Source organism: Morganella psychrotolerans, from assembly GCF_001676055.1.
GTDB classification, from domain to species: Bacteria; Pseudomonadota; Gammaproteobacteria; order Enterobacterales; family Enterobacteriaceae; genus Morganella; species Morganella psychrotolerans_B.
This window is the reverse complement of the sequence record NZ_LZEX01000034.1, coordinates 57,672-288,357: the sequence shown is the minus strand read 5'-3', so window position 1 is coordinate 288,357 and position 230,686 is coordinate 57,672. Positions and strand designations below refer to the sequence as shown.

At 47.8% G+C, this 230,686-nt stretch carries 226 protein-coding genes, 3 tRNA genes and 8 pseudogenes (1 of these 237 running past the window's edge); 112 read left to right on the top strand and 125 right to left on the bottom strand.

Features of this window, described 5'->3' with window-relative positions; all coding sequences use genetic code 11:
• Window positions 1-37: 37 nt before the first annotated feature.
• Complete coding sequence (gene fumC / locus AYY17_RS15245; RefSeq protein WP_067424917.1) at window positions 38-1,432, bottom strand: class II fumarate hydratase; 1,395 nt, start codon at window positions 1,430-1,432, stop codon at window positions 38-40.
• 173 nt (window positions 1,433-1,605) lie between these two features.
• On the opposite strand from fumC, the gene manA reads away from it, so the two are divergent.
• The 4 genes from manA to add all read left to right on the top strand — a co-directional run bounded on the left by manA (window position 1,606) and on the right by add (window position 5,575).
• Entirely contained in the window at window positions 1,606-2,781 is a 1,176-nt protein-coding gene (gene manA, locus AYY17_RS15240; RefSeq protein ID WP_067424915.1) for a mannose-6-phosphate isomerase, read from the top strand.
• 106 nt (window positions 2,782-2,887) lie between these two features.
• On the top strand, window positions 2,888-3,232 hold the full coding sequence (locus AYY17_RS22585) for a DUF945 family protein (RefSeq protein ID WP_268873058.1): 345 nt from the start codon (window positions 2,888-2,890) through the stop codon (window positions 3,230-3,232).
• Window positions 3,213-4,484, top strand: a complete 1,272-nt coding sequence (locus tag AYY17_RS15235) for a YdgA family protein (protein ID WP_268873057.1) — start codon at window positions 3,213-3,215, stop codon at window positions 4,482-4,484. The genes AYY17_RS22585 and AYY17_RS15235 overlap by 20 nt, the downstream gene beginning before the upstream one ends.
• 83 nt (window positions 4,485-4,567) lie before the next feature.
• A complete protein-coding gene (gene add, locus AYY17_RS15230) occupies window positions 4,568-5,575 on the top strand; it encodes an adenosine deaminase (RefSeq protein ID WP_067425116.1) in 1,008 nt (335 codons plus the stop codon).
• Window positions 5,576-5,632: 57 nt separating this feature from the next.
• On the opposite strand, the gene AYY17_RS15225 is transcribed toward add, so the two are convergent.
• The 3 genes from AYY17_RS15225 to AYY17_RS15215 form a co-directional block, all read right to left on the bottom strand.
• Window positions 5,633-6,757, bottom strand: a complete 1,125-nt coding sequence (locus tag AYY17_RS15225; RefSeq protein ID WP_067424913.1) for a TPM domain-containing protein — start codon at window positions 6,755-6,757, stop codon at window positions 5,633-5,635.
• A gap of 2 nt (window positions 6,758-6,759) precedes the next feature.
• The gene (locus AYY17_RS15220; RefSeq protein ID WP_067424911.1) at window positions 6,760-7,749 is read right to left on the bottom strand and encodes a bile acid:sodium symporter family protein; all 990 of its coding nucleotides are present in this window, start codon (window positions 7,747-7,749) and stop codon (window positions 6,760-6,762) included.
• Between the two features lie 85 nt (window positions 7,750-7,834).
• Entirely contained in the window at window positions 7,835-8,875 is a 1,041-nt protein-coding gene (locus tag AYY17_RS15215; protein WP_067424909.1) for an oxidoreductase, read from the bottom strand.
• Window positions 8,876-9,145: 270 nt separating this feature from the next.
• On the opposite strand from AYY17_RS15215, the gene rsxA reads away from it, so the two are divergent.
• From rsxA to AYY17_RS15175, 8 genes are all read left to right on the top strand, one after another.
• Window positions 9,146-9,727, top strand: a complete 582-nt coding sequence (gene rsxA, locus AYY17_RS15210) for an electron transport complex subunit RsxA (RefSeq protein ID WP_067406295.1) — start codon at window positions 9,146-9,148, stop codon at window positions 9,725-9,727.
• Window positions 9,727-10,335, top strand: a complete 609-nt coding sequence (gene rsxB, locus AYY17_RS15205; RefSeq protein WP_067424907.1) for an electron transport complex subunit RsxB — start codon at window positions 9,727-9,729, stop codon at window positions 10,333-10,335. Before rsxA ends, rsxB begins: the two co-directional genes overlap by 1 nt.
• 5 nt (window positions 10,336-10,340) lie before the next feature.
• Window positions 10,341-12,245, top strand: coding sequence for an electron transport complex subunit RsxC (rsxC, locus tag AYY17_RS15200; RefSeq protein WP_067424905.1), 1,905 nt, complete (start codon window positions 10,341-10,343; stop codon window positions 12,243-12,245).
• A gap of 2 nt (window positions 12,246-12,247) precedes the next feature.
• Window positions 12,248-13,342, top strand: a complete 1,095-nt coding sequence (gene rsxD / locus AYY17_RS15195; protein ID WP_067424902.1) for an electron transport complex subunit RsxD — start codon at window positions 12,248-12,250, stop codon at window positions 13,340-13,342.
• Entirely contained in the window at window positions 13,339-13,965 is a 627-nt protein-coding gene (gene rsxG, locus AYY17_RS15190) for an electron transport complex subunit RsxG (RefSeq protein ID WP_067424900.1), read from the top strand. Before rsxD ends, rsxG begins: the two co-directional genes overlap by 4 nt.
• Complete coding sequence (locus AYY17_RS15185; RefSeq protein WP_067424898.1) at window positions 13,965-14,669, top strand: electron transport complex subunit E; 705 nt, start codon at window positions 13,965-13,967, stop codon at window positions 14,667-14,669. Before rsxG ends, AYY17_RS15185 begins: the two co-directional genes overlap by 1 nt.
• 31 nt (window positions 14,670-14,700) lie before the next feature.
• Window positions 14,701-15,342: an endonuclease III gene (gene nth / locus AYY17_RS15180; protein ID WP_067424896.1), complete on the top strand. Its 642-nt coding sequence runs from the start codon at window positions 14,701-14,703 to the stop codon at window positions 15,340-15,342.
• 100 nt (window positions 15,343-15,442) lie between these two features.
• Window positions 15,443-17,380, top strand: a complete 1,938-nt coding sequence (locus tag AYY17_RS15175; RefSeq protein WP_067424894.1) for an exoribonuclease II — start codon at window positions 15,443-15,445, stop codon at window positions 17,378-17,380.
• Between the two features lie 124 nt (window positions 17,381-17,504).
• Here AYY17_RS15175 and yciH read toward each other — a convergent pair whose 3' ends face one another.
• The 5 genes from yciH to AYY17_RS15150 form a co-directional block, all read right to left on the bottom strand.
• Window positions 17,505-17,828, bottom strand: coding sequence for a stress response translation initiation inhibitor YciH (gene yciH / locus AYY17_RS15170; protein ID WP_412779024.1), 324 nt, complete (start codon window positions 17,826-17,828; stop codon window positions 17,505-17,507).
• Window positions 17,829-17,830: 2 nt separating this feature from the next.
• On the bottom strand, window positions 17,831-18,562 hold the full coding sequence (pyrF, locus tag AYY17_RS15165; protein WP_067424890.1) for an orotidine-5'-phosphate decarboxylase: 732 nt from the start codon (window positions 18,560-18,562) through the stop codon (window positions 17,831-17,833).
• A gap of 49 nt (window positions 18,563-18,611) precedes the next feature.
• Window positions 18,612-19,781, bottom strand: coding sequence for a lipopolysaccharide assembly protein LapB (gene lapB / locus AYY17_RS15160; protein ID WP_067424888.1), 1,170 nt, complete (start codon window positions 19,779-19,781; stop codon window positions 18,612-18,614).
• Between the two features lie 5 nt (window positions 19,782-19,786).
• The gene (locus AYY17_RS15155) at window positions 19,787-20,092 is read right to left on the bottom strand and encodes a LapA family protein (RefSeq protein WP_067425114.1); all 306 of its coding nucleotides are present in this window, start codon (window positions 20,090-20,092) and stop codon (window positions 19,787-19,789) included.
• 180 nt (window positions 20,093-20,272) lie between these two features.
• A complete protein-coding gene (locus tag AYY17_RS15150) occupies window positions 20,273-20,992 on the bottom strand; it encodes a phosphatase PAP2 family protein (RefSeq protein ID WP_067424885.1) in 720 nt (239 codons plus the stop codon).
• A gap of 227 nt (window positions 20,993-21,219) precedes the next feature.
• Between AYY17_RS15150 and ribA the strand changes: the two genes are divergently transcribed.
• The gene (gene ribA / locus AYY17_RS15145) at window positions 21,220-21,828 is read left to right on the top strand and encodes a GTP cyclohydrolase II (protein ID WP_067406611.1); all 609 of its coding nucleotides are present in this window, start codon (window positions 21,220-21,222) and stop codon (window positions 21,826-21,828) included.
• A 56-nt stretch (window positions 21,829-21,884) separates the two neighbouring features.
• Here ribA and acnA read toward each other — a convergent pair whose 3' ends face one another.
• From acnA to topA, 4 genes and pseudogenes are all read right to left on the bottom strand, one after another.
• Complete coding sequence (gene acnA / locus AYY17_RS15140) at window positions 21,885-24,551, bottom strand: aconitate hydratase AcnA (protein WP_067424882.1); 2,667 nt, start codon at window positions 24,549-24,551, stop codon at window positions 21,885-21,887.
• Between the two features lie 295 nt (window positions 24,552-24,846).
• Window positions 24,847-25,038: a hypothetical protein gene (locus AYY17_RS22400; RefSeq protein ID WP_235845401.1), complete on the bottom strand. Its 192-nt coding sequence runs from the start codon at window positions 25,036-25,038 to the stop codon at window positions 24,847-24,849.
• 218 nt (window positions 25,039-25,256) lie between these two features.
• Window positions 25,257-26,231 (bottom strand): HTH-type transcriptional regulator CysB, encoded by a 975-nt coding sequence (gene cysB, locus AYY17_RS15130; protein WP_067406333.1) that lies wholly within the window; start codon window positions 26,229-26,231, stop codon window positions 25,257-25,259.
• A gap of 483 nt (window positions 26,232-26,714) precedes the next feature.
• Window positions 26,715-29,316, bottom strand: a pseudogene (gene topA / locus AYY17_RS15125) (type I DNA topoisomerase).
• A 286-nt stretch (window positions 29,317-29,602) separates the two neighbouring features.
• Between topA and AYY17_RS15120 the strand changes: the two are divergent.
• A complete protein-coding gene (locus AYY17_RS15120; RefSeq protein WP_067424878.1) occupies window positions 29,603-29,854 on the top strand; it encodes a DUF2498 family protein in 252 nt (83 codons plus the stop codon).
• Between the two features lie 68 nt (window positions 29,855-29,922).
• On the opposite strand, the gene sohB is transcribed toward AYY17_RS15120, so the two are convergent.
• Window positions 29,923-30,975, bottom strand: coding sequence for a protease SohB (sohB, locus tag AYY17_RS15115; protein ID WP_067424875.1), 1,053 nt, complete (start codon window positions 30,973-30,975; stop codon window positions 29,923-29,925).
• Window positions 30,976-31,155: 180 nt separating this feature from the next.
• On the opposite strand from sohB, the gene AYY17_RS15110 reads away from it, so the two are divergent.
• Window positions 31,156-31,938, top strand: a complete 783-nt coding sequence (locus AYY17_RS15110; RefSeq protein ID WP_067424873.1) for a YciK family oxidoreductase — start codon at window positions 31,156-31,158, stop codon at window positions 31,936-31,938.
• A 194-nt stretch (window positions 31,939-32,132) separates the two neighbouring features.
• Here the strand turns inward: AYY17_RS15110 and AYY17_RS15105 are convergent, their stop codons facing one another.
• From AYY17_RS15105 to rnm, 4 genes are all read right to left on the bottom strand, one after another.
• Window positions 32,133-33,080 carry a hypothetical protein gene (locus AYY17_RS15105; protein ID WP_067424871.1) on the bottom strand — a complete coding sequence of 316 codons (948 nt, stop codon included), beginning with the start codon at window positions 33,078-33,080 and terminating at the stop codon, window positions 32,133-32,135.
• A 192-nt stretch (window positions 33,081-33,272) separates the two neighbouring features.
• A complete protein-coding gene (rluB, locus tag AYY17_RS15095) occupies window positions 33,273-34,205 on the bottom strand; it encodes a 23S rRNA pseudouridine(2605) synthase RluB (RefSeq protein WP_067424867.1) in 933 nt (310 codons plus the stop codon).
• 115 nt (window positions 34,206-34,320) lie between these two features.
• The gene (locus AYY17_RS15090; protein ID WP_067424865.1) at window positions 34,321-34,941 is read right to left on the bottom strand and encodes an L-threonylcarbamoyladenylate synthase; all 621 of its coding nucleotides are present in this window, start codon (window positions 34,939-34,941) and stop codon (window positions 34,321-34,323) included.
• A gap of 21 nt (window positions 34,942-34,962) precedes the next feature.
• A complete protein-coding gene (rnm, locus tag AYY17_RS15085; protein WP_067424863.1) occupies window positions 34,963-35,823 on the bottom strand; it encodes an RNase RNM in 861 nt (286 codons plus the stop codon).
• Window positions 35,824-36,145: 322 nt separating this feature from the next.
• On the opposite strand from rnm, the gene AYY17_RS15080 reads away from it, so the two are divergent.
• The 7 genes from AYY17_RS15080 to AYY17_RS15050 all read left to right on the top strand — a co-directional run bounded on the left by AYY17_RS15080 (window position 36,146) and on the right by AYY17_RS15050 (window position 43,151).
• A complete protein-coding gene (locus AYY17_RS15080) occupies window positions 36,146-37,705 on the top strand; it encodes an anthranilate synthase component 1 (RefSeq protein WP_067424861.1) in 1,560 nt (519 codons plus the stop codon).
• Entirely contained in the window at window positions 37,705-38,283 is a 579-nt protein-coding gene (locus AYY17_RS15075; protein WP_067424859.1) for an aminodeoxychorismate/anthranilate synthase component II, read from the top strand. Before AYY17_RS15080 ends, AYY17_RS15075 begins: the two co-directional genes overlap by 1 nt.
• 46 nt (window positions 38,284-38,329) lie before the next feature.
• Window positions 38,330-39,328 carry an anthranilate phosphoribosyltransferase gene (trpD, locus tag AYY17_RS15070; protein ID WP_067424857.1) on the top strand — a complete coding sequence of 333 codons (999 nt, stop codon included), beginning with the start codon at window positions 38,330-38,332 and terminating at the stop codon, window positions 39,326-39,328.
• A gap of 5 nt (window positions 39,329-39,333) precedes the next feature.
• A complete protein-coding gene (gene trpCF / locus AYY17_RS15065) occupies window positions 39,334-40,701 on the top strand; it encodes a bifunctional indole-3-glycerol-phosphate synthase TrpC/phosphoribosylanthranilate isomerase TrpF (protein WP_067424855.1) in 1,368 nt (455 codons plus the stop codon).
• 26 nt (window positions 40,702-40,727) lie between these two features.
• A complete protein-coding gene (gene trpB / locus AYY17_RS15060) occupies window positions 40,728-41,918 on the top strand; it encodes a tryptophan synthase subunit beta (RefSeq protein WP_067424853.1) in 1,191 nt (396 codons plus the stop codon).
• A complete protein-coding gene (gene trpA, locus AYY17_RS15055) occupies window positions 41,918-42,724 on the top strand; it encodes a tryptophan synthase subunit alpha (protein ID WP_067424850.1) in 807 nt (268 codons plus the stop codon). Before trpB ends, trpA begins: the two co-directional genes overlap by 1 nt.
• A gap of 112 nt (window positions 42,725-42,836) precedes the next feature.
• A complete protein-coding gene (locus AYY17_RS15050) occupies window positions 42,837-43,151 on the top strand; it encodes a BON domain-containing protein (RefSeq protein WP_067424848.1) in 315 nt (104 codons plus the stop codon).
• A gap of 78 nt (window positions 43,152-43,229) precedes the next feature.
• Here the strand turns inward: AYY17_RS15050 and ompW are convergent, their stop codons facing one another.
• Window positions 43,230-43,880 (bottom strand): outer membrane protein OmpW, encoded by a 651-nt coding sequence (gene ompW / locus AYY17_RS15045; RefSeq protein ID WP_067424846.1) that lies wholly within the window; start codon window positions 43,878-43,880, stop codon window positions 43,230-43,232.
• A 425-nt stretch (window positions 43,881-44,305) separates the two neighbouring features.
• On the opposite strand from ompW, the gene AYY17_RS15040 reads away from it, so the two are divergent.
• From AYY17_RS15040 to AYY17_RS22575, 3 genes are all read left to right on the top strand, one after another.
• A complete protein-coding gene (locus AYY17_RS15040; protein WP_067424844.1) occupies window positions 44,306-45,082 on the top strand; it encodes a YciC family protein in 777 nt (258 codons plus the stop codon).
• A gap of 59 nt (window positions 45,083-45,141) precedes the next feature.
• The gene (locus tag AYY17_RS22580) at window positions 45,142-45,483 is read left to right on the top strand and encodes an aminoglycoside 6-adenylyltransferase (protein ID WP_082981412.1); all 342 of its coding nucleotides are present in this window, start codon (window positions 45,142-45,144) and stop codon (window positions 45,481-45,483) included.
• A gap of 65 nt (window positions 45,484-45,548) precedes the next feature.
• The gene (locus AYY17_RS22575; RefSeq protein WP_067424840.1) at window positions 45,549-46,142 is read left to right on the top strand and encodes an aminoglycoside 6-adenylyltransferase; all 594 of its coding nucleotides are present in this window, start codon (window positions 45,549-45,551) and stop codon (window positions 46,140-46,142) included.
• A 324-nt stretch (window positions 46,143-46,466) separates the two neighbouring features.
• Here AYY17_RS22575 and AYY17_RS15025 read toward each other — a convergent pair whose 3' ends face one another.
• The 6 genes from AYY17_RS15025 to AYY17_RS15000 form a co-directional block, all read right to left on the bottom strand.
• Entirely contained in the window at window positions 46,467-47,099 is a 633-nt protein-coding gene (locus AYY17_RS15025; RefSeq protein ID WP_067424838.1) for an HNH endonuclease, read from the bottom strand.
• Window positions 47,092-47,883 (bottom strand): AAA family ATPase, encoded by a 792-nt coding sequence (locus tag AYY17_RS15020; RefSeq protein WP_412779023.1) that lies wholly within the window; start codon window positions 47,881-47,883, stop codon window positions 47,092-47,094. Before AYY17_RS15020 ends, AYY17_RS15025 begins: the two co-directional genes overlap by 8 nt.
• Window positions 47,858-48,268, bottom strand: a complete 411-nt coding sequence (locus AYY17_RS15015) for a hypothetical protein (RefSeq protein ID WP_067424834.1) — start codon at window positions 48,266-48,268, stop codon at window positions 47,858-47,860. Before AYY17_RS15015 ends, AYY17_RS15020 begins: the two co-directional genes overlap by 26 nt.
• A gap of 231 nt (window positions 48,269-48,499) precedes the next feature.
• A complete protein-coding gene (locus tag AYY17_RS15010) occupies window positions 48,500-48,748 on the bottom strand; it encodes a hypothetical protein (RefSeq protein ID WP_067424832.1) in 249 nt (82 codons plus the stop codon).
• A 15-nt stretch (window positions 48,749-48,763) separates the two neighbouring features.
• Window positions 48,764-49,024, bottom strand: coding sequence for an ogr/Delta-like zinc finger family protein (locus AYY17_RS15005; protein ID WP_067424830.1), 261 nt, complete (start codon window positions 49,022-49,024; stop codon window positions 48,764-48,766).
• Window positions 49,025-49,282: 258 nt separating this feature from the next.
• Window positions 49,283-49,699, bottom strand: coding sequence for a YgiW/YdeI family stress tolerance OB fold protein (locus AYY17_RS15000; protein WP_067424828.1), 417 nt, complete (start codon window positions 49,697-49,699; stop codon window positions 49,283-49,285).
• A 305-nt stretch (window positions 49,700-50,004) separates the two neighbouring features.
• Here AYY17_RS15000 and qseB point away from each other — a divergent pair, with 305 nt between their 5' ends.
• Entirely contained in the window at window positions 50,005-50,676 is a 672-nt protein-coding gene (gene qseB, locus AYY17_RS14995; protein ID WP_067424825.1) for a quorum sensing response regulator transcription factor QseB, read from the top strand.
• Window positions 50,663-52,009 (top strand): quorum sensing histidine kinase QseC, encoded by a 1,347-nt coding sequence (qseC, locus tag AYY17_RS14990; protein ID WP_067424823.1) that lies wholly within the window; start codon window positions 50,663-50,665, stop codon window positions 52,007-52,009. The genes qseB and qseC overlap by 14 nt, the downstream gene beginning before the upstream one ends.
• Here the strand turns inward: qseC and AYY17_RS14985 are convergent, their stop codons facing one another.
• Entirely contained in the window at window positions 52,010-53,779 is a 1,770-nt protein-coding gene (locus tag AYY17_RS14985; protein ID WP_202906426.1) for a SulP family inorganic anion transporter, read from the bottom strand.
• A gap of 223 nt (window positions 53,780-54,002) precedes the next feature.
• Here AYY17_RS14985 and AYY17_RS14980 point away from each other — a divergent pair, with 223 nt between their 5' ends.
• The 4 genes from AYY17_RS14980 to AYY17_RS14965 all read left to right on the top strand — a co-directional run bounded on the left by AYY17_RS14980 (window position 54,003) and on the right by AYY17_RS14965 (window position 57,639).
• On the top strand, window positions 54,003-54,542 hold the full coding sequence (locus tag AYY17_RS14980; protein ID WP_067424821.1) for a septation protein A: 540 nt from the start codon (window positions 54,003-54,005) through the stop codon (window positions 54,540-54,542).
• 69 nt (window positions 54,543-54,611) lie between these two features.
• Complete coding sequence (gene yciA, locus AYY17_RS14975; RefSeq protein WP_067424819.1) at window positions 54,612-55,046, top strand: acyl-CoA thioester hydrolase YciA; 435 nt, start codon at window positions 54,612-54,614, stop codon at window positions 55,044-55,046.
• 164 nt (window positions 55,047-55,210) lie between these two features.
• Window positions 55,211-56,584, top strand: coding sequence for an ATP-dependent RNA helicase DbpA (gene dbpA / locus AYY17_RS14970; protein WP_067424817.1), 1,374 nt, complete (start codon window positions 55,211-55,213; stop codon window positions 56,582-56,584).
• A gap of 257 nt (window positions 56,585-56,841) precedes the next feature.
• Window positions 56,842-57,639: a bestrophin-like domain gene (locus AYY17_RS14965; protein ID WP_067424815.1), complete on the top strand. Its 798-nt coding sequence runs from the start codon at window positions 56,842-56,844 to the stop codon at window positions 57,637-57,639.
• Between the two features lie 50 nt (window positions 57,640-57,689).
• Here AYY17_RS14965 and AYY17_RS14960 read toward each other — a convergent pair whose 3' ends face one another.
• Together AYY17_RS14960 and AYY17_RS14955 are read right to left on the bottom strand one after the other, a co-directional pair.
• A complete protein-coding gene (locus AYY17_RS14960; protein ID WP_067424813.1) occupies window positions 57,690-58,412 on the bottom strand; it encodes a TonB family protein in 723 nt (240 codons plus the stop codon).
• A gap of 119 nt (window positions 58,413-58,531) precedes the next feature.
• Window positions 58,532-58,711, bottom strand: coding sequence for a YciY family protein (locus AYY17_RS14955; protein ID WP_067406413.1), 180 nt, complete (start codon window positions 58,709-58,711; stop codon window positions 58,532-58,534).
• A gap of 316 nt (window positions 58,712-59,027) precedes the next feature.
• Here AYY17_RS14955 and cls point away from each other — a divergent pair, with 316 nt between their 5' ends.
• Complete coding sequence (gene cls / locus AYY17_RS14950; protein WP_067406415.1) at window positions 59,028-60,488, top strand: cardiolipin synthase; 1,461 nt, start codon at window positions 59,028-59,030, stop codon at window positions 60,486-60,488.
• 65 nt (window positions 60,489-60,553) lie between these two features.
• Window positions 60,554-60,886 (top strand): HI1450 family dsDNA-mimic protein, encoded by a 333-nt coding sequence (locus AYY17_RS14945; RefSeq protein ID WP_067424811.1) that lies wholly within the window; start codon window positions 60,554-60,556, stop codon window positions 60,884-60,886.
• Between the two features lie 51 nt (window positions 60,887-60,937).
• Here the strand turns inward: AYY17_RS14945 and AYY17_RS14940 are convergent, their stop codons facing one another.
• From AYY17_RS14940 to AYY17_RS14910, 8 genes and pseudogenes are all read right to left on the bottom strand, one after another.
• On the bottom strand, window positions 60,938-61,495 hold the full coding sequence (locus AYY17_RS14940) for a helix-turn-helix transcriptional regulator (protein ID WP_067424809.1): 558 nt from the start codon (window positions 61,493-61,495) through the stop codon (window positions 60,938-60,940).
• A 131-nt stretch (window positions 61,496-61,626) separates the two neighbouring features.
• A complete protein-coding gene (locus tag AYY17_RS22390; RefSeq protein WP_156656722.1) occupies window positions 61,627-61,899 on the bottom strand; it encodes a hypothetical protein in 273 nt (90 codons plus the stop codon).
• Window positions 61,900-62,168: 269 nt separating this feature from the next.
• Window positions 62,169-63,167 carry a murein tripeptide/oligopeptide ABC transporter ATP binding protein OppF gene (oppF, locus tag AYY17_RS14935; protein ID WP_067406425.1) on the bottom strand — a complete coding sequence of 333 codons (999 nt, stop codon included), beginning with the start codon at window positions 63,165-63,167 and terminating at the stop codon, window positions 62,169-62,171.
• Window positions 63,164-64,141: an ABC transporter ATP-binding protein gene (gene oppD / locus AYY17_RS14930; protein ID WP_067424807.1), complete on the bottom strand. Its 978-nt coding sequence runs from the start codon at window positions 64,139-64,141 to the stop codon at window positions 63,164-63,166. Before oppD ends, oppF begins: the two co-directional genes overlap by 4 nt.
• 11 nt (window positions 64,142-64,152) lie before the next feature.
• Window positions 64,153-65,061: an oligopeptide ABC transporter permease OppC gene (gene oppC / locus AYY17_RS14925; protein WP_067406432.1), complete on the bottom strand. Its 909-nt coding sequence runs from the start codon at window positions 65,059-65,061 to the stop codon at window positions 64,153-64,155.
• A 14-nt stretch (window positions 65,062-65,075) separates the two neighbouring features.
• A complete protein-coding gene (gene oppB, locus AYY17_RS14920; RefSeq protein WP_067406435.1) occupies window positions 65,076-65,996 on the bottom strand; it encodes an oligopeptide ABC transporter permease OppB in 921 nt (306 codons plus the stop codon).
• A 201-nt stretch (window positions 65,997-66,197) separates the two neighbouring features.
• Window positions 66,198-67,837: pseudogene (oppA, locus tag AYY17_RS14915) on the bottom strand (oligopeptide ABC transporter substrate-binding protein OppA).
• 123 nt (window positions 67,838-67,960) lie between these two features.
• The gene (locus AYY17_RS14910; protein WP_067425110.1) at window positions 67,961-69,592 is read right to left on the bottom strand and encodes an ABC transporter substrate-binding protein; all 1,632 of its coding nucleotides are present in this window, start codon (window positions 69,590-69,592) and stop codon (window positions 67,961-67,963) included.
• An 876-nt stretch (window positions 69,593-70,468) separates the two neighbouring features.
• Between AYY17_RS14910 and AYY17_RS14905 the strand changes: the two genes are divergently transcribed.
• The 5 genes from AYY17_RS14905 (at window position 70,469) to AYY17_RS14885 (ending at window position 75,554) form a co-directional block, all read left to right on the top strand.
• Window positions 70,469-72,037 (top strand): ABC transporter substrate-binding protein, encoded by a 1,569-nt coding sequence (locus AYY17_RS14905; RefSeq protein ID WP_067424806.1) that lies wholly within the window; start codon window positions 70,469-70,471, stop codon window positions 72,035-72,037.
• An 81-nt stretch (window positions 72,038-72,118) separates the two neighbouring features.
• Complete coding sequence (locus AYY17_RS14900; protein WP_067424804.1) at window positions 72,119-73,165, top strand: ABC transporter permease; 1,047 nt, start codon at window positions 72,119-72,121, stop codon at window positions 73,163-73,165.
• Window positions 73,162-73,986, top strand: coding sequence for an ABC transporter permease (locus AYY17_RS14895; protein ID WP_067424801.1), 825 nt, complete (start codon window positions 73,162-73,164; stop codon window positions 73,984-73,986). The genes AYY17_RS14900 and AYY17_RS14895 overlap by 4 nt, the downstream gene beginning before the upstream one ends.
• On the top strand, window positions 73,979-74,827 hold the full coding sequence (locus AYY17_RS14890) for an ABC transporter ATP-binding protein (protein ID WP_156656721.1): 849 nt from the start codon (window positions 73,979-73,981) through the stop codon (window positions 74,825-74,827). The genes AYY17_RS14895 and AYY17_RS14890 overlap by 8 nt, the downstream gene beginning before the upstream one ends.
• Window positions 74,814-75,554 (top strand): ABC transporter ATP-binding protein, encoded by a 741-nt coding sequence (locus AYY17_RS14885; RefSeq protein ID WP_067424800.1) that lies wholly within the window; start codon window positions 74,814-74,816, stop codon window positions 75,552-75,554. The genes AYY17_RS14890 and AYY17_RS14885 overlap by 14 nt, the downstream gene beginning before the upstream one ends.
• 51 nt (window positions 75,555-75,605) lie before the next feature.
• Here AYY17_RS14885 and AYY17_RS14880 read toward each other — a convergent pair whose 3' ends face one another.
• Window positions 75,606-76,253, bottom strand: coding sequence for a YchE family NAAT transporter (locus AYY17_RS14880; protein ID WP_067424795.1), 648 nt, complete (start codon window positions 76,251-76,253; stop codon window positions 75,606-75,608).
• Between the two features lie 552 nt (window positions 76,254-76,805).
• On the opposite strand from AYY17_RS14880, the pseudogene adhE reads away from it, so the two are divergent.
• Window positions 76,806-79,479 (top strand): annotated as a pseudogene (gene adhE, locus AYY17_RS14875) (bifunctional acetaldehyde-CoA/alcohol dehydrogenase).
• Window positions 79,480-79,828: 349 nt separating this feature from the next.
• On the opposite strand, the gene AYY17_RS14870 reads toward adhE, so the two are convergent.
• Window positions 79,829-80,431, bottom strand: a complete 603-nt coding sequence (locus AYY17_RS14870) for a thymidine kinase (RefSeq protein WP_067424793.1) — start codon at window positions 80,429-80,431, stop codon at window positions 79,829-79,831.
• A 500-nt stretch (window positions 80,432-80,931) separates the two neighbouring features.
• On the opposite strand from AYY17_RS14870, the gene hns reads away from it, so the two are divergent.
• Window positions 80,932-81,342, top strand: a complete 411-nt coding sequence (gene hns / locus AYY17_RS14865) for a histone-like nucleoid-structuring protein H-NS (protein ID WP_067424790.1) — start codon at window positions 80,932-80,934, stop codon at window positions 81,340-81,342.
• 195 nt (window positions 81,343-81,537) lie between these two features.
• Here the strand turns inward: hns and AYY17_RS14860 are convergent, their stop codons facing one another.
• From AYY17_RS14860 to rssB, 4 genes are all read right to left on the bottom strand, one after another.
• Window positions 81,538-82,554 carry an NAD-dependent epimerase gene (locus AYY17_RS14860; protein WP_067424788.1) on the bottom strand — a complete coding sequence of 339 codons (1,017 nt, stop codon included), beginning with the start codon at window positions 82,552-82,554 and terminating at the stop codon, window positions 81,538-81,540.
• An 8-nt stretch (window positions 82,555-82,562) separates the two neighbouring features.
• A complete protein-coding gene (locus AYY17_RS14855; protein ID WP_067424786.1) occupies window positions 82,563-83,906 on the bottom strand; it encodes a UDP-glucose dehydrogenase family protein in 1,344 nt (447 codons plus the stop codon).
• A gap of 22 nt (window positions 83,907-83,928) precedes the next feature.
• A complete protein-coding gene (galU, locus tag AYY17_RS14850) occupies window positions 83,929-84,834 on the bottom strand; it encodes a UTP--glucose-1-phosphate uridylyltransferase GalU (protein ID WP_067424785.1) in 906 nt (301 codons plus the stop codon).
• Between the two features lie 163 nt (window positions 84,835-84,997).
• Window positions 84,998-86,026, bottom strand: coding sequence for a two-component system response regulator RssB (rssB, locus tag AYY17_RS14845; protein ID WP_067424784.1), 1,029 nt, complete (start codon window positions 86,024-86,026; stop codon window positions 84,998-85,000).
• A gap of 167 nt (window positions 86,027-86,193) precedes the next feature.
• On the opposite strand from rssB, the gene AYY17_RS14840 reads away from it, so the two are divergent.
• From AYY17_RS14840 to AYY17_RS14830, 3 genes are all read left to right on the top strand, one after another.
• Window positions 86,194-86,670: a YchJ family metal-binding protein gene (locus tag AYY17_RS14840; protein WP_067424783.1), complete on the top strand. Its 477-nt coding sequence runs from the start codon at window positions 86,194-86,196 to the stop codon at window positions 86,668-86,670.
• 61 nt (window positions 86,671-86,731) lie between these two features.
• Window positions 86,732-87,580: a formyltetrahydrofolate deformylase gene (gene purU / locus AYY17_RS14835; RefSeq protein WP_067424778.1), complete on the top strand. Its 849-nt coding sequence runs from the start codon at window positions 86,732-86,734 to the stop codon at window positions 87,578-87,580.
• Between the two features lie 158 nt (window positions 87,581-87,738).
• Window positions 87,739-87,823 (top strand) — tRNA-Tyr (locus AYY17_RS14830).
• 18 nt (window positions 87,824-87,841) lie between these two features.
• On the opposite strand, the gene AYY17_RS14825 is transcribed toward AYY17_RS14830, so the two are convergent.
• On the bottom strand, window positions 87,842-88,705 hold the full coding sequence (locus tag AYY17_RS14825) for a helix-turn-helix domain-containing protein (protein WP_067424776.1): 864 nt from the start codon (window positions 88,703-88,705) through the stop codon (window positions 87,842-87,844).
• Window positions 88,706-89,117: 412 nt separating this feature from the next.
• Between AYY17_RS14825 and xthA the strand changes: the two genes are divergently transcribed.
• The gene (gene xthA / locus AYY17_RS14820; protein WP_067424774.1) at window positions 89,118-89,927 is read left to right on the top strand and encodes an exodeoxyribonuclease III; all 810 of its coding nucleotides are present in this window, start codon (window positions 89,118-89,120) and stop codon (window positions 89,925-89,927) included.
• A gap of 530 nt (window positions 89,928-90,457) precedes the next feature.
• A pseudogene (locus tag AYY17_RS21620) lies at window positions 90,458-90,696 on the top strand (integrase core domain-containing protein); the annotation flags it as partial.
• A gap of 34 nt (window positions 90,697-90,730) precedes the next feature.
• Here AYY17_RS21620 and AYY17_RS14815 read toward each other — a convergent pair.
• The 8 genes and pseudogenes from AYY17_RS14815 to AYY17_RS14780 all read right to left on the bottom strand — a co-directional run bounded on the left by AYY17_RS14815 (window position 90,731) and on the right by AYY17_RS14780 (window position 99,541).
• Window positions 90,731-92,569: a UvrD-helicase domain-containing protein gene (locus tag AYY17_RS14815; RefSeq protein ID WP_067424772.1), complete on the bottom strand. Its 1,839-nt coding sequence runs from the start codon at window positions 92,567-92,569 to the stop codon at window positions 90,731-90,733.
• Between the two features lies 1 nt (window position 92,570).
• Window positions 92,571-94,676 (bottom strand): ATP-dependent nuclease, encoded by a 2,106-nt coding sequence (locus tag AYY17_RS14810; protein ID WP_067424770.1) that lies wholly within the window; start codon window positions 94,674-94,676, stop codon window positions 92,571-92,573.
• A 222-nt stretch (window positions 94,677-94,898) separates the two neighbouring features.
• Window positions 94,899-95,255, bottom strand: a pseudogene (locus AYY17_RS14805) (Arm DNA-binding domain-containing protein); the annotation flags it as partial.
• 335 nt (window positions 95,256-95,590) lie between these two features.
• Window positions 95,591-96,085 (bottom strand): hypothetical protein, encoded by a 495-nt coding sequence (locus tag AYY17_RS14800; RefSeq protein ID WP_067424768.1) that lies wholly within the window; start codon window positions 96,083-96,085, stop codon window positions 95,591-95,593.
• On the bottom strand, window positions 96,085-96,561 hold the full coding sequence (locus tag AYY17_RS14795; protein ID WP_067424766.1) for a structural protein: 477 nt from the start codon (window positions 96,559-96,561) through the stop codon (window positions 96,085-96,087). The genes AYY17_RS14800 and AYY17_RS14795 overlap by 1 nt, the downstream gene beginning before the upstream one ends.
• A gap of 3 nt (window positions 96,562-96,564) precedes the next feature.
• Window positions 96,565-96,837 carry a phage holin family protein gene (locus AYY17_RS14790; protein ID WP_067424764.1) on the bottom strand — a complete coding sequence of 91 codons (273 nt, stop codon included), beginning with the start codon at window positions 96,835-96,837 and terminating at the stop codon, window positions 96,565-96,567.
• Window positions 96,830-97,201 carry a putative holin gene (locus AYY17_RS14785; RefSeq protein ID WP_067424762.1) on the bottom strand — a complete coding sequence of 124 codons (372 nt, stop codon included), beginning with the start codon at window positions 97,199-97,201 and terminating at the stop codon, window positions 96,830-96,832. The genes AYY17_RS14790 and AYY17_RS14785 overlap by 8 nt, the downstream gene beginning before the upstream one ends.
• Window positions 97,202-97,276: 75 nt before the next feature.
• Window positions 97,277-99,541, bottom strand: coding sequence for a polysaccharide deacetylase family protein (locus tag AYY17_RS14780; protein WP_067424760.1), 2,265 nt, complete (start codon window positions 99,539-99,541; stop codon window positions 97,277-97,279).
• 157 nt (window positions 99,542-99,698) lie between these two features.
• Between AYY17_RS14780 and AYY17_RS14775 the strand changes: the two genes are divergently transcribed.
• The 4 genes from AYY17_RS14775 to AYY17_RS14760 all read left to right on the top strand — a co-directional run bounded on the left by AYY17_RS14775 (window position 99,699) and on the right by AYY17_RS14760 (window position 102,277).
• Window positions 99,699-99,950, top strand: coding sequence for a hypothetical protein (locus AYY17_RS14775; RefSeq protein ID WP_067424758.1), 252 nt, complete (start codon window positions 99,699-99,701; stop codon window positions 99,948-99,950).
• 301 nt (window positions 99,951-100,251) lie between these two features.
• On the top strand, window positions 100,252-100,719 hold the full coding sequence (locus AYY17_RS14770; RefSeq protein WP_067424757.1) for a type II toxin-antitoxin system YafO family toxin: 468 nt from the start codon (window positions 100,252-100,254) through the stop codon (window positions 100,717-100,719).
• Between the two features lie 322 nt (window positions 100,720-101,041).
• The gene (locus tag AYY17_RS14765; RefSeq protein ID WP_067424755.1) at window positions 101,042-101,773 is read left to right on the top strand and encodes an ORF6N domain-containing protein; all 732 of its coding nucleotides are present in this window, start codon (window positions 101,042-101,044) and stop codon (window positions 101,771-101,773) included.
• Window positions 101,774-101,857: 84 nt separating this feature from the next.
• Complete coding sequence (locus AYY17_RS14760; RefSeq protein ID WP_067424752.1) at window positions 101,858-102,277, top strand: hypothetical protein; 420 nt, start codon at window positions 101,858-101,860, stop codon at window positions 102,275-102,277.
• 81 nt (window positions 102,278-102,358) lie between these two features.
• Here AYY17_RS14760 and AYY17_RS21930 read toward each other — a convergent pair whose 3' ends face one another.
• From AYY17_RS21930 to AYY17_RS14620, 29 genes are all read right to left on the bottom strand, one after another.
• Window positions 102,359-102,505: a hypothetical protein gene (locus tag AYY17_RS21930; protein ID WP_202906425.1), complete on the bottom strand. Its 147-nt coding sequence runs from the start codon at window positions 102,503-102,505 to the stop codon at window positions 102,359-102,361.
• A 13-nt stretch (window positions 102,506-102,518) separates the two neighbouring features.
• Entirely contained in the window at window positions 102,519-104,984 is a 2,466-nt protein-coding gene (locus AYY17_RS14755) for a hypothetical protein (RefSeq protein ID WP_067424750.1), read from the bottom strand.
• Between the two features lie 5 nt (window positions 104,985-104,989).
• Window positions 104,990-106,777: a hypothetical protein gene (locus AYY17_RS14750; protein ID WP_067424748.1), complete on the bottom strand. Its 1,788-nt coding sequence runs from the start codon at window positions 106,775-106,777 to the stop codon at window positions 104,990-104,992.
• Window positions 106,774-109,278 (bottom strand): hypothetical protein, encoded by a 2,505-nt coding sequence (locus tag AYY17_RS14745; RefSeq protein ID WP_067424746.1) that lies wholly within the window; start codon window positions 109,276-109,278, stop codon window positions 106,774-106,776. The genes AYY17_RS14750 and AYY17_RS14745 overlap by 4 nt, the downstream gene beginning before the upstream one ends.
• An 11-nt stretch (window positions 109,279-109,289) precedes the next feature.
• Window positions 109,290-109,856, bottom strand: a complete 567-nt coding sequence (locus AYY17_RS14740) for a hypothetical protein (RefSeq protein WP_067424744.1) — start codon at window positions 109,854-109,856, stop codon at window positions 109,290-109,292.
• A complete protein-coding gene (locus tag AYY17_RS14735) occupies window positions 109,856-110,320 on the bottom strand; it encodes a hypothetical protein (protein ID WP_067424742.1) in 465 nt (154 codons plus the stop codon). The genes AYY17_RS14740 and AYY17_RS14735 overlap by 1 nt, the downstream gene beginning before the upstream one ends.
• Window positions 110,321-110,323: 3 nt before the next feature.
• A complete protein-coding gene (locus tag AYY17_RS14730; RefSeq protein ID WP_067424740.1) occupies window positions 110,324-112,786 on the bottom strand; it encodes a phage tail protein in 2,463 nt (820 codons plus the stop codon).
• Entirely contained in the window at window positions 112,786-113,391 is a 606-nt protein-coding gene (locus AYY17_RS14725) for a phage connector family protein (protein ID WP_067424738.1), read from the bottom strand. Before AYY17_RS14725 ends, AYY17_RS14730 begins: the two co-directional genes overlap by 1 nt.
• Before the next feature lie 66 nt (window positions 113,392-113,457).
• Window positions 113,458-113,799 (bottom strand): hypothetical protein, encoded by a 342-nt coding sequence (locus AYY17_RS14720; RefSeq protein WP_067424736.1) that lies wholly within the window; start codon window positions 113,797-113,799, stop codon window positions 113,458-113,460.
• 8 nt (window positions 113,800-113,807) lie between these two features.
• Entirely contained in the window at window positions 113,808-114,239 is a 432-nt protein-coding gene (locus AYY17_RS14715; RefSeq protein WP_067424734.1) for a Bbp16 family capsid cement protein, read from the bottom strand.
• 54 nt (window positions 114,240-114,293) lie between these two features.
• On the bottom strand, window positions 114,294-115,274 hold the full coding sequence (locus AYY17_RS14710; RefSeq protein WP_067424732.1) for a major capsid protein: 981 nt from the start codon (window positions 115,272-115,274) through the stop codon (window positions 114,294-114,296).
• Between the two features lie 18 nt (window positions 115,275-115,292).
• Entirely contained in the window at window positions 115,293-115,967 is a 675-nt protein-coding gene (locus tag AYY17_RS14705; protein ID WP_067424730.1) for a peptidase, read from the bottom strand.
• Window positions 115,964-116,287 (bottom strand): Bbp19 family protein, encoded by a 324-nt coding sequence (locus AYY17_RS14700; RefSeq protein ID WP_067424728.1) that lies wholly within the window; start codon window positions 116,285-116,287, stop codon window positions 115,964-115,966. The genes AYY17_RS14705 and AYY17_RS14700 overlap by 4 nt, the downstream gene beginning before the upstream one ends.
• Window positions 116,284-117,945 (bottom strand): portal protein, encoded by a 1,662-nt coding sequence (locus AYY17_RS14695; protein ID WP_067424726.1) that lies wholly within the window; start codon window positions 117,943-117,945, stop codon window positions 116,284-116,286. Before AYY17_RS14695 ends, AYY17_RS14700 begins: the two co-directional genes overlap by 4 nt.
• A 15-nt stretch (window positions 117,946-117,960) precedes the next feature.
• A complete protein-coding gene (locus AYY17_RS14690; protein ID WP_067424724.1) occupies window positions 117,961-118,167 on the bottom strand; it encodes a hypothetical protein in 207 nt (68 codons plus the stop codon).
• A 184-nt stretch (window positions 118,168-118,351) separates the two neighbouring features.
• Window positions 118,352-119,836: a terminase gene (locus tag AYY17_RS14685; RefSeq protein ID WP_067424722.1), complete on the bottom strand. Its 1,485-nt coding sequence runs from the start codon at window positions 119,834-119,836 to the stop codon at window positions 118,352-118,354.
• Window positions 119,836-120,396, bottom strand: coding sequence for a terminase small subunit (locus AYY17_RS14680; protein WP_067424721.1), 561 nt, complete (start codon window positions 120,394-120,396; stop codon window positions 119,836-119,838). The genes AYY17_RS14685 and AYY17_RS14680 overlap by 1 nt, the downstream gene beginning before the upstream one ends.
• Before the next feature lie 243 nt (window positions 120,397-120,639).
• Complete coding sequence (locus AYY17_RS21615) at window positions 120,640-120,810, bottom strand: hypothetical protein (protein WP_156656720.1); 171 nt, start codon at window positions 120,808-120,810, stop codon at window positions 120,640-120,642.
• A 57-nt stretch (window positions 120,811-120,867) separates the two neighbouring features.
• Entirely contained in the window at window positions 120,868-121,215 is a 348-nt protein-coding gene (locus AYY17_RS14675; protein WP_067424720.1) for a hypothetical protein, read from the bottom strand.
• A complete protein-coding gene (locus AYY17_RS14670) occupies window positions 121,208-121,639 on the bottom strand; it encodes a hypothetical protein (RefSeq protein WP_067424717.1) in 432 nt (143 codons plus the stop codon). The genes AYY17_RS14675 and AYY17_RS14670 overlap by 8 nt, the downstream gene beginning before the upstream one ends.
• Window positions 121,636-121,992 (bottom strand): phage protein NinX family protein, encoded by a 357-nt coding sequence (locus AYY17_RS14665; RefSeq protein WP_067424715.1) that lies wholly within the window; start codon window positions 121,990-121,992, stop codon window positions 121,636-121,638. Before AYY17_RS14665 ends, AYY17_RS14670 begins: the two co-directional genes overlap by 4 nt.
• Window positions 121,992-122,276, bottom strand: a complete 285-nt coding sequence (locus AYY17_RS14660; RefSeq protein WP_067424713.1) for a hypothetical protein — start codon at window positions 122,274-122,276, stop codon at window positions 121,992-121,994. The genes AYY17_RS14665 and AYY17_RS14660 overlap by 1 nt, the downstream gene beginning before the upstream one ends.
• Window positions 122,277-122,285: 9 nt before the next feature.
• Complete coding sequence (locus tag AYY17_RS14655) at window positions 122,286-122,621, bottom strand: nucleoside triphosphate pyrophosphohydrolase family protein (protein WP_082981410.1); 336 nt, start codon at window positions 122,619-122,621, stop codon at window positions 122,286-122,288.
• Between the two features lie 86 nt (window positions 122,622-122,707).
• Window positions 122,708-123,001 carry a hypothetical protein gene (locus tag AYY17_RS14650; RefSeq protein WP_067424711.1) on the bottom strand — a complete coding sequence of 98 codons (294 nt, stop codon included), beginning with the start codon at window positions 122,999-123,001 and terminating at the stop codon, window positions 122,708-122,710.
• A gap of 205 nt (window positions 123,002-123,206) precedes the next feature.
• The gene (locus tag AYY17_RS14645) at window positions 123,207-123,569 is read right to left on the bottom strand and encodes a RusA family crossover junction endodeoxyribonuclease (protein ID WP_067424709.1); all 363 of its coding nucleotides are present in this window, start codon (window positions 123,567-123,569) and stop codon (window positions 123,207-123,209) included.
• A complete protein-coding gene (locus AYY17_RS14640) occupies window positions 123,559-123,960 on the bottom strand; it encodes a hypothetical protein (protein WP_156656719.1) in 402 nt (133 codons plus the stop codon). The genes AYY17_RS14645 and AYY17_RS14640 overlap by 11 nt, the downstream gene beginning before the upstream one ends.
• Window positions 123,961-124,187: 227 nt before the next feature.
• Window positions 124,188-124,661: a replication protein P gene (locus AYY17_RS14635; RefSeq protein ID WP_067424705.1), complete on the bottom strand. Its 474-nt coding sequence runs from the start codon at window positions 124,659-124,661 to the stop codon at window positions 124,188-124,190.
• Window positions 124,630-125,655 (bottom strand): DnaT-like ssDNA-binding domain-containing protein, encoded by a 1,026-nt coding sequence (locus AYY17_RS14630; RefSeq protein WP_067424704.1) that lies wholly within the window; start codon window positions 125,653-125,655, stop codon window positions 124,630-124,632. The genes AYY17_RS14635 and AYY17_RS14630 overlap by 32 nt, the downstream gene beginning before the upstream one ends.
• Window positions 125,656-125,982: 327 nt before the next feature.
• The gene (locus AYY17_RS14620; protein ID WP_067424700.1) at window positions 125,983-126,204 is read right to left on the bottom strand and encodes a hypothetical protein; all 222 of its coding nucleotides are present in this window, start codon (window positions 126,202-126,204) and stop codon (window positions 125,983-125,985) included.
• 131 nt (window positions 126,205-126,335) lie between these two features.
• Here AYY17_RS14620 and AYY17_RS14615 point away from each other — a divergent pair, with 131 nt between their 5' ends.
• The 11 genes from AYY17_RS14615 (at window position 126,336) to AYY17_RS21920 (ending at window position 134,301) form a co-directional block, all read left to right on the top strand.
• Window positions 126,336-126,926, top strand: a complete 591-nt coding sequence (locus tag AYY17_RS14615) for a helix-turn-helix domain-containing protein (protein WP_067425101.1) — start codon at window positions 126,336-126,338, stop codon at window positions 126,924-126,926.
• A 327-nt stretch (window positions 126,927-127,253) separates the two neighbouring features.
• Complete coding sequence (locus AYY17_RS21925; protein WP_202906424.1) at window positions 127,254-127,412, top strand: hypothetical protein; 159 nt, start codon at window positions 127,254-127,256, stop codon at window positions 127,410-127,412.
• Window positions 127,396-129,099 (top strand): PD-(D/E)XK nuclease-like domain-containing protein, encoded by a 1,704-nt coding sequence (locus AYY17_RS14605; RefSeq protein ID WP_067424696.1) that lies wholly within the window; start codon window positions 127,396-127,398, stop codon window positions 129,097-129,099. The genes AYY17_RS21925 and AYY17_RS14605 overlap by 17 nt, the downstream gene beginning before the upstream one ends.
• Window positions 129,100-129,147: 48 nt before the next feature.
• On the top strand, window positions 129,148-130,239 hold the full coding sequence (locus AYY17_RS14600; protein WP_067424694.1) for a RecT family recombinase: 1,092 nt from the start codon (window positions 129,148-129,150) through the stop codon (window positions 130,237-130,239).
• Between the two features lie 61 nt (window positions 130,240-130,300).
• Entirely contained in the window at window positions 130,301-130,804 is a 504-nt protein-coding gene (locus AYY17_RS14595) for a hypothetical protein (RefSeq protein ID WP_067424692.1), read from the top strand.
• Between the two features lie 15 nt (window positions 130,805-130,819).
• Window positions 130,820-131,077 carry a helix-turn-helix transcriptional regulator gene (locus AYY17_RS14590; protein ID WP_067424690.1) on the top strand — a complete coding sequence of 86 codons (258 nt, stop codon included), beginning with the start codon at window positions 130,820-130,822 and terminating at the stop codon, window positions 131,075-131,077.
• Window positions 131,058-131,192: a hypothetical protein gene (locus AYY17_RS22570; protein WP_268873056.1), complete on the top strand. Its 135-nt coding sequence runs from the start codon at window positions 131,058-131,060 to the stop codon at window positions 131,190-131,192. The genes AYY17_RS14590 and AYY17_RS22570 overlap by 20 nt, the downstream gene beginning before the upstream one ends.
• Before the next feature lie 9 nt (window positions 131,193-131,201).
• A complete protein-coding gene (locus AYY17_RS14585; RefSeq protein ID WP_067424689.1) occupies window positions 131,202-131,876 on the top strand; it encodes a hypothetical protein in 675 nt (224 codons plus the stop codon).
• The gene (locus tag AYY17_RS14580; RefSeq protein WP_067424688.1) at window positions 131,873-133,903 is read left to right on the top strand and encodes a phage N-6-adenine-methyltransferase; all 2,031 of its coding nucleotides are present in this window, start codon (window positions 131,873-131,875) and stop codon (window positions 133,901-133,903) included. The genes AYY17_RS14585 and AYY17_RS14580 overlap by 4 nt, the downstream gene beginning before the upstream one ends.
• A gap of 14 nt (window positions 133,904-133,917) precedes the next feature.
• A complete protein-coding gene (locus tag AYY17_RS14575; RefSeq protein ID WP_067424686.1) occupies window positions 133,918-134,115 on the top strand; it encodes a hypothetical protein in 198 nt (65 codons plus the stop codon).
• Window positions 134,116-134,124: 9 nt separating this feature from the next.
• Window positions 134,125-134,301, top strand: coding sequence for a hypothetical protein (locus AYY17_RS21920; RefSeq protein ID WP_202906423.1), 177 nt, complete (start codon window positions 134,125-134,127; stop codon window positions 134,299-134,301).
• Here the strand turns inward: AYY17_RS21920 and AYY17_RS14570 are convergent, their stop codons facing one another.
• The 3 genes from AYY17_RS14570 to guaB all read right to left on the bottom strand — a co-directional run bounded on the left by AYY17_RS14570 (window position 134,302) and on the right by guaB (window position 138,827).
• Window positions 134,302-135,504, bottom strand: coding sequence for a tyrosine-type recombinase/integrase (locus tag AYY17_RS14570; protein WP_067424684.1), 1,203 nt, complete (start codon window positions 135,502-135,504; stop codon window positions 134,302-134,304).
• 219 nt (window positions 135,505-135,723) lie between these two features.
• Window positions 135,724-137,301, bottom strand: a complete 1,578-nt coding sequence (gene guaA / locus AYY17_RS14565; protein WP_067424683.1) for a glutamine-hydrolyzing GMP synthase — start codon at window positions 137,299-137,301, stop codon at window positions 135,724-135,726.
• Window positions 137,302-137,360: 59 nt separating this feature from the next.
• Complete coding sequence (gene guaB, locus AYY17_RS14560; protein WP_067424682.1) at window positions 137,361-138,827, bottom strand: IMP dehydrogenase; 1,467 nt, start codon at window positions 138,825-138,827, stop codon at window positions 137,361-137,363.
• 172 nt (window positions 138,828-138,999) lie between these two features.
• Here guaB and xseA point away from each other — a divergent pair, with 172 nt between their 5' ends.
• Window positions 139,000-140,376, top strand: a complete 1,377-nt coding sequence (gene xseA / locus AYY17_RS14555) for an exodeoxyribonuclease VII large subunit (RefSeq protein ID WP_067424681.1) — start codon at window positions 139,000-139,002, stop codon at window positions 140,374-140,376.
• Between the two features lie 63 nt (window positions 140,377-140,439).
• On the opposite strand, the gene AYY17_RS14550 is transcribed toward xseA, so the two are convergent.
• Window positions 140,440-142,482 carry a S9 family peptidase gene (locus tag AYY17_RS14550; protein WP_067424678.1) on the bottom strand — a complete coding sequence of 681 codons (2,043 nt, stop codon included), beginning with the start codon at window positions 142,480-142,482 and terminating at the stop codon, window positions 140,440-140,442.
• A 147-nt stretch (window positions 142,483-142,629) separates the two neighbouring features.
• On the opposite strand from AYY17_RS14550, the gene AYY17_RS14545 reads away from it, so the two are divergent.
• Window positions 142,630-143,178, top strand: coding sequence for an NADPH-dependent FMN reductase (locus AYY17_RS14545; protein WP_067424676.1), 549 nt, complete (start codon window positions 142,630-142,632; stop codon window positions 143,176-143,178).
• A gap of 30 nt (window positions 143,179-143,208) precedes the next feature.
• Here the strand turns inward: AYY17_RS14545 and AYY17_RS14540 are convergent, their stop codons facing one another.
• A complete protein-coding gene (locus AYY17_RS14540; RefSeq protein WP_067424674.1) occupies window positions 143,209-144,015 on the bottom strand; it encodes an MBL fold metallo-hydrolase in 807 nt (268 codons plus the stop codon).
• Between the two features lie 250 nt (window positions 144,016-144,265).
• Here AYY17_RS14540 and AYY17_RS14535 point away from each other — a divergent pair, with 250 nt between their 5' ends.
• The 3 genes from AYY17_RS14535 (at window position 144,266) to AYY17_RS14525 (ending at window position 146,938) form a co-directional block, all read left to right on the top strand.
• Complete coding sequence (locus tag AYY17_RS14535) at window positions 144,266-144,727, top strand: DUF6097 family protein (RefSeq protein ID WP_067424672.1); 462 nt, start codon at window positions 144,266-144,268, stop codon at window positions 144,725-144,727.
• A 108-nt stretch (window positions 144,728-144,835) separates the two neighbouring features.
• On the top strand, window positions 144,836-145,501 hold the full coding sequence (locus tag AYY17_RS14530; RefSeq protein WP_067424671.1) for a response regulator: 666 nt from the start codon (window positions 144,836-144,838) through the stop codon (window positions 145,499-145,501).
• A gap of 51 nt (window positions 145,502-145,552) precedes the next feature.
• Complete coding sequence (locus tag AYY17_RS14525) at window positions 145,553-146,938, top strand: ATP-binding protein (RefSeq protein ID WP_082981423.1); 1,386 nt, start codon at window positions 145,553-145,555, stop codon at window positions 146,936-146,938.
• 69 nt (window positions 146,939-147,007) lie between these two features.
• Here the strand turns inward: AYY17_RS14525 and AYY17_RS14520 are convergent, their stop codons facing one another.
• Both AYY17_RS14520 and AYY17_RS14515 read right to left on the bottom strand, forming a co-directional pair.
• The gene (locus AYY17_RS14520) at window positions 147,008-147,334 is read right to left on the bottom strand and encodes an AzlD domain-containing protein (RefSeq protein ID WP_067406516.1); all 327 of its coding nucleotides are present in this window, start codon (window positions 147,332-147,334) and stop codon (window positions 147,008-147,010) included.
• Window positions 147,334-147,996, bottom strand: a complete 663-nt coding sequence (locus AYY17_RS14515) for an AzlC family ABC transporter permease (RefSeq protein ID WP_067424669.1) — start codon at window positions 147,994-147,996, stop codon at window positions 147,334-147,336. The genes AYY17_RS14520 and AYY17_RS14515 overlap by 1 nt, the downstream gene beginning before the upstream one ends.
• A 228-nt stretch (window positions 147,997-148,224) precedes the next feature.
• Between AYY17_RS14515 and AYY17_RS14510 the strand changes: the two genes are divergently transcribed.
• Both AYY17_RS14510 and AYY17_RS14505 read left to right on the top strand, forming a co-directional pair.
• A complete protein-coding gene (locus AYY17_RS14510) occupies window positions 148,225-148,782 on the top strand; it encodes a helix-turn-helix domain-containing protein (protein WP_067424667.1) in 558 nt (185 codons plus the stop codon).
• A 140-nt stretch (window positions 148,783-148,922) separates the two neighbouring features.
• Window positions 148,923-149,495: an HdeD family acid-resistance protein gene (locus AYY17_RS14505; RefSeq protein WP_067424666.1), complete on the top strand. Its 573-nt coding sequence runs from the start codon at window positions 148,923-148,925 to the stop codon at window positions 149,493-149,495.
• Window positions 149,496-149,659: 164 nt separating this feature from the next.
• Here AYY17_RS14505 and AYY17_RS14500 read toward each other — a convergent pair whose 3' ends face one another.
• The gene (locus AYY17_RS14500) at window positions 149,660-150,196 is read right to left on the bottom strand and encodes a DUF924 family protein (protein ID WP_067425098.1); all 537 of its coding nucleotides are present in this window, start codon (window positions 150,194-150,196) and stop codon (window positions 149,660-149,662) included.
• 189 nt (window positions 150,197-150,385) lie between these two features.
• On the opposite strand from AYY17_RS14500, the gene yddG reads away from it, so the two are divergent.
• From yddG to AYY17_RS14485, 3 genes are all read left to right on the top strand, one after another.
• Window positions 150,386-151,279: an aromatic amino acid DMT transporter YddG gene (gene yddG, locus AYY17_RS14495; protein WP_067424664.1), complete on the top strand. Its 894-nt coding sequence runs from the start codon at window positions 150,386-150,388 to the stop codon at window positions 151,277-151,279.
• A gap of 52 nt (window positions 151,280-151,331) precedes the next feature.
• Entirely contained in the window at window positions 151,332-152,429 is a 1,098-nt protein-coding gene (locus AYY17_RS14490) for a glycosyltransferase family 9 protein (RefSeq protein ID WP_067424662.1), read from the top strand.
• Window positions 152,430-152,695: 266 nt separating this feature from the next.
• Window positions 152,696-152,893 carry a hypothetical protein gene (locus AYY17_RS14485; RefSeq protein WP_067424660.1) on the top strand — a complete coding sequence of 66 codons (198 nt, stop codon included), beginning with the start codon at window positions 152,696-152,698 and terminating at the stop codon, window positions 152,891-152,893.
• A 54-nt stretch (window positions 152,894-152,947) separates the two neighbouring features.
• Here the strand turns inward: AYY17_RS14485 and AYY17_RS14480 are convergent, their stop codons facing one another.
• Window positions 152,948-153,214: a DUF6694 family lipoprotein gene (locus tag AYY17_RS14480; protein ID WP_235845400.1), complete on the bottom strand. Its 267-nt coding sequence runs from the start codon at window positions 153,212-153,214 to the stop codon at window positions 152,948-152,950.
• Window positions 153,215-153,464: 250 nt separating this feature from the next.
• Between AYY17_RS14480 and AYY17_RS14475 the strand changes: the two genes are divergently transcribed.
• A complete protein-coding gene (locus tag AYY17_RS14475) occupies window positions 153,465-154,364 on the top strand; it encodes a helix-turn-helix domain-containing protein (RefSeq protein WP_067424657.1) in 900 nt (299 codons plus the stop codon).
• 2 nt (window positions 154,365-154,366) lie between these two features.
• On the opposite strand, the gene AYY17_RS14470 is transcribed toward AYY17_RS14475, so the two are convergent.
• Entirely contained in the window at window positions 154,367-154,594 is a 228-nt protein-coding gene (locus tag AYY17_RS14470) for a hypothetical protein (protein ID WP_067424654.1), read from the bottom strand.
• A gap of 301 nt (window positions 154,595-154,895) precedes the next feature.
• Between AYY17_RS14470 and AYY17_RS22385 the strand changes: the two genes are divergently transcribed.
• Window positions 154,896-155,252 carry a hypothetical protein gene (locus AYY17_RS22385; RefSeq protein WP_235845399.1) on the top strand — a complete coding sequence of 119 codons (357 nt, stop codon included), beginning with the start codon at window positions 154,896-154,898 and terminating at the stop codon, window positions 155,250-155,252.
• Between the two features lie 119 nt (window positions 155,253-155,371).
• Entirely contained in the window at window positions 155,372-155,593 is a 222-nt protein-coding gene (gene osmB, locus AYY17_RS14460; RefSeq protein ID WP_067406550.1) for an osmotically-inducible lipoprotein OsmB, read from the top strand.
• Window positions 155,594-155,627: 34 nt separating this feature from the next.
• On the opposite strand, the gene AYY17_RS14455 is transcribed toward osmB, so the two are convergent.
• The 3 genes from AYY17_RS14455 to AYY17_RS14445 form a co-directional block, all read right to left on the bottom strand.
• Window positions 155,628-156,218: a DUF1287 domain-containing protein gene (locus AYY17_RS14455; RefSeq protein WP_067424653.1), complete on the bottom strand. Its 591-nt coding sequence runs from the start codon at window positions 156,216-156,218 to the stop codon at window positions 155,628-155,630.
• Window positions 156,219-156,250: 32 nt separating this feature from the next.
• Window positions 156,251-156,772 carry a hypothetical protein gene (locus AYY17_RS14450; protein ID WP_235845398.1) on the bottom strand — a complete coding sequence of 174 codons (522 nt, stop codon included), beginning with the start codon at window positions 156,770-156,772 and terminating at the stop codon, window positions 156,251-156,253.
• Window positions 156,773-156,869: 97 nt separating this feature from the next.
• Window positions 156,870-157,160, bottom strand: a complete 291-nt coding sequence (locus tag AYY17_RS14445; protein WP_067406552.1) for a YidC/Oxa1 family membrane protein insertase — start codon at window positions 157,158-157,160, stop codon at window positions 156,870-156,872.
• Window positions 157,161-158,093: 933 nt separating this feature from the next.
• On the opposite strand from AYY17_RS14445, the gene AYY17_RS14440 reads away from it, so the two are divergent.
• The 4 genes from AYY17_RS14440 to AYY17_RS14425 are packed head-to-tail and all read left to right on the top strand — an operon-like array spanning window position 158,094 to window position 162,563.
• A complete protein-coding gene (locus AYY17_RS14440) occupies window positions 158,094-158,567 on the top strand; it encodes a Csu type fimbrial protein (protein WP_082981409.1) in 474 nt (157 codons plus the stop codon).
• Window positions 158,568-158,624: 57 nt separating this feature from the next.
• Window positions 158,625-159,350, top strand: a complete 726-nt coding sequence (locus AYY17_RS14435; protein ID WP_067425085.1) for a fimbrial biogenesis chaperone — start codon at window positions 158,625-158,627, stop codon at window positions 159,348-159,350.
• Entirely contained in the window at window positions 159,307-161,622 is a 2,316-nt protein-coding gene (locus tag AYY17_RS14430; protein WP_067424651.1) for a fimbria/pilus outer membrane usher protein, read from the top strand. Before AYY17_RS14435 ends, AYY17_RS14430 begins: the two co-directional genes overlap by 44 nt.
• Window positions 161,613-162,563, top strand: a complete 951-nt coding sequence (locus AYY17_RS14425) for a Csu type fimbrial protein (protein WP_067424649.1) — start codon at window positions 161,613-161,615, stop codon at window positions 162,561-162,563. The genes AYY17_RS14430 and AYY17_RS14425 overlap by 10 nt, the downstream gene beginning before the upstream one ends.
• Before the next feature lie 866 nt (window positions 162,564-163,429).
• Here AYY17_RS14425 and AYY17_RS14420 read toward each other — a convergent pair.
• From AYY17_RS14420 to AYY17_RS14410, 3 genes are all read right to left on the bottom strand, one after another.
• A complete protein-coding gene (locus AYY17_RS14420; protein WP_067424645.1) occupies window positions 163,430-163,786 on the bottom strand; it encodes a hypothetical protein in 357 nt (118 codons plus the stop codon).
• 335 nt (window positions 163,787-164,121) lie between these two features.
• Window positions 164,122-164,197 (bottom strand) — tRNA-Thr (locus AYY17_RS14415).
• A 5-nt stretch (window positions 164,198-164,202) separates the two neighbouring features.
• Window positions 164,203-164,290 (bottom strand) — tRNA-Ser (locus AYY17_RS14410).
• A gap of 208 nt (window positions 164,291-164,498) precedes the next feature.
• Between AYY17_RS14410 and rcsD the strand changes: the two genes are divergently transcribed.
• Window positions 164,499-167,213, top strand: a complete 2,715-nt coding sequence (rcsD, locus tag AYY17_RS14405; protein WP_067424644.1) for a phosphotransferase RcsD — start codon at window positions 164,499-164,501, stop codon at window positions 167,211-167,213.
• Window positions 167,206-167,856, top strand: coding sequence for a response regulator transcription factor RcsB (gene rcsB, locus AYY17_RS14400; protein ID WP_067402162.1), 651 nt, complete (start codon window positions 167,206-167,208; stop codon window positions 167,854-167,856). Before rcsD ends, rcsB begins: the two co-directional genes overlap by 8 nt.
• A 75-nt stretch (window positions 167,857-167,931) precedes the next feature.
• Here rcsB and rcsC read toward each other — a convergent pair whose 3' ends face one another.
• Window positions 167,932-170,778 carry a two-component system sensor histidine kinase RcsC gene (gene rcsC, locus AYY17_RS14395; protein ID WP_082981407.1) on the bottom strand — a complete coding sequence of 949 codons (2,847 nt, stop codon included), beginning with the start codon at window positions 170,776-170,778 and terminating at the stop codon, window positions 167,932-167,934.
• 174 nt (window positions 170,779-170,952) lie between these two features.
• Complete coding sequence (gyrA, locus tag AYY17_RS14390; protein WP_067424642.1) at window positions 170,953-173,574, bottom strand: DNA topoisomerase (ATP-hydrolyzing) subunit A; 2,622 nt, start codon at window positions 173,572-173,574, stop codon at window positions 170,953-170,955.
• Window positions 173,575-173,948: 374 nt separating this feature from the next.
• Here gyrA and ubiG point away from each other — a divergent pair, with 374 nt between their 5' ends.
• The 9 genes and pseudogenes from ubiG (at window position 173,949) to AYY17_RS14345 (ending at window position 183,264) form a co-directional block, all read left to right on the top strand.
• Window positions 173,949-174,686 (top strand): bifunctional 2-polyprenyl-6-hydroxyphenol methylase/3-demethylubiquinol 3-O-methyltransferase UbiG, encoded by a 738-nt coding sequence (gene ubiG / locus AYY17_RS14385; RefSeq protein WP_067402167.1) that lies wholly within the window; start codon window positions 173,949-173,951, stop codon window positions 174,684-174,686.
• A gap of 377 nt (window positions 174,687-175,063) precedes the next feature.
• A pseudogene (gene nrdA / locus AYY17_RS14380) lies at window positions 175,064-177,357 on the top strand (class 1a ribonucleoside-diphosphate reductase subunit alpha).
• 12 nt (window positions 177,358-177,369) lie between these two features.
• Entirely contained in the window at window positions 177,370-178,500 is a 1,131-nt protein-coding gene (gene nrdB, locus AYY17_RS14375) for a class Ia ribonucleoside-diphosphate reductase subunit beta (protein WP_067424641.1), read from the top strand.
• Window positions 178,500-178,766 (top strand): class I ribonucleotide reductase maintenance protein YfaE, encoded by a 267-nt coding sequence (gene yfaE, locus AYY17_RS14370; RefSeq protein ID WP_067424640.1) that lies wholly within the window; start codon window positions 178,500-178,502, stop codon window positions 178,764-178,766. Before nrdB ends, yfaE begins: the two co-directional genes overlap by 1 nt.
• A 221-nt stretch (window positions 178,767-178,987) precedes the next feature.
• Window positions 178,988-180,133 (top strand): tyrosine transporter TyrP, encoded by a 1,146-nt coding sequence (gene tyrP / locus AYY17_RS14365; protein ID WP_328585541.1) that lies wholly within the window; start codon window positions 178,988-178,990, stop codon window positions 180,131-180,133.
• Between the two features lie 149 nt (window positions 180,134-180,282).
• Window positions 180,283-180,951 (top strand): CDP-alcohol phosphatidyltransferase family protein, encoded by a 669-nt coding sequence (locus AYY17_RS14360; protein ID WP_067424639.1) that lies wholly within the window; start codon window positions 180,283-180,285, stop codon window positions 180,949-180,951.
• A complete protein-coding gene (locus AYY17_RS14355) occupies window positions 180,948-181,625 on the top strand; it encodes a lysophospholipid acyltransferase family protein (RefSeq protein WP_067424638.1) in 678 nt (225 codons plus the stop codon). Before AYY17_RS14360 ends, AYY17_RS14355 begins: the two co-directional genes overlap by 4 nt.
• Window positions 181,615-182,541, top strand: coding sequence for a phosphatidate cytidylyltransferase (locus AYY17_RS14350; RefSeq protein ID WP_067424636.1), 927 nt, complete (start codon window positions 181,615-181,617; stop codon window positions 182,539-182,541). Before AYY17_RS14355 ends, AYY17_RS14350 begins: the two co-directional genes overlap by 11 nt.
• Window positions 182,542-182,652: 111 nt before the next feature.
• On the top strand, window positions 182,653-183,264 hold the full coding sequence (locus AYY17_RS14345; RefSeq protein ID WP_067424635.1) for a histidine phosphatase family protein: 612 nt from the start codon (window positions 182,653-182,655) through the stop codon (window positions 183,262-183,264).
• A 121-nt stretch (window positions 183,265-183,385) separates the two neighbouring features.
• Here AYY17_RS14345 and adeD read toward each other — a convergent pair whose 3' ends face one another.
• Window positions 183,386-185,146, bottom strand: coding sequence for an adenine deaminase (gene adeD, locus AYY17_RS14340; RefSeq protein WP_067424633.1), 1,761 nt, complete (start codon window positions 185,144-185,146; stop codon window positions 183,386-183,388).
• A gap of 221 nt (window positions 185,147-185,367) precedes the next feature.
• Here adeD and AYY17_RS14335 point away from each other — a divergent pair, with 221 nt between their 5' ends.
• Complete coding sequence (locus AYY17_RS14335) at window positions 185,368-186,702, top strand: NCS2 family permease (protein WP_067424631.1); 1,335 nt, start codon at window positions 185,368-185,370, stop codon at window positions 186,700-186,702.
• 36 nt (window positions 186,703-186,738) lie between these two features.
• Here the strand turns inward: AYY17_RS14335 and AYY17_RS14330 are convergent, their stop codons facing one another.
• Complete coding sequence (locus AYY17_RS14330) at window positions 186,739-187,161, bottom strand: putative signal transducing protein (RefSeq protein ID WP_067425082.1); 423 nt, start codon at window positions 187,159-187,161, stop codon at window positions 186,739-186,741.
• A gap of 10 nt (window positions 187,162-187,171) precedes the next feature.
• Window positions 187,172-188,053 (bottom strand): LysR substrate-binding domain-containing protein, encoded by an 882-nt coding sequence (locus AYY17_RS14325; RefSeq protein WP_067424628.1) that lies wholly within the window; start codon window positions 188,051-188,053, stop codon window positions 187,172-187,174.
• A gap of 117 nt (window positions 188,054-188,170) precedes the next feature.
• Here AYY17_RS14325 and AYY17_RS14320 point away from each other — a divergent pair, with 117 nt between their 5' ends.
• From AYY17_RS14320 to AYY17_RS14300, 6 genes are all read left to right on the top strand, one after another.
• Complete coding sequence (locus AYY17_RS14320) at window positions 188,171-188,887, top strand: sulfite exporter TauE/SafE family protein (RefSeq protein ID WP_067424627.1); 717 nt, start codon at window positions 188,171-188,173, stop codon at window positions 188,885-188,887.
• A 105-nt stretch (window positions 188,888-188,992) separates the two neighbouring features.
• The gene (locus tag AYY17_RS14315) at window positions 188,993-189,487 is read left to right on the top strand and encodes a hypothetical protein (protein ID WP_067424625.1); all 495 of its coding nucleotides are present in this window, start codon (window positions 188,993-188,995) and stop codon (window positions 189,485-189,487) included.
• Window positions 189,463-189,600 carry a hypothetical protein gene (locus tag AYY17_RS22750; protein WP_156656717.1) on the top strand — a complete coding sequence of 46 codons (138 nt, stop codon included), beginning with the start codon at window positions 189,463-189,465 and terminating at the stop codon, window positions 189,598-189,600. The genes AYY17_RS14315 and AYY17_RS22750 overlap by 25 nt, the downstream gene beginning before the upstream one ends.
• Window positions 189,601-189,951: 351 nt before the next feature.
• The gene (locus tag AYY17_RS14310; RefSeq protein ID WP_082981405.1) at window positions 189,952-191,205 is read left to right on the top strand and encodes a phosphoethanolamine transferase; all 1,254 of its coding nucleotides are present in this window, start codon (window positions 189,952-189,954) and stop codon (window positions 191,203-191,205) included.
• A gap of 508 nt (window positions 191,206-191,713) precedes the next feature.
• Window positions 191,714-192,154: a hypothetical protein gene (locus tag AYY17_RS14305; RefSeq protein WP_156656716.1), complete on the top strand. Its 441-nt coding sequence runs from the start codon at window positions 191,714-191,716 to the stop codon at window positions 192,152-192,154.
• A gap of 154 nt (window positions 192,155-192,308) precedes the next feature.
• Entirely contained in the window at window positions 192,309-192,602 is a 294-nt protein-coding gene (locus AYY17_RS14300; RefSeq protein ID WP_067402212.1) for a DUF1883 domain-containing protein, read from the top strand.
• 52 nt (window positions 192,603-192,654) lie between these two features.
• Here the strand turns inward: AYY17_RS14300 and AYY17_RS14295 are convergent, their stop codons facing one another.
• From AYY17_RS14295 to AYY17_RS14265, 7 genes are all read right to left on the bottom strand, one after another.
• Window positions 192,655-193,428, bottom strand: a complete 774-nt coding sequence (locus tag AYY17_RS14295) for an energy-coupling factor ABC transporter ATP-binding protein (RefSeq protein WP_067424623.1) — start codon at window positions 193,426-193,428, stop codon at window positions 192,655-192,657.
• The gene (locus tag AYY17_RS14290; RefSeq protein WP_067424622.1) at window positions 193,415-194,257 is read right to left on the bottom strand and encodes an energy-coupling factor ABC transporter ATP-binding protein; all 843 of its coding nucleotides are present in this window, start codon (window positions 194,255-194,257) and stop codon (window positions 193,415-193,417) included. Before AYY17_RS14290 ends, AYY17_RS14295 begins: the two co-directional genes overlap by 14 nt.
• Window positions 194,248-194,952, bottom strand: coding sequence for an energy-coupling factor transporter transmembrane component T (locus tag AYY17_RS14285; protein ID WP_067425076.1), 705 nt, complete (start codon window positions 194,950-194,952; stop codon window positions 194,248-194,250). The genes AYY17_RS14290 and AYY17_RS14285 overlap by 10 nt, the downstream gene beginning before the upstream one ends.
• Window positions 194,953-194,954: 2 nt before the next feature.
• Window positions 194,955-195,539, bottom strand: coding sequence for an ECF transporter S component (locus AYY17_RS14280; RefSeq protein ID WP_067361681.1), 585 nt, complete (start codon window positions 195,537-195,539; stop codon window positions 194,955-194,957).
• A gap of 60 nt (window positions 195,540-195,599) precedes the next feature.
• Window positions 195,600-196,022, bottom strand: coding sequence for a PPC domain-containing DNA-binding protein (locus AYY17_RS14275; protein ID WP_067424621.1), 423 nt, complete (start codon window positions 196,020-196,022; stop codon window positions 195,600-195,602).
• Between the two features lie 93 nt (window positions 196,023-196,115).
• Window positions 196,116-196,346 carry a YeeE/YedE thiosulfate transporter family protein gene (locus AYY17_RS14270; RefSeq protein WP_067424619.1) on the bottom strand — a complete coding sequence of 77 codons (231 nt, stop codon included), beginning with the start codon at window positions 196,344-196,346 and terminating at the stop codon, window positions 196,116-196,118.
• A 200-nt stretch (window positions 196,347-196,546) separates the two neighbouring features.
• Complete coding sequence (locus tag AYY17_RS14265) at window positions 196,547-196,762, bottom strand: YccJ family protein (protein WP_067402226.1); 216 nt, start codon at window positions 196,760-196,762, stop codon at window positions 196,547-196,549.
• A gap of 371 nt (window positions 196,763-197,133) precedes the next feature.
• Between AYY17_RS14265 and cycA the strand changes: the two genes are divergently transcribed.
• Window positions 197,134-198,531 (top strand): D-serine/D-alanine/glycine transporter, encoded by a 1,398-nt coding sequence (gene cycA, locus AYY17_RS14260; protein ID WP_067424618.1) that lies wholly within the window; start codon window positions 197,134-197,136, stop codon window positions 198,529-198,531.
• Between the two features lie 191 nt (window positions 198,532-198,722).
• Here cycA and putP read toward each other — a convergent pair whose 3' ends face one another.
• Window positions 198,723-200,210, bottom strand: coding sequence for a sodium/proline symporter PutP (gene putP / locus AYY17_RS14255; protein ID WP_067425073.1), 1,488 nt, complete (start codon window positions 200,208-200,210; stop codon window positions 198,723-198,725).
• A 579-nt stretch (window positions 200,211-200,789) separates the two neighbouring features.
• On the opposite strand from putP, the gene putA reads away from it, so the two are divergent.
• Complete coding sequence (gene putA / locus AYY17_RS14250) at window positions 200,790-204,761, top strand: trifunctional transcriptional regulator/proline dehydrogenase/L-glutamate gamma-semialdehyde dehydrogenase (protein WP_067424617.1); 3,972 nt, start codon at window positions 200,790-200,792, stop codon at window positions 204,759-204,761.
• A gap of 351 nt (window positions 204,762-205,112) precedes the next feature.
• Here the strand turns inward: putA and fliZ are convergent, their stop codons facing one another.
• The 4 genes from fliZ to AYY17_RS14230 all read right to left on the bottom strand — a co-directional run bounded on the left by fliZ (window position 205,113) and on the right by AYY17_RS14230 (window position 209,283).
• Window positions 205,113-205,628: a flagella biosynthesis regulatory protein FliZ gene (gene fliZ / locus AYY17_RS14245; protein WP_067402237.1), complete on the bottom strand. Its 516-nt coding sequence runs from the start codon at window positions 205,626-205,628 to the stop codon at window positions 205,113-205,115.
• Window positions 205,629-205,685: 57 nt separating this feature from the next.
• A complete protein-coding gene (locus AYY17_RS14240) occupies window positions 205,686-206,408 on the bottom strand; it encodes an RNA polymerase sigma factor FliA (RefSeq protein ID WP_067361652.1) in 723 nt (240 codons plus the stop codon).
• A gap of 333 nt (window positions 206,409-206,741) precedes the next feature.
• Window positions 206,742-207,893 carry a FliC/FljB family flagellin gene (locus tag AYY17_RS14235; RefSeq protein WP_067424616.1) on the bottom strand — a complete coding sequence of 384 codons (1,152 nt, stop codon included), beginning with the start codon at window positions 207,891-207,893 and terminating at the stop codon, window positions 206,742-206,744.
• Between the two features lie 241 nt (window positions 207,894-208,134).
• Window positions 208,135-209,283, bottom strand: coding sequence for a FliC/FljB family flagellin (locus tag AYY17_RS14230; protein ID WP_067424613.1), 1,149 nt, complete (start codon window positions 209,281-209,283; stop codon window positions 208,135-208,137).
• Between the two features lie 340 nt (window positions 209,284-209,623).
• Here AYY17_RS14230 and fliD point away from each other — a divergent pair, with 340 nt between their 5' ends.
• From fliD to fliT, 3 genes are read left to right on the top strand one after another with little or no spacing between them, the layout of a single operon-like run.
• Complete coding sequence (gene fliD / locus AYY17_RS14225; RefSeq protein WP_067424612.1) at window positions 209,624-211,090, top strand: flagellar filament capping protein FliD; 1,467 nt, start codon at window positions 209,624-209,626, stop codon at window positions 211,088-211,090.
• Window positions 211,091-211,094: 4 nt separating this feature from the next.
• Window positions 211,095-211,493, top strand: a complete 399-nt coding sequence (gene fliS, locus AYY17_RS14220; protein ID WP_067361623.1) for a flagellar export chaperone FliS — start codon at window positions 211,095-211,097, stop codon at window positions 211,491-211,493.
• Complete coding sequence (gene fliT / locus AYY17_RS14215) at window positions 211,483-211,872, top strand: flagellar protein FliT (RefSeq protein WP_067402251.1); 390 nt, start codon at window positions 211,483-211,485, stop codon at window positions 211,870-211,872. The genes fliS and fliT overlap by 11 nt, the downstream gene beginning before the upstream one ends.
• Before the next feature lie 96 nt (window positions 211,873-211,968).
• Here fliT and AYY17_RS14210 read toward each other — a convergent pair whose 3' ends face one another.
• Window positions 211,969-212,367 (bottom strand): CrcB family protein, encoded by a 399-nt coding sequence (locus AYY17_RS14210; protein WP_067402252.1) that lies wholly within the window; start codon window positions 212,365-212,367, stop codon window positions 211,969-211,971.
• A gap of 9 nt (window positions 212,368-212,376) precedes the next feature.
• The gene (gene crcB / locus AYY17_RS14205) at window positions 212,377-212,757 is read right to left on the bottom strand and encodes a fluoride efflux transporter CrcB (RefSeq protein WP_067424611.1); all 381 of its coding nucleotides are present in this window, start codon (window positions 212,755-212,757) and stop codon (window positions 212,377-212,379) included.
• A gap of 459 nt (window positions 212,758-213,216) precedes the next feature.
• Here crcB and AYY17_RS22380 point away from each other — a divergent pair, with 459 nt between their 5' ends.
• Both AYY17_RS22380 and AYY17_RS22375 read left to right on the top strand, forming a co-directional pair.
• Complete coding sequence (locus AYY17_RS22380; protein WP_067424610.1) at window positions 213,217-213,552, top strand: DUF4377 domain-containing protein; 336 nt, start codon at window positions 213,217-213,219, stop codon at window positions 213,550-213,552.
• A gap of 9 nt (window positions 213,553-213,561) precedes the next feature.
• Window positions 213,562-213,789 (top strand): putative hemolysin, encoded by a 228-nt coding sequence (locus AYY17_RS22375; protein WP_067424609.1) that lies wholly within the window; start codon window positions 213,562-213,564, stop codon window positions 213,787-213,789.
• Between the two features lie 114 nt (window positions 213,790-213,903).
• On the opposite strand, the pseudogene AYY17_RS22640 reads toward AYY17_RS22375, so the two are convergent.
• From AYY17_RS22640 to AYY17_RS14180, 3 genes and pseudogenes are all read right to left on the bottom strand, one after another.
• A pseudogene (locus AYY17_RS22640) lies at window positions 213,904-214,241 on the bottom strand (MliC family protein).
• 217 nt (window positions 214,242-214,458) lie between these two features.
• Window positions 214,459-215,478 carry a fimbrial protein gene (locus AYY17_RS14185; RefSeq protein ID WP_156656715.1) on the bottom strand — a complete coding sequence of 340 codons (1,020 nt, stop codon included), beginning with the start codon at window positions 215,476-215,478 and terminating at the stop codon, window positions 214,459-214,461.
• On the bottom strand, window positions 215,459-215,959 hold the full coding sequence (locus tag AYY17_RS14180) for a fimbria/pilus outer membrane usher protein (protein WP_067424606.1): 501 nt from the start codon (window positions 215,957-215,959) through the stop codon (window positions 215,459-215,461). The genes AYY17_RS14185 and AYY17_RS14180 overlap by 20 nt, the downstream gene beginning before the upstream one ends.
• 77 nt (window positions 215,960-216,036) lie before the next feature.
• On the opposite strand from AYY17_RS14180, the pseudogene AYY17_RS14170 reads away from it, so the two are divergent.
• Window positions 216,037-217,133 (top strand): annotated as a pseudogene (locus AYY17_RS14170) (IS3 family transposase).
• Window positions 217,134-217,485: 352 nt separating this feature from the next.
• Here the strand turns inward: AYY17_RS14170 and AYY17_RS22360 are convergent.
• From AYY17_RS22360 to AYY17_RS14135, 6 genes are all read right to left on the bottom strand, one after another.
• Window positions 217,486-217,644: a hypothetical protein gene (locus AYY17_RS22360; RefSeq protein ID WP_235845396.1), complete on the bottom strand. Its 159-nt coding sequence runs from the start codon at window positions 217,642-217,644 to the stop codon at window positions 217,486-217,488.
• A gap of 13 nt (window positions 217,645-217,657) precedes the next feature.
• Complete coding sequence (locus AYY17_RS21335; RefSeq protein WP_067424604.1) at window positions 217,658-218,143, bottom strand: hypothetical protein; 486 nt, start codon at window positions 218,141-218,143, stop codon at window positions 217,658-217,660.
• 118 nt (window positions 218,144-218,261) lie between these two features.
• Window positions 218,262-219,071 (bottom strand): hypothetical protein, encoded by an 810-nt coding sequence (locus AYY17_RS14155; protein WP_067424602.1) that lies wholly within the window; start codon window positions 219,069-219,071, stop codon window positions 218,262-218,264.
• Complete coding sequence (locus tag AYY17_RS14150; RefSeq protein ID WP_067424600.1) at window positions 219,056-219,301, bottom strand: hypothetical protein; 246 nt, start codon at window positions 219,299-219,301, stop codon at window positions 219,056-219,058. Before AYY17_RS14150 ends, AYY17_RS14155 begins: the two co-directional genes overlap by 16 nt.
• A gap of 1,030 nt (window positions 219,302-220,331) precedes the next feature.
• Complete coding sequence (locus tag AYY17_RS14140; protein WP_067424598.1) at window positions 220,332-220,691, bottom strand: hypothetical protein; 360 nt, start codon at window positions 220,689-220,691, stop codon at window positions 220,332-220,334.
• Window positions 220,692-220,787: 96 nt separating this feature from the next.
• A complete protein-coding gene (locus AYY17_RS14135; RefSeq protein WP_235845395.1) occupies window positions 220,788-221,429 on the bottom strand; it encodes a DUF6246 family protein in 642 nt (213 codons plus the stop codon).
• Window positions 221,430-221,433: 4 nt separating this feature from the next.
• On the opposite strand from AYY17_RS14135, the gene AYY17_RS14130 reads away from it, so the two are divergent.
• A complete protein-coding gene (locus AYY17_RS14130) occupies window positions 221,434-222,228 on the top strand; it encodes a tyrosine-type recombinase/integrase (protein ID WP_082981402.1) in 795 nt (264 codons plus the stop codon).
• A 42-nt stretch (window positions 222,229-222,270) separates the two neighbouring features.
• On the opposite strand, the gene fliE is transcribed toward AYY17_RS14130, so the two are convergent.
• Window positions 222,271-222,582, bottom strand: a complete 312-nt coding sequence (gene fliE, locus AYY17_RS14125; RefSeq protein WP_067424596.1) for a flagellar hook-basal body complex protein FliE — start codon at window positions 222,580-222,582, stop codon at window positions 222,271-222,273.
• 273 nt (window positions 222,583-222,855) lie between these two features.
• Between fliE and fliF the strand changes: the two genes are divergently transcribed.
• The 8 genes from fliF to fliM all read left to right on the top strand — a co-directional run.
• Complete coding sequence (gene fliF / locus AYY17_RS14120; protein WP_067424594.1) at window positions 222,856-224,565, top strand: flagellar basal-body MS-ring/collar protein FliF; 1,710 nt, start codon at window positions 222,856-222,858, stop codon at window positions 224,563-224,565.
• The gene (gene fliG, locus AYY17_RS14115; RefSeq protein ID WP_067424592.1) at window positions 224,562-225,554 is read left to right on the top strand and encodes a flagellar motor switch protein FliG; all 993 of its coding nucleotides are present in this window, start codon (window positions 224,562-224,564) and stop codon (window positions 225,552-225,554) included. Before fliF ends, fliG begins: the two co-directional genes overlap by 4 nt.
• A complete protein-coding gene (gene fliH / locus AYY17_RS14110) occupies window positions 225,547-226,275 on the top strand; it encodes a flagellar assembly protein FliH (RefSeq protein WP_067424590.1) in 729 nt (242 codons plus the stop codon). Before fliG ends, fliH begins: the two co-directional genes overlap by 8 nt.
• A complete protein-coding gene (gene fliI, locus AYY17_RS14105; RefSeq protein ID WP_067424588.1) occupies window positions 226,272-227,636 on the top strand; it encodes a flagellar protein export ATPase FliI in 1,365 nt (454 codons plus the stop codon). Before fliH ends, fliI begins: the two co-directional genes overlap by 4 nt.
• Window positions 227,637-227,647: 11 nt before the next feature.
• Entirely contained in the window at window positions 227,648-228,091 is a 444-nt protein-coding gene (gene fliJ, locus AYY17_RS14100) for a flagellar export protein FliJ (protein ID WP_067402289.1), read from the top strand.
• Window positions 228,092-229,465 (top strand): flagellar hook-length control protein FliK, encoded by a 1,374-nt coding sequence (locus AYY17_RS14095; RefSeq protein WP_067424585.1) that lies wholly within the window; start codon window positions 228,092-228,094, stop codon window positions 229,463-229,465.
• Window positions 229,466-229,629: 164 nt separating this feature from the next.
• Window positions 229,630-230,118 carry a flagellar basal body-associated protein FliL gene (gene fliL / locus AYY17_RS14090; RefSeq protein ID WP_067402295.1) on the top strand — a complete coding sequence of 163 codons (489 nt, stop codon included), beginning with the start codon at window positions 229,630-229,632 and terminating at the stop codon, window positions 230,116-230,118.
• Between the two features lie 5 nt (window positions 230,119-230,123).
• Window positions 230,124-230,686 carry the 5' portion of a flagellar motor switch protein FliM gene (gene fliM, locus AYY17_RS14085; RefSeq protein WP_067424583.1) on the top strand. The gene runs 451 nt beyond the window's last position, so only the first 563 of its 1,014 coding nucleotides appear in the window; the start codon lies at window positions 230,124-230,126; its stop codon lies beyond the right edge, outside the window.

The window sequence follows — 230,686 nt, the reverse complement described above, 5'->3', positions numbered from 1 at the left end:
GAGTATATATACCCGACATACTAAAAAATACAGTTGATTACTTCAGGCTGCCGACCATATCTTCCGGACGAACCCAGGCATCAAATTCAGCTTCAGTCAGATAACCCAGCTTCATGGCAGAAGCTTTCAGAGTCAGCCCCTCTTTATGTGCCTGTTTCGCTATCTCTGCTGCTTTGTCGTAGCCGATGTGAGTATTCAGCGCAGTAACCAACATCAGTGATTCATTCAGCAACTGACTGATCCGCTCACGAACCGGTTCGATACCCACAGCGCAATGCTCATTAAAGCTGCGCATGCCCTCTGCCAGCAGACGGACAGATTGCAGGAAATTATGGATAACCAACGGGCGGAATACATTCAGCTCAAAGTTACCGGAAGCGCCGCCGATATTAACAGCAACATCATTTCCCATCACCTGAGCACAGAGCATTGTCATTGCTTCACACTGTGTCGGATTGACTTTTCCGGGCATGATAGAGCTTCCCGGCTCATTTTCAGGGATAGCCAGTTCACCGATACCACAGCGCGGACCGGATGCGAGCCAGCGGACATCATTGGCAATTTTCATCATTGATGCTGCCAGGCCTTTCAGTGCACCATGCGCATGAACCAACGCATCACAGGTTGCCAGTGCTTCAAATTTGTTTGGTGAGGTTACAAACGGCTGACCGGACAGCTCCGCGATTTTTTTCGCCACACGAACAGCATACTCAGGATGTGTATTAAGCCCTGTGCCGACCGCTGTTCCGCCCAGCGCCAGCTCGCTCAGGTGCGGCAGGCTGTTTTCCAGGTGTTTGCGGTTATATTCCAGCATAGCTGCCCAGCCGGAGATTTCCTGACCTAATGTCAGCGGCGTTGCATCCTGTAAATGTGTACGGCCTATTTTGACGATATCACGGAATTCTTCCGCTTTTTTCGCCAGGACACTGTGCAGGGATTTTAACTCAGGAATAAGTTGTGTAGTGACTGCAATAACAGCAGCGACATGCATTGCTGTCGGGAAGACATCGTTGGAACTCTGGCTTTTATTCACATCATCATTCGGGTGAACCAGGCGCTCACTGCCGCGCTTGCCGCCGAGAATTTCACTGGCGCGGTTTGCCAGCACTTCATTCATATTCATATTACTTTGTGTGCCGGAGCCGGTCTGCCAGACCGCCAGCGGAAATTCACCGGGATGTTTACCTGCCAGCACTTCATCTGCCGCCGCAATAATTGCTCCGGCACGATCCTGCGCCAACAAACCCAAATCACAGTTGACTGCCGCAGCCGCTTTTTTTGTCATGGCCAGTGCCGCGACCAGGTCGGCGGGCATCTTTTCAACTGAGATACGGAAATGCTCTAATGAACGCTGAGTCTGCGCGCCCCACAGCTTGTCAGCCGGAACATCAACAGGGCCCATTGAGTCTTTTTCAATACGGGTGACCGCCATTACTCTCTCCTTAGCACACAACATAAAATGAATTTGAAAATCCGGACGTTGCAGATAAACTCTGAAAACGCCGTCATCTTGCCACAGATTCATTTCCGATTATGCGATCCGGGCTGACTTATTGTTTTATTGTTACTATCTTATTGTTAATTGTTTAAAAAGAGAGCGAAGCTATGTTAAAAATGCAAAATCAGGTGCAATACTACAGTTGGGGCAGTCATACCGCGATGACCGAAATGTACGGCTACCCGAATCCTGATAAGCAGCCGATGGCCGAATTATGGATGGGCGCACACCCCAAAGCCAGCTCAATAGTCACGGATAACAACGGTAATGTCAGCTCACTATATGATTATATCGCCGCCGACCCGCAGGGCTGTCTGGGGGAAACAATAAACCGCCGTTTTCACAGGTTACCTTTTTTGTTTAAAGTACTGAGTGCCGCCCAGCCGCTTTCTGTTCAGGTGCATCCTGACAAAGCCGCGGCAGAAGCCGGGTTTGCACGGGAAAATCTGGCGGGTATTCCTCTTGATTCTCCGGTTCGCAACTATAAGGATGATAATCATAAGCCTGAGTTGGTTTATGCCCTCACTCCGTTTAAAGCGATGAATGCCTTTCGCCCGCTGCCGGAGATCTGCTCGCTGCTCAGTGAAGTGGCGCCGGCTCATCCGGGAATTGCGCTGTTTATTGCCGAACCATCGGAAGAACAGCTTTCTGTACTGTTCACCCGGTTGCTGTCAATGAACGGCGAAACAAAAGACCGTGCCATCGGTGTGCTGAAATCGGCGCTGAACAGCCGCCGGGGCGAGCCGTGGAATACTATCCGGAAAATGACGGAGTTCTACCCTGAAGATAATGGGTTATTCACCCCGCTTCTTCTTAATGTTGTCGAACTGAAACCGGGTGACGCCATGTTCCTGTACGCACGGACACCTCACGCTTACCTGGAGGGAACGGCACTGGAAGTCATGGCAAATTCAGACAATGTGCTGCGCGCAGGACTGACACCAAAGCATATAGATGTTGCAGAATTACTGAGTAATATTGATTTCATTACGAAACCGGTAAAAAGCTTATTTATGTCGCCACACACAGTGAATGGCTGTGATATTTTCCCGGTTCCGGTCGATGATTTCTCTTTTTCTGTAATTAAACTAAATGACCAAAAAATAACCCTGGATAATAATAGCGCTAATATCCTTTTTTGCGTGAAAGGTCAGGTGGTTATCACTACCAAAACAGCGACTTTAAGAGTTATTGAAGGGGAATCAACTTTTATCCCTGCTACAGAAAGAAAAATTGAAATAGATGGTGAAGGAATCATTGCCCGCGTTTATAATACGCTGTAAGTATTTCTCTGATTTCTCCCGGACAGTTTGCTCTGTAAGCTGCCCGTTAATTTGATACCGTGCGAAAACCTGCAAATTGAATCGCATATAAAGGATGGATTTCTCTATGAAAAAGTCGTTAGTTGCTGTTGGCGTTATTGTTGCTTTAGGCGCAGCTTGGGGTGTTGCTTCATGGCAGACCGGTAAAACAATCGAAGCAAACCTGGAACAGTACGTTGCCAAAGCAAACCAACTGATCAAGGATAAATATCCTGATGCTCAGATTACTCTGACTGCAAAAGATTTTTCACGCGGTATTTTCAGTTCTGACGTTAAACTGGTTCTTCAGGGTGAAGGAAACAACGCCAAAGACCAGTTAGTTATTGTTAACAAAATTGACCACGGTCCGTTCCCGCTGTCTCAGCTGAAAAAAAATGGTTCTTTCGCCAAACATGGCGTCAATCCATTCTGAACTGGAAAACAGCGAAAGCACCAAACCGGCATTTGATATGACCGGCGGTAAATCCCCTGTTGCGCTGGACACCCGTATCGGTTACGACCAGAATTTTGATATCGACCTTGCTGTCAGCAAAATCGATTACAAAAAAGACGGTGAAGAACTGGCATTCTCCGGTGCAGACCTGAACGTTAAATTCGATAAAGAATTTAAAAATGTGAAAGGCAACGGCAGCAGCAATGAACTGACTTACCGCAAAGGTGAGCGTGAAAGCCTGGTGATGCGCGGCCTGTCATTCGACAGCGATGTAAGCAAATCCGGTGACAGCTTCTTCTATCTGGGCGACCAGAATCTGTCGATGAAAGAGTTGGTTGTTGTTAATTACAGCGATAACGTTACATTGAAAGATCTGAAGATGAACGGTACGTCCGGCGTCAAAGACAACAAAATGAGTGCGGATATCGATTACAGCCTGGGTTCACTGAGCTATCGTGATATCGACCTCGGTGGCATCACTCTGAAAGGTGCACTGAAAGATCTGGATGCTACTGCAGCAAATACATTGATGGCATCAATGGAAGAATACTCTCAGATGAGTGATTCCATGTATACCGAAAACTTTGATGAAAGCAAAATGGACGCGCTGGACGAGAAAATGAAGACCAACGCACTCGCGCTCTTCAAACACAGCCCGTCATTTGCTATCTCCCCGCTGAGCTGGAAAAACAGCGGCGGCGAGTCAAAAATCAACTTCAGCATGACCTTTAATCCTCTGACCCAGGAAAACTTTAAATCCCTGGAACACAGTGGCAGCTTTGAAAAAATCCTGCCGGTTCTGGTTAAAGATTTTGCGTTCAATATGGATCTGTCAAAATCAATGCTGACTGATTTCGTGGCTGTTGCCATGCAGTCACAAGGTATGGGTGTGAAAGAAGCCAAAGAACAAGGTGAACAAGGTGTTGCTCAGATGGCCAGCATGGGTGCCATGATGGAAGTGGTTAAAGTAACCGACAAAAACATCGCCATGGATCTGAAATACAGCAATAACAATATTGATTTCAACGGTAAGAAATATACTGTTGCTGAATTCCTCACAAAATACGACCAATACGGTATGCTGAGTGATAACAGTGACGAAGGCTATAACGAAGAGCCTGTCGAAATGAATGCTGACGGCGACGTCATTGAAGAAGATATTACTATCGGTGAAGAGCCGGCGGCAGACACTGCAGCACCAGCTGCAGATGCTGTACCTGCTGCGCAGTAATATTATTCTTTATCATTAGTTGATTCAGTAAAAGCCGGTCACCTGACCGGCTTTTTTATTATCTGTAAGGAACATTGATTATGATGATTAACCGGTCACTTCCCCTCACTGATCTCCACCGTCATCTCGATGGTAATATCCGCCTTTCCACTATTATCAGCCTTGCCCGCCAACACAATCTGCCATTACCGGCTTATGAGCCGGACGCTCTGCGCCCTCATGTTCAGGTGATGAGCAACGAGCCGGACCTGGTGCAATTTCTGGCAAAACTGGACTGGGGAGTTTCTGTTCTCGCGGATCTGGATGCCTGTCACTGTGTCGCGGCAGAAAACGTTCAGGATGCAATAGACGCAGGGATTGATTATGCCGAGCTGCGTTTCTCTCCGTATTATATGGCGATGAAACATAAACTGCCGGTTGAAGGTGTGGTAGAAGCGGTGCTGGATGGTGTGAATTCAGTGGCGCGTAACAGCGCTGTGCGCATCAATATGATTGGTATACTCAGCCGTACTTTTGGCACCGATGCCTGTCATACTGAGTTGAATGCGCTGCTTGCTCATCGTGAGCGTATTGTTGCACTGGATATTGCCGGTGATGAATCAGGCTATCCGGGTGACCTGTTTACAGATCATTTCCGCAAAGCCCGTGATGCAGGCTGGGCGATCACCGCTCACGCCGGTGAAGCTGCCGGTGCCGCCAGTATCTGGCAGGCTATCCGTGACCTCGGTGCACAACGCATCGGGCATGGTGTGATGGCTATTGAAGACCCCGCGCTGATGGATTACCTGGCAGAGCACCGCATTGGTATGGAATCGTGTCTGACATCCAATATCCAGACCAGCACAGTGGCGTCTCTCGCCGCACACCCGCTGAAACAGTTTCTGGCTCACGGTATTCCTGCAACCATTAATACGGATGACCCTGCCGTCGAAGGCATTGAAATTGCGTATGAATATAATGTCGCGGCACCGGCTGCCGGTCTGACACGTGCGGAAATTGAGCAGGCACAGATTAACGGGCTGGATATTGCCTTTCTTTCTGAACAAGAGAAAACCGAACTGCGCCGGATAGCGGTACAACGCGGCGAATAATCCCCTGCTTTTTATCTGATTTAAAAACCGCCGCATTCTGTATGCGGCGGTTTTTTATTACCAACTGCCTGAAGCTCCGCCACCACCACTGGAGCCGCCTCCGCCTCCCGAAGATGAACTGCTTCCTCCGCCGCCGGAACCTGAGCTGCCAGAGCTGCCTGAGCTGTATGAAAACGAGGTACTTCCCGCATTGCTGTCACCGTATATCTTTTGCATTTCCGCACTTTGAATACGGTAACCTGGGATCAGCGCATGCAGAAAAAGAAATATTACCGGTGATACAAATACATTGATAACAACCAGTACCATACTGCTCATAAAAACAGCGTCCGTGTCACTGGTTTCTTCAATCACAAGGCGCGTAACCAGAAATATAATCACGGAATAAAACATCACACTGATAAATAGCCCCGGAAAACGCGGATAAATATATTTATGTTTTAAGATGGCGGTTAATCGCTTCAGATAAATGCGCTCAGAGCGTTCTGCTGCACGTTTATCCTTACCTTTTCTTTTTACAGGATCTGTTGTCAGCATATTAATTTCTTGCTGAATTTGTTTCTTACGACGGCGGGTTCCTGAAAATAATAACCAAAAATACATTATCAAAAAGGTAAACAGATAAATAACCGGTAATCGTTTTAATTTCAGTTCTTCTGTAGCCTGATTATTTGACTGAATATACTCAGGTTCATTGCCGTTAATCACCGAAATTACATCTGTTACGCCGGCTTCAATACCAGCATAATAATTGCCATTTTTAAATTCAGGCGTGATGCGGTAGCGGATGATACGCCCTGCGACGACATCAGGCAGGATACTTTCCAGGCCGTAACCGACTTCAAAACGCAGTTTGCGATCATCAACCGATACAACCAGCAATAATCCGTTATTCCGTGCTTTTTTACCAATTTTCCATGTATTAAATGCACGGAGTGCAAACGCGTCGATATCCTCACCGTTTGTCGAGGATATGATAAATACCACAAACTGTGTACCGTCACCCCGCTGTTGTTCAAAATCAGAAAGTTGCCGGTTAAGCTGAGAAAACTGAGAACCGGTCAGAATTCCCGCACTGTCAATCACCCGCTCCCGCTTCAGTTCAGGCAGCGGCTGACCATCCGCACGGGCAAACAGGCTGATAAAAAAAAGAAACAGGCATCCTGCCACCAAACGCATCATAATTACTCCTGTTTGTGAACCTTGCTGCGGCGGGCATAGCGCGCTGCCATCACCGCACAGACCATCAGCTGGATCTGATGAAACAGCATCAATGGCAGAACCAGGATCCCCACCACCGCAGGCGGGAACATCACATTTGCCATCGGCACACCGTTTGCGAGACTCTTTTTCGATCCGCAGAACACAATGGTTATCTCATCTTCTTTATTAAAACCGAGCCAGCGCGAGCCATACACATTAATCACCAGCACTATCGCCAGTAATACACAGGAAACAACCGCAATCTGCAAAATGGACATCGCATCAATTTTCTGCCAGATGCCTTCCGCAACCGCTTCACTGAATGCGACATACACCACCAGCAAAATAGATGTCCGGTCTGTTTTATTGATGATTTTTTTGTTGCGATCCACCCATTTGCCAATCAGCGGGCGGGAAAGATGCCCGACAACAAACGGCAGCATCAGTTGCAGTAAAATGGACTTGATCGCGCCAAAGGTATCAAGGTCATGCGCACCCTGTGTTTCCATCATAAAACCGATAATGACCGGTGATAAAAAAACACCGAGGATACTGGATGCGGAAGCACTGCAAATCGCCGCCGCCACATTTCCCCCCGCAACAGAGGTAAAAGCAATAGCCGATTGTACTGTTGCCGGTAAGGCACATAAGTATAAGAAGCCCATGTAAATAGCCGGCGACATCCACTCCGGCACCAGGAAACTCAAACCCAGCCCCAGAACCGGGAACAGAATAAAGGTACTGCTGAACACCATCAGATGCAGGCGCCAATGTCCCATACCGGTCACAATCGCGTCCCGTGAGAGTTTGGCGCCATGAAAAAAGAACAATAACGCAATCGCGGCAGTGGTCAGATAGCGGAATCCGGTGGCAATATTACCCGTTGCCGGAAAAAGAGAGGCTAAAATGACCACTGTGATCATAATAACCAGGAACGGATCTAACCGCAGTTTCTGCCACCAGTTTGTCATAGGTTATTCACTTTTTATCTGAACTATACCCTTATTCATTCGGCCTGCATCTTGAATGACGTTGGGTATATACCAGGTGCGCTGATTACAGCGCCACCGTCCGTTTTGTTTTATGAGATTCCATTCCGGCCTCAATAATCCGGATCACTTCAGCACCTTCTGCCGCCGTTACCGGGTTTGGCCCGTTATTCAGAATCGCTTCAGCCACTTCGGCGTAATAACGCCCGTAATGCCCGGCTTTGTTCGGATAGGTATCGGTTATCAATTCAATGCCGTCAGGTGACAGTGTCACTTTTCCGTCTCTGCTGTCATGGCCCCAGTTAATACCAACCGGCATTTCTCCGGCTTTCAGGGCATTTTCCTGCGGATCCAATCCGTATTTTACATAGCTACCGTTCATGCCGTGTACGACATACACCGGCGATTCTGCTGCTGCCACTGTCGTCGCGTGAAGAATGACTTTCACGTCCGGATAATGCAGCTGTGCATGGAAATAATCGACCGCTTCCGCGCCCGGGCGGATCATACCGAGATCAGCCGTTATTGCATCCGGCTTGCCGAAAAATTGCAGCGCCTGATCAATCAGGTGTGAACCGAGATCGTACCAGATACCACTGCCCAATGCGGCCGCTTCACGCCAGCGTTTCTGTGGCTGAGGACGGTAGCGGTCAAAATGAATTTCAAAGTATTTGATATCGCCGAGTTTTTTACTTTCAAACAGAGATTTAAGTGTCAGATAGCCTGAATCAAAGCGGCGGTTATGATAGACAGACAGCACCAATCCTGCCTCATCAGCCTGTTTTGCCAGCAAAAAGGCATCTTCGGATGTCAGGGTAAAGGGCTTATCCACCACCACATGTTTCCCGGCTGCCAGCGCCATCTGCGCCAGCGGAAAATGCGTGTCATTCGGAGTCGGAATAACAACCAAATCAATGGACGGGTCGGCAAATATCGCCTCCGGGGTGGCGACAACCTGTACATCCGGATAATCCGCATGAACCTTCTGCGCGTCACTGCTGGCAACTTTCACCAGTTCCATATTGGCATTATTCACAATAAACGGTGCATGGAATGTTTTTCCGGCAAAACCGTATCCTACCAGACCCACTTTCAGTATTTTTGTCATCACATTCTCCGGGGGATTGTCACGTTAAAGGATAAAAATATACAGTCAGAATGAAACAATCACCCTGAAAAGTAACACTAACAGATTCGGGGACGCAAACCTTGTGCGCATTTTTATTACATTCTGCCGCTTTTTCATTCTGATACACTCAGTTATACCGCCTTTCACACAATCCCGATAACTTTGGGCGCCCGGGATTGTTATCATTTCATCCGTTTTCCGGTAATGACCGGTTTTTTGTATTTCATGTGACTCGCTTTGGGCATTGTAATGGCTGACTACTTATTATTGTTTGTCGGAACTGTGTTAGTGAATAACTTCGTTCTCGTCAAATTCTTAGGGTTGTGCCCCTTTATGGGGGTCTCCAAAAAATTAGAAACTGCTATCGGTATGGGGTTTGCCACCACATTTGTGATGACGCTCGCCTCTGTCTGCTCGTGGCTGATGGATACCTTTGTCCTGATCCCGTTGGATATTCTGTATCTGCGTACATTGAGCTTTATCCTTGTGATAGCCGTTGTGGTTCAGTTCACTGAAATGGTGGTACGCAAAACCAGCCCGGCACTTTACCGGCTGCTGGGTATTTTCCTGCCGCTTATCACCACTAACTGCGCCGTGCTCGGCGTGGCACTGCTGAACATCAATCTGTCTCATAACTTTCTGCAATCCGCCGTTTACGGGTTTGGTGCCGCCGCCGGTTTCTCACTGGTGATGGTGCTGTTTGCCGCTATCCGTGAACGACTGGCAACCGCCGATGTTCCGGCGCCCTTCCGGGGTGCGTCTATCGGGCTGGTCACTGCCGGTCTGATGTCTCTCGCCTTTATGGGCTTCAGTGGTCTGGTGAAATTCTGATGACGATTATATGGATTGCTGTCGCCGTACTCAGCCTGTTCGGGCTGCTGTTCGGGGTGATACTCGGCTATGCCTCACGCCGCTTTAAGGTGGAGGAAGATCCGATTGTTGATAAAATCGACGATATTCTGCCGCAAAGCCAGTGCGGACAATGCGGGTTTCCAGGCTGCCGCCCTTATGCGGAATCTGTTGCCAATGGTGGTGCGATAAACCGCTGTGCGCCGGGCGGTGAGCAGGTGATGCTGAAACTGGCCGATATGCTGGGTGTGGATCCGCAGCCGCTCGACGGTGACGAATCCGCCCTGAATCCTGTCCGTAAAGTGGCCTTTATTCATGAAGACCAGTGCATCGGCTGCACGAAATGTATTCAGGCGTGCCCGGTGGATGCGATTGTCGGCGCCACCCGCGCTATGCACACCGTGATTGAAGATCTCTGCACCGGCTGTGATTTGTGTGTATCGCCATGTCCTGTGGATTGTATCGAAATGATCCCTGTAGCCACCACGACCCGCAACTGGAAATGGGACTTAAACAGTATTCCTGTCAGAAATATTCCGGCAGAACCCGCCGCATCCCCGGTCAAACCCGTTCAGATTGAGGCGTCATAAGTTTTATGTTTAATTTACTCAATTTATTGAAAAAAAACCGGGTCTGGGATTTTGACGGTGGTATTCATCCGCCGGAAATGAAAGTGCAATCCTCCCGCACGCCGATGCGTGTCTGCCCTGTCCCGCCGGAACTGATTATTCCGCTGCAACAACATATCGGCAACGAAGGCGACCTGATTGTCCGCCCGGGTGAACACGTTCTTAAAGGTCAGCCACTGACAACCGGCACCGGGCGCACATTACCGGTTCACGCCACCTCATCCGGGGTTATCACCGCGATTGAACCTTGTGTGACCGCACACCCGTCCGGACTGACCGCGCCGTGTGTCCGTATACAGACTGACGGGTTGGATACGGCGTATTCTGCTGAAAAAACACCTGACTTTTGCTCACTGAGTAAAACCGAACTGACTGACCGCATTCATCAGGCGGGAATTGCCGGGCTGGGTGGCGCAGGCTTCCCGACTGCCAGCAAACTTAAAGGCGGCGGTGACCTTATCCGCACCCTGATTATCAATGCCGCAGAGTGTGAACCCTATATCACGGCGGATGATCGCCTGATGCAGGAGCATGGCGGAGAAATTCTGACCGGTATTCACATCCTGATGCATCTGCTGGCACCAACACAGGTGTTAATCGGCATTGAAGATAATAAACCTGAAGCGATTGCCGCCCTGCGTGAAGTCACCGCAGGGGAAGCACAAATACATGTGCGGGTGATCCCGACAAAATACCCGTCCGGCGGCGCTAAGCAACTGACAAAAATTCTGACCGGGCGGGAAGTGCCTTCCGGCGGGCGTTCATCTGATATCGGCGTGCTGATGCAAAACGTCGGCACAGTGGTTGCCATAAAACGTGCCATTGTTGACGGAGAGCCGCTGATTGAGCGCGTGGTCACCGTCACCGGTGAAGCAGTTAATACGCCGGGAAATTTCTGGACGCGCCTCGGCACGCCGGTACGTTTCCTGCTGGAACAAGCCGGATTTAACCCACAGCACCAGCAAATGGTGGTTATGGGCGGCCCGCTGATGGGCTTTACCCTGCCGGATCTCAATGTACCGGTAGTGAAAATCTGTAACTGTATTCTTGCGCCGACCTCAGATGAGATGCAGCCCGAAGCGCCGGAAGAGGCTTGTATCCGTTGCAGTCACTGTGCGGATGCCTGTCCTGCCGGTTTGCTGCCGCAGCAATTATACTGGTTCAGCAAAGGCAAAGAGCACGAGAAAGCAGAACAACACCATTTATTTGACTGTATAGAGTGCGGCGCCTGCGCCTGGGTCTGCCCGTCCAATATCCCGCTGGTGCAATATTACCGGCAGGAAAAAGCACAGATTATTGAGATCCGCAACGAAACGCAGCGGGCAGCGGATGCAAAAGTTCGCTTTGAAGCCAGACAAGCCCGCCTTGCCCGCGAAAAAGAAGCCCGCGATGTACGGCATAAAAAAGCCGCTGTACAGGTGGATGAAAAAGACAGCTCTGCCATCAGTGCAGCTCTTGCCCGGGTGAAAGAAAAAAATACCACCGCAGGCGGCACAATTACTATCAACCCGACGGTATTGCCGGATAACAGCGCTGTCATTGCTGCCCGTGAAGCCAGAAAAGCACAGGCACGGGCGCGTCAGGCAGAAAAAGCCGCTGCTTCAGTGTCTGTCCCTGATGATGTAACCGCAGAAACTGACACCGATCCGCGCAAAGCCGCTGTTGCTGCTGCCATTGCCCGTGCCAAAGCCAAGAAAGCGGCACAGGCCGCTGAGCAAAGCGGTGAAACGCACAGTGCACCTGAACCGGTAGCTGCGCCGGAAGCCGATGTTGATCCGCGCAAAGCCGCTGTTGCTGCTGCCATTGCCCGTGCCAAAGCAAAAAAAGCCGCGCAGGCCGCTGAAAAAACTACTGATAATGAAGCGATATAAGCATGAAATTTAGGTCCGTTTCCTCAAACACACCGCACCGGCTGAAAATAGCAGGGTCACCGTTCACACATAACCGCGACAATACGTCCGCCATTATGCTGTGGGTTGTTATCGCCATGCTGCCGGGCGTTGCCGCACAGCTCTGGTTCTTCGGGATCGGTACACTTATTCAGATACTGATTGCCGCCGCCACAGCCATCGTTGCCGAAAGCGTCGCTGTCCGTCTGCGCAAACAGCCGGTAATACCTTATCTTAAAGATAATTCCGCGCTGGTCACCGCCGTACTCCTTGCGGTCAGTATTCCGCCGCTCGCCCCCTGGTGGCTGATTGTCACCGGTACATTCTTTGCCGTGATTATTGCCAAACATCTGTATGGCGGGCTGGGTCAGAATCCGTTTAACCCTGCGATGGTCGGTTATGTGGTGCTGCTTATCTCCTTCCCGGTTCAGATGACAGGCTGGCTGCCGCCGGAAAGTCTGCAAATCATGCCGATTTCAGTCAGCGACAGTCTTCATGTGATTTTCAGCGGATTATCCGATCAGGGACTGACATTAGAGCAGTTACGCGCAGGAGCCGACGGCATGAGCCAGGCAACACCGCTGGACAGCTTTAAAACCGGACTTCTGACCCGCGATATGAATGAGATCCTCTTACAACCGGTATTGCAGGGCTCTGTTGCAGGTATTGGCTGGCAGTGGATTAATATCGGGTATCTGATCGGCGGCTGTATTTTGTTAAACCGCCGTGTCATCGCCTGGCAGGTACCGGCAGCAATGCTGGGGACACTCACTGTGCTGGCAACCATTGGCTATCTGATGGATCCCGCACATTTTTCCACGCCGGTTATTCAGCTGTTTTCGGGGGCTACCATGCTGGGCGCATTTTTTATCGCCACAGACCCGGTTACCGCTTCCACCACCCCGCGTGGTCGCCTGATTTACGGCGCACTAATTGGGCTTTTATTATGGGTTATCCGCGTTTACGGCGGGTATCCGGATGCTGTCGCATTTTCTGTTCTGCTGGCCAATATCACCGTGCCACTGATTGATACCTATACGCAACCCCGTGTTTACGGGCATAAACGGGGAAATAAATGATTGCCACATTGCGCCGTTACGGGCTGATCCTCGCCCTGTTTGCCGCCGGAACCACCGGTCTGAGCGGGTTTGTCTATACGCTGACCAAACCGGCAATTGAGCAGCAGGCGGCTGAGCAGCAAAAAGCGCTGTTTGCCCAAATTCTGCCCGCCGGAATGTATGATAATGATATGATTGCGGAATGTTACCTTGTGACCGACCCGATGCTCGGCAATAATCTGCCTCACCGCCTGTATGTTGCCCGCAAAAATGGTGAACCGGTTGCGGCAGTGCTTGAATCTACCGCGCCGGACGGCTATTCCGGCGCCATTCAGTTACTGGTTGCCGCTGATTTTAACCAGACCGTATTGGGCAGCCGGGTAACTGAGCATAAAGAAACCCCGGGGTTGGGGGATAAAATTGATACCCGGATTTCAGACTGGATAACCACGCTGAGCGGCAAACATGTCGATTCCGCCACTGATCCGCACTGGGCGGTCAAAAAAGATGGCGGTGATTTTGATCAGTTCACCGGTGCGACAATCACGCCACGCGCGGTTGTTAATGCCGTGAGAAAAACGGCTGTATATATACAAACACTGCCGCCACAATTAACTGAATTACCACACTGCGGAGCAGAATAATGAGTCAGGTCAAAACGTTATTCGCTGATGGTTTATGGAGAAATAACTCAGCACTGGTTCAGGTGCTGGGGTTGTGCCCGCTGCTTGCGGTGTCCTCCACGGTCACAAACGCACTGGGACTGGGGCTGGCGACCACCCTGGTGCTCTGCTGCACAAATATTGCGGTATCCGCCCTGCGCCGCTGGATCCCGTCAGAAATCCGCATCCCGATTTACGTGATGCTGATTGCCTCTGTCGTGACCGCCGTTCAGTTACTGATCAACGCCTATGCATTCGGGTTATATCAATCACTCGGCATATTTATCCCGCTGATAGTCACCAACTGCATTGTGATTGGACGTGCCGAAGCATTTGCGGCAAAAAATGCCATTTTTCCTTCCGCAATAGATGGTCTTGCAATGGGGCTGGGGTCAACTGCTGCGCTGTTTGTGCTCGGCGCCATGCGCGAAATCCTCGGAAACGGTACCCTGTTTGACGGCGCTGACCTGCTGCTCGGTGATTGGGCAAAAGTCCTGCGGGTGGATATATTGCATCTTGATACCCCGTTTTTACTGGCAATGTTACCGCCGGGCGCGTTTATCGGGCTTGGCTTAATGCTTGCCGCCAAGTATCTTATTGATGAAAAGATGAAAAAACGCAAAAATGTGTCAGACGTAAGAGTCTATGAAACTGAAAAAGGATGCGGAAGCCATCTGGTCAGATAAAATGATTCAGGATTAATGAGCCAATGTCGTTATGAATAAAGAAAAACGTATTGAAATTCTGACCCGCCTGCGGGATAACAACCCGCAACCCACCACAGAACTGATGTTCAGTTCACCGTTTGAACTGCTTATCTCTGTTTTGTTATCCGCTCAGGCGACTGATGTGAGCGTCAATAAAGCCACCCGTCCGCTTTATGCTGTTGCCAATACCCCGCAGGCCATACTGGCGCTGGGTGTGGACGGCGTAAAAACCTATATCAAAACTATCGGGTTATTTAATACCAAAGCCGAAAATGTGATTAAAACCTGCCGGATGCTGATTGAACTCCATCACGGAGAGGTTCCCGAAGATCGCGCGGCACTTGAAGCGCTGCCCGGTGTCGGGCGGAAAACCGCCAATGTCGTGCTCAATACGGCATTCGGCTGGCCGACTATTGCTGTTGATACTCATATTTTCCGCGTCTGTAACCGCACAAAGTTTGCCCCCGGTAAAAATGTTGATGAAGTGGAACAAAAATTATTACGGGTTGTTCCGGCTGAGTTTAAAGTCGACTGCCATCACTGGTTTATACTGCACGGACGTTATACCTGTATTGCCCGCAAACCCCGCTGCGGCTCATGTATTATCGAAGATTTATGTGAATTTGGCGAAAAGGTCTATCCGGAGGAATAATTCACTGCGGATTAAACAGAAATTGTCCTCTGTGCTTGCGGACAGCGTGAATTCGCGTAAAATAACATCAAATTTGATCACCCAACCAGTACGGGATCCTATGTTTCAAGATAACCCGCTGTTAAATCAGCTAAAGCAACAGCTCCACGGTCAAACACTGCGCGTCGAAGGTATCGTTAAAGGTACAGACAAAGGCTACGGTTTCCTCGAAGTTGACGGACAAAAATCCTATTTTATTCCGCCACCGCACATGAAAAAAGTGATGCACGGTGACCGCATTACCGCCGCTATTCACAGTGTGAATAATAAAGATGTTGCAGAGCCTGAAACACTGGTTATGCCGTTCCTCGACCGCTTTGTCGGGCGTGTACAGCGTAAAGAAAATGATGAACGTCTCTGGATAATTCCGGATCACCCGCTGTTAAAAGATTCAATCCCGTGCCGCCCGGCAAAAAACGTTGAGCACACGTTCGCACAAGGTGACTGGGCTGTGGCAGAAATGCGCCGCCATCCGTTAAAGGGGGACCGCAGTTTCCATGCTGAAATTACCGGGTTTATTACGCATGCCGATGATCATTACGCACCGTGGTGGGTCACACTGACCCGTCACCAGCATGCTCTGAAAGAGCCGGAGCCGGTTGAAGCCAAACTGGCTGATGATGACCTGCCCCGTACTGACCTGACACACCTGGATTTTGTCACCATTGACAGTGCATCCACTGAAGATATGGATGATGCGCTTTATATCACCAAAGGTGATAATAACCAGCTTCGCCTGACCATTGCCATTGCTGATCCGACTGCTTATATTCCTGCGGGCAGTGAAATGGATGCTATCGCACATAAACGCGCGTTTACCAACTACCTGCCGGGCTTCAATATCCCGATGCTGCCGCGTAATCTGTCCGATGACCTCTGCTCTCTGCATCCTCATGTCCGCCGCCCGGCGATTGTGTGTCAGATATCCATAAATGAAGACGGATCACTGGCCGATGATGCCACTTTCTTTGCGGCATGGGTTGAGTCCAAAGCCAAACTGGCTTATGACGATGTCTCTGATCTGCTGGAAGGCGCGCAAGACCGTCTCCCTGCCAATGAAACCATCCGTCAGCAGATTGCGTTATTACAGGAAATGTATCAGCGTCGTCACCAGTGGCGTGAAACTCATGCACTGGTCTTTAAAGAAAGACCGGATTTCCGCTTTATTCTCGATAAAGAGGGTGTGGTCACGGATATCGTCGCTGAACATCGCCGCAGCGCCAACCGCATTGTGGAAGAAGCGATGATCACGGCTAATATTTGCGCCGCCGTGGTGCTTGATAAAGAACTGGGCTTTGGTGTGTATAACGTGCATACCGGCCTTGATCCGCTGACCGTTGACCAGGCCGTGGCGCTGCTGGCAGAAAACGGCATTCATTTTACCGCTGAAGAGTTGCTGACACTGGATGGCTTCTGCCGCCTGCGCCGTGAACTGGATAATCAGCCGACACAGTTCCTCGACAGCCGTATCCGCCGCTTCCAGACATTTGCGGAAGTCCGGATGGAGAGAGGACCACACTTCGGTCTCGGGCTGGATGGTTACGCCACCTGGACATCGCCTATCCGTAAATACAGCGATATCCTCAATCACCGGTTACTCAAAGCCATTATTGCCGGTAAACCGGCTGAAAAACCAGCTGAGAAACTGGCTGAACATCTGGCTGAGCGCCGTCGTGCCAACCGTATGGCTGAGCGGGATGTCGGAGACTGGTTATATGCCCGTTATCTGCACCCTTATGCGGGTACTGACACACCGTTCCCGGCGGAAATTATTGATATCACCCGCGGTGGTATCCGTGTCCGTCTGACAGAAAACGGTGCCGTTGCCTTTATCCCGGGTACTTTTATTCACCCGGTAAAAGATGAATTACAGTGCAGCCAGGAAACCGGTTCAGTGATTATCAACGGTGAAGTCCGTTATCGCCTTAATGATATTATCCCGGTGAAGATTGCAGAAGTGAAAATGGAAACACGCAACATTCTGGCACGCCCTGTCTGAATCTGCGGTTTGTCCGTGCAGCAGACTTTGTAAATAATTCTGCATAACAAAAAACCGCCATTATTTAAATTTATAATGGCGGTTTTTTTATTTATCGACGGCAAACAATACTGATCATTCAGATTCAGCCACCGGCAAGTTTGACTTTAAAGCCTTTTCCTTCCAGCAATTCTTTCAGTAAATCCCGCTTATCGCCCTGGATTTCAATTATGCCGTCTTTCAGCGCACCACCGCAGCCGCAGCGTTTTTTTAATTCTGCGGCCAGCCTGGTCAGTGCCGCATCATCAAGATCAAGACCGGTGACCAGGCAAACGCCCTTACCTTTACGACCACTGGTCTGGCGCTGGATCCGGACAATACCGTCACCTTTCGGGCGCTCTGCTTTTACCTGCGGCTCATCGATACGCCCGCTTTCCGTGGAGTATACCAGCCGTGAATTGTTGTCCATTCTCATACTCCCAATGAGGCATTAATTGCCTGCAATGCCGCCAGCGGATCGTCGCTGCGGGTAACCGGACGTCCGATAACCATATAATCCACCCCGGCACTGACAGCAGCACACGGCGTCATGATACGGCGCTGATCACCGGCATCGCTGCCTTCGGGACGGATCCCCGGTGTCACTAATTTAAAACGCTGACCAAGAGACTGCTTCAGTAATTGTGCTTCATGTGCGGAGCACACCACACCATCCAGCCCGCAATCTTTTGTCAGGCGGGCGAGGCGCAATGCCTGCTCTGCCGGAGAGATATCCAGCCCGATACCGGCAAGATCACTCTGCTCCATACTGGTCAGTACAGTCACTGCAATCAGCAGCGGCGCATCTTTGCCGAATGGCAGCAAGATCTCTTTCGCCGCGGTCATCATGCGCGCACCACCGGATGCGTGGACATTAACCATCCAGACACCCAGTTCAGCCGCCGCCCGCACCGCGTGTGCCGTGGTATTCGGAATATCATGGAATTTCAGGTCGAGAAACACCTCAAACCCGCGCTGTTGCAATGCGCGGACACAATCCGGTCCGTATAACGTAAACAGTTCTTTGCCGACTTTCAGGCGGCACTGTGAGGGATCGATGCGGTCAGCAAATTCCAGGGCGTTATTCAGATTGTCGTAATCAAGCGCAACAATGACAGGCGATGCAATATTTGCATTCCCGGCGCGTAACATGAGAGATGTCATGAATTTATTACCTGTGGTTTCGTGGATGATACGGGTAAATGTGACGTTGTCACTGTCCGTCCAAACCCCTGATAGGCTTGATAGTATCCCATGACCGGCAGGACGGACAATGCCAGTACAGGGCGTGGGAGGTAAACCCGCATTTTCCGCAGCGGTAATCCGGTTTGGTGCGGATTTGTTCACCCACCATGTTGCGCAGCTGGCCGAGGCTCTCTTTGGCGCGGCCCTCTTCTGCTTCTGACAGATAATATTCCATCAGGCGGCAGAATAAACGCATTGTCGGATGGCGCTGTAACTGGCGGTTCACATAGGTGATCGCCATCTCAGGACCTTCCTGTTTTTCGATAATATCAGCAAGATACAGCTCAGCCGTTGCCCCGATGTTTTCATCGGAACAGATAAGCAGGTATTCTGCCCATTCCGCCGGCTGCTCCAGCTTTGTATAACAGGTTTCCAGCATGGGCAGCGTTTCGCTGACCATCTCTTTATCCTGATCAAATACCCGTTTCAATACATCCACGGCCTTTTGATAATCACCGCGATCAATATAAATGCGCCCCTGCATAATCGACACACGGGCACAATTTTTATCAGCGCCTGCTGCTTTTGACAAACAAGCAAACGCGCCGTCTGTGTTATCACTGCCCAGCGCCTGCAAAGCCAGTTCACAATAAAAATTGGCAATATTCTCCCGCTGCCCGGTATCCCCTTGCTTCAGGAGTTTTTCCGCAACATCAATAGCTTTACTCCAGTCACTGGTGGACTGGTAGATAGATAACAGAGACTGGAGTGCACTTTGTCTGAAATCAGCTTCATCAATCAGCTGTAAAAACAGCGCTTCCGCACGGTCATACACACCGGCGGCAACATAGTCGCGACCCAGTTGCTGAGTGGCGAGAAGGCGTTGTTCGTAAGAGAGAGAGGCACTTTCCATCAGAGACTGATGGATGCGGATGGCACGTTCCACTTCACCGCGGGAGCGGAATAAGTTGCCCAGGGTCAGGTGTGCCTCAAAAGCGGAGCTGTCCTCTTTAAGCATATCAAGGAACAAATCAACGGCTTTATCCTGCTGATCAGAGAGTAAAAAGTTTACCCCTGCCACGTAATCACGTGACAGGCGGTCAGCATGTTGTTGTTGATTCTGCTGTGCGCTGCGTCGCCCCATGTACCAGCCATAGGCGGCGGCAATAGGTAACAGAAGAAACAACAGCTCAAGCATAATGCTTATTCCTTAGTGGTGTCCTGTACCGCAACCGACCCGCAAGCCGGCGCCGTCTGGTCAGCTTCCAGACGCTTGATCCGGTGGCGGGCACGGGCCAGCGATAACCGCAGACGTAAATAGAACAGACCACAGACAATCCATCCCAGCACAAACCCTGTGCCGAACAACACCGCCAGCAAGGTGGAAACAGAATACTGTCCCTGCGCAATCAGATAATTAAATGTGACTACCTGATCGTTATTTGCGCCCAGTGTCACTGAAATGATGAAAATCACCAGAACAAGGATAAAAATCAGAAAATATTTCACCGGCATTCCTATTATCAGTACCAGGGTTGCGTTCCGCATCTTACGGACAGACTAACCCCTTACGTTACCATTTCCCTGTGCGGGAGCAAAAGTAATTTATTGTGTTTCCGGGCATTTTCCCGCTGCTCTGCCACAACTTATACAAAAAACCGGCAACGATTTCAGCGGAATGTGATTATATCATAATACCGCTTTCCTGCTCTGATTATTGAGCCATAAAAACAGTCCGCCAACAAGTAACCCATTAATAATCACTGACATAATAATATCAGATGGCCAGTGCATTCCCAGCACCATGCGGCTGTATTGTGCCAGAATACCCCAGATCAGAATAACCATGGCTACCCCCGTGCGTCGCTGCGCCCAAAAGAAAGCGAATAGCAGCATCGACCACGCGCCGGCAAATAAGGCATGACCGGACGGAAATGCATACCCGGTTTCGCTCTGCCAGTGCATTAACTGCCAGCCCGGGATCTGATAATGGTTTGATAGTCTGTTTTCCAGCAATTCTGCCCGCTCAGGCCGGGACAGTGCATAAAAATCAGTTTCCGTCACAATGTGCTGCTGTGCCAGCCAGACCACATAAGGACGCGGCTCCTGCAGCGTATTTTTCATCACGACTTTAATCCCCTGACCTGCCGCAATCACTATCAGCATCATTGCCGCAAGGCGCAAAGCCTGCTTTTTACTGCCCGGAAACAAACCGATAAACAGAAGACAAAAGAAGAGAGATACGATAATAGCCAGCGGATACGCTGCTGTATCAGTCAGATACCACAACCCGCGCAATAAATCGTCATCACCGGCAGGTTGCCAGCGCCAGCCGGTCAGCAACATCACCATCGGCAATAAAAGTAATAAAACAAAGGCCATAATGAAGGGTTTTGTTACGTTTTTCATTGCTGATTAATTATTCCTGTTAAAATAAATATTATTTTGTCAATGTCTTGTACTACATCTTGTACTACTATGGTCATGTTCAGTTATTTGACCCGGAAAATGAATGTCAGTTTCATTTCCCGGGCGGCGCAGGTACTGTAATCGCTATTATTATTATCAGCATTATTGTTACCGGCGTTAAAATACGACATTTATATCAATGAGTTAATTATATCATGAATGATAAATTGCAGTTAAAACGTGTTGCTCAAGCCAAATTACCCACTCCGTTCGGCGAGTTTTTAATGGTCGGTTTTGAAGAAACCGCCACAGGGCACGACCACGTCGCACTGGTGTTTGGCGATATCAGTGGTGATGAGCCGGTATTATCCCGTGTTCATTCCGAATGTCTAACCGGTGATGCCCTGTTCAGTCTGCGCTGCGACTGTGGTTTTCAGCTGGAAGCCGCACTGAGGCAGATCTCAGAAGAAGGCCGGGGTGTGTTGCTTTATCACCGCCAGGAAGGCCGGAATATTGGTCTGCTGAATAAAATCCGCGCTTATGCCTTACAAGATACCGGTCTGGATACGGTGGAAGCAAACCAGAAACTGGGCTTTGCCGCCGATGAACGTGATTTTACCTTATGTGCTGACATGTATAAACTGCTGGATATCAGCGCAGTTCGTCTGCTGACTAATAATCCGGAAAAAGTCGCGATCCTGACCCAGGCCGGGATCAATATCACTGAACGTGTGCCGCTGATTGTCGGGCGTAACCCGTCAAATGCCCATTATCTGGATACCAAAGCCGAAAAAATGGGACATTTACTGTGCCAGAGCCCCGGCTGTAATCACTGATAAAACAGTAAAAGCGCGGCTGTAAAGACCGCGCTTTGTTTTTTTGATGACTGTAACTATGACTGCAACATCTGGCGGATCACATAACACAAAATACCGCCGTGGCGGTAATAAGCCAGTTCCGTCTGAGTATCAATGCGGCACAATGCATTCAGTTGCGTCACCCGCCCGTCCGCATGCGTGATACGCACCGGAACAATCTGCTTCGGTTCAAGAATATTTAACCCGCCGACATCAATCAGCTCTTCACCGGTCAGCCCCGTTGTGTGCCTGTCTGTACCCGCCGGAAATTCCAGCGGCACTATTCCCATCCCGATCAGGTTAGAACGGTGGATGCGCTCATAAGACCCGGCAAGTACCATTCTTACGCCGAGTAAATTCGTGCCTTTTGCCGCCCAGTCACGGCTGGAGCCGGAGCCATACTCTTTCCCCGCCACCACCACCAGCGGCGTCTGCGCTTCCTGATAACGCATAGCGGCATCAAATATAGACAGTGTTTCACCGGACGGAATATGGCGGGTAAATCCGCCCTCCGTGCCCGGCACCATTTCATTGCGGATACGGATATTGGCAAATGTGCCGCGCACCATCACTTCATGGTTTCCGCGCCTTGAACCGTAGGAGTTAAAATCTGCCGGTGCCACACCGTGAGCCTGCAGATAGCGCCCGGCAGGACTGTCTGCTTTGATATTACCTGCCGGTGAAATATGGTCAGTTGTGACTGAATCCCCGAGGATCGCAAGAATGCGCGCCTGTTTTACATCTCTGACCGGAGCGGGTTCAACCGGCATTCCCTCAAAATACGGCGGATGGCGGATATAGGTTGAGTCAGGCTGCCATTGATAAGCAGGCGTATTTTCCACCGGCAAAGCCTGCCACTGTTCATCACCTTCAAACACAGCGGCATACTCTTTGCGGAACATCGCCGTTTTAACGTTTTCCACCGCAGCGGCAATTGTGGCATTATCCGGCCAGATATCTTTTAACCAGACCGGGTTACCCTGTTGGTCATACCCAAGCGGGTCAGTTTCAAGATTGCAGTACAAATTTCCCGCCAGCGCATAAGCGACCACCAGCGGCGGAGACGCCAGCCAGTTCGTTTTTACCAGCGGATGAATGCGTCCCTCAAAGTTACGGTTCCCTGACAGCACTGCGCCGACTGTCAGATCATTATCTTTGATTGCCGCTTCAACATCCGCATCCAGCGGGCCTGAATTACCGATACAGGTTGTGCAGCCATAGCCGACAAGATTAAAACCGAGGGTATCGAGATACGGGGTAAGCCCGGCGGCATTCAGATAATCGGTCACCACTTTGGAGCCCGGTGCGAGTGACGTTTTCACCCACGGCTTACGGGTTAACCCCTTTTCAACCGCATTTTTTGCCAGCAGACCGGCGGTCATCAACACGCCCGGATTGGACGTATTGGTACAGGAGGTGATCGCCGCGATCACCACGGCGCCATCTTCAGGGGTGACAGTGTCCCCGCTCTGAATTTTATCCGTCAGCGGCTTTTTATTCAGCTCCAGATCCAGTGCGGCCTGAAATGCTGTCGGCACCTGTGCCAGTACCACACGATCCTGCGGGCGCTTCGGCCCCGCCAGGCTGGTTTCCACTGTTGCCAGATCCAATGCCATCCCGGAGGTAAAGCGCGGCTCGTCTCCGGCGTAGCGCCACAGCCCCTGCGCCTTGCAGTACGCTTGTGTCAGGGCAATTTCATCATCACTGCGCCCGGTCAGCCGCATATACTCCAGCGTTACATCATCCACCGGGAAAAAGCCGCAGGTCGCGCCATATTCCGGTGACATATTGGCAATGGTTGCGCGATCTGCAAGCGGCAGTTGCGCCAGTCCGTCACCATAAAACTCGACGAATTTTCCGACTACGCCATGTTTGCGCAACATCTGTGTGACGGTCAGCACCAGGTCGGTCGCTGTGATCCCTTCGCGCAACTTTCCGGTCAGTTTAAACCCGACCACATCAGGGATAAGCATGGAGACAGGTTGTCCCAGCATCGCGGCCTCAGCTTCAATACCGCCGACACCCCAGCCCAGCACGCCAAGCCCGTTAATCATGGTGGTATGCGAATCTGTACCCACCAATGTATCCGGATACGCATAGGTTTTGCCGTCGCGGGTTTCATACCAGACGGATTTTCCGAGATATTCCAGATTGACCTGATGACAAATTCCGGTACCCGGCGGCACAACACGAAAGCGGTCAAACGCCTGTTGTCCCCAGCGCAGAAAACGATAGCGCTCATTATTGCGCGCCATTTCAATGTCCACATTACCGGCAAATGCCTGATCACTGCCGTATTCATCCACCATCACTGAGTGATCTATTACCAGATCAACCGGCGACAGCGGATTCACTTTCTCTTCTTTGCCACCCAGTGAGCGGATAGCCTGGCGCATTGCTGCCAGATCCACCACCGCCGGAACCCCGGTGAAATCCTGCATCAGAACACGCGCAGGCCGGAAAGCAATTTCGTGATCCACCGTACCGGTCTTTTGCCAGTCAATCAGCGCCTGTAAATCGGCATTCTGAACACTGTTACCATCAAGGTTACGCAGCAGGTTTTCAGTCAATACTTTTAGTGATTTAGGGAGTTTATCAAGATTGCCGAGCAGGTCAGCGAGAAGAGAGAGACTGTAAATTTGATAATGTTGTGAGCCGACCGTCAGCCGGCTTTCACATTGTTGCTTTAAGGTTAACGACATAACGCCTCCACCATGATGTGTGCGGGTTAAACAGATATCATCCTTATTACTTATTATTATAGTTATACTCTAAATAATTCGGGATGCCTGTAGGCGACAAGCGAAGACAGCCGGGGAGCATAGATAACTATGTGACCCGGCTGGCTGAGCGAAGTCAACACCCAGGCATTCTGAAGTATGACGAGTATATAAAGATATCATATTCCCGCAAACAGTGTGGGGGCAGGTGCACAAATTGTTAACTAAATGTAATCACGTGTAATTAAAATCAATCATTCAGATAAATGATTGCTTCCTAATCCGGGCTGCGTTCCATCAATACTGTCGTTCCCTTACCATCATAATCAAAGGTGATAGTATCTATGCCACCGCCAAACTGCTGTATCAACGTCAGATGATTATTTCCTTTCCATTGATATTCCAGATCAACTGCATTACCAAAATTACTGAAGCTCTGATTAGTTCCCGCAGTCAGTTTTTCTGTCATATAATCCCTGTTACTGCCTGTGTTCCGATATAGGCTGTAGGTCTGCAACAGATTAGTACCGCTATAATAACACTCATCCGTATAATCATAACTTTCCGGGTCATGTACCGTTGCTTTACAGACCGGTTCAGCGGAAAACGCGGAAAATGCCGCTAAGGTAAGCCCGGCTGCTACCAATATATTTTTGGTTATAACTGAGCGCGTTATCATTCAATTCCTCAGACAATCGGCAGTGTGATGTCTTTAAACATCGCTTCAATATCGTCATTAGAGCGCAGCGCGATCGCTTTGTCCACGACATCCCGGGTCAGGTGCGGCGCGAAACGCCAGATAAAATCATACATATAGGTGCGCAGGAAACTGCCGCGCCGGAAACCTATTTTAGTGGTGCTGTAGCTGAATTTATCCCGCATATCAATGCAGACCAGGTCTTTGTCTGTCTCCGGATCAACCGCCATACTGGCGATAACGCCAATCCCGAGCCCCAGACGGACATAGGTTTTTATCACATCCGCATCTGTTGCTGTAAACACAACTTTTGGCTGTAAGCCCAATTTTTCAAATGCATTGTCCAGCTCAGAGCGCCCGGTGAAACCATGCGTGTAAGTGACAATTTCATAGTCAGCGAGGTCAGCAATCGTCAGGTCACGGCGCTGCGCCAGAGGGTGATCTTTACACACCACCACAGCACGGTTCCACTGATAGCACGGCAGCATAATCAAATCTTTATAAAGATGCAGCGCTTCTGTTGCAATAGCAAAGTCACTGTTTCCTTTGCAGACATCTTCTGCTATCTGTGTCGGCGTACCCTGCTGCATATGCAGTGAGACATGCGGATAGCGCTGAATAAACCCTTTGATAACCGGCGGCAGTGCATAACGCGCCTGCGTATGAGTGGTGGCGATGCTGAGAGTGCCCTGCTCCGGATAAGTATGCTCCCCGGCAACCGCTTTGATCGCTTCAATTTTTGCCAGCACTTCACGCGAGATGCGCAGCACTGACTCACCCGCGGGTGTGACATGGGTCAGATGCTTGCCGCTGCGGGCAAAAATCTGCATGCCAAGTTCATCTTCCAGCATACGGATTTGCTTGCTGATACCGGGTTGCGAGGTATAAAGCCCTTCTGCGGTCGAAGAGACATTCAGGTTATGATTAACCACTTCCACGATATAGCGCAATTGTTGTAATTTCATCCGGTGTTCCTTTCACATAACCTGCTGTCAGTACTTATACCCTTATTCATTCAAACCGCAGGTTCGTTGGCCGCACTCAGCCAGCCAGGTCACATAGTTTATCTATGCTCCCTGTCTGTCTTCCCTTGCCGCCTGCCTGCACCTTGAATGACGTTGGGTATAGCTTGTTATTGTCTTAATTATACCAAAAAGTAATAACCAATCATTTTGTTATAACAACAATCCATTCATCGACATTATAACAAAACCCATACAGACACCAGCTAAAAAATATAAGACACCGTGCCCGCTGTACCACGCTTACAGCCGGATACACAAACTACCTGACTGCACGATGTTTAGTCTTTTTTATCAGGTGTATATAACCGATCGCTATAGTTATAAGATTTTGTACAAACAACAGGCGTAAAAAAACCAGTCAGCGGTAAACTGACTGGTTTCATACCCTGTAACGTTGGGTATAGTTGAAACTAATTCACCAATTTATTTGGTTTTTTCAACCCATTTGCCGTCGATATAGAACGCAGACCAGCCGGTCGCTTTTCCGTCTTTATCCGATGCAACATATTGCTGCTTGGTTTTACGGCTCCAGCGCACAGTAGTCGGGTTCCCTTCAGGATCCGCAACCGGTGCATCTGCCAGATAGCGCATTTTTTCGGATAAACGGTCTTTAAAGCGGACTAACTCAGCCACCTGAGGTGCGCGGGTTTCCCGTGATTTAGGGAAATTATGTGCTGCCAGGAAAATACCGGCTGCGCCATCACGCAGAACAAAATAAGCGTCTGATTTTTCACACGGCATTTCCGGTAACGGTACCGGATCTTCTTTCGGTGGTGCCACTTCGCCGTTGCGTAAAATCTTACGGGTATTTTTACATTCGTCGTTGGTACACCCCATGTATTTACCGAAACGTCCCATTTTCAGGTGCATTTCAGAGCCGCATTTTTCACACTCTACAACCGGACCTTCATACCCTTTAATGCGGAACTCGCCCTCTTCGACTTCATAACCTTCACACTCAGGGTTATTACCACACACATGCATTTTACGGGTGGTATCGATAAGATAGCTGTCCATTGCCGTACCACATTTCGGGCAGCGACGGCGGGCACGCAGAGCATTGGTTTCTGCATCATCCCCTTCGAGGATATTGAGAATTTCATGCTCAGGGATCAGGTTAATGGTCTGCTTGCAGCGCTCTTTCGGCGGCAACGCATAACCGGAACAACCCAGGAATACACCGGTTGATGCCGTGCGGATCCCCATAGGACGTTCACAGGTCGGACAGATAATCGAGGTGATCACCATCGGATTCGTGCGCATACCGCCTTCTTCCGGCTCCAGACTGGCTTTATCAAGCTGTGTACTGAAATCGGCAAAAAACTCATCCAGCACAGACTTCCATTGCGCCTCATTATTGGCAATGTGGTCAAGCTGGTTTTCCATCCGCGCGGTGAAATCGTAGTTCATCAGCTCAGCGAACGTCTCTTCCAGACGATCCGTGACGATTTGCCCCATTTTTTCCGCATAGAAACGACGGCTTTCCACTTTGACATAACCGCGATCCTGGATAGTGGAGATAATCGATGCATACGTGGACGGACGTCCGATGCCGCGTTTCTCCAGCTCTTTCACCAGCGATGCTTCACTGAAACGTGCAGGCGGCTTGGTAAAGTGCTGTGCGGGCTCCAGAGAGTCCAGCGCCATGACAGTACCCACCTCAATCGGCGGCAGCGTTTTGTCTTCATCATTCTTACGCAGCGCTGGCATGACTTTGGTCCAGCCGTCGAAACGCAATGTGCGTCCTTTGGCTTTCAGACTGAAGTCTCCGGCTTCCACTGTCAGTGTGGTGGAATCGTATTTTGCCGGCATCATCTGACAAGCCACGAACTGACGCCAGATTAGCTGATACAGACGGCGGGCATCCGGCTCCATATCCGATAAATCCGCTTCCGTGACAGTAATGTCAGACGGACGGATAGCTTCGTGCGCTTCCTGGGAATTTTCTTTGTTGCTGTAAATATTCGGATTTTCAGGAAGATACTTATCACCGAAATTCTCAGTGATATATTCCCGCGCCATCACAATCGCATCCTGACTCAGGTTTGTTGAGTCGGTACGCATATAGGTAATGTGTCCGGCTTCATACAGACGCTGCGCCATCATCATGGTTTTCTTCACGCCGTAGCTCAGGCGGGTACTCGCAGCCTGCTGCAACGTGGAGGTAATAAACGGTGCGCCGGGTTTGCTGGAGGTCGGGCGATCTTCCCGGTCAACAACTTTGTATGTCGCCGATTGCAGTTTTGCCACCGCAGCCTGAGTTTGTTTCTCATTGACCGGCTTAAACGCTTTACCGTTTTCCTGTGCAACTTCCATGCGTAACTGTTCTTTTTTATCAGACAGTAACGCGTGAACCTGCCAGTACTCTTCAGGCACAAAGGCTTTAATTTCGCGCTCGCGCTCAACAATCAGGCGCACAGCCACAGACTGTACACGACCGGCAGATAAACCGCGGGCAATCTTTTTCCACAGCAAAGGGGACACCATGTAGCCCACCACGCGATCCATAAAACGACGCGCCTGCTGAGCATTCACCCGATCAATATTCAGTTCACCGGGCTGTTCGAACGCCTGGGTAATGGCATTTTTTGTAATCTCGTTAAAGACAACACGGCTGAAACGACTGTCATCACCACCGATAACTTCCCGCAGGTGCCACGCAATGGCTTCCCCTTCGCGGTCAAGGTCCGTCGCGAGATAGATGTGAGAGGCGTCACTGGCAAGGTGCTGTAATTCCGATACGACCTTCTCTTTACCCGGCAGGATCTGATAATTCGCTTCCCAGCCGTTAAACGGGTCAACGCCCATACGGCTGACCAGCGCGGTACGTTCGTCTTTTTTTAACTTTCTTTACTTTGTCTTTTACTTTGTCGCCTGCCACCGCCGGTTTACGGGCAGCAGAACCACTTGTCGGCAGATCCCGGATGTGACCGACGCTGGATTTCACCACGTAGTCTTTGCCGAGATACTTGTTAATCGTTTTGGCTTTTGCCGGGGACTCCACGATGACCAGAGCTTTACCCATAATTATCATTACCTAAATTTTCGGGGCGGTTATAAAAACGCCAATTTTTGCGTTAAATACATTTCTTTTATATTGCGGCACTTTCGTAATAGATCAACTCTTTTTATACTAATGCTTTGTTTCAACTCAAAACATATGTCGTGAAATGATGTATTTTTAATATCGCCGTCGCTAAAGTGTATTACGCAAGCAGTCATCCCGCAAAAGTGCGGGGATCTTGAAAAACCCACACTTTACCTGATAAATAGTGATGCGCAACAAAATATTTTTTAAAGGAGTTCACAAAATGCAAAAAGAAACCATCGCCGCCGGTAAAGCCGAACTGTTAGAAAAAGCGAATAAAATCATACAGGAACATGACGACTTCATTGAAGGAATGATCGCTGATGATGTCGAACAAAAATGTGGCGTACTGGTTTTTAAAGGTGAATACTTTTTAGACGACCAGGGTTTGCCGACACTCAAAAGTGCCGCTGCATTTAATATGTTTAAACATCTCGCACATACTATGTCAGAGCAATATCATTTAGTCGGCTGACGTCAGGTATAAACGTGCAGAAACAATAACGGCAGCCTGAGCTGCCGTTAATTCATTTTTATTTCCGGTTATTTTCCGACCGGTCCGTTCCCGCGCTGCCACCAGCGCAGAATAAGACGATCTGCGCTTAGCATAACACTTTGCGTCAGTTTATCGATCAGACGTTTGCGGCGGAAATAGCGCACCTGAATCACTTCGTGATCAGGTATTGCTGCAATAATTAAATCATCACTGACCGCGATTTCATCAACCAGACCCAGATCTTTTGCCTGTGTGCCGTACCAGTGTTCACCGGTTGCCACTTTTTCAATATCCAGTGACGGACGGTTCTCAGACACAAAGCTTTTAAACAGAACGTGTGTTTCATCGAGTTCCTGACGGAATTTTTCACGCCCTTCATCTGTATTCTGTCCGATAAAGGTCAGTGTACGTTTATATTGACCGGCGGTATGCATCTCTACATCAATATCGTTTTTCTTGAGCAGACGGTGAATATTCGGGACCTGTGCCACCACACCAATCGAGCCGAGGATAGCAAACGGTGCTGCCACAATTTTGTCTGCCACACACGCCATCATATAGCCGCCGCTGGCAGCCACTTTATCCACAGCGATGGTGATACGGATATTTTTTTCACGTAAGCGCGTCAATTGTGCCGCTGCCAGACCATATGCATGAACCAGTCCGCCCGGGCTTTCGAGGCGAATAAGGACTTCATCCAGCCCGCTTTCTGCGACAGACAGGATAATCGTAATTTCCTCACGCAGGGACTCAACTTCATGAGCATCCAGACTGCCTTTAAAATCGATAACATAAACACATGGCTTGCGTAAACGGGTCTGCCCGTCTTTCGCATTGTTTTTATCTTTTTTATCTTCGTTTTTTTGTTGTTTTTTAAAGGCTTTATTCCAGATTTTCTGCTCTGCTTCGCTCATGCGGGCATGTTGCATTTCACGCTGTCTGTCACGGTAGTTTTCCCCCAGATCAGTCAGACGCAATTTACCTAAAGACTGCCCCTTACGGATGCTGAGCATGACAAAAAATACAACAATGGCAATGATTGCCAGAACAATTGTTACGGTTTCTGCAAGAAACAAACCGTATTGTGAGAGAAACTCCACCGGCACACCTTAATACTGAAAAATTGAATGCTGCTATTTTAACTAAAAAAACTGATAAATGCTCAACTAGTTTTGTAACCCTTGATGGCAATCACGCCCTGAGGACGGTATGATAAAAACGGATTCACACCACGTCTGTGATGTGATACCCGTTCATTCGCTTTTCCGGAGTTATCTGCCATGCATAATAATGATGTATCCCGCTTTACCCCTTCCTCGCCTGATGCCCTGAAAAATAAAGTTATTCTGATAACCGGTGCCGGTGACGGGATAGGCCGGGAAGCCGCTCTCACCTACGCACGTTACGGCGCAGACCTTATTCTTACGGGGCGCACAGAGAGTAAATTACGGGCAGTCAGCGATGAAATTGCACAGAAATACGGTATCACTCCCCGCGTTTATTGCCATGATCTGCTGACACTGACAGCGGAACAGTGCCGCGATTTTGCCGCTGTACTGGCACACGCCGTACCGCATCTTGACGGCGTTTTGCATAATGCGGGGATTCTCGGCGTGGTTGCACCGATGACGGAACAACCGCCGCAGTTGTGGCAGGATGTAATGCAGGTAAATGTGAATGCCACTTTTATGCTGACACAGGCACTGCTGCCGCTTCTGCTGCGCGCACCGCAGAGTTCACTGGTCTTTACATCATCAAGTGTGGGTCGTGAAGGCCGCGCGGGCTGGGGAGCTTATGCCGTTTCCAAATTTGCGACAGAAGGTATGATGCAGGTGCTTGCTCAGGAATATGCGGGAACCGGGCTGCGTACCAACTGCATTAATCCGGGCGGCACCCGTACTGCAATGCGTGCCGGTGCATTTCCTGATGAAGCGTCTGAAAAACTGAAAACACCGGCAGATATTATGCCGACATATCTGTATGTCATGTGTAATGACAGTGCGGGTAAAAACGGAATAAGTTTTGATGCACAGCCGGGCCGGAAAGCCGGACCTGCGGAATAAGGTCAGCAGCACTATATCCAACATCATTCACGCCGCCAACGAACCTGCAGTTTGAATGAATAAGGGTATCTACCCAACGTCATTCAAGATGCAGGAAGGCGGCAAGGGAAGACAGATGGGGAGCATACATCAGTATGTGACCCGGCTGGTTGACCGAAGCCAACACACCTGCAGTTTGAATGAATAAGGGTATATTAGTGTGCCGGGGGTAAATCATCCTCTGTAAGAGGTAATATCCCGGCACCAAAGATTTCGCCCGATTCCTGAATAAAATCGCTGAATTTCCGGCTTTCCTCTTTTTCAGCTGTATTATCTTTTTCCCGGCGCAGTGTCGCCTGCCGGTAGTGCTGCGCCATAGACATCAGAACCGTATGATAGCGGTTGTATATATCGTGTTTTTTATTCACATCCTTCTGGTGCTGATATTCTGTCAGTATCGCAGCTATTTCTTTTTCGCCCTGCTGTAACTGTGGATCGGCAAAATTAAAATCGCGCAGACGATACGTAAACGTAACTTCAGCATCCTGGTCAGGTGTAATAATTGTACTTTCCGGTAATAAACGCACCCCGCGCGGATGATATTCCAGGAACTGACGAAACTCAGGTTCATTAAAGCAAATGGTCAGCATTCCCTTTTTACCTGCAACATAACTTTCCAGTTCTGCTTTTACATCTGCTACTTCCCCGGGATACCGGCACTTGAAAATATTATTATCGATAAGCTCCGCATTACTGGTGCGCAGCGGTCCCTGATAATAATGCCCGTCAAATTCAAATTGCTTTACAAGGGAATTAAACATCGGAGAATGCAGCATTTCGTCATCATAAATAGTGTAGGAATAATAACGCGCGCGTGAAGGATTAATAATACCCCCGCTGTTACCCGGATAGGTGATAAACTGAATAGATTGACCCTGGGGTGTTTCCAGATGATTCAGCCCGACCGGTAAATAAAGCATGCCGCTTTCCCGGTGAGCAGCATGAATATTTTTCCCGTTCAGCGTAAAAAAAAGATCGTCCCCGGTAACATTACTAAAGTAATACCGGCTCTGTTCGGGCATTTCAGTCTGTGTGCTGTCATCACATCCCTGAAGAAAACAGATGAGCGCAAACAGGCTATATCTGGTTATCGCGATATTCATCTCCTTCACAAAAAAGATCTTTTACCGGAACAGGCCTGCAGATGAAAGCACAGACAGAATATCTTAGCGTACCTGATGGTTATTTGCATGATCCGGACATAAAAAAACGCCCGCAGTCACTCACTACGGGCGTTTATAATATTACTCAGCTGTCTGAACACACAAAAATATATGTTTTCCGCAAAAACGCGGTTATTTCCCTGCCCGGCGCTTCTGAGTAACACCGGTTCCCTGACGGGAAGAGGCAGGACGGGCGGAAGCACGCTTCGGTGCGCCGGCTCCCGGAAGAGCATGACGTTTTACCGCACGGCGGATCTGATTCGCTTTGATACGGCGCTTGTCACTTTCCACTGACACTTTTGTTGTTATTTCAGGTGCCAGTCCCACTAATTCGCGCAGGTAATTCGTTTTTTCCAGGTTAAGTTCAACCCACCCGCCACGCGGCAGCGCTTTAGGTAAATCGATATCCCCGTAACGGACGCGGATCAGGCGGCTGACCTGCACACCCACGGCTTCCCACATACGGCGGACTTCCCGGTTACGACCCTCTGTCAGAGTGACGTTAAACCACTGGTTGATCCCTTCTCCGCCCTTAAATTTCAGCGCGCGGAATGAAGCCGGACCATCTTCCAGCTGAACACCTTTCAGTAACTGATTACGCTTGGCGTCATCCACTTCACCGAATACACGCACCGCATATTCGCGTTCCACTTCCCGGCTCGGGTGCATCAGGCGATTTGCCAGCTCACCGTCGGTTGTGAATAACAGCAGACCACTGGTATTAACATCCAGGCGACCAACGGCAATCCAGCGCGCCCCCTGAATTTTAGGTAAACGGTCAAAAACGGTCGGACGGCCATCCGGATCATTACGGGTACATAATTCCCCTTCCGGTTTATAGTATGCCAGTACACGACACGGATTTTTTTGTGCATCTTTCACACCCAGCACGCGTCCGTCAAAACGGATTTTTGCACTGGTATTTACATCAATACGGTCGCCGAGTGTGGCAGTTTTTCCGTCAATTGAGATACGACCCGCTTCGATATAGCCTTCAATTTCACGGCGCGAACCATGCCCTGCATGGGCTAATACTTTCTGTAACTTTTCTGTCTTCTGGCTCATTGAGCACCCTCTGCTGTCGCCTTCACAGGCGTCATGAAAATCAACCGCAACATTATACACAGGTTCATGCACGGCGCTAACGCAATTTTACACATGCCATGCACATCAGCGGCGGTTACAGGAACGGTGAAACATCCCCGGTACCTTCACGGACAATAACCGGTACATCATCGGTCAGGTCAATCACGGTTGTCGGCTGCTGACCGATATACCCGCCGTTGATCACCAGATCCACCTGTTTGCCGAGATTATCGTTGATCTCTTCCGGGTCAGATTCCGCAAAATCATTACCCGGCAGGATCAGGCTGGCAGACATAATAGGTTCACCCATTGCGGCGAGCAGTTCCATAGCAATCGGGTTAGCCGGTATCCGCATCCCGATTGTTTTACGTTTTTCACTCATCAGACGACGGGGCACTTCTTTTGTTGCCCGCAGAATAAAGGTGTAATTACCCGGCGTATTATTTTTGATTAAACGAAATACGCTGTTATCCACCTGAGCGTAGGTCGAAATGTCGGATAAATCACGACACATCAGGGTAAAGTTATGATTACTGTCAATCTGCCGCAGGCGGCAAATCCGCTGTAATGCGTCTTTATCTTCCAGGCGGCAGCCGATAGCATAGCCGGAATCGGTCGGATAAATGACCACACCGCCTTTGTTGATAATCTCCACGCACTGCTTGATTACGCGCGCCTGTGGGTTATCAGGATGAATATGAAACATCTGGCCCATTATATTTCCTCTGTTAATCCTTCACGACCAATCCTGCCAGACTGGTATAACGCCGCCCGGTAACCACAATTTACGGCCCAGTTCTATCCACGAACACGGCTGATGAAAATCGGATCCCTGAGAGGCTTTTAATCCGTATGTTAATGCATATTCCGCCAGTACCCGGCGCTCATCCGGTGCCTGCTGGCACTGTGCCACTTCCATCGCATCGCCGCCGGTCTGTTTAAAGAAATCACACAGCCGTTTCAGCCATTTGGCGGATAACCCGTAGCGACCGGGATGCGCCAGCACCGCCTGACCACCAGCGGCATGAATAGCATCAACCGCCTCACTGATTTCACACCACTGCGGCGGCACATAGCCCGTTTTTCCGCGGGCTAAGAAGCGTTTAAATACTTTCGGGATAGTGGGTTCTACTTTCCGGGCAATCAACACCCTGGCAAAATGCCCGCGGGTGACTTCGCCACCCTGCGCCAGTTCGCACGCCTCTTCCCAGGTGCCGGGGATCCCGGCTTTCTCCAGGCGCTCACCTATCAACATTCCGCGCTCACGGCGGCGCGTTGATTGCTGCGCTAATAATTCTGTCATCGCCGGGTGCAGAATATCAATATTCAGCCCGACAATATGAATTTCATGATGTTCCCACAGCGTTGATATTTCAACACCATTAATCACTTTCAGCGGCAAATTATGTGTCTGCTGATAATGATGCGCAACAGGAAGTGCATCTGTCGTGTCGTGATCAGTAATCGCTAACACTGTCACACCCATCTCCATGGCTCTGTCCAGTAATTGCTCTGGTGTCAGAATGCCGTCTGACGCTGTGGTATGGCTATGTAAATCATAGCACTCCCGGTCTATACCTGTGTTTTCCGGCTCCATCGCGTCTCCTCTTTATTCTCTCTGACAACTGCCTGCTTACCCGGGCTTTTCCCGGGGAGGCGTAGTATTCCACAAATATCCTTGACACACCAATCGTGATCTAGTTTACTAGTACGCGGAACGAGGTATATTTAATCACTGATTTCATAAAGGACATCCCATGAACATGCACAAACTAAATAATCGTTGGTGGCGTAACTCTTCCCGTCGGGCGGAATGGTTGTGCGTGCATGTCAGCTGACAGGCTGAATCAAAGCACAGAACCCGCCCCCGTGGCGGGTTTTTTTATGGCAAAAATATTCATGAGATAAGGTAAATAATAATGAACAGCCCGATTTTCACACACATAACCCGGATTGATTATCCACACTACCAGCCGGATCCTGCCGCTGTTTTTACCGCACTTTGTGCACAACGCCCGGCAACGCTGTTATTAGAATCCGCTGAAATAACCTCTAAGGCAAATTTAAAAAGTCTGCTCATTCTGCACAGTGCTCTGCGGATCCGCTGCCTGGGTCATACCGTAACCATAGAAGCCCTGAATACAAACGGTGCGGCGCTGTTACCGGCACTATGTGCACAACTGGCGGAAAAAGCGGCCTGCAAAATTACCGAAAACAGGCTGACAGTCAGCTTTACACCGCCTGTTGCGGATACCGATGAAGACACCCGCCTGTGCGCAGATTCTGTATTTGATGTATTGCGCACCCTGATGAACCTGCCGTCACTGCCTGATGACCGCCGGAATTTATTCTGCGGCGGTCTGTTCAGTTATGATTTGGTCGCCAATTTTGAAACGTTACCGGCAGTAACACCGGAGAATAATTGCCCGGATTACTGCTTTTATCTGGCAGAAACTCTGCTGACCATTGATCATCAGCAACAAACCAGCGAGCTAATCACCCTCACATTTACGGATGATAAAACGGAACAGGTGCGCCTGGCATCACAACACACTGCATTATTCGCTGCGCTGGCAAATGAAATCACTGATTCCGCTGTTGTGTCCGGTGCAGACATAAATGTGACAACGTCACATTCAGATGATGTATTCTGCCGCATTGTCACCGACTTAAAACAATACATCGTTCAGGGTGATATTTTCCAGGTCGTGCCATCACGCCGCTTTCAGTTACCCTGTCCGTCGCCGATGGCCGCTTACCGTGTCCTGAAAAGCCGTAATCCGAGCCCGTATCTGTTCTATATGCAGGACAGCGATTTTACCCTGTTCGGCGCGTCACCGGAAAGCGCACTGAAATATGACCCGGCAACCCGTCTGATTGAAATCTATCCGATTGCGGGTACCCGTCCCCGTGGCTTACATGCAGACGGCAGTGTTGATGCAGATAAAGACAGCCGCCTGGAACTGGATTTACGCACTGATCAGAAAGAGCTTGCCGAACATTTTATGTTAGTGGATCTGGCCCGTAACGATCTCGCCCGCATCTGCCGCCCCGGCACCCGCAGTGTGGCAGAGCTGACAAAAGTGGATCGCTATGCGTTTGTGATGCATCTGGTGTCCCGCGTAACCGGCGAACTACGTAATGACCTGGACATTTTTCATGCTTATCAGGCCTGTATGAATATGGGTACGCTGACCGGTGCGCCTAAAGTCCGCGCCATGCAACTGATTGCACAGACAGAAAAAATCCGCCGCGGCAGTTACGGCGGTGCGGTCGGCTACTTTCGCGGCGACAGTACGTTTGATACCTGCATTGTTATCCGCTCCGCGTATGTTGAAAACGGTATCGCCACCGTTCAGGCTGGCGGCGGCGTAGTACTGGATTCCGACCCGCAGGCAGAAGCCGATGAAAACCGCAACAAAGCCCGTGCGGTGATCCGCGCAATCACCCGCGCACATCACGCAGAGGAGACATTCTGATGGCCGATATTTTACTGCTCGATAATGTCGATTCTTTCACCTACAACCTGGTCGATCAGTTCCGCGCACAGGGACACAGAGTGGTGATTTACCGCAACCGGGTTGCGGCAGACATTATTCTTGCCGCTCTGGAAGAGATGCATAATCCGGTTCTGGTGCTCTCACCGGGTCCCGGTAAACCGGCAGATGCAGGCTGTCAGCCACAGGTGCTGCGCGCTGTCACCGGGCGTTACCCGGTCATCGGGATTTGCCTCGGACACCAGGCAATTATTGAAGCTTATGGCGGCAAAGTCAGCAGCGCAGGTACGGTACTGCACGGCAAAGCCAGCCTGCTGCAACATGATAACCAAGCCATGTTCCGCGGCCTGCCGAATCCGATGAAAGTGGCCCGTTATCATTCACTTGCCGCAGAAATTACCCCGGCGGCACTGATAATTTGTGCCACCAGCGACAATATTGTGATGGCGGTGCGCCATGAGTTACACAAAGTCTGCGGATTACAATTTCACCCTGAATCAATTTTAACCCCGGAAGGTGCGGCATTGCTGGCAAACACGCTGGAATGGGCACAGGCATAACTCAACCCTGAAAAAAAACATAAAAAACAGATGAAGGAATAGAGAGATGCAAACATTATTTGAAAAACTATACCGGGGCGAAGCACTGAACCAGGCTGAAAGCCGCGAATTGTTCTCTGCGATTATCCGTGGTGAACTGAGTGAAACACAGCTTGCCGCCGCCTTAATCAGCATGAAAATGCGCGGCGAACAGCCGGACGAAATCGCAGGAGCCGCACAAGCCTGTCTGGACAATGCACGGGCATTTCCCCGTCCGGATTATCGTTTCAGTGATATTGTCGGCACCGGCGGTGATGCCTCCGACAGTATCAATATCTCGACTGCCAGCGCATTTGTTGCCGCTGCCTGCGGTATAAAAGTCGCCAAACATGGCAGCCGCAGCGTTTCAAGCAAGACAGGATCGTCTGATTTACTCAATGCCTTCGGTATCGCGCTTGATACCCCGGCTGAGATATCGCGCAGCGCCCTGGATGATGTCGGCGTCTGTTTTCTGTTTGCACCCCACTATCATGACGGCTTCCGTTTTGCCGCCCCGGTGCGCCAGCAGCTGAAAACCCGCACACTGTTTAATGTCCTCGGACCACTAATCAACCCGGCCCGCCCGCCGGTGGCACTGATTGGTGTTTACAGCCCGGCGCTTATCCGCCCTGTCGCGCAAACCCTGAAAGTACTGGGTTATCAGCGGGCGGCGGTCGTTCATAGCGGCGGCATGGATGAAGTCTCCCTTCATGCCGCGACACAGGTTGCAGAACTGCATAACGGGGAAATTCGTGAATACAGCCTGACAGCTGATGATTTTGCATTACCGGCTTATAACATGAATGAATTACGCGGCGGCACACCGGACGAAAATCGTCAGTTACTGACCCGGTTACTGCAGGGTGAAGGCACGGCCGCGCATAACCATGCGGTTGCCGCCAATGTCGCCCTGCTGATGAAACTTAATAATAACGAAGATTTACGAGCCAATGCACACCATGCGCTGGCAATGATCCACAGTGGCAACGCCTTTGAGCGCGTCACCGCCCTGGCCGCGAGAGGATAATGACCATGAAAGGCACCGTATTAGAACAAATAGTTAGTGATAAACGCATCTCATTGATTGAGCGGAAGAAACAAGAGCCACTGCTGGATTTCGCTGATACATTACAACCGAGTGACCGGGATTTTTATCAGGCGCTGAGCAGCACAAAAACAGTGTATATTTTAGAATGTAAGAAAGCATCGCCATCCAAAGGACTGATCCGGCAGGATTTTAATCCTGAAGAGATTGCTATAGCTTATGCGCCTTATGCAGCCGCGGTATCCGTCCTGACTGACGAAAAATACTTTCAGGGACAGCATGACTATCTGCGCCGGGTGCGCGCGCAGATTTCACAGCCGGTATTGTGCAAAGATTTTATGATTGATGCCTATCAGGTCTATCTGGCGCGCCATTACGGGGCTGATGCAATTTTACTGATGCTGTCTGTGCTCAATGACGCGGAATATCACTCTCTCGCGACCCTTGCTCACTCTCTGAACATGGGCGTGCTGACAGAAGTCAGTACAGAAGAGGAACTGACCCGCGCCATTCATCTGGAGGCGAAAGTCATTGGTATTAATAACCGTGATTTACGCGATCTCTCTATTGACCGCAACCGCACAAAAGCGTTTGCGCCGCGTATTCCGGCCGGCTGCATTGTTATCAGCGAATCAGGCATTACCACGCATCGGCACATCCGGGAGATCTCCCCGTATGCCAATGGTTTTCTGATCGGCAGTGCAATTATGGCTCAGCCGGATCTGGATTTTGCCATCCGCCGCCTGATATTCGGTGAACACAAAGTCTGCGGGCTGACCCGCGCAGAAGATGCCCGCACCGTCTATGATGCCGGTGGCACATTCGGCGGACTGATATTTGTCAGTGATTCCCCGCGCTGCGTGAATGAAACTCAGGCCGCTACTGTTATATCCGGCGCGCCGCTGGCGTATGTCGGTGTGTTCCGCAATCACGACCCGGCAGAGATTGCCGCCATTGCCCGCCGTCTGAAACTGCATGCCGTTCAGTTGCACGGCAGCGAAGATGCTCATGATATCGCGATGCTCCGCCTGCATCTGCCGGTGCAGTGTGAAATCTGGAAAGCGCTGGATATGTCACATCAGCCGGAGATTACCGTACCTGACGGCGTAGTGCGGCTGGTGCTGGATAACGGCAAAGGCGGCTCCGGACACACATTCGACTGGACAACACTGCCCGCCTCGCTGCCGGTGCCCTTTACCCTTGCGGGTGGGCTGAATGCAGAAAATTGCCTTGCGGCTGCCTCCTGCGCTGCAACCGGGCTGGATTTCAACTCGGGCGCAGAATCGGCCCCCGGCATTAAAGATGCTGAAAAAATTCGTATCCTGTTTGAAATATTACATAAATATGTTGCCTAACGACTTAACTGGAAAGGATCAAAAAAATGAGTAAGTTAAATCCCTATTTTGGCGAGTTCGGCGGGCAATTTGTCCCGCAGATTTTAATCCCGGCACTGGATCAACTGGAAGATGCCTTTATTGCCGCACAAGAAGACCCGGAATTTCAGCGCGAATTTACCGATCTCCTGAAAAACTATGCAGGCCGCCCGACTGCACTGACACTATGTAAAAACCTGACAGCGGGCAGCAACACCAAACTGTATCTCAAGCGGGAAGATTTACTGCACGGCGGCGCACATAAAACCAACCAGGTTCTGGGACAGGCACTGCTGGCAAAACGCATGGGTAAAACTGAAATTATTGCAGAAACCGGTGCCGGTCAGCACGGTGTGGCGACTGCTCTTGCCTGTGCGCTGCTGGGAATGAAATGCCGCGTGTATATGGGCGCGAAAGATGTGGAGCGCCAATCGCCTAACGTTTTCCGTATGCGCCTGATGGGGGCGGAAGTGATCCCGGTTCACAGCGGTTCTTCCACCCTGAAAGATGCCTGTAATGAAGCACTGCGCGACTGGAGCGGAAGCTATGAACGCGCGCACTATCTGTTAGGCACAGCGGCAGGTCCGCACCCGTACCCGACCATTGTTCGCGAATTTCAGCGCATGATCGGTGATGAAGCCCGTGCACAGATTCTGGAGCGCGAAGGTCGCCTGCCGGATGCGGTGATCGCCTGTATCGGCGGTGGATCTAATGCTATCGGCGCATTTGCCGGGTTTATCCCTGATGAATCCGTCAGCCTGATTGGTGTCGAGCCGGGCGGACACGGTATTGAAACCGGCGAGCACGGCGCACCGCTGAAACACGGACGCGTTGGTATCTATTTCGGCATGAAATCGCCGATGATGCAGACAGAAGACGGCCAGATTGAAGAATCTTACTCTGTTTCTGCCGGGCTGGACTTCCCGTCTGTCGGGCCACAACACGCGCATCTGAATGCCATCGGGCGGGCAGACTATGTCTCTGCAACCGATAATGAGGCTCTTGACGCCTTTAAAGCACTAAGCCGCCACGAAGGGATTATCCCGGCACTGGAATCCGCCCATGCCCTTGCGCATGCACTGAAAATGATCCGCGAAAATCCGGAAAAAGAACAACTTCTTATCGTCAATGTCTCCGGACGGGGTGATAAAGATATTTTCACTGTTTATGACATTCTTAAAGAAAGAGGGGATTTCTGATGAGCCGGTATGAACAACTTTTTCAGCAGCTGACTGCCCGCAACCAGGGTGCTTTTGTGCCGTTTGTCACGCTCGGCGACCCGTCCGCTGAGGTCTCTTTGCAGATAATTGATGCCCTCGTGGCAGGTGGTGCGGATGCACTTGAGCTCGGTATTCCGTTTTCTGATCCGCTGGCAGACGGTCCGACCATTCAGGATGCCAATCTGCGCGCCTTTGCCGCCGGTATTACTCCTGCCCGCTGTTTTGAGCTGATAGCGCAGATCCGCGCAAAATATCCGCAATTACCTATCGGATTGCTGATGTATGCCAATCTGGTTTTTCATGGCGGGATAAATCAGTTTTATGCCAATGCGGCAGCCGCCGGTGTGGATTCGGTATTAATTGCTGATGTGCCTCTGCATGAATCACAGCCCTTCCGTGAAGCTGCGCTGGCTAATAATATCGCACCTATCTTTATCTGCCCGCCGGATGCAGACGATGCATTATTACAAGCGATTGCCGCCGCCGGAAAAGGCTACACCTACCTGCTCTCCCGCGCAGGTGTTACCGGGACAGAAAACCGGGCAGAAAAGTCTCTCGCCTCTCTGGCGGGTAAACTGAATGCGTATAAAGCGGCTCCGCCGATTCAGGGCTTCGGAATATCCGAGCCGGAACAAGTGCGGGAATCACTGAAAAATGGTGCTGCGGGGGCAATTTCCGGCTCAGCCGTCGTAAATATTATTGCAGAACATCTGGATAATGTGCCGCTGATGTGCGAACAACTACGGGAATTTACGCAGAAAATGAAAAACGCGACACAATTGTGATTATTTCGTTTAACGCGCTGGTATTGGTGGATTATTCTTGTTGTGAATCATATTGATTTCATTAATACTCGAAGTGTCAGGCTCTCATTGCCTCGGTAATAAGGAGAACATAATGAAATACATGAAACTGGTCACATCACTCTTTGTTGTCATGTTTATGGCGTTTACGCTGTCCGCCTGTGCCCCGAGTGCTACAAGCGAAGGCACCGGAGGCTATTTTGATGACTCCGTGATCACGACAAAAGTAAAAACAGCATTACTGGGTGAAAAAGGCATTAAATCCACCCAAATCAGCGTGGAAACCTTTAAAGGCAAAGTACAGCTCAGCGGGTTTGTCTCAAGCGAGAATGAAGCGAATCTTGCTGTGAATACCGCGCGTAAAGTCCCGGGTGTAAGACTGGTGATTAACTCAATGAAGCTGCGATGATGCGGCCTCAGATATAAAAAAACGGCGCTCTTTTCAGGCGCCGTTTTCTTTTTCAGCTATTTTCAGCTTATGCGGTTATCAGAATTTGTAACCGGCACCGAACATAAAGACAAACGGGTCAAGACGGGTTTTGTAAGAAAAATCTTCGCCACCGGCTTTGAAATCCACGTCAGTTTCGATATTCATCCACCATACAGAGGCGTTCAGTAACCAGTGATCATCCAACTGATAATCCAGACCAGCCTGTGCTGCAACACCCCATGAGCCACTCATGCTCAGGTCACTTAAACCGGCATTTTTACCGTTGTCGTTAAATCCTTCATCAAAGAAGAAGGTGTAGTTCACACCAACACCAAGATACGGACGTAATTTATCTTCCGCTGTACGGAAATAATATTGCGCCATCAGCGTTGGTGGTAAATGTTTGGCAGATGCAATTTCACCCGTTCCCGGAGTGGAAATTTTATGTTCAAACGGAGTAGCAGCTAATAATTCAACACCGATATTATCAGTTGCCATATAAGTAAAGGTTAAACCTAGCTGAGTATTATTATTGGCTTCAAAAGAACCAACACCCGGCCCTACTTCGCCTAATACGTTAGGTGAACCGGTATTCGGGCGTACAGTTGCTGTACCGCCGCGGATAATCATATCACCGGCCTGGTGCGCAATTGAAACTGACGGCAAAACCGTTGCCAGTGCTAAAAACACAGCAGAAAGCTTTTTCATTATCTATCCCATCCTAAAAAAAAAGAAAAAAATTACAATAAATACAGTTTGAAATATACAGCGTTAAATCGAATTATGATCCAAGACAGATCACAACATTTAAATAAAAAACCAATAATCACATAAATTCGGATTTATTATTTCACGGGATTTATTTCTTTTATTGATTTGAGTCAATAATGTATTTCATCATTTTTAGCGCATTAATAATTCGGGTGGTTTATATCAATTTTAAACATCCGATGTGTATCTTTCAGTCTTTATCGCTGTTTTATTTTTGTTACTAAAATGTGTATTTTTGTGATTGTTGTTTATCCTGCGATGCCTGAATCCTGTATTTTTGCCGGACAGGCAGGTTACACTCCCTGCCATTTTGTTTTACAATTACGTAAAGCATTTGAATTCATGTCTACAGGAGTTATTTCATGTCCATGTCGGTGTCAGGCCTTGCCCGCGACAGTCTTAATTTTTTCCGCAATCAGGCTGCATCTGTTCTGGTTATTTCGCTGCTCACCGCCGTTATTGCCGTAGCGCTCAACGTCCTGCTGACTTATAACTCTAACGGAACGGATATCATCCGTATGCTGGAATCCACCTATATTAATGAGGGTTCCGGCGAATTTCAGCGCGCAGTCGCTGCACTGACAGCCGACGATCAATGGCAGATGCTGAAAACCGGGCTGGGCAGTATTTTAGGCTCTCTGTTGGGCAACGCTATTTTTGTGACATCCATAATTTTTCTGGTATTAAGCGCATCACAGGGCGAGAGGCTGACGGCCGTTCAGGCAATCACCGGCTCTGCCGGACGCATGCCACGCATGTTAGTTCTGCTGCTTATCTGTTCACTGGTGATAGCTCTCGGGTTGGTCGCCATGTATTTACCGGGTCTGGTACTGGCTATGCTGCTGGCTCTCGCGCCTATCGTGATGTTCACCGAAAAAAACAGTATTTTCACCGCGATTAAAATCAGCGGTAATATTGCGATGAAAAATATAAGAACACTGCTGCCGGCTATTCTGATCTGGTTTGCGCTGAAACAGGCATCCGTCATGTTACTCAGCCGGTTACCGATGCCGAATGAACATATTACGATGGTCATCGTGTTGTTCTTAAATAACGTTATCAGCGGTCTGATGATTATTTATCTGTTCCGGTTTTATCAGTTATTTACCCAATCACAATCGATTAATGATTATCAGTAATTCGTTATTATCTGCCCCGTCTGTCTGACGGGGTTTTTATTTTTTATTACCGGAGCCGGATGATGCGAAGTGATGATACTATTTCTCAGGCAATTCTTTGCTGTGCGCAGTCTGACGATAATATCAGAGCGGTTATTCTTAATGGCTCACGGGCAAATAAGCAGGTCAAAAAAGATAAATATCAGGATTTTGACTTAGTCTTTTTTGTACAGGATATTAACGCAGCTAAATCAGTCCGTTCGTGGGAAGTACACTTAGGTGTTCCGGTATTACAACAATGCCCCGATGATATGTTACCGGAGAATAAAGATGCGCCTGCACGTGCGGCATGCCCCCAACGTCATTCAAGATGCAGGCAGGCGGCAAGGGAAGACAGGCGGGGAGCATACATCAGTATGTGACCCGGCTGGCTTCACGCAGCCAACAAACCTGCAGTTTGAATGAATAAGGGGGATATACCTATCTGATGACCTATGAAGGTGCTCATCGTATTGATCTGACTTTATTACCCGTCAGTCACATAAGCACGGATCACACACACGACAGCCTGAGTATTCTCTGGCTGGATAAAGACAATTTATTTGATTCGCTGCCTCCCGCAGATGAAAGCAGTTATTTTATCCCCCCGCCGGATGCCCGTTTATTTGCAGAAACCGCCAATGAGTTCTGGTGGTGCGCCACCAATGTGGCAAAAGGTCTGGCAAGAAATGAAATCACCTTTGCCAAAGAGATGACTGACAATGTCATCCGCCCGGCATTTATGCAGATGCTTGACTGGAAAATCGGCTGTACACACGGCTTTAACCTCACTACCGGTAAAGCCGGAAAATATCTGTCCCGTTATCTGACCAAAGAAGAAATACAGGCTATATCAGATACCTATTCTGATGCAGTCCCGGAAAATAACTGGCAGGCACTGTTTGTCATGCTGCGGTTATTTGGTGAATTTCAGATAATAACCGCAGACAAAATGGGCTTTGCAATAAATACAGGCGAAGCAGAGGCGTCTGTTCATTATATTAAGCGGATTTATGCGGATATGGTAGATGAATTGGGTTGAGCAGTCAGAGGGTTGCTGATATAAAAATGCCCCATTCCGGGGCTATTTATTAGCAGTCTAATCATATGAAACAAAAGGATTTATTTCTGGCGATGTCCACATTGCGACCACATTCGATATTTTTATGTAATCCAACCCCTCTTCTGAGGGGTTTTATTTTCCAAGCAAACACCCATTGGGGCAAGTAAGTGCTTATAAGCGCCACTTGGCTTTGGATACACAGCTATGGCACAGATCCAAACCTAATCTGACAAGCAGTTCTGTACTGGGAGCAGTTTTTTTAACTAAAAGTTAATGAATCCCTCTCGGAAAATATTACGAGATTTATTGTCGCCCTAACATAGAATTTACTAACCTTGAATATTCTTCGGCGATTGTAGGGTCTATCGGCTCTTTTCTACTAGTGGCGTCCTGCGCTTCATCAAAAGTATTTGCTTGTATTTTATCCAACTCAAAGTATTTTTTTGCATAGCTCCCTTTAGAACTATCCTGAACGACCTGATAATAAACCATCTTTTTTCTATTGACTTGAGCTACAGTGTAAATCAGATTTTCATCCCAACTATCAAGATTAGGATGAATAAATTTATAGCTACCTGATAGATAGTAATCACCTGTTTCTTTAAAATGCTGAAATTCATCATTAATGAATGATACGTCGTCTCCTTTAATTCTCATATTACATCTTTTACAAGATACTGCTAGGTTCATCATTTCAAACATTTCAGATGTAATCTTTGATTTTGGAATAATATGTTCTATATCAAGCACCATACTAAATTCATCATCTATATTTCGTGAACAATAACAACAGCATTCTTCTTGCTTTTCACGTAAATGATCTTTAATCTTTCCTTTAAGAGAATTAAGAGTTTTATCCCCCCAAAAAGTATGACCTTCCGCTATTGCTCGATTCATTAAATCTTGCTCTTCAGCAAGGAATGAAATATTATTCATGGTCATTCCGTTTTTTATGATTGACTTTTGTAAGTAATGAATTTACACCTAAAAGGAATTCTTTTTGGGCGGAATCATTTGCCATTTCCTCAAATTTTGACAAACGATCCCTCGCTGTTTGTAATGAAATTTCCCCAATAGTAAATTGGTCTATAATATCTACACATCTGTTAGATAGCGCTCTATTTTTAGGTGTTAGTATGTCGAAGTAATCAATATATAATTCTTCAGTACTGTCATCATAAGAATTTACTTCTTCAAACCCATAAACTCCACGCTTGTAAATTGAAGCTTGATTACTCTCTGATATTGAAGTAATAATTATAGGTGAATGCGTCGCTACAACAACTATACATTTATTATAACCAATCGACCCCCTTAAAAAATCCAAATATTTATTTTGCCATTTTGGATGCAAACTATTTTCAGGTTCATCAATGAATATAAAAGAATAACCGTTTACGCAAAAAGCAATATGAACAAGTAAAGCGATAAACGATAACTCACCTGAACTTGCTTGACTTATGGGGAATACATGATTATTTTTACTTAAAAACACTTCTATATTGGATATTATTTTTGCTTTTTTTAAAAGTCTCTCAAACTTTAATAAGATTAAATAAGAATCGAAATTACCCTCATAAAAAACGTTATCATTACCGGTCAGCCAGACTAAAACACTATAGCCACGCTTTATCTGATGAATGGCTTTATCTATTGCCATTTTAAGTTCATCCGGTATTTTTTGGTCGCTGCTATCAAAAAAAAATTGGATAATAATCATCAAATGCATTTGTGGAATATCTAATTGCGTCTTTGAATTTTTTCCTAAATTTTACCTTGATACCAATTTTTTGTTCATATCCTATGTGATTTAAAACTGAAAAAATGTGACTTACTTTTTTGGGGCTTTCAGTTGAAAGAGTATTCTTTATTGCTTGAGCAGGGAAGTTTCTACCTAACTTACTTCCTATATAGCTATAATAAAGGCTTTGGGGATGAACTTCAAATTTATCAAATAGAGTATTTGATACAGTAATAGTGTTGTAACCTGAATTATGTAGATCCTCTGCCAGATCATGCAGCAGTCGGCTTTTACCACTCCCATTTTTTCCCACCAGAATAAAATAATCGTTTTGAGAAGTTAAAAGTTTGTGAGCATTAAGCATTTCATTATCGCTAATCTGATTGTAAGATAACAAATCTTACATTGTGACCTCATAACATTGCAATTCATAAAATTGCTGTTGTCATCTATCTACTTTAATCACCACCAGTAAGTGTTTTAAATATATCGCATGTTCGCTTCTCGCTCAAAGCAGACTGTCAGATTTGATGGTATGCTGCCAGTGAAAACCGTCAGATCAGGTCTGAGCTAGTACATATTAATAGCATGCCCCTCAATTAAGGGGCTTTTTTAGCGGAAGTAAAACTTTGGCTTCCGCTACAAGTATCTCAATAACCGATAACGGCAAACTGTCCGCAAAAATACTGATAATAAAATCATGAGTCACATCTGAATAAAATATCTCTGCCAGTTGCTCTACAGGATATGTATCCGGCAAGCTCAGTTCAAGGTACATTCCGTCTCTGACAACATCACTCCCCCTGATAATCTCATATCGTGTTCCATTGTCTTCAATAAACATAGTTCTGACACCCTGTTATATGCTTCCTGAAAACATATCCAACTGATTTTCGCCGTAATGGCTTTTCGGAAACGCATTCTCCGGCAGGCGGAACCCTGTTGGCAGTGGCTGCGGGTCTGGTTTTGTTAAATACCGCTCTACGCTTGTCAGGGTGGTAAATGTGCAGCCACACAAAATATTCTGACATTGGTGATAGCTGCGTTTTGTTTCTTCAGTTACCGGCTCGCTGGTGCGAGTCCAGGATGCGGCGCCGCATTTTGGACAATTAAACGCCATTGTAAAACCTTGGTTCGGGGGTTTGCCTGTTCCAATTATATCACGTTAAATTAGTTGTCTGAATTATCACCATCTACCATATTGTCATTATCAGTTTTTAACGCTAATTCAAGCTGTGTCTAAAAACGACTCAGACGATCTGAATGAAGGAAAGAAGAACCATATAAATACAATAGAATCTCAAACAAATAGCCAGTCAGTTACTTACCTGACTGGCATCACCATCACAGGGCATTTTCAAAACTAAGTATTGCGTGATTACTGAACCTTGCGTACCGCTTTTACATCCAGCTCGGTTTTATTCCACTCTTTATCTATTTCCCCTTCGACTTCAATTTCATCCTGCGGGGTGACTTTTAAACCATCCCAGCGTTTCGGGGAAATTTCCACACGGATGGTGCCGGTGCTGTCTTTAAATTCGTAATGCTTCTTATCAATCTGGCTGACAATTTTTCCGCGCAGCACAACATTTGCGTCATCGGATAATTTCAGCGCATCGGCAACTGTCATTTTACGGGCATCCGGACCACTAAATCCGCCTGCTTGTGTTGTGGTGGCAGAGGTTGCAGATGGTGCGCCCGGACCTTCAAACCCACCGTTTGTTGCAGCAAAAACGGAGCCTGCGGAGCCGGCCAGTAATGTAGCAAGTAATGCGAGTGCAGGTAATTTTTTCATTGTTTATCTCCTGATATAAGGAAGCATTGTTGCTTCATGAGATGCATTTAACCATTAAGTTCTTAACAGGATCTTAAAGATAGCCTATTTTTAATTATATTTTTAATTTTAGACAAAACAGGTGGTTATCCTGTGGCATCTGCGCTAAAACTACCACAGCTATACCCTTATTCATTCAATTTGCAGGTTCTTTGTCCGCACTCAGCCAGCCGGGTCACATACTAATGTATGCTCCCCGCCTGTCTTCCCTTGCCGCCTGCCTGCAATTTGAATGACGTTGGGTAAATACCCCGGGGATAAATATAATGCGAATTTTATTAATTGAAGATGACCGCCTGATTGGCGACGGACTGAAAATCGGGCTGACAAAACTCGGCTTTACCGTAGATTGGTTTACGGATGGCATAACCGGGCAGCAGGCGCTGTTTTCCGCTCCCTATGATGCGGTGATCCTCGATCTGTCTCTGCCGGGAATTGACGGGTTGGATATTCTCAGGCAGTGGCGGGCGCAGAGCCGTGATGAGTCGGTGCTGATTTTAACGGCCCGTGATGCGCTGGAGCAGCGGGTCGGCGGGTTACAGCAGGGAGCGGATGATTATCTGTGTAAGCCGTTTGCCCTGGCGGAAGTTGCTGCGCGCCTGCAGGCGCTGATCCGCCGCCGCCATGGACAATTATCTGCAAAACTGGCACACGGCAATGTGGAGATGGATCCTGTCGCGATGACCGTCACCCGCAACGGCGTACCGGTTTCCCTGAAAGGGAAAGAACTCGCCCTGCTCGCGCTGTTTTTGAATAACCCGCAGAAAGTCCTCACCCGCGCCATGATTGAAGAAAAATTGTATAACTGGGATGAAGAGGTATCCAGCAATGCAGTCGAAGTGCATATCCACCATCTGCGCCGTAAGTTAGGCCGCGAATTTATCAAAACACGCCACGGCATCGGCTATATTCTGGGTAATAATGATGAAAATCTTTAGTCTGCGTCTTCGCCTGGGCGGCTTGCTGCTGCTACTCTCACTGATAACCTGGGGCACCGCCAGCGTATTTGCCTGGTTCCAGACCACAAAATCCCTTAATGAATTATTCGACACACAACAGATGGCCTTTGCCAAACGCCTGTCTGTTTTGCCATCCAATCTGGATCTTCCGCCGTCCATAATTAAGAAAACAAAAAAAATCCTCTCCGGTAACCGGGGAAAACAGGATGATGATGCTCTCGCCTTTGCTATTTTTACCCCGCAAGGAGAACGGGTACTTGATGATGGCGAAAATGGCAGAAAAATTCCCTTTGCCGATAAAAAATCCGGCTTTCGTGATGACTCACTGATTGATGACAGTGATAAATGGCGCTTTGTGCAACTGCCGTCTGTCGATGGTCACTATGTCATTGTGGTCGGTCAGGAATGGGAGTACCGCGAGGATACCGGGCTGAAAATTATCACCGCACAGGTTATTCCCTGGCTGGTTGCGCTGCCGGTAATGCTGCTGCTGTTTTTATGGCTGCTGACACGTTCACTGAAGCCATTGCGCCTGCTTGCCCGTCAGTTACAGCGCCGTAACCCTGCCGATCTCACCCCTGTTGCCCCGCCGTTGCTGCCCCGTGAGGTAAAACCGATGCTGGATGCGCTGAACGGATTATTTACACGCATCCGCGATTTACGGGAACGGGAGAGTCAGTTTACCTCTGATGCTGCTCATGAATTACGCAGTCCGCTGGCAGCCCTGCGGATACAATCAGAAGTGATGCAGATTGCCGGAGACGACCCGGCGACCCGCGAACACGTTGTCGCCAATCTGTTAACCGGTATCGACCGGGCAACGCGCCTGGTGGATCAGTTACTGACACTGTCGCGACTGGAATCCCAATCACAACCGGTCAGTTGCACACTGTTGCGCTGGACGGATATCATCAGTGATGCAGTTGCACAAACTCAGAATGAGGCGGATGAACACCGGGTTACTGTGCGCAAAATAATCACAGATCCTGCACAAACTATCAGCGGTGAACACCTTCTTCTGACTGTCATGCTGCGTAATCTGCTGCATAACGCCGTCCGCTACGGGCGGGATGGTGGTAATGTTCAGTTAATACTCAGCCCGCAACAGTTGGTAATTGAAGATGACGGACCGGGTGTCAGTGAGGATGTACAGGCCAGGTTAGGAGAGCGTTTTTACCGCCCGCCGGGACAGGAAAAAACCGGCAGCGGGCTGGGATTATCTATCGTGAAACGCATTGCGGAACTGCATCATCTGACCATACAGTTCCGCCGGGGTCCGCAGGGCGGATTTTGTGTGATAATAAGCTGGTGATCACGCAGTCTGCGGTTTTTTTCCGTCATCCGTAATGCCGTCTTCCGCCTGTGACAGCGCTTCTTCCATCGCTTTTACGCGGCTTTGCTGTTTGCTCTGGATCAGGCGGATAGCAAAATAGAGATCGGGCACAATAATCAAATCATCATCATTACGTTTGATTTTATTTTCAGAGACCCAGCGCGTCAATTCTGTACGCCGTCCCGCCAGAATCAGGGTGACACCTTTGATTTTCAGCTCTGTCACCAGCTCATTCAGTGTGGTAAATACACTCATGTCATTGTTAATAAAGCTGACTGTTGCATCAATCGCCACCCAGGCCGGGCGTTTCGGTGCCGTATTCACCATCTGCAATACCCGCTTTTTGAAATAAGCGACATTGAAATAGGTCAGCGGGGAATTGAACCGGTACATTATTAATCCGTCAACCTGATCAATATCCACATTGCTGTTATTCATTGAATGGATCATACCCTGCTCATCCACGCCCAGCAGTTGGTCAGTCGGACGGAAGACGGTGCGCAAAAACTGCATCAATCCCAGCAGAACAGCAAAACCAATACCGTTGATCAATCCCACCAGCAGGACAGCGACCAGGGTAAACAACGCCAGGGTAAACGCGGAATGATTGCGCTTACGGAATGAGAATATCTGCCGGATACTGAACATCGACCAGGACGAATAAATCAGAACCACACCGAGGGTCGCCAGCGGAATATGACCTAAAAACCCGGTCAGAAAGAGCAGCACCAGCGCGATCAGACCTGCCGCAATCAATGATACCATCTGGGTTTTCCCTCCACTGGCGTCATTCACCGCTGTCCGGCTGGTCGCGGCACTGACAGCAAATCCCTGGGACAAACCGGAGGCGATGTTAATATAGCCCTGCGCGCGCAGTTCCTGATCCACGTCGATGGCATAGCCGTTTTTCTCGGCAAAGCTGCGAACCGTCATCATAAAGCTGACGATACTAATCACGGCTAAGTTTAATGACGGGATCACCAGTTCACGCAACAGCCCCGGGTCAAACGCCGGCATTTTAATGTGCGGCAGTCCGTCCCCCAGATTACCGACAACCGCGATGCCCATCGTGGAAAAATCCATCCCGGCGCTGACCAGTGTGGCAATAGTCATCACAATCAGCGGGCCCGGCCAGTTGCGGCGGATTTTACCCAGCAGCAACAGCGCCGCCAGGCTGACAGCGGTCAGCAGCAGTGTCGGGAAGTGAACCAGATGTAATTTTCCGGGTAGGGCAAACAGTCGCTCAATCAGCGGAGACGGCAGCCCGGAGACACCCAGCACATTACCAATCTGTCCGGCAATAATCGTTGCCGCCACACCATTAAGCAGCCCCTGTAAAATTGGCTGTGAAAGGAAATCAGCGAATGCGGCAAGTTTGAAGTGACCGGCTATCAGACACCAGACCCCGGTCATCAGCGTCATAATGATCGCCAGTTGCCAGAGCGTATCCGGGTCGCCTTTCGCCAGCGGAATAATTGCCGCCGCAATGACGGCGCAGGTCGCAGCATCCGGCCCGACAATCAACTGGCGCGATGAGCCGAACAAAGCATAAGTGACCATCGGCAGAATACAAGCATACAGCCCGACAATCGCATTAATGCCCATCAGCCCGGTATAGGCGATCGCGACCGGCAATGCGACCGCGGCAACAGAAAGCCCGGCGCGGATATCATAACGCAGGTTTTTGCGTTCATAGTGCAGAAAAACGGAAAGTCCCGGCATCCAGCGCAGAAGTCGGCTTTGCGGCATTATTGCCCCTTATGGAAATAGAAATATCGTATTAAGACGTAAAATTTAATTTTACAGCTAATAATTAAACTGATTTATAACCGAATGCGGATAAAGAAGATAGTCATCGCCCGTCTTATGGTAAAATATTGCAAAGTCATTTGTAATATATTTTTTTTCTTTAAAAATAAGCGGCTGATGGCAATGTGCTTAAAATAACTTTAAATTTCGGACTGACTCAATTATGAAGCAACTACTCGATTTTATTCCCCTGGTTATCTTTTTTGCCATATATAAAACCATGGATATCTATTATGCCTCCGGCGCATTAATCGCCGCGTCTGCGGTGGCACTCGCTGTTCGCTGGTTTCTGTATAAACATCTGGAAAAATCTGCCGTTATCACCTTTGCGATTGTGGCGATTTTCGGCACACTGACCATCGTTTTCCATGATCCGCTGTTTATCAAATGGAAAGTGACTATTATTTATGCCCTGTTTGCCCTGGTATTGCTGGGCAGTCAGTTGTTCTTCAAAAAACCGCTGATCCAGAAAATGCTGGGTAAAGAGCTGACGCTGCCGCCTCACGTATGGCAACGTCTGAATCTGGCCTGGTCCCTGTTCTTTATTATCTGCGCTGCGGTGAATATTTATGTCGCATTCTGGTTGTCGATGGATACCTGGATTAACTTCAAAGTCTTTGGTCTGACCGCTGTAACGCTGGTGTTTACCCTTGTCAGTGTGGTATATATTTACCGTCATCTGCCGCGCGAAGAAGAAAAATAATAAAATCAACCGGATATCTGTCTTTCATTAACCGGTATCCTTTTTGTCAAACGGACGTAAGTGTTTCTCATGACTCAACAACAATGTTTACCTAACGGGGAACTGGTGCTGCGCACCTTAACCATGCCGATGGATACCAACGCCAACGGTGATATTTTCGGCGGCTGGTTAATGTCACAAATGGATATCGGCGGTGCAATTCTGGCAAAAGAAATGGCACTCGGGCGCGTCGTCACCGTGCGTGTCGATGGCATCACCTTCCTGCGCTCTGTCGCTGTCGGGGATGTGGTCTGCTGTTACGCGCGCTGTCTGAAAACCGGCAATTCATCCATGACAGTCAAAGTCGAAGTCTGGGTGAAAAAAGTGGCGACAGATCCTATCGGCGACCGCTACAGAGCGACAGAAGCAGAGTTCTGCTATGTCGCCGTTGACGCTGATAACCGTCCCCGCCCGTTACCTGACGGAAAGCGTAACTTTCAGTTAGGCAGCAGTAACAGCGATTAAAATTAAGATAATGCATTTCCTCCGGGCCACTCTCACTGAGTGGCCTTTTTTGTACACGGGTCAGACGACAGCCACCGGATACAGCAGGTTCCCCGCGACACAACCGGTAAGGGATAGTATCATTAGCGGATATCTCTCTTTTTATTTAATCCGGAATTTTCATTGTGACCTCATTTGCTGAACTTAACGCGCTTCCCGCGGAACAACTCGCCAACCTGACTGAACTGGGCTATCTGACCATGACGCCTGTTCAGGAAGCGGCACTGCCGGCAATTCTCGCCGGGAAAGATATCCGCGCCCAGGCAAAAACCGGCAGCGGTAAAACCGCGGCTTTTGGTCTGGGTCTGTTACAGCAGATTGATGCCAGACAATTCACAACCCAATCTCTGGTACTCTGCCCGACACGTGAACTGGCCGACCAGGTCGCCGGTGAACTGCGCCGTCTGGCACGTTATCTGCCGAACATCAAAATTCTGACTCTGTGCGGCGGTGTGCCGTTCAGTATTCAGCGTGATTCTCTGATCCACGCCGCACATATCATTGTGGCAACACCCGGTCGTCTGCTCGATCACCTGAGCAAAGAAACAGTGCATCTTGATGCGTTGCAGACCCTGGTTCTGGATGAAGCTGACCGCATGCTGGATATGGGCTTTGCTGATGATATCAGCACCATCGTGGACAGCACCCCGGCAAATCGTCAGACACTGCTGTTTTCCGCCACCTGGCCGGATGAGATTGCAACGTTCAGTCGTCGCTTTCAGCGTGACCCGCTGACAATTGAAATAAACAGTACCGATGAACTGCCGGCCGTTGAACAACAATTCTATGAAGTGTCCCGCCGGGGAAAAATTGATTTATTGCAGAAATTACTGAGTCGCGAACAACCGGCTTCCTGCGTGGTGTTCTGTAACACAAAAATAGATTGTCAGGATGTCTTTGACGCCCTGAGCGACAGCAATCAGAGCGTACTGGTACTGCACGGTGATATGGAGCAGCGTGATCGCGACCAGACACTGATCCGCTTTGCGAACGGCAGCAGCCGCGTGCTGGTTGCAACTGATGTTGCTTCCCGCGGGCTGGATATCAAATCCCTGGAAATGGTCATTAACTATGAACTGGCATGGGATCCTGAAATTCATATTCACCGCATCGGGCGTACTGCCCGTGCAGGCGAAAGCGGACTGGCTGTCAGCCTTTGCGCACCGGAAGAGGCTCCGCGGGCCAATGCGCTGGAAGAGATGCTCCGGATGAAACTGAACTGGCAGCCGGTGCCGGCAGGGCTTTCCATCACCCCGCTGGAGCCGGCAATGGCAACGCTGTGTATTGACGGCGGCAAGAAAGCCAAACTGCGTCCCGGTGATATTCTGGGCGCTATGACCGGCGATATGGGGCTTAATGGCGCGGATATCGGTAAAATCGTTATTCACCCTATGCACACCTATGTTGCCGTTCGTCAGTCCGTCGCAAACCATGCACGTAAACAGTTACAGCAAGGCAAGATTAAAGGTAAAGCAGTCAGAGTCAGATTGCTGAAATAAATTTGAAGGACAGTAAAATAGATCAACGGATGATAAATCAGTATTAACTATAAGATCAGGCTATTGCCGGCTGATTTTATTCCATCAGCGTCCCTGCTTTTTGCGGGGACGTTTTTGTACCAACGTCATTCAGGATGCAGGCAGGCGGCAAGCTCCGACCGCCGGGGAGCATACATCAGTATGTGACCCGTCTGGCTGACAGCAGCCAACGAACCTGCAGTTTGAATGAATAAGGGTAACGTTGAAGGGTCTCTTTTATGTCAGCACTATTTACCGCGTTAGTCTCCAACTCTGTATTATTGTTCGTTGTTATTTTTATCCTTTCTGTCTTTTCTGCTTATGGCGGAAAATACCTGTTCAAAAAACGTCACGGTAAAACAGATTTAGCGGATGATGAAACCAAAATTGTGCTCGGGGCGGTATTGTCCCTGCTGGGGCTGTTAATCGGTTTTTTACTGACAATTTCTATCGGCGGCTATAATAATCGTGAGCAGATGGAAGAAAACGAAGCCATTACTATCGGCAACGCCTATCAGCGTGCACAACTACTCTCTCCTGAAAATAATTTACAGGCGCAAGTTTTACTGAAAGATTATCTTGATGCCCGCATTTCCTTTTTTAATGCAGGGTCGCAGGCAAAAACTGAACGCTGGCGGGATCTGTCCCTTGATGCCCAGAGCGCACTCTGGGAATTAGCCGCCACACAAGCCCGCAGCGCACCTAATCCGGTGATTGCCTCCGTATTAACGGCATTCAGTGATCTGTATGTATCTGAAGAAAAAACCATGGCGAGCTGGCGTTATCAAATTCCGGGGGCTGCGTGGATTTTACTCATTCTCTTTGCCGCAAGCGCCAATGTGCTGATCGGGTATAATATCCGCGGGCTGCCGGGCAATAATATTATGATCTTAATTTTACCGCTGCTGACCACCATGGCGTTATTTATGATTGCAGAGATTGATATCCCGGGCGAAGGCGTGATTCATGTCACGCCGGACGACCTGATTAATCTGCGGGCCGATCTCTTTCCTGCAACACTTTCACCGGGCCAATAACCGGACGTAAAAAACCCGGTTCACGGCCGGGTTCTCTTCTTATATACTGTTTATTGTACTGATGTTTTACCATCGAGACGGAAAATAATTGTCGTGGTCAGACCTTTCTTTGCTTTTTTCTCATAGCGCCATTTCCGCATTGCCTGACGAACTTCCCGGTCAAACATATTTTTCGGGGTTGCCTCGATAATATCGATATTCTGAATACGTCCGTTTTCATCCACATCGAACCTGGCGCGGACTGTTCCCTCTTTACCGAGACTGCGGGCACGTGCAGGATAGACAGGATCAGCCCGGCTTAGTGCTTTCGGGTCGCCGCCACCGTTATCACTCAATCCGGCCGACGGCTGGTTACTCACAGGTCCCGGCGCTGTTTTTTTCACATCCTGCTGACCATCCGGGGTTCCGCTGAACAGCGGTTTGTCAGAGACCGGAGCTTTGGTTTCCGCCGGTTTTACCGCCGGTTTTTCAATTTTCTTTTCTTTCTTCGGTTTTGGTTTTTTCTCAACCGGCTTTTTTTCAACCGGTTTTTCGATAACCGGTTTCACCACAGGTTCCGGCTCCGGTTCTGGTTCCGGTTCAACCTCCGGTTCAGGCTCCGGCTGTGGTGCGGCGGCGGCAGGCGTTGGTGCGAATACCGCCATTTCAACGGCCATCACCTTCGGTTCTTCCGCACTTTCCTTGTTCATATTGTAATAGATTGCCGCTGCCACAGACGCGTGCAGAGAAAGAGAAATCAGAATCGGCCAACTCACCCAACGAAAAATAGACATATCAATGCAATCTTATAAGGAACTAATAATGACAATGGTCACTAGTTTAAATGCAAATAGCAATCAATTTCAATAAGAAAAACATAACCATTGTCACCCGGCGTGCGAAATATCACTCTTTAATGACTAAAACGCGTATGTGCAAACAGCAGTGAGCGGCGTTGTCCTGCAATATCCAGTTTTCTCAGTGAAAAAATCCGCAGATTCCGGCGGGACTGACTTTCTAACCAACGGCGACGGCGACGGGTTACCTGTCTTAACATCCGCCAACGTGAAACTTCCGGCCTGCTGTGCCTCATGACTAAACCCTTTTAAACAGTGTGTATACCCTGTTCATTCAGGTTGCAGGTTCGTTGGCTGCACTTTGCCTGCCTGCATCCTGAATAACGTTGGGTATATAATAAGCTCTATAATAAGGAGCATTATTATAAACTCCCTGACACAATAACCAACCGCTTTCCCGCAATAACCTCAGACAATTGAACTCAAAGTTGGTCAAACAGACTGAAATCACAAATAAAGCAGCATTACAGAACGCTTTCTGGTACATTTTCCTGTGCGCTATCAATCACTCTGATGTATCTGTAAACCTCATTTTCAGGAAAGAACATACCTATGTCGACATTTTATACATTGTTGTATTGGCTGAGTATTCTTTTCTACTGGCTGCTGGTTGCCGGTATCACTGTGCGTGTTATGTACAAACGCCGTCCGGTAACCTCCACCATGACCTGGTTGCTGATTATTTATATCCTGCCGTTCATCGGAATTATTGCCTATCTCGCCTTTGGTGAGCTGCATCTGGGACGCCGGAGAGTCGATCAGGCAAAAGGGATGTGGCCGTCTGTTGCCGGCTGGCTGGAAGGACTGCGTCAGTCAAAACATATTTTCTCCACAGAAAACAGCAAACAAGCCGCGCCGTTGTTCCAGCTGATAGAGAGCCGCCAGGGGGTTCCCGGTGTAAAAGGCAACCAAATTCAGTTATTTACTACCTGTGAGGATTCGCTGAAGCAGATAGTAAAAGATATCGATAATGCAAAATATAATATTGATATGGTGTTTTATATCTGGAAACCGGGCGGCGATGTAGATCACGTCACCAATGCCCTGCTTGCCGCCGCCAAACGCGGTGTAAAATGCCGGATTATGGTGGATTCCGCCGGGAGCTGGCACTTCTTCCGCCATGATTATCCGAAGATGATGCGGGATGCGGGTATCGAGTTTGTCGAGGCGCTGCCGGTCAATATTTTGCGTTTTGCACTGCGCCGTATGGATTTACGCCAGCACCGGAAAATCGTGGTTATCGATAACTACATTTCATACACCGGCAGCATGAATATGGTTGACCCCCGCTACTTTAAGCAGGATTCCGGCGTGGGAGAATGGGTCGATATTCTTGTCCGGATGGAAGGTCCGGTTACCGCTCTGTTCGGGATTATCTACGCCTTCGACTGGGAAATGGAGCGCGGTGAGCGCCGTCTTCCGCCACCGCCTGATGATATCGAAATGCCGTTTGAAAAAGACAGCGGACATACTGTAAATATAGTGGCATCCGGTCCGGGTTTTCCGGAAGAGCTTATTCAGCAGTCACTGATGACGGCAATTTTTGCCGCGCAGGAACGTCTGACATTCACCACACCGTATTTTGTCCCGAGCGATGACCTGATGCATGCAATATGCACCGCTGCCATGCGCGGCGTGCGGGTGGCCATTGTGATGCCGCGCCTCAATGACTCTTTTCTTGTCCGCTGGGCAAGCCGTGCATTTTATACCGAGTTGCTGGAAGCCGGTGTGGAGATTTACCTGTTTGAAGATGGCTTATTGCATACGAAAAGTGTGTTAGTGGATGACCAGCTCAGTATGGTAGGATCGGTCAATCTGGATATGCGCAGTTTATGGCTGAATTTTGAAATTACAGCTGTTATTGATGATGAAAGTTTTGCCGGTGATCTCAATATCGTGCAAAACGATTATATCAGCCGTTCTGCGCGGCTCGATTACACTGAGTGGGAAAAACGCCCGCTGACAAACCGTATTCTTGAGCGGCTCTGTTACTTCTTCAGCCCGTTATTGTAATACTGATTATTTTATTGTCCCTGCAACTACCCTGTTGCAGGGAATAACCGGAAAGCTGTCTGACCATGAGCACCCCGCATCCCCGCCGCCTCAGCGAGCAAGAAACCATTGAAATGGCATACGACCTGTTTTTGGAACAGGCAATGGATAATCTGGATCCTGCCGATGTCCTGTTGTTTAATCTGCAATTTGAAGATTGCGGAGGCGCGGAAATAGTCACCACCGGTAACGACTGGTCTGAAATTGCCTCTTTTCCGGCACAAAACCCGGACTGCGCAGAAGTGGTTATCGGGCTGGCACCGGACGATGATGCCGATATCGACCAGATTTTCGCCCGTGTTCTCCTCTCGCGCCGGTTTACCGGCACGCCGGAATTTGCTATCCGCTGGCGGAAATAATCTGTTTTTTATTTCCGGGATGTGAGCGGGGTTATTACCCCGTGGCCACACTCAGCAGCGGCATTTCTCACGGCGCGCCAGCAGTGACCGGGTGATCGCTTCAATTTCTGCGGGGTTTTCAGCCGCACCGGCGCGCAGCGCCACATTCCACTTGACGATGGTTTTTGCATTATCCGCAAGCTCAGGATGTGCCGTCAACCGCCCTTGCTGTGCCAGCCAGACAGCGACCTCCGCCCAGTCCCACAACGGGGATTGCCCGCGAAGGCGCTGAACAGGACACGGAAAGTTACCCTGCCCGCGGGCACCGTCTTTCAGCAGGGCAATCGCCTGACGCGACATGCCTGTCAGTTCTGCAATATCACTCAGCCCGACCAGAGCAGAATCCACAGATTCAACCCTGGCATTCAGCCCCGCTGATTCAACATCCTCAACCGCGCTGCGGATAGCGGTATCCTGGGACGGCGCTTCGCGGTCAAATTCCAGATACACAGATTTCCCGTAAAAACAGAGTAATGCATCATCACAACCATTTTTAAACAAAGCGTCTTCCAGATTTTCTGTATCCGCAGTAACACCAGAAAGCGTTAGTGTAAAATTATACAGTGCCATAATTATCTCTTCCTTTATATGAAACCGGCGTCTTTCGCCCTGATTAATTCTGCAATAACAAACAACTGTCTATACCCAACGTCATTCAGAATGCAGGCAGGCGGCAAGCTCCGACCGCCGGGGAGCATACACTAGTATGTGACCCGGCGGGCTGAGTGCAGCCAACGAACCTGCAGTTTGAATGAATAAGGGTATACTTTTCTTATAATTTGCTTCGCATGATTCTCAGGGCTTCGCGGTGTTGACCAGACGCTCATCTGGTGTAACCGGTGTTTTTCAGCCGGAGAGCTGCACCGTAACCGGCAAAACGCATGTGCCGAATTTCCCCCAGAGATCCAAACCCAGCCCTGAAGCAATGCATACTCAATAGCCGACTGGATATGTTTATCCGGATGTCTCTTCATTTCTGCTGATACCTGTACCGTAGTCAAAATGTTGACATCGGTCAACACTCAATATCTCCCTGTTACCGGGAGATTTCCGTACCGGCGAATATTTTTAATATATAAGGGTATATACCGGCCTGTTGTTAATAACGGAAATCAGTACCTGCCTCAATGGCCGTTTTTTATACATCAGAAAAGTTGCTGCCGGCGCAGAAAAAGAGATGTTACAGAATGAAAAAAAAGCGCTCAATATGAGCGCTTCGTCGCAGATAAGACAGAACTTAAATTTACAACGGATCAACCTTCAGGCATGAAACCGCATGTCTGAAACTGCCTTCCAGTAACGGACGTGTGCGTGCACATTCACTGTCGGCCAGCGGACAGCGGGTGCGGAAAACACAGCCTGTCGGCGGATTGATAGGTGACGGCAGTTCGCCTTCCAGTAACTGAATAACTTTATTCTGTTCTCTGTCAGGATCCGGCACCGGCACCGCAGACATCAGTGCTTTGGTGTAAGGATGCAGCGGATTATGATAAACCTCATCATATGTACCAAGCTCTACTGCGTGTCCCAGATACATCACCAGAACGCGATCAGAAATGTGTTTTACCACTGCAAGGTCATGCGCGATAAAAATAAGCGACAACCCCATTTCCCGCTGTAATTCCTTGAGCAGGTTTACCACCTGAGCCTGAATTGAGACATCCAGTGCCGATACCGGTTCATCACAAATAACCAGTTTCGGCTCCAGAATTAAGGCACGTGCAATCCCGATACGCTGACACTGACCACCGGAAAATTCATGAGGATAGCGGTTGACGAGGTTAGGCAGAAGCCCGACTTTCATCATCATCGCTCTCACTTTTTCTGTCACTTCGGTTTTGCTCATGCGCGGATGATAAGTGCGCAGCGGTTCGGCAATAATATCACCGATAGTCATACGGGGATTCAGTGACGCCAAGGGGTCCTGAAAAATCATCTGAATATCATTGCGGATGTTATGCCAGTCTTTTTCACTCATACCGCTCAGATTTTTACCGAGCCAGGTCACGCGCCCTTCTGTCGCTTTAACCAGCCCGATAATCGCCCGGGCAAAGGTTGATTTTCCGCAACCGGATTCACCGACAACGCCGAGAGTTTCGCCCTCATACAGACGGACAGTAACACCATCAACGGCTTTCAGGCTTTTTGCCGGTTGCCAGAACCACTGTTTGTTATCTCTGACAGAAAAATGGACTTTTAAATCTTCAATCTCCAGCAGAACAGGACGTTCAGGATTCGTCATGATGCCAGCTCCTCAACTGTTTTAAAGCAGGCACGCAAACGGCCCTGAGCAAATGCATTTAATGGCGGCTCCTGCTGAGCACACTGCTCCATCGCATACTGACAGCGCGGACGGAACGGACAGCCTGCCGGCAGACGCAGCAGATTCGGCGGATTTCCGGGAATAGTAGCGAGTGCGCCTTCATCCTGCCCGTCAAGGCGCGGAACCGCTTTAAGCAACCCGATAGAATACGGATGCACCGGCCGATAAAATACATCGCGCGCAGTACCGTATTCCATAGTGCGCCCGGCATACATCACCAGCACTTTGTCACAAATTCCCGCGACAACACCCAAATCATGCGTGATCATAATAATCGCTGTGTTAAATTCATGTTTCAGTTCATTGAGCAGCGTCATAATCTGTGCCTGAACAGTCACATCCAGCGCCGTGGTCGGTTCATCCGCAATAAGCAGTTTCGGCTTACATAACAGTGCCATGGCGATCATCACGCGCTGGCGCATTCCGCCGGAAAACTCATGAGGATACATATTCATCCGCTGACGGGCTTCCGGCATTTTCACCGCATCCAGCATCCGTACTGATTCTTCAAAGGCATCATGTTTACTCAGCCCTTTATGCAGCATCAGCACTTCAGTGAGCTGATGGCTAACTTTCATGTACGGATTAAGTGATGTCATCGGGTCCTGGAAGATCATGGAAATCTCTTCCGCGCGCATTTTATTTAAGGCTTTCTCTTTCAGATTGAGAATTTCACGGCCGTTAAACATGGCAGAGCCACTGACCACGCCATTGCGGGCTAATAACCCCATCAATGCAAACGCAGTCTGTGATTTTCCGGATCCGGATTCGCCGACAATACCGAGTGTTTCACCTGCCGATAATGAAAAATTGAGTTTATTGACAGCCGTAACATCACCGTCCGGCGTTTTAAACGCCACATTCAGGTCTTTTACCTGTAATAACTGAGTCATTGGCGGCCTCCTCAGCGATCTTTCGGGTCAAGGGCATCACGCAACCCGTCACCGATAAAGTTAAAACAAAACAGAGTCACCACGAGGAATGCTGCCGGGAACATCAGTAACCAGGGCGATACTTCCATGGAGTTTGCACCATCATTAAGTAATGCACCCCAGCTGCTTAACGGCTCCTGTGTTCCCAGCCCCAGGAAACTGAGGAAGGATTCAAACAGGATCATGCTCGGCACCAGCAGTGAGGCATACACCACCACCACACCCAGTACATTCGGCACAATATGGCGCAGAATAATATTGCGGGTCGGCACACCACAGACTTTCGCGGCTTCAATAAACTCTTTGCTCTTCAGGCTGAGGGTCTGTCCGCGCACAATACGCGCCATATCCAGCCAGGACACCATTCCGATGGCCACAAAGATCAGGAAGATATTCTGCCCGAAGAAGGTAACGAGTAAGATAACAAAGAACATAAACGGGAAAGAGTTGAGGATTTCCAGCACACGCATCATCACGGAGTCAGTTTTACCGCCGACATACCCGGACATTGCGCCGTAGAGTGTTCCCACCAGCACAGCCACCAGCGCGGCAGCCAGTCCGACCATCAGTGAAATGCGCCCGCCGATTGCCACACGCACCAACAGGTCACGCCCGGAGGAATCCGTGCCGAAATAGTGACCGGTTTCACTGTCCGGTGATGCAGACATCATTTCCCAGTCGGTATCATCGTAAGCAAAATCCGATAACATCGGCGCAAAAATAACAAACAGGGTAATTAAAAACAGGAGACACAGGCTGGTGATCGCCGCTTTATTGTGTATAAAACGACGACGGGCATCCGCCCATAAACTGCGCCCTTCAACATTTTGCTGCTCCGCAAAATTCGCCAGAGCTTCGCATTTTTTTTCATTCGGTAACATAGCGTGCTCCGGAATTAATAGCGGATTTTCGGATCGATAACGGCATACAGCACATCAACGATACAGTTAAAGGCGATAGTCAGCGCCCCGACAAGGATAGTCAGGCTCAGTACCAGTGAATAGTCACGGTTAAGTGCACCGTTCACAAATAACTGCCCGACACCCGGTAAACCGAAAATCGTCTCAATGACCATCGAGCCGGTGATAATCCCCACAAACGCCGGTCCCATAAAGGAAACAACCGGTAACAGCGCCGGACGCAACGCATGCCGCCAGACGATTTTACGCATCGGCAGCCCCTTTGCCCGTGCGGTACGGATAAAGTTGGAGTGCATCACTTCAATCATTGAACTGCGCATAATACGGGAGATACTGGCGATATAGGCGAGCGAAAGCGCGACCATCGGCAGGATCATATTAGTGAATTGTCCGCCGTTCCAGCCGCCGCCCGGCAGCCAGTGAAGGTGGATAGCAAAAATAAGAACCAGCAATGGCGCCACCACAAAACTCGGGATCACAACACCGGTCATGGCAAAACCCATAACCGTATAATCCCACCGGGTATTCTGATTCAGCGCGGCAATAACCCCTGCGCTCACCCCCGTGATCAATGCGAGTATAAACGCCGCTAAGCCGAGTTTGGCGGAGACCGGAAATGCCGTCGCCACTAAATCATTCACAGAGTAATCTTTATATTTGAATGAGGGTCCGAAATCCCCTTTCGATAACTGGACTAAATAATCAAAATACTGAACATGGATGGGATCATTCAGGTGATATTTTGCTTCAATATTGGCCATCACTTCCGGTGGTAATTTGCGCTCACCGGTAAAAGGACTGCCCGGTGCCAGACGCATCATAAAGAAAGAGATGGTAATCAACACAAACAGTGTCGGGATCGCCTCGAGTATACGGCGAAGAATAAACTTAAACATTGCCCGTTCCTATACAGTACCCGCTCCCGGGGTACATACATACCCTTATTCATTCAGACTGCAGGGTCGTTGGCGGAACGATACCCGACGGGTCACATACTTATGTATGCTCCCCATAGGTCGGAGTTTGCCGCCTGCCTGCATCCTGAATGACGTTGGGTATACACAGGCAGCCTCCGGGGAGGCCGCCAACCGTCTTTATTATTTTTTCATCAGATAGAGATCTTTTGTATGAAGGTGATCTAACGGATCTTTTCCGCTGTATCCCCCCACGTACGGTTTCACTAAACGGGTACTGACATAGTAATAGACAGGCACAATGGCGGAATCGTTATCCAGCACGGTTTCAGCCTGCTGGTAGATTTTCGCGCGCTCTTCATCGGTTTTCACCTGAAGAGACTGTTTCATCAGCTTATCAAAATCTGTGTTTTTATAATGCGGGGTATTACTGCTGCTGTAGGAGAGCATCATATTCAGGAAGGATGAAGGCTCATTATAATCTGCACACCAGCCGGCACGGGCAATATCATACGTGCCTGATGACGGGTATCGAGGAATGTTTTCCACTCCTGATTTTCCAGCTGCACATCAACACCGATGTTTTTCTTCCAGATAGATGCGGCGGCAATCGCCATTTTTTTATGCAGATCAGACGTGTTATACAGCAGATTGAATTTCAGCGGATTATCTTTGGTGTAGCCCGCTTCTTCCAGCAATTTGCGTGCTTTTTCATTACGCTGTGCCTGAGTCATTCCGGAGAACCACTCCGGCTCTTTCGCAGACATACCATCGGTAAACGGCGGTGTGAAACCATAAGCCGGGGTATCGCCCTGTGCTTTCACTTTATTCACCATGATATCTCGATCTAAACCGAGTTTCAGAGCCTCACGGACTTTCGGATTATTAAACGGCGCTTTTTCATTATTTATTTCATAGTAATAGGTACACATATACGGTGAAATACGTAATTCATCCGGGATCTCTTTTTTCAGTTTCTGGAACAATTCAATCGGCAGGTTATTATACGTCATGTCGATTTCACCGCTGCGGTAGCGGTTTACATCTGTGACTTCTGACGAAATAGGCAGGAAGCGGATATTATTAATAACGGTTTTTTTGTTATCCCAGTAATTCGGGTTACGCTCCAGCTCAATTTTTTCGTTTACTACCCAGTTTTTCAGTTTGTACGCGCCGTTACTGACATAATTTCCCGGCTGCGTCCATTTATCACCGAATTTTTCCACAGAAGCAGGATGCACCGGTGACATAGAGTTATGCGCCAGCAGTTTCGGAATATACGGCACTTCTTCTGTCAGGGTAATTTCTAATGTTTTATCATCCAGCGCTTTAATACCGAGTTCTTCCGGTTTCTTTTTCCCGGCGATAACATCATCGATATTCGCAATATGGGCATACTGCAAATAACTGGCGTACGGCGACGCGGTATTCGGATCAGCTAAACGACGCCAGCTGTAAACAAAATCCTGTGCAGTAACCGGATCACCGTTTGACCATTTTGCATCTTCCCGGATTTTAAACGTCCACACTTTAAAATCTTTATTTTCCCAGGATGTCGCGGACCCGGGTAACACTGTACCGTCCGGACTTTCAAGTGTGATACCTTCCATCAGGTCACGGATAATATTAGCTTCCGGAACGCCTTCCACTTTATGCGGATCAAGTGACTGAGGCTCGGAACCGTTATTACGGACCAAATCCTGTTTCTCAGCCAGCTGAACGCCTGCCGGAACTTCCGCCGCAAACGCCTGAGTCCCCAACCCCATTCCCAGCGCACTAATCACACTTAGTGTTAATAAACTCTTCTTTGTCAGCTTTACCATCTTACATAACTCCCCATTGACGAATGTGTTTTGCGTTTGTTGCGTGTTTTTCAGGCACTTATTTTTTATTACTCATGCCTTTATTGTTTTCGCACTACTTTATCAGTGTGCAAATTTTTATTATTAATACGTTTCTACCATATATAAGCGCTTAATATCCATATAATCAAGCGGGTCATTACCGGTAAACCCGCCAACTGCTGGTTTTATCAACCGTACACTCACACGATAATAGATTGGGATCAATGCAGAGTCCTGATCTAACTGCATTTCTGCCTGTTGATAAGCGGATTGGCGCGTTTTTTCATCGGTTGCCAGTAATGCACGCTGCATTGCGCTGTCAAAAGTGGCATTACGATAGAAACTGGTGTTATTACTGCTGTCTGACAGGAAAATATTCAAAAACGAGGAAGGTTCATTGTAATCCGCGCACCAGGTTGCCCGCGCGACCTGATAGTTACCCTCGTGACGGTTTTGATTCGATGTTTTCCATTCCTGATTTTTCAGTACCACATTCACTCCGAGGTTTTTATTCCACATGGATGCGGCAGCAATTGCCTGCTGTTTGTTCTGATCAGACGTGTTATAGAGCAATTCGAAGGTCAGAGGGCTTTTTTCACTGAAACCGGCCTCTTCCAGCAATTTCCGTCCCTTTTCATTACGCTGGGCCTGTGTCAGGGATGCCCATTCCGGGGTGGTAAAGTTCCCGCCGTTAATATAGTGCGGTGTAAAACCATATGCAGGGATCTGCCCCTGGCCCATAATTTTATTGGCAATGATATCGCGATCAATACCCAGTTTAACGGCTTCCCGGACACGCGGATCGGTAAAAGGGGCGGCTGAATTATTGATTTCGTAATAAAACGTGCACAGATAAGGGGAAATACGCACCTCTGCCGGGATCTCTTTTTTCAGCTTACTGAATAAGACCGGCGGAACCGCGCTGTTAGTGATATCAATCTCTCCGGCACGATAGCGGTTAATATCACTGGTTTCTGATTGCAGAGGCAAAAAGGTCGCCTGCTCAATCACGGTTTCTTTATCATTGCGGTATTCCGGATTGCGTTTCAGGACCAGGCGCTCATTGACATTCCATGACGACAGGGTATACGCACCGTTGCCGGTAAATTTCCCGACTGCCGTCCATTTATCGCCAAACTGCTCAATAGCGCCCTTGGGCACCGGTTTTAGTGCCGTATGGCTTAGCATATCCACAAAATACGGCACAGGTTGCGTAAGCTGCACCTGTAAAGTGTGGTCATCCAATGCTTTCACACCGAGTGTATCCGGTGATTTTGTACCTTTGAGGATCTCATCCACATTTTCGACATAGGCATAATGCAGATAACTGCCGTAAGGCGACGCAGTTTTCGGATCCACCAGCCGCCGCCAGCTGTAGACAAAATCATTCGCGGTGACAGGTGAGCCGTCACTCCATTTTGCATCCGGATATAATATAAATGTCCAGGTCCGGTTATCCGGTGATGACCAGCTCTGTGCCACACCCGGCACAATTTTTCCGTCCGCATCCGTGGAAACCAAACCTTCCAGCAGGTTAAGAATAATATTGGACTCCGGGACACCTTCCACTTTATGCGGATCCAGTGATACCGGTTCACTACCGTTATTAATAACAATCTCTTGTTTTGCCGCCAGTTTTGTTCCGGCAGGCACCTGTGCCGCTGATGCAGAATATGCGAAAACACTCAGCAACAGTGCGGGTGTGAGGGAAACAGCAATAATGTTTTTCTTCATTTTTCCGTCCCGGTCTGAATAACACCAATTAAACAAACAACGTGATTGAAGCACCGCAAATGCGTTATTTATAAGTGTAGTCAAAAATGGGGTCTGTTTATTCTGCCCGGCCATTTCTTACCTCTGACCGTGATTTTTAAGCCCGGGGACTGTTTTTGTTTGTAAATACCCCTGTCAATGCGAAAAGCACCGGCAAAATCAAAAGATAATTATTTCCCCTCACACTACGGGGAAATCGCTTTCCCCTAAATAGAAAAATAAACATTTAATTAACAAAAAGCAATTTAACCAGTGCAAAAACCTACATGCATCACAATTTTGACCAATTAAATATTAATAATCAGTTAAAACACAACTGTAAATAAAAAAAGTAAAACGTAATTTCCGGTTCAAAATCAAAGAACTAATTGTATAAATATCCTTTCCGGTATAAAACCGGTCGACGGTGTTTATTTGAGCACTTTATCTGTTATACCCGAAAGCCAATAAACTGTATGGCTTCATTTCACTGCCAAAATACCGCCGCATTTTTATCATTATTTCTTATGTACTGATAACTTGTTGTTATATCAATACAGTTTTATACCTGTTTTTATCTTCCGGGCTACCGTAATTGAAATGACGGACTATCATTAACAATATCTATAACGAATAGTTATAAACAAGTCCGTAACAGACTTTGCAAATTCCGGTGATTTTTTCTAACGTGTCATTATTAAAACAGATACCCAGCGTCATTCAAAATGCAGGCAGGCGGCAAGGGAAGACAGACGGGGAGCATACACAAGTATGTGACCCGGCTGGCTGACAGCAGCCAACGAACCTGCAGTTTGAATGAATAAGGGTATATACCCAACGTCATTCAGGGGAAGCACCATGAGAAAAACAACACTGTCAGTGTCATTGGCTCTGCTCTTTTCAGCCTCCGCATTCGCCGCAACACCACCGGGTACGCTTATTGTTGTTCAGGGCCTGGATGATATTGTCAGCCTCGACCCCGCCGAAAGCAATGAGCTTTCCAGTATTCAGACGGTCCCGAGTTTCTACCAGCGTATTGTGCAGCCAAACCGGGATAATCCGGCACAACTTGATGCCATCTTATTAGAAGACTGGCAGGCTGACGCTGCAAATAAAACGCTGACTGTCCGTATTAAAGAAAATGCACAATTTGCTTCCGGTAACCCGGTGCGCCCTGAAGATATTATTTTCTCTTATCAGCGCGCAGTGATAATGAATAAATCACCGGCCTTTATTCTCAATATTCTCGGCTGGGATAAAGACAATATTGCACAGCAATTTGAAAAAACCGGCGATCGTACTCTGAAAATTAAATGGAGTGCGGATATCAGCCCGGATGTGGCGCTTAATTTATTATCCACGCCGATTGCCTCCGTTGTTGATGAAAAATTAGTGACACCAAATATTAAAAATAATGATTTCGGTAATGCCTGGCTGAAAATGCATTCCGCCGGCAGCGGTGCATACTTACTTAAAGTTTATCAGCCGAATCAGGCTATTGTGATGGCAGCTAACCCGCATGTTTCCACCGGTGAAGCAAAAATTGCCTCCATTATTATTAAAAACGTACCAGACCCGGCATCGCGCCGTCTGCTTATTCAGCAGGGAGATGCGGATATTGCCCGCGAACTGGGCGCAGACCAGACTGCGGCACTGAAAAATACCGCCGGGATCAGAGTGGAAAATATTCCGTCCGCCGAGCAGGATTACCTGGCATTCAATACCGGAAACAGTGCCAATCCGCTGCTGAAAAACCCTGCATTGTGGGAAGCAGCACGTTATTTGGTTGATTATGAAGGTATTACCAAGGATTTATTGAAAGGTCAGTATTTTATTCATCAGAGCTTCCTGCCGGTCGGTTTACCCGGCACGCTGACCAATAATCCGTATAAATTTGATCCCGTCAAAGCAAAAGCCATACTGGAAAAAGCCGGTATTCAAGATGCACATTTCACGCTTGATGTAGAGAACAAACCACCATATATCACTATCGCGCAGTCACTTCAGGCAAGTTTTGCACAAGGCGGGATCCGCGTGGAACTTCTGCCTGCGGCAGGCAGCCAGGTGTATTCACGGGTGCGGGCGCGTTCACATCAGGCGGCGGTCCGTTTCTGGATCCCGGACTATTTTGATGCCCACTCAAACGCCAGCGCCTTCGCCTTTAATGACGGCAAAAGCAGCACTGTCGCATGGCTGAACGGCTGGGATATTCCCGCGCTGTCAGAAACCACACTGAAAGCGGTGGCAGAGCCTGATAAAGCCAAACGCACACAGATGTATGCCGCGATGCAGGAAGAGTTACAGCGCAGTTCACCATATGTGTTTATGGCTCAGGGGCAAAACCAGGTTGTTCTGCGTGATAATGTCAAAGGCTATCAGCAGGGACTGAATGCGGATATGGTGTATTACGACAGAGTCACCAAATAACCTATTTGAATGAATACGGTTACAGCCCTGCAGGGATCACCTGTGGGGCTATTGTCTTTTGTTTTATTCAGGAATAGCTGTATGTCTGACTCTTCGCCTTCCGCCACGATGCTGCGCCATATCCTGCGTGTCACTGTTCAGAGTATTTTTACGCTGGCATTGACACTGCTCGGGCTGCTGATCATCACCTTCGCGCTGTCAGCGCTCTCCCCGGTTGACCGGGTGCTGCAGATTGTCGGCGATCACGCCAGCCACGAAACTTATCAGCAGGTAAAACTGGAGCTGGGACTGGATCAGCCGGTGTATATTCAGTTTTGGCATTATCTGGGCAGATTGCTGCACGGGGATCTCGGTATGGCGTCCTCTATGGGGCAGCCTGTACTCAACGGTGTACTGACTACCCTGCCCGCCACAATTGAACTGGCAACCCTTGCACTGGTAGCGGGGTCATCGCTCGGTATTTTGTGCGGTGTGTTGTGTGCCCGCTATGCCGGCTCACCGCTTGATTTTATCATCCGCACCCTGACACTTCTCGGCAACTCGGTTCCTGTCTTCTGGCTGGGACTACTGATGCTGCTGCTATTTTATGCCACGCTGCAATGGAGTCCCGGCCCCGGGAGGCTGGATGATATCTATCAATATACGATTGAGGCAAAAACCGGATTTGTACTGATTGATACCTGGCTTTCCGGCGAGCCGGGAGCATTTACCAATGCGGTTGCACATCTGATTTTACCTGTGTCGCTGCTTGCCTATTTCTGTCTTGCCGGGATAACCCGGCTGACCCGTGCCGCATGTCTGAGTGAAATGAACAAAGAATATGTCACTTTAGCGCGAGCTAAAGGAAATACGGATATGCAGGTTCTGTTCCGCCATGTGCTGCCCAATATCCGCGGCACACTGATAACGGTAGTCGCGCTGGCGTACACCGGGATGCTGGAAGGAGCAGTACTGACCGAAACCGTTTTCTCCTGGCCCGGTATCGGACGCTATCTCACCGCCGCCCTGTTTGCCGGAGATACCACCGCCGTCATGGGCGGCACACTGGTTATCGGGATCTGCTTCATTTTTATCAATAATGTGACTGATATGATTGTGCGCTTAACTGATCCGCGGGTGACATTATGACATTGCTGCCGAAAATCCGCCGGTCACCTTCTGCTCTGACCGGCACGCTGATAATTCTTTTTCTCCTGCTGGTTGCTCTGTTTGCCCCGGGCCTTGCGCCGTTTGATCCGGTGCTGCAAAACCCGGCACAGCGCCTGTTGGCGCCGGATGCACAACACTGGCTCGGTACTGACAGCTACGGACGGGATATTCTCTCACGCCTGATTTACGGCGCCCGCCCGATGTTTGGTCTGGTCGCCCTGGTTGCCGTCATCACTCTGCCCGCCGGTTTGCTGATCGGCATTCTGGCAGGATTTTACGGGCGCTGGCTTGAAACCATTCTGATGCGCTTTACCGATATTGTGATGTCGATGCCGCGCCTGATCCTCGCCTTTGCCTTTGTCGCCATCCTGGGACCGGGACTGATAAACGGCGCGCTGGCACTCGCACTCACCTCCTGGCCTGCATATGCCCGCCAGGCGCGCAGTGAAATCCGTCATCTGCGCAACAGTGATTATCTGGCCAGTGCAGAAATGATGGGGATCCGCGGTCTTCGTCTGTTATGGGGGCACATTTTGCCGCTCTGTCTGCCCTCAGCCATTGTCCGGCTCGCGCTTGATCTTGCGACTATCATCCTGGCGGCAGCCGGTCTGGGGTTCTTAGGACTTGGTGCACAACCGCCGATGGCGGAATGGGGAGCGATGATAGCAGACGGTATGCAGGTTATCTTTGACCAGTGGTGGATAGCGGCAATACCCGGTGCTGCTATTCTGACTGCCGGGATGGCATTCAATCTTCTGGGTGATGGTTTACGCGATATTATGGAGCCTGAACATGACTGAGCCACTTATCCGGGTCAATAATTTATCGGTAGATTACCCGCGTGCGCGGGTGGTTAACAGCGTTTCATTCAGCCTGGGACAGGAACGGCTGGCGCTGGTCGGTGAATCCGGCTCCGGCAAATCCATGACAGCGAGAACACTGATGGGACTGGTGCGCAAACCCGGCAAGGTCAGTGCGCAAACGCTGGAATTTCGCAATACCCCGCTGCTGTCACTGCGTGAAAAACAGTGGGCGGCACTGCGTGGTAATGATATCGCCATGATAATGCAGGATCCGCGTTATGCCCTCAATCCGGTAAAAAACCTGTATCAGCAGATTGAAGAAGCACTGGTGCGACATCAGAGACTGTCAAAAGCCGACCGTCGTGACCGTGTATATGATATGGCGCGTGCAGCCGGGCTGGCAGAGTCCGCCCTTTCCCGCTATCCGGGACAACTTTCCGGCGGAATGGGACAGCGCGCCATGATTGCAATTGCCCTGATCAATAATCCCGCTGTATTAATTGCTGATGAACCTACCTCAGCACTTGATGCACGGCTGCGTCATCAAATACTGGAGCTGATTGTCCGTCAGTGTGAAGAACGACAGATGGGATTACTGCTGATAAGCCACGACCTGCCGCTGGTCGCCGCTCACTGTCAGCGCGTGATGGTAATGTATCAGGGGCAACAGGTGGATGAACTGCCCGCCGCACAACTGCCGCAGGCAACGCATCCCTATACCCGCACGTTATGGACCTGCCGTCCTGACGCTCAGACTTACGGGACGGACTTACCGGTACTGGACAGGCAGGCGCTGGAAACATTACTGACTCAGGAGACGCATCATGCCGGAGAATAATTCAACCCCGATTATAGAGGTCAGTAATCTTTCCGTCAGTTTCGGGCAGCGGCAGGTCGTCTGCAAGGCCGGCTTTCACCTCAATGCCGGCGAAACATTCAGTCTTATCGGTGAGTCCGGATGCGGAAAATCCACTATTCTGCGGGTGATCGCCGGATTGCAGCGGGAATGGCAGGGAGGCGTTCAGCTGCTGTCACAGCATATCCACCCGGGACAACGCTACCGGGGCGAACTCCGGCGCAATGTGCAGATGGTATTTCAGGATCCTTATGCGTCTCTGCATCCGTTTCATACTATTCATCGCGCCCTTGCAGAGCCGCTACGCATTCACCATGAAAATGATATTGAAGCCCGGGTCACGCAGGCAATAGCGTCTGTCGGATTACCGCAGGATGTAGCGCAGCGCTATCCCCATCAGCTTTCCGGCGGGCAGCGCCAGCGTATTGCGATTGCCCGCGCACTGATGCTGCGCCCGCAGATTTTATTACTGGATGAGCCGACATCCGCACTGGATATGTCCGTTCAGGCCGAAATTCTCAATCTGCTTAATCACCTGAAAACCGCTCACAATATGACCTATCTGCTGGTCAGTCACGACGCCGATGTGGTGGCACATATGTCTGACAGAGCAGCTTTTATGGCTCACGGGCAAATAGTACGGGAATTTGATCGCGCAGCGTTGCGCCGGGGAGAGCACAGGATGGAAACAACAGAGGAAGTTCGCTGAGTAAAAGCAAACGGGGCATTCGCCCCGTTTTGATAATAGTGAACAGTGTGATTATGACAATAATCCCGGAAAGCTCATTTTCATTCCGGTAATAATCAGTTCAATACCTAATGACATCAACATCAGCCCCATAATACGGGTCACGACGTTTATCCCTGTTTGTCCCAGATATTTCACCCACAGCCCCGCTGAACGGAACAGCAGCCAGCAAAAAAACGCAAACACTATGCTGGTCAGTGCCAGTCCGGCAAAATTCTGCCAGCCCTGCCAGCGCGCACTCCAGACCACACAAGAGCTGATGGCACCAGGTCCGGCCATCAGCGGCAGCGCCAGCGGCACAACACCGATGTTATCGCGGATCGCTGTTTCTGATTGTTCCTGCTTGTTTTGTTTATCTTCCCCGAGCTTTCCGCTGATCATGGACATCGCGATCAGGACGATCAGCGTTCCTCCGGCTATCCGGAAAGACTCAATGGAAATACCAAACATAATGAGGATTTTATCGCCGACCAGCAGTGACAGGCACAAAATAATGGCGACCGAAAAGTTCGCAATCATATTGGTTCGATTGCGGACAGCTGCGGTCTGATAATTCGTCATACTCATAAACACCGGTAAAATACCGACCGGGTTGACTAAAGCAAATAATCCGACAAAAAATTTTAAATAGCCGGAAAAGTCCAGTAATGTGTTGCCCACAAAAAATCCTCAACCTAATAACACTGTAATGAACGGCTGATATACGCCGCCGCGTATTGCCAAAGGGTTGTAATAATTATATTAACCCGGACATCATACCGTTGAATCCAGGATAAAAGAAATTGCTTTCAACAGAATATTTCTCCCCGCCGGCTGATGCGATACAGCTTAATTCCCTCATCTACGTATATATTTTAGTCAATCATCAGTTCTTCTGTAAAATCGATGGCAGACACTATAATTGAAATTGATAATTAATCTCATTTAAGCGCAAGCTGAATGGTGTCAGCTTGCTATATTTGTGATTTCGATCACTTTAATATCCCCCTGTAATGTTAAGCTCACTTTACTGAAGTTGAATCGATTCAACTTCAGTCATTAACAGAGTACCTGACGGGCTTTTTAAGCAAATCAGCGGGCATCCTGAAGGATGACGAGTATAGGTTATGAGCAAAATCGATTTAGTTACCTTTTACTGTTGTGACTATAATCAGATCGTACCGACCCGCTAATTTGCTTAAAAAGTTTAACAATTTATCAGGAGTCATCTGTATGGCCGTAACCAATATCACCGAACTCAATGAATTAGTTGCCCGCGTTAAAAAAGCACAGCGTGAATTTGCCGGTTTCACTCAGGAACAGGTAGACACCATTTTCCGTGCGGCGGCTCTTGCTGCGGCGGATGCGCGTATCCCTCTGGCGAAACTGGCCGTTGAAGAGTCCGGAATGGGGATTATTGAAGACAAAGTGATCAAAAACCATTTTGCATCTGAATATATCTATAATGCCTACCGTGATGAAAAAACCTGCGGTATCTTGTCTGAAGACCCGACATTCGGGACCATCACCATTGCTGAGCCTATCGGCATCATCTGCGGAATAGTGCCCACCACCAACCCGACATCCACAGCTATCTTTAAAGCGCTGATCAGCCTGAAAACCCGTAACGGTATTATCTTCTCCCCGCATCCGCGGGCAAAAAAATGCCACCAATAAAGCGGCGCAGATTGTATTGAATGCCGCGGTTGCCGCCGGTGCACCGGCTGATATCATCGGCTGGATTGATGAGCCTTCCGTTGAATTGTCCAATGCTTTAATGCACCACCCTGATACTAACCTGATCCTCGCCACCGGCGGACCGGGCATGGTGAAAGCGGCCTACAGCTCCGGTAAACCTGCCATTGGTGTCGGCGCGGGTAATACCCCGGTTGTTATTGATGAAACCGCCGATATCAAACGCGCTGTGGCATCTATTCTGATGTCCAAAACCTTTGATAACGGTGTGATTTGTGCTTCTGAGCAATCTGTGATTGTCGTTGATGAAGTGTATGAGCAGGTTAAAGAGCGTTTTGAAAACCACGGCGGTTACATCCTCAAAGGCAAAGATCTGAAAGCGGTTCAGGACATTATTTTGCTCAACGGCGGACTGAATGCCAAAATTGTCGGTCAGTCCGCGGTGAAAATCGCTGAAATGGCGGGAATTGAAGTCCCGGCATGGACAAAAATTCTTATTGGTGCGGTTTCCGTCGTTGATGAATCAGAACCTTTCGCCCATGAAAAACTCTCTCCGCTGTTAGCGATGTATCGCGGCAAAGATTTTGAAGACGCAGTATTGAAAGCAGAAAAATTAGTGGAAATGGGCGGGATAGGTCACACCTCCTGCTTATATACTGATCAGGATAACCGCCCGGAGCGCATAAAATACTTCGGCGAAAAAATGAAAACCGCGCGTATCCTTATTAACACCCCTGCCTCACAAGGCGGGATCGGCGACCTGTACAACTTTAAGCTCTCTCCGTCACTGACATTGGGTTGCGGCTCCTGGGGCGGTAACTCCATTTCTGAAAACGTCGGGCCGAAACACCTGATCAACACCAAAACTGTGGCAAAACGGGCTGAGAATATGTTGTGGCATAAACTTCCGAAATCTATCTACTTCCGCCGGGGCTGCCTGCCGATTGCCCTGGAAGAAATTGCGACCGATGGCGCAAAACGGGCATTTATTGTTACTGACGGTTATTTATTCAATAACGGCTATGTTGATGAAGTCACCCGCGTGCTGAAATCTCACGGCATGGAAGTGGAAATATTTTTTGAAGTGGAAGCGGATCCGACCTTATCTGTTGTGCGCAAAGGTGCCGCACAGATGAACAGTTTCAAACCGGACGTGATTATTGCACTCGGTGGTGGTTCACCGATGGACGCGGCAAAAATTATGTGGGTCATGTATGAGCATCCGGAAACCCATTTTGAAGAACTCGCCCTGCGCTTTATGGATATCCGCAAACGTATCTATAAATTCCCGAAAATGGGTGTAAAAGCCAAAATGGTCGCGATCACCACCACATCCGGTACCGGCTCTGAAGTGACACCATTTGCCGTTGTGACCGATGATGCAACCGGACAAAAATATCCGCTGGCAGACTATGCACTGACCCCGGATATCGCCATCGTGGATGCGAATCTTGTCATGAATATGCCGAAATCCCTTACCGCATTCGGCGGACTGGATGCCGTAACGCATGCTCTGGAAGCCTATGTATCTGTTCTTGCAAATGAATATTCAGACGGACAGGCATTACAGGCGCTGAAACTGCTGAAAGAATTCCTGCCGGCCAGTTACCATGAAGGCGCGAAGAACCCGGTCGCCCGTGAGCGCGTTCATAATGCCGCCACTATCGCCGGTATCGCATTTGCTAACGCCTTCCTCGGTGTTTGTCACTCAATGGCCCATAAACTGGGTTCTGAGTTCCATATCCCGCACGGATTAGCCAACGCCCTGCTTATCTGTAACGTGATCCGCTATAACGCAACAGATAACCCGACCAAACAGACCGCATTCAGTCAGTATGACCGCCCGCAGGCGCGCCGCCGTTATGCTGAAATTGCCGACCATCTGGGATTAGGTGCCGATGGTGACCGCACCGCGCAGAAAATTGAAAAACTGCTGGTCTGGCTGGAGGAAATTAAAGCGTCTCTGGGGATCCCGAAATCTATCCGTGAAGCCGGTGTACCGGAAGCAGAATTCCTGGCGAAACTGGATAAACTGTCTGAAGATGCATTTGATGACCAATGTACCGGGGCAAATCCGCGTTATCCGCTTATTGCTGAATTAAAACAAATTATGCTGGATACTTATTATGGCCGCGTCTATGACGAGTCTGTTCCGGTTGCGGCACCAAAGTCGCAGGTCAAACCTGTTGCAAAACGAATTGCTAAGAAATAATCATCTATTTGATAAATAATAACCGCAAAGCCCTCTTCTGAGGGCTTTTTAATAGTTGTCTCATAATAATAATTGAATAATTGTCACAAATTTAATATGTATTCTTTTTTGATCAACAATTCAACCTGCTGCTGATTTTTAATATTTAACTTAATACAAATGACAAAACAGATATGATGCCGGACGCTATTTTTCAGTATTTTATCACGAACAACACAAATACCGCCTTACTCCTTCCTGTTTACCTGGTATCCTTTTCATCCCTGTCTGTACTTTTATCCGGCTCTGATATAAAAATGCCGGACATGTTTGTCCGGCATTTTCCGTATAAATGAAGCGGGTATCTATTTTATGAATGACACTGTGTTGCCATTACCGTGCGCATCGCTTCACGGTAATGTTTACGACATACCGAAACATATTTTTCGTTTCCGCCAATATCAATTTGTGCACCATCTGACATTACATGGCCCTGTCCGTCATAACGTAAAACACGGCTGGCTTTCCGCCCGCAATGACAAATTGTTTTTAATTCCACTAATTTATCAGCCCAGGCTAATAAATAATGACTACCGCTGAATAACTCACCTTTAAAATCAGTGCGTAATCCGTAACAAAGAACGGGTATATCAATATCATCAACGATATAACATAACTGCTCTGCCTGCGCTTTCGTCAGGAACTGGCACTCATCTATTAATACGCAGTGTACAGGCGCCTGCTGATGTTCATGTGTGATAACACTACCGATATCAGTCTCTTCACCAAAGACCCGTGCATCCGCGCTCAGGCCGATACGGGAGGTCACTTTGCTATGTGCATACCGGTTATCAATTTCTGCCGTAAATATCAATGTGCGCATTCCGCGTTCATTGTAGTTATAGGAAGATTGTAATAGTGCGGTCGATTTTCCCGCATTCATCGCGGAGTAATAAAAATAAAGCTGAGCCACCGGCTCTCTCCCTCTCAGTCATTCAAAAATCGCTGCAATACTAACACAACCGCAATAAAAATAGCGCGATCAGTATTTGTCTGCATGCCTTAAGCGCATGTGCAATATCCGTTATTCATCGTTACCGCAATTCATAGGAAGCATGATTACATGACGAATATTCACAATTGTTATCAGCGATGGTCATTTTATCCTGTTTTTTATTATATCTGAGCTGAAGAATAACGTTTCTTTACATAAAATAAGGTTAAATATAATTTGTATCTTCCTCATCGTTTATGATCAAACCTTTTTGAAATCGCTGAGCGCCAACACCGTTTTACCCTGTCCCCTTATCGAAATTAAACAAAAAAGCACAAAGAGGCTTATTATTCCGCAGAAATAATTGCTTTTAAAAAAAATGTGTTTTAACCTTATCCCGAAATTTGCTATTGCAGATTTTTAAATAGCAATCTATTATTAACTACACATCAGCCAACATTTAATTTGAGACCAGAATTATGAGTGAATCTTTGAAGCCATTTAATAATATTCGTACTCTTCGCGCACAGGCCAGAGAATCTACCCTGGAAAGTCTGGAAGAAATGCTGGAGAAACTCACTTCGGTTGTTGAAGAACGCCGTTCTGAAGAATCTCAGGCTAAAGCTGGACTGGAAGAGCGTACCCGTAAATTAGAAGAAGTTCGCCAGTTCATTCTCAAGCAGGGTATCAATCCTGAAGAATTAATTCAGTCAATGTCTACCGGTAAAGTTGCAAGCAAATCAAAACGTGCGCAGCGCCCGGCTAAATACGAGTACATCGATGAAAACGGTGAGCAGAAAACCTGGACAGGTCAGGGCCGCACACCAGCTGTTATCAAACAGGCCATCGAAAGTGAAGGTAAATCTCTGGATAGTTTCTTAATTAAATAATCCGGATTTCCACACTGAAAAGCCCTTCTGCGAAGGGCTTTTTTTTATTCATTGATACCCGGGTTATTCAAAATGCAGGCAGACTGAGTTCTGTCAACGACCCTGCGGTTTAAATGAATAAGGAAATATCTGCCGATATTTTGATAAGCAAAAGGAGGCTTTCGCCTCCTTTTTTGTTACAGACAGTCAGCCTGATTACTTATTTTTACCGTGATAAAACGACATATACCAATCAACAAACTGCTGTACACCATAATTAACCGGTGTATCCGGAGAGAAACCTATCGTTTTATACAGCTCGCCGGAATCTGCACAGGTGGATAACACATCACCATCCTGCATATCCATAAAGTGCTTAGCCGCTTTAATATTCAATGCAGTTTCAATCGCCTGAATAAAATCGCCTAACCGGGTAGGTTGTCCGTTACCGACATTATAAATTTTGTACGGCGCAGAACTGGCTGATTTCAACCCTTCTTCAACCGTCCAATCATTATTTGCTGTTGGTATAACATCTAATAACCGCACCACAGCTTCCGCAATATCACCGACATAAGTAAAATCGCGAACCATATTTCCATGGTTATAAACATCAATCGGTTTTCCGTCCAACATGGCTTTAACAAATTTAAACAAAGCCATATCCGGACGTCCCCACGGTCCGTAAACTGTAAAAAAACGCAGTCCGGTCGTCGGTAACTGATAAAGATGTGAATAGCTGTGCGACATTAATTCATTGGCTTTCTTTGTCGCCGCATATAACGAAACCGGATGATCAACATCATCTTCCACAGAGAAAGGCTGTTTACGGTTCAGGCCATATACCGAGCTGGAAGAAGAATAAATCAGATGTCCCACCCCGTGATGACGGCAGCCTTCCAGAATATTCATGTGTGCCAGAATATTTGCGTCTATATACGCCATCGGGTTCTGGATAGAATACCGGACACCCGGCTGAGCCGCGAGATGAATAACACGCTCAAACTGTTGTGAGGCAAATAATTCACTGACATCACTTTTCACCGACAGATCCATTTTAAAAAAATGAAAATTCGGATGCGATAAAATCAGATCAAGGCGCGCTTTCTTGAGATTAACATCGTAATAGTCATTGAGATTGTCGGCACCGACAACCTCATGACCCTGCTCAAGCAGGCGCTGTGTGACATGATAACCAATAAAACCAGCCGCGCCGGTTACAAGTATTTTCATATTCAGACTCAAATTACCGGATTAATGGAAGCACCACGGCCTATACCATAATAGATAAAGCCACGGTTTTCTAAACGTTCCGGGTCATAAAGGTTACGCCCGTCAAAAATAACCGGTGTTTTCAGTCCTGATTTAATGGTGTCAAAGTCCGGTGCACGGAAACTCTGCCATTCGGTACAGATAACCAGTGCATCTGCGCCGTGCAGTGCCGCTTCTTTGGTACCCATCAATACAAGGTCATCACGCTGTCCGAAAACCCGCTGCGCTTCCTGCATGGCTTCCGGGTCATAGGCCTGAATTTTCGCACCGGCAGCCCATAATTCCTGTAACAGAACACGGCTGGAGGCTTCACGCATATCATCTGTATTCGGTTTGAAAGAGAGTCCCCACACTGCAAAGGTTTTGCCGCGCAGGTCGTCACCGAAGTGGCGCTTAATAAAAGAAGGCAGTTTATATTTCTGCAACTCATTCACTTCTTCCACTGCCTGCAGAATTCTTGGCGTGAAACCAATGTGTTCGGCAGTACGGATAAGCGCCTGCACATCTTTAGGGAAGCAGGAGCCGCCATAGCCGCAGCCCGGATAAATAAAGTGATAGCCGATACGGGAGTCAGAACCAATCCCCTGGCGGACATTTTCGATATCCGCGCCCAGCAGTTCCGCAAGGTTTGAAATCTCATTCATAAAGCTGATTTTTGTCGCCAGCATGCAGTTTGCCGCGTATTTTGTCAGCTCTGCACTGCGGATATCCATCACAATCATGCGATCGTGATTGCGGTTAAACGGCTCATACAGTTCACGGATAATATCCACAACGCCTTCGTTATCACAACCGATAACGATACGTTCAGGACGCATACAGTCTGCGACCGCCGCCCCTTCTTTCAGGAATTCCGGGTTGGAAACCACATCGTACGCAAAATCAGTGCCGCGTTCGGCCTGAGCGGCTTTGATCGTCGCATTAACTTTATCTGCCGTACCGACAGGAACGGTTGATTTATCAATAATGACTTTATAGCCGTCCATATGCTGCGCAATAGTGCGGGCAACCGCCGTCACATATTGTAAATCAGCGGAGCCATCTTCATCCGGCGGCGTACCGACCGCGATAAACTGTAATGTGCCGTGTGCCACACCTTTTGCGGCATCCGTGGTAAAGCTTAAACGCCCTTCTTCATAATTTTTCTTTACCAGCGGCGTTAAACCAGGTTCAAAAATCGGAATAAGTCCGTTTTTCAGGTTTTCGACTTTTTGTGCATCAACATCCACACACATAACATCATGACCGACTTCAGCCAGAACGGTTGCCTGCACCAGCCCTACATATCCGATTCCAAATACGGTTACTTTCATAATTCACCCATTGTGACAATAATTAATTCTGTAATGTTTTCAGCCAATCTGAGAATTCACCACCCAGATGTTTATGACGCATGCTGTATTCGACAAACGCTTTCATATAACCCATTTTGTCGCCGCAATCGTGACTGCGTCCGACCAGGCGGTAAGCCTCAACAGGGTTTTTCTCAATCAGCATAGCGATGGCATCCGTTAACTGGATTTCATCACCCGCACCCGGGGCTGTTTTACCCAGCAGCGACCAGATATCCGGAGATAACACATAGCGACCGACAATAGACATATTAGATGGCGCTTTAGCCGGCTCCGGTTTTTCGACCACGGCAAACATCGGTTTGCTTTCGCCCGCTGCCAGGCTTTCACCATGACAATCGACCACACCATAGTTTGAGACAACCTCAAGCGGCACAGGTTCGACCATCACCTGGCTTGCCTGATGCTCTTCATAGCGCCCGATCATCTCTTTGAGATTAAATTTTGACAGGTCAGTGCTGTACTCATCGATAACCACATCCGGCAGCACAACAGCAAACGGCTCATCACCGATCATCGGGCGGGCACATAACACGGCGTGTCCCAGCCCTTTCGCAATCCCCTGACGGGTCTGCATAATAGTGACATGGCGGGGACAGATTGACTGAACTTCATCGAGTAACTGACGCTTAACGCGTTTTTCCAGAATGGCTTCCAGTTCAAAACTGGTATCAAAATGGTTTTCAATGGAGTTTTTTGAGGAGTGGGTCACTAAAATAATTTCAGTGATCCCTGCGGCGATACATTCATTAACGACATACTGGATAAGTGGTTTGTCCACCAGCGGTAACATTTCTTTCGGAATTGCTTTGGTGGCCGGAAGCATGCGTGTTCCTAATCCTGCAACCGGGATCACGGCCTTATGAACCTTATTTTTCAGCGCTGACATACATCATCCTCAATGCGTATATACAAAACCAATACGCGATTAATACAAAATAATGCGTCTGAGTATACCAGCTAATTTTCAGGGATAAATACTCTGTCCCGTGTAAATGGCAATTGATGTTAAGAGATGTTTAATATCTGACCGGGTTGATAAGGGACTGAAATTATCCGTAACGGGGTCCCGGCGTTAAACTTAATTTAATCTGACTGCTGCCGTTCCATATCCGGCATTGCAGATGAGGGCTGAATTCACTTATCTGACTGGAGTAAACAGCCGAGAGCGTTCCCAGCGGTATCCCCCTGTTTACGCGAATCACATTATTTTCTGAGCGCAATTCAGCGCTGATCCCTGCACTGGACAGTAATACTGATTTGCGCTGAGTATGATAATACCCCAGCAGCAAGGGTAACTGCCCCGGAATACCGGCATCCTGCAACAGGGTATTCAGTTTATTTAAAATCGCCGTCATACTGGGTAACCGGCGGTGATTATTATGAATATAACGTTTAAGCAAATCGTTAAAAATCACGCGGATTAACATCGCCACCAGCGGACCATTCCCGATATTTTTGCTGATATCGAGACAATAAAATGCCACTTCGTTATCGGAAAACTCTGCCACATCAAATACCAGCCCTGTCTGGCAAGCATCTGATAATTGCGCATAGCGAATCTGATAATTAGCCAGCACCTGGGTAGGCGGCGGATTAAGCTGTTTTAATAAACGTAAAACATCATCCACATTATGCTGCAGTTGCGACCAGATACCGGACAGAGAATTTTGCTCCAGCACGCCGGGGGAAAAAAATAAGGGATAAAAATGAGACAGACACAGTTTTTTGACTTCTTCCAGCCGGTTAAGCGGTTTGAGCAACACATCTTTTGCACCGAGTCGCAACGCGTCATCAATATCAGACATTTTCTGAGTCGCAGAAATCACAATCACCGGAACATCCGGTAACACCGGCTGAATACCTGCGATAAATTCTGTGCCGCTCATCACCGGCATATTCAAATCACAAAATATCAGTTCCGGCTGAAAGCCGTTTTCAATACATAACAGCGCCTGAGCACCATCTTCGGCAGACAATACAGTCGCACCGAGAAGCCGCAAATACGATGACAGCGTCATATTGAATGCCGGGTCGTCGTCAATGACTAAAATTCGTTTTTCATCCAGTGCTCTTTTCATGGCATTCCCTCATTCCCCGCATGACTTCACAGACCGGCGCAAACACCGGTGACGGCGCGGTTCCCGCTATGCAACTAAGATAAAGAATAGCGTGTGATCTGTATTTCCGGTAGCATTTAACCTCTGTTTCTTACGTTTATTTACCCTGAACACACTGATTGATACTTATGCCTCATTTTACTGATAATACACTCTGCCCCTGCGGCAGTGAAAAAGACCTGTCTCAGTGCTGCGGGCCTTATCTGTCCGGACAACAATCCGCACCCGATGCACGGGCACTGATGCGCTCCCGTTACAGCGCCTTTGTCACACATAATGCAGATCACCTGATCCGCACATGGTACCCGCCTGAGCGCGCACAGCCGCTGCGGGACGATCTTGAAGCCGGATTTGCCCGCACACAGTGGCTGAGCCTCAATGTTATTGATTTTCAGACCGGTCCTGCACCGGACGAGGCTTTCGTCGAATTTTGTGCTTGCTTTATTGATAAAAAGTCCGAAGATAAACAACTTATCCATGAGCGCTCACGCTTTCGCCTGATTGACAGCCAGTGGTTCTATCTGGACGGCGTGGCACCGCAAACAGGCCGTAACGACCCCTGTCCCTGCGGCTCCGGAAAAAAATATAAAAAATGCTGTGCATGACACAGAGTAAGCACCCTCTTGCAAACAACAAAATATCAGTTATTAAGGATTTACACCGTCCATGCAACACCAAACCAGCCAGAAAAAGATCCTGAGAACCATTTGCCCTGATGCAAAAGGGCTTATCGCAAAAATCACCAATATTTGTTATAAGCATCAGCTTAATATTATTCAGAACAATGAATTCGTCGACCACCGTACCGGACGCTTTTTTATGCGCACCGAACTGGAAGGTATTTTTAACGACGAAACCCTGCTTGCCGATCTGGACGATGCGCTGCCGAAAGGCTCAACCCGTGAATTAACCACTTCCGGCCGCCGCCGTATTGTCATTATGGTGACAAAAGAAGCGCACTGTCTTGGCGATATTCTGATGAAAAGCGCCTATGGCGGCCTGGATGTCGATATTGCCGCGATCATCGGTAACCACGATTTACTGGGGCCTCTCGTCACCCAATTTGGTATTCCGTTCCATCATATCAGCCATGACGGTTTAACCCGTGAACAGCACGATATGCAGATCATTAAACAAATTGATCAATACCAGCCTGATTATGTCGTACTGGCAAAATACATGCGTGTTCTGACACCGGAATTTGTTGAGCACTACCCGAACCAGATAATCAATATCCACCACTCATTCCTGCCGGCCTTTATCGGCGCGCGCCCTTATCATCAGGCCTATGAACGTGGTGTGAAAATTATCGGTGCAACCGCGCACTACGTGAACAATAATCTCGATGAAGGTCCGATCATCTATCAAAGCGTGATTAATGTCGATCACACTTACAGCGCTGACGATATGGTGCTCGCCGGACGTGATGTTGAAAAAAACGTACTCAGCCACGCGCTGAGCCGGGTTCTGTCACAGCGTGTTTTTGTTTACGGTAACCGCACAGTTATTCTGTAAATGGATTAATTGCCCGAAGTTGCACGTAAACCGTGCACTTCGGGTAAAAAAACAACGGACACTCATTTTTTCTCTTTTTTTACTTTACAGCATCCGCATATTTGCTATTATGCAGCCCGTCCTGAGGCAATAACTGTTCAGGCACACAATTTAAAACTGGTGGGATACCCAAGCGGCCAAAGGGAGCAGACTGTAAATCTGCCGTCACAGACTTCGAAGGTTCGAATCCTTCTCCCACCACCATTTCAGCACTGCCCTCCTCTATTTTAAATTCTCAATACAATCCATAATCTTATTCAGCACACTTGCATGTGATTTTGATTTATATAAATGGCAACTATTTTCCGCCTCACTTTGTGACAGCGGTAAAAAGATCAGTTCACTGCTGTGCGGTGATGTTTTCGGGTGTTCATCAATAAAACAGAGATAATCCCCGTCAACCAGCAGATGCAGATAGCCGTGTATACTGTCAATTAAGTGCACATGTTCATGCTTACTCTGTTCATCATGTTGTTGTAACAGTGTTTTCAGAAGCGGGCTTTCATATAACAGCGGCTCACATAACCAGACACAACGGGATAATAATGTTTGCAGATTATTATCACAGGACTGAAAAAGTGATTTCCGGCAACAAATACCAATCTGTCCCTGCGGTAAATTGCGTAACAGAGCAAAACGCTCACTGATAACCGGCTCAGAAGAAAGCAGCAGTGTATTTCCTTCAAAATCGTTTATTTCATCAATACAATCATAATTAAACCGAAATACATTAATTTGCACACCGGCTTTAAATGCAGCCCGGTATAATGCATCGATATATTTACTTTTTCCCCAATCATAAAATACATTTATCTTATTACATATTGTTCCGGTGATATGCTTTTTCGTAATTTCTTTTTCCTGTGTATATAAATCTTTCAGGTCACTATACAGTTCAAGACCTTCTCGTGTCAGACTCATACCAAATTTTTCACGCTTAAATAAACGCTTTCCCAGTAAAATCTCGAAATCTTTAATCGATTTTGCCACAGGAGGCGTTGTTCTGTTCATCACTTTTGCTGCCTTGCTGAGTGATCCGTATTCAACAACAGCCATAAAGGCTTCCAACTTCCTTGAAAAAAACATAATGTCGATTCCTATTGCTGTGGTAAATAACCAATAAAACAATTACTTATTGATATATAACGACTTTATTTCCGGCGTTTTTTTCTTAAACAAACAGTTAAAATACGTTTATTTATTAATATTTATTTCAAAATAATATTTTTTGATACTTATGTTTTTTATTTAATTAAATCTATCTTTAAAGATTAATACATAATAACAAAAACCTGTTATTTAAATTTTAGCAACCCTTGGTTGTTTTTCTTTACAACATGAATATGAATCATTATTAATGCTGTTAATTTTGTCAATTAAAATCGGGGAATAATAAAAAGTATAATGAGTCTTATTTTTTATTATTCCTCTGACAGGTTACTTTCTTTCCGTGATCTGTTACTCTTTTACTGTTAACTCATCAACCGGTTGAAATTCTATGAAGTTTGTTTCTTTTAATATTAACGGGTTAAGAGCCCGGCCTCATCAGTTGGAAGCTATCATCGCGCAACATCAGCCCGATGTTATCGGCTTACAGGAAATCAAAGTTCACGACGACATGTTTCCCCATGATGACCTTAAACATCTGGGTTACCACATTTTTCATCATGGCCAGAAATCACACTATGGCGTTGCACTACTGACAAAAAATAAGCCGGTTGCCGTACGTAAAGGGTTTGCCGGTGATAATGAAGATGCTCAGCGCCGCCTTATTATGGCTGATATTGAAACACCCGCCGGGTTACTCACCGTTATTAACGGCTATTTCCCGCAGGGTGAAAGCCGCGACCACCCGCTGAAATTTCCGGCAAAAATGAAATTTTATCAGGATTTGCAGGACTATCTGTCCGGACGTTCGAATCAGGATCCGATCATTGTCATGGGCGACGTGAATATAAGTCACACTGATATTGATATCGGTATTGGTGAAGCCAACCGTAAACGCTGGCTTAAAACAGGGAAATGCTCTTTCCTGCCGGAAGAACGGGAATGGATGGAACGCCTGCTCAACTGGGGGCTGACAGATACTTTCCGTGCGATGTATCCGGATACAGACGATCGCTTCTCGTGGTTTGATTACCGCTCACGCGGGTTTGATGAAAACCGGGGTCTGCGTATTGATCTTATCCTGGCAAGCCTGGGACTGGCACCGCGTTGTACTGCCACCGGCATTGATTATGAAATCCGCAGTATGGAAAAACCCTCAGACCACGCACCAATCTGGGCAGAATTTGATCTGACCCGCTGACAATGTCAGATCCAAAAGAAATAACCTGAATGAAGCTCCCGGTACGGAGCTTCATTTATTTCAGCCTGGTCCGCAAAATATATCCCGGACAAAACCAAAAATTACATCACGGCAAATGCAAGGATCGGGCACAAAAATGTTACGGCCACAACGACAAGCGATACTCTGAAAAAAATCTGAACAAAATACTCAATAGCCACCAATCCCTGCTTTGTACTCATTTGACTTTCATTATCTATCATTTTAATCATTTTATTTTCATTATGTGATTACCTTCACACAATGATGGTATTACTTACAATTTTAGTCAATGCATATACTGACAATAATCCATTTTATTGATTAGGGTCAAAATTGCTTATTTGCCTGATAAATTGAGGATCTGCGCTGGTGTTGTGTTTGGGATTATGTGCAATGCGGGAAAAATCTGGTAATACGGATTTATATTGAAAAGGTAAAAATGTGGATATAGGGAAAAGTTAAAATAATAGTGAGGTTAATCGGTAATTCACTATAGAACCCCACAAAAACTGAATTATATTCAGTTGAGAAACCCACAACAAAACGGGTTTATTACGAGTTTTAACGAATCATTCCACCATAAATTTTTAAATGCGTATTTGTTTGAATAACTGAGTCAGGTAAAAGAAATGACCGGTTCTGGATGCAGGATTATAACCAGAACCGGACACATGGAGGCCTGAATAATCTTCCACCCGCGATTTACCGGAAACAACTGGAAAACTCTAATCTAGACTGTTTCAGATAGTCTGAATAAGCCAATCAAAAGTCAATAACAATCCTCAGGCCATAATTCGGATCTGATCAGACAATAATAATTTGCTTTCAATTAGTTCAGCCCGTGCTCCCTCAGGATCAGCTGTAAAAAGTACTATACGTAGATCCTCCTCCGCACGGGAAAATGAGACATACGCGAGCTTCTGAGTTACAGAAAGTTGTCGAACAGATGGCTCGCCAGCGGTGAGCGGTATTAGGGTTTTGCTAAAGCTGTACTGGTTCCATGCTGCTTCAACATCATCATAAACGACCAATACTTTTTGATATTCCTCGCCCTTGACTCCATGTTGAGTACTATAGTCGGTATTGTTGTTAAGATATTCGACATAGTGTGAGACTGCTCCGGTGGTCATTTTAAAAAATGAGTCTGCGAGCCAGTCTCCTTTGTCGAAACTGTGAAGCTCCTCATTGAAAGGCTCAGTACGTGGAGGACGATCAAGATGCTCACTCAACCTTTCTGAGGGCTGGGTTATCTGCATCTCGACGCAAAAGTGAAGGACCGTTCCAATCGTCTCGGTATCCCACAAAGCATGCAACTGCTCAACCAAAGACTTCGAAGTCTCAATCATCACTTTCAGTGACTTTTCCGCATTTAATCCATCGCTCGCGAAAGCAGGACTATCTCTACGAAGTAGATTAATAATTTTTCGATCGTCACCCTGGCTTTGAGCTGTTATGAGAGGGCAAATCGTCGAAAGAAATGGCTTAAGAAGGAAATGCGTCCCTTCCTCAAAAGCATCTTGAGCCCGTGATGAGGCATAGTCTCCAGTGAAGAGGCGATTGAGATCAGCGAAGCCAAGCCGTCGCGCGATCATTTGACGTGCCAGGAAGAGCTTCATGACATCGTCGCGGCCTGCCCACCCCCAGTTTTCGACTGCAGCATCCATACGAGCTAGCGCCCGCTCAATCTGTTCTTCTGAATAGCGCCTGCGTGGTTCTGTTGGCTCTTCTGCTTTAATTAGCAAAAATTCAACACTACCTTCACATTCAGCATTTTCGCCAGCAGCATACTGCTCAACATCCCCACGATAAGCATTGAGAAGTCGGATAACGCTCTTAGAACTGCGAAAGTTTTCAGCTTTCTTGATGACTTTACCATTGTCTGGTGGCGCAAAATCACCGGCACTTCGGTCATAAATCTGCTGCCAGGGGTCACCAAAATAGCCAATCATAGGAAGTTCATCACCCGCACAGACGAGATTGAGCCCTGAAACGATTCCCTCAAATGTGTCCTGTGCTTCGTCGACGAAGATGTAAGGGAAACGTAGGCCAATGATTCGTCTAAGTGTTTGATTATTTTCAAGCAAGTAGGTTGCAATTTCTATGACATCATCATGCCCAATCTGTCCTTTTTCGTAATCACTGAAGCTAGTGTCAGAATAGTCAAAATGATTGACTGCTTCGAGAAGGGCAAGCTGTTCTGTCAGTCGTTCTATTTTTGCGCGGGCTTTAAGTGCCTTTTTGCTGTTACCGCCGTTATCATCTCCCCTAGCCTTGTCTATAAGATTTGGAATACGGCTTTCATATAATGCTTGACGAATATTTTCGTGGAAATGGCCAATCAAGCCCCACAGAAATCCATGAAGAGTCGAAACTAGGTACAACTCATCAAACCCCAATTTTTTCTTGATGACCTCAACCGCACGCTTGGTAAAGGTAATACAGGCAATGCGTTGACCATGCTTTCTAAGGATATTCCCTTCATTATCCCGGACCCGGCCAAGAGCATCTACCAGTGAACTAGTCTTGCCCGCGCCTGCACCGGCTATCATCGCAAAACTACGATGGCCATCGATGCATTCACGGACTTGAATATCCGCTTCGCTTTCTATCCATGTCCTCATGCTATTCTCCCGCCGCGACAGAGGCTTCTGTATCCACCACCACTGGTAGCGGGGGTAATAGGCGCGACTCAAGCCATTTCAACCCTTCGGCAATATATCCAGGGACAATCCATTGCTCAGCGCAAGCCAAGATGTCCATGGCAAAATCAGTTTTTTTGAAATTATCCGACCGAACCCTATCGTAAACATCCTGGTAAGCGTCGCTGAGAGGCGCTCGGATAGTAATGCCAATAGATAAAGCACCAGATCGAAGTAGCCCAAAATTCTCATATACAATTGCTTCTTCCAACGTGCGTGGACGCAACATCGCGCTGGCATCATTTTCCTCGACCAAAACATCGGTCTGAAAAGCGATGCAACGATCCTTATCGTTGTGCTGCTTCTGCGCACAAGTCAATGCGATCAGTTGGTCAATTGTTGTCAGCCCACAAAGTTTCTTTAGGGACGCGTTAGACGTTTTTGCTCCAGCAATATCCGCTCGACAGGTTTTGGGATAACCGGTAGGTGAAACTGAATCAATGTCAGTGATAACAAGATAGGGAATATGAAGGAAGCTAAACAAACCCTCGAAACGGTGAGCATACGCTCCCCCTACCTCCAAAACTGTGAGATATACAGTCCGTAACCGCTCAGCAGCACTCTCAATCATGGTCGGCATTAACAACTTCTCAACAGCGCCTTCAACAAGGATGCCAGCATCGGCGAAAAATAGGTCACAGTGTGTTAGACGTAAATAGCGTTTAAGGAAGGCTAGTGATTCCGATGGTGGGATAACCTTACCATCAATTGTCTCCACGTTTGGCTGGAAGGCCCGGAGGCTTCTAACCATTGATGCATTGCGAATGCCAGTCGTTTCTACTTCACCCTCACTATGGCAGCGCTGGAAATAGCGAACTTTCTCAAAATCTACAGCCTCCATGATATGTGAAGAATGTGTGGTTACGACAAGTTGCGGTACGAGATTCGGCTCTCCAGCCGCCTCAGCGGACTGATTAATTACCCGCCAAATGTTGGATATAAAAGTTTGTTGTACCTGAGCATGGAGGTGAACTTCAGGTTCTTCAATAAAGATCATCAGACACAAAGGCCTGTTATCGGTGGTCATTAACCATTGAGAATGGAAGTGCCGAGCCTGAATGGCCATATATATTAGATTTTTGAATCCAAGACCATTATATAGCTCAGGTAGTTCATGCTTCCGATTAGGGTCAATGTAAAGCAATTCAGTATTTCCACGAAGAGCAGTCTCGGGGCTGAGCGATGATATAATCTGCAATTCGCGATCGTTAATTGACGGTACACCAAGGTGCTTAATGAGATTGATCAGTGGAGCAAATTGCTTTGCATAATGATCTGTCAGTTGTTTGTTATTCGCATCGATTACGCTGTGAGCATCAGCGGCATGCCCAACCTGCTCAAGGTTCTTTTGGTAGAAGGTGGCGAATGCCGAAGAGAGCCTATTACTACGACTGCTGTTATCGTCATTAATGTTGCGCTGCGCGTCTACGAATTCAACACGAATAAGCTGCTTAAGAAGACGCTTTCCTTCATCAGGATCAAGATAACTCGATAAGATCTCAGGCAGTGCTCCCTCTTGAATCTTCTCGTCGAGTGAGTAGTAACAAACCGCAAAATATCGGCCAAGATTTCCGTCGAGAGATAAATATTGCGAAAGCGACTTAGAGCGGGTTCCATCTTCCTTCGGAGGATAGGCAGCGTCGTAATTCTCGCATAACTTCCTTACTTCAGAGACCTCATACGACAGCCTAATCCCTACACACGTGAAGTCTGAAAGATTTGGCAATAATGTGAAAACTCTACCAAAACCAATGCTTTCCGGGTCAATAGTGAACCAAATGTCAAGACTGATTTTGGGAAGAAGTGTATCATCTCCGGTCGTTACAAATGTGTCGAAATCTGCTATCCGAGCGACTGAAAAATCGTGAATCTTGAAATCTCGTCCGCCAAGAAAACAACGAAAAACCGCAGTCGCAGAAGTCTTGCCACTGTTGTTCGGACCAACAAAAATGGACTCCTTCTCTTCAATGTCAATCTGCACATTTTCCAATCGCCGGAAGTTTCGAATTGCTACGCGACTTACTTTCATATAATCCCTCCTTGACACATCAAGATAGCAATCCGAAAATCGATGCTACTTGCTTGGTTTATTTTGCGTACATGTTTTGCACTTTATCCAGCCCTTATTGAGAATTTTATTCCGGAAATAATTTTGAACAAAAATTCTAACTTTTATGTCCCTTTGTCCACCTTTCCTTATCTGGAACAGTCCTGGTTAGAGTTTTCCCGTTGCTTCCGGTAAATCTCAGGCGAGTGCCCGTGTAGAGTCCGCCAGCCGGACGTTCTGCATATATCTGACGGTGTATTCGCCAAACACCGTCGCACCTTTTTTCCTGTCGATACCGTCACGTTTGCTTGCAGCCGGTGATACACCTGAGTTGAGCAGCCTTTTTGCTTCAATCAGCATTTGCCTGGCTTCTGCCAGTGAAACACCGTCAGGTCCGTAACTTCCAAAGTAAATTGTTTCTCTTCTGCCGTTAAACCGGTAATCATAACGGAACGACAAAGTCCCGCCAGCATTGACCGCAACATACAAACCATCACGATCAGACACCTTATAAAGCCTGTCCTGCGGCTTCATACTTTTTAATTTTGTATCAGTCAGCACGTCGGTATTCTCTCTCTTAATACCGTCATAGTTTTTATTTTTCTGACGGTATCACAGCCGGTTTATAGTGATTTTATTTTTTGATACCGTCACATATACCGTCAAAAATACCGGCTCTTGTCAACAATTAAAAACAATAGAAAACAAAAAAGCCACCAGTAAGTTACTGATGGCTTTCGGTTTTCTGATAATTACCGACAGTTAAAAACTATAGGGATATCATTCCCACTCAATTGTTTATGGAATGTTTAATTGATTGATTTTAATGTGGTTATTTTAAACAAACTAAAAATATACCGTCACTGATACCGTCACATGCAAAACTGTCTACTTTTTCACCGGTAACTTTCGAGCAATTTTTCCTTCGCTTTCAGGTCAATGATACAAAGATTAAGGAGCCTGGTATTCTCATCAGCCCGCTGAGCTTCACGCCCATATCTTTCAAGTGTGCTTCGTAGTTGTCGAGAAAGTTCACCGGCTTTGTCTCTCTCAGTTCGGCAGGTATCGGTGTAGCCGGGATCTGCAACTTCTGCTTTCGTGGTACCGGCTGGCTGCTGCATGCGGTCAAAATGATTAAGCACCCGATCAAGCAGAGCTTCTGTACGTATCGTATCACTCTTTTTCCCCTCCTGATATTCCCCGACATTTACCTGCTGGTGGTCGTCCGCCTGATGCCGTAGTTCGATATTTGTGGCCATATCTTTTTCGTCCAGTTGCTGACCTGTAATCTGCCCTTTCATCTGCCGGTTATCATACAGAACACCGCCGGTCCACCAACCGGCAGAGAAAGAGACAGCCAGAGCAATCAGTGCCATGGCTGTATTTTTCATCAGATAAGTGTCCAGGCACGTTTAAAAACATCATCAACGTATGGCTGCTGACCATTTTCGACAGCCACAATCGCTTTAGCCATTGCGAGTGACGTATCTTTGTCGTGCAGATTTAAACAGGCGTGATGATCAAAGCCGGTTTCTTTACAGACCCGCTTAATATAGTTCTCTGTGTGGTTGTTATCACCAGATGGTGCCCAGCGCTCTATGATTTCTTCCACCGTGTCGATCTTGCCGCAACCAATACCGGGTTTACCCTGGTGCTTTGAGTAAGTTTGCAGGAGCTTCATCAGCGCCCGGATGCCGAACTCAACAGAAATGAACGCACAAAATTTACTATCTGGCTGTGCTACTGCCAGCCCCTGCCATTTTGAACTGCCATGACGGATATTCCCCGGATTGTTATTCCGTATCCCCCGCGCACCTGTGTTAACAAAACCATCCTTGAAGACTTTTTGTTTAACCTGCTCTGACATAAATCACCCCGCTTTAAAAAATGACATAACATTGCCGCGGTACACCAGCACCGCCGCACAAATAAGAGAGTTTGAAATCACGCTGGTGAAATCGGCGTGATAGATGGGATCAAAGTACGCCCGCACCGGCACACTCGCTGAGTATGAAAGTACGAGCCAGGCTATCCATGCCCCTTTTGTGCAGTGCTGTCGCCCGTTACGTCTGAACGTAAATACCCGGACAAAAATCACTGAACAGATCGCGGCATTCAGGATGATTAACAACTTCTCAAACATCGTTGCCTCCTTGCTGACTATCAGCTTTACGATACGCTTTGATGCTCAGCTTCACCGACAGTAACGCAGACACAAAAGCACCCACGGCATCGATGCTGTCAATGCTGTAGGCGTCAGGTGGGATCTCGAATATCTTGGTTACTTTGATGAACAGTGCCGCTGCCGGGCTAAAGAATAAAAGCCCTGATATGAAACTGACAAGCGCCAGTACCGACCGGCGCAGAAGTGTGTATTCTGTTGCGGCAGTGATGAAGTAAATAGCCCCCATCAGGGAACCCATCACTACCTCAGCAGGCAGCCCGGCAAAGTAGCTGAAGAACGCGGCAAGGCTGAGCGTGGTTTTTACAGAGAGGTCTTCATGCATTGCTTAGCACCATGATTATTAAATAACCATGATGCTACAGCAAAAAAAAGATAAACAAAAATGCGTTAAAGAGAATCAAACTTCCTGGATACTAATAGATGACAAGTTATTTATAGTAAATTGCGACCCGGTATTTATCATATCAAAAGCTATATTTCCCAGTGTCGTGACATTGATGGTCATTGACTGCGACGCTCCGGCATTGTTAGTCCCTGATGATGACGGAATATTAAATGTGGCTGAGCCAACACTAATCCGCAATATACCACCGGTATTACCGGCTAAATTAGCTCCGTTAGCAAGAATAGATACAGTAAGTGACACCGTGCACGCGCGGTCAAATGATATTTTGTTTTCAGATACAGAAAACAGCCCGTTAGATGATGAATCGGTCAGTTTTATCCTTGAATATGACGATGATGGGTTAGGTATTGTTTGTCCGCCGACAATACCAACATCGTAGAATGATTTCCAGTGCGTGTCCGGGTTGACGCTTGTTCCATAACGAACAACAGGAGCGCGGATAAGAACCTGATCCCCGGTGGCAGAAAAATTAACCCGGAAAAATGAGAGAATCCTGCCTGCGTTAAAAGGCATAACATGAGATACACTATATCTCCGGTATACAGCATCAAGGCCGGTGATAGGCTTTTCCACGGAACTGATCACAGAAGACCCAGAGTAAATATTGGCACCTATAGAGGCCGAAGAAACGGAACCCCTCAGGTTTCTGAATGCCGCAGAGAAAGTTATCCCTCTGTTGTCCGTTAATTTCATGCCAACAGGTAACTGAATAAGACATGAACCTGGTGATGAGGCCGTGACAACAATATCTTTGTTTGCTGTCACCTGAGCAGTACCATTTGTCGCCACCCATCCGTTTAACTCATTGAGTATTGTATCTCCCATGGTAATCATTTTTGATGGTAAATTCTGCGATTTTGATGCAGAAAATACAGCCGATGAAGGAGGGACAATACTTACCCTTTCTGTAATGGCGTAATCAATAATGTCAGATATCAGTTTCTTTTTATCACTTCCATCAGGGACATCATGGGCGTAAAAAACAATAACGCCATTCTTACTTACAGCGTCATCAACAACAGATTTTGCCTCGTCTAAACTAATGATTCCTGTTGCTGTTTCCAGTCCAAACCGGCGCAGCCTGGTGGGGTACTCATTTTTCATTGGCAATGGTGACGGCGATCTTGTAAATGCGTAACTGTAGAATCCATCAACAATATGCATATGCTCATCAGCAACAACAGAGCTGGGTGCCTGGAATATAGATGGAGAAATCCCCATTTCATAGAACATTGATTGCGCCGTGCTTAACTCGGCCATAACGAACGTGTCATTCACCTGGCTGCCAAGATTTACCGCAGAATATGAGTGGCTTATTATTTCAAAACCATCATCTGACAGGCTGATAACATCCGACCCCTGCATATTATCAGTAAGCCCAAGACCCTCTGTGTTTATGGCGAACCCACATCGCAGGTTATAACTGCGAAACAAAGGGGCAACAACAGTCACGTGTGACATCTTCCCGTCATCAAAAATAAATGATATGCATGGTGCCGATATACGTTTCGTTGATTTTGCATCTTCACGTAAATCATTTATTTCTGCCTGAACTGTCCCGCCAGAATCGGTTCCTATCAGCTCAGCTCCTCCTGGCTTAGCCAGATCAATCAACACATCTGCCGCGCTACCGGACTCAGGCACAATGACCACCGGATTCCCGTTGTCATCGAACGACAGCAGTTTATTGGCACGATTAGCAACATTAGGCAGTACCGGAATATCCTTATCAGCAACACGCAGAGAGCGTTTATCTTTCGCGCTGATGTGCTCCTTCATCGTGCTGAGATCAACCGCGTCACCGTCTTTTACCGGCTTTCCAAGGTTAGAGATTTTATCTCCTTTGGCATCATAGTGATCAGCAATAAAACTAGGTTTACGCAGGCACAGCGACAGATAACCTAGTATCTTCTGTACCAGCATGGTGAGGTAGTCGAGAGCATCCTCATGCACCTCTGCAAAGAATTTCCCCTGGTTGCGAAGGTCGGTTTCCTGCACTGCCGGCAGATCACGGGCAATACCGATTTTCAAGCCGGTCGCCAGCGGCATTTTTAAGATCACCTTTCCGCCACGGTAGGCTCCCACCCCGCGCAGCGTGTAATCAGTGCCGTTCGTCAGAATACGTTCGGTGCCATCAGTGTCAGCAACGGACACAATCAGGTGTTTGGCTTCAAAGATACGGAAGCGGAAGTCGAAATCAGTGGTAACACCGTTGCCGGTGTACTCTTCATGGCTAAGTTCGGTTGATACGGTCATGGCTTTTTCTCCTGGTTAATACTGACAGGATAGCCAAAACAAACCACATACGGAATAATGGTTTTGTTTTTATTTAAACAATGACCAATTACATAAACATTTCAGTTTCATATCGATATGATAACAGTGGCAATAATGCACAATAAAGGAATCTAAAATGAAACAGAAATATGTGTATCAATCGCCTGAAGATTATGCAAAAAAAGTTAACGACAATGACGGAATTAAGCAACTTTCCATCACATCAATGCTCGAGGAGTTACTGCGGGAAATGGATCTGGATGGTCATGATGTATCAGGGCCGATGACAGAGATGGTGGCGTTGAAAAACTACGTTACGCACACGGAGAAACAGCGGAATACGATAAAAACCCACCTGGAATTTATTTTTTCTGAATTAAATAAATAAACAAATAATTATATATGCATAATTAGGCACCTTTTAAAGGTGCTTTTTCACGCCACCTAATTGCATAAATGTCCCTTTGTGTTGGGGAAAACTGTTTTCCTGGAAATAAATTGTGTATACTGACATTGACCAATGAGGTGATGAAATCCCACATTAGTTGCAGAGGAGTGAAACAAATGGCCAATAAAGAAAATGTTAAAAAAGAACGCAGAACTATCCGTCGTTCTGATGAGTTTAAAAAGGCGCTTGAAGCTGGATCAAAAATTCTGGCCGAGAAGATGGCTAAGGTAAGATAATCTTAATGGGCATCAAATTAATAAGATCACAGTTTATACAACAATTTATTAATGAGTTCCCTGAAACAGAACACCCTATCGCCGAATTTGAGGAATATAAAACAGTAAGCCTTGATTTCGGCGATCTTCCGATCCCTCCATACCATGAGCAGTTAGAGCACCCTGCCCACATTGATACTATCGGAAGAGATAAGCCGATGGACAGACCAAATTCTGCCAGATATGAAGAACTCCACCATACTCACATATGGCAAGAAGGTTGTATCTGGGAAGATGGTGACGGGTTGTTTGTTCAGTGGAGGAGTACCAGTGATACGTTTGTTGTTTACTCGTATTTTCTGGATGCTGACAGCGATCACCATTTCTACATTATAGACTTCGTCAGGGATCAGGCTCACACCATCATTGAAGACAGCGAACAAATATTGAAGTGGGTTGAACTTGCTCGTCAACACCGGGAAGCCAATACCTGATCCCCGCCTTAAAAATATTCCCCTTCCAAAAACATGACCAAATTGGTATATTTACAACCCCCAAATTATGCGCCATAGTGAATATGCACCAGCAAAATCTGGTGCCGGGATTTGCACCCCGCCGAATACTCACAGCGCATAACCGCGTTAGCGGTTTTTTTATGCACAAAGCACAGCTACATCTTTTCAATGGTGGGCTGGGCAGGGCTACCGAAAGGTAGGCCGGTACTGTGAGTCCGGTAGTGCAAACCCTGCTCAGTTCACCACCCAAGAGATTTGCACCTCCGGTGGTGATGTAAAATATCTCACAGGAGACGTCAAAATGACTAATCTCAGCATTTCTGTATCGCACCTGCCGTCTATCATTCATAACAGCATGCCAGTGATCACCACTGAACTACTCGCTGATGCATATGAAACTGAAATCAGAAACATTCAAGTAAACCATTCACGCAACAGAAATAGATTTGTCGATGGCAAACATTACTTCAAGTTAACTGGTTCAATTTTAAAAGATTTTAAGAAGCAACTTACTCAAAGTAAGCTGGTTAATATTGTTAATAAACAAGCCAGTCACCTCATTCTCTGGACAGAACGCGGCGCTGCACGTCATGCCAAAATGCTGGATACCGATCGCGCCTGGGATGTATTTGAGATTCTGGAAGACAACTACTTCACCAAGTACCGCGGCACCGGCCGGATCAATAAATCATTACCCCGCAATGCCTCTACCGATGAACTGCTGGCGCTGGTGGATCAGCTCCAACGTACCATTCACGAAGGTGAGTTCATCCCTGCCGGGCAGGTAGCGCAGGAATACAGCTTCCCGAAAACGAAGAAGTCACGTCCGCAGATCCTCAATGACTTCCTCCGGTCGCCGGAAGACGATACGCTCCATCAGCTTCTGGCCTACCTGAAACGGGACGGCCACAATGTGGAAGAAGCAGAGCGCGTCCTGATGTGGCTCCGCGATTATATGTGCGATATGGGTAAAACCATCAACACCATCATCACCCACGCTCAGTACATAGAACACGCTGTCAGTAAGTTATAATGTGATCGGGCACCGGTTTAGGCCGGTGCTTTTTGATATAGGCCGTCATATACTGAAATAAAACACTGTATATGTGAGAAAGATATGTTTGGCCTGTTCCGGAAAAAAGAAAAAAATACATTCGACGAAGTTGAAAGAATGGCAAATGATCTCGGGTTCACTGTAACCAGTGCTGGGAAAGCGCTGTGCTCTATGAGCCTAAAAAGTGATTACAGCAGCTCAGAGACACTATCAAACTTATTGGTTATACATATAGCGAAGGGCATATCACAAAAATCAATAGACTATGTAATTAACGCTGAATTCATGAAAATGGTTGAAAACTCCATTATCTACATAAATGATAGGTACAGTGGTCGCCATATAAGGACGTATTTATATGAAAATGACTTTAGTGCCATCATCAACATAATAGCGTGTGATAGTGAAGGTTTCTCTCTTGCTGATAGAATAGTTGAGCAGAATAATCCGATAAGCCAGTCTACTCTGCTCTCTCATATTTAGTGGTTATTTCATCTGCTCTTCAACCTGATTAAGCAATGGTGCCAAATAAAGAACAGGTTATTAATTACCCTGTTCTTATGGTTAATACTGAGAAACACCAAGGTAACCGGCTACTGCAGATAGCAGTAAAACAATGGCTATCACAAATTCCCCGCTATCTATCATCCCTTTACGCTCCATTACCACCAATGCAATCACCGCCAGAACGACCAAAATAAATGTTGCCATTATCCTTCCTTTATCATGGTGTCATATCTTGCGGACGCCACCAGTACGTCTGGTTAAACTCTTTTTTAGAGCGTTTCTCCATCCGGCGAAGATAGCCAGGAGAGAAATACTCCTGCAACTGGTTGAACACCATATGATCCAGTACAGCTTTTGTGTACCACATATTTTGTCCCGGTATCAATCCCTTGCCAAATTTTATGAGATCTCCAGCAGTTTGCTCAGGTTTACCTTCTACCGCATTCAATGGCACACCTTGGGCAATTTTAATTGCGTCATCAACAACCCCTGCCACCGGTCCCAGCAATGACGCCAAAGCACCAGAACCGTACTTGGTGTGATCTGATAACAGGAAATCACCATATAGACCCAGCCCGCCACCTTTAAGTAATGCTGATAACCAAAATTTGTGCCAACCCTCACCGGTCATATCCCGAGGATTACGTCCGGAGATCATATCATTGACCTGCTGGGAAAGCGCCCCAAGTACAGTTGTACCAGCAATAAATGCCGCCAGATATGCAACCCGACCCCCAGATGATTCCATTCCCATAGCGCGAGCCCAATGGCGCATAACAACAGAGATAGGGAATGATTTAAACAGGAAGACACTTCTGACCAGTTCGCCTTTAAGATCACCACGCTGTAACCCTGCTCCAATCATCATTCTTTCACGAGCACCCGGTGATATTACCGCCATATCTACTTCTTCGGTTACTGCGCCAAGTAACTTTCTGGCCGCCTCAAATTTTGCTTTGACCGGAATACCACGCTCAACCAATACTGAATCAGGAATATGCATAATACTTTCTGGGGTTAGCATAGTGTTATTACCATTACCCCAGTCTTCTTGTTCAGCCAATCGCCATACTGACCAGTCCGCATCAGTAACACCTTTACTTTTCATGATCTTTAAATCAGCCTCCGCAAGGTTGCTGATATTTTTACTTCGCTTAACCTGGCTGCCGATGCCTCCCATCATAGTTACACCGAAAGCCCTTTTGTGCGCATCAGACCATGCACTCAGCCCGCTGGCTCTCATCACTGCATTTGCAGCCCAACGCGCTTTAGATGGCCCCATATTATCGGTAGCCCATCGGTTAATACTGCCGAGTAACGTTTCCATTGATAGTCCGGCTCTACGAGCCATGCGTAACTCTTCTTTATTCGCTGGATTAAGTGCGGCAAGTTGATTTTTAAGTAACTGCGCTGATGGCAGGTTATTAACTTTGGCTGTCAGATACATGGTGCCTAAATCAGAGAATGACGACAACAAGGCAGAGCCCAACCTGCTCGCAATTAGCACATTCCGCATGTCATCAAAGAACTTGGCAATATGCCGGTTCGCCACCGGAGCAGTTTTACCGGAAATAAAATTATAGAGATTTTGCGTATTATTTTTCAGGCGTTCAATCTTGCCAGTATTAGCAGGACTTCCCTTTACTTCAGATGCAGTAACTTCATCCAATAAACTACGGAACACGTGATCGGGGTTAGGTCCGTAAGTTTCAATCAACCCGATATCTTTTCCAAGACCCTCTATGTGACCCACCATAATATCCCACAATGCCTTTTCACCGTATAATTGCTGGTACTCCAAGTAAGATTCTGCGTTTTTAAAATGTATCTGCCTTGACGCATTACCGCGATTAGCACGCATACCCGATATACCAATTGGTTTTTCAGCAATTTTATTCAGTCCACCGGTAGCAATCGTTTCATAAGCTGAGTTCAAAAATGCTGACAGCTCAGTGTCATTCATCAGCGAACCATCTTCTTTAATGTATTTATTACGATCCAGTTTTCCGGTAACATCAGATACCCATTTATCTTTAGTTACCTTCCCAACACGCTGCATAGAATGGCTTTGCGGCAATCCCCAATCCTCCAGATGACCAATATCACCGCCTGCACGGTTGAAGCTATTCCGCAGCATTGTAGTTACCTCATGCCAGGCTGCTGCGCCTTTCTTGGCTCTGACATTGCTGGTATCCTGCCCTTTCATTTCAAATATGAGGTCACGGACACCGTTGTGATCTTCAAACAGTTGGAAAAATTTTGGGTCTACTGCCTCAAACGTCTCATGTAATTGACTAAGCGCATAATTGATGGTTGATTTTGCTCTTGTTTCCACAGACATGAAGTTACTTTTCCCATCCGCACTGAACGCAATTGTTCGGTTTAATGCCTCCAACTTGCTTCCGTTAAAACTGCTGATGTGATCTTCCAGTCTTTGTCTGGCTGCAATAGTCAGTGCCACTCTTCTCTTTTTGAGATTAGCTTCACGCAGTAATTCTTCTGCTGCCGTCTGCCCTGCACGCTGCAGGCGCTCAGACTCACTCAGTAACCGCCATGATGATGGATCGTTTCTGGCAAGATTCTTCATATTCCGGATGATGCGGCTCTCAATATTTTGAATTTCTGCTGCTGTCAAAACTCGTTTTGAGGCATTTTGTACTGCCTGTATGCATTCAGCTCTCATTTGACCTATCTCCCTAGAAAACAATTAACTGCAACATCAAACAAACCGGCATCATTCTGAGCATCTTCCGCCTGCTTAACGGCGTCAGAATATAAATCAGAGGCTTTAACCTTTGATGTATTCCCAGCTTCATCAATAAAATCAATCTCTAAATCAGGGTTATTTTTGATAGCCATTCTTGCACTCAATGCATCAGAATCAGCGTCATCAATGCGCTCTCCCTTTACCAAGGTTTCTGCCTGAACCATTTCATCAGAAGTAATTTGCACCCGATCGCGTGGCTTTGGGGTAGAAAAATAATTCATCAGAGCTTCTTCGGATTGTTCCGCAGCTAACTTACGCCTGGATAATTCAGCTCTCGCTTCATAAAAACGCCCGCCTGAAAAATTATCTTTCGCAATTTGCTGTTTAACTTCCAGCTCGCTTTTCAGTTGAGTTAATTCATTATTGAGTCTGCGTAACTCACTTTGTTTTACTGTTCTATTGTGGGATAGCTCGCGGCCACTGCCGACTAAATTCTGATTATTTATTGTGCCTATTTCTCTGGATTTTTGATCAATGCGATAATTTAAATCATGAATTGAACCCGCTACGTTTTCACGCTCACCGCGATTAATTAATTGATCGGATAATTCCTTCAATTGAACATCTTTTGCCATTGATATTAATGACCCATCATCAATAACCCCAATAGCCTCACGGATCGATGTGTCTAACAACGTTCTCTTATTCGCAGGCATGAACTGAGTGCCATCCAAAATACTTCCTAAATCTACCAGGTCCCCCTGAACTAAATCACTCATAGCTTTTCGCATTGCCTGTGCGTGACCATCCATCGACATAGCATTAATAGGTACTCCCGGTGCTGTATCTATATCCATATGCATCTGCTGGTTAGCGGTTAATGCAGCATCAATCTGAGACCCGCTAAATTCCGGTAGTGCAGTATTTTCACCACGGCTGTTTATGTACCTTCCAAGCCCGCCGAATGCGACACCAAGCACGGCATCAATTGCCATTGATTGCTTATCAAACACCTCATACTGTGATGCCAGTTCCCTGTATCCAGCATCACCGAGAACTTTTGCTGAGTATCCTCTCTGAGCCATGCCCATGACAACGTTAGAACCTGATGCAAATAATACGTCCGGGGTGGCTTTAGCTACCGCTGACATTGGCTTCCCGAGAGACCCTCCCTTCGCCAGCAACTGGTTTCCGACACTTTCAGCCATGATGCCGCCGCCACGCAGACCAAGTGACATGGGAATGAACACGCCACCAGCAGCGAAAACTCCTTCACCAAAAGCTTTTTCCGAGGCGACGCCCGGAGCAACACCATCAGCAACTGATTTTTCATAATCAGAAAACCCCTGCAAACCACCTACGGTAAGGGCGCTGCCAAGCGCTCCACCGGTGAATGAAGCGGCGGCAGCCTGACTACCTATATCGAATAAGCTGAACAATACCTGACCAGCAGTCCCTGTTGTGCCACGGTCTGGGGTCAGTTGCCTAACTTGCTGCTCCGCCAGCTTTCTCTGATTTTTAATAAACTGCTCTGACGTATCATTTAAATCAAAATGCTCATTCAGTACTCTGGCTACCGGGGAAACTGTGGAATCCATTAATCCCCATAGAGCCTGATCTGGTTTAGCCACTAACCCCGTATACATTCCGGCGAACGGGGCAGTAAAAGCACCATCAAAAAAACCAACACTATCATCACTTTGTTTGCTTCTTGATGCCTCATCTAACGCCTGATTCTGAGCAATCTGATTTAATCCAAAGTAACTCATAGCGGTATATCCCTGATTTTTTCTTGTGACAAATCAATAACAACCGGTGATCCACTCTTATCTAATAAATAGCCAGAGCCCCGCTTAATTAAATATTGGCTGTCCCCAAAACTTTGTAACCCGACTGCATCAATTGGATAAGACCCTGTAGCTTGCCCCATGCTCATCAACTGATTACGAACTTTGGTATTAAATGTATCGCTATCCATACCCCACGGAAGCATTACCCTTCCTCTTCCGTTGTAGTCATAGATACCGCCAGTTGCTATATTTATTGCCTGCCTCCATGCGCTTTCATCATAATCTCCGGACAAATTACCTTTCTTTGCCATCATTCCGGCATATGCATCTTTTGAAGTTTCATATGCACCATTTGCTCCATCGATATCTCCGGCAAATGTATCACCAACAAAATCAGCAAATTCTTCCTTCATCTCTGAGTCTTTAGGTAATACAAGATCTTTAGCAGATCTCCTGGCTGCATTACCCTGTACTATCAGCTCCGATGCCTGCTGTGGTGACATGACAACATCACTACTCATTCTGTTGTATTCAGTTGTAATACTGGACGGCTTATTCATTATCATTCCAGCCACTGCCAATGATGTGTCTGATTTACTGATCTGCCTTAACGCGGCTGTATAACTGTTATTGTTTTTAAGCCCTTGCCTCATCGCATCCAGGAATTCAATTTTTTGGCTGGACGGTGCTTTCTCCATTAACTGAGATAGAGTTATTTCTTCCTGAGCGGAAAAAACAGTTAACGGTGTCTGATAACTATTAGAAATATCAGTCACACTGGCAGACCTTTCTTTCAGGGAGTTTGTGAAACTCTGAGTATTAGAGAAATCAATCTGATTAAGCTTTTCCCGATCAATGCTGAATTGTATCGGATCTGATTTTCGCGCATTATTAACAGTATCAACCGCCTTCACCAGCGTGTCATAGCGTTTCCAGTTATTCGATGCATCGTAATCACCTGTTGGTTTTTTTGATTCCAATAACGACTTTTGCGCATTTGGCGATAAATATTGGACAGTGGCTATATCCGCCCCCATCGCTATCGTTTTCTGAAGTTGTTCATATTTTTTGGTTCCTTCATATTCACCATTTGCATACATAAGATCATTAAGTGATGGAGGGTTGTTATACACAAGACCTCTCGCCGCCTGAGCTTCAGCATCTTTGACTCTGTCATCTAAAATATTTTTATATTCCTGACGATGCTTATTCTGCGCCGCCTCTCCTTGCTTTCTGATCTGATACTGCTGGACAGGGGTCAGCATTGGCCACCATGCATTACCACCAGCATTAACTTCCTTTCCAGTCTGTCCCCGCGATTGATACTGTGAAGGATCAGGCTCCGGCAGCCTTGTTAATCCCAGAGCGGCCTGCAATCCTGTATCAACCTGTTCACCGCTGATGCTGTGATTACCTTCCTGTTGCATAATTGCTGTGGTAATACTTCTCAGAGTATTGATGTCGGTAACATCAATCGGTACGTTCGGGTCAACTCCCATCTTCTCAGAAACAAATTTAATGTAGCCATCTGTATCGTTACCGTCTTTCTTTGGTGCCCAGCGGCCGATAATTTGATTTACGGTAACAACACCTTTATTACGGTAGGTGATCAGGTTTTTTCCCAGCGCCCGGACGCCATGCTCCGGAGTGGCAAATTGGACAAAATCACCATCATCACCGACCTGACCTTCCCAGTTATTATCTGAGATACGAATATTGCCCGGATTATTATTGCGTGAGCCACGATCATCATAAGGTGCACCAGAAACACGCATCGCGCCGCTAATATCTGATGGCTCACCAACAGCACCTAACGCTCCGATAGAATCGGAAGCCATCGCGTTTTGTGCTGCCGTCCAGGCAGTCTCATTATCAAATTCATTAACCCTGACCGATATTTCCTCATCACTCAGCCCGCGAGCACGACCAGATTCAATAATATTGTGGCGACCAAGAGCCATGAAACTGGTGAAAGCGCGTGGGTCATTAAAGCTGTCTGATGCGCTTTTTGCATACGAAGCTACAATAGCTTTGTCTCTACCCACCTCAAACGCCTGAGACTCTTTAAGCTCATAGGTTCGCCCTTGGTTGTGATATTGCCTTACCATAACGCTGTACTGTTTTGAGGCATCTTCACGCGATCCTTCAGGAAGCTGCATCAGCATTTCATTCCATTTGCCGGAAATATTAGTCATGACCTCATCAGACTGACCGACAGCATTCTTTCCCTGCTTGGTATACAGCCCTGATTCCGGGTTATGGAACTGGTCGTCTGCATACTCCTGAATCTGCAAGAGCGCATCCTGCGACAGTGCCACATTAGCGCGCTGTTTGGCTTCGGCAAAAGCGTTGATATACTGATCACCAGCCTGTGCCAGCCCTGCACCAAAGTGTTCCGGTGATGATTGTGCACTGAATCCGTTGGATGGTAACAGGCTGCTGCTGACCTGACGTTCGTTATAGGTTGGTACAATTGGCATAGCAGCCTCCGTTAAAAGAATCGCCCGTAATTACCGCTCTGGCGTGTTGTATCAAACAGATTAGATCCTGTGGTAGTGCTTTCCGACCCAAAGCTGAGTGGGTTTCCGGTACCGCCTGCCACTTTGTATGCACCCCACGCACTCAACGGCGTGGTCAGAATAGTGCCGATAGCACCAATATTTCCCTGACGGCGAGACATCTTCGCGTTGAGACGGTCATTGGCAGCCTGTAACTTGTGCCCGTATGCCTCGCGGGAAGCGTTGTTCATCACTGTGAGTGCATCTAATTCACCCATGGCCGCTGTGTCACCGAAGATATCCAGCGCACCACCTGCACCGAGGTCAACACCATTGGCTGACATGGTAGCTGCCTGCGTGCCTGCCAGCTGCCGGGCGCGGGTTCGTTGCTTTTCAGCATCTGCATTGCCACGGTTAACCGCATCATCTGCTGCCGCATCACTCAACTTTGCATTCTGGTTTGCCACATCGGCATTGAATTTACCGGATGTGTACTGACTGTATGCCTGCATGGCGCCGGTGCCGATTGCAGCAGCTGCCAGCATGGTTGGTTCACACATTATTTCGCCCTCATGGTGAAGTGATGGAAAGGCAATTTCATTAAACCGACCGGTTCCGCCGGTTCCAGCCGAAAGCCCAACCAGTGAAGCCAGGCTTTCGCTACGTGATTACGTGTATCGACATAATTTTCCAGTACCGGATAGACCGCCAGCATGGCTTTAAGTACCGGCTTACATCGGCGCAGGAATATCTTCTGATGCGTTTCAAGGTGAGACGAACTCACCAGCCACGGAATACCAATACCGCTCAGAATTGAACCGGGCGCCACACCGAATATTGTAACGACCTGACCATTGATCAGACCAGACCACGCCTTTGTCGAACAGGTAATACCCCGGGTAAGAACCTGCTCTGCCGTCTGACCGGAGAATGCCGCGAACTCATCGTGATCAGTCTGACGGACGTAAGGCAGGAGCTGCTGAATATGCTCAGCGGTTGCCGGGACAATCTGTACATGCGCCATCAGTTAAAACCCTCCGACATCAAGGCGCGGGATAACAGCGAGGATAGAGAGCGGTAGCGGATCCTCCTGGCGGATAAATACACGCCCGTTTTTGCTCCAGTTAGAATCCAGATTGATTTCCACAATGCCGGTCGCATCATCGACAGGGTTATCGTAGAACTCAAATTCCCGCTGCGGGTATTCATACAGGTGCTCTTTGTCGGTACCGGCCCACACACCACGGCTGGAATTGACGATAAGGCTGGCGACTTTTACCAGTTTCTTTTTATCCAGCAGGGTTTCCTGCCCGTTGATATGGATATCCAGCGTTTCCAGTTCACTGGTGATCGGCAGCCCGATGTGAACCACCACAGATGGTGTATCGATTTCTGCGCGCTCCCCGGAGATAATGACCGGCGGTGCGGCATTGGCATCTGCCAGCACATTCACTGTTTTACCTTCAAGGTGCCCGATGCCGGTAAAGAATTTACGGGCAAAGCCCCAGCCAGATGTCATCACACTCTGTAATTCATACGGTACGTTACGGTTAGGTGACACCGTAACTTCTTTACTGTTAATAACATCAACGATGCGGCATTTCAGTATCTTCTGCTCACCCTCTTCGGTGTAATCAATGTGGATCTCGTTATCGATGTCCGTTTCTTTGAATATTTCACCACCGAGCACAGACAACCGGTATTCTTCCTGATATGACCAGTCATCTTTACCGCCGGTCAGCACCACGGTTTTATCAGAATCTGTATTGCGTCCGTCATAACTCAGACCGGAATCGACAAAGAAAGCATCTTCTGTCCGGGTAAATAACCGCCCGGCAAGGCGCTCTACATAGCGGACGGTCTTTTTACCGATCTTGCGCTTCACCACGAAATAAACAGCATCTTCCGCACCCTCGCTGATGGTGCAGAGCGATTCAAACTCACCATCTGTATGCTGTGGTGCCCAGGCAAATACCTGTTGTTCGCGCAGATAGGTCAATGCCAGCAATACACCATCGTCACGAACACACCAGGCGATTGAATACGGTACGGTAGAAAACGCCCAATCAACAATCTGATGCTTCTGAAACAAGTGATTGGCGAGAATGGTTAAGTCAGTGCCCTGGTACCCGTCCACATCGAACGAATACGCCAGATCACGTACAGCACTGCCTTTTTCCTGCACATACAGCGCAATGTTCGCCACGGCAATCGGCGGCAGATTACTGGATCCGTTGGCTCCCTGTGACGACATAGAGAAACTGGCTGGTGTCAGTACCTTGTTCTGGTCGCCGGTGACCTGATATTCACCGCCTGAGGTCAGTGCCACCAGCGAGCCGACATCAATCAGATGTCGGATTTCATTTACCTGACGCCCGGCATAGGTATAGATGATGCGATCATCATCCTGAATAGGATTGCTGCGTCCGAAATCTTTATAATCACCGCTGCGACTGGCCCATATCGTCTGTGGCTGTGAACGGGATCCGGCAAAGAACAAGCGCTGCTGGTAATAGGTAACGGTACCGGGATAGCCGGTTTCTTTATTCCATGCTGCCCGCGCCCATTTGTGGCTGGCATTTGCCGTGGTCACAGCATTTGACGGCAGATAAGAAATAACTTTCCCGGTGGCGGTTTTGCCGTCACCGCCGACAGATTCAATTTTGGCAATACCGAACCCGCTGTGAAGATACTCCCACTGAATACCGTTATCGCCGCCCCATCCGTCCCAGCTCATTCCCTCTGTATGTGATGGTCGCAATGTGCCGGTCTTTCCGGCAGTATTGGCGCGGTAATAGTGACTGCCGGCACGGCGCTGATCGTTTACTGCTGTATCTTTATCCGTCTCCCACACCGGCACTTCATCAACGGCGCGTTGCTCAAGATAGAACTGCTTACCGACCTGTTCGCTGCCGAAAATATTGTGTGTCGCGGTCAGTGTTACCGTGCCGGTACTGGCGCTGGCATGTACTTTTATTGCTTTGTCAGTGTTGATATCTTCAAACGGACCGTTCTTTGTCTCTACTTCCACCAGCCGCCAGTCATCGTGATCATAGCGCTGTAGCTCCATCGGCGGGTGATCGGTGTGAACAATGGTCATCACGTCAGCAGACTGTGTGAATTTCAGATTAAACAACTCAGATTCTTTATACGGCGTTGCCAGTTCAAACACGTCACCTTCATATTCACCGGCGGCATACAGCACCTGCCCGCCATCTTTGAACACACGAATGTACAGCTCGCCGAACTCCAGCGCATAGGTCTGTACGGTACTGAACTGAAACGGGATCAGGCGGCATTTTTTATCACTGTATTTTGTCGCGGTAATGAAACGGGTGCCTGGACGATTCTCAGCACCACCGTACTGCCGGACAATGAAGTTACGGCACTTACGCAATGCTGTGGCGTACTTCGCCAGATCCACGCGCCCGTAAAGGCTCGGCGCTATCTCGCCACCGGAAAAGCTGGGCTGAATGATGCTTATAGCCATTACGATAACCTCGCTGCGGTAAATTCATCCATGTAATCAACCGGCTCTGATGATTCCCCCAGTGAGTGCGCTGCCGCGTTGGCAATGGTCATCTGGTAAAGTTGCATTGCCTCATTGCCAATACCGGCATTCGATGCCAACGGCCGAGCCAGTTCAGCCGCCAGCCGCCACGCCAGCGCATCTTTAAACAGGGCGTCATACATATTGACGTCAGTCACGCGGGATACGTACTGCATCCACGCCTCAGGCTGATCGGTATAAATAAGTTTCCCGGTACCAGCTTCATCCGCACCGACCTGAAAGTGAATCGCCGTATCGGGGCGGTAATATTTTTCACCCGGACGGATAATCGCTATAGCCTTCATGCAGTCAGTCGGGTAGCGGTAGGCGAATCGCCATTCCGGCGGCGGGCTGCTGGTGTCAGCAAGTGCCACACGCTTAACGGCAAAGTTCCACGGAAAATCTGACAGCACCGCGTCACGGCACTGTTCATAGTGCAGGCTGCACTGGTTCGCCTCTTTGCTGGCTTCGGTCATGCTGTTGATGGAGCGGCTGTTACCGATGCGGCTGAGCGCGATATTGCAGATTTCGATTTCTGATGCCACTGTGCTTATCTCCCACTCTCAGGCAGAAAAAGAAAAAGGGGCTTTCGCCCCCTTTAGAATCGGGGGTTATACCCCTAGCTCTTTACGTTTCGCGTCGATATCAGCGCGGAGCTTATCGGCTCCCGCATTGTGATGCGGATTCTTGCCAAACAACTGAGTGTACTGATCTTTCAGTGCAGTCAATTCCGTATCAGCACCACCATCACCGCCTGATGTACCGGAACTGTTAGTGCCATCACCGTGGTTACCAGTGTCGGTACCACCATCACCGGCAGGCGGTGCAACCTGTTCATCAGAAATAATCAGCTCAAGATTGCTGCCCGGTGTACCGGTGAACTCAACTTCTTCACCAGGGTAAAGCAGGCGCCCGCCGAGAAATGATTTCTTTAAAATTCTGTATCGTGACATGTCACACCTTAATTGCTGACGGCTTCATAGACAGGATGCGCATCCACAGACAGGTTAATACCGGCTGTAAATTTGCCCGCAGTTAACGGACCATCACCCACGACATACTGCAAACGCAGAAACTTGAGTACGCCCTGCGGCAATTTAGCGGCAATGCGCTTACCGGCATTCAGGGATGAAATAGGTATTGGCTCAGACAGAAAGATAGCTTTCGCAGCAGTGAACTCTTTGTCAGTCGCGGTTTCCAGTTTGATTTGCACGGTGGCATCACCGGCAGCTTTCGCCTGCTCAGTCACCTGAGCGAACAGTTCCAGCGGCTCACCAATACCGATATCACGGAAATTACCGCGCACCGGTCCGAGGTCGATAATGCTTTTCCCTGCGGCAGATACCGTTACCGCCTGATCGACGGAGAACATGGTTTCTTTATCTAAAATCATTGTGTTACCCCTGTTAAAAGGTTGCCGGAGGCTGATACCGTCCGGCAGACGCGGTTACTTAACCTGACCTTCGGTTGTCAGAATGGAATCGACGCGGCGCACAGGGATCTCATCGAACGACACAACTTTCTTCCCTGCCACTTCCTGCATGGAGATATTGACGTTCTTGGAGTTCTTAATCTGGCGGCGCATCCAGCTGCGGATTTGCTGGTTGCAGTAAATTACCGGGCGACCCATAGCAAGGTTAGGGATCTTCTCAATCGCCTGGATCAGAAGATCAGGCAGGTCGAGCGAACCGGCGGCGTCCGGGTCTTTCTTCAGCTTGCTGATGTCGATGTTGGCGACACGCACCACATAGCGCCAGTCGCGGACAGTCAGACCGTTTTTCCACTGAAAGTGTGTGCGGTACCCTTCATATTTACCGCCATTTTCATCTTCCAGCGTCACCTGACCTTTGTGTTCCTGCTGTAAACCAGCTTTGGAGCCTTTCGGGAACAGGCCGTGTACGGTATTTTCACCCCACACCACCAGCCAGATTGAGGTCAGATTGCTGCCCGTACCACCGGCATCAATGATATTGACGCCGTTCTTGGCTGCCAGACTGTTGAAACGGGCAGACAGCCCGGTAAAGCGCTGCGGGTGTACCGTGGTATCACCGTAGATCAGTGTTTCCGCCATCTCCTGATTCATGGATTCCAGAAACGCCAGTGACTCAGAGAGTAAAAACTCAGCAGTCTGACCATTCAGATCAGCCAGGTCTTTATCCACTTCGGAATAGGTTTCCAGCATCCCGACCGTATCAGTAACCTGCGCGGTGGTTGATTTACTTGGCGGCACACCATAGTTCAGCATGCGCCACGTTGCGGACGGCAGACCGGTACGCACCGTAGTACGGTGTCCGGTTGCCTGATTGGCTTCGACAAACAGCATGTCGTCCAGAATTTCATTAGTCTGATTCAGCAGTTCGACGATTTTCGCCTGTTTGCTGTCAGGGCCTTGTCGTTTAGCCCAGTCAAGTAACGTAAGAGCCGGCATGTTTTACCCCTTGCTTAATTATTTTCCGGTTGGCCCGAATAACACAGCAGCGGCACTTTGCCCGCCGCCACTATTGCCAGTGACAAGACCGTCTTCTGACATGGCTTTGCCGATATTGGCAAAAATACGCACCAGCTCCGGGTGATTTCCGAGGCCGGTATCGTTCAAATACGTTTTCAGCTCAGGTGTACCGAACTTATCCATTGCTTTCTGTGCAGAGCCGATAGATTCATCAGAACCCAGGGCTTTATCTGCCTTAACCTGCTCCGCCCATTGTTCAATCTGCTGCTGCCACTGTGCCGCCTGCTGCTCAACCAGCTTCGGCATAATCTTGCTACCGTACACATCCACCAGCTTTTGCGCCTGGTCATTGCTCAGGTTCAGTTCTTTGGCGATCGGCTCAAATGCTTTTACAGCTTCGGCGTCCAGCTCCTGACCTTCACCGGTTTTAAATTCATACTTTTCAGGCACGGCTACGGCTGGTTTGCCGGGAGCCGCTTTCGGATCTGTTTTCGGTTGTTCGGCGCCTTTGCCCGGCTCATTACCCGCAGGCGTACCGCCGTTATCTGCCGGTGGTGCTTCTGTGCCAGCCAGTGTGCCATTCGTGCCTGTCGCCGCTCCGCCATTGTCACCACCCTCTGTGTGCTGTTCTTCACACAGGCGGCGCATCATTAAGCGCTGCCATAAGTTCATGATTGCTTCTCCTGTTGTTTTGCGGCTTCACCCGCCATCAGTGCGTAAAGTTCAGGGCAGACACGATGAAGCCCCTCAAATACCTGTAAACCAAAGTTACGGCAGCCCTCTTTAAAGGCTGTCAGATACGGATCCTGTGCAAATGAACAACTGAATACATTGCTGTCACTCAGCAGCACCCACATAAACCTGCGTCCCTCTTCCGTTGACATAACGGCTTTTAAATCAGCGTCAGCGCGTTTTTGCTGTTCGCGGCGCTCTATCGCCAGCCCGGCTTCTTCTTCTGGTGTGAGCAGATAGCTTTCCTGCTGTTCCGTCATTGCCCGCCGCCTGTCATTGCTGCCAGTGCGCTATTGTCGTCCATCGGCGTGTTACCCAATGCCTGAGCACCACCGACTGCCGCCTGCGCCATCTGCATCTGTTGCGCCATAGCCTGCTGCTGTGCCCGCTGTTCGCGAATTTGAGCAACCTGCTCGTTGGTGGCGACAACCGACGGCGGCACTCCGATTGAAGCGGCGTAGGCGTCGATAGTTTCGTCCACGTTGATTTTGTCCAGCGCATCCGGTTTGAACTGACCTATGCCGCTGGTGAAGCCGATGAAACGCTCAATACTGCTGACGCCGATCGCTTTCTGAGCCTGCGCCATAACGGAGATATATTCGACTTTCAGCTGCATGCCCTGCATTTTATCCGGCGGCATAGGTAGCAGGTTGTTTTCTGCCATCATGCCGAACGTGCGGTTAATCAGCTTATCCAGCAATTCAGAATCCAGGCGCTGTAATACCGGTCCGAGCATCAGCAGTTTTTCTTCCCGCATTTCGTTCACTGCTTCAACCGGCATTGAACGGGTATTAATGGTCTGCATCATCCGGAACAGGTCAACGAAATAGGCGTGGTCGATAATCTGGCGGGTGTCCTGGATATCTTCCAGCAGGCCGTTGGTACCGTTAGCAGGGATCTGGAACAGCGGTTTGATCTGGTTGTTCACGTCTGCCATCGGCAGATAGTTAATCCCGCCGGGGATAGTCGAAATACGTTGGCTTTTGATTGAGGCCGGAGCCTGTAACGGCGGGTTGGTGATTTTGTCGATCATCTGCGCTTTACGGCGTTGCAGCAGTTGCAGGGCTTTCACACTACCGAGTGCCACCATACCGGGACAGGATGAACCGTAAACGTCCTCGCCGTTCACTTCCCAGCGTGGGGCCATGATCGGGAATTCGTCGTAACCGGATTCACGCAACAGCTTGTCGTCAGTGCTATTAGCCTCGTAATAAACGGATTTGTACGCCTTGTGTTTCGCTTCGAGTTTGCCTGTCTGGCGATCAAGGTTCGGATAGACCGCGTGAACCACATTCACCCACTGCCCGTATTGACCGCTGTTCCACTGTGATTTCACTGTATCGCTGACAGCATCCATACCGAACTCAGTGATCACCTGACGCACTGTCATGCTGAATTCACGGACGGCAGTATCGACACTCAGATCCGCGCCGTTGGCAATGTAAAAGCTGCCGGTCGGAAACGGTACGGTACGTATCACTCGCTGCGGGTCGGCGACAACAGCCATTGCACCGGTGGAAAACGTGCCTAAGTCTTCGTACATCAGCGGCAGCGATTGATAGAGATTGGAGCGGTTAAACACTTCGTTCATCCGCTGTTCGACGGTTTCCAGCCACAGTTTTACCGGACCGTAATCCATCAGCTCACGATCAGGTGTCGCCAGACGGAACCACGGACGCGCCGGGCTGGTAATGCCGGACATCATGCCGCTGGATAAGGTACGCGCCGCCATGACGGCAGCAGGGTCAATAATCTTACTGTTACGACGGTCGCCACGGTTAACTTCCGAGGCAGTAAAACGGGTACTGCGTGGACGGGTGAAATCAGACAGTTCACGCCAGTGTGGCTCAAAAGAGAGACGCTCAGCTTTGAGTTGAGAGAGTTGTTTATTTAACTGCTGTTTCAGGCTGTCTGACATTATCCGCCCCTGTGATTACTGGCCTAACAACGTTTTACCGCTGGTGGACGCGGCACCGTTGGCCCCCTGCGAGCCGGTCAGCATGGTTGACTTACGACCTGACGCGGAACGGCGGCGGCGCATTTCTTCATCACGGCTGCTGGTAACAGCTTCATCCTGTTCCTGCGGAGCGGCCTGTACCGGCGGCGGCGTATTGATTTTCGGCTTACTGAATCCACACATAAATCACCCCGATTAAAATAAACAATTTATCTTATAGGGATTGTATATCAAGTTTATTGACTTTTGAAATAAACATGACTAACATTTTGTTTATCAATCAGCCGTTGATAGTTCCACTCTCTTGATAGATGTTGCCATTGCTACAGCTTGCCCTCTTCGTGAGGGCTTTTTTTTTGCGTGGGATTCAGGCGTAGGGATCGTAATCGTTATCGGCGACAATTGAGCCGTGGGAGACGTTCTGTTTGAACTGTGGATCTTTTTTGGTGACAGGGTAAGCGAACGTGAGCGCCAGCGCATCACCTTTACCAGGAGAGCGGCCTATGCGCTTTTTAATATCGTCTTTGGCTTCCAGTTGTATCTTTCCGTCCAGACGGACTTTGTATTCAGCGGTAGATAAATCGTCAGCTGTTTCCTGCTCGTCCAGCGCCCCGCCAATTTTAAGCCACGTTTTGACGCTGTTATACATCTCGCCGCGCTTGTTAGCCATCTGTGGATCTGTCGATGAACCGTTGAACTGCACCAACTGCCAGTCGCGCCCCCAGTTCATGCCAACGGAATAAATCCCGGTACCGTAGCCGAAATCAATATGCACTGCGTCAGCCTGAAGGCTGTCTTCAAAATCAGCAATACGTTTCGCCATGATCACATCATCGGTGGTTTTGGCACCGGACCATAAAAACTTACAGTGCAGTCCCTGCCGCATGTAGATAACCGCATCATCAGCGCCGGAATAGGCAGGGTCAACACCGATGATTACCGGCGCATGAGCCACCTCAGCGGCGGTTACAATGCGCTTCATGGCGGCATCGGTCAGGCCGGTCGGGATAAACTGCGTTTCAGAGGCGGACGGGAAAATACCGCGCACACGGACTTTTACAAAGTCGCTGTCTTCACCGTAGTCATTTATCCACTTCTGAAGCTGCTCTTTGTTGGTCCCCTCCACCGTCCGGCTGTCTATCTGCTTTGTGCGCCAGCGGTGTTTAAACTTCCGGAAGCACTCCCGGAAGCGCCCGGTGTTACGGGTCGGGTTACCAAACGCAATCCAGATAATTTCCGTGTTCTCATCCGTCAGTGCCCCCTCAGCTACTTCCCACACCAGATCGGCAATGTTGGATGCCTCATCGAACACCAGAATGATGCGCTTGCCCTGGTTGTGCAGCCCGGCGAAGGCCTCGGTGTTGTTCTCTGACCATGGCACGGCATCTGCCCGCCATGCGTTGGTATGGTTCGGGTCGTTGGAATAGATAGCGGTTTTGGTACATGTGAACCAGTCGCGAGTGATGGAAAGACGCTGCCACTTGGCAATCTCCGGCCATGTTTTGGTTCGCAGCTGGTTTTCGGTGTTGGCGGTGACGACGACTTTACAGTCTTCGCAGGTATCCATGCCCCACTTAATCACCATGGAAATGAATGCTGATTTACCGATACCGTGCCCGGATGCGCGAGCCAGCAGTAGCGGCTGATGCCTGGTGTCCGGATTACGCAAATGCTGTCCTATTTCACCCAATGCCTCTGCCTGCCACTGACGCGGACCGCCAGCCGTTTCCAGTTCGGTGCCCGCCTCGCCCCACGGAAATGCGTACAGTGCATAACTGAGCGGGTCATGCGTGAACATGGCGATATCATCAATCAGCTGTTCTTCCGGTGTCGCGGTAGCGGCATCTGTCATTACTCAATGCCCTCGGCTGCCCGTTTACGTGCCGCTGCCAGTTTATCCGCCAGCGAGATATTGACGTCCACCTGTACACGTTCGCGGAATGCGTTGATATCGACGTGCTTACCGATCAGCTCCAGCACCTTGAGTTTATCCAGGAGCTTCACTTTTTTCAGGCGGGTATCACCATCTATGTCAATGATATCGAATGCGGCCACCGATTTACGCCAGACCGGCGACCATTCACTGATGGGCTTGATATCGCCTTTCTCAGTGAGAATATCCGCGATATCAGCATCCAGCATATCCACCAGCCGCTTGAGTACAGTGTCGGCGCTCATCTTGGTGCGCTTGTTCCGCTGCTGCATAAGCTGGGCGATACGTTCCTGAATACGGGGATCGGCCATCAGTACCGATGCGCGTTTACAGGCACTGCTGGGAGCATACCCGGCAGCAATGGCAGCATCAGCCTGATTATCAGGCGCTTTGAGATATTCCTGACAAAAACGCTCCATCTGAGCGTTCAACGGTGTAGGCTTTCGTGCTGGTGGTTTGCGTGGTCTTTTGATGGTCATAATGATTACCTCTTTGTTTATTATGACCAACTAAAAGATAACATTCAAACCTGTGAAGTGTTTTGAACTACCAAAAATCTTTTGGTAGTTGGATTTTTCGTTATGGTGATTCCCATAACGGAATAGTATCAGACAGTTAGCCAGTGCTACCCTCACACATGAGGGAATCAAAACGGTGTAATTACACCAAATTAAACCCACTCAAACTCGTCGAAGCCTTCAAATTCATCGAACAAGTTCATCTCACAACCTCCCATCGATAACCAGCACAGCAATTACTGCCACCATTGAGTGAATAATCACCTTGAAGTAAAAAAATAACATCTCTTTCCTAGTCGGTTTTTTGACTTGTAATGCTCGCTCTTTCATTTGACGCCCAAGTAATTTTATATACTCATCGTTGATTGGCTCCATCGACCCTCCATTCCGGCGGTTTATTTTTTCGCGTCAACCAAATTTCAGTTTTACCTGTTATTTGTCAACCACCCTGAGTTTAACCTCATGCCACCCTCTTGTATTCCAGCATTCGGCATCACCTGAAAAACAGCACTCAGTGACCGGCAGCGCATCGCCGCACTTACCACAGCAGCGCTTTGATAGTTCAGCAATCTCACGCTTAAGCCGTGCATCGTCGTTGCGTATCAGCATCTGAATGTACTCGGCTTCATCGTATGGCTCACGACCGGGACGGCGCAGCGCACAGTTGCGTTTGATCATCTCGTGCTCTTCGGCTTCAATCTGCCACTGCGGGGTTATCATACCAGCGCTACGCTGGCGTTTACGCTGTGCTGCTTTGCGTTCTGTCGGGGTTTTAGCCATTGATAGTTACCTCACGCTGACCGCGCACGCCCATCAGCAACGAATCAAACCGCGTTATGTCCGACCGTCCGAACTCAGGATCGATATACGCTTTCTCAACCACTCGCCCACAGAACTCGATGTGTCTCGGCTTATCCGGCTGCTGTGTAGCTACCGGCACAATCTCCCCGGTGTATTCACGCATGCACTGGTACAACTTGGTGATTGCATCGTCAGCAACAACGAAGTCAGGGATTATCGTCCTACCTCTGGCAACCCCGCCAATCTTTTTAATGCAGCCGATATTGTAAAGCGTATTTGTGTAACCACGGACTCTGTAGGCTGACATGCACAGCAACTGAGCAACCGTTTTATTGGTGAATTTATCCAGCTCTCTGCACTGCCGGATGATATTAATGCATACTTTGAATTTATCGTCGGTCATTTCAGTAACTCCTCCGGAATCTCCACCGTGTCGCCAAACTCAACCATAGCCACAGCGCGGCAAATTGCTTCCTGCGGTGTGCTGCCTGTTGCATAGTCGCCAACCAGATGAGGCGGTGATGCATACCAATAATCAACACCATCGATTTCTTCCACGGATATTTCGATCCATAGCTGCCCAATAAACTTACCGCACAACCCCCATCGCTCCGATGGCTTATAGACACCAATAAATCTTTCATCTTTCACCAAGACATTGCCAAGCTCATTGATTGACACCTTCAGTTTGCCTGCCATCGCTACAGCCCAATCCAGCGTCCGACCTGAAAGCTCACTTGTTTTTACGGTTTTCATTAATCGCCTCCTTCTGCGAGTTTCTGCATAGCACCTGCGTAACGGGACATACCTATTTCCAGCGCCGACTTCACTTCCTGCTGCGATGGTTGTGGCAGTGCCGGGATGATTGACCAGTACAGAAAGTTATTAGGCCACTGGCGGACAACCCAATCCTGAACGATTGTTTTCTTCGGCTCACCGTCGTAATTCCCGCCGACATATTTTTTCCTGCACAATGCGATAACCTGATAATTACGCTCTTTAGCTTCAGGTAGTTGCTCACTCGTCTTAATCCATTCCATTGGTAGCTCCTAAAATTGTTTTCCGTGCGCCATGGCTCTGTTTTCACGCTTGTGGTCAGCGCGGTTTTTGTTGTATTCCAGCTTCTCTGAAATGGCCGTTTCAATGTCATATCCAAATGCCTGCGCATAATCCAGAATACGAATTACCGCGTCCGCCAGTTCGACTTCCGCCATCTTTCGGTGAGGCAGATGTTCATCCATCTGGTCTTTCCGCTCGCCTTCCATCGCTTCACTGATTTCAGAATGGATGAGACACAGCAATGTGCCTTTCTCTCTTGGGTTATCCCACCATCCTGCATCTACGTTTTGCTGATGAATCTGCTGCTGAAGTTGCTTAATTTCCATAGTCAAAAGTCCTTCTGTCCTAGGTTATGCCGCACTTGCGGTTAATTTTTTAATTAATATCGCCGTGACATGTCACGATTGTTTATTTATCTGAACAGACCAAATTCCCAATTCAGGTTATCCAGACACTCCCTGTCTTGATTGAGACAATAATCCCACTGTTCTTGGTCTTTGTGCTCTCTGACCAGCTGCCAGCACCAGCCGCCATTGTGTTTAACCCGTCTTACTTTCCTGATTTCGACATCATCACAATCAAATATAACTCCACCGCCAGAACCTAAATGAGCGCGCAAAACGTCAAGTTCTACACTGATAACCCGGAACAACTTCGGCATTGGTTTAATGCCATTGTGGAAATCATCTATTTTTGGATATTTCATTGTGTTACATCTCCCACATCATCAATGAGGTCGCAGCAATGCACCCAGCGCCTCACATAATCATTAATAATCCGGTATTGATACCTCAGAAAAATCGACACATAACAGCATGATTTTTAACTCATAACTTATTACCGATATCATTCACCAATAAAATAACCCGCTCACAAACTTACCTGATGGTAATAAGTTCATGATTTCGCCATTACTCCGGTAACCTTACCGTTATCTTTCCTGCCTCACCCCAGACCTTGGAAACCGCCACATTCCAGACCCTGCAATCATCATCAAACAGTGCATCCATCAGGGCTTTGAGCAGGTTATCGACGTCCGGCTTCTGCTGGTGCGGCTGACCGTCCATGCTGCGCCTTTTAATACCGGACCAGCTTTTCGGCATCGGCATCTGAAACACTATCTCAGCGCCTGACTCCGGCAGCGCCACACCCCGTAACCGGGCTTCGTCACAGAATGCCCTGTACCGCAACACAGCAGGCCGTTTCTGCCACTTATCCCGCTGTGTCATGCGCGGCTTTGGGATTGGTGTGATATCAAATTCATTAACCCGCATTGCTTCTGACCTTTTTCAGCAGTGAATCAAACAGTTTCTGCATCCGTGCCGGTTCGCCAGTCTGCTCAATCGGACGGCGCTCACATGGCTTTCGCTCAGTCACACGCGGCTTTGATGCTGTCGCCTCACTGCGCTCATGGCTGCGCCGGAATGCCTTTGCGATATTCTCCCGCCGGGTCTGTGCCTGATTTTCAAGCCCTTCCCGGTAGTCATACCGCAGCCAGTGGATGAAGTTATACGAATCCCGCCTGCGACCTATCACACCCCAGCGGTGAAGCTGGTCGAGCGCATAGCGCACTGACGATATGCCGATGTTTCGCTTGCAGTCTTTCCGGATGGCGTCCGTCAGTTGCCGCGTGGTGAGATTCTGCTCAACCTCCAGGACACGCACGATATAATCCTGAACCCGCATATAGCCCCCGTGGTAATTACCTTACAGGTCAATATAAACACATTGTTTATCTTTTCAAGCATAAAAATACCTGATTGAGATATACATCAGAAACGTCCTGCAACCCATTGTGAGGCACTTTAAACCCGATATAATGAAAACGTACTGACCACATAGTTAAAACCTCACTGTGTTGTGCTGGCTTGCATTTTGATAACGTTAAACCCTTATGCAGATCGTTGTTTAGCTCTCTCAAGCATTTCCATCCATGCCAGAGGCGGACGGGTTTTATCTTCCACCCGCAGTGTCGGACGTGGTATCTGTTCGCCCTTAGCGACACGCTCAGCCCACTGCCGAATCATCTTCGCCAGACGTTTCTCAACTTCCGGCTCTGTCAGCCGCAGGTCGTACACCTTGGTTCTCAGCTCTGTGAAGATCCAGTACTGCACCGGATGCCGGAACGGGTACATTTCAGCACTACGGTAGTTATTACGATTTGCCTGATACTTCTGAAAATCACGCAGCATGTCGTCAAACGGGATCCCGAATGCGTTCTGGTCCACCAGCTTATCGGACAACATCACAATCACATCTGACAGTTCCGGTGGCCACGGATTGCCGTTCATGCAGCGATCAACGCAGAACGTGAAGATCATCTCAAACTGGCTGTCATTCAATCCGCCGGTCGCCCGCTTCCACATCGATGACGGTTCCGTGTTGTTCTTCCTGGTCCATTTCTCGCCGTACAACTCGATCATTTTCCACCAGAGCTGTAACAGCATCTGGTCCGTGTCTGTCGTGGACGCTCTGTAAGAACTCCCGCATGGCTTTTGATTTTCCGGCGAATTGGTCACCGGCCTGATTGCTTTTCTCTGTTCCATTTTTTACCCCGTTGATTTTCATACGCTGCTGTCTGATACTCTTGGCGAACGCCATTTCCCACTGTGCATGGTGCTTGGCTTTCCCTTCCGCCTGCCAGTACGTGATAAATTCCGCCAGTTCCTCAGACCGGTACGGCTCAGTCAGTATCACGCCCCACTGTGCCGCTTTGCGGGTGAAATCAGGATCCGGCTGCCAGTGACCGGTCATTACGAATTTACCGGGATAATCCGGCCAATTTTCTACCGGTGGATCTTCCCCGTCAGGAGCAGGGACAAAATTTTCTCCACGCACGCCTGAGAGAGTTGTTTTATGTTCTTGTTCCTGATCTTGCTCTTGGCTTCCGAGGGGCTTGCAAGGGGCTTCGGAGACCCTTGCTTTTTTCTCTGATGGTTTCCTCTCAGACGTCATATGAAAGCAGTCTTTGTATTTCTCATAAAACATTGATAAAAATTGATTTTTAGGTTGGCTGTCATACTCTCTTTGTATGCCGATGCACCGGTTATCTGACGCTTTCAGCATGGGTGCAATTTGGTATTTCGCCATTTCAATGACCCAGACAACTTCCGCACCTTCGTCATAGTGGCAAAAACCGGCTTCAATGCACCTTCGAAGCCCCTTTGAAGCCCCTTCAAGACCAAGCCCCGTCTCATGCGCCATATAAATAACCGGGAGGTAATACATTCCCGTCATATTGGCGTGAGGATTTGTCAGCAGATACATAGAAACAATAAGAGCTTCATATCCCTTTTCCCTGATCTCCTTGCCCGTCTTACCTATCCAGAATTGCGGGGACACTTTTCCGTAGTCACGCATAAAAGCACCACTCACTTAGCACTGTTGATTAACTGCTTTAACACAGAGCGATAGACTGTCGAGTTTTCAAAATTGCAGGTAACGCACACACCGTTACAGACGTAACGCGCTGCAAGATGACCGTTTTTGCATTTTTTGCCCGTAAAAAACTTACTCAGCCCTTTCGAGGCAGCCTCTTTCCTGCTGATAATCTCCATTATTACCCCGCTTAATTATGTGTATGTGTAAATGCTATCCAAATTTTTAAAATAGATCAACCATAAATGCGTAATTGTTTATCAAAAATAACCAGAAAAGAAAAAGACCGCAGTGCGCGGCCTTTGATATTCAGCGGGTGAAGAACCGTATCAGCCCCTCTGTTGTTACGGTTACGCCATGATCAATACATGCCTGGTGTAACCGGTTGATGGTGCGCAGTCCCGGCTGCCTGCGGGCATAGCTCAGGTGTGACCTGATATAACCGACGGTTAACCCCGCTTTTTCCGCGAATGCAACACGATCTTCTTTGTTAAGCCCATTCCAGAATGCATGAAAATCGAAATATTCCATATTTTTCCTGTTCCGTTATTAAACATTCTGAGAATAATAACCAACATGGTCATTTACCAACAAGGTCATGATTCTGTTTAATGGCAGAATCAGATAAACATTTACGAATACATTTTAATCAGGCAGCCCATATGAAAAACATCAATGAGATAAGGAGAGATAACCTCATCTTCATCCTGGAGAAGTATTACGACGGCAGACAGAAAGCACTGGCGGATGCGCTGGGGTTCGCCCCGAATATCATTTCCCGCTACCTTTCATCATCCGATTTGAAGAGTCACCGCAATATCAGTGATGCGGTTGCCCGCAAGATTGAGCACATCACGCGGGTGCAGAAATACTGGATGGATACCGACCATTACAACCGGCCGGCGGAAAGCACAGAAGAGATTTATTCCCCGACCGAGATCGGCGCAATACTGGCGGATAACATCAGCACCTTTATGCTGACGGACGGCATAAAATCACAGACTCAACTATCCGTCAGGAGCGGGCTCGGGCAGTCCACGATTAACCGTATCGTGAAGAATGAAACCTGTGCCACAGTGGATAGCGTGGATTCAATCGCCAAAGCGCTCGGACGCAAAGCCTATGAACTACTGATCCCGTCCAATGACACTGATGTCATCAAGTATGACCAGAAGCGGTACGCCGCCCTGTCACCGGCTGAAAAAGAACAGATTCAGGACTTCATTGAGTTCATCATAAAGAAAAACCGGTAATAAACTCAGACAGATACAGAATCAGCCAGCCTTGTGCTGGCTTTTTTACGTCACAATCATGATCAGTTTGTTTATCTTTTATTGTTTTTTACTGTTGACATCGTTCTGTTGTGGGTTATTATTTATCTCAAGTTGACCAGATTGGTCACGCTCTTTAACAATAAAAACTGCAACACAACCCTTAATTCTGATGCAGCAGAATGTCCGCGCTAACCCGTAAAACCGGAATGCGGGATCGGAACGTGAAAATACTATGAGCTGGCGATTTACGCCGGTTTTGCTATACGCCAAAACATAAACAGTTGGTTTATCTAAATGGTGGTTAACATGACATTTTTTATTCTTAACGGACTGCACATCTTTATCGTGTGCGGCAAGCAACAGCAGTTCTCATCATTTCTTGACGGCGTTAAGTGGGCTTACACCACCAAAACAGCCGCACGGACAGAACAACTTATAGGTGAAGAAAATGGCAGCAACCAATAAAGAACGTATGGACGCTAATTTAGCCGCGGCAATTTTATCTTCCTGCACAGGTGATACCTTTCCTGCTCAGGAACTGAATGACCTGATTGCCCGCATCAACGGTGATAAAGCCAAACCTGAGCTGGCGAAATACGACAACATTGTTTTCCGTGTCGGCATCGCCGCGACATCATCAACCTGTTTACAGTCACTGCCTGATGATCAGTGCATTGCTGCGCTGTCACACATCATCAGCAACATGGATAAGTACCCTGCCACCAGCGATAAGAAGCAGTATTTTGAATCGCTGTGTGTCGCTGACGTATCTCCTGCTGCAAAAAATGATAAACAAACGGTTTATCTATCAGGCGAATCAGAGGAAATGATAACCACACAAGAGTGTCAGGCAGCCGCTGAGCCGCCGCACTTTGAGCCTGGTCGTTACCCTGAAATCACCAACGATGATTACCACGCATCAAACGGTATCAGCAGCACCATGCTGAAAGATGCCCGCATCAGCCTGATGTATTACCACCGCCGCCACATTACAAAAGCTATCCAGCGCGAACGCTCTGAGGCGCTGGATTTCGGCAGTCTGTTCCACACGCTGGTACTGGAGCCGGAAAAGCTGGATGAAGAATTCAGTCTTCAGCCGGTCATTCCCGCTGGCGCATTCACCAACACCGAATCTATGAAGAAATGGATTGAAAGCCATAACGCCGGGTTGGTCCCTGTTATGACACCGGAGCAGCTAAAGGCAGAGATTGAGGCGCATAACGCCACGCTGCCGCAGCCTATCCCGCTGTCAGGCTCTGTTGATGAAATCGGCAGTCTGTATGTATCACTGCCGGATGCTTTCTGTACCATTCCTGAGCATGAAAAACATACCGCTGCCGCAATGAAAGCCTGTATCAAGACTTACAACAACACCCTGCCGGTGCCGCTGAAAACATCCGGCAGTCGTGAAGCGCTGTTAGAGCAGCTTGCGGAGATTAATCAGGAGCTGGTTGACGCTGAACGCAGCAAGCCGGAGCCGGTTAAAACCTCAGGTAAAAAAGAAGACCTGGCACAAAGCATTAAAGCGGCATACCCGGAAGCGGTTTTCGCTGATGAATTAATGCAGGCGTGGCAGGCTGACGGATCCCGCATCCGGATTTATGACGGGCAGTTGGCGCTCGGTAAAGCCATGCAGCAGGCGGTGTATGAGCACCCTGAAATCAAGCCTCTGATTAACCATCCCGGTCGCGCCGTGGAAGTCAGCTATTACGGCATTGATGAAGATACCGGTATTGAAGTCCGTGTCCGCCCTGACCTTGAAATATCCACCACGGACAGCCGTATCGGGTTCGACCTGAAATCCGTATCGCTCGGACGTTTTAAGCAGGATGCGATAGAAGCCATGATCCGCCGGGAAATCTTCAATCGTGATTACCACGTCAGCGCTGCCATGTATTGCGATATCGCGGAGCTCGACCAGTTCTTCTGGATATTCGTCAACAAAGATGAAAATTACAACTGGGTCGCGGTAGTCGAAGCCTCACCGGATTTACTGGAGCTCGGGCGCCTGGAGTACAAGCAGACCCTGCGTGATATCCGCCAGGCTATGGATACCGATGTATGGCCGGGACCGGTCACCACCACGCTCACTATCGGTCTTGGCGATTTCGATATGCGCCGTCTGGAAGCCCTCCGGCTGAATGCCGCTTAACCATCCCCCTATTTAATGCCCGGCATCAGCCGGGCTGGAGACTCTATTATGTCTGAGTTAATGACAAAAGAATCAATGCCGTCAATTTTCAGCGCTGACGGACTGGATAAAATGCTGCGCTTTGCTGAGGTCATGGCACGCGGCACTGTTACCGTTCCTGCTCACTTAAAAGGTCAGGAATCCGATTGCCTGGCAATCGCTATGCAATCCGCTCAGTGGGGAATGAACCCGTTCGCTGTGGCTCAGAAAACGCACATTATCAACGGTGTGCTTGGTTATGAAGCACAGCTTGTTAATGCCTTAATATCAAGTTCATCCGCTATTCACGGGCGCTTCCATTATGAATACGGTGGTGACGGATGGGAAAAATGCACCACCAGCAAAGAAGTCACCGAAACAAAAAGCGGACGCAATGGCAGTTATGATGTCACAAAGCGTGTTCGTGGCTGGACTGATGCTGATGAACACGGTTTATTTATTCGTGTCGGTGCCATTCTGCGTGGTGATGCAGAAATCACCTGGAGCGAACCGGTTTACCTTTCCAGTGTTGTTACCCGCAACTCTCCGTTGTGGGCTACAAACCCGAAACAACAAATTGCCTACCTCGCCGTTAAGTACTGGGCCCGCCTTTATTGCCCCGAGGTAATACTCGGTGTTTACACTCCGGATGAACTGGAAGATCGCACCATGAAAGACGTTACGCCGCCAAAAGAACGCGTAACGCTCAGCGAGTTATCCCACCAGCAAGAGAAGCCACAGCAGCCGGAAGCCGTGAAAGAAGTTACCGGTGAACTGGTTGAAGAATTCGACGCGGAGGCAACCCGTAAAGCCATAGATACCGCTGAAACGCTGGACGAAGTAAAAGATATCCGCATCCGGATTGATGAAGGCAAAAAGGCAATGGGGATCACCTTGTTTACTGAACTGAAAAACAAAGCAGTTCAGGCATATCACGTTATTGATTCACGCAATTTACTGGAAGCGGAGATCAATTCTCTGCCTGAATCAGGCACACCGGAAGCCGCAGACGCCTTTGCAAAGGTTGAACAACTGCTGAATGCCCGTAAAACGAAACTCGGCGCTGATCTGTATGAGCGGTTTAGTGTCACGCTGAGTGATATGAAGCCTGAGTATCAGTAATTCAATGATGCCCGGACTAGGTTTCGGGCGTCACATCAAACCTATTTAACAGGATATAACCATGAGTCAGACAACAATTATCGCAGTATGGCCAAATGAAAAATCTGAATGTGTTGAGGAGCTGAAAAATGCGTGGGGAAGCGCTCCCGTGGTATGGAATGACATGGCAATTCGCTATTTAGATTGCCGGGATAACGGATTCTGGTCATGTATAGATAAGGTATGGCCGCTTTATAAGCGTGGTGACATTCCACTGCACCACCGCGCTGTTCTTGCCATGACGTACGACAATTGCTATGTGAAACAAGAACACTATGCCAAAGCGGCTGAGCTTATAAGAATGTACCTGTCTGATTTCCCGCCTGATCCACAACGCGTTCATCACTGGTCACGTATTGCTGAAATATTTGAAAGTACCCCTGATTGCCATGCAATTGGCTTTTGGATGACATCCGTGTGTGAAAATCCATTTAACGGTGAATGGAATGACGACGAAGAAAAGTATGAGCAGCCTGACTGGTCAAAGTACTGGAGTGTGTTCGATAAACTTGAGTCAGAAAATTAATTCCGGAGATACACCATGATCCCATTAACAAAACCCATCGATTTTAAGGAAGTCAGCCGCATTACCGGGCTGTCCCGCACCACCATTTACACCTATGAGCGCGAAGGTAACTTCCCGAAGCGCACCGCACTGACTCAACGCGCAGTCCGCTGGGAAGAAAGCGAGGTAATGCAGTGGGTTGCTGACCGCCGGACAAATCCGGTAGCACCTGATGAAACCATTCACAAGGTACGTGCTAAAAAGGCAGAGAAACATGAACAGCGCGCGCTTTGATATCGCCAGTGCAATTCTGTCACTACACGGGATCGCGCTCTGGTGCGCCGTCAGTGGCGTTATCTGCGTTATTGATGGTGATAATTTTCAGTTGGTTGTTAGTGATGATAAATGAGGACGCGACATGAAAGAAAGACCAATTATCTTTAATACAGCAATGGTTAAATCCATCATGGGCGGGCAGAAAATACAGACCAGACGTATCGTTAAAAATGTAGCGCCAGACAATGGTTTAACGCTAAAAAAACCGACAAAAACAAGAAGTGGCACATCCATTCATGTATTAGATGCACCAAAGTACGGATTGTGCCCACTCGGTAAAACTGGTGATCGCCTGTGGGTGCGTGAGACGTGGCAGGGTCCGTTAGTTGATTATGATAAAGCTAATGCATTATACAAAGATCCAGTCCCGTTCCAGTTGGTTAAAAATTGTGTTTATCGCGCCGACAACGGTGAAACACCAGAGTACTTTGATGCTGACGACAATTTGAGATACGGCTGGCGTCCATCAATCCACATGCCTCGGTGGGCTTCACGAATATCACTGGAAATAACCAATGTTCATGTTGAGCGGTTGAAGGACATCAGTGAAGAAGATGCTATAGCTGAAGGGATTATCACTGGTCGTTATGGTAATGAAGGTAATTGGCTGAATGGCTTTTATATACCTGGCAACAATCAACCACATCAAACAGCAAAATCCGCATATAGAGAGCTATGGCAATCAATTTATGGCGAAGGCAGCTGGTTTAGTAACCCGTGGGTTTGGGTGATTGAGTTTAAGCCGGAGGCAGCATGACACTTACTTACGGATCTGTATGTTCCGGCATTGAAGCCGCCTCGGTCGCCTGGGAACCTATAGGGATGCTCCCCGCCTGGTTCAGCGAGATTGAACCGTTCCCGTCAGCGGTACTGGCGGCACACTGGCCGCAGGTAAATAACCTCGGTGATATGACCAAAATTGCGGCTGCGGTTCGTTCCGGAACAGTCACAACTCCCGATCTGCTGGTTGGCGGAACCCCGTGCCAGGCGTTCAGCGTTGCCGGTCTGCGTGGTGGTCTGAGTGACGAGCGCGGGCAATTAACCCTTTCGTATGTTGAATTAGCGGACAGTATTGATGAAATCAGAGAACAAAACGGCGAGCAGCCAACCATTATCGTCTGGGAGAACGTTCCAGGCGTCCTCAGCAGCAAAGATAATGCCTTTGGTTGCTTTCTTGCAGGACTTGCCGGAGAAAGTGAAGAACTCAAACCGACAGGGGGAAAATGGTCAAACGCTGGTTATGTGTCTGGACCGAAAAGAACTGTCGCGTGGCGGATCCTCGATGCTCAATATCTCGGAGTGCCCCAACGCCGCCGTCGTGTCTTCGTTATCGCAAGTGCTCGAAAAGACATCTGTCCCGCAGAAATACTATTTGAGTCCGACAGCCTGCACGGGGATTCTCCGGCGTGCGGAGAAGCGGAACAGACAGTTGCCGCCCTTACTAAAAATGGCGTTGGAGCAACAGGCGCAGACGATAACCAGGCACAAGCAGGACACTTGATAGCCGGTTCTTTCCGAATGGCCACTTTCGGTGAATATGTTGATGATGAAACAGCAAGTACGGTTAAAGCCAGAGATTACAAAGATGCTACTGACCTTGCTGTAATGTCTGTACATGGCACTCAAGATCCGGACGTTAATTATGAGCTGGCTCATACACTGGGACGTAATCACGGACAGGAAAATGCCTGTTTTTCATTCGCTGAAAACAGTCAGGGAGAGGTGAGATTACAAAATGGTGATGGTCAGATTACCGGTCCGTTATCGACAGGTGGCGGCAAGCCCGGGCAGGGATATCCTGCTATCGCTGTAGCCGGGAATATTATCGGCCGGTCCCCTGAAAATGGTGGTAACGGAAACGGGTTCGATGAATCAGGCGTCTCTTACACACTGACAAAAACAGATGTTCATGCGGTATCAACAAAAAATATCGTCCGCCGTCTGACGCCGGTTGAATGTGAGCGACTCCAGGGCTTTCCGGATAATCACACTCAAATCAGTTGGCGCGGTAAAGATGCCGCTGACTGCCCGGATGGTCCGCGTTATCGCGCCATTGGTAACAGCATGGCTGTACCGGTAATGCGCTGGATTGGTGAACGTATTCTTGCCGCGCTGCCAGTGCAGGAAACGCCGGATCTGCGCTCAGATTACGTTATTGAGCTGGACGACCTGCGTAATAAACCAGCACACATGCTGAAAGATGTTGGTGACCAGTGGCGCACACCAGATGCTCTGTATTGGGGTATCAACGCAAAGTTTGGTCCGTTCACACTGGATTTATTCACTGATGGCCAGAACAGCAAATGTCCGGATTATTACACCGCTGAAGATAATGCACTGACTCAGGATTGGTCAGAAAAGCTGAAAGACCTGGGCGGCTCGGCATACGGCAATCCTCCTTATTCCCGCAGTAGTTACCACGATAAACAGGCTGTGACCGGTGTCCGTAACATCATGGAGCACGCAAAAGCCATGCGTGAGAAAGGTGGACGCTATGTATTCCTGTTAAAAGCAGCAACCAGCGAAGTGTGGTGGCCTGAGTGGGCCGACCATATCGCGTTTATTCGTGGACGTGTCGGATTTGATTTACCGGAATGGTTTGTGCCGGCAGATAAGAAACAGAAACCATCGGGTGCATTCTTTGCCGGGGCAATCGTCGTGCTCGATAAAGCATGGACCGGCGACAAAATCAGTTACATCAGTCGTGATGAACTGATCGCTACCGGTGACCTGTTTATGCAGCAGGCACACTGGCTGGTGGAAAGAAACAGCTATGCAGCGTAACCATGAGGTAATTTATGCCCGATATTATCGATGAAGCCAATGATTTAAACGAACTGCGCCTGACCGCCGCATTAGCCAACCGCGCACCGAAACCGCAGAGCCTGACCGGGTTCTGCATCTGGTGCCGTGATGAACCGGTTATGCCGGGCAGTGCGTACTGCTCAAAAGAGTGCGGCGATGATGACGCACAGAACAAGCGCAAAAACGGATAGGAGGCCCCGATGCTTACCCTTGCGTTCTACCTGTGGATTGCCGGTTATCTCTTCTCAGAACTGAGCAGAAGCGCCGGAAACCGTACCGACATAGCAGCCAGTGTATTTTATTCCACATTCTGGCTGCCGGTCGGTGCCGCTTACCTCTCTTCCCTGATCGCCGGCAAGGTGCTGGGCGACGAGTAATTACCCCTCTTTACCCTCTTCTATCCACCCGTCAACCATATCTGCCCACTGTTGCAGCATGTCGCGGCGCTGCTCTGCGTATTCCGCTTTGTTGTACACGGCACGGACGCCTTTTTGTTCGTGGGCCAGACACTTCTCTATCCAGTCAGAATTAAACCCTGCCTCATGCAATAATGTACTGGCGGTGCGCCTCAGGTCATGCACCGTCAGTGGTTCAAAGCTGACACCTTTCGCATTTATCCGTTTAACCACACCATCAATCACATTATTCAGTGCTGCGTTCGACAGCGGCTTACGGATGTCATAGCGCCCTGGGATCAGGAATTCACTCCCCATCGCGCAGACCTTAAAGCCGGTCATGATATCCATAGCCTGCCGGGAGAGATAAATAATGTGGCTTCTGCGCTTTTTCATGCGCTCTTTCGGGATCTCCCACTGTGACCGTTTGAAATCGATCTCCGTCCATTGGGCGTGGAGAAACTCCGATTTACGCACCATAGTTAACAGGACAAATTTAACCGCCAGTTTCAGTGTCGGATAACAACTATAGTTTTCAAGTTCCCGGAAAAACAACCCAATTTCTTTCTCCGTCATAGCGCGTTCACGCGGTACAAAGGTCGCGATAGAAGATGCCTTGATACTTGCCGCCGGGTTACTAATTTCATATCCGCGGTCGATGGCGTAATCAAACACAGCACCGACAATCTCACGAACCAGCAGCGCAGTGGCATTACCCCCACGGTCGCAGATCTTTTCACACAATGCGCGCAGCCGTTGTGTGGTGATTTCATCAAGTGCCAGCCTGCCGAATACCGGTTCAATGTCACGCTCAATCACAGAGACTTTCATTGCCCGTGTAGAGTCCGCCAGCCGGACGTTCTGCATATATCTGACGGTATATTCGCTGAATACCGTCGCACCCTTTTTGGCATCAATACCGTCACGTTTGCTCGCAGCCGGTGATACACCTGCATTCAGCTGCTTTTTAGCCTCATTCAGTAATTCGCGGGCTTGCGCCAGCGTGATACCGTCAGCCCCGTATTTACCAAATGTCACCGTTTCACGGCGACCGTTAAAGCGATAATCATATCTGAATGAAATCGTTCCGTTTTTTGTGATCGCAACATACAAACCATCACGATCAGACACCTTATAAAGCCTGTCCTGCGGCTTCATACTTTTTAATTTTGTATCAGTCAGCACGTCGGTATTCTCTCTCTTAATACCGTCATAATTTTTATTTTTCTGACGGTATCACAGCCGGTTTATAGTGATTTTATTTTTTGATACCGTCACATATACCGTCAAAAATGCCGGCTCTTGTCAACAATTAAAAACAATAGAAAACAAAAAAGCCACCAGTAACTTACTGATGGCTTTCGGTTTTCTGATAATTACCGACAGTTAAAAACTATAGGGATATCATTCCCACTCAATTGTCGCCGGTGGCTTGCCGCTGATGTCGTAGACAACGCGGGAAATACCATCGACTTCATTGATGATGCGGTTAGATACGCGACCTAACAGGTCGTATGGCAGATGTGCCCAGTGCGCTGTCATAAAGTCGATGGTTTCGACTGCACGCAGGGAAACAACCCAGTCGTATTTACGTCCGTCGCCCATGACACCGACAGAGCGTACCGGCAGGAAGACAGTGAATGCTTGGCTGACTTTATTGTACAGATCCGCCTTGTGCAGCTCTTCGATAAAGATAGCATCTGCGCGGCGCAGAATATCGCAGAACTCTTTTTTCACTTCACCCAGTACGCGGACACCCAGACCCGGTCCCGGGAACGGATGGCGGTACAGCATGTCGTACGGCAGGCCCAGTTGCAGACCAATACGGCGGACTTCATCTTTAAACAGCTCACGCAGCGGTTCAACCAGCCCCAGTTCCATATCTTCCGGCAGTCCGCCGACATTATGGTGTGACTTGATAACGTGCGCTTTGCCGGTTTCAGATGCAGCAGATTCAATGACGTCAGGATAAATTGTACCCTGTGCCAGCCATTTCACCTGTTTCTGTTTTGATGCTTCTTCATCAAAAATTTCAATGAAAGTATGACCGATAGCTTTACGTTTTGCTTCCGGGTCCGCAATGCCTTTCAGTGCATTGAGGAAGCGGTCTTCGGCTTTGGCATGAATGATATTGAAATCAAATTGTCCCGCAAACATCGCCATAACCTGATCGGCTTCGTTCAGGCGCAATAAACCGTTATCAACAAAAACACAGGTCAGGCGTTTGCCGATGGCGCGATCTAACAGCATCGCGGTGACAGATGAGTCCACACCGCCGGAAAGTGCCAGGATAACGTGATCGTCGCCAATCTGCTCACGCAGGCGGATAACGGTATCTTCAATAATCGCTTCCGGTGTCCACAGTGCGTCACACTGACAGATTTCCAGGACAAAGCGCTCCAGGATAGCCAGACCCTGATGTGTGTGAGTCACTTCCGGGTGGAACTGTACGCCGTAAAAACGTTTTGCATCATTCGCCATAATGGCAAACGGACAGGTTTCTGTGCTGGCAACCGTGGTAAAATCAGACGGGATCGAGGTGACTTTGTCACCGTGGCTCATCCACACATCCAGCTGTGGTTTGCCGTTTTCATCCAGCATGTCGTGAATGCCGCGGAACAGTTCACAGGTTTCACGGATCTCAACCTGCGCATAACCGAATTCGCGCTCACCGGAGGTTTCAACCGTTCCGCCAAGCTGCATGGACATGGTCTGCATACCGTAGCAAATGCCCAGAACCGGAACACCGGCGCTGAAGACATATTCAGGTGCGCGCGGGCTGTCATGTTCAGTGGTGCTTTCCGGTCCGCCGGAGAGAATAATACCGTTCGGATTAAATGCGCGGATCTGTTCTTCAGTAACATCCCATGCCCACAGTTCACAGTACACGCCGATTTCGCGGATGCGGCGCGCGATAAGCTGGGTATATTGTGAGCCAAAGTCGAGGATCAGAATGCGGTGCTGATGAATATTCGTAGTCATTAATGTATGTTCCAAAAGCAAACAATTATAGGCTGGCGACCCGCAGGCCGCCGCATGAATCAGAGACCTGAACGGTAGTTCGGTGCTTCTTTGGTGATAGTGACGTCATGGACGTGACTTTCCTGAATCCCGGCACCACTGATACGGACAAACTCTGCTTTAGTATTCAGTTCGTGAATAGTTGCACAACCGGTCAGTCCCATGCAAGAGCGCAGGCCGCCCATTTGCTGGTGAACGATGGTTTTCAGCACACCTTTGTAGGCAACGCGGCCTTCGATACCTTCCGGCACCAGTTTGTCTGCTGCGTTATCTGTCTGGAAGTAGCGGTCTGATGACCCTTTAGACATCGCACCGAGTGATCCCATACCACGGTAGGATTTATAAGAGCGTCCCTGGTACAGTTCAACTTCGCCCGGAGATTCGTCTGTACCGGCAAGCATTGAGCCGACCATGACACAGGCCGCTCCCGCTGCCAGTGCTTTTGCGATATCACCGGAGAAACGGATCCCGCCATCGGCGATAACAGGAATACCTGTACCGGCAAGGGCTTCGACTGCATCAGAAATAGCGGTTAACTGTGGCACACCCACACCGGTTACAATACGGGTGGTACAGATTGAGCCCGGACCAATCCCGACTTTTACAGCACTGCAACCCGCGTCAGCCAACGCTTTCGCGCCTTCTGAGGTAGCAACGTTACCGCCGATGATTTCCAGGTCAGGGTATTTTGCACGGGTATCACGAATGCGCTGTAAAACGCCTTCAGAGTGACCGTGTGAAGAGTCAATCAACAGAATATCGACACCAGCGGCAACCAGCGCGTCCACGCGCTCTTCATTACCGGCACCGGCACCGACAGCAGCCCCGACACGTAAACGTCCGTGCTCATCTTTACAGGCGTTTGGTTTGCGCTCTGCTTTCTGGAAGTCTTTTACGGTGATCATGCCGAGCAGATGGAATGAATCATCTACGACCAGTGCTTTTTCAACACGACGCTCATGCATTTTCTTCAGAACCACTTCGCGGGCTTCGCCTTCACGGACGGTAACCAGGCGCTCTTTCGGGGTCATTACCGCTGTTACCGGCTGTTCCAGGTCTGTTACGAAACGCACGTCACGACCGGTGATAATACCCACCAGCTCGTTTTCGGTTGTCACGACAGGATAACCGGCAAAGCCGTTCTGTTCAGTCAGTTCTCTGACTTCGCGCAGTGTTGTGCAGGGAGTAACAGTTTGTGGCTCGGTGACCACACCACTTTCATGTTTTTTCACGCGGCGGACTTCATCAGCCTGACGCTCAATTGACATGTTTTTGTGGATAAACCCGATGCCGCCTTCCTGGGCAAGCGCAATCGCCAGACGGGCTTCCGTTACAGTGTCCATCGCCGCCGAGATCATCGGGACGTTTAAACGGATTTTTGCGGTGAGCTGTGTTGATAAGTCGGCCGTGTTTGGCAGAACCACAGAATGGGCCGGAACTAAGAGAACATCATCGAATGTTAAAGCTTCTTTTTTGATACGTAGCATGTGCAATATCTCACCAGGCAGCAGGATTAAAAGGGATAAAATATTGCCGCGGCATTATACAGGTGGTAATCGGTTGCGCCTAGCCTTTTTTTAAAAAAATGCGTTGATAATCTGTCAGAAGGCGGTAGTATCGGACGATTAAGTCATTGTTTTATTATTTGATCCGGCTCACATGTTGCTATCAGAAAACAACGCAATTTTTACCGTTACGCGCCTGAATACGACCGTACGACAGTTACTTGAACTGGAGATGGGCCGGATTTGGATCAGCGCTGAAATTTCCAATTTTTCCAGGCCCTCATCCGGTCACTGGTATTTTACGCTGAAAGACGAAAAATCCCAGGTCCGCGCCGCGATGTTCCGGGGAAATAATACCCGCGTAACCTTCGCGCCGCAAAATGGTCAGCAGGTGCTGGTGCGTGCCGCCATTACGCTGTATGAGCCGCGCGGTGATTATCAGCTGATTATTGAATCCATGCAACCGGCCGGTGAAGGTTTACTGCAACAGCAATTTGAGCAGCTCAAAGAAAAACTGAATGCCGAAGGTCTGTTCGCCGCTCACCTGAAAAAACCGCTGCCGCTTCCTGCCCGCTGTGTGGGGGTGGTGACATCCGCAACGGGTGCTGCACTGCACGATATCCTGAATATTCTGCGCCGCCGTGACCCGTCACTGCCGGTGATTATTTATCCGGCCCAGGTTCAGGGTGCGGATGCGCCGGCACAAATTGTCCGCGCAATTGAAACCGCTAACCGCCGTAATGAATGTGATGTGCTGATTGTCGGGCGCGGCGGCGGCTCGCTGGAAGACTTATGGAGTTTTAATGACGAACGGGTGGCGCGGGCGATTTTTGCCAGCCGTCTGCCGGTTATCAGTGCCGTGGGTCATGAAACAGATGTGACCATTGCCGATTTTGTCGCGGACTTACGCGCACCGACACCATCCGCAGCCGCAGAATTAGTCAGCCGTGATCAGGTGGAGCGCCTGCGGCAGATTCAGTCTGTACAACAACGGCTGGAAATGGCAATGGATTACTTTATTGCCAAAAAGCAGCGGACATTCAGCCAGTTACATCACCGTCTGCAACAGCAGCATCCGCAACTGCGCCTGGCACGGCAGCAACAGTTAATTCAGGGATTACAGCAGCGGTTGATTCAGGCCGGACAGCGTGCGGTAATACAGAAAACCCGTCAGCTGACCATGCTGGATCAACGCCTGATGCGCCGTGATCCGCGCCCGCAGTTACAGCAGCAACAGCGGCATGTGCAGCAGTTACAGTACCGGCTCGCATCTGCTATGCGCCAACAGATAAGTCAGCAACGTGAACGCTTTGCGCGGCTCTGTTCAACACTTGAAGGTGTCAGCCCGCTGGCAACACTCAGCCGGGGTTTCAGTATCAGCCAGACTGACAACGGCGAAGTGCTGAACAAAACCCGTCAGGTGAAAGTCGGACAAAAAATCACGACGTTGTTACAGGACGGGCAGATAGAGAGTGAAATTATCGCGGTACACAAAAAAGCGGCTCCCCGTAAACGCAAAGCCGCAGAATAAAGCGAACTGGCTTTGTGACGCCGTCACTTAAAGGTGACGGTGTCACAAATATATTTGCCGGTATTATTTTATATCGGCGGCCTGCTCATCCAGCATCAGCAGGAACACATACCCGAGCGCAATGTCCCATAAGTAATTGAAACGCCCTGATTTCCCGCCGTGTCCTGCCTCCATATCCGTATAAAGCAGCAACAGATTATCATCTGTTTTCAGCTCTCTCAGTTTTGCCACCCATTTTGCCGGCTCCCAGTACTGAACCTGAGAATCATGCAAACCGGATGTGACCAGCAGGTTCGGATAGGCTTTAGCCTCCAGGTTGTCATACGGGCTGTATGCGCGGATATCGCGGTATGCTGACTCACTTTCCGGATTGCCCCACTCATCATATTCACCGGTCGTCAGCGGAATGGACGGATCAGACATCGTCGTCAGCGCATCCACAAACGGAACCTGTGTAACCACGCCGCGATACAGCTCCGGCGCCTGATTAATCACCGCGCCCATCAATAACCCGCCCGCGCTGCCGCCGGTGGCATAGATGCGATTAGCAGCACCGAAACGCTGCGTAATCAATTCACGGGTGACATCAACAAAATCATTAAAGCTGTTGATTTTGTTTTGCATTTTTCCGGCATTATACCAGCGCTTACCCAGCTCGCCGCCGCCACGGATATGCGCCTGCGCATAAACAAACCCGCGATCCAGCAAGCTCAGACGGTTAGCATCAAAATCCGGGTCCATACTTGAGCCATATGCGCCATAACCTTCAATCAGCAGCGGATTATTTCCCGGCTGATAATGATCCTTATGCCACACCAGGGAAACCGGCACCTGTACACCATCACGGGCGGTTATCCAGATACGCTCACTGTGATAATCATCCCGCTGAAAACCATTAACCTGCGTCTGTTTAAGCAACGTCCGTTCGCCGGTATCCATATTCAGCTCATAAACCGTCGCCGGTGTGGTCATCGAAGTATAACCATAGCGCAGCATGATGCTGTCCGGCTCCGGATTCAGCCCGAGCCACGCACAATAGGCCGCATCATCAAACGCAACCTGCTTTTCTTCCCCGCTGTGACGATGAATCAGCCGGATATGCGGCAGCGCGGCAGTGCGCTCCTGCAACACCAGCCAGTCACGGAACAATGTGAAATCTTCCAGATCGGTGTCCGGCTGCGGGGCAATCACGGTCTCCCACGGTTGTTCCGGGGACGGCGTCTGATACAGGCCAAACAGCTCACTTTCATGATCGGCGCGGATATAAAACTGCCCGTCAAGATGATCAATATGATACTCGCGCCCGTCCTGACGCGGCGAAAAGCACACAACCGGTTGCAGTGGTTCGCGGGCATTAATCAGATGCGCCTCAGATGTGACCGGGCTGTGGCAGCCGATAATAATCCAGTCACGGGAGGAAGAGAGAGCTAACCCGGTATAAAACCGATCGTCTTCTTCGCGGTAAATCAGTTCATCTTGCGCGGTATCTGTTGCAAATTGGTGGCGATATACTTCAAACGGCAGCAAAGTCTGCGGATCCTGCTTAACATAAAACAGTGTATCGGCGTCTGCCGACCATACCAGGTCATCGGCGATCCCTGTAATAACAGACTCCTGCCAGGCTTCCTCTGTCAGGTTTTTATACGAAACCACATATTCGCGCCGCCCCAGTTTATCTTCTGCTATCGCTATCCGACGGTTATCCTCACTGATCGCCAGTGATACCAGCTCATAATAGGTCAGCCCCTGCGCGCGTTCATTGCCATCCACCAGCAATTCCCAGTCTTCATCTGTTACGCGGCGGCGTTCATACAGCGGATACTCTTTGCCCGCATCAAATCGGGTGCGGTAAACATAACCGTTGTAAATATAAGGCGCGGATTCATCTGCCTGCGGCATACGGGCAACCATTTCCTGATACAGCTCGTCGCGCAGCGGGTCGCACGCCTTCAGTTTCTCATGCGTGTATTGATTTTCATCAGTAAGATACTGTATTACTTTTTTATTTTTACGTTTGTCGTCGCGCAGCCAATAATAATTATCTGTTCTGGTCTCGCCGTGCGCCGTAAGTTGAACGGGCTTCTGCATTGCTTTCGGGGCCTGCATACGTGATCCTTATTTGTACAGCGTTCGCTGTCAGGTCAAAAAATTATCAAAAAACATTATCTGTTCCGGTATTATGATAATAATATTTTCAATCGTTTTATTTCTTACTTATTCATCCCGGCTCTACAGCCGCTCAGAGAGGTTAAAATGAAACAATACCGTGTTGCCGTTGTTGTCGGTTCCCTGCGTGAACAGAGTTACAACCGCCGGCTGGCTCAGGCGCTGGTGACGCTTTTCCCCGCCCATATTCAGTGTGAGTTTATCAGTATCGGCTCACTTCCTCTTTATAATCAGGATGCTGACCCACATCCCTCTCCGGTGGTCAGTGCGTTTAAACAGCAGATTGAACCGGCAGATGGTGTTATTTTTGTGACCGCAGAATATAACCGATCTATTCCGGGCGTGCTGAAAAATGCACTGGATCAGGGCTCCCGCCCGTGGGGGCAAAACAGTTGGGACAACAAACCCGCCGGTGTTATCGGCACCTCTCCGGGTGCGATGGGTACCGCGATGGCACAACAGCATCTGCGCAATGTGCTGGCATTTCTTAACATGCCGACACTCAATCAACCGGAAATGTACCTGCAATGGCACGATGATATGATCGATGCAAACGGCCGGTTCAATGAAAAAACCGGTACGTTTGTGCAGAAATGGGTAGATGCATACACCGCATTCCTGGCACAGCATGGTTAATATCCCCGGCGGATGCTTTCCCGGACAGCACTACAGAAATGTCAGCTGCTGTCCGGTATTAAAATTTTTTGCCTTCAGTGCCTTGCGCCCTCTGCTCCCGGTACAGTGACACCCGAACACCTGCGTTTCCGGGTCAATCGCCTGTTGTGCCCGGCGCAGCGCAGCCGGAGTGGCGCGGCGCAGGTGCAACCCGCCGACCACCGCCTGAACCGGCGCATTATCCGTCAGTTTCCGGGCGTGCTGTATTACTGACTCAATCCCCGCGTGGCTGCATCCGGTAATAATCACAATACCGTCATCCCCCCGCCAGATAAGAAAGCTGTCATCGCGCACATAGTCGGCCTCACCGCTGTTTAACAGCACACCATAACGGCGTATCACGGCCCGCTGTGTAATTTCACCGGCAAACAGGAAGCGGGACGATATGGCGTGTGGTTTTTCCGCCAGCACAAACTGATACTGCGCCCGCAATGTCTCTTCGCAAAACGGCGGGGAAAGCCGCTTAAATTTCAGCGGATATCCGCCAAGCCAGAGTGCGGCACGGCGCGGTTCAAAAATATGCGGATGCGCAATAACCGTCAGCGGCGACGGCAGATGGTGCCGGGCAGTCCGGGTGAGTCCGCCGAAATGGTCGTAATGTCCGTGAGACAACACCACCGCATCAATCTCTGCCAGAGAAATCCCCAGCGCCTGCGCATTGCGGATATAGGTATCATCCGCACTGGTATCAAACAACAGTGATGTTTCTCCGTCATCAAGCAGTAAACTCAACCCGGCGTGAGCGTCCAGGCGGGCATCTGTACTGGTATTTTCCAGCAAAGCAGTAATGCGTAACATAGTAGTCCTATATACCCAACGTCATTCAGGATGCAGGCTGGCGTAGCGCGGCCAAAGCATCTGCAGTTTGAATGAATAAGGGTATTCTGCCGTCAGCCATATAACACGATGTTTTGCACTATAACGTATCTGTATTTCCCCGTGGAGAGCGGAATATTTTATAATTCAGTAAATCTTAATAAAGCCGCATGACCCGGAGGCCAATTTATTAAATAATAGCCATCCGACACGGATTTTTCAGGAGTCCCTTATGGGAATAATTACCGCTTTTGCAAAAAGCACCGATAACAGCCAACTTTTACGTCTTTTGCATCAGCAGATAGAAGAACAGGATGTGCCGGTTGCACGCCACGATGACCTGGATAGCCAGCTTACCGATCTTGCCGTGTATATGAATAATGACGAGTATCCTGCCCTTACCCGCCGTCGCCGCCGGGTCAATATTCTGACCGGTATATTAGCGCTGCCGGTATTATTTTATACTTTGTTACTTTTTTCTCAGAAAATTATTAACTGGTTTTCTCCGGATATTGATATCAGTTATCTGGCGCTGACCATTCTTGATCTCAGTCTTACCTATATCTGGGCCATTTTTATATATGCATTTATTCTTTTCGGCACCATTTTTTACTGTTATATCCTGCAGAAACAAACAGAAAAATATGCAGGTTATTTAATTGATGATTTTATTAACCGGATCTCCGGTTATTAATTTTTTATTAAGGCTATATTAAGTCATGTTGCCACTATAATGTGTTTGCGCTGTCACAGTACCTGACAGTGTTATACTAAAATCCGCTTATACAAAGAGAGATTCAACGTGCACATTCTGTTAGTCGAAGATGATTTACAATTAGGTAAAGCGCTGTGCCGGGGGCTGGAGCTCGCCGGGTTCCGTGTATGCTGGTTGCGTTTGCTGAGTGATGCCCGTAAGCGGCTGACTGAACAGCATTTTGACCTGATGTTACTGGACCTGGGACTGCCGGATGGTGATGGCTTTGATTCTCTTGTCGAATGGCGTAACAGCGGAGAACAGATCCCGATTATTATTATGACTGCCCGCAACCAGCGGGATCATCTGGTCAATTCGCTGGACTCCGGTGCCGATGATTTTATTTCCAAACCGGTTGAACTGCCTGAATTAATTTCCCGCGTAAAAGCCGTGTCACGGCGGATTGCCGGATTCTCTTCTCAGTTATGGAAGGTGGATAATATTACCTTAAACCCGATGAATCATCAGGTCAGCATGAATGAGGAATTATTATTACTGTCCGGCAAAGAGTACCAGCTGTTATACGAATTAATGCGTAATACCGGTAATGTTGTCAGAAAACAGGAGCTGGAACAGCGGTTATTCGGATTGGATGACCGGATTGAAAGTAATTCGCTGGAAGTTCATATTCATAATTTACGCCGGAAAATAGGCAAAGAAAAGATTATTACTGTCCGCGGCATCGGCTATTTGTTAAAAAAGGACAGCGAATAAGTGAAAGTCCGCTCAATCTTTGTTTATACTGTTTTTCTCCAGACGGTTTGTATGCTTTTACTGTGGGGCGTCTGGATTGTCTGGTTAAAATACGCCTATTTACCTGATGTTAGTGAAGATTTCAACACTCAACAGATGGTTATCGCCCGGGGTATCTCTGATACGCTCAAAGATACACCGACCGACTCGGCTAACTTTCTGCAAATTGCCTCAGCGCTTGAAAGCATGTACACCAACGCGATGCGCAGTGGCCTGGAAGACGAAAGCTACGATCCGTTAATTGCCATACTCGGCAGTAAGGGCGAAATTCTCTACAGCAATAAACCCGATATTAATATCCCGCTGAAACCAAACGGTGTCGTTCGTTTTAGTGAAGAGGGTGAAACCTGGTATCTGGCTTATAATACCGATACTGCCGTAAACCGGACGGCGGTTGTCGGAGAATCCGCAACAGACCGCCACATGCTGATAGGCGATCCGGCTTCCGGCACCGCTGTTCCCCTGCTGTTTATCCTCGGCACCATGCTGGCATCGACTATTATTACCACCTATCTCAGTATGCGTCCGCTGCGGGAAACCACACAAAGTCTTGCCGCCCGCAATCCCGGTAATCTGACGCCTATCAGCATGAAGCATCAGTACAATGAGCTGCGTCCGGTTCTCCGGGCAATTAACCAGTTAATGCAGCGGGTCGATGCCGGTAATTTACGGGAAAAACAATTTATGGCAGATGCCGCTCATGAATTGCGCACCCCTATTGCGGCTGTTCTGGCGCAAATCCACCTGTTAAAACAGATTGATGACCCGGCAGAGCGCAATGAAATCACCGCCGACATGGAAATCAGCCTTGACCGTGCCGTTTCTCTTTCCCGTCAGCTGATTGATCTGGCGCGGCTGGAAACAGAAGACTATCCGCTGAAAATGGAAGAGATCGACCTGAGCCGGGAACTGAGCCACACCATTGCCATGATGGTGCCTTATGCGCTGCGCAAAAATATTGAACTGGCGTTTGATGGCCCGCAGGTTTGCCTTGTTACAACAGATAAGCAGGCGCTTTTCTCCATAATTAACAACATCCTGAATAATGCGGTTAAATATTGCCCGCCGGGAAGTCTGGTCGAAACCACACTGGAAAGTGGTCATGCGGATGAAATACGGATTATCATCCGGGATAACGGCGACGGCATCAGTGAACAGTATCGTCCCCGCCTGTTTTCACGTTTTTTCCGCGTTCCGGGAGGTTGTGAAACCGGCAGCGGGCTCGGGCTGGCAATCGCGCAGAATCTGGCAGGAAAAATTGGCGGGTATTTGTCTGTCACAGACGGATTGCAACAGCGCGGGATCGGGTTTGTTATCCATATTTCTGCGCACGGAGTCTCTGCCCTTACCGGGGACAGAAGTACGTTTACAACAGATGATGACAACTCAGGCACGTAGAAAAATCGGTTATCTGTATGCTGTGCCGCGCTCCCTGTTACCGGCTTGCACCGGTAACAGGGGAAATCCTCACCACAATGACAGCAGATAACGCAACAGCGCAGTGACAACCGCGGCGGCCAGAACAATCAGCAGAAAGGGTTTTTTATACCATGTCAGAAGCCCTGCAACGGTCACACCGGCAATCTTAGGCCAGTCTGACAGTTCCTGCCCGCTGAAAATAGTCATGGTCACGGCTACCGAAAACAAAATGACAATCGCCCCCATCGACAGCAGGTTTTTCACGTGCGATGACACAGAAAAGCGTCCGCTGAGCAGCGCACCGGATGCGCGCATAACATAGGTTCCGACGGCCAGCAGCGCAATGCCGGTCAATATTGATAATGTATCCGGCATTATGCTCTCCCCAGACTGACAACCAGCCCCAGCAGTGATAACAGCACCGGGATACCCGGCGGTAAGAATGGTGTGGCTGCCAGTGCTATCACCGCACCCAACAGCGCCGCCCGGCGGGTTTTTGCCTCACGCAGAGCGGGCAGACAAAGTGCAAGAATGATGGCCGGGAACATCGCATCCAGCCCCAGCGCTTTGGTATCAACAATAAATGTGCCGAGAAACTCACCGATAATCGTCCCCAGCGGCCAGCACAGAAAAATCCCCAGACCGCACAACCAGAACGCGGCTTTTTGCTTATCCTTCTCTTTTTCAGCCATGCCGAACACCACACTCTCATCATTAAGAATATGAAAGCCTAGAAGTTTTTTAGCGCCCTTGCCGGTAAGATCATGAACCGCCATACTGAACGGTACATGGCGCGCATTGACCAGAAGTCCTGCCAGTGCGGCAGAAACAGGGCTGCCACCGGCTGCCACCACACCGATAAACAGAAATTCAGATGCCCCGGCAAGCACAATTATTGAGAGCGTCAGCGGTACCCAGAGCGGAAATCCGTTAGCGTGTGCCAGTGCACCATAGGACACGCCGACGATTAAATCCGCCACACACACCAAAACAATATTGCGGATCATGGCATTATCAAGTGGAAGAGCAAGTTTCATTGCGGTAGACTTATAAAATGAACGATATGTCCATTATGTCGAACGCTTTAAATTACGCAAGTGTTAATTCCGGGTTATAGCCAACGTCATTCAGGATGCAGGCAGGCGACAAGCTCCGACCGACTGGGAGCATACACAAGTATGTGACCCGGCGGGCTGAGTGCCGCCAACGAACCTGCAGGTTGAATGAATAAGGCTATTTCCTGTTAATCAAAGAGAGTGAATATTATGGATCCATCTGCCTCTCCACCCCTTGAGATTATGGCGGCGACCCTGACACAGGAGCGCCAGCGCCAGGGTCGCTCAATTGCCGATATTGCACGTAGTGCAGGTATTGCAAAATCCACATTGTCACAGCTGGAATCTGCTCAGGGAAATCCGGGAATTGAGACATTATGGGCACTTTGTGTTGCGCTGAATATTCCGTTTGCCAGTCTGTTTGAGACACCGAAAAGCCGTGTAACTGTGCTGCGGCGCGGCGAAGGAATACAGGTCAGTGCGGAAAATGCGTATTATCATGCGTTTTTGCTCTCATCTGCCTCATCGGTCAACCGCCGTGATCTCTACACCATTACCGCTCAGCCGGGCAAAGATCGCGTGTCCGAGCCACACATGGCTCAGGTAACAGAACATATCCTGCTGATGACCGGCAGCGCCGTTGTCGGCACTCTTGACGAACCCGCCACCCTGCGGCCCGGTGATTATATTTCCTATCCCGGCGATGTTCCGCATATCTTTAAAGCGCTTGAGCCGGACACCACTGCGGTGATGATTATTGAGCATTGATACACATCCTGAATTCATAAAATCAGGTTTATCGCAAATAATGTTAAATTACGCTATATTTTTCAGGTATATTCCGCATCCGGCGTCATATTGTACTTTGACGTTATGATTTCACTTTATGGACTTACCAAGGAGAAAACATGCTTGATTTTAATCGTCAGAATTTAATGCAGATGACCGCTGATGCCCTGAAAAAACAGCGGGGCTATTTATGGATTATCGCCATACTGTTTCTTATCGGCGGCGTGGCATGCCTTATGAATCCGCTGATATCCGGGGTAACGCTCAGCTATATTATCGGCGGCCTGCTCCTGATAAACGGTATTTCTATGCTGTTTATGACACTCAGCAGCCGGATTTACAGCGGCGGCAGTAAAGTTTTTTCGATTCTTGTCGCCATTGCTTATCTTCTGCTTGGCTATGTCTTCCTGACCGATCCGCTGCAAGGCATGATGAGCCTCGCTATTTTACTGGCTATTTTGTTTATTGCCGGCGGGATCCTGCGCCTGGGTGCGGGCCTGCGCCAGTTTTCGCAGCCGCGCGGCTGGTTAAACCTGGTTATCGGCCTGCTGGATCTCTTTATTGCCTATCTTCTGGTCGGTAATGGACCGCTTGTCTCTGTCACGCTGATTGCCACTCTGGTGGGTATTGAGCTGCTGTTCAGTTCATTCGGTCTGATTGCGATTGCCTCCATGCTGAAAAAGAGCCGTTAATCTCCTGATTGATTTTTAGTACATACCGGAGGGCGTGACTGAGACAGCCTGTTTCATGCCCCCGGTTCTGCCATTCTCCGCAATTCCATCTGCGGGTACATCAGACACCAACGGGCTTTGATATGCGCAGCATCGCCACACATTTTGCTGTCCGTGAATCAGAATCAGAACGCGGAACCGGGCTGGCGTAAAAACTCATGTTCTTCCGGGGTGGACTTTCGCCCCAGCATCTCATTACGGTGCGGATAACGGCCGAAGCGGTCGATGATCGCTTTGTGCTGCCGCTCGTAATCTTCAGTATTCTCATCCAGACCTTTAAACAAAATAACCGCCTGCTTATGGATCAATGCTGATTCTGAATGCATATACGGCATCAGCACAAATTTCCGCTGAACAGGAGGTAATTGCAGATAATCCGGTGTTTTTACGGCTTCCTGCGCCAGCACAAGAGCCATCAGATCCTGTGAAAAAGCCTGTGCTTTATCGCGGAAAATATTACGTGAAAATTGGTCAAGAACAATAATTTCAGCAAGACGCCCGCCGATATGTTCACGCCAGCCAAAACACTCTCCGGCGGCAGCCTGCTCCCATACTGTCAGGAACCGGGAACGGATCTGTTCATCAAACTGTGCATCTTTTTTAAACCACTGTGCAGGTGTGATTTCATTGAACCAGAAATTCAGAATATCCTGTGCTTCCATTTTCATACTCCATGTCGTGCCGGATGTGAGGATCTCTCCCTTTGCCCGGAGGTGATATCGCGGTATGCTGGCAAATTCATTATTAGTTTAACGTATATCCCCTTATTCATTCAAACTGCAGGTTCGCGGGCTGCATCCTGAATGACGCCGGGTACACATTATCAATGTCTTTATCACAGGTTGATATTTATGGGGAAGTTTTCCGCACACACTGCTACCTTTTACGGCATTCTGGCTATCTTGTTCTGGAGCACGATTGTTGCTTTAATCAAACGGGTGAGTGAGGATTTCGGCCCGACATTCGGTGCGGCACTGATTTATACCCTGGGCTCAGTGATGTTGCTGCTCGTTATGGGGCTTCCTGCCATCCGTAAATATCCGCGAAAATACCTCATCTGGGGTACAGCGTTATTTGTCAGCTATGAATTGTGCTTTATCCTGGCACTGGGCTTTTCGCAGAACCGCCAGCAGGCGATTGAGCTGGGAATGGTTAATTACCTGTGGCCTTCACTAACAGTCGGGCTGGCAGTGATTATGGGCGGGCAGCGTCTGCGGCTGCTGCTTATCGCCGGACTGGTGCTTGCCGTGCTGGGAATCAGCCGGGTGATCGGCGGTGACAGCGGGCTATCCCTTTCCTCCGTGATGGACAATGTCGCACTCAATCCGCTGAGCTACGGATTGGCATTTGCCGGGGCCATTATCTGGGCATTTTACAGTAATTTGTCACGCAAACTGGCTGACGGCAATAATGGTATTACCCTGTTTTTTATCCTCACCGCACTGGGGCTGTGGGTACTGAGCGCTTTTGACGGCATCACCATACCCGCTGATATCTCCGTCTCCACCCTCGGTTTTCTGGTTGCCGCTGCCGCGCTCACCTGTGCGGCTAATTCCCTCTGGACTATCGCTGTTTTACGCGGAAATGTAGCCCTTATCGGCACACTTTCTTATTTTACACCGGTACTCTCTACCGCGTTTTCATCTCTGTTACTCAGCACCGCCCTCTCTTTCGCTTTCTGGCAGGGTGTACTGATGGTCACAGGCGGCTCCCTGCTCTGCTGGCTCGCTACCCGTCGGCCGTAGAGTGTGGTAAATTATCAATATGCAATAATTAGCGTCGTTATTATGGAATACTATGGCTAAAGTATTAAAACATAAACTGGTAGGGTTATTCCTTCAGCTTTATACCCGCCGCCGTGACTTCTCACACTCACTCATTGAATTTAAAAAACTTAAAACCTTAGATTTCAAAAATATCGTTATCTACTCAACGACAGCGCTGGGGGATTTTTTAATGAACACCCCGGCGATACATGAAATCAGGATTCGCTTCCCTGATGCGCGGATAACTGTGGTATCAGGACATAAAATGGCTGATTACATTCGTACCGGTATCGGTAAAGATTGGGATCATGTGGTGCCCTGGAACAGCAAGGTAAATACAGTACCCAAACTGGTCAGAGACCTGAAAATGCAAGGTACACCTGACCTGGTTCTTATTATGCATTCTCATGATCCTTATGATTATATGAGCGCTGTTATGACCGGAGCCCCTTTTGTTTTCCGCTGTAATAACCTGTCAACCCCTTATATGGACCGCTGGCTGACAAATTATCTCACCGCATTTCATGGTCATTCTATTCAGGCCCGCCTGGATCTTATTTCACCGCTGGGCTGCCAATTCACTGAAACCAGTGTTGAGATGCGTGTTCCCTGTGATGTCACAAAAACAGCATCTGATTGCCTGCGGGTTGGTTTTCAGATGGGTGCATCAAGTGAAGAGCGCCGCTGGCCGGTTCATTATTTTGTGCAGGTTGCACTGGCGTTGTTTGCCCATGATAAAAAATTAACAGTCGTATTATTCGGCGCACCCGGTGAAACACAGTTGGGTGAACAATTTTTAGCCCGCCTGCCAACACAATTTCACCACCGAACCGAATCATTAATCGGAAAAACGTCTGTGGCTGAACTGACACAAGCCGTCAATAACATTGATGCGCTGGTTACCGGTGATACCGGCACAATGCATATTGCCCTGGCATTAAAAGTACCGACGGTCAGCTTGTTTGTCAGTGCAAATCCCTATTACACCGGACCTTATCAAAACCTTGAAATACATCAGGTTATCTCCGGGTTTGCCTGCCCGCTGCTGATGGCTCAGGGTGACCACGAAATGTCAGCGATTAAGGCAGAGCCGGTTATTAATGCCACGATTAAAGCGCTTACCAAATAAATACAAAAAATATCGGACTTCAGCCATCTTCGTTTTTTATTTTATGAAGTCCGTTATTTTTGTTTGAAATTCAGACAAATTAACTTCCCGCCCCGATAATATTGCATATGCCGGATAACAGCGCACAAATGTTTCTGCGCTTTATCTGATTTACAGTATATTGCGTATCATAAAATGAGTAATACTCTGTTTTTAATAAACAATACGTAATTACCCGAGCTATCCCGGATACAAAAATAAAGTAAACTGGCAAAAAAGGAGGATGTATGTCAGATAATTCAACAAAGCCAAAGATGACGCAGGAAGAAGAAGACGAGATCGAATCACTGGCTAAAAGTCTTGTGCAGCGGGATAAACTGAAACTGCTTAAAATTGATAAAGAAATTGAACAGCAGCGCCCTGAACGGTTACGGGCCTGGTTTAAAGAGCGCCTGAAATATCACCGCGACGCCGCAAAAAAATAATTAGTTACTGCTGCAATCTCTCCGGTACCAAATGTCCCGGAGGGATCGACTATATTATTTTGCCAGCTCAATAATTTCTTTTGCTGTTTTTCCCTGTAATTTTTCTTTCATCGCGGCCATCATTTTTGCTTCATCGCCACCTGATGCAAAAGCAGCCTGAAAACCAATTTTGGTAATAGCCCCTTTCAATTCACGCGCATCTTCAGGTGAAAGATCTTTTTCCATTGTTGTAATTGATTCTTTTGCTGTTTCCTGTGTACTCATATCCAGCGTGGCTTCACCACATCCTGCCAGGACAAAAGAAAGTGCAATAACCGCCAATATTTTTTTTCATTTTTCACCTCATTAATAAAATCTGCGGTATTTTACATCGGTAAATAAATAAAACCACGATTATTCAATTATTTGTGCATAAATTATTTATACTGTAGTCTCATAAATACCCGCCACAGAACAAAAACAGGACACATCAGCGGGCGGAGTCGCTGATATTTATCTGTTATTGTAAATCAACTGTGATTCAGTGCTGAGGCGGATATAATGCCACAGGTAAAAACCTACCGGAAAAATTATGTTTAATGAGCGCGTTGTTGACGATATTCTTGGCTGGATAGAAAGTAATCTGGAATCAGATCTCTCATTAGAGGCCGTGGCACAGAAAGCCGGTTATTCAAAATGGCATTTTCAGCGTTTGTTTAAACAACAAACCGGCTACACCCTGGCATGTTATGTCCGGGCCCGCCGCTTGTCCTGTGCGGCAATTGCCTTGCGATTACTGCCACTCAACCTGATGCACTTATCATTAAAATACCGGTTCGATTCGCAACAAACATTTTGTCGTGCCTTTAAACAGCATTTTGGTATTACACCATCCGGTTACCGGAAGAAACATGGCTGGCACCCCGGTGGTTTTGTTCTGCCAAAACGTTATGTTGATAAACTGCACTCATCACTGGAAATAACGATGCTGCCGCAAACGATATTAACCGGTACATCACATATATATCAGGCGGCATCTGATACCTGGAATCTGAATACGCCCGTATTACGCCAGCAATACTGGTCATTATTTTTACAGCGGCTTCCTGTTTTGCCTGATGTTGTATACGCAACACATGGTGTGAATAAATCAGCCGGTGATACATTTTCAATGTGTTATACCACAATGGCAGAAACTCACTGGTTGACAAATACAACACCACAGGACACTGTTTATGAACCTGCCCGTGTACATTACCTGAAGATAATATTTTCCGGTGATTTTTCAGATATTGATTTTCAGGATATTATCTATGATATCTACAATAACGTTATGTCTGAAATGAGTATTATCCGACATCCCGACCACCCGGATATTGAAGAATACCTGTTAACAGATAAAAAATCTGAAAATGCCCGTGCAGAACTCAAATCCATGATCCACACACTGCACTATTATATTCCGGTAATATCGGATAACCCGGCAAGATAATATTATTTATTATCCGCCAGTGACACACCTTCACGGTTATCCTGTGATGATACATTATGTTCAGCGTTCTCCTGCCGCTCACTATATGTATCATTAAATCCAAGAATAAAGGTAAACAGCACAAATCCATATACCATTTTTCTGCCGGACGGTATTTTCCGGCTTAAAAAAATATAGATACTCAGTGAGACTATCATAACCAAACCAGTCAGATATACGTAGTTTTCCATAACACAGCCCTTCCTTTGTCATAATGAACGTACTTTATCTTATTCATCCGGCTATTATTCTGATCACTGCCTGATAATAACAAAATTCGGAATTACCCATTTATACCCTTATTCATTCAAACCGCAGGTTCGTTGGCCGCGTGAAACCAGCCGGGTCACATAGTTTACCTATGCTCACCGTCTGGTTTCACTTACCGCCTGCCTGCAACTTGAATGACGTTGGGTATATATCCGCCCTGTCTTTTGTCCGGGATCGGGTTATTATAAATTAAGGTATCTGCTGATTTCACGGAGGATAAGGATGACATCACATGCAGAGCACATTGCTGTCGCACATATTCAGTGTGACGCAGAAGAGGAACTTCTGCCCCTGTTAAAAGAACTGACAGATAAACAGATGCTGGGCGGCTGGCGGCTGCGCAAACATGAAATAATGCCTTCTCCGCCGGCATCTCCCTGGTATCTGCTGAAAGATAATGCGCAACTTTCACTGCTGCCGACTCATCATTTTGCCGCAGTAACCACCAGCGACTCCGGATTATCCGGTGAGCGAGCCATTACTGAACATAATGCAAAGGTAGAGAATCTGTATAATGCGATAAACTCAACTTACAGTATTTTATATTGCCACTTATCATTTAAAACAGCAGTAACCTGAATCAGGTAAAACATCGGTGATCATTGCGGTGTTTTCACGTATTTTCCCGATTATTCTGATACTGATGTATGCGAAACAGAACTATGTTGTCATACGCCTTTTGTTCAGGAGTTTATAATATGAATACGAATATCAAAAGAGTAAGCACGGTGGTTTTATCTGCCGTTCTGTTGCTTGCTGTTGCCGGCTGTTCCAATATGTCGAAACGGGACAGGCATACCGCAATTGGTGCGGGTGTCGGTGCTGTTGGTGGCGCTATCTTAACTGATGGCAGTGCATTGGGTACTGTTGGTGGTGCGGCAATCGGCGGACTTATCGGCCGCCAGACGGGGAAAAAATAATTTACCGGAGCCGGCATCACGCCGGCTCCCTGCCTTACAGGGCTTTTGTATAACGGTAATGTCCCGTTATTTTCCAGTCAAACAGCACATCCTCACTGACCTGCCCGCCGCCAATATTATGCATAACCAGCGGTCGCCCGCTGAGCAGCGATTTTTTATCAATCACAATACCGATATGCGGGCGTCCGTTATCCAGTTGCCAGGTTACAATATCACCGGGAACATAGTCTGCGGCCTGCTGTGTAACAGGTTTGCTCTCTCCTTTACGGCTGAAAAAAACAGCCAGATTAGGTACCCGCCGGTGATCGATATTGGTATCAGTCCGGGTTAATCCCCACAATTTTTTGCTCGGATAAAGAGAGAAATTTGCTTTCATATCCTCATGGACTTCCCGTTGCAGATCAATACCGATTTTCCGGTAACTGCGGATCACCACATCTGAACAAACGCCCCTGCGGGGTGATACATCACCACCGGGATACGGAATTTTTTCATAGGCAGCATCATAAAGTACCAGACTATCCAACTGCTGAGCTGCCCGGCTCAATTTATCCGCACTATGGGCAGCCGGTACAATAACGGACAACAACATGCCAAATAATACCCCCGTCACACGTCTGCGCATTAATATGACTCCTGTTCAGTTGCCGGAGGAAATTAAAACATACCCTCGCTTACCCATAAATAACGCAGTAATCCTGCACCTTCGTGTGACTCTAACTGCAAAACACTCTGGTAAAGCGCTGATTTTATTTCACAGGTCAATATAGCGTCTTTTTCTGTGATATCCCCGTCTTTTTCATCAATCAGATCGCCATAAGTGTGACGGAGCCTGAGAAAAATCCCGATATATAATGCATCTGTCTCTGCCGCAGATAATCCCGAAACCGGTTTTTGTACCATAAATGGTTTTATCTGTACCAGCGAAATGTATATTTCGGGGTTTTCAGGATAGATGCCACGAAAACAAAGCCCGCCGCTCGGATCATCAGCCAGCGTTTGATTAAACAGTGCCAGACGGTTATCCGCGTATTGCATGACAGCTTCATCCGGTAGCCTGCTTAATATAGCGGCCCGGTCAGTCACTGTTTGTGAACTGAGTACCCGGAAAAATTCATCAGCCGATTCTGCTGACAAAAAGTTAATTCTGCTGCTGTCCGGGTTTTTACCTTCTGCCACCTGCTTAATAAAAGCGGGAAAAAACAGAACAATAAAAAATAAGACAGAGGCAAAAAAATGACAGGATATATTTTTATTTATTAACATATGGCCGGATTCATTCTAATACCAATTTTTCCTGGCCCGCTTTTTCAGCCCACACATTGTATTCTCTGACCAGAGACATAACTTCGTTATTAGAATCTTTCATTTCCCGCATATGTGCCTGGAGCCTTTTCAAATCCCCGGGGTAATCACGCTGGATCTCCTGCGCTTTTATACGCAAACGCTGCATTTCTTTATTTCTTTTTTCCAACGCGGCCAATAGCTTATCTTTAATTATATTGCACTGTGAGATGGCCTCATAATTCAATTCTGAGTAATCCGGCATATCGTGGTTATCAGTCATAACGTATCGTCCCTATCTGAAATAAACTGAATCATGATTATAGCGCTTTACCGGTGGCGTTGTTCCCGTCGCTTACAGTCCGGAAAGTAATGATGAACAACCGTTTATCCACTCTGATATTCCCATTACCAGTGACACTTACTTACCTTATCGGATGTAAATATTCTTTATAAGAAGAAAAATCTCAGTCGGCGTAATACTCACATTATATTCATAACACTATATTTTATATGACATTCACTGCCAGATGATATCAGATAAAATGCATTATAATAGGTGATATTTTTGTCTGTGACGGATTCAGACTATTTTCAGATAATACCGAAATCTGATCTGTTATTCCCTGTACTCTGCCCCGGGATTAATCACACCAACACAATTAACTGATTGGCGCACAGTCTGTTTTTTTTACACAATACCGGTAAATGCTTACCGATGCTCTTATGATATTAACGTATCATTTTGTCGCGACAAGAATATTACTTTTTCTTAACATTATAATTCAGGTGAAATTACCTGATACAGGCCACGCCCCATTGTTATTAACGTTATTTAACTTATTTGCAACCGGTAAATAGTTATTATTACCCGCAGGGCTAATACGTAGCAGACAGCAGCTATTTTAATGTTTCAGCAGCTAATCATGAACAAGAAAAGATACTCGAATTTTATAAATACTTAAATGGTTTTTAATTCAATATACAGCATAATACTTCGTATATTACCGATACACTAAAATTAAACCCCACACCTATTGATCTTCTATACGATTATTTTAAAATATAAAAAATAGGAAGTATCTGTAAACCTCCTGTTTGTTGAAAAATCAGGAATTGTCTGCTGCATATGTTAATTTCAGATTACAGAAAACGACAACTGCATAAAAATGATAATTATATAAATAAAAAGAGTTTTTTCCATTAAGGTAAATCCGTGTCAAAAACAATTAAATCTTTAGGTTTAGCCGTGATGTTATGTGCATCCGCTACTACTTTTGCCAGTACGATTACATCAGAGAAAGTTAGTGCAAATATGAATGTTTATCTCACTGTACTAAAAGCCTGCACGGTTTCTGTCAGTGATATGAATTTCGGCAGCCAGTTCAGTAATGCCGGGGAACAAACCACGGATGCTACCGCCTCCGTGACCTGTACCCAGGGAACTAACTATAAATTAACAGCAGATGCTGCAGATGAGTACATGCTGGAAGACAATAGCGGTAATAAAGTCTCTTACGCTTTATATACCGACCAGGCAGGCAAAATTCCGATGACAACCGGAACAGCAGAAACCGGTACCGGCTCTGCCCAACAAGTAAAAATCTACGGTAAAATTGCAGCAAATACACTGAAACAGGCTCCGGCTGGTGTTTATAAAGATACGGTTTCTATTTTAGTTGATTATTGATCACACAAAACGCAAGGAGTCTTTATGACTCCTTTTCACCTTATACCGGCTTATTTTATGTTTAAATCAATATGTAAAAGATTGAAGATATCTCTTACCCTTGCTTTATTGATCTCTTTATCTGCTGATGCGGCAACGTTGCAGGTTTACCCTGTCAATATCGATTTTTCACAAGAAGAGAAAGTTAAAGCCGTTTATGTTTCTAACGCCGGCAGTACCGCTATTAATGCTCAGATCCGGATATTCCTCTGGGAACAACAAAACGATAAGAATAAACTTTCGGAAACAAAAAATATTATTGTCAGTCCGCCGATTACGGATATTCCGCCCGGACAACAACAGTTAATCCGTATCATTATTCCGGGTCCGAAAACAGCAGGAACGGAACAGTCGTACCGCCTTGTAATTGATGAATTACCGGGAAATGACGCACCGAAAAGTGACGGTGCGGTCAATTTTTTACTTCGTTATTCATTGCCTGTATTTATTAGTACACCTGAAGAATCTCTTGATAATCATAAAATTGAGATCCGTATTAATCGCCACACACAACCGGCAACACTTCAGGTTCGTAATAGTAATGCCCAACACATAAAATTAAGTGATGTTGCGATTATCAATAACGGAAAAGAACAGATTATAAATAAAGGCTTGCTGGGATACGTGCTGGCAAACAGTCAGATGCAATGGCCTATACCGGGCAACCTGCCATCCGGACAGACACTGAAAGTGACTATTAATGAACATTCAGAACCTCAGAATTTCGTCATTCATTCTGATTAGCGCTGCTTTATATACAGCAGGTGCATTCGCTGCATCTGCAACAGAACTACTTTATCTTGATGTTTCAGTTAATAAACGGGAAATACCTGATTTGGTTCCCGTAAAAAAAGAAGGTGATATTTTTTGGCTGTCAGAGGAAGAGAGCCAGTCTCTGAACTTAGACACTGAAACATTATTCAAACAAGATGGCTGGATAAAACTAACGCCACAACCCGGATTGACATTTAATTATGACCCGCTGACTCAATCCCTTTCTATCACAGCTGAAAGCAACCGGCTTACCGGACATCAAAATAAATCCTCTGCGGAACAGGGTTTTTTACTGAAAGAGGATCAGATAGCGCCGGCAATTAAAGGCGGGGTTATTAACTATGACCTGTTTGCCAGTCAGGATAAATACACGGACAGCGCCAGTGCTTATACTGAACTGCGGGCATTTGGTTATGGTCAGGGAAATTTTTCATCATCATTTAATACCCGCATTTCCCGCACAAATGACATAACAGATAATACCTTTACCCGGCTGATGACATCCTGGACATACAGTAATGTTGATTCTTTAAATGTACTGACTCTCGGAGACAGTATTACCGGCGGACAATCCGGAACAAACAGAGTCCGGTTCGGTGGTATCCGGTTTTCACATAATTATACAGTTCAGCCTAATTTTAATACTGCATCACAGCCTATTTACAGCAGCACTGCCGTATTACCCTCGACAGTTGATTTATATATCGGAGGTATGAAAAATAGCACACAACGGATTGAACCCGGCCAATTCACATTAAATACCGCTCCCTATTTCTCCGGTGCAGGTAATGCACAGCTTGTCATTACCGACATTAACGGACAGCAACAAAGAATTGACTTATCTCTTTATAATACTAATCAATTATTATCCCCGGGGCTGTATACCTGGGATATCAGTACCGGCTGGCTGCGTGATGATTACAGTGACCGCTCCTTCAGTTACAACCCCCGGTTAATGGTTGTCGGTGACGGACGCTACGGATTAAATAATAAAATCACACTCTCCGCACACAGCGAAGTAAACAGTTCACTTCAGAATACAGGAGCCGGTTATCACTGGCTTATCTCACCTGACCTTGGCGTATTCCGGGTTGATGCCGGATTAAGCCGGTACCGGAATAATAACGGGTCACAATGGGGAGCCGGTTGGCAATGGAATAATCCCCAGTTCAATATATCGGCAGATCACCAGCAATTCAGCGGTAATTATGCTGATATCTCGGTAATGGCAGGCAATACACTACCGAAAACATCTGACAGTATATTTATCAGCCAGGCATTTGACAGCATAGGAACACTCGGCAGCGGATGGGTAACCAGACAATACCAATCTGCAAAAGTCCAATATGCGAATATATCCTGGACACGGACATGGGATAATTCATTTACATTATCAGTCAATGCAACAAAAGAACTGGCAAATCAGAATGATCATGCCTTATATTTTATGCTTAATGTTCCTTTATCTTCTGAACATTATGTATCACTTCAGACCAGCTATGAAGATCATCGTGTTAACCAGCAAATTCAATACCAGAAAAGTCTGGTGCCGGACAAAACCGGTTGGGGATGGGGAATGTCATCCCGGGCAGGTCATAATAATAATCTTCATGCCGATATCAGCCGCCGTAATGAGATAAATGAATGGCAGCTTGGCTATAATCGCAGCAACAACGAGAACAGCTGGTTTGCCGGCAGTAACGGAGCCATCGGTCTTCTGGATGGTCAATTTTATTTTATGCGGACGCTGGGAAATGCATTCGCAATTGCAGATACATCCGGAATACCGGAAATCCCGGTCTATCTGCAAAATGTTGAGGTAGGAAAAACAGATGAAAACGGATTTTTACTGCTTAATGACCTGTACGGCTATGAACCACAAAAAATAAGAATTAATGCTTTGTCACTTCCTGCCGATTATCGTATCAGAGACACTGAAAAAAGCGTGATATTAAGAGATGGCAGCGGAACCAGAGTAACCTTTAATCTATACCAAACACGGGCATTGCTGCTGAAATTAACACAAAAAAGCGGGCAACCGATACCCTTTGCAGCAAAAGTAACAACTGAAGATAAAACACAAAAAACAATTGTCGGGTATGACAGCCGGATTTACCTGGAAACATGGACACCCGGAGAAACAGTCAATGTCGCCTGGCCGGAAGGCCAATGCCATATTCAGATACCGGACATAAAACAGAGCACAGCAGCTGTTACTGAGGAAAATGCGATATGCTTGTAAATAATAAATATTTGATTTTCATTGGCCTGTTTTCTTTATCTTCGGCTGCATTTGCAAGCAGTAATTGCTGGAACGGAAGCGGCACCGCATTTAATTTTGGTAGCAGTACCCAGGGGCAGGCTAATTCAACAACCGGAAGAATTATTTTCACCTGTAATAACTATGAAAGCTCGACACGGTATATCCGCGCCTGCCTGCGTTTACAGGATGAGGCACCGTTAGCCATGCGGACAAACAGCTATCCGGTAAATGCGCTTTATTTTAATCTTTATCCGCTTAATGATCAGAGTGTTCCGTTGAGTCGTTCGACACAACAATACGCACAAATTGATTATGTTCTCCCGACAGCATCCACTAAAGAAGCCTATTTTAATCTGTCAGCAAAAATAATGCCGAACCAGACATCACTGGTGGCAGCGTCTTATTACAACTATGGGTTTTCTACTGTAATTAAGTTTATGGCAGCAGAAAAACAGGCACAATTACCCAATTGCAGCGCAATGCCGGAAACAAATTTACGGACCGTTCAGTCATCTGCCAGCACAGAAATAAGACAAGGATGCCAGATAGACAGTGTCAGTGATATGAATTTCGGCACATTGTCACCGGTCAGCGGAAAAAAATTATCATCCAAAACAACAGCCAAAATTACAGCCAGGTGCCCTGTTAACACATCGTTTTATCTGGGATTAGGCCCGGGATTGCATTATAAAGATAACAGCCGGCAGCTTTGTAACCAGGGGAATTGTGTCAGCTATCAGCTTTATCAGGACGCGGCAAATTCAGCACCATGGGGTGATACTATTCATACCAATACAGTAAGTATGGTGTCTGACAATGGAAACAGCCAGAGTGTCACAGTGCATGGTGCTATTCCGCCGCAGGACTGGCCGGTATCAGGGAATTATACTGATACTGTCGTGGTGACGCTGTTTTATTGAACATGATTTTCGGAATATAAAAAACAGCCGGGGAGATCCGCACTCGTGTTGCTGACCGGTCAGAATAACTGCCTGTGCCTGCATTTGTGATTACTCTGTCTTTATAATACGGTGTTTTTTTACACAGACTCATCAGTAATAAACTCAAAAATATACATCTGAAAACCTGATAATCACAGTCGGGTCAAAGGGCATCGGAAGCATCAGTGAAAATAAAACAATTAAGTAAATCATATATCAACCTCTCCATGTTATTTTTAATTACTACACTCAATTTACTCACCGGATGCCACAACCACCGGGACTCAGGTGATGAGATACTTCAAATAATATCCGGTAACTCTCAGACATTTTGTCGATAAACCGGACTATGCTGCAGTCCCGTGTTATGACCTTAATTTTTCGACTGCATGGCATTTACGGTAGACACAGTAATATTATTCATAACACCCGATTCTGGTACCATATAGAAAAAGCCGAGGTGTTGATATGGGAGTATATACTCTTTGGATATTCGGTATTTTATCGTTTATCAGTTTTGCTTATTTTTGGTATGCGCTAAATGCAGTAGCAAAGAGACATGGATGCATCTTAATCAGCACTGGATTGTTCAAACCGTACCTTTGTGAAAAAAGCAAACATAAAAAGAGATTCGTATTTTTTTTAATATGGTTCAATATATTGCATATTCTTGGGTGCGTATTTTCCCTTTATTTTCCGATATGGATTCAGAGTCATTACCTGATAGGCGGCTAATTGGCAGATGACATCTGTCTCCACAAATCCAATCTCAAAGGTATTTTAAAAACCCTTTCAGGGTAGTGGCACACTGAATTTTATCATCTATACCTGATAAACTATCTTGTTTACTTATACGATGCATCCAACTGTGTCCCTCTTGCGTTACCATCTTTAATCTCACAAATAACTTTTTGTGCCGTCAATTGCATCCATACGGTTGATTCATAGACTTCATTTTCAACATCACGTTCAACTGTGATGGGGTATTCTGAAAAATTAGCCGCACGGCTCAATATCCTGTCCTTACAGGATTTGATATCAGCAACATCACCACCGCCAGTTTCTTTGTATTCAGTAACCGCCGGATATTTTCCGGATTCAATCATTTTATGTAGTTGTTCCTGAGTGTACCCCTTCCCTTCTCCGGCGTATGCACCAAAGGCGAATAAGGCTGCAACCGACACTAACAATAATTTTTTCATACATACCACCATTTAGCTTTAAAACCATGATACTAAGCCACAACTAACTGATGTGTGTTAGGAAAGAACCGAAACATTGAGAATATCGCTATGTGGTCACGCTCTATTTTTGCTTACCAACCACGCTTACTCTTAATCAGATCATCGTCAGGCAGGCACGCTGGATATGTTTTCGTGCATAGCAAAGCTGAGAATCGGTCTGACAGCATTACAGGAAATGGGAGGATGGGAATTAATGACACGATATTGGCACGCGCACTGATAAAGGCGGTTTAGGTATGCGTTATATAGAAAGAAAAAACCCGCTAACTGGTTGAGAGTTAACGGGTTTTATATGGTGCCGGCTACCGGAGTCGAACTGGTGACCTACTGATTACAAGTCAGTTGCTCTACCAACTGAGCTAAGCCGGCTAATTTGGTGGAAGGATAGAGATTCGAACTCTAGGACGGTCTCCCGTCGGCGGTTTTCAAGACCGCTGCCTTAAGCCACTCGGCCATCCTTCCATGGGGCGCGATTATCCTGAAAAATGAGGAACCTGTCTACCCCTGTAAGCAAAAAAAATCATTTTTTTTGTCTGTCTGCTCAACATTCAGGCATTCCGCCTTGTCTGTGGCTGATTACAGCTATTATTGTGCCGGTAATTAGTATGCTAGAATCAATTCCCGGTGGATTTTCAGTCAAGTACTTACTAATAAGGTTGTAACGGAAAATATGTACAGACATTCAAATTCCAAGCCTTATACGATACCCGGCTTTTATGCATCATTTGTTTCGCTGTTAGTTTTATCTCTCTTCTTATATGGATATAACTACTACGATGCCTGGCTGGGAAGCAAAAAAGGCGCATTACTCAGTTTCAGCAACCGGATAGAACATCAGGTTGAAACATACAGATATCAGTCAGTTGAGCTGTTCCGGCTCGCTAATGCCGCAGATACTGAAAAACGGCCTGAACTCGTTCCTCCGCATAAGATCCTGAACGATATTTACTGGATTGACAGCCGTGTACCGATTGTTGATGCTATTTTATTCGGGCGGACCGATGACGAAACTTATTCAATTGCCAGACGATTTTCTGATTATCTGACAATTTTATGGGGCGGAAATAATCAGTTCAATTCAATGTATTACCTTAACGGACTGGACAACAGCCTGCTTCTGGTCACGTCTCACTCTGCTCTGCGTCCGGAATTACGCTACCGCGAAAGCTATCTGACACTCAGTGCTGATGAAAAACGCACAGAAATGCTGGCGGATTCAACAGCGCTGGATGAACGGGAAACATTGTCGTCATTTACTAAGCTTCGCACTGAATCGACTTATTACTACACATACAGAGCGATGTTTAATAATCCTGGTCAATTAACCAGTGTGGTAGCATTCGATTTACCAATTAATACCTTGATGCCTGATAACCTCGATCTCGCAAACCTGGCGCTGGTCCCTGCGCAATCAAATGTCGTCAGCAACCGGACAAGTCCGGTGCAAATCAGTATTAACGGGCTGTCACTGCAACTAAGCTACCGACTCAGTGATATGCCGTATCAGGTTATCTATCAGCTTTCCCTGCTCGCACTGGCTGAAGAGATGCTTGCAGCCAATATATGGTTGTTAATTTCAATTCTGCTTTTCAGCATGTTATCGGTCGGCGGTCTTATTTATATCCGCAAGCGATTCATTTCTCCGCTGAATTCATTAATCCGTCAGGCAAAAAATAGTGAGGCGATGACCAATGAAATCGTCGCTCAACTGCCTCTGGGTCTTGCAATTTATGATTTTGCAACCAATAAACGGCTGATAAGTAACACGATTGCCAATCAATTGCTGGCATTAAGTGATTTAAGTAAAACCCGTGATATGGCCCGCGAGCATCAGGGACGGATCCAGACCACCATTGATAATGTCGTCTATGAAGTCAGTATGAACCCTGTCCGCAGTATGAATGATACCTATCTGATCTTGTTCCAGGATAAAGATCAGGAAGCATTAACGGCCCGGCGTCTGCAATTATCTGACCGTGAATATAATAAAAGTATTAAAGCACGCCACTCGGTGCTGAAAAATATTAAGTCTGAACTGGCTATACCGGTTAAGCAACTCGGTAATGATCTGCACGCACTGCAAATGTATGTCACCGACAATACCGGCAAACAACTGATGCATAAGGTGACGACCGAATCCGGCTACCTCAGTGAATGGATTGAAAATATTATTTTACTGGCTGATCTCGAAACTGATGACTGGAAACCAACAAATGATGAATTCTTGTTATCAACAACCATTGAAGATATTCTGAAGCAGTTTTTACGGCAAATTAATGACAAAGGGATACCTCTTTATTTTCATAACGGGATAAACAGGCAGCTAAATTATATTGGTGATGGTCCGATAATAAGTAAAATTATTTTATTACTGCTCAATTACGCAGTCAGTAATTTAAAATATGGGAAATTAGTTGTTCGCCTTAGGAATATATTTAAGGATGAACATAATAATATCAAGTTTGAGATAATTGCCAGCGGTTCTGGTCTGCCTTCTTCTGATCTTGTTAATCGCTATGATCCTTTTATGTGTCAGGTAGCAGAAACAGAGAATCGTCCTAATTCAGGTCTGGCATTTTATTTATGTGACCTGTTATGTAAGAAACTTAAAGGCAAATTGAAGATAGACAGTAAACCGGATATCGGCACCCACTACGTTGTAGAGCTGCCGCTGCCTGCAACAGAATCACGTGGTGAGCCATCCGGTATTCTGGAAGATACTCTTTTCAAGCTTAATATCATCAATCCGAGTATCCGGGAAATAATTAATGCAATTATAAGTGAAAATGGCGGAATTTTATTTGATAAAAATCGCGCATTATTGCAAGATGAATACGATATACTGATAACGGATTTTGATAAAAAAGCGAGAAAGCCAATATTATTTTTACGTAATGATGTTGTTGAACATAAAATGATTACACCCTCTCTTGTGGAATGTAATTATAATTTCAATGATGAGATTCTGAACGCAATTACATTACTCATCGAACAAAGCTTAACTTCAGACGAGTTTGATGATAGATTCTTACCCGGAGATTCGGGTATTAATACAAGCGCACTTTCCGTGGGGGAAGTTGTTGCTTTATATAAAAACCAATTGGCACAAAGTACGTATAACGATTTGTTTGCCACCACAGTACCTCCTGATATAAATAAGATGTACACCGAAGCGGAATTAAGTGAATTGCAGCCACTGGCGCTGACAGTACATCGGGTTAAAGGAGTCTTTGCTGTGCTTGACTTTGATTATCTGAAAACACGGTGTGAAGATATAGAACAATATATCGCAGACAAAAACAAAATTAAAATTGATGAAGGTATCCGTGAAATCGATGCCATTGTCATTGAATTGCTGCAGCAAGGTAACCACGAGTATGAATAACCTGAATGTTATTATCGCTGATGATCATCCCATTGTTATTTTTGGGATTAAGAAATCCCTGGAACAACTGGAGACAGTAACTGTTGTTGGTGAATTTGAAGATTCAACTTCACTTATCAATAACTTATCTCGTCTTGATGCGGATGTTCTGATAACTGACCTCTCCATGCCGGGAGATAAATACGGTGATGGTATTACGCTGATTAAGTATATCAAGCGCCATTATCCTGACCTGGCCATTATTGTTCTTACCATGAACAATAACCCGGCGATACTCAGTGCCGTACTGGAACTTGATATCGAAGGGATCGTACTGAAACAGGGCGCCCCGGCTGATCTGCCGAAAGCACTGGCTTCATTACAGAAGGGGAAGAAATTTACACCTGAAAGTGTTGCCAAACTGCTGGAGAAAGTAAATGCCAACGGTTATGGTGATAAACGTCTGTCACCAAAAGAGAGCGAGGTCCTGCGGTTATTTGCTGAAGGCCATCTGGTTACTGAGATTGCGCGTAAACTTAACCGCAGTATCAAAACCATCAGCAGTCAGAAAAAATCTGCCATGCTGAAACTGGGTGTTGATAATGACATCGCTCTGCTGAACTATCTTTCGTCTGTCACCATTGACAGCCACAGAGACGTATAGTGTAACCGTACCGGTTGTTAATGCAAAACCGCCGTTCAGTGAATGGCGGTTTTTTTTATATATTATCACACCCTGTTACACCGGTTTTACCGGCGTAATCTCCTGTACATATTTCTGCATCATAGTTCGCAGTGACTGCATTGATACCGGTTTGGAGAGACAATCATTCATACCGGCAGCCAGACAGCGCTCACGCTCTTCTGCCATCGCATTCGCTGTGATACCGATAACCGGCACCACTACGCCCTTCCCGCGCAATGCCCGTGTCAAATCATAGCCATTCATATTCGGCATATTAACATCCGACAAAATGATATCCACTTCATGTGTTTCCAGGAAATTCAGGGCATCCAGCCCGTCATCCGCCGTTGCCGTATGGAAGCCAAACAGATGCAGTTGATCTGAAAGCAGATGGCGGTTGATCGGATGGTCATCCACAATCAGGATACGGACATAATTTGCCTGCTGATTATCCGCCAACGCCGGCGGCGGCATATCATCGGGCTCTTCTTTACGGTTATCCAGCCGGTCAGCAATAAATTCATACAGACCGTCAAGCTGATGGGTATTATGAAGCCAGTGGTTTCCGCCCTGCGGCACAGGCTTATCGGTATAACAGGCATTAAGTTCAATCAGCAGCCGCGCCTGTTTCATCACTGGTGTAACCTTATCCGTTATCACCACCGCCTGTGAGAGATCCGCGCACTCATTCATACAGAGCAGTACCGGGGCAATCTCTGACCACGTACGCTGCATATAATCGGCCAGCACACGGTTATTGAATTCAAACACCAGAGGGAATGTCAGTGGCTCAATATCAGAGCAGCCGGACCGGTACGCGGTATAAAGCGGAAAACGGATCCCGAACAGGCTGCCGACTTCTTTCTGTGACTCCACAATCATGTCGCCATCCATCAGTGAGATCAGTTTCTCGCAGATAGGGAGCCCCAGCCCGGTGCCCTGAGACGGGCTGTCCGTGTTCGGTATAATCTGATAGAAGGGATCAAATAACTGGCGCAGTTCATCGTCACTTATACCGCCGCCGGTATCCTTAATATCCACATGCAAATAGTCACCGTGTACATAAACATGAATGCACACCATACCAACCTGTGTATATTTAATTGCATTATTGAACAGATTAGCGATCACCTGCTGCATACGAACCGGGTCGTTACACACCAGTTCCGGTACATTTTTTTCCATAAAGCAGTACAGTGAGAGATGTTTTTTTGCCACCAGCGGCAAATAGTTCGCCACAACAAAATGGATATGTTCGCGAAAATTAAACTCTCTCGTCTCAATTTTCAGCTGTTTGGACTCAATTTTAGAGAAATCAAGAATATCACTGATAATTTTCAGTAACAGAGATGAGGAGTTATTCATGGTGCCCAGCAAGCGCTGCGCATCCTGAGAGTGCGCCATTGACTGCAACAGCTCCAGATTACCGATAATGCCGTACAGCGGTGTACGCAGCTCATGGCTGACGGTCGCGAGGAACATGGATTTGGACTGGTTCGCCTGCTCTGCCGCCTGTGCCACTTCCTGTAACGAGCTTTCCAATTGCACACGCGCACTGATATCCACCAGCACACAAATGGCCACTTCCTCATTCTGATAGCGCGAATGCACGAAACTGACCTGAAGATGTCCTCCGTTACGGGTCACCATATCTTCCATACCCTGGCGTTTTTCTTTGATCAGAAGCCCGATACGGTTGCGATCCTCAAAAGAAAGCATCCGCCAGTAATTATGTGCCAGCTCATTACTCAGTAGTGCTGTGCCGTCCTGGGTCCGCAAAATACAGATACCGACAGGTGCGGAGGCCACAATTTTATGGTTGAACTGCTCATGCTCTTCCAGACGCACAGCATTATTCTCCGCCGGCATAAAAATCCGCCGTTCCAGAATCCAGGTAAGCAGCCCGATAAAAATGGCGGAAATTATGTTCAGTATTGCGCCATTGAGTAACTGAAATTTCAGCTTTTCGTAAATGGCACTCAGCGGCGTGGTATAAATCACATTAAAAGAGGAAGGTGACAGTTTGCGTTTGAGCATCAACTGGGTAAATTCTGCGTCATAGCCGAAGTAATTATCGTCAACCTGATAACTGTCTTTATTTTTTTGGGTATTAACCTCATTCGGATACGATAACACCCTCTCATTCTGCTCATTCATAATCAGAAGATTGACCGGGAACTGACGCAGTCGATTGTAATTTTCCAGTTGCAGATTACGTTCAATTCCCATCAGGGCAATAAACTGTCCGTCATAATAGATTGGCATCATAATAAACAGACTGCCCGTTCCCTGATTGCTCCCCGGCGCAATCCAGTAAATCGTCCGCTCTTTTCCCTGACTTTTCAGTTTAAGATAATACTGAGAATAATCATTCACCATTCTGCGCAGCGTTTCCGGATCAGTGGAGAGATTTTTTATCGGGAACGATACCATGCAGAGTGTTTGTGAGCCGACCAGAAAAACCTGGTTCAGCCCCTGAGGAGCAGAAATGTTATCCTGCCAATAGGTAAGAAGATCTTTAAACGCGACAATATAATTACCGGCTGCGGTGCGGAATACACCACAATCAGCTTTGGCATTCAGTGGCTGATACCCGATAAACGAGCCATCCGTTGTGCGCTTTAACGGGGATGTTGCCACCCGTCCGTTTTCACCTTCAACAAACCGCTCATTCATATACTGAATATCCCGCGTAATATCTGCGGACTGCCGGAAATACGCTAATAACGCATCATAATCTGAAAGATATTGCTGGCGGATATCATTACGCATACCGTTATAAATATTCAGTAAATAGAATACGGTAACCAGTGCGCCCAATCCCCATAACATCACACCGACGATCCGGAACAGATAACGCGAAATTTTTAGTGATGTCTGGAATGATGAAAAGTATCTCAAAGGAGCTCCGCCAATAATGAACCTTAAATATTCATAAAGTTTCAGACTGTTATGCCTAGGATATACCACTGTGCAATGTTTACAAAATCCCGGAGCTAAATAAAAAGCAGGAACAATATTATTGTTCCTGCTTTATAAATATTACTGAGTTTATATTACAAAAAACCGGTAATTTTAATCAATATTATCTTCTGTGCCGGTGTCACGATTTTCTGCGGCATCCGTACTTTCACTGTCAGCATCCGGTTCACTCTCATCCTCTTCCGGTTCGGCGAGGCGCTGCAAACCAACTACTTTCTCTTCTTCACCTGTACGGATAAGCGTCACACCCTGGGTATTACGCCCCACGATACTGACCTCAGAAACACGGGTGCGCACCAGTGTACCGGCATCGGTTATCATCATTATCTGATCATCCGTGCTGACCTGGATGGCGCCAATAACTTTCCCGTTACGCTCACTCACTTTAATTGAGATAACGCCTTGTGTGGCACGGGATTTTATCGGATATTCCGCCTGCGCAGTCCGTTTACCGTAACCGTTCTCTGTTACTGTCAGAATTTCACCGTCATCACACGGGATAATTAAGGATACAACCGCATCATTATCACCAAGACGGATACCACGGACACCTGTTGCGGTGCGTCCCATAGCGCGGACAGCATCTTCACGGAAACGGACAACTTTCCCTTCCGCCGAGAACAGCATAACTTCGTTGTTACCGTCAGTCAGATCCACGCCAATCAGTTCATCGCCTTCATTAAGATTAACGGCAATGATACCGGCGCTGCGCGGACGGCTGAAGTCAGTCAGTGAGGTTTTCTTCACGGTACCGCTTGCCGTTGCCATGAAGACGAATTTACCTTCTTCATATTCACGGACAGGCAGGATAGCGGTGATACGCTCGTTCTGTTCCTGATCCAACGGTAAGATATTGATAATCGGACGGCCACGGGCTCCGCGACTTGCTTCCGGTAACTGGTACACTTTCAGCCAGTACAGCTTCCCTTTATTAGAGAAGCAAAGGATAGTGTCGTGCGTATTCGCAACCAGAAGACGCTCAATGAAATCTTCTTCTTTGATACGTGCCGCTGACTTACCTTTACCACCACGACGCTGTGCTTCATAGTCTGTCAGCGGCTGATATTTCACATAGCCCTGATGTGACAATGTTACAACCACATCTTCCTGATTAATCAGATCTTCAATATTGATATCAGCGGTGTTTTCTGTGATGACAGTCCGGCGGGCATCATTGTACTGCTCTTTCGCTGCAACCAGCTCTTCACGGATGACTTCCATCAGGCGGTCAGGGCTTTGCAGGATAAACAGCAGACCTGCGATCAGTTCCAGTAATTCACGGTACTCATCCAGCAGTTTTTCATGCTCAAGGCCGGTCAGTTTCTGCAGACGCAGATCCAGGATTGCCTGAGCCTGAACTTCTGTCAGATGATACTGACCATCGCGGATCCCGAACTCTTCACCCAGACCTTCCGGACGGGCAGCGTCATCACCGGCGCGCTCAAGCATCGCGGAAACGGTTCCCAGTGCCCAGGCTTGTGCCAGTAATCCGGCTTTTGCTTCCGCAGGTGTCGGAGCACGGCGGATAAGCTCGATAATCGGATCGATATTGACCAGCGCAATCGCCAGACCTTCGAGGATATGCGCACGTTCACGTGCTTTGCGTAATTCGTAGATAGTCCGGCGGGTCACCACTTCACGGCGGTGGCGGACAAATGCGCTGAGGATCTCTTTCAGATTCAGGATCTTCGGCTGTCCCTGATGCAGGGCAACCATATTGATACCAAACGTGGTCTGCATCTGTGTCAGTGAATAAAGGTTATTCAGTACCACTTCACCGACTGCATCGCGTTTGACTTCAATAACAATACGCATCCCGTCTTTATCGGACTCATCGCGCAATCCGCTGATCCCTTCAAGACGTTTTTCTTTAACCAGTTCCGCGATTTTTTCAATCAGGCGCGCTTTATTCACCTGATACGGAATTTCATGAACAATAATGGTTTCGCGACCGGATTTTTCATCTGCCTCAACTTCGGCACGGGCGCGGATATGAATTTTACCGCGACCGGTACGGTATGCTTCCTGGATACCGCGACGACCATTAATAATCGCCGCTGTCGGGAAGTCCGGCCCCGGGATATGTTGCATCAGCCCTTCGATTGAAATATCTTCATCGTCGATAAAGGCCAGACAACCGTCAATGACTTCACCCAGATTATGAGGCGGGATATTTGTTGCCATCCCGACCGCAATACCGGAAGAACCATTCACTAACAGGTTCGGGATGCGGGTCGGCATTACCTCGGGGATCATTTCAGTGCCGTCATAGTTCGGCACGAAATTCACGGTTTCTTTATCGAGGTCAGCTAACAGTTCGTGGGCAATTTTCGCCATACGGACTTCCGTATAACGCATTGCCGCAGCGGAGTCACCATCGACGGAACCGAAGTTACCCTGACCATCCACCAGCATATAACGCATAGAGAATGGCTGAGCAAGGCGGACAATTGTTTCATATACAGCACTGTCACCATGAGGGTGATATTTACCGATAACGTCCCCGACCACACGGGCAGATTTTTTATATGCTTTATTCCAGTCATTACCCAGTTCTTTCATCGCGAATAATACGCGACGGTGAACCGGCTTAAGGCCGTCTCTCACATCGGGGAGTGCACGTCCGACAATGACGGACATCGCATAATCAAGATAAGAGCTTTTCAGCTCTTCTTCGATATTAACGGGCAAGATTTCTTTGGCGTTGTCGCTCATGGAGCCAGTATCCCTCATTACTCCGGATTTCAAGGTATGGAACTATACCACAAATCGTCAATGTTTAGAAAATTAGAAAACGAGATATTAAATTATATACTCAACGTCATTCAGGATGCAGGCGGACGACAGCATCCTGAAGTATGACAAATATATACTCTAAATAATTCGGGATGCATGTAGGCGACAAGCGAAGCCCGCCGGGGAGCATACACAAGTATGTGACCCGGCGGGCTTTGCGCAGTCAACAACCAGGCATCGTGAAGTATGACGAGTATAATATTTTATTTCTGACGCATCAGGATCCGCATTGTATACTGACGCCAATACGAATTCCGGCAGGTTCTGCCGCAGGAAAGAGAGAGAATGAACGAATGAACGACACCACCCGCCCGCAACCTTCCCCGCTGACCGCCAATGTTGATCCCGCTGAAATTAAAAAATTTGAGGACGTTGCTTCGCGCTGGTGGGATAAAGAAGGCGAATTCAAACCTCTGCACCGGATAAACCCGTTGCGTCTGGGCTATATTCAGCAGCGGGTCAACGGCGTGTTCGGTAAAACAGTACTGGATGTCGGCTGCGGCGGCGGTATTCTCTCTGAAAGCATGGCGCGTGAAGGCGCAATAGTCACCGGGCTGGATATGGGCGCAGAGCCGTTACAGGTTGCACGCCTGCATGCGCTGGAAAGCGGTACTGATATCACTTATGTGCAGGAAACGGTTGAACAGCACGCAGAATTATATCCGCAGCACTATGATGTGGTCACCTGCATGGAGATGCTGGAGCACGTACCGGACCCGGCATCGGTTATCCGCGCCTGCGCCCGTCTGGTGAAACCCGGCGGTGATGTCGTGTTCTCAACGATCAACCGCAACAAAAAAGCCTGGTTTATGGCGGTTATTGCAGCCGAATATATTCTGAAAATGGTACCGCCGGGCACACATGACGCGAAGAAATTTATACGTCCCGCCGAAATGATTGAGTGGATGAATAATACAGGGCTGCGTGAACAGCATATAATCGGCTTACACTACAATCCGTTAAGTGATAAATTCTGGCTGGCACCTAATGTAGATGTAAATTATATGTTGCATACGCGTTTTATTTTATAGTGTCAATATAATTACTATATAGATTAATAAAACGCCAAACGAATCGCATTTTACTAAAATTATCGGTTCACTTAACAAGGTAAGCACAGTTTCATTTCTCCAGTGATCTCAGTGCTTACCACTCCGTTTGCAGGTGACTATCCTCAAGTTATCCACAAAAGATCCCGATTTTGTACACTTGATCCCGGCGCCATTTATCATTATCTTGTTACCCATCTTTTACAGACACACTACATCTTGTGTTTAAATCGTTTAGCGCCCACCATTGACATTCCCGGGATTTTTGTTCAGGGGATCGTTTTTTTTTGGTTTATTGCGCAATAATAACGGCTTCCACACCCGACTGGTGTAATTTTCAAAACAGGGTATATCAACTGATGAACCAGAATCTGCTTGTTACCAAACGTGACGGTCACAAAGAACGTATCGATTTAGATAAAATCCACAGGGTCATTGCCTGGGCCGCTGAAGGTCTGAACAATGTCTCCGTATCCCAGGTCGAGTTACGTTCCCAGATTCAGTTCTATGACGGGATCCGAACTGCGGATATCCATGAAACGATGATCAAGGCAGCCGCTGACCTTATCTCCGCAGAAACCCCGGATTATCAGTATCTTTCAGCCCGCCTGGCTATCTTCAACCTGCGCAAGAAAGCCTACGGTCAGTTTGAACCGCCTGAATTATATGCCCATGTAAAAAAGATGGTTGAGGCCGGGAAATATGACGAAAGTCTGTTAACCGATTATACCGAATCTGAATTTGATCAGATGAATGAGTTCATCGACCACTGGCGCGACATGAATTTCTCTTATGCCGCGGTCAAGCAGCTGGAAGGGAAATACCTGGTTCAGAACCGGGTTACCGGCGAAGTCTATGAAAGCGCACAATTCCTTTATATTTTAGTGGCGGCATGCCTGTTTTCGCATTACCCGAAAGAAACCCGCCTGGATTATATCCGCCGTTTCTACGATGCCACCTCTACATTCAAAATTTCACTGCCGACACCAATCATGGCCGGTGTCCGTACCCCGACCCGCCAGTTCAGTTCCTGTGTTCTGATCGAGTGCGGTGACAGCCTGGATTCCATTAACGCGACCTCCGGTGCGATTGTCAAATATGTCTCCCAGCGCGCGGGGATCGGCATCAATGCCGGTCGCATCCGCGCACTCGGCAGCCCTATCCGTGGTGGTGAAGCATTCCACACCGGATGCATCCCGTTCTACAAACATTTCCAGACCGCGGTAAAATCCTGTTCACAGGGCGGCGTGCGTGGCGGTGCGGCAACGCTGTTCTACCCGCTCTGGCATCTGGAAGTGGAAAGCCTGCTGGTACTGAAAAACAACCGGGGTGTTGAAGGAAACCGTGTCCGCCACCTCGATTACGGTGTTCAGGTCAACAAATTAATGTATGAGCGCCTGATCAAAGGTCAGGATATTACCCTGTTCAGCCCGTCGGATGTTCCGGGGCTATATGACGCGTTCTTCGCCGATCAGGATGAGTTTGAGCGCCTGTATGTGAAATATGAAAAAGATCCGTCCATCCGTAAACAGAGCCTGAAAGCGGTGGAACTGTTCTCCCTGATGATGCAGGAGCGCGCATCAACCGGACGTATTTACATCCAGAACGTCGACCACTGTAATACTCACAGCCCGTTTGATCCGTCAGTCGCACCTGTGCGCCAGTCCAACCTGTGTCTGGAAATCGCACTGCCGACCAAGCCGATGAATGATATTAATGATCCAAACGGCGAAATCGCGCTCTGTACGCTTTCTGCCTTTAACCTCGGCGCAATTGAGAGCTTGATGAACTGGAAGAGCTGGCGGTTCTGGCTGTCCGCGCTCTGGATGCACTGCTTGATTATCAGGATTACCCGATTGAAGCCGCGCGTAAAGGCTCGATGGGTCGCCGTACACTCGGTATTGGTGTGATTAACTTTGCCTATTATCTGGCAAAACACGGTGTCCGCTATTCAGACGGCAGCGCCAACAATCTGACACACAAAACCTTTGAAGCTATTCAGTATTACCTGCTGAAAGCCTCCTGTGAACTGGCAAAAGAGTACGGCGCTTGTCCGTTATTCAACGAAACCACGTATTCACAGGGTATTCTGCCGATTGATACCTATAAAAATACACTGGATCAACTGACTGACGAACCGCTGCATTTTGACTGGGAAACCCTGCGTGAAGAGATCAAAACACATGGTCTGCGCAACTCCACGCTCTCTGCCCTGATGCCGTCTGAGACATCATCACAAATCTCAAACGCCACCAACGGTATTGAACCGCCACGCGGCTACATCAGTGTGAAAGCGTCCAAAGACGGTATTCTGCGCCAGGTTGTGCCGGAGTACGAGCGCCTGAAATCCGCGTATGAATTATTATGGCAGATGCCGGGAAATGAAGGCTATCTGCATCTGGTCGGGATCATGCAAAAATTTGTGGATCAGGCTATTTCATCCAATACAAACTACGATCCTACCCGCTTCCCGAGCGGCAAAGTGCCGATGAATCAGTTACTGAAAGATTTACTGGTCGCGTACAAATTCGGTGTAAAAACACTCTATTACCACAATACCCGCGATGGTGCGGAAGATGTCCAGGGCGATCTCCCGGATGAAGTAATAGAAGCAGCTGACGATGGTTGTGAAGGCGGCGCGTGTAAAATTTAAGGTGAATAAATAATGGCTTATACAACATTTTCACAGGTACATAATGATCAGCTCAAAGAACCTATGTTCTTCGGGCAGCCTGTTAACGTCGCCCGTTATGATCAGCAAAAATACCCGATTTTTGAATCATTAATCGAGAAACAACTCTCCTTCTTCTGGCGTCCGGAAGAAGTGGATGTGTCCCGTGACCGCATTGACTACAATGCGTTACCGGATCACGAAAAACATATTTTTATCAGTAACCTGAAATATCAGACATTGCTGGACTCCATTCAGGGACGCAGCCCGAATGTGGCACTTCTGCCGCTTATCTCTATACCGGAGCTGGAAACCTGGGTGGAAACCTGGTCTTTCTCGGAAACTATCCACTCCCGCTCTTACACGCATATTATCCGTAATATCGTGAATGACCCTTCAATTGTCTTCGACGATATCGTGGCAAATGAAGAGATAATCAAACGGGCAAAAGATATCTCAGGGTATTATGACGACCTGATCCGTATGACCGGTGAATACCATATGTTTGGTGAAGGCACGCATACGGCCAACGGTAAAACTATCAATGTGTCGCTGCGCGCCCTGAAACGCCAGCTGTACCTGTGTCTGATGAGTGTCAATGCGCTGGAAGCGATCCGCTTTTATGTCAGTTTCGCCTGCTCGTTTGCCTTTGCCGAGCGCGAACTGATGGAAGGAAACGCAAAAATCATCAAACTGATCGCCCGCGATGAAGCCCTGCATCTCACCGGCACGCAGCATATGCTGAACCTGCTGCGCAGCGGTCAGGATGACCCGGAAATGGCAGAAATTGCCAAAGAGTGCGAGCAGGATTGCTATGATCTGTTTGTCCGTGCGGCAGAGCAGGAAAAAGAATGGGCAGATTATCTGTTCTGTAACGGCTCGATGATCGGCCTGAATAAAGAAATTCTCTGCCAGTATGTGGACTACATCACGAATATCCGCATGCAGGCGGTGGGTCTGCCGCTGCCGTTCAACGTCCGCTCCAATCCGATCCCGTGGATAAATGCGTGGCTGGTCTCTGATAATGTGCAGGTCGCCCCGCAGGAAGTGGAAGTCAGCTCTTACCTGGTCGGTCAGATAGACTCTGAAGTCAACACTGATGAACTGAGTAATTTCGAGCTCTGATGCCAAGCCATAAAATTACCCTGCATGGCAACATGCAGGGAATACAACTGCGTTATATCAGTGAAGAACATCACTTCCTGCTTAATACTCTCGAACAATCCGTTCCTGTCGAATTTCAGTGCCGCGAAGGATACTGCGGTGCCTGTCGCGTCCGGCTGAAACGCGGAAAAGTCGGTTACCGCACCCGCCCGGTCGCCTTTATCCAAGACGGTGAAATTCTCCCCTGCTGCTGCTACCCGATGAGTGATATTGAACTCGAGCTCTGAACCAGTTCATGACCATTTTTGTGACCGGATCTGCAATCCGGTTTTTTTACGCCATTAGTGTAACGATATCTTTACGAAACGCGTAATTTAAATTTGACACTTCTCCTGTTTTTCATTAGGCTTTATTCACTTATTATTAATAGATAGATCATGAGGTTTTGGTGAAAAATCGTACACTGGGAAGTGTGCTGATCGTTGCAGGGACGACGATTGGTGCCGGTATGCTGGCAATGCCACTGGCGGCTGCGGGGATCGGATTTCCGGTCATTTCGCTTATTCTGATCGGCCTGTGGGCGATCATGAGTTATACGGCTTTACTGATGGTTGAAGTTTATCAGTATAGTTCACCGGATACGGGCTTAGGTACAGTTGCCCGCAAATACCTCGGATTACCCGGACAAATTCTTACCGGATTCAGTATGTTACTTCTGATGTATGCCCTGACAACGGCGTACATCGGCGGCGCGGGTGAGATGATCTCCGCCAGCCTGCAAAGTTGGTGGCAAATATCTGTTACACCCGGTACCGCGACTATTGCCTTTACGCTGATTGGCGGCCTTGTGGTCTGTGTCGGCACTCACTCTGTGGATTTCATCAACCGCCTGCTGTTTACCGGGAAAATTATTTTCCTGATCGTAATGCTCGCCGTCATGATGCCGCACGTTAATATGGCAAACCTTGCCAGCATGCCGATTCAGAACGGACTGGTACTCTCCGCTATTCCGCTGGTTTTCACTTCATTTGGTTTCCACGGCAGTGTACCGAGCCTGGTCAATTACATGAACGGTGACAGCAAAAAGCTGCGCTTTGTCTTTCTGACAGGGAGTGCTATCCCGCTGATTGCTTACCTGTTATGGCAGGTCGCGACGCTCGGGGCTATCCCGTCTGATACTTTCTTCGGGATCCTCTCCGAGAAAGCCGGTCTGAACGGGCTTCTGACCGCCATCAGTGACACGGTTGCCAACAAACATGTAAATATCGTGGTCAGTCTGTTTATGGATCTGGCATTAGCCACTTCTTTCCTGGGTGTGGCACTCGGGTTATTTGATTACCTTGCTGACCTGTTCAGACGCAGCAACAGTGCTTTCGGACGCTCACAAACCGGGATCCTGACTTTCGCACCACCATTAATTTGCGCCCTGTTCTACAGCAGCTTTACCCAGGCACTGGCGTATGCTGCCGTGGCTCTCTCATTCCTGGCGCTGCTTCTGCCTGCTATGCTGGCTTACAATGTGCGGAAAAACCCGAAAAAAGGCGCTTACCGCGTTGCGGGCGGTAATGGTGTACTTATCTTTATCTTCCTGTTCGGTCTGCTGGTTATTTCCATTGAATTTATTAAGGTTGCCGGTTATCTGCCGAATATCTGATAAACGAACATTACTGTAATAATTATCACGCCGGGATCTTTCCCGGCTTTTTTTATGTTTTGTTTTATCTGTTTTGTTACATCTCTATTATTAATACGTGATGAAATCTTATAACATCGATAGTGTAATCTTTGCATAACGGAAAAAACATGGATCCTGAAATCAAGGACAGACGTCCGATAAAAGCCCGCCAGACACGATGGGCAACCGCAGGCGCCCGATGGTTGCAACAGCGCGGTGCAACACCAAACGGTATTTCAGTGGCAAGTGTGGTGTTCGCCCTGTTCTCCGCTCTCGCTTTTTTCGGCGCACTGAACAGTGAAATTACGGCATTGCGCATACTGCTGTTTGTACTGGCGGCACTGCTGGTTCAGGGGCGGCTTATCTGTAATCTCCTCGATGGCATGGTAGCGGTGGAAGGCGGGTTACGCAGCCCGGTCGGAGCGGTATTCAATGATTTACCAGATCGCATATCCGATTCGCTGATCCTGATTGGTGTGGGCTACGGGTTGTCCGGGTTCATTTCGTGGACACCGGAGCTTGGCTGGGCTGCAGCACTGATGTCCGTTATGACCGCCTATGTCCGCGTGCTCGGCGGCGCCTGTGAACAACCCCAAAAATTTCTCGGTCCGATGGCCAAACAGCACCGGATGGCACTGCTCACTGTCAGTGCAGTTGTCGCCTGTTTCCTGCCGCCGGACTGGTCTCAGAGCTTGTTTTTCATCGTGTTATGGGTAATCACACTGGGGGCATTGTGGACGACCCTGCGCCGCACATCCGTATTGATGGCCGATTTACGTAAGGATAACGAAAGATGACCCGCAAAAAAATGTCACCGGATAAAAAAGTTGTCTCCGCACTGTTAGTGTCGGTCTGCCGGTTCCTGACAGGTATCCGCGCAAAACAGAATGCTCCGCTGCCGGAAGGTAAACCCTGTATTTATTATGCCAATCACTCCAGCCACCTCGACGGACTGGTTATCTGGTCATGCTTAACCGGCGAAGCCCGTGAGCACGTCCATCCGGTTGCCGCGCAGGATTACTGGGATAAAACCAAATTCCGCCGCTATATCGCACAGCGTATTTTTGGTGCGGTATTAATTGCCCGCGGTAAAAAGATTGAGCCGGTCAATGAAACAGAACACAGTGACAGCCCGCCGGCAGAGAACCCGCTGGATGTTATGCAAAAAGTACTGAGCAGCGGAGATTCCCTGATTTTATTTCCGGAAGGAACACGCGGTGACGGTGAACAGATTCAGGATTTTAAAGCCGGACTCTGGCATCTCTCCCGCCATAATCCGGATGTGGTACTGGTGCCGGTTTATCTGGAAAACCTCAACCGCGTGCTGCCGAAAGGCTCACGGGTTGTCGTGCCGATAATCTGTACCGCAACATTTGGCGCGCCGGTTGAACCTGCCGGTGAACATGAAGAAAAAGCAGATTTTTTATTACGGACCCGCCGGGTGTTAGAGGCAATGCATCATGAAAGATAATGAATTATTTTGGATATTCGCCGGGTTGTTTGGCTTTTTGACCGTCGCAACTATTATCGGGCTTATCCTGAAACAGGTAAAAGGCAACACATCGGTAATAAGCAATCTTAATGCCCGTATCCGCGCCTGGTGGCTGATGTGTATTATTGCCGCTGTCGCAATAAGTATCGGACCAATAGGCTCTGTGGTGCTGTTTGCCTTTATGTCCCTGCTTGCGCTGCGCGAGCTTATCACCCTCACCCCCACCCACAGAGGTGACCACGGCGCACTCTTCTGGTGCTTTTTTATCATTCTGCCTATTCAGTACATTCTGGTTGGCGTTCAGTGGTATAACCTGCTGGCGGTGTTTATCCCTGTTTATGCTTTTCTGTTTATCCCGACCCGCATGGTGCTCTCAGGCGACACGCGCCACTTTCTGGAGCGCATGGCAAAAATACAGTGGAGTGTAATGATTGCAGTTTACTGCCTGAGTTACGCACCGGCGCTGCTCCTGCTGCCTATCCCGGATTTTACGGATAATATCAATCTTCTGCTGTTTCTGATGATCGTGGTTCAGATTTCAGATGTGCTTCAGTATGTGTTCGGAAAACTGTTCGGCAAACACCCGATTGTGCCGAAACTCAGCCCGAACAAAACAGTGGAAGGATTCATCGGCGGTATTATCAGTGCGAGCTTTGTCGGTATGGCGCTGTGGTGGGCAACACCCTTCAGCCCGTGGGCGGCGTTCCTGCTCTCACTGATGATTTGTCTGGCGGGCTTTGCCGGCGGATTATGCATGTCTGCCATCAAACGCGATACCGGGATCAAAGATTTCGGCTCAATGATAGAAGGACACGGTGGCATGATGGACAGGCTGGATTCCCTCTGTTTTGCAGCCCCGGTGTTCTTCCATGTTCTGAAATATTTTTACGTCTGACAGCACTCATGAATATCCGGCCTGACAGGTTCAGGCCGGGATCTGATGAGTCGCCACATCGCATATATCGCTTCAATCATCTGTTTTTCTTACTCATCTTTCGGGAAATACATGTCACACGGAAATATCAACTCTGCCGCACATAAACAGGAAATACTGCTTATCCGCCATGGCGAGCCGGCACTGGATAAAAAAACGCCAATTGCGCTGCGTGACCTGAAAAACTGGCTGGCAGAATATGATGCAAACGGTGTTCATTCCCCGCAAAGCCCGCCGTTATCCCTTTCTGCATCTGAATTATCCCGCTATTTTCCGGTCGCCAGCCCGCTTATCCGGACATCAGCGTCTCTGGCTGAATTAGGAATAACCCCGCGCGTTATTATTGATGATTTGCATGAAGTTGTATTACCGGTCTTCTCCCCGGCGCTGCTGATGCCGCTGAAGTTACCGCCGATGTGGTGGGTGACCGCCTTTCGCCTGTTGTGGCTGGCGGGTGGCGGGAAGTCTGTGCCATCAGTGGCACAGGTGCGCAGGCGGGCACATAATGCTGCACAAACACTGAGCCGGCATGCAGAAGAGCACGGTGCGGTACTGGCGATGGCGCACGGAATTATCAACCGGGCATTGCGCGCAGAGCTGGAAAAGCAGGGCTGGCAACTGACTGAAAAAACACATAACAGTTATTGGGGAATGATGCGTTTTACCCGCAACATTCCCGTTTGATAGTCACATAGCCGCTTATTCAGCGAAACAGATAGCTATACCCTTATTCATTCAAACTGCAGGTTCGTTGGCTGCATCTTGAATGACGTTGGGTATATACTGTTAACTCGTAACTCGTAACTCATAACTCACTGTGTGTAAAGACAAATTTATTCACATCATACAAGCCAAGGCTGGTGAGTTTGAGTGTCGGGATCACCGGCAGCGACAGAAACGCCATCTGAATAAACGGCTCATCCAGCATCACCCCGCAATCACGGCAGGCCGCTTTCAGTAATTCAATTTCTGCTGCTATCTCAACTGCCGTTTTGTCACTCATCAGCCCGGCAATGGGCAGCGCCGCATGGCTCAGAACCTGCCCGCCAGCTACCACACACATGCCACCGCCACCGGCGATCAACTGATTTACCGCCAGCGCCATATCTTCGGGATCGATTCCTGCCACCACAATATTATGACTGTCATGGCTGACCGTTGAGGCCAGCGCACCGCGAGTCAGCCCGAAATTGTGCAGCAGTGCGGTCGCCGGCGGGGTTTCGCGCCCGTAGCGTTCGATCACTGCCAGCGAACAAATTCCCTCACAATCAAAGTGATTGCTATTGTACGTAACCAGTTTCTCTCCGGTTATCAACTCATTCGGGATCACGCTGATGGCGCGGTAACGTCGCCCGTCTTCCGGCACAAATGTCAGGGATTGTGCTGTTACCGCACGGCGTTTCACCGTATTTTGTAACGGCGGGCGCGAAGCCGTCTGTTTTGCTTCGCGGGAGCGTAACAGCGCGGCTTCATCCACCCACTGCCCGCCACACATCACTGCCTGAATATCGACTGTTTTTTCATCACGCAGCAGAATCAAATCCGCTCTTTTTCCGGGCGCCACCAGCCCGAGGTTTTTCAGTCCGAAATGCCGTGCCGCCGACCAGGACGACACCCGGTATGCCACATGCACAGGAATATTATGCTGATTAATCAGCCGGTAAACCAGGGCATTCATGTGCCCTTCATGAATAATTTCCCACGGATTACGATCATCCGTACACAGCATGCATTGCGGGCTGCTCATCGGTGTAATAAGCGGCGCGAGCGCATCAAGATTACGCGCCGCCGAACCTTCGCGGATCATCAGCGCCATTCCGAGCGCCAGTTTCTCCAGCCCTTCCTCATAACGATGGGATTCATGACAATTCTCAATCCCGCCTGCAATATACCCATTCAGGTCTTTACCGGTGACCATCGGACAGTGTCCATCCAGCGTCATGTCGCGGAATGCATCCAGTTTATCCAGTGTGTCTGATTCTCCGGCAATCACCGCCGGAAAGTTCATCATCTCCGCCAGACCCAGTACATGCGAATGATCTTTATACTTCATCATGTCAGTCAGCGGAAAATCTGCACCGTTGACATCACTGCCCGGCAGTGCCGGTACGCAGGAGCTTACCTGTACAAACTGATTCTGCTGCGCCGTTTGTGCACAACGCAAAAACCATTCGAGGCCCTCTTCACCCATCACATTCACAATTTCATGCGGATCACAGACAATCGTCGTCACCCCGAGCGGCAGAGTCGCACTTTCAAAGGTCACCGGTGTCATCATGCTTGATTCAATATGCAGGTGTGCATCAATAAAGCCCGGAACGATCACGGCATTTTTTCCGTCAATAACCTGATGCGCCGGGGCGTCTTTATACACCGCGCCCACACCGGCAACGGATGTCCCGCTTATCACTACAGGTCCCGGAAATTCTCCTCCGTTCACCAAATCCAGGATCCGGACATTATCAATACGATAATCAGCAAGCTCTTCACTGCGGGCAACGGCAAGGAGTTTTTTCAGCGCGTCGCGATCCGGCGTACGTGTATGTTTATTTTTCTCACTGTTCATCACTGTCCCCTGTTTTTCTCTCACATTGATAATGTGATTTCACAGCGCAACATCTGTTATGCGTGCTGCGCCGATATAAAAGTGATCCCCGCTGCAATTGTTTCAAATTACTGCGACACAGCCGGATGATTACCGACTCTTACGGGATGTTATTACGATACTGGCATTGATTATGCATTTATCAGACCAGTTATCTTCCCCCAGGGCGACAGGAGCATAAAATGGATACTCACACACCGGAGACATGCCGGGAAACAAGTGCATTGGGACGAATATTCCGTTTACAGGCACACGGAACAACCGCACGTACTGAAGTGATCGCAGGCTTAACCACTTTCCTGACCATGGTATATATCGTGTTCGTTAACCCGCAAATCCTCGGCGCCGCCGGTATGGATACGCAGGCTGTTTTTGTTACCACCTGTCTGATTGCCGCCTTCGGCTGTATTCTGATGGGCTGCCTTGCCAATCTGCCGGTTGCACTGGCACCGGCAATGGGGCTGAATGCGTTTTTTGCTTTCGGCGTGGTGACCACAATGGGTTACTCATGGCAGATAGGGATGGGCGCGATTTTCTGGGGAGCACTCGGCATGTTTCTGCTGACTGTTTTCCGTATCCGCTACTGGATGATTGCCAGTATTCCGTCCGGGCTGCGAATAGGGATCACCAGCGGGATCGGGTTGTTTATCGCCATGATGGGGCTGAAAAATATCGGGCTGGTTGTCCCGAATCCTGACACGCTGGTGTCAATGGGTGATCTGACCTCACACTCTGTTTTACTCGGCGCTCTGGGCTTTTTCATTATTACTATCCTGGCGGCACGCCGTATTCATGCAGCGGTTCTTATCTCCATTGTGATCACCACTCTGCTCGGCTGGGCACTGGGCGATGTGACTTATCAGGGTATTTTCTCCATGCCGCCGGATGTGACCAGCGTGCTGGGTAAGGTGGATGTGGCAGGCGCTTTTAATATCGGTCTGGCAGGTATTATTTTCTCGTTTATGTTAGTAAACCTGTTTGACTCCTCCGGCACCCTGATCGGCGTGACAGACAAAGCCGGACTGGCAGATAAAGACGGTAAATTTCCGAATATGCAAAAAGCGCTCTACGTGGACAGTATCAGTTCCGTTGTCGGCGGGTATATCGGGACATCGTCAGTAACGGCGTATATTGAAAGTACATCAGGGGTTTCGGTCGGTGGCCGGACAGGACTGACGGCCGTTGTGGTCGGCTTCCTGTTTTTGCTGGTGATTTTTCTGTCCCCGCTGGCGGGGATGGTGCCGGCTTATGCGGTTGCCGGTGCGCTGGTCTATGTGGGCGTGCTGATGACATCCAGCCTGGCGCGGGTAAACTGGGATGATTTAACGGATGCGGTTCCTGCCTTTATTACCGCAATCATGATGCCGTTCAGTTTCTCAATCACCGACGGGATAGCCCTCGGTTTTATCTCTTACTGTGTGATGAAACTGGGCAGCGGTCGCTGGAGAGAGCTGAATCCGTGCGTGATCCTGGTTGCGCTGCTGTTTGTACTGAAGTTTGTCTTTGTCGATCACTAAGTTCTCCGACAGGTGGCGGTATTGTGCCGCTGCCTGTTATTCTGCCTTCTCTTTTTTATCGCGCAGATGCCGGTGCAGCGCCTTAAACGGCAATGCCAGCCCGAGAGTCAGAAAAATCAGAAAAACAAATCCTGTATTAAAATGATCTCCGGCCCGGTTTTTTACCACCGCACAGGATCCTGCTTCTGCCGGTTCACCGTCATCATCGATGCCATACGCGCCGCGGTGTAATTCATCCAGAACAACCTGAGCCTTCTGTGCATCATCATGGCTCACCAGTAATTTCACACCACCGACCGCCTGTGCATACATCTGATTATTCCAGACAATATTTTCATCCAGCAACATCACCTTAATCCCTTCAGACTCCAGTAATCCCGCCTCAATACGGGCTTCCAGCGGTGACAGATACTGCGACAATAACTCGAATTTCTCCCGCGTCGGGTGAATATTCCACATAATTCCTCCGTTATCCGGCTGCATTTCCTGTACTGAAAAGCCAGGATTCAAACGCCCGGTGTGCTACCGTTTTCTGAACGCCGACCGGTGTCAGGGCATAATAACAATAAGCATCGGTGATAATGTCAGGGAAAACAATCTGAATGTCCCCTTTTTGCAAACTGTTCTGCAACAGATTCACCGGACCAATACCAAACCCCAGCCCTGCTTTAATCGCTTCTGCTGTCACATAAAAATGATCAAACCGGTGCACACTGCTGCACGGCACATGTTTGATTCCGGCGGCTTCACACCATTTTGCCCAACTGCGGGGACGGGTCAGTGTTTCGATACACGGCACACTGAGAACATCCTGCGGCACAGAAACGGGATGGCGGCTGATAAAGCCCGGTGACGCCAGCAATGCATTGCTATCACAAAAAAACGGTTTTATCTGTGATGTTGTATCCGGCTGCCGGCGGATAACCAAATCATACCGCCCGGTACTCTCCTGCTCACTGCTGACCGCAGAATCAATTCTCAGATTGATATCCGGATATTGCTGATAAAACTGAGCGATACGCGGCATCAGCCAATACAGGCAAAACGATGCAGGTACACTGATGCGCAGCGGGTGATTCACTCTTCCGAAGCGGTGACGGGCGGCAACATCACTCACTCCTTCCAGTGCCAGAGTCAGCTCTTGCGCCAGCGTCAGAGCATAAGGTGTCGCCACGCGCCGGGAACCTTTGCGCTCAAACAACGTGACGCCGAACCAGGTTTCTGCCACCTGCACCTGTTTGCTGATAACCCCGTGAGTAACATTCAGTTTTTCTGCCGCTTCGCTGAAGCTGTCACTCTGACAGGCCGCCAGAAATGCCCGTAATGCAGAGAGCGGAGGTAATTCGCGCATTAACATCCTCTTTTTATTCACAAGGGTGTGAGTTTTCAGCGCTGCAAGCAAGCTGTGCCGGAATTATGCTGATCTGCGCTGACCTTCTTAATTATCGCGCAGGAAACGGATTAAAACATGAGTTATTTATTATTATCATTAACAAGCATTATCGCCGGGCTTATCAGCGGCGTCACAGGAACCGGATCCTCATTAATTCTGATCCCGGTACTCACCGCCACCCTTGGTGCAAAAGAAGCCGTTCCCGTTATGGCAATTGCCGCGCTTCTCGGAAATATTTCGCGGGTAGTTATCTGGCGTAAAGAAATTGACTGGTCAGCCTTTTGCTGGTTTGCACTGCCCGCACTTCCGGCGGTGGTTGCCGGTGCCAATACCCTGATCGCCCTGCCGGAATCCATTCTTAACACGACACTCGGGATCTTTTTTCTGGCACTTTGCCCCGCACGGCACTGGCTGAAATACAGTAATTTTACCCTGCGTCCGGTGCATTTATTATTCTGCGGCATATTCACCGGATTTCTGACCGGACTGGTATTCTCCACCGGCCCGCTGATGTTACCCCTGCTCAGCGCATACGGATTACTGCCCGCACCTTTGCTGGCAACAGAATCTGCCATTTCATTTCTGCTTTACCTGACAAAATCGGTCACATTCACCCGGCTCGGCATCCTCACCCCTGACATCATGATCAGCGGCCTGCTCACCGGCATGATGATAGCCCTCGGCTCACTGGGTGCAAAGCGTATCGTCCTGGCTCTCCCGCCCGCATTTTATTCATGGATCCTGGATACTGTACTGATTGTGGCCGGGGTTGGGTTGATTTTTGCAGGATAAAATTATAACCGTATTAATTCCCCGCTATGTATCACTATCGATACTGAATAAAAACATGCTACAATTTGCCCAATTAATTAATCACGTAACTTGTTGGTAGTATTAATGTTCGGATGGAAAAAAGCCAATTCTTCAAATTATCTTGAGGCATATAACCTGTATGGCGGTGTTTTATCAACATCGCCGGAAATCTTAACTTTTTTACATCCGCTATATGATCTGAATGAAAAAGATTATATCCGGTATAATAAGGAACGCATAACTGCCGCCATTTGTGTATGGAATGACCAATTTTTAGCGGGTGATCCTGATGCATATCACAAAAACGAAGGCAGCATTGTTAATATAAATGATATTAGTACCTCTGATTTTGTTGATCTTTATGATGAACTTTATTTTATGCGCAGAAATGAACATAAAAATAAACAAATACTTACCGATGTTTTAAATGAGATCCAATCATTAAAACTTGGGAATATCTTGTTTTATAAAAAACGCACCTGCCGCTGTTCAATTTGTCATAAAAACAAACTGTTGATAAAATTTATCTTAATTTTGTTAATACCGGAAGGTGTATGGACATTGATGATATTCCTATAGACACAATTGCTATGTGGGTAAATGTCAGGGATGCAATCTCACTTTGTGAAAAAACAAATCTGGAAATGAAATTTAGCTTTGGACGACCTACATTTGAATATAAATGCTTTTAAACATCTTATAAAATAAAAGTCGAATATTAACTTATCTTTAACTTGATAGAAAAAATACAATGAAAAACAAAAAACATATAATACTAATATTTCTTATATTAGTAGCCGTTTATATTATAGATGCACACATATACAAGCGTGACTCAACAGACCCTCACCTTTCTAGCTTTGGGTTTGTTTTTTTATTTTTAGCATTACTCAATAGTAAAAAAAAATATTGTTAACATTATTGGCGGTTTTCTATCCATACTATTTTTTCTGGAAATATTTTATTTCATCGAATTTCGTGAGAGCCTCTCAATTGGAGTTTTAGATTCAATTGTAGAAACAAATAAAACAGAATCCCTGCTGATGCTCTCGCATTATATTTTTCCTATAATCCTTCCTGCCATATTAACAACTATTGCTATCTTCCTTATCGTCAATAAAAACAAAAAAAAACTACCGTCCTGGTTTAATTTTTTACCCATAGTTTTCTATAGCTTATTTGTAGTATCGTTATCCTCTGAAATAATCTCAAATAAAAATAGACTGATAGCTGATTTTAAGGAAGACCCTCATGAGCTTGGAAAGTATATCAAGGATAAATTCCCCATTGTAATAGGAAACATCTCTTACATAGTTAATGCTTCAGTGCATAATGATAGATATCATGTAAATAATATTGCTAAATATTTTGACAACTCTATAGCATCACAGCATAGTTCAGAAAACAAACTTATTATATTGATTATAGGAGAATCTGCGCTACCAACACGGTTTAGCCTTTATGGGTATACTAAAAATACCACACCTTCATTAGATGATATATTTTCTTCTCCGGATTCATGTATTATCAGGCAAGCTCACTCAAGTGCACCTATCACCCGAAATTCGATATCACTTTCATTATCATTTTATACACCTGAGTCAGAGGAAAATTTATTCAATAAAAAATCAATTATCGAAATGGCTCAGGCACAAGGCTATAAGACCTATTGGCTTGGCGCTCAACCCATAAAAGGTGTACATGGGTCAAAATATGGATTTATTGCATCCAAAAGCGATATTCTCGATATACAAGAAGATAATGATGATTTATTGCCTATTTCTTTAAAGAAAGCATTGTCTGATAAAAATGAGAAAAAATTCATTATTATTCATCTATGGGGTAGTCATAAACCTTATATTAATTACACCGATACAGAAAAGCATACACTAAAGAATACTGATGACTATGATCTAACTATTTATCATACTGATAATGTTATAAAAAATATTTACCGGGAAATAACAACTGTAACTAATGACTACACCCTGATTTATACATCTGATCATGGAGAAATAGTAAATAAAGGACATGGATTTAGAACAGGTCTGGATCAATTTCTTGTTCCTTTCCTGTATAAATCAAGTAACCCCGATTATAACTGTCAATTTATTGAAAAATATCGCAATAAAAATGGCTGGATAAGCGGACTTATGAATAAATATATTTTGTCCGAGCTTCTTGGGTATTCTTTAAATACAGAGATTGTAAATAAAGAGAAAGAAAATGACCGGATTCTGTCAATAGATGAAATTCCTGAGCCTTTTTCTGTGTACCTGAATGAAAACGATAAGTAGCTGGTAAAAACGGGATGCTAAAGGATCATCAATCCTTAATCAGCATCCCGATTCAAGTCGTACGCATACCCGAATGCAGATAACAAAACAGCACCTGCTTATACCGCCACACACCAAAACTCCTGCACCATTAACTAAATCGTCTTATTATTCAGGAATATTCAACCACATATAAACAATCTGCATTTATTGGCACACCCTCATGATAAGTGATAAATACAGGTAAAATCCCGTACGGAAAATTTATATTATCAGAACATTCTTGTGCGAAATTGTATAGAACCTGAAAACTCATTGTCATTTTGTTTATTCTTTCTGCCCGATACTGTACCCGATTTTCGTAAACATCCTAAATTATCACTATTTCGCCTATGTTATAGTGTATTCACGGTAAATATACAGGGAACCGTATTCGATGAAGATCTGGATTATAATAGCGTTGGTGTTCAGCTTTTCATTAACATCACATGCTTATACAAATACACAGCCGGTCCCGAGAGATCAGGCAATGACCTATATTATAAAATATTCCGGCAGTACGACTAATGCAGGTAAAGAAAAAGTACTGAATCAGTTTGATACACTGATCCGTCAGCATCCTGATGATATCGCGCTGCGCCAGCTCTACAGCGACCTTCTCATTGTTGATACCCGATATGATAAAGCGATAACACAGTTAAATATTATTAATCAGGATACGCAGGTTCCATCATTGAAATTAATGGAGTGTATGTTGACTGAACGGATAAAATTACCCCATAACATCTGTTATCGGGATGTGATTTCATTATTTGAAAAAAACAACCTCAAAGATTTTAATTATCTCCTGGCATTACATTTGGGAGAATCACCTGATTTTGAGTTACATAAAAGAGATTGGTTAGAAACGCATACACTATCAGATGAACAAAAAAAAAGTTATTGCATTAAATCCCAGGGCGTTAGTTAATACCTACTATCCTTAATAACGATTAACATAGATTATTCCTGAGTTGTTTTACGTAATTAAAACCACAGGAATAAAAAATAAATGAACTCATCCGGTTATTACGATAAATTAACAGTAATAATTATCGCAGCCGAATAAAAGAAGGAACTTAGCGATGCCGTTTTTACATAAAAGAATGCACCTGACCGCAGGTGATACCATCGTGGTCGATTGCGGACGCCCTTGCAATGTTTTAATGATGAGCAAAATGAATTTTAATCAGTTCCGTAATGGTATGCCGTTCCGGACACATGGCGGCAGTGGTTTTTTCCATGAGTTACCCGCCAGAATGGTCGTACCTTTCGATGCCGACTGGAATATTACCATGGATATTGAAGAAGGCGCACTGACAGTCGAGCACTCAATTACCGTTGAGCCCTGTGCAAATAAAGCGATAGCGAAAAAATAGCTCACAGACGCAGATATAACAAATGCGCCCTTTGGCAGGGGCACTTTATTTATTATTCTGTTTTTGGTGGCTCTGTTTTTGATGACAATGCCCTGCGTAATGAATGCAGCGTCGGTGCCGGTAATACGCCGGGAGATTGCAACTGCGGGTGATAAAGTACGCTCTGCGCAGAGCCGTCTGCAATTATTTTGCCGGCCTCAAGATGTACGACCCGCGGAAAATGCCGGGCAATAAAATCAAAGTCATGGCTGATAGCCAGGATAGTGGTTCCGGCTCCCTGCTGTAATGCCAGCCAGGATTCAAAACGTGTAAGCCAGACCGCATCAAAATCCCTGCCCGGTTCATCCAGCAATAAAAATGAAGGTGCCGCTGCACTCAGTCCGGCAACCGCCACCATCCGGCGCTGCCCTGCATGCAAATCCAGAGGATGAAGCTGTATAACATCATCCAGCCCGCAATCCGTTATTGCCTGTAATGTCCGCCGTTTTATCTCTGTCGCCGGTAATTTGCGCCGCCGCAACCCGAAGGCGACCTCATCATAAACGGTGCTGTGAAAAATCTGATGCTCTGCCTCCTGAAACAATACACCGATATGGTTTGCGCGCTGCGCGGCGGTGTAATCTGCCAGCTCCTGCCCGCGAAATAATGCGTGGCCTGCATCCGGGCGCAGTAATCCGGCAGCCAGACGCAGCAGTGTGGATTTACCCGCACCATTATCCCCTGCCAGCGCCACCCATTCACCCGGGGCAATCGTCAGTGACAGTCGGGTGATACAATTTTGCCCGGTGCCCGGCCAGGCATAACTCAGGCTATCAAGGTGTAACATGATTTTCCTTAAAAGCGGCGATCAGTGCCGCATCATTGTGCGGGACTGTGCCTTTCCACTGTCCGCTCAGCATCCGTTGTCCTGCCAGACGCCAGGCATCCGGCATCATAATCACCGGCAGTGCCGCGGTAAAAACAGCCTGTAAAGAACCCGTTGCCGTAAACGTACCCTGCTCAAGCAAAAAGAATTGATCACAATAATCTGCCGCCGGAAACAATGTGCGCTCAAACAAAATAACACTGCATCCATACGCATCCGAATACTGTTTCAAATTCATCAAAATTATATGTGCCATTGCGGGTGTCATCCTGCTGAATGCCTCATCGAGCAGTAACAACGCCGGTCGCATTGCCAGAGCGCCCGCAATCACCACCCGCTGAGATTCCCCGCCGGATAAGGTGGCCGGATGCCGGTGGCGCAATGTGTCACACTGCGTCAGCCTCAGCGCATCATTCACCCGCAGCTCAATCTCTGCCGGAGGCAATCCCAGGTTTTCCGGTCCGAATGCCACTTCCTGCTCAACACTGAATGCACAGCCGGATAACTGCAACTGCGGTGATTGCTGTACCAGTTGCCGGTAAGCCGCTGTCTGAACAAGAGAATGCGTGCCGGGTGCCATGCCCTGAATATCCGCCGTACCGGTCAGCGTTCCGGGCAACAACTCCGGAAACCAGCCACACAATACTTGCGCCAGGGTACTTTTCCCGCTGCCGTTTCCGCCCAGTACCGCCGCCCACTCACCTGTCGCCAGCCGGAAATCAGACAGCGAAAGCGCAGGCTGCACAGCACCTTTTGGTGTAAAGGTGACATTCTGTAAATTTACCACCACAGACGGAATCCTCCTTCAATCAGGATCAGGAACAGTAATCCGTAACGCACCCTTTGCTGTATACGACTGTCTGCCGGCGCATTCAGTGTGGTGCGCCGGGAAACGGCCCGGAATCCGCGCATGTCCAATGCCGCTCCCCGCACTGCCAGCTCACTCAGTGTGTGTCCCGCCAGCGGCAAAATCAACGCAGGCAGGGAGGTTAACCGCTGCCATATATTGCCATCCAGAGGTACTCCGCGGGCAAGTTGTGCCTCACGGATAATCCCCAGTTGCCGCCGGAGCTGCTCCGCCAGTAACAGCGGACCGGCAAGTAAATAAGCAAAACTCACCGGCAGACGGCTGGCGAACAGTGCGCGGATAAAACGTTCTGTTGTCACATATTGCAGCCACAGTTGTGCACCGCTGATAATCGCCAGCAGTCTGAACCAAAGGGCTATGGCATATGCCTGATGACGGTTATCAGGTACTGTACCTGTCAGCCAGTGCGCCAGCCAGCCGCTGTGGATAAGCCACAGCCCTGCCGCCATCGGCAGCATCAGCCAGACAACAAACTTTACGCGGTGCCGGGATGCAGGCCAGATAATCAGCGCAGCAAAGGTCGCGCAACTGACAGCAAACAGCAGCCAGCCGGAAGATAAAAACAGTACTCCGGCGCTCAGCCACAGCCAGAGTGTCAGGGCAGTGAACGGGTGCAACATTACCGCACCCGCGCCATATGCGGAAAGTTTCGCTGTGCACGCTGTGGTAACCGGCGGACCAGCAGCCAGGCTATCAGTGCTGATAGAATTTTATCTGCCAGATTAACGCCGATCACGGTAACCGCAACAGATTCAATCAGATTGTCACCGACAGCATGTAAATACGCGACAAAGAAATCCGCCCCGCTGCCGGTTGTTCCGGCAAATAAATACGTGCGGATTGGAACTGCGATCACTGTCAGCGCCAGGGTTATCACCACGCCGGAGACAACAACACGCGGTAATGAACGGAACCATCCGGCGCGGGCCATCAGCCCGGCACTGAGACCTATCATCATCGAGACCGGGGCAAATGCGGCGGCAACCGGTCCGCTGAGTAATCCCCACAGCAAATTAGTTAATAATCCGCTGAGGATTGCCACCCACGGACCTGCCAGCAGTGCGCAAATAATGGTACCGATTGAATCCAGAAAAACCGGCAGTTTCAGTGTTGAACTAAGTTGCCCGCCGATCATATTAATGGCGATCGCGACAACAATCAGAACAAGTGTACGGCTGGAAAGCAGAGGTTGTGATGCGTTCATACAGGCACCTTTATTGATCACAGTTGGTTGATGATGTTTTTGAAATTACGGTTTTTGAAATTACGGTTTTGGTGTTACCACCAGCTCTTCATAGCCTGAGAGTGCGCACATTTCACGCGTGAAAATAACCTGCTCCAGTTCGCCGATAATTAACTCAAGTGTGGTGCGTACCGTACAGCCCGGCATCATATGCCCGCCCCGCGTATGCCCTTTTTCATCCGACACGCAAAGATGCAGGTGTTCACCCTTTTCATCCAGAGTGCCGATCAGTGAGACAATTTCGAATTTTCCGGTCAGATAATCGATATTTTCCTGCCCGGCAAAACGCAGCGCGACATCCGTCAGGCTTCCGACACACCCGGCAATAAATGCAGATTGCAGATGATGCTGCTGCGCATACTTGCGCAGCACCGGCAGAACATCATCTCCGGGTAATAAACGCAGTGCGAGAAAGCGCGCACCGGAAAGCGGTGTAAGTGTCATTGAATTTCCCTGTGGATATACAATATTAACGGAAACGAACATAAATACCCGCGGGTATCTGATTCCGGCGTATTCATTGCTTCACCTTATTAATTACTTTATTTTCTGCGGACGGATAATCGTAAAATAACCGGCAATCAAGCTACCCAGAATAATGCACAGGAAAGCCCCGCCGGGAAGTTGCGCGATACCAAACGAAGAGAAGGTAAAAAGACCGATGCTCGGAACGGAGATAACAATCAGAATGGCAATAAGCATTCTGCTGTCACAGAAAAGATAGAGATCATGCAGTTCACCGGCCGGACAAAAGCGGCCGCGCTGCATAACAAAACCCGGGAATACCCCTAAGAATAGACCGGATAGATGAGATAAACTTATCATAGACATCGCTCCTTTAAGGGCGATATCTTAGCGTAAAAATCTTTTGATTATTTATGGCAGATCACAGAAAACAAAAATAATATTTTTATGGCCGGGGAATAACCACTATCCACCGCAACAAACGGCGGATAGCGGTTCAGAATTTATACATTTTTTCTCTCAATGGTTTCCTCACCCCAATATAATCTGTCAGCATCTGTTTTGGAAAATGCCAGTGGCAGCACTTCATCAGAGCCCTCTTCCCAGATTTGTTCTGCCAGAACTTCGTCATTACCGGCCAGTTCAAAGATAGCCTGTGCAATTTCAACAGAGGTTTCGCGGATTTTAGCCCACGCCGCAATATCATGTGGATCTTTCATCGTCTGACTCCTTAGCTTTATCCGCCGAGATTTAAATGCTGCAAACGTATATCAGCAACAGACTGAGTATAGCCGGAAAATACCCTAAATATACTATTGTGACTCACAGGTGTTAATTTTACTCTTCCCATTAATGTTATTAAATAAATTGTAACCTCTGCCACCTTTCCTGAGGAATGCCGTCATTTATTCACCTACAAAAAATCTAATCCGAAAGCATGAGAAATAAACACATAAAACTATCAACCCACTGAATTCTCCGGAAAATTCTGCGTTACTCGCTCTGCGAAATGTGTCACACTATTTTGTGAAAATCCTATTTTTGGATTAAAAAATATAATAGTTACTTTTTTACTATACCGGATATATTTATGGACGAAAATACACCTGTCACCCCCGCGGCAACCGCGCCCAGGGGTGAACTTAAACGCAGTCTGACCAACCGCCATATTCAGCTTATTTCTATCAGCGGGGCTATCGGCACCGGGCTGTTTATGGGATCCGGAAAAACCATTTCGCTGGCAGGCCCCTCGGTTTTATTCGTATATATGATTATCGGGTTTGTCCTGTTCTTTGTTATGCGGGCAATGGGCGAAATTCTTCTCTCAAACCTTAATTATAAATCGTTCAGTGATTTTGCCGGTGATCTGATAGGCCCGTGGGCCGGTTTTTTTGTGGGATGGACTTACTGGTTCTGCTGGGTGATTACCGGTATTGCCGATGTGGTGGCGATCACCGGCTATATTATGCACTGGGCGCCGGATTTTCCGCGCTGGGTCAGTTCCCTGCTCTGCATTTTGTTATTATTGTCCCTGAATCTTGCGACGGTGAAATTATTTGGTGAGATGGAATTTTGGTTTTCAATGATAAAAATTGTCGCCATTGTTGCACTGATTATTATCGGCGCATTTCTTATCGGCACACACTTTGTCTCACCGGAAGGACATCAGGCGGCGCTGTCAAATATCTGGTCTGACGGAGGTATGTTCCCGAAAGGGATTATCGGCTTCTTTGCCGGGTTCCAGATAGCCATATTCGCCTTTGTCGGTATTGAACTGGTAGGTACTGCAGCAGCAGAAACCCGTGACCCGACCAAAGCTCTGCCGCGGGCGATTAATGCTATCCCGTTTCGTATCATTGCATTCTATGTGCTGGCGCTGATCATTATCATGTCAGTCACACCGTGGCGCGCCATTCCGGCGGATAAAAGTCCGTTTGTTGAGTTGTTTATTATGATAGGAATACCTGCGGCAGCCAGTCTGGTGAACTTTGTGGTATTAACCGCCGCCGCGTCATCAGCCAACAGCGGTGTGTTCTCCACCAGCCGGATGTTATTCGGATTATCAAAACAGGGCAGCGCACCAAAACAATTTCGTCAGTTATCGAAACAGGCGGTTCCGGCGACCGGGCTGATTTTTACCTGCATCTGTCTCTCTGTCGGGGTTGTGCTGCTCTATTTTATCCCCGATGTGATGCATGTGTTCACCCTGGTGACAACCGTATCGGCTATCCTGTTTATGTTTATCTGGAGCATGATCCTGTGCAGTTATCTGGCTTACCGTCGCCGCCGTCCGGAGCTGCACCTTGCCTCTTCGTATAAAATGCCGTTCGGTCGCTGGATCCCATGGGTCTGCCTGGCGTTTTTTGCCTTTGTTATTGTGCTGTTAACCCTGGAGCCGGATACCCGCCAGGCGCTGATTGTCACACCATTATGGTTTGTGCTGCTGGCTGTCGGCTACCGGCAGGTGAAAAAACATCGCAGTCTGTAAAGTACGATAAAAAAATCCCGGCACAGTCTGTACTGTGCCGGGATTTTTATACTATAGAATATTTATACCCAACGTCATTCAAGATGCAGGAAGGCGGCAAGGAAAGATAGTCGGGGAGCATACATCAGTATGTGACCCGGCTGGCTTCACGCCGCCAACGCACCTGCAGTTTGAATGAATAAGGGTATCGGCTATTCCGTATGACCAAGGTATTGCTTCTCGGCCTGCGCAAAGCGTTCCTGTGCTTCTTTACCCGGTGCTTTCCCTGCCAGACTAACAACCACTATGGCAATCGCCGCCAGGATAAAGCCCGGTATGATTTCATATAAAGCAAACCATTTATATTCCATCCAGAGCAGAACAGTCACCGCCCCGGTAAACATGCCCGCCAGCGCCCCGTTGCGGGTCATGCGCTGCCAGATAACCGAGAACAATATAACCGGTCCGAATGCCGCACCAAACCCGGCCCATGCATTACTCACTAACCCGAGCACTTTATTGTCTTTGTCGCTGGCGATATAGATGGCGATCACCGCGATCACCAGCACCATAATACGCCCGACCATCACCATCTCTTTTTGTGAGGCATTTTTACGGAAGAACGGCTTATAGATATCTTCTGTCAGTGCGCTGGCACTTACCAGTAACTGGCAGCTCAGCGTGCTCATTACCGCCGCAAGAATAGCGGATAACAGAATACCGGCTATCCACGGATTAAACAGGATCGCCGTCAGGCTCATAAAGATACGCTCACGGTTTTCAGTTACCGCACCGGCAAGCGACGGATTTTGCTCGAAAAAAGCGATCCCGAAGAAGCCCACACAGACGGTTCCGAGCAGACAGAGCACCATCCAGGTCATGCTGATGCGGCGTGCGCTACGGATAGTATGATGTGAATCCGCCGCCATAAAACGCGCCAGAATATGCGGCTGTCCGAAATAGCCCAGTCCCCAGCCCAGCAATGACACTATCGCGATAACATCCAGTCCGCGGAACATATCCACATACGCCGGGCTTTTTGCCTCAATAATCGCCAGTGCGGTGTCAAACCCGCCGACAGAAACAATCACCATTACCGGTGTCAGGATCAGGGCGAAAATCATCAGCGTTGCCTGAACGGTATCTGTCCAGCTTACAGCCAGAAAACCACCGAGGAAGGTGTATGCGATAGTTGCACCCGCGCCCAGCCACATGGCTTTTTCATAGCTGATACCAAAGGTGCTTTCAAACAACAGGCCACCGGCCACAATACCGGATGCACAGTAGATCGTGAAAAAGATTAAGATCACAGCAGCAGACACAATACGCAGAATGCGGCTTTTGTCCTCAAAACGCTGGGTGAAATAATCCGGCAGTGTCAGCGCATTGTTTACCTCTGTCTGTAAGCGCAGGCGTCCGGCGACAATCCGCCAGTTCAGCCACGCGCCCAGACACAGACCAATGGCTATCCAGGATTCTGAAATACCCGAGAAAAAAACCACGCCGGGCAAGCCCATCAGCAGCCAGCCGCTCATATCAGACGCACCTGCCGATAATGCGGTAACAAAGCTGCCCATCCGGCGGCCGCCGAGAATATAGTCATCGAATGTGGTGGTGGAGCGGTAAGCCATATAGCCGATAAACAGCATACCGAAGATGTAGACAATAAATGTCACCAGCAACGGTGTTGTCAGTGTCATATTCATAGTTGAGTTCCTGTACTGAATTGATAATCCGTCATTACATCAGCATTGCGTGTACAGGCTCTCCTGCCCGCTGCATGATAGCAATCTGCCCACAGAAGAATCCGCCGGAGAAGCAGAGTAACACTGTGTTGCACTGATATTACGGTGTTGCACATAGTGGCTGCTCTCTCCGTCCGGTGCAGATAATGCCCCGTTAATCATTATTTTTTTATAATGCCGGTAATATGTTGTGTTCCGTCGGATAGTAACGACAACAACAATAAAATAACAATTAATTAACGATACTAAAGTGAAAATTCGTGACTTTCATCACGAGAGCAATCATCAGTTTACGATGATATCAATCACTTGATTTGATCATTATACGCCTTTAAATAACCAATATACTATTGTTATATAATGGTTTTATTTTAACCAGTACGGGTTATTAATTAATCACTCCATATTAATGATATTAAACAGCGATATTATTCACACTTTAGACATCCTTTTATTTAACAACGTTGCACAAAGTTGCAACCTGATGGATATTGATGTGTAACTTAGATCCCCGGCTGTTTATGAGGAATAAATATGGCAAGTACCACCATGGGTGTAAGACTGGATGATGAAACCCGCGAACAAATTAAACTCGCGGCACAAAAGATAGATCGCACCCCGCACTGGCTTATTAAACAAGCTATTTTTGAGTACCTCGCCCAACTGAGTGCTCAGCCGGAAAGTACACTGCCCGTCTCCGGGGACAATGCCCCCCGGGATGATGCGGAACTGACAGTACCTCCGGTTGCTTATCAGCCATTTCTGGAATTTGCCGGGGATATTCTGCCGCAATCGGTGAGACGGGCAGCCATCACCTCTGCTTACCGGATGCCCGAGCCGGAAGCCGTTTCTATGCTTCTCCCGCCGGCACAGCTAACCCCGGAACAGACGCAGGCAGCATATACGCTGGCTTACGGGCTGGCTGAAAAACTGCGCAACCAGAAAAACAGCAGCGGACGCGCAGGTCTGGTTCAGGGATTATTACAGGAATTTTCACTCTCCTCTCAGGAGGGGATCGCGTTGATGTGCCTGGCTGAAGCCCTGCTGCGCATTCCCGATAAAGCAACTCGTGATGCGCTTATCCGCGATAAAATAAGCGCCGGTGACTGGAATTCACACCTTGGGCAGAGTAAATCCATGTTTGTAAATGCCGCCACCTGGGGATTGCTGTTTACCGGCAAACTGGTGGCGACACACAATGAAGCCGGACTCTCCCGCTCCCTTAACCGGATACTGAGCAAAAGCGGCGAACCGCTGGTACGCAAAGGCGTGGATATGGCAATGCGCCTGATGGGCGAGCAGTTTGTCACCGGCGAAACCATTGCACAGGCACTGGCAAATGCCGGCAAAAATGAAGAGCGCGGTTTCCGCTACTCTTATGACATGCTGGGTGAAGCGGCGCTGACAGAAGCGGATGCACAGGCTTATCTTCTTTCTTATCAGCAGGCTATCAATGCCATCGGTAAAGCATCCGGCGGGCGCGGAATTTATGAGGGCCCCGGAATTTCGATTAAACTCTCCGCCCTGCACCCGCGTTACAGCCGCGCGCAGTATGATCGGGTGATGGATGAATTATATCCGCGCCTGTTAAGTCTGGTTCTGATGGCGCGCCGGTATGATATCGGGATTAATATTGATGCCGAAGAAGCTGACCGGCTGGAAATCTCCCTCGATTTACTGGAAAAACTCTGCTTTGACCCGCAACTGGCGGGCTGGAACGGGATCGGTTTTGTTATCCAGGCGTATCAGAAGCGTTGTCCGGCAGTGGTGGATTATCTTATCGATCTCGCCTCGCGCAGCCAGCGCCGCCTGATGATCCGCCTGGTAAAAGGTGCATACTGGGACAGCGAAATCAAACGCGCTCAGGTGGACGGATTAGAAGGATACCCGGTTTATACCCGCAAAGTTTATACCGATATTTCGTATCTTGCCTGCGCCCGCAAGCTGCTGTCTGTACCCAACCTGATTTATCCGCAATTCGCCACACATAATGCCCACACACTTTCTGCGATATATCATCTCGCAGGCAATAATTACTATCCGGGACAATATGAATTTCAGTGTCTGCACGGTATGGGCGAGCCGCTGTATGAGCAGGTGGTCGGAAAAATTGCTGACGGCAAACTGAACCGTCCGTGCCGCGTGTATGCACCGGTCGGAACACATGAAACCCTGCTGGCGTATCTGGTGCGCCGCCTGCTGGAAAATGGTGCGAATACCTCGTTTGTTAACCGGATAGCGGACGGTAATATCCCGCTGGAAACCCTGGTGGAAGACCCGGTGAAATCAGTTCTGTCGATGGCGGAAAAAGAGGGTGCCGTTGGTCTGCCTCACCCTAAAATTCCGCTGCCGCGTCAGTTATTCGGCAATTCACGGGTCAACGCTGCCGGTCTTGATCTGAGTAACGAGCACCGCCTGGCGTCACTCTCCTGCGCCCTGCTCAGCCGTGCCGGTGATACACTTTATTGTGAGCCGCTTACCGGCGGTGATTTTTTATCCGCCTCCCCGGCAGAACGGCAGCAGGTCAGAAACCCTGCCGATCATAATGATATTGTCGGGCATGTGCGCCCCTGCGCAGAAGATGAAGTGGACAGCGCACTAGCTACGGCTGAACAAGCCGCCGGTATCTGGTTTGCGACACCGGCGCAAGAGCGCGCGGCGATTCTGTGCAAAGCGGCTCAGCTTATGGAAGCAGAACTTCAGCCTTTGCTGGGCATTCTGGTTCGCGAAGCCGGGAAAACCTATGCCAATGCTATCGCCGAAGTCCGTGAAGCTGTTGATTTCCTCAATTACTATGCCGCACAAGTGCGGACACATTTTGCCAATGATACCCACCGCCCGCTGGGACCTGTGGTCTGTATCAGTCCGTGGAACTTCCCGCTGGCTATTTTTACAGGACAAATAGCCGCCGCCCTTGCCGCCGGAAACCCGGTGCTGGCAAAACCGGCAGAGCAGACACCACTGATAGCCTCTGTTGCCATCCGGCTGCTGCATCAGGCCGGTGTGCCGCGTGATGTTCTGCAACTGCTGCCGGGCGAAGGTGAAACCACCGGTAACCAGTTGGTGTGTGATCCGCGTGTTCAGGGCGTAATGTTTACCGGCTCGACTGCGGTGGCAAAAATTTTGCAGCGTAACCTGGCGGCACGGCTCTGCACAGAAGGCCGGGTTATCCCGCTTGTCGCGGAAACCGGCGGGCTGAATGCCATGATTGTCGATTCCTCCGCGCTGACCGAACAGGTTGTCACTGATGTGATAAGTTCTGCGTTTGACAGTGCCGGACAGCGCTGTTCGGCGCTGCGCCTGCTCTGTATCCAGGAAGATGTGGCTGATCGCACCATCACTATGCTTAAAGGTGCGATGGCGGAATGCCGTGCCGGAAATCCGGAAATACTGACAACCGATATCGGGCCGGTGATTGATGAAGAGGCGCATAACAGCATTCGTCAGCATATTCAGCGGATGCGCGGCAAAGGCAAGTCTGTGTATCAGGCGGCATTCGCAATGGATGCCGGTTTGCCGCAGTTACTGAACGGCACCTTTATCCCGCCGACACTGATTGAGCTTGATGATGTAACCGAACTAACACAGGAAATTTTTGGCCCGGTGCTGCATGTGGTGCGCTATCCGCGTGACAGTCTGGCAGATCTGACGGCAAAAATTAATGCCGGCGGTTACGGATTGACATTCGGGATCCACACGCGGATTGATGAAACCATCTCACAACTGACACAGCAGATTGATGCCGGAAATATTTATGTGAACCGCAACATTGTCGGCGCAGTGGTCGGCGTTCAGCCATTCGGCGGTGAGGGACTTTCCGGCACCGGACCGAAAGCCGGCGGGCCGCTCTATCTCCACCGCCTGCTTGCGGAACAACCTGATGATTCCGTAATGAATGCGTTGGCAGAGATTGATAACAGCGCTGTACCGGATGTTTCACTGCGCACACAGTTACAGCTGCCGTTCAATACATTCTGCAACTGGCTGCAATCACAACACCGCGATGATGTTCTGCCCGCAATCTCCCGCTACGGCACACTGTCGCAAGCCGGAACCTGCCGCCTGCTACCGGGACCGACCGGTGAGCGCAACAGTTATCATCTGCTGCCGCGCGGTACCATTCTCGGGTTAAATGACACAGAGCATGATGCGCTGCTGCAACTGGGCGCGACACTTGCCACCGGCTGCCGCCAGCTCTTTGCAGACACTGAGCACACCCGCGCACTCTATAACCGTCTGCCGGACGCTGTCCGCGCTCAGGTGACACTGGCAGCGGATTGGGCAACTGAGACGGTTGATTTCAACGGGGTTATCTTCCACGGAGACAGCGACAAACTGCAGAGCGTGAACCAAGAAGTGGCATCACGACCGGGGGCAATAGTCCCGGTTGCCGGTTTAAGCCACGGCGAAACCCATATTCCGCTGATGCTGTTAATGCATGAACGGGCTGTCAGTGTGAATACCGCCGCCGCAGGCGGAAATGCCAGCCTGATGACCATTGGCTGACCAACAATCTATTGATTTAAATAAATATATGTATACCCAACGTCATTCGGAATGCAGGAAGGCGGCAAGTGAAGATAGCTGAGGAGCATACATCAGTATGTGACTCAGCTAGCTGAGCGCAGCCAACGCATCTGCAGTTTGAATGAATAAGGGTATACCCAACGTCATTCAAGATGCAGGAAGGCGGCAAGTGAAGATAGTTGGGGAGCATACATCAGTATGTGACTCAGCTAGCTGAGTGCAGCCAACGCATCTGCAGTTTGAATGAATAAGGGTATAAGAACGGAAAAAGGGAACGAATGTCCCCTTTGTTTCATCTTTTAAAGATAAAAAAAAGTCAGGCGCTGTAACTCAGTGCCCTTTGCCCTGCCAGTGCAGATACTGTTCGTACTTGCGCAGTGCAATATTGTAGTTACTCAGTGCGGAGTCAGATAAATCTTCACTCAGCTGTGCCTGAATCACTTCAGTTGAAAATGCCGTAGTGGTCGGGAATTCTTTCGAGGAAAGCAACTCGTCCAGGCGGCGTAAGCGGACAACATATTCGCGTACGGTGCTGTGGCTCATTTCAGTCTCTTCAAACAGATACTGTTTAAATGCCATGATATCGAAGTAATCTGTCGCGCTGTTGCAGTAAATTTCGCTGCAAAAACGGCACAGTGCCACAAATTTGTCCTGCAATCCCATCCAGACAGTATCATCGATCATATCTGTCATTTCAGAAATCGCTTCTTTATTGATCAGCTGACCATTAAACACCAGTGAAATACGATCGAGGGTTTTCTGGCAGTGGCTGCAATGAGTCTGGCTATGTTTAAAATCTTTAATATAACGGCTTACAGGCCGTTTCTTTTGTTTTGAAACAGACATAATTCTGGCGCCTTGTGTAGTCTAGTCTAATTAAATAAATCAAAGATAAAGTCAAAGTTATTTCATGGATTTTAAGCGGGCCCGCAGCCTTTTTATTGCCTGGCTGTGTAACTGGCTGACGCGGGATTCCCCTACGTCCAGCACTGCGCCTATCTCCTTAAGGTTAAGCTCTTCCTGATAGTAAAGAGTCAAAACCAGTTTTTCACGTTCAGGCAGTTGTTTTATCGCCTCAACCACCTGGTGACGCAAACTTTCGTCTACCAACAAACCGAGCGGGTTTCCCCCGTCTTCATCATCACGGACGGGTTCGCAACTCTCGCCGTGGATCTCGTGCCACTCATCATAGGAAAATAGCTGGCTGTTATTGGTGTCAGTTAACACCTGCCGATATTCCGCTATATCCATCTCTAATGAGTCAGCAATCTCCTGTTCGGTGGCAGTGCGCCCTAATGACTGCTCTAATGCACGCACCGCTTTGGTTATTTCCCGCGCCTGACGGCGCACACTGCGGGGTGCCCAGTCTCTTCCCCGCAATTCATCCAGCATTGCACCACGAACCCGTTGTACCGCGTAGGTCGCGAATGTCGCGCCCTGCATGGCGTCAAACCGTTCAACCGCATGCAGTAAGCCGATACCTCCGGCCTGAATTAAGTCGTCAATATCAACGCTTGCCGGTAATCTTACCTGCAATTTCAGGGCTTCGTGCCGGATAAGGGGATAATAACGTTCCCACAGGCTATTTTTGTTGATAACACCTTCGGCGGTATACAAATCACTCACAACCTGAAAACCCTTCGAGATTCATGAAAGGCTTTTATTATCGTGCCCGAAAAAGAATTCAATCCGGTGAGTAGTGAGGTAAATCACGCCTTATTTGCCTTATCCTAAATCACCTCATTAACAAATAGCAATACTCTCTTTCATTTTTAGCATCTTTTTTTCAAAATCGCGGTTATTTTATATGATAAAAAGAAAAATAAATGTTCATTGATAGAATAAAAAAACAAATAGTTAGAACATTATTTGTTCTGTTATGGGTAACAGATATAAAAAAAAGGTCAGAATATTCTGACCTTTTAAATATATTAACGCTACTACGTATATAGACGTATATTAACGTAACAGGCTCAGAACGCCCTGAGGAACCTGGTTTGCCTGTGCTAACACAGCAGTACCTGCTTGTTGCAGGATCTGGCCACGGCTCATGTTAGAGACTTCAACTGCGAAGTCTGCATCTTCGATACGGCTGCGTGCAGCGCTCAGGTTGTTAACAGAGTTGTTCAGGTTATTGATGGTAGACTGCATACGGTTCTGGATAGCACCCAGGTCTGAACGCAGGCCGTCAACAGTTGCCAGTGCTTTGTCTAAAGTACCCAGAGGACCTTTCTCGTCCAAGGTTTTTTGCTCAGCAGCAGTTAAAGCTGTAGCGTCAGCAAATTTCAGTTCTGGTGCCACAGGAGTAGCTTTCACCCCAGCAGTTACTGTAGGTGCAGCTACTTTAGCTGTAACTTCTTTACCCGCAGCATCTTTACCAACAATAATCATGTTACCAGTATCATCTTTACCATCGGCACCCTTTGCATAGTAAACTTTAGCATCGGTAATTTTAGCACCGCCAACAGTGATATCGTCGAAACCTTTTTTGGCTGCTGCCGTTGCTGATACAGAATCATCAAGGTCACCCTTGAGCGCAGTAACAAAGCTATCGGCAGTTACTGCTGAACCAAATTTGGCGCTGCTTGCATCAAAACCGGTCAGACCTAAAACTTCGCTGTCGATTTTTTTCAGGTTGATATCGATAGTTTCTGAATCGTTAGTACCTACCTGAATTTTCATTGAGGTATCTTTGCTCAGTACTTTCACGCCATTGAACTGAGTTTGTTCAGAGATACGGTTGATTTCGTCCATACGGGCTTTAACTTCTTTATTGATTGACTCTAAGTCGCTCTTGGAGTTAGTCCCGTTTTGTGCCTGAACAGTCAGCTCACGAACACGTTGTAAGTTATCGTTGATTTCGTTAACTGCACCTTCAGCGGTCTGTGCGATAGAGATACCGTCGTTGGCATTACGTGCAGCCTGAGTCAGACCTTTAACGTTTGAAGTGAAGCGGTTGGCAATTGCCTGGCCTGCTGCATCGTCTTTTGCGCTGTTGATGCGTGAACCTGAAGACAGACGCTCGATTGCAGAACCCAGTACGCCCTGTGAACGGTTTAAGTTGTTCTGAGTAGTCAGAGAAAGAACGTTAGTGTTGATAACCTGTGCCATGATATATGTCCTTGTTATTGAAAATAATAAACAGCGTTTGTCTGTTTGGGTTTCTGATTTTCGCCAGTACTAACACTATCGGCACCCTGACAGGCCACTTTAGTTTTTTTAGTAAATATTTTTAGAAAATCGTCGGGGAAAATTTATCAGCGGGCATAAAAAAAGCCGGAACAGAGGTTCCGGCCAAACATAAAAACAGAGGAATGCGTTGATTTATTGGTATAATTTGTCCGCTACCAGATTAACGCAGCAAGCTCAGCACTGACTGCGGCACCTGGTTTGCCTGTGCCAGCACAGAAGTACCCGCCTGCTGCAGAATCTGACCACGGCTCATATTTGACACTTCAACGGCAAAATCGGCATCCTGAATACGGCTGCGTGCCGCGCTCAGGTTGTTAACCGAGTTGTTCAGGTTATTAATGGTGGACTGCATACGGTTCTGGAATGCACCGAGCTGGCTGCGCTGGGAATCCACTTTAGACAGCGCTTTATCTAAGGTACCCAGCGGACCTTTATCATCAAGGGCTTTTTGATCTGCGGCATCTAATTCAGCAACGCCGGTAAATTCCAGTTTTGCAACGACTGCCGGAGTTCCCGTCGGATTTCCCGGAGTTGCAGTCACAGTCGCTTTTAATGTCACGTCTTTGCCATCAACCTTACCCTGGATATAGACTTTGGTTTTATCAACCGAACCATCCGCCTTCGTTTGGTAAGAGACTTTGGCTCCTTCAATATCTTTATTATTGAATTGAATGCCTTTAAGTCCGTCTTCTGCCGCTTTCAGTGCATCAGCATCTGTACCGGTACCTTTAAGGTCAGCAACAAAATCACCGGCTGATAACATTGCACCGAATTTAGAGGCGGCAATATCCAGTTTATCCAGACCTAAAGAGGCGCCATCCACTTTTTTCAGATCAATATCAATAGTTTCACCATCATTTGTTCCGACCTGGAAACTCATTTTGGTATCAGAAGACAGCACTTTAATACCATTAAACTGGGTTTGCTCTGAAATACGGTCAATTTCTTTCAGGCGCTGACCCACTTCTTCTTTAATAGAGTTAATATCACTCTCTGAGTTAGTGCCGTTCTGTGCCTGGACTGCCAGTTCGCGGATGCGCTGTAAGTTATCATTAATTTCATTGACCGCCCCTTCCGTAACCTGCGCCAGAGAAATACCGTCGCTGGCGTTACGGGATGCCTGGGTCAGACCACGCACGTTTGAGGTGAAACGGTTGGCAATTGCCTGACCTGCCGCATCATCTTTTGCACTGTTAATACGGGCACCGGAGGAAAGACGCTCAATTGCTGTACCTAACACTCCTTGTGAACGATTTAAATTATTTTGCGTAACCAGAGACAGTACATTGGTATTAATAACTTGTGCCATGATGATATTTCCTGTTTTTGAATGAAATAATCTGAATTATTGTTATTCCGCCGTGGCGGGGTAATACTGTTAACGGGAAATAATTCATTTTATTTACAGACAAAAAGTCGCCATATTGTTAATAATCGACATTTATAACCAGCCCATGATGGAATTTATCTTTTCTTCTTTATACGTTCTGACCTCGTTGTAAAACAGAAATTCACCGGCATCTGTTTAATAGAGACAATAAACCGGCTTTATCTGCGCAACTCCACCCATCATTTTTTGTTGTCAACGCTAAAATTATCCCGCAACCAACCGATAACTATGTAAAACCACTTTAATTCAGGAGAAGCACATGGCAGGCATAGCATCGTTAGGGGTTGGCGCAGGGATGGATCTTAATAAGCAAATGGAGATGCTGGAAGCCGCAGAAATGCGCCGTCTGGAGCCATTAGCCGCTCAGAAAACAGCGTGTGATGCTCAGATTAGTGCATTCGGAAAGTTACAGTCTTCACTGGAAAAATTAAAATCAGCGGCTGAAGCCCTGAAAAAATACGACGAAATCAGTACTACTAAAGTCAGCGGTGAATACAAAAGCTTTGATGTGTCAACCGACGGCAAAGCCGTACCGGGGGTTTATGATGTGCGTGTGGATAAATTAGCCAAAGCACAAACCGTTGCCACCGCAGGTCAGAAAGATAATAAAGCCAATCTTGGTGATGGTTCCGCCACACGAACCATTAAAATCACCCAGGGTGACGGTTCTGACCCGAAAAAAGTCTTTGAAGTAACCCTGGATCAAGAACATACCTCATTAATTGAAATCGCTGATGCTATCAATAAAAAGGATAAAGGGGTTTCTGCCGCTGTTGTTAAAGACAGCAATAATGAATTTCATCTGGTTTTAACCTCAAAAACCGAAGGGGTGGATTCCCGTATCAGTGTTGATGTCACCGGTGATGCCAACCTTGCTGATATGATGAACTGCACTTCCACGGTTAAAGAAGTGCCATTAGACCCTGCAAACCCGGGCGGAATCCAGATCAAAGTAACCGAGATGCCCGACACCGGTAAAATGTCGCAAAAAGTTGCCGGTAATAATGCGCGTCTGAATATCAATGGTTTTGATATTGAAGCCAGCAGCAACGTCGTAAAAGATGAATTTCCTGGTCTGAAACTGACCCTGAAAAAAGAGAGTGAAGACGGTAAAGCAGACCATTTGATTATTTCTACTGACATCGAACCATCAAAAAACAAGATCAAAGCATGGGTGGATGCCTATAACGAATATCAGAAACTCAGCAGCGAACTGACGAAATATACGCAGACCGAAAGCGGAAAAGCCGCAGATAAAAGTAATGGCCCGCTGATTGGTGACTCAACTTTGCGTGGTATTCAAAATACGATGCGCAGTCAAATCCGTACGCCAAACGGCAGCGGTGAAATAGACACCATGAACAAACTCGGTATCAAGCAAAAGCTTGACGGTACGCTGGAAATTGATACGAAAATAATGGATAAAGCACTCGGTGAAAACGCATCCAGTGTAAAAGAGTTTTTCGCCGGTGACGGTGAAAAAACCGGTTTTGCCACCGAAAACTTTAATTACCTGAAAAAGACCTTAGACAGCCGTGAAGGGACTATTCACAACGCGACTGATGGTCTGGAGAAAAAGAAAAAAGGCATCGATAAACGTATCGAACAAACCACCAAACAGATTGAGAACTCGATGGATTTATACCGCCGTCAGTTTCAGAATCTGGATAAAATGATGAGTACCCTTAGTGGTACCACCCAGGCACTCGGCAGAATGTTAGGTTAAAAATATGTATCAACGCAAGGCAAATCAGGCTTACCAACAAGTTAATCTTGAAAGTGAAATTACCAATGCCTCGCCATATCAGTTGATCCGGATTTTGTTTAACGGGGCGCTCAGCGCCCTTCGTCGCAGCGAAATCTTTATGGAGCAAAATGATATTGCCGCCAAAGGCAAAGAACTGTCTAAAGCCATTAATATTATCGATAATGGCTTAAAACAGGCACTGGATTATGAGGCAGGAGGTGAACTGGCTCATAATCTGGCTTCACTGTATGACTATATGATTATGCGGTTACTCAACGCTAATATCGAAAATAATGTGACCTATATAAAAGAGGTCTATCAACTGCTCTCCGATCTCGCAGAAACATGGCAACAAATCGGGGCAAATGTGGATGAAAGATAACCAGGTGAGTATTCAAACAACCATCAATTTACACGATATATATAGCCATGTTTTAGTACTGAGTGAGGAACTTGTTACCCTGGCAAAAAACAGTGAATGGGACTCATTAATCGCCCGCGAAACTGATTATGTCAGTGCTGTCGAATATCTGACACACATATCTCATGAACTTGAAAAAGAACAGCCGGTCACCGGCGAATTAGTTGAAGTACTGCAAGCTATCATTGAGAATGAGCGGGTAACAAAAACCTATCTACAAGATCACCTTAACTATCTGAGCAAAGAAATAAAACAGTTAGATCAACAGCGGGTGATTAATAAAAGTTACGGGCAGTTTAATGACCCGGATTATTCAATTAATATTAAACCAATGGAATAACATTTAGCCGGTCAGAACTGTACATTAAAATAATCAAAAATACTCTCTGACCTATTCCGGACGGACGGAACGTTCCACCGCCCGACCGGAACCTTATTACCCGGCCACGTTTTGTGTGCCGGGCTTTACCTGATTGCCTAAAAATAATCCGGCCATCACAGCCAGAAAACCACCGGCAATACTCACCAAAAGGTAGCTGATTCCCGTAGCCAGTAATCCCGGTGATGATATTATTTCAAATGTACCGTACACAAAGCTGCTGAAAGTCGATAATCCGCCCATAATGCCTGTCGCCACAAGCGCATTCACATATTGATTGATACGGTTGCGTTGCAATAGCGCGGCAGTGATCCCCAGCAAAAAAGACGCGATAATATTCGCCGCCAGAATATCAAGAGGGAAACCATCACTTAATGATGGCACGCCCAGCATCAATAATTCACGGCAGATTGCACCAAATGCCCCGCCGACAAAAATCAGAATAACCATATTCATGCTGTTTCCTCACGCCGCAAGCCAGATACCCGTTGCCGCGGCAACAAGACCACACACCACAGAAAGCAGTAAATAACTGAATGCTAATATCCGCTGCTGCGTATTGACGAGTTTTGCCGCATCCAGCTGCATACTGCTGAAGGTGGTATATCCGCCCAAAATTCCGGTTAAAATTGCCGCATGCAGAAAAGAGCCGAAACGATCATGCCAGTCAATAACAAACAATGTGCTTAAAAAACCAATAATAAAGGCACCGGAAATATTAATGATAAATGTCCCCAGCGGAAAATGTCCGTGATAACGCTCCCCGACAAGTTTACCAACCCACCAGCGCAATAATGACCCGCTGCCGCCACCGACCCCAACCCAGAAAATATCTGTCGCCGTCATAATAACCTGCCTGTTGATTACTTTCAGGATAAATACGCATAGCTGACAGTGTAGGTTTTCCGGCTGAATTTCACAATTATATGACAAGAATTAATCAAGTTAATGCAAACGCACTGATATACTCGTCATACTTCAGGATGCCTGGGTGTTGACTGCGCAAAGCCCGCCGGGTCACATAGTTATCTATGCTCCCCGCCAATCTTCGCTTGTCGCCTACATGCATCCCGAATTATTTAGAGTATAGAATAACCCGTTGTGAGTTCCACGCTATAATATCCCGGCATATTTTGTTTCCCGGGAATTTATAATACCGTAAACAGAAAGACACCAGCAGTAATCGCAGAATAAATCCCTGTCCGGAAATAGAACCGCGCTGTCTGCCGTCACGGAACTAATATAGTTTTTCCGTGGTCAAAGAAATACAGAACCGGACTTCCCGTTACTTACTAAGGATTGCTGATGAAACCTGTTTATATTCTTGCCCCCGCTCTTTTATTGCTTGCCGGATGCAGCCACAACTACAGAGCGGACCAGGCCCCTGACCCGTCAAAAATTTTATATATTGATTCTCAGCTGGCTGACTGTGTCGGTGTTGCACCGATGAAGTGCATGAAAGTGAAAGAAAAACCAAATGCTGAATGGGAATTTTTCTACCAAAATATCGACGGATTTACCTATGAGCCGGGCTACTTATACCGGATAGCGGTAAAAGTGACCGATATTCCGAATCCGCCGGCAGATGCACCAAGTGCCAGATATGAATTGTTAACCGTACTGGATAAAGACAGGAAATAAATACATCCGATGAAAAAAGTAATATTACTGATAACCGCCGGTGTTATTGCCGGCTGTTCGTCTGCCCCGCAAAATTCACAAAAAATGGGTATGGCAAACCCGGCATCCGTATATTGTGAACAATCCGGCGGTACACTTAAAATAAAAGATACCGCTGATGGTCAGACGGGTTACTGTACATTACCGGATGGCACTGAAATTGAAGAGTGGGCACTGTTTCGCCGTGACCATAAATAATACCAGCAGGGGCGGTATATTTTCCGCCCCTGTGTTACATAACTGAGTAAGATATCTATACCCAACACTATTCACGCTGCCAACGAACCTGCAGTTTGAATGAATAAGGGTATATTATTTACTTTTAACCAGTTTACAGGTACGACCTTTATCTTCAGCGACACGACCATTAACCGCATCATCTTCCGAAATAGTGGCTAAATTAAACTCGTTCTTTCCTTTCGACCAAATCTGGAAGTTTTCCCCGACATAACGGGCTCCGCTTGCTGCGACAGCGTCTTTCAAAACAATTAATTCATCACTGTATAACATCACTGCCGTTTTTTCATCCGGGAACGATACTTTGATCTTTTGCCCTTCACAATTATAGGTTTCTGTTTTTGCGGCAACGCCGGGCTTGCCAGTAATGCAGAAACTAACGCAATAGCAGATACAGACAGAATTTTACGCATTGATCTCTCCTGAAAACGAGTAATACAGCTATTTATTTTGATGCACATTAATTATGTTCTTATCCCCTGCAACAGGAATAGGATATCTCTTGTTTTTAGCCGGCAGGTAACCGCTGTCAGCATCACATCTAAAAAGACGCCGAAAAAAAGGGAATTGCAAAATTTCACACAATTCCCCTGCCTTCACGACATGACAAAGAAATCAAAAAAAATAAAATTAGTTAAACGTCAGTGTATATTCCACGGTGCCGTTAAAAGCACCCAGCGTTATATTCTGATTTAATTTATACAGATACGCGGTCAGTTTTGAGTCCTTCACCCCGGTCATCGAACCTAATTCAGTTTCCTCGTGTTTGGTTATCCGACGTCCGTTGTAATAAAGCACAAAACCCAGCCCCGGATTATCTGACTCAATGACAGACTCGCCGTCATTAGCGTATTTACTGTTGTTGTTCAGCTTCATCCTGACGGTTTTATTCGCCCGGCTGTCCGAACAACGGATAGCCAGGGTATTTTGTGCCGAGTGTGTGGTTATTCCGGGATTTCCTGTCAGCTGATTGCGCTCAAGCGTGCCGAATTCAAACTTTGTATTATCATTAAGAATTTCACAGTTATCGACCGTCTCAATATTTGCTGATAAATTCAGTTTCAACAGCGTTTCATTACGGTCATTTTTTACACTGCCAATCTGCGCTGAAGCCAGATGAAGCGGGCGCGGATTATCCACTGCCGCGTAAAGAGTAACAGTCGCGCCCGGCAGCATCACACTGCCCTGTCTGCCGGTTACGGTGAGCATTTCCCCCTGAGCGGTAAAATTACGGGCACTTTCAGAACGGATGGAATATGCATAATCCTCGTTCAGGTAATAGGCAGGTACACCGTTAATATCCTTATAATGCCGCGACGGCGCTTCACTGAATGGCTGATGCGCATTTAATTTTACTGTTTCTGACACCTGCTCATCACAAACCGGAACCTGCCCGCCGGTATAGGTCTGTGTCGCCAGCGCCATTCCTGCTGTCACCGTTCCCTCAATCCGCTTTTGCAAATGGTTATCCCGGGTTATATCACCTGACGTGGTAATATCACACGCCGCACTCAGTGCCGTGGCATACAACCCGAGCAAAGGAAGCAGCCAGCGGTAATTCATCATGGAAATCATACTTACCTCGTTATCATCTTTTATTACGGTACATGGTGCGGCTATCACCCGCATCTCACTGACATGTAACGTCAAAAATATAGAGTCCGTTGACTGAGCTCATTTCGCTGAGATCGTAACTGAAGCTGCACTGATATTGATTTTTATCACCCCGGGTTACCGTCAGTTCATCTGCTTCCTGCACACCACTCAAATACACACGGCCATAGTTACTGACATAAAACCGTTCTTCGTTACCGGGTACTGTTGTCGATGCGCCGAACGGTAAGGTTTCACCAAACCGATCACGCAGTGTCACCAGCATTTTTTTACCTATCCGTGTGGAATAATCAGCCAGAACAATGGCTCCGCGTGTCGGGAAAACTTCATTGAGCGGTGTGGCCACTTCTGCATCAGCAGGCAGCGTGTCCGGTGCCAGCCGTAAGATGTTGCTGCGGTACGGGATAAGCTCAGGCACAACTGCCAGACCAAACATATTGGTTTTCGCCCCCGGGTCGTTTTCGATTTTAATTCCGCCGGCACCCGGTGTGCGCACCAGCGCATTTGTTTCACCCATAGGACGAGGTAATCCCCCCGAAAAACCAGAGTGTTCATAAGTGGAATTTTCTCGTAACATGAATCGGGGAGATTTATATGAAAAAATCACGTTTTACTGACAGTCAGATTATCGCGATCCTGAAACAGGCTGAAGCCGGAACACCGGTTCCCGAGCTTTGTCGTGAGCACGGTATGAGCAGCGCGAGCTTTTATAAATGGCGTTCACGTTTCGGCGGAATGGATGCTTCCATGGTTGCCCGCCTTAAGGAACTTGAGGATGAAAACCGGCGACTGAAAAAAACGTATGCCGAAGAACGGCTTAAATCCGAAATCATTCAGGAAGCCATGCAAAAAAAGTGGTAACCACGCCACTGCGTCGTCTGTTGGCTCAGAATGCCGTGGCGGTCAGGGGCATTAGTATTCGTCTGGCTTGTGAAACATTCTGTATCAGCAACAGCGGTTACCGCTATCAGTCAAAACGTAGCGATGACAATCAGCTCATTGCCGATTTACTGACAGAACAAACGACAAAAAATAATCACTGGGGATTTGGATTATGTTTTTTATTTCTGCGGAATGTAAAAGGCTTCCGCTGGAATCATAAACGTGTTTACCGTATTTATTGTGAACTGAAACTGAATTTACGGATTAAGCCAAAAGCCCGGATTATCCGATTACCACCGGCTCCGCTGACGGTGCCGGAAATGATTAATCAGACATAGTCAATGGATTTTATGCATGACCAGTTGAGTGACGGCAGAACATTCCGGACATTCAATGTTATTGACGATTTTAACGGTGAAACGCTGGCCATTGACGTAGATTTTTCATTACCGGCTGCACGGGTTATCCGTTCGCTGGAACAGATTATTGAATGGCGTGGAAAACCGGATTGTATTCGTTGTGATAACGGCCCGGAATATCTGAGCCATCAGTTGCAGGAATGGGCAATAAACAGAGAGATAACGCTGTTGTATATTCAGCCCGGAAAACCACAGCAGAATGCGTATATTGAACGCTTTAACAGGACAATGCGTTATGATTGGCTAAACCAAACTATTTTCAGCCACATTAGGGAAGTACAGGAAGTCGCGACAAATTGGTTATGGCATTATAACCATGAGCGACCTCACATAGGTCTGGGTGGTATTACGCCGATGCAAAGACGGGCCCAGTTAACCACATTCTACTGAAAACCTTTGTCTAAAACGGGGGGATTACCGTATTACGCCGATGCAAAGACGGGCTCAGTTAACCACATTCTACTGAAAACCTCTGTTTAAAACGGGGGGATTACCCCATTTACCGGCTCCTTAAAATGAAAAACCCCGCCGATTGGCAGGATTTGCTGACTTAGTATTTTGTTTTATTTTGGCAGGATTCTACCTGTCAAACTTGCGACCATCTGTCGATTTTAAATACGCATATTCACTATATGGAAGCCTCATGATGATATTATTCCGATCAACGCTATTTCCAAGAACTTTTGCTCGGCAAAGTAGGCTAACCCCGCCCATCTTTCGCATACATATCCCATCGGCACTTTCAAAAAAAACGCATGTCGCCTTTTTTCCACATAACAATCGTTGCGCCATCAGGAACAGACCCTATTGGCTGGACGGTAAAAATGGTTAGTTTATTGTATGCAAACACAGCAATCGCGATAATTAATATAGATAATACGACGATAATTTTCTTTATCACACCAACCCCATTATTAAAGTTTCCATCCACACGCTGCCGATACCTCACCGGCAACCTTATCGATTCCATTCAAATCAAACTCGGCGATCACTTGTGATTTCCCGTATGGGCTATAACCAATTATTAACCCTTTTTTCCCATTAATACTTTTAATGAAAGATACCGCTTTTGGTGCAAATGCTGCATCACCACCCTCACCCATAGTCCACGATGATTTAATAGGCTTTCCGCCATCAATTCTAGTTGTTACGCCAGTGTTGTACCCGCTGCCAAGATAATCATCTATTGATAAAAATGCTTCAGTTTTGTTATTTTCACATCTAATAAATAATGTTCCGCCGCCGCTGGAGGAATGTAACATCCCATAAACATCCGCTTTATCGGTTAATTTATTAGTGTTTATTTTTATCATCCACTCACCTTCATCGCGATAAGCACCATCAGCAGCCGCCACTAGCGGCATGGCACCTATCAAAACACCAACAATTATTTTCCTCACATCCCCACCCTCAATAATTAGTTTCCCTCATGTTAATCATCTGGTGATGCAAATGAAAGCAAAACGGTGTGAGATTTTGAGGTTGGAGCAGAAACAAAAAACCCGCCGTAGCGGGTCTTTATTGTTCTATTTTATCTTGTGGCTCATTGTCATCATTATCATCTGATGCTTGCTGAAATTTAATGTACGTATTCACATTAAACAATGAAAATGACTCTATCTGGTCATAAGGAAGAACATGCCTAAACTGATACAGCGAAAGCGGCTCTGATTCAAATGTGATATTTTCTTTGGCGTAGTGTGAAGTGTAGTTATGTTCAACCTTGAATGACAAGGTGTCTTTGTCTCTATACCCTGACATAAATGGTATCAGCACTAGCGAATTTGTATCCATTCCCTCAAATCTGGCAGCGTCAACCATCCCAGCATAAACTTTACGTGATTTTAAAGTAACCAGAAGCAATAATCCGTCTTGGACTTTATCAAGCGATTCCAGAATTATTCCTTCGATGGCATTGTCTTTTGCTATCTCACGAAACCCTTCAATTCTCTTAGCCGGAGATCGGTTATTTTTTTGAGCTTCTACAGTATTACCAACAGAAATAAGAATGGTCATGGTGAGCCATAATGCCGTCCATGTACTCATTCCTGAGATTCTGAACGATGCTATGTCGCTGGCAAACGTAAAGGGATGGTATAAGTCAAATAGGTATGTGGGAATATTTAATAACCACATAACTAAGTAAAACGAAAAAACAATAAATAGCGATAAGGCGGCACCCTGAATAAGAAATATAGAACCTTTCAGTGCAACATGAAAGTAAGCATTCCAACCCACAGCCTTATTGAGCTTGTACTTTGAAGGTAAGTGAGAATCAACATAGTAATACCCACTTACCAAAACAAGAACTATTACTGCTGCCCACACTTATCTGTTTTCCTGTGTACGTTTTTCAGTAAGTTAATGTTGTTTTCAATCGCTTCTTTAACAATAACACTATTTGGATTTAGAGAAATTGCCCCATTTTTATCCACGAAAAACTTATCAGTGGTGTTAGCCTCTGGTTGTTCTTTTTGGCCATTTGAGCCAAATACCTTTACTACCACCCTCTCAGGCTGGAGGATCGCTTTAATCATGGTTCGAAATAATTTACCCATACGACCTCCTATCGCGGTGTTTTGTGCTGGTTAAGGTTTAGCTCATTGCTAAACATTCTATTTGCTAATAATAGGGTCAAAGTGCCCCTTTGACAACCTCGGTTGTGATAAAAAATTGGTAACTTCGGGTAATATCAGGTAATTACTGGTAACGCTAATCGCTCAATACCGAGGCGATTGTGACAAAAAGCACAATTAACACTTCCAAAAAACGACCGCCACTTTCAGATTTTGTTACCACCCTACACAACTAAGCCCCTTCCGTGGCTTAGTTTGGTTAGTGCTGGGCGCTGAAATCCCCACTCCACCCCAGCGAAGCAACCATCTCATTTATAACAGCAGTACCGGTTCGGATGAGATCCATGTTTCTGTCGCTATACTCGAACCCGCTCTCACACTCCTTCCCGCCGTGAAATAGGTTGTTCCTGACTGTCTTTAACGCCTTCATCAGCTGCGCAAAATAATTATTCCTACTGACTTCATATGACACCTTCTGCCATGCCAATACCGCATTGCTTCCTTCCATTCTGATAATTTGCACCATTGGTGCAAGTTCAAGCAGGCGATTACCAGACTCGGTTCTTTCATTGAATATTTTTTCACTTATCTCTTTATCATCTTTTAATTTATCCCAATTAGGGCTGGCATTATTATTAGCATATTTTTTTTGAAAAACCTTTCACTTTCATTACATATTCAAAACGAGCAAATGCGTAAAAAAACTCAAACATGTCATTTTTGTATTCTTGACTAATGTGTTCAGTAAGCATACCTACTCTCTATTTTTTCGTTTTCCGTTGCGTCAGTAGAGTATACATGTATAAAAGCCTCAGTTAAGAGGCGGCGTGTGAACTGAATCACAAGGCCGTCCATGGCCTGTTGATTATTTAAAACATTTGCCGTAAAGCATATTCATCTTTTGCGACAGATAAATCGCGGTAAACCATCTACCACCGAAGTTCACCAGTATCTGTGTATATTGTCAGTTGATATCTATCGGTGTCAGATAGTCCTACTTGAGTTTCCCGGCTTACTTATAGGGTGCATCAAACTGCGTCCCTTTAGCCTTGCCATCTTTAACCTCACAAATAACTTTTTGCGCCTTTAAGTTCATCCATACTGTTGATTCGTAAGCTTCATTTTCAATATCTCGCTCAACAGTGATGGGATATTCTGAGAAATTAGCGGCACGGCTCAGTATCCTATCTTTGCAAGATTTTATATCCGCAACATCACCACCGCCTGTTTCTTCGTATTCAGTAATAGCCGGATATTTCCCAGATTCAATTATTTTATGTAGTTGCTCTAATGAATATCCCTTACCCTCTCCTCCGGCATAAGCACCAAAGGTAAGCATGGCTGCAGCTGATACTATCAATAACTTTTTCATAGGTACCACCGTTTAGTTTTAAAGCCATGATACTAAGAGACATGTGCTTTATTTGTAGTAAGAAAGAGCCGAAATATTGCGAATATCGATGTTTTATCACGCTTTTTCCCTGCTCACCAGCCGCCGTTTGCCCTTAATCAGATCATCATTACGGGCATCGTCGGCTTTGGTGATGGCTTCATACTCATCAGCAGTGAAGCCCTTCTCGTCCAGATATTTTGCTTTCAGTATCATCACGAATTCGGTGAGGGTTATTTGCTCGGCTTCGCTGCGGGTGATGCTGAAGTGTACACGGGCGGCGCTGATGTACTCGACGGCGTGAAACTCGTCTGAGTATTCATCTTTTTCCTCGTTGCGTTGGAGTTTTCTTACCTTAGCCTTGCCGATAATGCCATGGGTCATCAATTTACGCGCCAGCAGAATGATATCGCGGTAATTCATAGCGCTGTGACGGTACATTATTCCGGATTTACCCGGTCGCCATTCCCCGATAATCTCAGAGCAATCATCATCACAGCATGCCTGCATCACGTTCATTGCTGATGACAGAATGCTGCGCCCGTACACCGGCTTGTTTAACAGTGTTATCAGCCATTCAGGAACCGTGCCGTAAGCGTCTACAGCAGACGCAATGATTTGCTGTACTCTGCGCCATTTAATAGCGTAAACGTGCTCACTATCTCTTTTGGCGACCCGATTCGCGTCATTGCATCCAGTGACGGACGGAACAGGTAACAACTACATGCAAATGCCACTGTCCCAGTTTAAATTTGCATTTAGCAATAAGTATATAAGCGAGGATCTAACGATAAATTTTTCATATTTAAAAAAGGAAAGGCCAACGCCAGACCCGCTATCAGATGATGAACTTTCAAGGCTTATCAGTTGTTGCCCGAATGCTCAGGCTCGTAACATGCTTATATTATCGGTTTATACAGGACTCCGACCTGGTGAGTTAACAGGCTTGGCGTGGGAGGACATCGACATGGTAAACAAAACAATTATGGTTCGCCGTAATGTTTGCGGGCCATCTAAATTCTCTTACCCTAAAACTGATGCCGGAACCAATAGAATTATTCACCTTGTCTCGCCCGCGTTCGATTGTCTGAAAGATCAGGCGGCGCATACAAAGTTAACTCAGCCAGTGGAGGTAACGGTTAGCACCAGGGAATTTAAAAAATTCAGGACAGATCAGTGTACCTTTGTATTTCAGCCAGGACTTGTCAGTGTCAACGGTGGTGATAGTAAGTTTTATTCTCCGGGTGGTTTTTCGCAGATATGGAAATCCCTGATCCGCAGATCAGGCGTAAGGCACCGGAAGTCATATCAGACCAGACATACTTATGCATGCTGGATGTTATCCGCAGGAGCGAACCCTGCGTTCATTGCAGCACAAATGGGACATGCCTCTTCAAAGATGGTTCATGATGTTTATGGCTCTTGGATGCCTGAGAACGACCAAGACCAAATTTCACTACTGAACCAAAAATTGAATCAATCTGTCCCCTATGCGTCCCCGAGCGATGACGAGCGATGACGAGAAACGACAAATTATATTAATTTCAAACAGTTAACACCATCACACCGGCATTGACATAATTTCCTGGTACGCGGCAACCAGCTTGTTGCGTACCTGAATTCCCATTTGCAGGCTCAGGCTGGCTTTTTGCATGTCTACCATAACGTCATTGAGTGAAATATCTGCTTTGCCCAGAGTGAAATCTTCTGTTTTCTTCGCAGACTCTACCCGCGTGGTATTAATCTGATTAACGGCTGAAACCAGATGATCACCGAAGCCCACAGCTTCAACCACAGGTTTGGTGTGGTTTGCAGCCTGTGCTGCTGTTACATTCAGTTGGGAAACAACCCCTTCAATTGCCTGAATTGTCATGTTTTTCTCTTATGCTATTACGGATTAGTAAATTTTCCGGCGCTCTTTTTTTCCTGCAAAAACACCTGTCATATCTTATGCCGCATTACCCTACCACACCCTTTTTAACTTGAAGCCCGTAAATAACACCTAAATTACAGGCTGATTCTGTCATTAGATTTGTTATTCACAGGGAATAATAGCAGCGTAAAAAAGTGACGTTACAAAGAGGGAAATTACGTTGTTTCGCCAAAACTATTTTCACCCGTCAAATCTGCAAGGCAGGGAATGTTTATGAGTGCCGCATCACAAGACACCGGAGATAACAAAAAGGGATTAGCCCTGATTATTGACCGTATTAAGGCCGATCCGAAAGTTCCGCTGATGATCGCGGGCGCTGCCGCAATTGCGATTATTGTCGCACTGTTCCTCTGGATGCGAAGCCCTGATTACCGCGTACTGCTCAGTAATCTGAGTGCAAAAGACGGCGGTGATATTGTCGGTCAGCTGACACAAATGAATATGCCGTATCAGCTTGCGGATAATGGCAGCGCCATTCTGGTGCCTGCCGATAAAGTCCACGAACTGCGTCTGAAACTGGCTCAGGCCGGTTTACCAAAAGGCGGAAATACCGGCTTTGAGCTGCTGGACAAAGAGCAGTTCGGTATCAGCCAGTTCAGTGAACAGGTTAACTATCAGCGTGCCCTTGAAGGGGAACTTTCCCGCACGATTGAATCACTGAGTCCGGTTCAGACCGCGCGGGTTCATCTCGCCATTCCGAAACCGACTCTGTTTGTCCGGGAACAAAAATCCCCGACGGCATCTGTAACCGTTGGTTTACTTCCCGGCCGCGCGCTGGATGAAGGTCAGATAAGTGCCATTGTGCACATGGTTTCCAGCAGTGTTTCCGGATTAACCACCGCCAATGTGATTATTGTCGATCAGGCCGGACGCCTGCTTACTAATAATGATAACAGCCAGCAATCTGTCAGCACTTCACAGATGAAACTGACAAATGAGACAGAAGCCCGTCTCAAACAGCGGATTGAAGACTTGCTCTCCCCGCTGGTCGGTCGTGCCAATGTTCAGGCTCAGGTCACCGCGCAGGTTGATTACTCCAAAGTCGAACAGACCGCTGAAGAGTATAAACCTAATCAGCAACCGGATACCGGCGCAGTCCGTTCGCGTCAGAGCAGCCAGAGTCAGCAGAACAGTAACGGCGGGCCGGGCGGTGTGCCGGGTGCGTTATCTAATCAGCCGGTCAGTGCACCAGCCGCGCCGATAGAAACAGCAAAAGCGGATAATAAGGATGCGAAGGATAACAAAACAGCTTCGCCTGCCGATAATAACCGTAGCGGTAATATTAATTCGCAAAACGATGAAACCACGAATTATGAAGTAGATCGCAAAATAAGTCATACCCAGCGCCAGATTGGTGTGGTTGATCGCCTCTCAGTCGCGGTCATCATTAACTATCTGCCGCAGAAAGCGGAAGACGGTACAGAAGTAATGAAACCGCTGCCGCCGGAGATGCTTAAAGAGATTGAATCGCTGACCCGCGAAGCAATGGGCTATTCCGTTTCGCGCGGCGACAGTCTGAACATCACCAACTCCCGCTTTACGGATGAAGGTCAGGTTACAGAAGAACAATCCGTCTTTACCAGTCCGGTGATTATCGCGCAGGCGCTGGATTACGGAAAAATTCTGCTGCTGTTACTGGTTGGCTGGCTCCTGTGGCGTCGTGGTATCAAGCCACAATGGCAACGTTACCGCAAAGCACAACAGGCTGAGAGCGAAGCTCGTCTGTTTAAAGCAACACAAATGAAAACACCGCTCGTGGCTGATGAAACCATCAGTGATGATATGGATGAGAAAACCCGCCGCCGCCTGACCCGTCAACGTGTCAGTGCAGAGATCCAGAGTCAGCGGATCCGTGAAATGGCAGATAAAGATCCGCAGGTTGTGGCAATGGTTATCAGCCAATGGTTAGGAAAATCACAATGAATTTAAGCGGAACAGAAAAGAGCGCCGTCATGCTGATGACGCTCGGTGAAGACCAGGCTGCAGAGGTCTTTAAACACCTGAATAACAAAGAAGTTCAGCAACTGAGCATGGCAGTTTCCAATATGCGCCAGGTCTCTAACGCCGAACTGGCAGAAGTCCTGACTGAATTTGAGGAAGCGGCGATTCAGTACGCGGCACTTAATATCAATACCAATGATTATCTGCGTTCCGTTCTTATCAAAGCACTGGGCGAAGACAGAGCAGCCAGCCTGCTGGAAGATATTCTTGAGAAGCATGAAAGTGCATCCGGTATTGAAAGCCTCAATTATATGGAGCCGCAGACAGTGGCCGATATTATCCGCGACGAACATCCGCAGATTATCGCCACCATTCTGGTTCACTTAAAACGCAATCTGGCCGCCGATGTGCTTGAACTATTCGACGAGCGTCAGCGCAATGACATTATGCTGCGTATTGCCACCTTCGGCGGTGTTCAGCCGGCGGCTCTGGCAGAACTGACCGAAGTGCTCAATAACCTGCTCGACGGACAGAATCTCAAACGCAGCAAAATGGGTGGCGTAAGAACCGCAGCCGAAATCATCAACCTGATGAAAAGTCAGCAGGAAGAAGGTGTTATCGGTGCAATGCGCGATTACGACGGCGAACTGGCACAACGTATTATCGACGAAATGTTCCTGTTCGAAAACCTTATCGAAGTCGACAACCGCAGCATTCAGCGCATCCTTCAGGATGTTGCCAATGACTCGCTGGTTATTGCACTGAAAGGCTGTAATGAAGAGTTACGCGAACACTTCCTGCGCAATATGTCGACCCGTGCGGCAGAAATGGTGCGTGATGATCTGGAATCACGCTCACCGGTACGTATGTCTCAGGTTGAGAATGAACAGAAAACCATTCTGCTGGTGGTCCGCCGCCTGATGGAAAGCGGTGAAATTGTGATTGGTGGTGGTGACGATGTCTATGTCTGATAAGGAAAATAATCCGCAATGGAAACGCTGGCAGCCGCGGGAACTGAATCAGTGGGATCTCAATTCCTCTGTGCTCCCTTCTCTCTCAGACGTACCGGAGCCGGATGTTCCTAAAATTCCCTGCCTGGAGCCGCGCGAAGTTCTGGAGCAGATCAATCTGCTGGACAATCTGAAAGAAGAAGCACACCGCAGCGGTTTTCAGACAGGTCAGGAACTGGGTGAAAAAGCCGGATATGACGCCGGTTTTGCACAGGGCTTACAGGAAGGTGCGGAACAGGGCCGTCAGCAGGCACTGGCAGAGCAGCAACCGGTTACGCAATCCTGGCAGAAATTACTGTCTGAGTTCAGTTATTCCCTGGACAGCTTTGACAGCGTAGTCACTACAAAATTATTACAGATTGCGCTGACCGCCGCCAAACAAGTGCTCGGACAGCCCGCTGTCTGTGACGGCTCGGCGCTGCTGGAAGAGATAAGCCGTCTTCTGAAACAAAAACCCCTGTTTGCCGGTCAGCCGGAACTGCGGGTAAACCCGGTGCATATTGAGATGCTGGAACAGCATCTCAGCACCCAGCTGAATCTGAACGGCTGGCGGCTGGTGCCGGATCCGCAGTTGCATGCCGGCGGGTGCCGCGTGGTGGCGGATGATGGCGAAATCGACATGAGCGTTGCCACACGCTGGCAGGAGCTGTGCCGGTTATATGCCCCGGAGATCTCATTATGACGGCACGGATTGGCCGCTGGATTAGTGCGCTGGACGGACTGGATGCACGGATGAGCGGCGTGCCGATGACCCGTCATTACGGGCGGCTCACTAAAATTACCGGGCTTGTAATGGAAGCTGAGGGCATCAAAATGCCCCTCGGAGCGACCTGTTTTATCGAGCGTATCATCAACGGCAAAACCGAAGAAGTCATCTGCGAAGTGGTCGGGTTCAATGGCCCGCGCATGCTGCTGATGCCGCTGGCAGAGCTGGAAGGGATAGCTCCCGGTGCGCGTGTTTACGCGCAATCCACCGGTGCGGGCGGGCAGACCAGCCGCCAGTTACCGCTGGGTGATGAGCTGCTCGGGCGGATCCTCGATGCCTCCGGCAATCCGCTGGACGGTAAAGGTCCGCTGGAAGCCAAATTCCGTGCACCGCTGATAACCCCGCCGATTAACCCGCTGGAGCGCAGTCCTATCAAAGACGTGCTCGATGTCGGTGTGCGGGCCATCAATGCCCTGCTGACCGTCGGACGCGGGCAGCGTATGGGATTGTTCGCCGGCTCCGGTGTCGGAAAAAGTGTGCTGCTCGGCATGATGGCGCGCTTTACTCATGCCGATATTATTGTTGTCGGACTGATTGGCGAACGTGGTCGCGAAGTTAAAGATTTTATTGAAAATATTCTTGGCGCAGAAGGATTAAAACGCGCCGTTGTCGTCGCGGCACCGGCAGATGTCTCCCCTCTGCTGAGAATGCAGGGTGCATCCTATGCCACCCGTATCGCAGAGTATTACCGTGATCTCGGTCGCAATGTCCTGTTAATTATGGATTCACTGACCCGTTACAGCATGGCACAACGCGAAATTGCGCTCGCCATCGGAGAACCGCCGGCAACGAAAGGCTATCCTCCGTCAGTGTTCGCAAAATTACCGGCACTGGTGGAACGGGCAGGTAACGGGAAAAACGGCGGCTCTATTACGGCGTTTTATACTGTCCTGACCGAAGGCGATGACCAGCAGGATCCGATTGCTGACTCCGCGCGGGCCATTCTTGACGGCCATATCGTGCTGTCACGCTCACTGGCCGAATCCGGACACTACCCTGCTATCGATATCGAAGCATCAATCAGCCGTGCAATGACAGAACTTATCGACAAAAGCCATTACAAGAAAATACAGCGGTTTAAGCAACTGACGTCTGCCTATCAGCGTAACCGTGATCTGATTAATGTCGGCGCATACGCCGCAGGCAGTGATCCGATGCTGGATATGGCAATTCAGTGGTTCCCGCACATGGCTGGTTTTCTGCAACAGGATATCGATGAACGCTGTGATTACCCGGATGCCTGTGAGCAGCTTGATCAGGTCGTGCCGCAAGCGTAACGAGGCCGTCAATGTCAAAAAATAATGCATTAACCACACTGCTGAGCTTAGCCGAAGATGCCGCTGAAGAAGCCGCAAAAGTACTGGCTCAGGTGCGCCTGACTCACACACAGATGAGTCAGCAGCTCACTATGCTGGAAAACTATCAGGCAGATTACCGCCAGAAACTGAATCAGACATTACACACCGGAATGGCTGCCGATAAGTGGCAGAATTATCAGCAATTTTTAGTCACCCTGGATGTGACAATAGAACAGCAGCAAACCCAGTTAACCGTCTGGGCACAACGGGTCAGTGAAGCAAACCGTCACTGGCAGGAAAAACAGCAGCGGGTAAATGCGTTCGATACTCTGATTCAGCGCGCCGATCATGCACATAATCAACGACAAAACCGGCTGGAGCAAAAGCAGATGGATGAATTTGCCCAGCGCGCTACTTTATGGAGAACCCGATAAATGGATGTCAATGCCGGCACCAAATTGGTCAGTTCAGCTGACAATGCATTGAATAAACAGGAATCCCCTAAGGCAGAAGACGCACAGGCAACGGTTCTGCCGTTTCAGTCCGTCCTTGATGCACAGCAACCCCGCCCGGAAAAACCGGCACAGGTCAGTGCTGCCAATGCCGTAAAGAACAATCCGCATGATAGTGCTGCGCGTAAGCCTGCCGCAGACATAAAGACCACAGCGGCGCAAAAGCAAACCAGTGAAGACACCCTGGCACAGCTTAATTTTTCCCGGCGGTTGCAGGGTGATACCACCACAGCGGATCTTAATCCGAAACTGCTGCAAAGTGCAGAAGACGGAGATACCGCGCTTCCGGCTTCAGATAATGAGGCGGATAATGCATTGCTGGCGGCACTGAGAGAGCGCCTGACCGGACGCGATGGTATGGTTGCGGAAAAACCGGTAACTGATACCAAACTGCGCATTGATGACAGCGGAAAAAATATTACCAAAACCGCAGAAACAGCGCAGGATCAGGAACAGTTGCTGAAAGGCGCAGATAAACCGCTTATCACTGATGAAAAAATTGATGCGCGCACCCTGTTTATTGATGAGAAATCAAAACCGCGTGTCGATCAGCCCCGCTTTTCTTTAGCTGATACCCAAAAAACTGAGCCAAAAACATTACCGGATGATTTTATGCCGCTGAATAAAAAATCAGCGGATACCACAACGCCGTTATCACTGGCCTCTGTCACAGAGAACACCAGTGACAACAGCAAGAGCGCATTCAGTATCAAAACTGAAAACAGTGCTTTTCAGACTGTCACCGCACCCGGCGCACATACTGCACTGCAAAGCCCGGCACTGATGCCGTCTGCCGCCCAGATTTCTGCCACACAAGCTGCAGCACCAACCGCACAGGCGATGCCGCTTACCGGTCAGTTAGGCAGTGAATTGTGGCAGCAGCAGGTCAGCCAGAATGTTGCTTACTTCTCCCGCCAGGGATTGCAGCAGGCACAGCTCAGGCTGCATCCGGAAGAACTCGGCTCACTGAATATTCATCTTAAAATAGAAGATAATCAGGCCGTTATGCACTTTGTTTCACCACACAGCCATGTACGCGCCGCAATGGAATCAATGATGCCGGTACTGCGCAGTGCCCTTCAGGAAAGCGGAATTAATCTGGCACAAAGTTCTGTTGGTCAGGAATACCGTGGCGATCAGCAAAATCAGGGCAATGGTCAGAACGCCGGGCAATCCGGGGAATCCCTGTCTGCCGCCGGAAGTATCACCGCACTGAATATTCCGGGTGATACCACCGTCAGCCGTGTGGCACACAGCGCAGCCCTCGCACGCGGCGGAATAGATACCTTCGCCTGATCCTTATACTAAATGGCGGAGCCCGGAAACTAAAGCCCCGAGTTACCGCCTTTTTGTTTCGTTTTTCCCCCCTTTAGCCCCGCAGAAGCACGCCATAATAGTCGGGTATACAGAGTATGAAACCCCTGACGGGTTTTGCTAAAAGAAATAGGAATTCAGTTAACATGTCGTCTTCACGTAACGCCTCAAAAGGTTCCAATGCCTGGTTACTGGTTTTATTCGCCCTGATTGCCCTCGCGGGAGCAGGTTTTGGTGGCTACAGCTGGTGGTCCCAACAGGACAGTACCACCGCTGCTGCCGGCACCGGAGATGAAAAACGGGCCAATATGCCTGAGCCCATCTTCATGGGGGTTGAACCTTTTACCGTGAACCTGCCCGGCCTGAATAACAGCCGTGATCGCGTGTTATATATTGATATGACACTGCGCCTGGCCAACGAACGTTCCCGTGAACAACTCCATGAATATCTGCCGGAAGTCCGCAGCCGTCTGCTGCTGCTGTTATCACAACAGACATCACAGATACTGGGAACGCATGACGGAAAAATTCAGTTAATGAATGCGGTTAAAACCACACTCGCTCCGACGCTGGTTCCCGGTCAGCCGGATCAGGATATTTCGGATGTGTTATTCACCACTTTTATTCTTCGGTAAAACTGATGAGCGATAACATTTTATCTCAGGCGGAGATCGACGCGCTGCTCAATGGTGATTCGCCATCAGAGCCGCTTCCTGCCGACGAAACACAGGACAAAGATAAGGATCAGGTTCGTCCTTATAATCCGAATACTCAGCGCCGCGTTATCCGCGAGCGGATGCAATCCCTCGAAATTATTAATGAGCGCTTCGCCCGCCAGTTCCGTATGGGGCTGTTTAATATGCTGCGCCGTAGTCCCGACATTACCGTTGGCGGGATTAAAATCGAACCTTATCATGAGTTTGCCCGCAACCTTCCGGTGCCGACCAACCTCAATCTCGTGCACATGCCACCGTTACGCGGAACCGCGCTGTTCACCTTTGAGCCCGCGCTGGTGTACATCGCCGTTGATAATCTGTTCGGGGGAGACGGCCGTTTTCCGGTTCGTTCTGAAGGTAAAGAGTTTACCAATACCGAACAACGCATTATCCACCGCATGCTGAAACTGGCACTGAATGCTTACCGTGATGCATGGAAGCCGATTGCTGACCTGGAAGTGGAATATGTCCGCTCCGAGATACAGGT

Coding starts and splice junctions, on each gene's coding strand:
- fumC (WP_067424917.1), bottom strand. CDS start 1,432: ATGGCGGTCACCCGTATTGAAAAAGACTCAATGGGCCCTGTTGATGTT.
- manA (WP_067424915.1), top strand. CDS start 1,606: ATGTTAAAAATGCAAAATCAGGTGCAATACTACAGTTGGGGCAGTCAT.
- AYY17_RS22585 (WP_268873058.1), top strand. CDS start 2,888: ATGAAAAAGTCGTTAGTTGCTGTTGGCGTTATTGTTGCTTTAGGCGCA.
- AYY17_RS15235 (WP_268873057.1), top strand. CDS start 3,213: ATGGCGTCAATCCATTCTGAACTGGAAAACAGCGAAAGCACCAAACCG.
- add (WP_067425116.1), top strand. CDS start 4,568: ATGATTAACCGGTCACTTCCCCTCACTGATCTCCACCGTCATCTCGAT.
- AYY17_RS15225 (WP_067424913.1), bottom strand. CDS start 6,757: ATGATGCGTTTGGTGGCAGGATGCCTGTTTCTTTTTTTTATCAGCCTG.
- AYY17_RS15220 (WP_067424911.1), bottom strand. CDS start 7,749: ATGACAAACTGGTGGCAGAAACTGCGGTTAGATCCGTTCCTGGTTATT.
- AYY17_RS15215 (WP_067424909.1), bottom strand. CDS start 8,875: ATGACAAAAATACTGAAAGTGGGTCTGGTAGGATACGGTTTTGCCGGA.
- rsxA (WP_067406295.1), top strand. CDS start 9,146: ATGGCTGACTACTTATTATTGTTTGTCGGAACTGTGTTAGTGAATAAC.
- rsxB (WP_067424907.1), top strand. CDS start 9,727: ATGACGATTATATGGATTGCTGTCGCCGTACTCAGCCTGTTCGGGCTG.
- rsxC (WP_067424905.1), top strand. CDS start 10,341: ATGTTTAATTTACTCAATTTATTGAAAAAAAACCGGGTCTGGGATTTT.
- rsxD (WP_067424902.1), top strand. CDS start 12,248: ATGAAATTTAGGTCCGTTTCCTCAAACACACCGCACCGGCTGAAAATA.
- rsxG (WP_067424900.1), top strand. CDS start 13,339: ATGATTGCCACATTGCGCCGTTACGGGCTGATCCTCGCCCTGTTTGCC.
- AYY17_RS15185 (WP_067424898.1), top strand. CDS start 13,965: ATGAGTCAGGTCAAAACGTTATTCGCTGATGGTTTATGGAGAAATAAC.
- nth (WP_067424896.1), top strand. CDS start 14,701: ATGAATAAAGAAAAACGTATTGAAATTCTGACCCGCCTGCGGGATAAC.
- AYY17_RS15175 (WP_067424894.1), top strand. CDS start 15,443: ATGTTTCAAGATAACCCGCTGTTAAATCAGCTAAAGCAACAGCTCCAC.
- yciH (WP_412779024.1), bottom strand. CDS start 17,828: ATGGACAACAATTCACGGCTGGTATACTCCACGGAAAGCGGGCGTATC.
- pyrF (WP_067424890.1), bottom strand. CDS start 18,562: ATGACATCTCTCATGTTACGCGCCGGGAATGCAAATATTGCATCGCCT.
- lapB (WP_067424888.1), bottom strand. CDS start 19,781: ATGCTTGAGCTGTTGTTTCTTCTGTTACCTATTGCCGCCGCCTATGGC.
- AYY17_RS15150 (WP_067424885.1), bottom strand. CDS start 20,992: ATGAAAAACGTAACAAAACCCTTCATTATGGCCTTTGTTTTATTACTT.
- acnA (WP_067424882.1), bottom strand. CDS start 24,551: ATGTCGTTAACCTTAAAGCAACAATGTGAAAGCCGGCTGACGGTCGGC.
- AYY17_RS22400 (WP_235845401.1), bottom strand. CDS start 25,038: ATGACAGAAAAACTGACTGCGGGAACTAATCAGAGCTTCAGTAATTTT.
- cysB (WP_067406333.1), bottom strand. CDS start 26,231: ATGAAATTACAACAATTGCGCTATATCGTGGAAGTGGTTAATCATAAC.
- AYY17_RS15120 (WP_067424878.1), top strand. CDS start 29,603: ATGCAAAAAGAAACCATCGCCGCCGGTAAAGCCGAACTGTTAGAAAAA.
- AYY17_RS15110 (WP_067424873.1), top strand. CDS start 31,156: ATGCATAATAATGATGTATCCCGCTTTACCCCTTCCTCGCCTGATGCC.
- AYY17_RS15105 (WP_067424871.1), bottom strand. CDS start 33,080: ATGAATATCGCGATAACCAGATATAGCCTGTTTGCGCTCATCTGTTTT.
- rluB (WP_067424867.1), bottom strand. CDS start 34,205: ATGAGCCAGAAGACAGAAAAGTTACAGAAAGTATTAGCCCATGCAGGG.
- AYY17_RS15090 (WP_067424865.1), bottom strand. CDS start 34,941: ATGGGCCAGATGTTTCATATTCATCCTGATAACCCACAGGCGCGCGTA.
- rnm (WP_067424863.1), bottom strand. CDS start 35,823: ATGGAGCCGGAAAACACAGGTATAGACCGGGAGTGCTATGATTTACAT.
- AYY17_RS15080 (WP_067424861.1), top strand. CDS start 36,146: ATGAACAGCCCGATTTTCACACACATAACCCGGATTGATTATCCACAC.
- AYY17_RS15075 (WP_067424859.1), top strand. CDS start 37,705: ATGGCCGATATTTTACTGCTCGATAATGTCGATTCTTTCACCTACAAC.
- trpD (WP_067424857.1), top strand. CDS start 38,330: ATGCAAACATTATTTGAAAAACTATACCGGGGCGAAGCACTGAACCAG.
- trpCF (WP_067424855.1), top strand. CDS start 39,334: ATGAAAGGCACCGTATTAGAACAAATAGTTAGTGATAAACGCATCTCA.
- trpB (WP_067424853.1), top strand. CDS start 40,728: ATGAGTAAGTTAAATCCCTATTTTGGCGAGTTCGGCGGGCAATTTGTC.
- trpA (WP_067424850.1), top strand. CDS start 41,918: ATGAGCCGGTATGAACAACTTTTTCAGCAGCTGACTGCCCGCAACCAG.
- AYY17_RS15050 (WP_067424848.1), top strand. CDS start 42,837: ATGAAATACATGAAACTGGTCACATCACTCTTTGTTGTCATGTTTATG.
- ompW (WP_067424846.1), bottom strand. CDS start 43,880: ATGAAAAAGCTTTCTGCTGTGTTTTTAGCACTGGCAACGGTTTTGCCG.
- AYY17_RS15040 (WP_067424844.1), top strand. CDS start 44,306: ATGTCCATGTCGGTGTCAGGCCTTGCCCGCGACAGTCTTAATTTTTTC.
- AYY17_RS22580 (WP_082981412.1), top strand. CDS start 45,142: ATGATGCGAAGTGATGATACTATTTCTCAGGCAATTCTTTGCTGTGCG.
- AYY17_RS22575 (WP_067424840.1), top strand. CDS start 45,549: ATGACCTATGAAGGTGCTCATCGTATTGATCTGACTTTATTACCCGTC.
- AYY17_RS15025 (WP_067424838.1), bottom strand. CDS start 47,099: ATGAATAATATTTCATTCCTTGCTGAAGAGCAAGATTTAATGAATCGA.
- AYY17_RS15020 (WP_412779023.1), bottom strand. CDS start 47,883: ATGATTATTATCCAATTTTTTTTTGATAGCAGCGACCAAAAAATACCG.
- AYY17_RS15015 (WP_067424834.1), bottom strand. CDS start 48,268: ATGCTTAATGCTCACAAACTTTTAACTTCTCAAAACGATTATTTTATT.
- AYY17_RS15010 (WP_067424832.1), bottom strand. CDS start 48,748: ATGTTTATTGAAGACAATGGAACACGATATGAGATTATCAGGGGGAGT.
- AYY17_RS15005 (WP_067424830.1), bottom strand. CDS start 49,024: ATGGCGTTTAATTGTCCAAAATGCGGCGCCGCATCCTGGACTCGCACC.
- AYY17_RS15000 (WP_067424828.1), bottom strand. CDS start 49,699: ATGAAAAAATTACCTGCACTCGCATTACTTGCTACATTACTGGCCGGC.
- qseB (WP_067424825.1), top strand. CDS start 50,005: ATGCGAATTTTATTAATTGAAGATGACCGCCTGATTGGCGACGGACTG.
- qseC (WP_067424823.1), top strand. CDS start 50,663: ATGAAAATCTTTAGTCTGCGTCTTCGCCTGGGCGGCTTGCTGCTGCTA.
- AYY17_RS14985 (WP_202906426.1), bottom strand. CDS start 53,779: ATGCCGCAAAGCCGACTTCTGCGCTGGATGCCGGGACTTTCCGTTTTT.
- AYY17_RS14980 (WP_067424821.1), top strand. CDS start 54,003: ATGAAGCAACTACTCGATTTTATTCCCCTGGTTATCTTTTTTGCCATA.
- yciA (WP_067424819.1), top strand. CDS start 54,612: ATGACTCAACAACAATGTTTACCTAACGGGGAACTGGTGCTGCGCACC.
- AYY17_RS14965 (WP_067424815.1), top strand. CDS start 56,842: ATGTCAGCACTATTTACCGCGTTAGTCTCCAACTCTGTATTATTGTTC.
- AYY17_RS14960 (WP_067424813.1), bottom strand. CDS start 58,412: ATGTCTATTTTTCGTTGGGTGAGTTGGCCGATTCTGATTTCTCTTTCT.
- AYY17_RS14955 (WP_067406413.1), bottom strand. CDS start 58,711: ATGAGGCACAGCAGGCCGGAAGTTTCACGTTGGCGGATGTTAAGACAG.
- cls (WP_067406415.1), top strand. CDS start 59,028: ATGTCGACATTTTATACATTGTTGTATTGGCTGAGTATTCTTTTCTAC.
- AYY17_RS14945 (WP_067424811.1), top strand. CDS start 60,554: ATGAGCACCCCGCATCCCCGCCGCCTCAGCGAGCAAGAAACCATTGAA.
- AYY17_RS14940 (WP_067424809.1), bottom strand. CDS start 61,495: ATGGCACTGTATAATTTTACACTAACGCTTTCTGGTGTTACTGCGGAT.
- AYY17_RS22390 (WP_156656722.1), bottom strand. CDS start 61,899: ATGAAGAGACATCCGGATAAACATATCCAGTCGGCTATTGAGTATGCA.
- oppF (WP_067406425.1), bottom strand. CDS start 63,167: ATGACGAATCCTGAACGTCCTGTTCTGCTGGAGATTGAAGATTTAAAA.
- oppD (WP_067424807.1), bottom strand. CDS start 64,141: ATGACTCAGTTATTACAGGTAAAAGACCTGAATGTGGCGTTTAAAACG.
- oppC (WP_067406432.1), bottom strand. CDS start 65,061: ATGTTACCGAATGAAAAAAAATGCGAAGCTCTGGCGAATTTTGCGGAG.
- oppB (WP_067406435.1), bottom strand. CDS start 65,996: ATGTTTAAGTTTATTCTTCGCCGTATACTCGAGGCGATCCCGACACTG.
- AYY17_RS14910 (WP_067425110.1), bottom strand. CDS start 69,592: ATGAAGAAAAACATTATTGCTGTTTCCCTCACACCCGCACTGTTGCTG.
- AYY17_RS14905 (WP_067424806.1), top strand. CDS start 70,469: ATGAGAAAAACAACACTGTCAGTGTCATTGGCTCTGCTCTTTTCAGCC.
- AYY17_RS14900 (WP_067424804.1), top strand. CDS start 72,119: ATGTCTGACTCTTCGCCTTCCGCCACGATGCTGCGCCATATCCTGCGT.
- AYY17_RS14895 (WP_067424801.1), top strand. CDS start 73,162: ATGACATTGCTGCCGAAAATCCGCCGGTCACCTTCTGCTCTGACCGGC.
- AYY17_RS14890 (WP_156656721.1), top strand. CDS start 73,979: ATGACTGAGCCACTTATCCGGGTCAATAATTTATCGGTAGATTACCCG.
- AYY17_RS14885 (WP_067424800.1), top strand. CDS start 74,814: ATGCCGGAGAATAATTCAACCCCGATTATAGAGGTCAGTAATCTTTCC.
- hns (WP_067424790.1), top strand. CDS start 80,932: ATGAGTGAATCTTTGAAGCCATTTAATAATATTCGTACTCTTCGCGCA.
- AYY17_RS14860 (WP_067424788.1), bottom strand. CDS start 82,554: ATGAAAATACTTGTAACCGGCGCGGCTGGTTTTATTGGTTATCATGTC.
- AYY17_RS14855 (WP_067424786.1), bottom strand. CDS start 83,906: ATGAAAGTAACCGTATTTGGAATCGGATATGTAGGGCTGGTGCAGGCA.
- galU (WP_067424785.1), bottom strand. CDS start 84,834: ATGTCAGCGCTGAAAAATAAGGTTCATAAGGCCGTGATCCCGGTTGCA.
- rssB (WP_067424784.1), bottom strand. CDS start 86,026: ATGAAAAGAGCACTGGATGAAAAACGAATTTTAGTCATTGACGACGAC.
- AYY17_RS14840 (WP_067424783.1), top strand. CDS start 86,194: ATGCCTCATTTTACTGATAATACACTCTGCCCCTGCGGCAGTGAAAAA.
- purU (WP_067424778.1), top strand. CDS start 86,732: ATGCAACACCAAACCAGCCAGAAAAAGATCCTGAGAACCATTTGCCCT.
- AYY17_RS14825 (WP_067424776.1), bottom strand. CDS start 88,705: ATGTTTTTTTCAAGGAAGTTGGAAGCCTTTATGGCTGTTGTTGAATAC.
- xthA (WP_067424774.1), top strand. CDS start 89,118: ATGAAGTTTGTTTCTTTTAATATTAACGGGTTAAGAGCCCGGCCTCAT.
- AYY17_RS14815 (WP_067424772.1), bottom strand. CDS start 92,569: ATGAGGACATGGATAGAAAGCGAAGCGGATATTCAAGTCCGTGAATGC.
- AYY17_RS14810 (WP_067424770.1), bottom strand. CDS start 94,676: ATGAAAGTAAGTCGCGTAGCAATTCGAAACTTCCGGCGATTGGAAAAT.
- AYY17_RS14800 (WP_067424768.1), bottom strand. CDS start 96,085: ATGAAAAATACAGCCATGGCACTGATTGCTCTGGCTGTCTCTTTCTCT.
- AYY17_RS14795 (WP_067424766.1), bottom strand. CDS start 96,561: ATGTCAGAGCAGGTTAAACAAAAAGTCTTCAAGGATGGTTTTGTTAAC.
- AYY17_RS14790 (WP_067424764.1), bottom strand. CDS start 96,837: ATGTTTGAGAAGTTGTTAATCATCCTGAATGCCGCGATCTGTTCAGTG.
- AYY17_RS14785 (WP_067424762.1), bottom strand. CDS start 97,201: ATGCATGAAGACCTCTCTGTAAAAACCACGCTCAGCCTTGCCGCGTTC.
- AYY17_RS14780 (WP_067424760.1), bottom strand. CDS start 99,541: ATGACCGTATCAACCGAACTTAGCCATGAAGAGTACACCGGCAACGGT.
- AYY17_RS14775 (WP_067424758.1), top strand. CDS start 99,699: ATGAAACAGAAATATGTGTATCAATCGCCTGAAGATTATGCAAAAAAA.
- AYY17_RS14770 (WP_067424757.1), top strand. CDS start 100,252: ATGGGCATCAAATTAATAAGATCACAGTTTATACAACAATTTATTAAT.
- AYY17_RS14765 (WP_067424755.1), top strand. CDS start 101,042: ATGACTAATCTCAGCATTTCTGTATCGCACCTGCCGTCTATCATTCAT.
- AYY17_RS14760 (WP_067424752.1), top strand. CDS start 101,858: ATGTTTGGCCTGTTCCGGAAAAAAGAAAAAAATACATTCGACGAAGTT.
- AYY17_RS21930 (WP_202906425.1), bottom strand. CDS start 102,505: ATGGCAACATTTATTTTGGTCGTTCTGGCGGTGATTGCATTGGTGGTA.
- AYY17_RS14755 (WP_067424750.1), bottom strand. CDS start 104,984: ATGAGAGCTGAATGCATACAGGCAGTACAAAATGCCTCAAAACGAGTT.
- AYY17_RS14750 (WP_067424748.1), bottom strand. CDS start 106,777: ATGAGTTACTTTGGATTAAATCAGATTGCTCAGAATCAGGCGTTAGAT.
- AYY17_RS14745 (WP_067424746.1), bottom strand. CDS start 109,278: ATGCCAATTGTACCAACCTATAACGAACGTCAGGTCAGCAGCAGCCTG.
- AYY17_RS14740 (WP_067424744.1), bottom strand. CDS start 109,856: ATGTGTGAACCAACCATGCTGGCAGCTGCTGCAATCGGCACCGGCGCC.
- AYY17_RS14735 (WP_067424742.1), bottom strand. CDS start 110,320: ATGGCGCATGTACAGATTGTCCCGGCAACCGCTGAGCATATTCAGCAG.
- AYY17_RS14730 (WP_067424740.1), bottom strand. CDS start 112,786: ATGGCTATAAGCATCATTCAGCCCAGCTTTTCCGGTGGCGAGATAGCG.
- AYY17_RS14720 (WP_067424736.1), bottom strand. CDS start 113,799: ATGTCACGATACAGAATTTTAAAGAAATCATTTCTCGGCGGGCGCCTG.
- AYY17_RS14715 (WP_067424734.1), bottom strand. CDS start 114,239: ATGATTTTAGATAAAGAAACCATGTTCTCCGTCGATCAGGCGGTAACG.
- AYY17_RS14710 (WP_067424732.1), bottom strand. CDS start 115,274: ATGCCGGCTCTTACGTTACTTGACTGGGCTAAACGACAAGGCCCTGAC.
- AYY17_RS14705 (WP_067424730.1), bottom strand. CDS start 115,967: ATGAACTTATGGCAGCGCTTAATGATGCGCCGCCTGTGTGAAGAACAG.
- AYY17_RS14700 (WP_067424728.1), bottom strand. CDS start 116,287: ATGACGGAACAGCAGGAAAGCTATCTGCTCACACCAGAAGAAGAAGCC.
- AYY17_RS14695 (WP_067424726.1), bottom strand. CDS start 117,945: ATGTCAGACAGCCTGAAACAGCAGTTAAATAAACAACTCTCTCAACTC.
- AYY17_RS14690 (WP_067424724.1), bottom strand. CDS start 118,167: ATGTGTGGATTCAGTAAGCCGAAAATCAATACGCCGCCGCCGGTACAG.
- AYY17_RS14685 (WP_067424722.1), bottom strand. CDS start 119,836: ATGACAGATGCCGCTACCGCGACACCGGAAGAACAGCTGATTGATGAT.
- AYY17_RS14680 (WP_067424721.1), bottom strand. CDS start 120,396: ATGACCATCAAAAGACCACGCAAACCACCAGCACGAAAGCCTACACCG.
- AYY17_RS21615 (WP_156656720.1), bottom strand. CDS start 120,810: ATGGAGCCAATCAACGATGAGTATATAAAATTACTTGGGCGTCAAATG.
- AYY17_RS14675 (WP_067424720.1), bottom strand. CDS start 121,215: ATGGCTAAAACCCCGACAGAACGCAAAGCAGCACAGCGTAAACGCCAG.
- AYY17_RS14670 (WP_067424717.1), bottom strand. CDS start 121,639: ATGACCGACGATAAATTCAAAGTATGCATTAATATCATCCGGCAGTGC.
- AYY17_RS14665 (WP_067424715.1), bottom strand. CDS start 121,992: ATGAAAACCGTAAAAACAAGTGAGCTTTCAGGTCGGACGCTGGATTGG.
- AYY17_RS14660 (WP_067424713.1), bottom strand. CDS start 122,276: ATGGAATGGATTAAGACGAGTGAGCAACTACCTGAAGCTAAAGAGCGT.
- AYY17_RS14655 (WP_082981410.1), bottom strand. CDS start 122,621: ATGGAAATTAAGCAACTTCAGCAGCAGATTCATCAGCAAAACGTAGAT.
- AYY17_RS14650 (WP_067424711.1), bottom strand. CDS start 123,001: ATGAAATATCCAAAAATAGATGATTTCCACAATGGCATTAAACCAATG.
- AYY17_RS14645 (WP_067424709.1), bottom strand. CDS start 123,569: ATGCGGGTTAATGAATTTGATATCACACCAATCCCAAAGCCGCGCATG.
- AYY17_RS14635 (WP_067424705.1), bottom strand. CDS start 124,661: ATGTGGAAGCGGGCGACCGGCGGATTGAATGACAGCCAGTTTGAGATG.
- AYY17_RS14630 (WP_067424704.1), bottom strand. CDS start 125,655: ATGCGTGACTACGGAAAAGTGTCCCCGCAATTCTGGATAGGTAAGACG.
- AYY17_RS14620 (WP_067424700.1), bottom strand. CDS start 126,204: ATGGAATATTTCGATTTTCATGCATTCTGGAATGGGCTTAACAAAGAA.
- AYY17_RS14615 (WP_067425101.1), top strand. CDS start 126,336: ATGAAAAACATCAATGAGATAAGGAGAGATAACCTCATCTTCATCCTG.
- AYY17_RS21925 (WP_202906424.1), top strand. CDS start 127,254: ATGACATTTTTTATTCTTAACGGACTGCACATCTTTATCGTGTGCGGC.
- AYY17_RS14605 (WP_067424696.1), top strand. CDS start 127,396: ATGGCAGCAACCAATAAAGAACGTATGGACGCTAATTTAGCCGCGGCA.
- AYY17_RS14600 (WP_067424694.1), top strand. CDS start 129,148: ATGTCTGAGTTAATGACAAAAGAATCAATGCCGTCAATTTTCAGCGCT.
- AYY17_RS14595 (WP_067424692.1), top strand. CDS start 130,301: ATGAGTCAGACAACAATTATCGCAGTATGGCCAAATGAAAAATCTGAA.
- AYY17_RS14590 (WP_067424690.1), top strand. CDS start 130,820: ATGATCCCATTAACAAAACCCATCGATTTTAAGGAAGTCAGCCGCATT.
- AYY17_RS22570 (WP_268873056.1), top strand. CDS start 131,058: ATGAACAGCGCGCGCTTTGATATCGCCAGTGCAATTCTGTCACTACAC.
- AYY17_RS14585 (WP_067424689.1), top strand. CDS start 131,202: ATGAAAGAAAGACCAATTATCTTTAATACAGCAATGGTTAAATCCATC.
- AYY17_RS14580 (WP_067424688.1), top strand. CDS start 131,873: ATGACACTTACTTACGGATCTGTATGTTCCGGCATTGAAGCCGCCTCG.
- AYY17_RS14575 (WP_067424686.1), top strand. CDS start 133,918: ATGCCCGATATTATCGATGAAGCCAATGATTTAAACGAACTGCGCCTG.
- AYY17_RS21920 (WP_202906423.1), top strand. CDS start 134,125: ATGCTTACCCTTGCGTTCTACCTGTGGATTGCCGGTTATCTCTTCTCA.
- guaA (WP_067424683.1), bottom strand. CDS start 137,301: ATGACTACGAATATTCATCAGCACCGCATTCTGATCCTCGACTTTGGC.
- guaB (WP_067424682.1), bottom strand. CDS start 138,827: ATGCTACGTATCAAAAAAGAAGCTTTAACATTCGATGATGTTCTCTTA.
- xseA (WP_067424681.1), top strand. CDS start 139,000: ATGTTGCTATCAGAAAACAACGCAATTTTTACCGTTACGCGCCTGAAT.
- AYY17_RS14550 (WP_067424678.1), bottom strand. CDS start 142,482: ATGCAGGCCCCGAAAGCAATGCAGAAGCCCGTTCAACTTACGGCGCAC.
- AYY17_RS14545 (WP_067424676.1), top strand. CDS start 142,630: ATGAAACAATACCGTGTTGCCGTTGTTGTCGGTTCCCTGCGTGAACAG.
- AYY17_RS14540 (WP_067424674.1), bottom strand. CDS start 144,015: ATGTTACGCATTACTGCTTTGCTGGAAAATACCAGTACAGATGCCCGC.
- AYY17_RS14535 (WP_067424672.1), top strand. CDS start 144,266: ATGGGAATAATTACCGCTTTTGCAAAAAGCACCGATAACAGCCAACTT.
- AYY17_RS14525 (WP_082981423.1), top strand. CDS start 145,553: ATGCTTTTACTGTGGGGCGTCTGGATTGTCTGGTTAAAATACGCCTAT.
- AYY17_RS14520 (WP_067406516.1), bottom strand. CDS start 147,334: ATGCCGGATACATTATCAATATTGACCGGCATTGCGCTGCTGGCCGTC.
- AYY17_RS14515 (WP_067424669.1), bottom strand. CDS start 147,996: ATGAAACTTGCTCTTCCACTTGATAATGCCATGATCCGCAATATTGTT.
- AYY17_RS14510 (WP_067424667.1), top strand. CDS start 148,225: ATGGATCCATCTGCCTCTCCACCCCTTGAGATTATGGCGGCGACCCTG.
- AYY17_RS14505 (WP_067424666.1), top strand. CDS start 148,923: ATGCTTGATTTTAATCGTCAGAATTTAATGCAGATGACCGCTGATGCC.
- AYY17_RS14500 (WP_067425098.1), bottom strand. CDS start 150,196: ATGGAAGCACAGGATATTCTGAATTTCTGGTTCAATGAAATCACACCT.
- yddG (WP_067424664.1), top strand. CDS start 150,386: ATGGGGAAGTTTTCCGCACACACTGCTACCTTTTACGGCATTCTGGCT.
- AYY17_RS14490 (WP_067424662.1), top strand. CDS start 151,332: ATGGCTAAAGTATTAAAACATAAACTGGTAGGGTTATTCCTTCAGCTT.
- AYY17_RS14485 (WP_067424660.1), top strand. CDS start 152,696: ATGTCAGATAATTCAACAAAGCCAAAGATGACGCAGGAAGAAGAAGAC.
- AYY17_RS14475 (WP_067424657.1), top strand. CDS start 153,465: ATGTTTAATGAGCGCGTTGTTGACGATATTCTTGGCTGGATAGAAAGT.
- AYY17_RS14470 (WP_067424654.1), bottom strand. CDS start 154,594: ATGGAAAACTACGTATATCTGACTGGTTTGGTTATGATAGTCTCACTG.
- AYY17_RS22385 (WP_235845399.1), top strand. CDS start 154,896: ATGACATCACATGCAGAGCACATTGCTGTCGCACATATTCAGTGTGAC.
- osmB (WP_067406550.1), top strand. CDS start 155,372: ATGAATACGAATATCAAAAGAGTAAGCACGGTGGTTTTATCTGCCGTT.
- AYY17_RS14455 (WP_067424653.1), bottom strand. CDS start 156,218: ATGCGCAGACGTGTGACGGGGGTATTATTTGGCATGTTGTTGTCCGTT.
- AYY17_RS14445 (WP_067406552.1), bottom strand. CDS start 157,160: ATGACTGATAACCACGATATGCCGGATTACTCAGAATTGAATTATGAG.
- AYY17_RS14435 (WP_067425085.1), top strand. CDS start 158,625: ATGTTTAAATCAATATGTAAAAGATTGAAGATATCTCTTACCCTTGCT.
- AYY17_RS14430 (WP_067424651.1), top strand. CDS start 159,307: ATGAACATTCAGAACCTCAGAATTTCGTCATTCATTCTGATTAGCGCT.
- AYY17_RS14425 (WP_067424649.1), top strand. CDS start 161,613: ATGCTTGTAAATAATAAATATTTGATTTTCATTGGCCTGTTTTCTTTA.
- AYY17_RS14420 (WP_067424645.1), bottom strand. CDS start 163,786: ATGAAAAAATTATTGTTAGTGTCGGTTGCAGCCTTATTCGCCTTTGGT.
- rcsD (WP_067424644.1), top strand. CDS start 164,499: ATGTACAGACATTCAAATTCCAAGCCTTATACGATACCCGGCTTTTAT.
- rcsB (WP_067402162.1), top strand. CDS start 167,206: ATGAATAACCTGAATGTTATTATCGCTGATGATCATCCCATTGTTATT.
- gyrA (WP_067424642.1), bottom strand. CDS start 173,574: ATGAGCGACAACGCCAAAGAAATCTTGCCCGTTAATATCGAAGAAGAG.
- ubiG (WP_067402167.1), top strand. CDS start 173,949: ATGAACGACACCACCCGCCCGCAACCTTCCCCGCTGACCGCCAATGTT.
- nrdB (WP_067424641.1), top strand. CDS start 177,370: ATGGCTTATACAACATTTTCACAGGTACATAATGATCAGCTCAAAGAA.
- yfaE (WP_067424640.1), top strand. CDS start 178,500: ATGCCAAGCCATAAAATTACCCTGCATGGCAACATGCAGGGAATACAA.
- tyrP (WP_328585541.1), top strand. CDS start 178,988: ATGCTGGCAATGCCACTGGCGGCTGCGGGGATCGGATTTCCGGTCATT.
- AYY17_RS14360 (WP_067424639.1), top strand. CDS start 180,283: ATGGATCCTGAAATCAAGGACAGACGTCCGATAAAAGCCCGCCAGACA.
- AYY17_RS14355 (WP_067424638.1), top strand. CDS start 180,948: ATGACCCGCAAAAAAATGTCACCGGATAAAAAAGTTGTCTCCGCACTG.
- AYY17_RS14350 (WP_067424636.1), top strand. CDS start 181,615: ATGAAAGATAATGAATTATTTTGGATATTCGCCGGGTTGTTTGGCTTT.
- AYY17_RS14345 (WP_067424635.1), top strand. CDS start 182,653: ATGTCACACGGAAATATCAACTCTGCCGCACATAAACAGGAAATACTG.
- adeD (WP_067424633.1), bottom strand. CDS start 185,146: ATGAACAGTGAGAAAAATAAACATACACGTACGCCGGATCGCGACGCG.
- AYY17_RS14335 (WP_067424631.1), top strand. CDS start 185,368: ATGGATACTCACACACCGGAGACATGCCGGGAAACAAGTGCATTGGGA.
- AYY17_RS14330 (WP_067425082.1), bottom strand. CDS start 187,161: ATGTGGAATATTCACCCGACGCGGGAGAAATTCGAGTTATTGTCGCAG.
- AYY17_RS14325 (WP_067424628.1), bottom strand. CDS start 188,053: ATGCGCGAATTACCTCCGCTCTCTGCATTACGGGCATTTCTGGCGGCC.
- AYY17_RS14320 (WP_067424627.1), top strand. CDS start 188,171: ATGAGTTATTTATTATTATCATTAACAAGCATTATCGCCGGGCTTATC.
- AYY17_RS14315 (WP_067424625.1), top strand. CDS start 188,993: ATGTTCGGATGGAAAAAAGCCAATTCTTCAAATTATCTTGAGGCATAT.
- AYY17_RS22750 (WP_156656717.1), top strand. CDS start 189,463: ATGGACATTGATGATATTCCTATAGACACAATTGCTATGTGGGTAAAT.
- AYY17_RS14310 (WP_082981405.1), top strand. CDS start 189,952: ATGCTCTCGCATTATATTTTTCCTATAATCCTTCCTGCCATATTAACA.
- AYY17_RS14305 (WP_156656716.1), top strand. CDS start 191,714: ATGACCTATATTATAAAATATTCCGGCAGTACGACTAATGCAGGTAAA.
- AYY17_RS14300 (WP_067402212.1), top strand. CDS start 192,309: ATGCCGTTTTTACATAAAAGAATGCACCTGACCGCAGGTGATACCATC.
- AYY17_RS14295 (WP_067424623.1), bottom strand. CDS start 193,428: ATGTTACACCTTGATAGCCTGAGTTATGCCTGGCCGGGCACCGGGCAA.
- AYY17_RS14280 (WP_067361681.1), bottom strand. CDS start 195,539: ATGAACGCATCACAACCTCTGCTTTCCAGCCGTACACTTGTTCTGATT.
- AYY17_RS14275 (WP_067424621.1), bottom strand. CDS start 196,022: ATGACACTTACACCGCTTTCCGGTGCGCGCTTTCTCGCACTGCGTTTA.
- AYY17_RS14270 (WP_067424619.1), bottom strand. CDS start 196,346: ATGCAGCGCGGCCGCTTTTGTCCGGCCGGTGAACTGCATGATCTCTAT.
- AYY17_RS14265 (WP_067402226.1), bottom strand. CDS start 196,762: ATGAAAGATCCACATGATATTGCGGCGTGGGCTAAAATCCGCGAAACC.
- cycA (WP_067424618.1), top strand. CDS start 197,134: ATGGACGAAAATACACCTGTCACCCCCGCGGCAACCGCGCCCAGGGGT.
- putP (WP_067425073.1), bottom strand. CDS start 200,210: ATGACACTGACAACACCGTTGCTGGTGACATTTATTGTCTACATCTTC.
- putA (WP_067424617.1), top strand. CDS start 200,790: ATGGCAAGTACCACCATGGGTGTAAGACTGGATGATGAAACCCGCGAA.
- fliZ (WP_067402237.1), bottom strand. CDS start 205,628: ATGTCTGTTTCAAAACAAAAGAAACGGCCTGTAAGCCGTTATATTAAA.
- AYY17_RS14235 (WP_067424616.1), bottom strand. CDS start 207,893: ATGGCACAGGTTATCAACACTAACGTTCTTTCTCTGACTACTCAGAAC.
- AYY17_RS14230 (WP_067424613.1), bottom strand. CDS start 209,283: ATGGCACAAGTTATTAATACCAATGTACTGTCTCTGGTTACGCAAAAT.
- fliD (WP_067424612.1), top strand. CDS start 209,624: ATGGCAGGCATAGCATCGTTAGGGGTTGGCGCAGGGATGGATCTTAAT.
- fliS (WP_067361623.1), top strand. CDS start 211,095: ATGTATCAACGCAAGGCAAATCAGGCTTACCAACAAGTTAATCTTGAA.
- fliT (WP_067402251.1), top strand. CDS start 211,483: ATGAAAGATAACCAGGTGAGTATTCAAACAACCATCAATTTACACGAT.
- AYY17_RS14210 (WP_067402252.1), bottom strand. CDS start 212,367: ATGAATATGGTTATTCTGATTTTTGTCGGCGGGGCATTTGGTGCAATC.
- crcB (WP_067424611.1), bottom strand. CDS start 212,757: ATGACGGCGACAGATATTTTCTGGGTTGGGGTCGGTGGCGGCAGCGGG.
- AYY17_RS22380 (WP_067424610.1), top strand. CDS start 213,217: ATGAAACCTGTTTATATTCTTGCCCCCGCTCTTTTATTGCTTGCCGGA.
- AYY17_RS22375 (WP_067424609.1), top strand. CDS start 213,562: ATGAAAAAAGTAATATTACTGATAACCGCCGGTGTTATTGCCGGCTGT.
- AYY17_RS14180 (WP_067424606.1), bottom strand. CDS start 215,959: ATGGGTGAAACAAATGCGCTGGTGCGCACACCGGGTGCCGGCGGAATT.
- AYY17_RS14150 (WP_067424600.1), bottom strand. CDS start 219,301: ATGGGTAAATTATTTCGAACCATGATTAAAGCGATCCTCCAGCCTGAG.
- AYY17_RS14140 (WP_067424598.1), bottom strand. CDS start 220,691: ATGAAAAAGTTATTGATAGTATCAGCTGCAGCCATGCTTACCTTTGGT.
- AYY17_RS14130 (WP_082981402.1), top strand. CDS start 221,434: ATGCAAATGCCACTGTCCCAGTTTAAATTTGCATTTAGCAATAAGTAT.
- fliE (WP_067424596.1), bottom strand. CDS start 222,582: ATGACAATTCAGGCAATTGAAGGGGTTGTTTCCCAACTGAATGTAACA.
- fliF (WP_067424594.1), top strand. CDS start 222,856: ATGAGTGCCGCATCACAAGACACCGGAGATAACAAAAAGGGATTAGCC.
- fliG (WP_067424592.1), top strand. CDS start 224,562: ATGAATTTAAGCGGAACAGAAAAGAGCGCCGTCATGCTGATGACGCTC.
- fliH (WP_067424590.1), top strand. CDS start 225,547: ATGTCTGATAAGGAAAATAATCCGCAATGGAAACGCTGGCAGCCGCGG.
- fliI (WP_067424588.1), top strand. CDS start 226,272: ATGACGGCACGGATTGGCCGCTGGATTAGTGCGCTGGACGGACTGGAT.
- fliJ (WP_067402289.1), top strand. CDS start 227,648: ATGTCAAAAAATAATGCATTAACCACACTGCTGAGCTTAGCCGAAGAT.
- AYY17_RS14095 (WP_067424585.1), top strand. CDS start 228,092: ATGGATGTCAATGCCGGCACCAAATTGGTCAGTTCAGCTGACAATGCA.
- fliL (WP_067402295.1), top strand. CDS start 229,630: ATGTCGTCTTCACGTAACGCCTCAAAAGGTTCCAATGCCTGGTTACTG.